The sequence below is a fragment of the Clostridium saccharoperbutylacetonicum N1-4(HMT) genome, assembly GCF_000340885.1.
In the GTDB taxonomy this organism is placed as follows: domain Bacteria; phylum Bacillota; class Clostridia; order Clostridiales; family Clostridiaceae; genus Clostridium; species Clostridium saccharoperbutylacetonicum.
Map to the genome: position 1 here is coordinate 5,303,374 of NC_020291.1, position 230,686 is coordinate 5,534,059.

Consider the following 230,686-nt stretch of genomic DNA (forward strand, 5'->3'; position numbering starts at 1 on the left):
ATAGTACCAGGAACTGAATCTGGCATTTTTATTACTATTTTCTTATCTAAAAGAAACACATACAAACGAGTCGCTACCAAAGCAACTATCATACCTGTAAACAAACCTTGTACACCAAACCAAGTAAGTGAAAACATGTTTGCACCAGATATATTATCCATAGGTGTTACTATTAAGAAGCAAAATACACTAAGTAATGCCGGTATAATAGGATCTTTTTGAAAACTTGCAGCTAACTTATATGCTATTAAAAATGATGCATATAATCCTAAACATCCAATAGATAAGTTATATGGAATCAAAAGAATTTTAATTAATCCACTTGTTCCCAAAAAAGCTTGCCAAGGTGCAATTGGAATTCCAACGAACATAATTGCAAAGGATCCAATCATCAACACTGGGAGTGCTGACATCAAGCCATTAGAAATTGCCTGCAAGTATTTATTAGTTTGTATAGTATACGCAATTTTTTGTACTTTTTCACTATTCATTGTCATAAATTTTACCTCCAAATTATATATTAATTAAATTATTGTTTTTTCAACTACTAATAACCAGTCTCCCTGTTCCTTTTTTAATGGAAATTCAAATGACCCATCTTTTATATTCAAAGCTTCAAATGCTGTTGTATATTCTCCGCTTCGAGGATCAAACCACGTTCCTGCATATTCACCATTTACTAATCCGTGAATTTTCATAGTCTTTCTTGCTGTATCTCCATAATAAATAATCATTTTATCTTTACTTTCATTAATAGATGCTAAAGGAACTTTTTTACCAAAAAGATTGTTATCATTTACATTGCCTGCATCTTCATAAGGCATAAATTCCCAGAAGCGTGTTTTTTCATAAAAAGCTTTCATATATCCCATCTGTTTGGCTCCTATTCCATCAATAGCCTCATACCAAGTTATATCAAAGCGATTAAAAATATTCATAGGATTCGGTTCACCTTTTTCCCATACATTGTCCCAAATTCCCTGTGCACCATAAGTATAACCACATCCACCTAACTGTATTGACATATATGCTACTCTTCTCAGCATATCTGCTGTACACATTCGAGTTCCATTTTCCTCTAATGTAGAGCAGAACTCATAAAAACACTCTGCTTCTATAAACGGCTTTTTAGAATATTTTTTATTAAATTCTCTATAATGATTAGGACTTATTGGCAAATCTCCATGTCCTGCCTGATTTAAAGTAAAATCAAACCAGCTTTCATCTTGATAATAATCTGCAAATGGTCTCTCATTTGTATAATGAGCAGTCTGCAATGTTCCATAACAATCTAATTTTTCTATGTATAAAGCAACTTCCCTCCAACCATTTATTAATATTTCTCTTTCTTCACCACCATTATACCCAGCAACTTCTCCTGCTAGTGTCCAAACTATAGGTAATGCACCGTATCTTGCTACTATGTATCTTGCTAAATTCTTTTGACCTTCTACATCATTGATTATTGACATGAACCAAGCTAAACCTAATGCATTTACAATCCCTAAATCCGCTATATAATGCATACGCTTATCAAGTTCATTCTGATAAAATTCAATATTAGGAAGTTTCCCATTTTCACTTTTAATCCAATAATTTTTATCACCTTTCATAATGGAATCGCTTCTAAGATTAGTTTGGTAGACATTATAGCCTTGATCTACACGCTTTTTAACCATACCTTTGAACATGCTATCCATTTCCGCGTGATTGGACTCATCCCAACGTTCTTTATAAGCAAATTCCCAATGAGTATCACCTAACCAAAAGAATGGAGTCCCATCAGCATATATTAAATATCTTCCAGATGAATGAACATTTAAAAATCCATGTCGATAAATTTCTAAATCACCAGTATATTCAATGCATTCTATTTCACCAGCTAGGTTATTTAGTCCAGATTCTTCATCTGCAATAATTTTATAATTCCAAAAGCCCAATTCTATAGGTGCAAAAGAGATTTTATAGGTATTCTCCCCATCCCAATACGCCTCTCTTTTAAGCTTCAACCCTGATGGGGATGTAAAAACAGCTATTATGCTTACATCTATAAAAGGATTTTCATAACTGCAATTACTACTAAACGCTAAAATTATCTGACGCCATTTTTCTACTTTCTGATTTGCATAATTCATTATTTTAATCCCCTTTTTCTTGCTAACCCTATTGCTATTTCTATTAATTCCTCTGCATCTTCTTTACAAATAAAGCCTTTTGATATTTGTTCTTCAGTATCTAATGTGATTAATTTTCTATAATTCTCAATATCACCATATAATTCTTTAAGCATTCCTGAAGAAAATGCTTCTTGATATCCAAACAAACCATCTTTATCTGAATCTAGATCTACAAAACTCATTCCAACCTCTATATTACTTGTACTGTTATAACGTCCTGTTGGATAATTAAGCAAGCAAGATCTTAAACCCCCTAATGCATTTCCAAAAGCATCCTTGCAGTTTTCTCCGTCTGCATCAACCTTAATACGTTTACAATGATTGGGAGCAACTCCAGTTCTAACCCAATGAAACAAGTTTCGAAAGGCTGCAGCAAAAAAAATCTGGGATGGATAATCATTACCTTCTTCATGTTTTCCTATATATTTAGGAAGATGATTTATTCTTTTTAAATCAGGATCATTTTGATAATAATTAACATAACTATACATGGTATCATGACTAGCTCCAGTAACTTCATATAATCTATATTTAAAATCTGGACTATCGCTATCCTGCCTCATTGTACGCCAGCTTTCAAATCTACCATTTTCACTTTCTGTTTGTACTGCTATAAAAGGTTCACTGACTTTTTCTATTCTTGATAATTTATAATCATACTCTTTAAGTAATTCATATTGATTTACTGGTATAATTAGATTACGTACACCACCACCTGTTAAATAGCCATCAAATACTGCACTCCCCTTAGAAACTTCTGGACGATATGCAAAACTATTTACATATCTAAAAAGATAACATGCTGATTGGGACCATCCTGTTAAATAAAGGTGTTTTCTCGGATACTTAAGCAATGGGTTTTTTTCTTCATCTGAACGTATTAACCATGCTAAATCTGTTAACATGTCCCAAAATAATCCTGTCTCATATGTAAGATCAATATCTGGCAATATGTTTTTTCTTTTTAAGGCTTCTTCTATTTCAAAAGAAAATGGAATTTCAGGCGTTGGATTTTTCCAGGATAAGCTTTCATATCTCTCTTCATTAAATTCCAACATTTTCTTTATAGTATTTGGCTTACTAGTTATACCGATATAAATATCTCCATTTCGTATAAATTCCTTATGACCTAAGATCCACATACGATCTATTTCCATAAATGATGTTGGATTAATTATTTCTATTACAACATTTCCACTGCAAGCCTCTGGATTCTTTGGACCACGAACGACAAATCTATTAATATACGGAGCATCTTCTGTTGCTACTTCTACTTTTTCATTTTTATCAATAGAACGATACACATTAGCTGTACCATACATAAAATATTCTGTCTCTTCATATCCTTTTTGAGATAGCTCGCAATACTTTTCAGCAGTAGCAAATGGATAATTGGTATCTGTTATTGATAGCTGTTTAATTTTATTTATCATAGCTTTCCTCCTGTTCCTTCTAAGGCACAATCACTGTAATCCTTTTCCTGGTGGATTTTAATTAATAACAATATTACTTACAACCATTACTTATTAAATATCTTATAAATATTTACTTAAAATTATAAAACCAACTAGAATTATCATTTCTATTTTTCACTTAAAAATGCTTGTTTATTTTTCACTTATCTCTAATAATTTATATCTTTTTTTAGCAATTTATCTACTACAAACTCCAAGATATACAATCATTATATTACATCAAAAACTTCCAAATGCCTCTATTTTATTAACTACAAGTACCTCTTAAAAATTTGAAATTCCTGAATTTCATCAAATATTTTTTATTAATGTTTAAATAACTCTTAATTAAGTATGTATTTATTATATATCGTTTTCATAAATATTTCAATATTTTAAATAAATTTTTTGTTATATTTTTATAAATTTTTAGTTATTTTTTGATAAAAAAAAGAAGATGATTAAATAACTTTTATCTTAATCATCTTCATATAAATTTAAAATTCACAATAATTATTTAATTAGTTTAGCTACACTACTTCTTTCTATAAGCTTTGTATCAATTTCTATTTTCAACGGAACATTTTCTCCTTCATCGTTTATTTTATCTATAAGCCTTCTCACTGCTATACTTCCCATTTCTTCCGTATAAACCTTAACTGTTGTCATATTAGGGTTGCTTAATGAAGAAAATGGTATATCATCAAATCCAATAATAGATATATCTTTTGGTATACTAATACCTTTCTCCTGCATAGCCCTCATAGCGCCAAGTGCAATAATATCATTAAATGCAAATAAAGCCGTTGGCAGCTCTTTTCCTTTATTTTTTTCTAAATATTCCTTCATATCTTTATAAGAACCATCCAAAGTAGGTTCAAGCAATATATCATCTTCTTCTCTAAATTCTAAACCAGCTTCTTCAATAGCTTTTTTAAAGCCTTTATGGCGATATTCAAAATTACTGATATTTATTGAACTTCCTAACATACCTATTCTTTTATGCCCATTATCAATAAAATATTTAGTTGCTCTATAGGCTCCACTAATATTATTAATCACAATATAATCCTGACTCTTAAGTTCAAAATAACTATCTAGCACAACAATTGGAGTATCCAAACCTTCAAAATAAGAGAAATCAGCATCATTCATTTCTGTTGCTAAAAGCAATATTCCATCTATTTTACCTTGATTTATAATTTTCAAGACATTTTCTTTATCATGTTCTCCATGAATAACCTGAGATATTAATAATTCATATCCACTTTCCCTGCATTCCTTCTCACACGCATCTATTAGTGCCGAGAAAAATTGTGTATCAGATACTACATATCCGTGCTTTTTAAAAAGAAGTAATTTCACTACTTTTTCTTCATTCTTTTTATGATTGCGGAAATATCCTAATTCTTCTGCAATTTTAATAATTTTAGATTTAGTTTCTTTCCCAACACCTTTTCTATCATTAAGTGCATTTGATACTGTTCCTGGAGAAACACCAGCTAATTTAGCTATATCCTGCATTATAGTTTTCATTATTACTCTCCTACCTATTTCTTTAACTAATATTATTTTCATACTTACTTAAATATAGTATAAACCATTATTACTAAAAATAAAATATTTATAACTAAATATTTATTTAATCATTTATATAATATACTACAAATTATATAGTCAGTATGAATCACACACACTTTTATTTCTAATTATCACAAAAATTCTCTAAAGCGCACTAATGAGAACTTTAATCAAAATTAACTTTCCCTACTATATGTTAGACAAGCTAATTTCAAACAAGTTCTCATTAAATACTTTTAGCCAAAAACTTTTCGGCTTATTTTTTTCTCATAACAATAACAACATCTTTTTCAAAACTATGCATATAAATTGTTGTTTTTTCATCTTTAACTTCAACACTTGGAATAAATACATTTTTACTTACCATATCAATAATTTTAATATCATATGACGATAAATTCTTGTCTATTCTAACATTTGTATTTGCAGGTACATAAATTAATATTTTATCTTCACCTCTAGTTGATGCCATTCTAATATCATCAGTTGAATTCATGATTTTATCTATAGGAATTAATTCATGAATTCCATATAAATCTAACATATATTTTATATATCCATAATCCCATGCACCTGGATATTTAACAGCATCATTCCAAGGATTAGGACTATCAAAGCCTTCTCCTATTCCTAAACCAAATCTTTTTCCTATCTTATGCCAACTATAAATACCGTGTGCTCCATAGGTTACTCCTGCACAAGCTCCTGAAAGTAAACTCATCCAAGCTGCTCTTCTAACATCAAATTGATAAAACCTACCATACATATTTCTACTATAACCCATTTGCTCGTAACATGGTTCTGAATTTATTATAGGTTTAGCTGGATATTTTTCATAAAAGTTTTTAGCAAGCAAGTAAGGCATAGCTGGATTTTCAGCATTGTGTCCTGATTGATACATATAAAAATCAATAAGTTCAATGAATTCTTCCGGAATAACCTCCAGCCTTCCCCTTATATGTAAAGTCTGCAATAAGTCAGGTGCTAATTTTCTCAATTTATTAGCTGCTTTTAAATAATACTCTTTAGTATCTTCACCATCAAAATCTGTGTCTCCACTAATTACATAAATTGGATTTAAATCCGAAAAAGTTTCATTTACTTTTTCAATATATTTATCTATAAATTCATAGGGCATAATATTATTACTGGACATCTTGCTAAACATCTTGCTAGCCCAAGTATTAGGAACATAATTACACCATAGTACTACAAGTGCTAATTCAAATCCTTTTTCCTTAGCCATTTCACACATATGTCTAGCACGGTCAAAATACTCTTGATTGAATTCAGTAAATTTAAAAATTTTAGGGAAACTATCATCACATGGTAACGGATAATAGTTAAGCTCTGTTCCACTCGCATCCCATTGAGGAAGTATATTTATTTGAATCACGTTGAAGCCTTGAGTTTTTCTTAAATTTAAATAATATTCCCATTCTTCTAATGTAATATTAGTAAATGCACTCCAACAGGTATCTGCTAAATAAAAAAATTGTTTGTTATCTTTTTTAAATATACGACTATTCTTTTCAACTATAATTTGTGACATTTATCTCACCTCAAACATTTTTATAAATAACTATTAATTCTTTTTACTAAAAGCAACATGGTGAAAATTATAAATTAAGCCATATTAATATTATACCTAATCTATCATTTCTGAAATATACACTTCTAAAAGGAGAAGCTATGCACCCCTATAAAGAGTAGCTATTCCATAATAAGGATCTTTCCTGCAATACGGAACTTACCTAAAAAGCCTGCGGCTTTTCTTCCTTAACCCTTAACTTATAATTCTCAACTCTTAACTAACCTATAAATTTAATATTTTACTCTCCACGAATCCAAGCTTTTACTTCTTCTTCAACATCATCATAAAAGTCAGGTTTTAAATTAGGTATATACTTGCAAGCTTCATATATAACTGGTAATACATCCTTATGAATTCCTGTACAATGATGAACGTATGGACCAGTTACAAGCTTATCTTCAAGTCTTGATAGATTTTCTACTTCTACCCATAAATAGGCTCCTTGAATATATGGTCCTTCAATGCCTTTAGCTTTTCCTAATAACATTGAATATTCTCCATTATCTCCATCAAATCTTAATAATGATATATCTCCACCTTCTATTTCAGCATAAGAAGCTCCACTACATCCACTTTCCAAAGCAAATGGTGTTGCAATTTTTGCTTTTTGATTCTTCTTAGTTAAAGATATTGGAAAACATCCACAGTGTTGAAGAAGCTCTCCATTTTTATTAGTTGGATGTACTACAGTCCAATCTGCAAAGAATGGTGAAGCTTGTCCCATAGTTGCCGCTTGAGCTATTACCGAAGTTATTGCTCCATGAATATCGGTTTCACATACAACTGGAATTCCTTCATCAGTCATCAAGGCATTAGCCATACATGGCATAATTTTCAATTCATCCTGAAGAGCTGTCCAACACTGGATAGCAACTGCACTACATCCATATTCGCCTGTTAATTCAGTATATGCAACTTTTAATGCTGCAACATTTTCGACTATTTCTTCTGAAACAGTAATGTCTAATACTTCTTTCATATATTTAATAGTATCTTGTACTTTCTCAGTTTCTTCTGCTTTAACCTTTTTTACTTTTGCTACAAATTCTGTCATTGAAATCGGATAAATTTGAATTCCAAACTTTTCTAACAATTCACCTTCATTACACATCATTGTCCAGAAAGATGATGGACGTGTGGAAATTTGAAGTATTCTTAAACTACCAAGTTCTTTAACCACATTAGTAGCCGCTATGAAATTTCTAATTCCTCTTTCAAAAGCTTCATCCTCTAATGATGAATTTGGAATATAAGTAAATGGTACTTTAAAACGTCTTAATATTTTACCAGTTGCAAATAATCCACATTGGCTGTCTCTAAGTCTTGTTCCATCTGTTAAAGGTGCGTCATCACGAGGTCCCCATAATAATACTGGTAATTGCATCTTTGCAGCTACTTTAGCAACTAAATCCTCTGTCCCAAAATTACAATGTGGAAAGAATAAAGCATCAACCTTTTCTTTTTTGAATTTTTCTATTACTGCTTCTAAATGTGCTTCTGCAAACAACAAGCCTTCTTCATTTATATCATCTATATTTACAAAATCCACTTCTAATTCCTTTAATCTTTCACAAGTTAAATCTTTATATCTTATAGCATCTTCCTTACTAAATATTGATCTACGAGTTGCAGCAACTCCTAATTTAATTTTAAATTCTTTCATTTTGATTCCTCCAATATATTTTTTAATCTAAACGTTTTTACTAACTTTAATATTCTATAAACATCTTTTTTTATTTTTTCATATTCGCTATTCAATCTAAATAAGTAATGAAATATATCTGAAATTTACATTTGAGCAGCAAGCACCTTCTACTTTTTAACTAAAATATTCTGTACAGCCGCAAGCCAACCCTGATATTTTTTTTTTCTAAGATTAGTGTCCATTTTAGATTCAAATTTAATTTTCTTTATCTTATTAAAAATTGTTTTATCATACACTCCAAGCGCCATACCTGCTGCATATGCTACTCCAATTCCTGATAATTCTTCTGAATCTGGAACCTGAACCGCCATTTGGAGTATATCACTTTGAAACTGCATCAAATATTTATTTCCAGTTGGGCCTCCATCTACACAAAGTTCTTCAATCACAATACCAGAATCTTTACTCATGGCTTTTACTACATCTGTGATTTGATACGCTATGGATTCTAATCCAGCCCTCACTATTTCAGCTCTGCCTGTGGTTCTAGTAATTCCTAAAATTGTTCCCGTTGCTTTACTATCCCAATAAGGTGCTCCAAGCCCTGTAAATGCAGGTATTAAATATAACTGATCATCTGAATTCGCTTCAAATGCAACTTGTTCAGTTTCCGTTGGTGACGCAATTAATTTCAGATCATCCTTAAGCCATGTAATAACTGCACCTGTATAGTTTATATTTCCTTCTAACACATAATTAACTTTTCCATTCATCCCCCATGCTAGTGATGTTACTACCCCATGAGTACTTAAAACTGGTTTTTCACCAATATTCATCATAATTGAAGAGCCTGTCCCATATGTAGTTTTAATCCTTCCTGGTTCTAAACATCCTTGTCCAAAAAGTGCTCCATGCGAATCACCTAATACACTATGAATCGGTATTGCCTTATCTAAAAATCCTTCAAAATCTGTTTCTCCAAAGTTTGAATTAGAGTCACATACTTCTGCTAGATTATTTGGGTTTATTCCAAATAATTCACATACTTCTTCGTCCCATTTCAGTTCCATTATATTGAACAGCTGAGTTCTAGAGGCATTTGAATAATCTGTTTTATAAACAGCTCCTTTTGTAAGCTTATAAATTAACCAACTATCCATTGTACCAAAATACAACTTATCAGCTTCAGCCTTTAATTTTGCTCCTTCAACATGTTCAAGTAACCACCATATCTTTGCTGCTGGAAAATAAGGTGATAAATTCATGCCCGTCTTTTGACGAACAAGTTCTGCTTTCTCTATTTTTTCTAAACGTTCACATATCTCCGTTGCTCTAGAACATTGCCATACAATAGCATTATCAATTGATCTTCCTGTTTCTTTATCCCATACAATTGTAGTTTCCCTTTGATTACTTATTCCTACACCTACAATCTCATTTCTATTAACTTTGGCCTTTTTGATCAAATTCTTAACCACTTCAATTGTATTATGATATATTTCCATGGGATTATGAGATACCCAGCCTTTGTCATTAACAATTTGTTCATGTGGTAAATCTGTTCTTTGTACAAGAGTTCCTTCTTCATTAAACAAAAGTGCCTTTGTTCCTTGAGTACTTTGGTCTATTCCTATAATATATTTTGCCATTTACATCACTCCATTGTTACATTCCCTATTTCTTATGAATTAAATCTACTTAATTTAGAAGTTCTTCTGCTACCTTAACTAAATTTTCTGCTGTTAATCCATAGTAATTAAATACTTCTTTAGTATTTCCTGTTATAGGTGCTTCATCTGCTATTCCAAGTATTTTCATTTTTGTAGGAGCCATTTGACAAACAACTTCAGATACTGCTGCCCCAAGACCACCGTAAATACTGTGTTCCTCTATTGTAATAATTCCTTTTGTTTCTTTAGCTGCTTTTATGATTGCTTCATTATCTAAAGGTTTTATAGTGTGCATGCTAAGAACTCTGCAGCCTATGCCTTTAGCGTATAATTCTTTACTTGCATCTAATGCGACTTTGACTGTTTCTCCTGCAGCAATTATTGTAATGTCATTGCCTTCATGAAGCATATTTGATTTTCCGATTTCAAATTCAAAGTTTTCATTTTCATAAACATCTTCTACTGGATTTCTTCCAATTCGAATGTATGCAGGCTTATTATATTTTTGAAAGGCTTCAATCATCTTTTTTGTTTCAAATCTATCTGCTGGAAGCAATACTGCAATATCTGGAATAGCTCTAATAACAGCAATATCTTGAAGTGAATGATGTGTCATCCCTAGTGCGCCATAGCTTACACCACCACTAATTCCGATTAACTTAACATTAGTTTTTGAATATGCAACATCAACTTTTATTTGTTCAACACCTCTCATAGATAAAAAACAAGCTGGCGAAGCAACATAAGGCTTTTTACCACAAGTTGCAAGTCCTGCTGCAATTCCTACTGAATCTTGTTCTGCAATTCCCACTTCAACAAATTGTTCTGGAAATTCAGCGGCAAAGGCTCCCATTGATGCTGATCCTCTAGAATCACAAGTTAAAACCATAATATCTTTATCTTCTTTTGCAAGTTCCATTAATGTATCACATATTACCTGACGATTAGAAATTTTATTCATTATATAGTTCCTCCTTCTAATTCTTTGACAGCTTGATTATATTCCTCTTCTGTTGGAACTCCATGATGCCATTTTACATTGTCTTCCATATAAGAAATTCCTTTACCTTTAATTGTTTTTGCAATAACCATTGTTGGTTTTCCTTCTTTAGCAGGAATCTTATAGAATACTTTTAATAATTCTTCGATGTTGTTTCCATCTACCTCTACTACTTTCCAGCCAAAACTTGTCCATTTACTACTTAAATCTTTTAAGGCCATTACTTCTTCAGTCGTTCCTGATATTTGAAGGCCATTTCGATCAACTATTCCTACTAAATTGTCTAATTTGTAATTAGCAGCTGCCATAGCCCCTTCCCAAACAGAACCTTCAGCTTGTTCTCCATCTCCCATAAGTGTAAAAACTCTATAATTCTTATGATCACGTTTACCTGCCAATGCCATTCCTACAGCTATTGATAATCCATGTCCCAAAGATCCTGTGTTTACTTCAACACCATTATTTTTATTATTAGGATGGCCAATTAATGTAGAACCATATTGACTGTAAGTTTTCAATTTTTCTTTATCAAAGAATCCTTTATCCCCCAAAATATAATAAAGAGATTCTGCAACATGCCCTTTACTTAATATAAATCTATCCCTGTCAGGATCACTAAAATTTTTAGGGTTAATATTTAGTACTTTATAATAAAGTGTTGTTAAAATATCAATACTAGACATAGATCCTCCAACATGACCTGCTTTAGATGAATAAACCATATCAAGAACACCTTTTCTTATTTGTCTTGCTTTTAGTTCTAAGTCTATCACTTCTCTTTCCATAACTCTCCTCCTAAATATTTAGTTTATATAAATTTTCAACTTACTAATTTAGTTTTATTTTGTAATTTTAATTATACCATCACTAATTATTTTAGTAAATATTTTTATTAAATTAACTAAATATTTATTTATCTTTTATTTAAAGACCGAAAATCACTTTATTTGTCTAAATATCTTTTTAATACAAACTCTATAAGCAAGCATTTTTAAATAACTCTTATTTTCATCAATAAATAAAATTTAAAAATTAACTAAAAAAATTTAGTTAATTAATCTAAATACAAAATATGAATCTAATTAATAATTCCTTCATGGATGAAAATCAGTTTCTCTCTAATAAATAGAAAAACCTACGAAAATCCAATTTCTAGATTTTCGCAGGCCTAATGATAGAATCAACTTATATAGATATCCAATTTAAAAACCAAACTTATAAATAGAATATACATTCATCACTGAGAAATTATAATCGTAACACTATAGTAGAAATCAGATACATTTTTCTGGAAGCAGGCATGTGAAATTTAGCTGATGATTGTTCTTAATGGTGGCTTGTTTCATTTTCAGCTTGTCCAAATTTTACATTTGGAACACGCTGAAATGACGATAAGCCGCCATTTAGAACCTTCCAGCGAAAATTTCACTAGTCCTGTGGAAGATAAATGTATCTGATTTCCGTAATTGTTGCATAAGTCTAATTCTCGCTTTAGATATCTACATTATTTATCCTCAAATATTAACTATTAAAATTTATTAACTTTCATGCTAGTATATTGTTCTACCCTTTTCGTCTTCTATTCCAGACATTCTATAAAAATAAGTATTAACTTGGTCTCTCCAATCTCTAGCACTATCCAATTGTATATTAAGTCGTTCAAGAACTTGCTCATATAAAGTCTTATCTATTATATTCGCTAGCTCTTTCCACTTGCTTATAAATTCTTCTACAACTTTGTAACCTTCAAAATGTGTGTCATAAATATGTTGGATAACAGTTTTTCCTGATTTCAATACATGTGTATAAGGAACATGGTGGAAAAATAATAGCAAATCATCTGGACAAGTTTCTAAATTATTATACTTACTTCTAAGTGGTTCATTATATTGACCCGCATAGCCTGTACCACTTTCTAGAGTACGGTCAATTCCAATTCCTTTGCAGTCTGCTCTATGATAAGTTCCCCATGGAGAAAATTCATATCCATCTACATCTGGTCCATAGTGATGTCCTGGTGATACCATCCAGCCTATTCCAAGTGGTGCTGTATAATTTTCATAAGCTCTCCAAGAATTCAATAATATTTTCCTTACATTTTTCATTACTAATTCGTTATCTCCAAAAGTAATGTTAATCCATTCTTCTGAGATTTCTTCACTTGTAAGCTCACTATTCCAAGCAAGTCTTCCATATCCATAAAGATTTGCTTGAGCTAAGAAATGACCTGTCCAAGTTTCATCGCTACCTACATTAACTATTGCATTTATACCACCGACTCTTTTAGCTATGTTACTTTCACTATCCCCATTTGCATAAGTTATAATATTTAATGCTTCTTTCCACAAAGGGATTAAATAGCAAACGTGTTTCTGCTGTCCTGTGTATTCTTGAGTTATTTGAAGTTCCAATAATTTATTAGTTTTATCCATAGCTCCAAATAACGGTGATATTGGTTCTCTAACTTGGAAATCTAATGGACCATTTTTAATTTGAAGATATACATTATCTAAAAATTCTCCATCTAATGGCTCAAAACAATCATATGCTGCCTTAGCTCTATCTATTGAATGATCTCTCCAATCTTGTCTGCAGTTATATACAAAGCATCTCCATATTAATATTCCTCCATATAGTGCCAGTGCTTCTCCAAGCATATTGGCTCCATCTGCATGATTACGTCCATAAGTAAATGGTCCCGGTCTTCCCTCTGAATCAGCCTTTACCATAAACCCACCTAAGTTTGGAATTACACTATATACATATTGAACTTTTTTCTTCCACCATTCTTTCACCTCTTCATCTAAAGGATCAGCAGTCTCTAAATCCTTCAAGGTAATTGGTGCTGCAAAATTAATACTTAAATAAGTTTTAATTCCCCATTTATTAAATATGTCACTGATAGTTTTTACAATATTTATTTTCTTATCTATTAAATATGTTTCAGCTTCATGAACATTAGTATTATTTATGATTGCTCCGTTGATTCCAACTGAAGAAAGCATTCTAGCATAATCATTAATCCTATCTAAATCTGTTGCTACTTGATAGTCATCATTAAATGCTTTTCTTAAAGCTCTACTAGTTGCTGTTATGCCTCCTATTTCCTTCATAACTTCTTTCATAATCTCTTTATTGCGGTTGCTTTCAAAAAGTATAGATGTACCTGCAAATCCACGTTCTATAGTTCCGTCAAGGTTGTCCCAATGGTTTATTAATCTGAGATCTTTCTTTGGATTATCTATGATTTCCATGCCTTTAAGCTGCTTATTTTGTTCAAATAAACGCAATAATGCAAATACTCCATAAAGGATACCAGTATCGTTCCTAGCAGAAACACTTATACATTCAGTTTTTTCATCAGTTACAGTATATTTTATTTTATACCCATCATTAACTAAGCTATTGTCTTCTTTTTTAACTAAACTTATATACTTAAAACCAGTAACATCTTTTTCATTTTCATGAATTACTTGAGTTTTTTCATCATTATCACTTCCTTTAAGTGCTCTCTTTAGTTCTGATAATGCTGAATCTATGATTTCACTTTTGCAAGAAACATAAATCTCTTCAAGGTATTCTTTATACTTACTATTTTTTATTCCATCATGATTTAACCAACAAGAATATAATTTACTCTCTTTGTCTATCATCTTAATTACCTCCACTTTTTTACTACACTGCTAATTAATCTGTATTGCATAATTGCTCCGTATTTCATAATTGTTCCGTATTGCAGCATAGCTGCTCTTTTTATATGTGACTAACTCTTAACTCCTACTTATAACTGTTTTCTAAGACTTTCCAAAATTCCATTTAAGTATGCCACTCCAAGGGCTCTATCATAAAGTCCATATCCAGGCATAGCTACTTCTCCCCAAATCATACGTCCATGATCTGGTCTTACAATTCCTTTAAATCCGATTTCATATAAGGCTTTCATAATTTCATACATATCTAAAGATCCATCAGAAGATAAATGTGCAGCTTCATCAAATTTTCCTGGAGCAATATGCTTAATGTTTCTAACATGGGCAAAATGAATTTTTCCCTTTAATGCTCTTATGATATCTGGAATATCGTTATTCATATTAGAACCTAATGACCCTGTACACAAGGTAACTCCATTACAAGGACTGTCCACCATAGTTACTAATCTTAATAAATTTTCCTTACAAGTCATAATTCTTGGAAGTCCAAATACTGGCCAAGATGGATCATCTGGATGTATTGCCATTTTTATATTATATTTTTCACAGGTTGGCATTATTGCTTCTAAGAAGTACTTTAAGTTGTTAAATAATTTTTCATTATCTACATCTTTATAAAGTTCAAATAATTCTTTAATTTTAGCCATACGTTCTGGCTCCCAACCTGGAAGCATAAATCCATTGGCTTTTGAATCCATAGAAGATAATAAGTTTTCAGGATTGATTTTATCTACAAGTTCTTGATCGTAAGATAACACTGTTGAACCATCAGGTCTTACTTTAGCAAGATCAGATCTTGTCCAATCAAATACAGGCATGAAATTATAACAAACAACATCTATCCCTTCTTGCCCAAGTCTTTCTAAAGTAGTAATATAATTAGCAATATATTTATCTCTATCAGGTGCACCAACCTTAATCGAATCATGTATATTAACGCTTTCTATTCCTGCAACTCTTAAGCCTGCCGCTTCAACTTCTGCCTTCATCTCTTTAATTCTCTCTAATGGCCACACTTCTCCAGGCATTGTGTCATATAAGGTAGTAACTACTCCTGTTACTCCTGGAATTTGTCTAATTTGTTCTAATGTTACTGAATCTGCTTCTTTTCCAAACCATCTTAGTGTCATTTCCATAATTATTTTCTTTCCTTTCTTAAGCCATAAATGCAATAAACGCATTTAATTCACCCTTATTTTACCTTCTCAATTTATAATTTGATTATAAAAGTTCTAATTAGAATTATACATCTCAATTTACGAAATTAGGTAAAAATTTCATAAATTGATAATTAAAATAAATATTTTTTACTTAGTCCATTTTGACTTTTTAATTTACTTCCCAAAAGTCTCCAGCTAAGCCTTCTATAATAGATCCACTCGCCCATGGCATCAAACAAAACCATGTACTAGCGAGAGAACCGTCACTATATCTTTCTGATAGCAGCCCTTGAGAATGACAGAACCTCTCAGACATCCAACCTTTTTTTCCATAATCAAATTCTTTATCATAGGTGTTATAGGTTTGACATCCCCAGCCAATAGTATCCAACATACGAGCTTTCACATATTTGTCTTCAGTATTTTTCACTAGGTACAATAATTCATCCACAATATTACTTGACATTGGATGAATATGTGGATTAGCAATAGACGTTACACTCCCTCCACAGCTTGACCACCTATTTTTACTAAGTGGCGGAACTTTAATTGGAGAATTATAGCAGAACTTAAAAGAAAATTCATAATCCATTGCATCTTTCATATGTTGCAAATAAATTTTTTCACCTGTTAATGCATGTATAAATCTGATAGCTTTTATATAAGCTAAGATCCCCTCAGAATCAGTAGCTTTATCTGTATCAAGAGGCCCTCCATAACATTCCATATGCTTAATATAGGTTTCATAATAATGCCTTTCGCTTTTCATCAAACTATCTAAGTGTGATTTATCACCTGTAAGATAGCAATAATATGCTAAAGCTGCCATACACCATGTACCACTAAAGGAATCATATTCAATTCCTGCACCAGTTTTTTCTGATAATATGAAAGGATATTCATTATCTGTATTTTTAGTCTTCTCAATTTTCATAAGAATAGAATTTACAAAGGCCAGCCACTCCTCATGATGGCAGTTCTTAATTTTAATTTCATAGTCATAAGCCTTTAAAATATAAAAAAGCGCCTGCCCTATCAAGTAGGAACTGTGTCCTGGTGTATGCATTCCATCAAACCACCAGCCATAATTGCTCCATTTTCCATTGTCATAAGCTCCAAAAGGCAATCCGGTGACAGAATTCAATGAATTATTCACAATGTTTGTTATACAAGCTAGTGCTTGTTCACGCATAGACTCATTCTCAAGCCTTAGTGCCGCCATCAATATAGGGGTTGCAACTGATAATCCATTGGTCCAAGTTATAGATATGATTTTGTTATACCTATAATCTCCACTATTTTCATTCTCAAAAACTTGTCCTGAATAACTACTATCTTCAGGAAGCCATGCATCTTGGTAAACTGCCAGTGATAAATCTTCAACTGTTGTCTTTATATCACTTGCCTTTCTTGGCTTTTGATGATATCTATAATAAACTTCTTCAATTACAGGATTTATATCCAGCTCACTTTTTGCATCAAACTCATATACCTCCATTGCTACTTCAATAATTTCTCCTGGTTCCAATTCGAAGCAATTTTCGCTTAAAGAAGTTCTCTCTCTAACATCATGTGATTTTATAAATAACCATGGTGCATTTTCATACCCTAACGTATAGCCTATAGTCCCTTTCTCTAATGAGCAAGTATATCCTGCATATTGATAAAATTCACTGTCTACTTCTGGTTTCCATTGCTGTTTCATCCCATTTTTATTAATAAAATATGGACTTGCACAAAATCCGTATATTTTATTGCTATCATACACCAAAGCTACTGGATGAGATAGTCTATCACTTCTTACCATCCATGAAGGAGATGATGGACGCTTTATCTCCTCCCTAAATCTTGGAAATTCATTAGGAACATTCTGTGGACACTCACCACGATTCCTTCCGTACATAAATGCAGGCATAAAATAGCGCGGACTTACTTTATTAAATTTTAACTCTAAATGAATAACTCCTGACCAATTTATTTTATTTTCATTGTTAATGACTACTTTTACTTGAAATGGATTCTTTATACTTCCATTTCCGCCTACTACATCTATAGATGCTTTTAATCCATGCTCCTTCAATGGAAGATAATCTATGTTCTCTTGTTCTTTATTTCTTGCTGTCATAATAAATTCCATGTTAATCACCACCTAACAATCATTCATGCAATCTTAATTCCTTGCATTTTATAATTATAATTTCGCATTTTATTAGCTTACTAAACAATACTTTATGCTTAAAAAACAAAAGCATAGCTATGATAAATTAACTATACTTTTGCCATTTAACTATTTTACCCCTTCATTCCTGTTGTCGCGATTCCTTCTACAAAATGCTTCTGGGCAAAGAAGAATATTAAAATACAAGGTAATATACTTACTAATGCCATAGCCATTATCTGACTCCAGTTAACTGAGGCTGATGCATCAAGTGATATCCTAAGTGCTAGAGGTAAAGTCAACTTATTAACACTATTAATGTAAACTAAAGAATTAAAGAAATCATTCCATGTCCACATAAATTGAAATATTCCTGCTGAGAATAATGCTGGTTTACTTAATGGCAACATAATTCTTAAAAATATAGTAAAGGAATTACAGCCATCAATTGTTGCTGCCTCGTCCAATTCTCTTGGTACGCCTCTAAAAAATTGAACTAACATAAAGATGAAAAATGGATATCCAGCAAAAATTGCAGGTACAATAAATGGATTATAGCTATCAATCCAACCTAAATCTCTAAATAGCATATATTTAGGGATTATAACAACAGCATTTGGAAGCATAAGTGTAGATATCATAAGCGCAAATAATATCTTTTTAAATGGAAATTTAAATCTTGCAAAACCATAAGCCACCACAGCACTTGACATAACTGTAAATAGTACAGTTGGTATAACAAGCTTTATTGTATTAAGGAAAAATGTGCTATACCCATATTGTCCAGTTCCTTTCCAACCTTGAATATAGGAATCAAACGTAAAAGCTTTAGGAAGTAGTGCTGCGGAACCAAATAATTCATCATTACCTTTAAAGGAAGCGAAGAAAAGCCACACAACAGGGTAAATCATAACTATTCCAACTATTATTAAAATTGCATATCTAAGAATTGTGCTTCTTGATTTTTTTTTCATTAGAAATCGCCTCCATCATCATAATAAACCCATTTCTTTGAACTTTTAAATATTATAACTGTGAAGAACAATATTATTAAAAATAGAACCCAAGATAAAGCAGATGCATATCCCATTTTAAAATATCTAAAAGCTTCTAAGTACAACTTCATTCCATATAAATAAGTTGATTGCATAGGTCCACCGCCTGTGATTACAAAGGCTGATGTAAATTCTTGGAATGACCCAACTAATTGCATAATAACGTTAAAAAATACTATTGGTGTCAACATTGGTATAGTAATAGTGAAGAACATTCTAAACTTTGATGCACCATCCATTATTCCAGCCTCATATAATTCCGCTGGTATCTGTTTTAATCCAGCAAGAAATAATACCATTGAAGAACCAAATTGCCATACAGTTAGAATATCTAATGTAAATAATGCTAAACTAGGACTCCCTATCCAATCTAAAGGTGGTATTGAAAATATAGATAAAATCTGATTTATTGTCCCATCCTTCATAAATAAGAAACGCCATAATACTGATACTGCAACACTTCCTCCAAGTATAGATGGAATATAATATATAGTTCTAAAAGCATTTATAAATTTTAATTTTGAATTTAAAATCATTGCAATAAGTAACGCAAAAGCTAATTTTGCAGGGACAGATGTAAATACATATATTATTGTCACACTTAGAGATTTCCAGAATTCTGGATCTATTGTAAATATACGAATATAATTATCTAAACCAACAAATTTAGGTGTTCCACCTAAACTTAAATTTGTAAATGAATAATAAAATGATGAAATCAAAGGGTATAATTGAAAGCCAATAAATCCCAATAACCATGGAGCTATATATAATAATCCAGTATATTTTTTTAATACCTTACTTTTCTTGCGGGTAACACTACTCTTTAAATTAATTGCTGTATTTTGTTCCACGTAAAAACCTCCTACCTTTACTTCAAATCAATAGCTTGAAATAGCTAATTATTTATACAGTAAAAGCTCCAGCTTAATATATAACTCTTTCCTTAGAAAAGTTAATATACTCAATGGAAATTAAGCTTATTTGCTGGAGCTTTCTAAAAATAACATTGCCATGTGTTGATTAATTCTAGTTTGCAGCGCTCTTCAATTCTTTTAATTTATTTTCATAAAGCTTAATCAAGTCATCCGCTGCTTGTTCAGGTGTAAACTTTTTATATGCAACATTTTCAATTTCAGTCAATAAAATATTTCTTATTTCTGAATTACTAGAAACACCATTATATATTAATCCTGGATTTTTTGTTGCTGCTTCAACAGCTTTAACTGCTAATGGGTTTACTTTATTTGCATCTAATGCAGCTTTTCTTGAAGCTTCTACAGGAGGTATAGATCTAACATCTCCTAAAATTTTAGCTGCTTCCTTATCATTAAAGAAAAAGTTCATAAACTTTGCTGCTTCTTTTGCATTAGCAGATTTTTTATTAATACAAAGTAAAGTCGCTGGTCTTACTACTATTCCTGAACTTTTTGCATCTTTAGGCACTGGATATAATGTAACATCTGCACTATCTCCTAAAGTACCAGTAAGCACTCCTATACCAGCTGCCCAAGTAAATGCACCACCAAATTGCTTATTTATCCATGCAGTATTTTGCTCTGGTTTAGATTTAAAAGTGAAGCTTTGCTCTGCTGGTTGTACAATTCCTTCATCAAATAACTTCTTTTCAAGTTCAAAAGCTTGAGTAAGTGTAGCTTTGTCAAATCCAATTGTATAATCATCTTTTATCCATTGTTGTCCAGTTTTTTGGATAACATATGGCATAATAATAAAGTCAATAAAATTATTTTGTTCAGCATTTATTAAGTAATTGTTACTATTTTGTGCATGAACTTTCTTTCCTTCTTCAATTAATTTATCCCAATCTAAATCTTTAGTTATATCTGCATTAGCAACTTTTAAAATATCCTTATTGTAAATTACAGTTAATGCATTTAATCCCATTGGCAATCCTTGAATTTTTCCATTAAGTGTACAATAACCATCTAAGAATTTTTTATCAAACCCACTCATGTCAATTGTGTCTTTAAATTCATTTAAGTCGTAAAACATTTCCCCCTGTTTTGCATAATCATAAATCCAAGGATTATCTACTTGGATAAGATCTGGTGCAGTACCACCACCTAATTGAGTTGATAATTTATCTTGATATCCATCAACACCACCATATTCTGCTTCTATCTTAACATTAGGATTTTGTTTCATATACAAATCTATTGCATCTAAAGTTGCCTTATGACGTACATCGCTTCCCCACCAAGAAAATCTTAGAGTAACTTGTTCTCCTTTGCTACTATCTTTAGCAGCATCTTTTGAAGAGCTGCCACACCCCACAAACATAGATGCCGTTATTGAGAGGGCACATAAAATACCAATGATTCTTTTTCTATTTTTCATAAATATCCTCCTAAATCTTATATAGTGGTAAACACACTAAAATTTCACTAATTGCTGCAGCTTTAATGTTATTCTATCACATATGTAATTCTTTACATAAGTGATCTATTATTAGAAATGGTATCGTTTTAACAGGACTTTTTTTATAATAAATACTAAAAGGTATCGTTTTCTTATGATTAGTGTCAATATCTCATAATTGTAAACATCTTCACACTTTAAATTTCTGTATCATATTTGTCAACTTTTGTGCAAGTTCTGCTTGACCTTCTGCAGATTTAGCAACATCATTAATAGCAAAAGTCACTTCATTAACACTATTTGATATATCCTCCGAACTTGTAGCTGATTTTTCTGCTGTCCCAGAGACATTTTGAAATGCATATGATATTTGTTCAACTAATTCATTCATTTGCTTTGAAGATGCTGAGATTTCATTTATTATACCATCCATAAATTTTGCATCATCTTCATACTGAATACCTGTTTTATTAAGAAACTCATAATTAGATTTTACATTATTATCTATAAACACAAGTACATCTTGACTACTTTTTGATAATTTCGTCACCGCTAGCTGTACTTTAGTTACCATGGCTTGTATATTCATTACTACCTCAGAAGATTGCTCCGCTAAATTCCTCACTTCATTAGCAACAACTGCAAACCCTTTACCTTGTTCTCCAGCTCTAGCAGCTTCAATTGCTGCATTTAATGCTAATAAATTAGTCTGTTCTGCAATACTTCCAATAGAATCTGCCATCATCCTAACTTCATTCACTACTTTTGCTTCTTCAATAGCATTTAATATGTGAGATCTATTTTCCATATATATTGAATTGCTTTCCTTTATTTCATTTGCTGCTTTATCTTTTATGTACAATGCACGCTTTTTAATATCATTTACAGAACCTGCTGCATCATTTGCTCTATTGGCAAGACTATTTGTGTTTGCTGTTATCTCTTCTGTTGATGCACTAACTTCTTCAGTTGTAGAACTCAAGTCCTGCACCCCTGCAGATATTTCTTCTATTGACTCATTTATAGATTCCATTTTAGCTGAGACTTCTTCTACTGTAGCTGATAATTCCTCACTTGTTGCCCCCATATCACTTGCATTATGCATTATTTCATTTATTAGACTCTTTATATTATTATTAGCTTTATTTAATGCATTAGAAAGATTTCCAAACTCATCTTTTGAACTGATTTTTATTGATTTGGTTAAATCACCATTACCAATTGCTTCTGCAAAATTCAAAACTTTTTTTATTTGTTTAGATATCCATATAGCTATTAACGTCCCTAACATAATAGCTATAACTAAATTTACAGTTCCTATCATAATTATTTTATAAATAGCACTCTGATATGTAAAATTATTTTCTTTATATAAATCATCAGCTTGATTTGTATTAATTCTAATTAAATTGCCTAAGTGATTATATAAGGCTGTCTTAACAGGTCCTAAATTAAGATATTTGTCATCAGCTTCACTATAATTATTTTCCTTTGCTAATTTCATAATTAATTCACTTGAATCTTTATACAATTTTATATCCTCTTTTATTAAAGCTAATGCGTTTTTTTCTTCATCAGATAATGCTGTTTTTTCATAGGTAGCTATAATTTCTTCATTTTCTTCATATAATCTCTTAACTTCCTTTTCAGCAGCTTCATTTTGATTATTTATATTTCGCTGAGCATCAATTTTTAAAATATCAAATCGAATATCTGCTATATTCTGCCTTATAGTTGTTAATTGTTTTATGGACTCAAGATTATCATTATGCATTTTATCTGCATTAACTTTGATTAGTTTCATATTCATTATTCCAACACCTCCTGCTAAAACAATAAATAATGCTACTAAAACAAATGCAGAAATTAGTTTTTGTATAGTTTTTAGATTTTTAAACCACTTCACAAAATATCCCTCCAAATTTTCTCTCGTAATTTTTGGTATTACAATTTATCTTCACTAAAAACAATAGAAACATATTCCTTACTGGCAAAGGGTTCGCCACCTTCAGAATACATAAATGCTTCATATGGATATGCTTCATTAAAATAAGGAGTGCTTTTAGAAATATCAATATTATCAACACAGCGAATCAAATTATGTAATAGCTCTTTGTTATAAGGTTCATTAGAATGAGATGTAAGAATAATATCAACCTCTAATTTGTTTAATTTATTAAGGCTGTCTATATAGTCACTCATTTTCTCACTTTCCTTTAAAAACATCCATACGTGTTGTAATACCGTGTCTCCAGAAAGTAAAAGTTTCCTTTTTCTTTCAATTAATGAAATACACCCAGCTGTATGCCCCTTACAATAAATTACTTCAAGCTCATATCCTCCTAAGTCAAATATTTCACCTTCTTTTATAGAAGTAAAATTCATATTATAATCTCTACTTATATATTCTTCTTCACTAAAATCTTTCGGAATTCCTATATTTTTTTTATAATTATTCACAGTCCATTTTCTCTTATCTGATAAAAGAATCTGCTTTGCTAATGTTATATCAGCTTCATGAATATATATATCATCAAACTCATAGTTTCCTCCCATATGGTCAAGATGACCATGGCTGTTTACAACAATAATAGGTAAAACAGTTATAGAGCTAATTGCTTGTTTTAGCTTTCCAATACCATAACCTGTATCAAATAACAATGCCTTTTCATTTCCCACCACTAGCGTACAGCATATTTTATTAGGATCACTTATATGATATACTCCATCCATTACCTTCCTAATTGAATAATATTCATTATACATATCAATCACTCCAATTCTTAAAATCACTTTATTATTAGCCTGCAACTTAATAAATTGCTTATTTTTTACACAAGTACTTAAACTATGCACTTTATTATAGATATCCAAATGAATAATCAAACTTATAAATGTAATATGCATACACTCTTGAGAAATTATAATCATAACACTACACTAGAAATTAGATACATATTTGTGCAAGCGGCATATGAAATTAAGCTGTGATGGTTATTAGTGGAAGGTTGTTCCACTTTCTGCTTGTCATAAATTTACTTTAGGAACATGCAGAAATGGGTGCATCCTTCCACTTAGAGCCCATCCAGCGAAAATTTCATAAGTCCGCTGTAATAAATATGTGTTTAATTTCGGTAAGTTCCGCATATGTCTAATTCTCGCTTTGGATATTTTTAGTTCATAATAATGCTATTCTAGCATAAATGTAATTATTTACATAAGATATCTATTATTATAAATGGTATCCTTTTATCATAACTTCATAAATAACTAATAGAAAAGGTATCTTTTTATCATATAATTCATCATTTTCTTATTATTAGAGTCACTTTCTCACCATTATTAACATACTTAATGTTTTATGTATGCAATTTTAATTATTATATGATAAAATCTTTATGTATACGTAATCATACAATATAAGATACTCTTGCCAAAAAAGCTATACTTACAATGATTATTAATATGAAACTAAATCATAAAATTAATAAAGATACCTTGATAGGAGGAATATTATAATGTATAAACTACTCGTCGTAGATGATGAAAAGGAATCCAGAAATTTATTATGTAGCTATTTCCCATGGGGTGATTTGGAATTTGAAATTGTTGATCAATTAGAAAATGGAAAAGTTGCTTTAGAATATATTTTAAATAATCCAGTTGATGTAATCCTTTGCGATATAAAAATGCCTTTTTTAGACGGTATTGGACTTGCTAAAGAAATATTTAATCGCCACATAAAAACAAAAATTATTTTTTTAAGTGCCTATAAAGACTTTGACTATGCTCGTAATGCTCTAATTTACGGTGTCAGTCATTATATTGTAAAGCCTTCAAAATATAATGAAATTTTCGAAGTATTTTCCTCTTTGAAAAAAATTTTGGACAATGAAGGTTTAGCTAACAAAAATGATTCTTTAGATATACCTGTAAATGATTTTAAAGATTTATCAAATTATGACTCAAAAATCATATCCTTTGTTAAAACTTATGTGAATGAACACTATAAAAGTGCTAAACTTGAAGATATTGCTGAATCTGTTCACATGAATCCTAACTACTTAAGTCAATTTTTCAAGCAAAAAACTGGAGAATGCTTTTCTAATTATTTAATAAAAACAAAAATGAATCATGCTGCTAAACTCTTAGACGACATAAGATATAAAACCTATGAAGTCAGTGAAATGGTTGGCTATAGTAATACAAAAAATTTTACTAGAACCTTTAAGAACTTCTATGGAAAAAGTCCTAAAGAATATAGAAATCAAAGAGAGATAATTGATACTGGCGCTTTTGAAAGGTGATGAATTTTTTTGAACAAGAACTTTTTCATAAAGAATTTAATTATATTTTTGCTTCCTATCCTAATCCCAACATTTGTATTAGGTTCTTTATCTATAATTATTACTCAAAGATATATTAAAAATCAGATAACAGTAAATAATGCAGATCTTCTAAATCAAACCAAGTCTAACATTGACTTGATTTTTAATGAATTAGATCCGCTTAATATACAATTCGATTACACACCAAGCATTGCTTTAACTCTAAAGAATGTTTCAAAAGAAGAAACTTTACTTTCATCAGATTTAACAAATACAGATAAAATTTGCTTCTTTTTGAATTCATTTGCTAATTCGAAGCCGTATATTTATTCTATTCATATCTATTACCAAAATGAGAATGGCAGGTTTTATACCACTAATAATGGTATAACAAATTTAAATAATTACTTTGATACCTCTTGGTACAAAAACTATTTGAATCATAAATCAGATGAAAAAATGTGGATAGAAGCTCGTAACATAAAACAATATAATTTTGAAGAAAATGAAACCAAACTTATAACCGTTTATAAAAGAATGGCTCTAAATAATGGTGTTATAGTTTTGAATATTAAAGCTGATTATATACAAAACTTACTTAATAAAGCAGCTACTGCACCTGAACAAAAAATCTTTATACTAGATGATAATGCCAATGAACTTATTAGCAACAATACTTCTACTAATATAGCTAATTTTGATACAAATGAACTCTTAAAATTAGATAATAATATTTTATACTCTCCATCAGAAAAAAAATTTCTAAGTAAATCAATCATTCATTCTGATAAATTTTCTTGGAACTACATATCTATAATTCCTGAAGACATTTTATATAATGTTTCTATGAGATTGTTTAAAAACACTATTGCATTATTGATAGTTTCGTTTATTTTAGGGTTAATTCTAACTTTCTATCTTACTCGAAAAAACTATAATCAAATTTCAAATATTATATCTATAATTGATTCAGCTAAGAATAATCAGACTCTGCCAGTGATAAATAGCAGTACAAAAAATGAATACAGTTATATTATAGAAAATTTACTTACAACCTTTATTGAACAACATTATTTAAAAGTGCAATTATCTGAAAGAAAATATAAACTAGAAAATATGGAGCTTATTGCACTACAATCTCAAATAAACCCTCATTTTTTGTATAATACATTACATACAATATATTGGGAAGTAATAAAGGAAACTGGGAGTAATAGTAAGCCAATTAAGATGATAGAAAACTTATCTAGCATATTAGACTATTCTTTAAGAAAACCTTGTAACAAGGTTATTCTTGAGGAGGAAATTTTATATACTAAAGCCTATCTAGATATTCAAATGATTAGATATGCGGATAAATTTGATGTAATATGGGTTTACGACAATATGGTAAAATCTATTTCAACAATTAAGTTATTAATACAGCCCTTAGTTGAAAATTGTATTTACCACGGAATAAAAAATAAGGAAGGGAAAGGTAGCATTAAAATAAAAATAACATTAAAAAATGATTCATTAATGCTCTCAATTATTGATAATGGAATTGGAATTGATAAACAAAATCTTGAAGCAATAAAAAATAAGTTGAATTTTGATGGCAATCACACAGATCATATTGGTTTGTTTAATACAAACAAACGCCTCAAATTAACTTACGGAAATGATTATGGTCTTAAAATAAATAGTAAATCAGGCTTTGGAACTGTAATTTACATCATAATTCCCACATCCTAAGCCTAATTAAAATTATGCAGCCAATAAAACTAATTAGTATTAATCCCTTAAATAAATAGCCTCACTATAACTAGTGAGGCTATTTATTATTCATAACTTTCTATTATAATGCTTTCTGTAATGCCAATTGGTTCTAATAACATGTATTGGGATAACCAGTCATATTGTTCTCTAACTAGTGTTGTACTCACGTCTATTACTAACTTATTTTCACCTTCAAAAATGTAATCAGAAATATCAAATCTATATGGTGGAACTATTTTCATACCTATTTCTTTGTTATTTAAGATAACTTTTGCACTTTCTGAAACTCCTTTTAATACTAAATAGGATTTAGCTTTTTTTGAATCAACGTTGAAACTCATTTCATAGCGAATAATCCCTGCAAAATCCTCTTTTCCATCTAATTCCTGTAACTGAATTAAAGAGTCTAAGGTTATTGCATCCTCGAATACGTTAAAATCTTTGCTAGTTGCAAAAGATACTTTATATATTCCCTCTACTGCTTTTTCTTCTACTTTTGTAAGAATTTGTTCCTTTCCACCTTCATACTCTAGTTGAGTATGAGGAAAAATAACTATCTTTGATTCATAAGGATAGAGATTTAATTTTAAAGCATTTTCATCTTCTTTAAGTATATTCTCCATTGCATTATAAGTATATGCTGTACTTGAAAATGGTATTTTCAACTTTGTAGATATAATATTATATGGATGTTCATTTACAAACATAAATATATGACCATCTTCCTGTTCATAATGATAATATCTCAAATAAGGCTCGTAAGAGCTTGTAGATATCTCATATAACCCAGCTTTCTTTAAATCGTCTACTAAATCATCTAAATTAATCACATGAATATTTTTTTCTGCTTTCATTTCTTTTAAAACAGATTCAATATAATTTCCTTCACTTTCACGTACAGGTAGTGCTTCTAAGAAATAAATAGGCATTTGTTTTTTAGCAAATACTAAGATTTTTTCTAAAAATGCTTTTGGTAAAGCTTCTGCATAAGGTACTACTAACCCTTTAAAAATTTCTTTATTCACTTTTATGCCATCATAATTACTTTCTGCTTTTACTAATTCATCTATTGGTAAAATATCAAAATCTATTTGATTTCTTGTGAGTTCTGCTGCTGGCTTTTGAAGAAGCATATATTCTCCAGCCCACTCTGCTTCTCCATGATACACAATAGCTAAAGGTGCTCTATGAATACCATCAGAAAGTAAATGACTCATACGATTTGTATAATCCATCAATAGTTTAAAGCCTTCAAATTGTGGATTTTTTCCATGAGCATAAAAATGCGGAGGACAGTCAAAGTCAGGATATTGCTTTGGATCAAACGCATGAGGCACAAATTCATTTACTCCACGAACTAACATATGATCAACAGTCCACTTCATTTTTTTATTACCTTCTGCCCAGCCATATGCGCCAAAAACTTCACACATAGTCCTTCCTTTTTTCTTAGGATCCATATGTCCAAGTGATGTTCCAAGCTTGGCTAATGCATAGTGAAAAAATTCTCCATCCCATCCATTGCTGGTCATAGCCTTATTTACGCAGTAATCCTGCCCTGGCATTAGTTGATGAAGTACCTCATCAATACCTGCCATATGCTGACCTGCCATAGCACGATAAAAATGTCCTGCTCCATATCCAAGTCTTCCATGAGCATTATTGTCCTCTATAGTATGTCCAATATACATAACGTTATGTTCTTCACACCAATTTCCTATTCTTTGATTAAAATTTTCTGAATATAATCTACTCACTAAATCCATATATACATATCTAATGTGATGAGCTTTCTCTCCACCTTCTATAAATAAAAGTGGCAAATACATAAGTGAAGAAATTCCTAGCCTTTTATCCATAAGCTCTAACATATCTTTACGCCAAGGTAGTACCATGTCAAAACGCCCTATAGAACCTAATGGCCCATGCATATTTCCAAAGCGTGGTTCATCTGAGAAAAAGCCAACTATAGTTTGTCCAAACTCTTCTTTATATTTTTCATAATGAGACTCATATACAGTATTAATTAAAATATCTGTTGCTTCTGGATCTATTGGATTTAAATATCCCTCTGTCTGCTTTTCTCCACCATTAAAACTGGTATACAGAATCATAACACTCCACTGACCTTCTGGCAAATCGAAGGAAACTGTCTTATTTTCCTTTACTCCTTCTGTAATATCCATTAGAGTATCTGGGTCTACATTTTCATAATCTAATTTTCTACCAAGAATAACTCCAATTATTTCATCTTCCTTGTCTGATAATGCATACTTAATAATCGCCTCTGCATTTTTCATAGGGCCAACAAAATCTAATACTTTTAGCCCTAAAAATCGCTTACGAAGATGAGGAAATTCATTTTTTATGCGACCATTTGCAAAGCCTGTTGGAAAGTGAGAATCATCTAAAATCCAAACCTTCATATCTCTTTTTTTAGCTTCATCTATTATGGCGTCTATATCCATCCACCACTTATCCCCTAAAAAATCAGGATGTGGTCTAGCCTCTACGCAAACCGATTTGATTCCTGAATTATAGATCTTATCCATATAATCACGTAATACCTGCTCTTCTTCACCGTGCTGCCAAAATAGAGGAAAAATGTGATTTGAATATTTTCCTGATAATACTTCTTTTACTTTTTTCATGTTTCTTCTCCTCTTAATTAATTAAAAATCAAATATTTATTAGGTTATTTTTCGTCACCTTTTACCCCAAATAAATATGCTAAAACACCTGAAACTACAAATGATGCTGCTGAAGCTGCTAAGTAAATAATAAAATGCCCATTATTTCCTGTTGGGTTTAAGAACATTGGAGCTCCTAGAACTCCTCCACCACCAAATCCATACATCATTAATCCTGCAGCTGCTGTAATAGCCCCTCCAATACCACCACCTATAAATGCACATACAAAGGTTCTTTTATATGGCAGTGCAATACCATAGATAATTGGCTCTGTTACTCCTAACAATCCTGTTAAACAATTTGAAAATCCAAAGGCCTTCTTTTCTTTATCTTTAACCTTTAATCCAAAACCTAACGCCACACCAGCTAAAGCATAAACAGTTACTGAAAGTATAGCATTTATTGGGTCCTGATGCATAGTTGCTATGTTATTTATTAAGATTGGAATAAATGCATAATGTAATCCAAAAATTACAATTAGTTGCCAAAATGCTCCTAAGAAAATACCAGTAAATAATGGACTTAAGTTATAAAGACCACTAGTTAACGCTGCTAATCCATTACTCATATATGTAGCAATTGGTCCAATTACTATAAATGTAAGTGGTACTACTATTATTGCAGTAAGACAAGGCGAAAACATTGATTTAAATGCTGTTGGCAATTTTTCTGTAAAGAATCTTTCTATTTTTGATGCTATATAAGCTGCTATAATAATTGGAAATACGGAACTTGTGTAGCTCATTAATATTACTGGAATTCCTAAAAAAGTTAACCCATTATGCTGAGTGTATGCAGTTACTATGTTAGGGTACACAAGTGCTGCCCCGATAGCAGCTCCTAAATAAGGATTACTTTTAAATTTCAAAGATGCAGAGAATCCCAACATAATTGGTAAAAAGTAAAAAAAGCCATCTGCAAATGCATAGAGAATTTGATACGTTCCATCAGTAGGAGCTAATAGATTAAAAGTCGTACATAATGATAATGCACCCTTTAATATACCACTTGCACCTAATACTCCAAGAATTGGTCCTATAACAGCTATAATTGTTTTAAAAAATGCATTAAATAAATTATCTTTCTTTTCACTGTCTTCTTTTTTTATTTCTGTAGTACCATCTGTCATACCAATCTCTTCACAAACAGCAGCATAGGCTTTTTTAACCTCTGTTCCAATAACAACTTGATATTGTCCACCTTGCTGAATTACAGATAAAACCCCTTTAGTGTTTTTAATTTCATCTGTTTTTGCAATCTTTTCATCCTTTAAAACAAAACGTAATCTCGTTACACAATGTGTTAGATTTTCTATGTTATCTTTTCCACCAATTAGAATTACTACTTGCTTTGCTAAATCTTTATAATCCATAAATTTTCCTCCTTAAGTTTATAAATTTAATATTTATTATTGCTATATGTAAATGATATCATCTTAATCATTATGCAAAAATATCAAAACAAAAGAAGTTGACTGACCAAACTTAATATTATAATATAATCTTAAATTTTGTTATAAATTATCAATATAATCAATATTTTTAGTTTAGTGGATCAACTCAGAACTTTACAAATTTATAATATTTTAATATAGCAGGAATTGTAATCAAACTAGGGAAGAAGGTTTTTAATATGAATCATAGAGAACTAGATGAAATGCTTATGCCTCTTACAGATCGCGAAATTTATCATAAAAATCACGGCAATATATCAAGTTTTTATAATCAACTTAGTCAAATTGATTATGAAGGTAAAAAAATATATTTGTTTAACTTAGCAAATTTACTATCTGGAGAAAATATTACTCTTTCGAGGCATACGCGTTTTGCTGAAGTACCAATGCATATACATGATTATATAGAACTAAGCTATGTATATTCTGGAAAAGTTACAGAAATAATTAAAGATAAAACTATAACTTTAAAAGAAGGGCAAGTTTCTATAATTGACACTGGAATACCCCATTCTATTTTACCAACAACTGAAAAGGATATAATTATTAATATGTTAATGCGTAAGGAGTATTTTACAACATCTTTTCTAAGCAGATTATCAACTAAAGGTATCATATCCCAATTTTTAGTCAATGCAATTTCAGATAAAACTAATCACGATAATTATATTATTTTCAATTCAGATAATAATGAAAAAATGCCTAATCTTATAAAAGAACTTCTATGCGAATATTATGATAAATCTTTGTTTTTTAATGAAATTATAGATTGCTATATGATATTAATATTTACAGAACTACTAAAAACTTTTCAATATGATACAAATAAATCTCTTTCAAATTCTAAAGGAACTGCGACAGTTATTGATATCCTTAATTATCTTGAAGAAAATTATATGACCTGCACTTTAGCTTCAACTGCTAATCACTTTAATTTCCATCCAAATTATTTAAGCTCATTAATTAAAAAAAGTACAAATAAGTCCTTTAAAGAGCTTATTCAAGCACAAAAGCTAACAAGATGCTCGATCTTACTTTCTAACAGCAATATGCCAATTTATGAAATTGCTACTGAAGTTGGATACCAAAATCTAAACTTCTTCTATAAGAAATTTAAAGATTACTTTGGAGTTACTCCTAATGAATTTCGCCATAAATATAACTCATGACAATAATATTAAAATTATTGAAATAATATAAAAGTGATGTTAATTACTCACAATTTAAGTACTTAACATCACTATACTAATATTTCAATATTAATTTAGTTGCAGTGATTCATATCTATTACAGACTTCTTGTTTCTCCACCTTCAATTCTTACAGCTTTATCATCTACGCTAATCCATACTGTTATTGCAGTCGGATTATAAACTATATCTCCTTTAGCTGAAAATTCAAGCTGCTTTAATGCCTTTATATATCTCATTACATCAACATTTGTTGCAAACCAAATTTCATCACTTTTAGAAACTAACTTACAAAAATCTTCAATTAGATTCCAATTATTATTTCTTTCAAACTCAAAACTATGTCCCCAAACGTACATAAGCTTTAGTTTTCCTTTAAACTCATAATCTAAAAACTTTTGTCCAAGTTCCATAAGATTGTCATCATGATGACAAGTTGCATTCCAAGCTAAAAAATCTTCTGGTATATAAAAATCATGATGCGAGATTACAGTTCTTGAATACTGCATTCCAATGCTATCAAGAATTTTTATTAGTTTCCCATTAAAAGCTCCATATGGATAAGACATTCCTTTTATTGGATAACCAACTAAAGATTCTAAGCATTTTCTGTCTTCAATTATTTCTTCTATAATTGCTTCAACAGGTATGCAATCTAAAAACGGATGAGTTTTTGCATGCACTGAAACCTCGTGACCTTTATAAAGTTCTGCAACTTCAGCTTTTGTAATAAAATTTTCCTTATCTAACATTCCAGAATTTAAATGAAACGTACCTTTTACTCCATACTTATTAAATATGCTTATCAACCTTCTATCAAAAATCTGACAGTCATCATAACTCATAGTCAATGCTTTTGTTCTTCCTTCTGGAAACAGATCAAAATTTATATTCATAATTCTCACCTCAAAATTAATATATGGTCCAATTATCAAAGCTCAATTGTCTATTATCAGTTGCTATACAAGTCTTAACAAAAAGAGTTCTTGCAAACAAATTTAACACAATATAATTACCATGCAGAATATGGACAATCTTTTTCCCGCTGTAAGGCTCTTATCTGAACAATGCATCCACATTGCATGCAGGTTGTACTATACTCTAGATACTTACATCCCCCACACTTTTGAAGCCTTTTACTGTAGGTTTCTTCAGATACTAATTTAAAATTTCCGCTATTAACAATACTAATTACCATTGCTTTTATGTCTTCTGATGCAACTTTAACACTTGCTGAGCACCCTTTACAGTTATCTATATATGACATAAGCGCTTATTCTAATTCTAATGTAACTAATGACATAGCAGGTAATTCTGCTGTAAACTTGCCTTCTGCTATGCTAGCACCATTAAATACTTTTGGTGATACTTTTTCTGGTTCTTCAAAAGTATTATGAGCGTTCATTACATCAGCGGTAAGTATAGTGCCTGTCACTTTAGTCATAACATTTCCTCTTAATTCACATTGAATATCAGCTGATTTTGTAGGACTTAGATTGCATATAGATATATGAATTTTTCCTTTTACATCCACTGAAGCAGTTGCGCTTACCTGTGAAATCTTATCATCGCCACAAACATAATCAGGTGCTTCAATATTTAAGTCAATTAATTCAGCATCTTGATGAACCTTGTACATATTAAAAGCATGGTATGTTGGAGTTAAAATCATCTTACTTCCCTCTGTAAGTATAACTGCTTGAAGCACGTTTATTGCTTGAGCTATATTAGCCATTTGAACTCTATCACAATGCTCATGAAAAATATTAAAATTAATTCCAGCAATTAAAGCATCTCTAATTGTATTTTGCTGATATAAGAAGCCTGGATTTGTTCCTGGTTCAACATCAAACCAAGTCCCCCATTCATCAACAATTAAAGCTACTTTCTTATCAGGGTCATATCTATCCATAATTGTTGAATGTTTCGAAATAAGCTCCTCCATAAACATTGATTTTTTCATAGTCATAAACCATTCTTCTTCACTAAACTCTGTAGCAGAGCCTTTACCTAACCAAAAATCTCCTGGAACTGTGTAATAATGCAAGCTTAATCCATCCATAAATTTACCTGCTTCTCTCATAAGCACTTCAGTCCAGTTATAATCATCACCATTAGCCCCACAAGCTATTTTAAAAATTTTATTATCACCAAAATTTCTTACATAACTTGAATATCTTCTATATAAATCAGCATAATATTCTGGACGCATATTACCGCCACAACCCCAATTTTCATTTCCCACTCCAAAGTATGTAAGTTTCCAAGGCTCCTTATTACCATTTTCTGCTCTTAAATTTGCCATTGGTGATTCTCCATCAAAAGTCATATATTCAACCCATTCTCTCATCTCTTGAACAGTTCCACTTCCTACATTACCACATACATATGGTTCTGCACCTAAAAGCTCACATAATTCAAAAAATTCATGTGTACCAAAATGATTGTTTTCTGTTACTCCTCCCCAATGTACATTAACCATCTTAGGTCTCGCTTCTGGATTACCTATACCATCCTTCCAGTGATATTCATCGGCAAAGCATCCTCCTGGCCATCTTAAAACTGGTAGCTTTAACTCTTTTAAGGCTTCCACTACATCTTTTCTAATTCCATTTATATTAGGAATTTCAGAATCCTTTCCTACCCAAAAACCGCCATAAATGCATCTTCCTAAATGTTCAGCAAAATTTCCATAAATATTCTTGTTTATTTTTCCTTTTTTAATATCTGTATTTACAACTATCTTTGACATATTACACCTCTTAACTCAAATTTTATCTATATTCTATTTACAATGAGCAATGGTCCTTGATCATTGTCAATTAATCCTATCTGCAACAAAATTGTTTTCTATATTGTAATGGTGTCTTTTCTTTCAATTGAACAAATTTATTTATAAAATAATCTGTATTACTATATCCAACCTTCTCTGAAATTTTATAAATTTTATCGTCACTTCGTTTTAGTAATTCTGCTGCTTTTTCAATTCTATATGCGTTTAAGTAGTCTTTAAAGGATACGTTATATTGCTTTTTAAATATTTGACCTAAATAAGCGCTATTGATATAGTACTTTTCACTTAAATATTTTAAACTTAACTTTTCCATATAATGTTCTGAAATCTCTTTGTTAATTTGACTTAAGATTCCTTGAAACGAGTGCTGCCTTAATTGATTTAAATATTCTGCAAATTCCAAAGAAAATGTTTTCAAATGATTTACACTTCCTCGACTTATCATTTGTTCAAAAGAAATCGAAGTAATATATTGCATTACTTCCTCTTGGTCAATTTCTGAATCTAGTTCCTTTGCAATATTAATAAGATTACACAATAGATAATTAATATTTATTTTTATAATATCTAAGTTTATCTTATGTTCTCCGAAACTCTTGTAAATTTTCTCTACACACTTTACTATTTCTTCCTTATTGTTATCCTCAATTTCATGAATTAAATAGTCCATATATTTTTTTTCTTCACTACAGTTTAATTCTTTTCTTTTTGCCATTTCATCATAATATGCAATATTATTTTCAATTGAAAAATCAGAAAATAATTTAGCTACAGTTGCAGATTTGTATGATAATGCTATTGTTTCAATATTATCTACTTTCTCACCTACATAAATAAAAAAATCATATTTTTGAATTTGTTGCATATTTGTTTTAAAATTTAAAATATATTCATGCTCAGCCATTCCTTTTTCTTTCGCAAACCTTTTATCATAAATAAATCCAATATCATAACAATCCTTAGTTTGTCCCATATCAATAATGACATTGTAATAATTTTCCCCAAGCCATCCAATAATGTTTTGATAAAAAATCTGCTGTTGTTCCATTTTTTCATTTTCTGATATAGTTATTTCATCATGATTATTATAATTAATTTCAATAATCAAATATCTCAAATCAGAAGAAAAGTCTTGATATTTTTTAATGTATTCTAAATTTGCATTATTACATTTACCATGTATAATTTCATTAAAAAATCTATCATACACAACCTTATCTTTAATTTTTTGCATTGTTTGTTGTTGTTCCTGCTTTATAAATTCTTCTTTAAAAGAGCTCAATACCTTAATCAGTTCCTCTTTTTGGATTGGTTTTAAAATATAATCATTCACATTACATTTTATTGCTTTCTTTGCATATTCAAACTCATAATATCCACTTAACACAATTATTTTAACTTCTTCTGATATATTTTTACGCACATATTCAATTAATTCAATTCCATTCATTTCTGGCATTTTTATGTCTGCAATTATTAAATCAATATCTTTCTTTTCCAATTCCTTTATTGCTTCAAGTCCATTAGCAGCTTCTCCAACAATTTCATAACCATATTGTTCCCAATTAATTAGAATCTTTAACCCTTGTCTAATAAATGGTTCATCATCTACAATCAATACCTTTATCATAATATCCTCCTATATTAGAAATCATTATTTTGATTATTTTTAAATAAAGAATTAGTAAAATTTGATTCATCAAGATAAATTTGTATTGTAACATCTGTTCCTTCTCTTGGTTTACTGTCAATTTCAAATTTCATATTATTATTACAATACATTTGTAAGCGCATATAAGTATTAAGTACTCCTGTACTTTTACTGTTACTAAGCATATCTATTTCAGCATTTCTTAATTTATTTCTAAGCAAATCTAACTGTTCTTTATCCATCCCACTTCCTGTATCTGAAATCTCTATAATTAAACTATTATCTGACCTAACTATAGAAACGTTAACACTGGCATTATGAGATACTTCTTCAATACCATGAACACAAGCATTTTCAACAAAACTCACAATTGATAATTTGGGAATTTTTATATTTTTACATTCTTCCATAATATAAAAGCTGAAAGATAATTTTTCACCAAATCGGTACTTTTGTATTTGAAGATAATTTTCTACAAAGGTCATCTCATCTTCAATGGTAATATGATCTTCTCCCCAATTTATTGTTTTCCTCAGTAGCACTGATAAATTTTCAATTATATCTGCTGTTTCACTCTCACCTTTAATTAAACTTCTCATTCGAATACTTTCAAGAGTATTAAACATAAAGTGTGGATTAACTTGACTTTGGAGTGCCTTTAACTCAGCTTGTTTTTTTGCTAACTCAAGCCGCTGCTTCTCAGCATCTCTCTTAAATACTACTTCTATTAATTCCTTAATTCTCAGTACCATTAAATTATAGCTTCGAATCAGTTTCCCTATCTCATCTTGTCCTTCATTGCTTTCTATTGTGGAAAATTCTTCTTTTTCTACTTTTCCTAAATAGATTCCAAGCAATGTTACTCTATATCCAATTGAATGCGATACCAAACCAATAATTATTGTCGGTAATAATAAATTAAATATTGCTAAGCCAAATAATATTTCTTTTTTCTCTACAATTTTTGATAATGGACTAACTTCATCTGCTGTAATAATGATATCCCAAGTTTCATTTGCTACCTTAAACCTAAAGAAATCGCTAAATTTAATATCTTTTGCTTCTATAGAATCTATAGTATCAAACATCTCTTTACCAACATTAGATTTTTTATTAGAGAACAATATATAATTTTTATTACATACATATAAGTTTGCGTCCATTTTTTCATTTAAAATATCATTTAGTATAACGTTATAATCCACATCAATTTTTAAAATATTCTCATGTGATTTATCAAAATTATCTAGTTTTCTTGTGATACTAATTGTTCTTGCTGTATTGTTGAATTCAAAATTTTTTCTATTATTATCATAATATACAGATATATTCATAGCTTCTTTATTTTTATGAAATTGCCTATACCACTCACTTTGACGTATTTCTGGTGTTAACTTTATGAAATTACCACTATCGCTAATTGTTTGGTTATCAGTATAAATTGTAACTTGATATACGTGTTGTGAATTGTAGTAGTAATTGATTACATTATTCTGCAATAAATAATTATAACTCTCATAGTAATCAAGTAAGCTGCCATATCTTTTTGTAATAAAATCGTTTAAAGTTATATCATTATGTAGATGATCAGATACTAATACACAATCATCTAAAACAGAACCCAAATCATACTTAACCCTCTCTACTGCATGCTCCATATTTGTCTTTTGTTCTCTTACGCCATTATTCTTTATAGTTATATATACAATAGAATTAGTAACTATGATAGGAATCAGAACACAAAATAAATATATTATTAATAATTTTGTTCTAATGCTATAATTATTTATTATATCTAATTTCTTCATTCCATTACCTCTTTTTCTAAAAGCACTTGTCCATAATTCTATAATATAATACTATCTTAAGTTAAGCAATAATTTAACTCCTTATACTAAAATATCCATAAGTTTTTGATATATAGATATCAAAGCAATAATTACCGAAATATGATACATTTATCTTCCACAGGACTAGTGAAATTTTCGCTGGAGGGTTCTAAATGTGGGCTTGTCGTCATTTCAGCGTGTTCCAGATGTAAAATATGGACAAGCTGAAATGGAACAAGCCCCCATTAATAACCATCATCAGCTCAATTTCACATGCCTGCTTCCAGAAAAATGTATCTGATTTCTAGTATAGTGTTACGATTATAATTTCTCAATGATGCATGTATATTCCATTTATAAGTTTGATTCTTAAATTGGATATCTATATATAAAAATCTAATGCGAGAATTAAACTTATGTAGCAACTTCTCCCTATATTTGCTCCTAATTAAATGACAATTGATCATTGATCCTGTGGTTTATTTTAAAATATTATATTTGAACTCTGAAAATTCAGCAGCCCCTCCTATTTCTTTTGTAGAAAATAAAAACAATCCAAAGCGGCATCCTACAAACTGATCCATCTTCCATACCATATTATGTGTAATACCTAGTTTCTTCCATGTTCCTGCATCTTCATAATAAAATTCGCACTTATCTTGATTATCTATAAAATAACCAAATGCTTTAATTGTAACCATCGGTTTACTTATGGTAATTCTTGCATATTCAGTTCCAGGCTCATTATTTACCAAATTTCCAAATATAGATTTGTCATCAGTTGCTCTTGCTAACATTACCAAATAATATTTATCTCCTTCTTTCGTTAAAGCAATTAAGCCATATGAACTAATCAAAAAGCAAAGCCCTGCATAATCACCATCTTTAAGTTCTTCTCCATTTAAAGTTACAATTGCTTCACAGGCTGGTCCCATAGCACGCTGTGTAAGTGTATTTACTGCATAATTTATATTTTGACTTATTTTCCCTGAATGGATTCGATATGTTCCTGTTTTTTCTGTTACTGACCACAAATCACTTGAAGGAATGTGATTCCATTGCCATATATTTTTCAAACTAACATTTCCGTTTACATCTGCTTCATAAACAAAATCATCATTTCCAACAAGTTGCTTGTACTTATATTCTGGTCTTGTACTTGGAATTTCAATATATTGTGGTGCTTTTTTATCGAATACTGGAAAATCATTTTCAAAATGCATTGGAACAATAACAGGTATACGGCCAACAGCACCATGATCTTGAAATAAGATTCCATACCATTTTCCTTCTGGAGACTCTACGATTCCTCCTTGAGCAATTCCCGAATTGTAGTATCCCATATCATCATCAAAAACCTCTCCCCCAACAAATTCACCTTCTAATGAATCTGCTACAAAGCAAGCTTGGGTTCTACGCTGATGACCAGACTTTAATATATGAATAAAAAATACGTAATACCTACCATTAATTTTATAGAAATGAGCCCCTTCATAGCCAAGTATATATTCTTGTGTCTCACTAACTATAATTCTATTTATACCACCTGCTTTTGGCCTCGAAAGATCCTCTTCCAATTCTGTAAGATGAATTTCAGTATTTCCATAAACAATATAAATTCTATCATCATCATCGAATAGTAGTGAACAATCATGATAAAAGCCATCAATTTCACTCTTTATCCAAGGGCCATCAATATTATCAGCTATAAATAAATAAGTTTTTTGTGTGTCATTAGCCACAAAGCATACATAGAATTTTCCCTTATGATGACGGAGGGAAGCTGCCCACATACCCTTTCCATAAATTTGTTTTTCACCTTCTAGCTTTTGAGCTGGTGTATCCTCTAAAGCTTCATAAACATAGGAGGCTATTTCCCAATTTATTAGATCATAGGAACGCAATATAACGCCACCTGGCATAAAATGCATTGTCGTAGTAATCATATAATAAGTATCATTAACTCTTATAACATCTGGATCTGGATAATCAGCCCAAAGAATAGGATTATTAATCATATTAAAGTCTCCCTAAATATTTTATCTTGTATTTTTATATTCAAACCAATAGAAATCTGCATAATTATTAGTAGGATTACCATTGCTGCTTGCATACATTCCTATTGTACAGCCTACAAAGCCTCCAGCTACTTCTGTACTCAAATTTTTACTGTTAACATTTTCTTGTAATACCTTAAAATTAATTCCATCATTTCCATAATAAAAAGTTAAATTCTGACCATTGCTAACTATTTTTAAATACAATTTGCCAGGACAAATTTCTTCTTTTGAAATTAAAACGTCTTCTCCCTTAATACATTCAACAATTTGAAGTATATTTTTTCCTTTATCCTTAATACATTCATATCTCATATGATATTCATTACTTTGAACTACTGCAATTCCAGCACTCTCTTTCTCCTTGACCGGATTAAATTCCATCATAGTAGACACCATGTAATAATAATCTTTTTGTCTAATTCCTATATAGGCTGGATTGTCTAAGTCTTTTAATGATTGTTCTTTTAGGTACAGTCTTAAGCAGCCTTCCTTGTCTGTTAAGGAATATAAACTTTCACTTGGATTTCTCAAAAATACAAAAGAAGTATCTAACGCCTTTCCATAGAAATGATAACAGGCTTCTTTTGGTTCTACTTTATATTCTAAAAGTTCATGTTCCTGCTCAAGTTCTAATATTCCAACACCAGGATTTACTACTGGCCAACCCTCTTCCCATATTACTTTAGCTAAAAAGGGTTCTCTTCCAGTATTACAATAGCCCTCACAGGTTCTACTTGCTAGCATTACCATAAACCATTTATCACCTTGTGTTTTCACTAAGTCTCCATGTCCAACATGCTTTATTGGATAATTTTTTCCTAAATGTCTATGAGTAATAATAGGATTACGTGGACAGCCTTCATACTTTCCAAATATAGATTTACTTCTTGCAATAGTAACACAGTGCTCAGGGCCTGTCCCTCCTTCTGCAATCATCAAATAATAATAACCGTCTTTTTTATAAAGATGAGGTCCTTCAGGCCAAATTACATCCCTCATCGCACCTTTCCATATTTTATGACTTTCACCTATAAGACACATAGTATTTAAGTCTAATTCTTGAACCCAGTCTTCCCAATCCCCATTATAACGTACGCCATCTGGATTTGGTCTTGTCCCTACATAATAAGCCTTTCCATCATCATCAAAGAATAAGCTTGGATCAATACCTTCTGCTCCTTCTAGCCAATATGGATCAGACCATGGTCCTTCTGGTTTTTCTGCAGTTACAATAAAATTATCTCCATGCGATACATTTGTAGTAATTAAATAATATGTTCCATTGTGATAACGTAATGTTGGAGCAAATATTCCTCGAGAATGACCTACTCCTTCTAAATTTAGTTGCGATTTTCTATTCAATATATTTCCAATTTGTTCCCAATTAATCAAATCCCTACTATGAAATATTGGGACTCCAGGAAAATATGCAAAGGTAGATGTTGCTAAATAAAAATCTTCTCCCACTGCACATATTGATGGGTCTGGATAGAATCCAGATATAATTGGATTTTTTATTTTACTCATTTTCACTTACCTCTACTTCCAAATTTTGTAATTTCCACTCAACGCTAAGAAAGCAAATAAATATAAACAATTATCATAATACCTTCTTTCACCAGTTCTTAAAGGCATATTCCAAAATATATCAACACATTCTTTTCTGTATTTTCCCTTGCTTGCTAGAGATGCCATTGCATTGGTTGCAATAATAGCTACTGGATGTAGAGCTTTTTGTTCTATAATTGTTCCATCCACTTCATATATTAAATCTGCTTTTCCTTTAACTGTCTCACAAAAAAAAGTTTGAATTTTATCTGTACACTCACATTCCCATTCCGAAGCTTGAAACCATTCATAAGATAATCCCAAATTAGCTGCTACTCTATAAGAATCACTATAAAATCTCTCATGATAGCCTCTCTCACATGGTGAATCGCAAGGAATTCCATCATACCTTGAAAACTCTGGTGCTAATCCTGTAACAGGATGACAAGCTTTTTTTAGATATTCTCTACTGCATTTAGCAGCTTCCTTCCAAAATTCTTGATCCTCTTCATTACACCAAAGTGAGAATAATTCATAAAAATGTGGAAGATGATAAGAAGGATCAGTGAAATCCAAATTCGGCACAAACTTTATGAGTTTATTTTTAGGCTCCCACATAGGATCCCCTGGTTCCTTTTCTCCTTTATGAACACATTCATGAAGCAGCTGTTTCCCCTCTTTCGAATAGTTGAAGATGCCTTCCCCATCTCCCCATCTGTTTGAAGCAAAAAATAATGCCATAGCAAAGTATTCTTCTCCATCAGGCGCTGGCCCCATTGAATTTTTTTCTCCATTTAACTTTACGGACCAAGCAAAATAACCTTTGTTCCAGCCTTCTTCCATGAACATATAGGTTTTTGTCCACTTCCATAACCTATCAAATTCCTCTTTCATATTTCTTTGAACACACATCATCATGGCATATGACATACCTTCTGTCCTTGCATCATTATTACCCGTATCCACGAAATATGCCATATCATCCCCAAAGGGATGATATAGTCTTTCATCATCATTTCCATAAAATATGGTATTGTAGATATTTTCTAATCTTTTTTCAATATCACAGGCAGCGTATCCATATTCCTCAAATACATTGCTATATGAATTTGTTTTATAAGCATTCATTATTCTTTAACTCCTCCAATAGTAAGTCCTGAAATAAAGTATTTTTGTAAGAAAGGATAAATGAACACAATTGGTAACGCTGTTACAATTGTAATAGCTGAACGAATAGATTGAGAGGTTACAATACTTCCAGAATTTTTAACTATGTCAGCAGTACCAGCACCACCCTGTTGTGTTGCAGCAGATAAAACTTTCATAAGTTCATATTGAAGGGTTGTTAGAGATGGACTCTGTGAACAATAAAGCATGGAATCAAACCAAGAATTCCATTGTCCAACTGCTATAAATAATGCAACTGTTGCAAGGGCAGGTTTACATAATGGTAATATAATTTGAATAAAAATCCTAAAATCTCCTGCACCATCAATTTTTGCTGACTCAACTAAGCCATCTGGCAAGCCATTCATATAAGTTCTTAAAACAATCATATTAAAGGCAGCAACTAAGCCTGGTAAGATATATACCAAAAAGTTGTTTGTTAGATGTAAATCTTTCATTAATACATAGGTTGGAATCATTCCACCATTAACATACATTGTTAATACATATATTATTGAAAGCTGCTTTTTGAATATAAATTCTTTTCTACTTAAAACATATGCAAGCATTGCTGTTAAAAACACTTGTACAACTGTAGCAATTACAGTTCTTGAAACTGATATAAATGCTGCTTGAGTTAAGTTAGGATTGTGAAATACTGTTTTATAGTTTTGAAGAGAAAATACTCTTGGCCATATATAAATACCACCTCTTACTGAATCAACACCATCATTAAATGAAATAGCTAATGTATTTAATATTGGATACAGAGTTACAACTACAAATATTGCCATAAATACTCCTATAATAGTATCCCATATCTTATCATGTCTGCTTCTTTTTCTACTTCCTACCATTTAAATACGCCTCCTTTTAGAATAACCTTTCTTCTCCAACTGATCTTGCAAAACGATTTGCTATAAATATCAATATTATACTTATTACACTTTTAAATATACCTGCTGCTGTAGCTAAGGAATAATTACTTAAACTAATACCATATCTCAAAACAAAAATATCTATTGTTTGAGATACATCTTGAATAAGACCATTTCCAAGTATATATTGAATTTCAAAACCAGCATTTACAATATTTCCAAGATTCATAATAAGTAATATAATTATTGTTGGCTTAATACCTGGTAATGTAACATGTAACATTTTTTTAAATCTTCCAGCTCCATCTATTTCAGCAGCTTCATACAAATCTGGATTAATAGAAGTAATTGCTGAAAGATAAATTATACTTCCCCAACCAACTTCTTTCCAAACATTTGCTACTCCCACTATCCCCCAAAAGTATTTAGGATCTGCAAAGAAATTTATAGGGCTACTTATTATATGTAATCCCAGTAATATTTGATTAATAATCCCTGGATCTGGTGAAAGAATCATTTGTACAAGACCTGTTACAATTATCCACGAAAGAAAATGTGGAAGATAAGATACTGTTTGTATAAATTTCTTAGCCAAAACTCTTCTTACTTCATTTAGTAATAATGCAAAACCAATAGAGCAAACAAAGCTTAAGGTTAAATTAATTATAGCCATACACAAAGTATTTCTTAATACGTTAAAAAAATTAGAATCAGAAAATAAAATTTTAAATTGATCTAAACCACACCAAACCTGATCAAATAAGCCTTTTGCTGGCTTAAACTTTTGAAATGCCATTACCCACCCAATAAGAGGTGCATAACAAAAAATTGCAACCCAGATTATAAATGGAATAGACATAATAATTAGAGTTTTCTGCTTCTTCATTTGCTCGAATAGATTCTTTTTTGCTTTTGTTTTTACAGGTAATTTTTGATCTTTTACTCCTAGTTCCATCACAATTCTCCCTTACATATTTTTCTTATATTTTTTTAATAATAGGGTATCTAAAAAGATACCCTATTTGTTATCTAATATTTAGTTCTTGAACTTTTCTACTCTTCTCTTTACTTCTTTAGTAAGAGCATCTTCATATGCCTTTATATCTGCTTGAGTCGTTAATGTAGTTTGATATTGGTTCCATGTTGAATCAAAGTCATTTGTGCTAGACATAACAACCTTTGGAAGCCATTTCTTTTTAATTTCATCCATCTTTAACATTGCCATATTTTGTGGATCATCAGCAGACCAAGCACCAGTTGCTGAGTAAATTGGGAACCAAGGTTCGTTCTTTTCTGCTGGAACATTTAGGAAGTCAGTCCATTTCTTATACCCATATCCCTTTAAAACCTTCTTATCAGTATCTGATAAAGTAGCTTCAAATTCAACTTGTTGTTGTTCTGGCCATATGCAATTGATACCATCATCTAAATAACCTGTACCATATTGAGGAAAATAAGAGTATCTGCATTGATTAGCTTGCATCCAATCTTGATTTTTATAATGTTCTCTCTGCTCATCTGTCATATAAAATACACCTTTATCATCAACTTTATAATCCTTATCTTTTTCTCCCCACCATCTTAATGCTAATAGATCATTAGATAATAAATCATTTATAACTTTTAATGCTCCATCTACATCTTTGCAACTAGTTGTAATTCCAAGTCCACTACCAGTATTAAAGGCTGGTTGAGTTCTATATTGTGATTTTACATTAGGATCAAGGGTTAAACCTAATGGTACCCAAGTTCTTTCATCCATGTGTTGTTGCAATAATGCTTTTTCTGAATCATTAAATTCCCAATGTTGATCAACCATTCCAAGTACTCTTCCTGTTGAAAGCTTTGATTTATATTGATCATAAGATAATGTAAATGTTTCAGGATCTATAATTCCCTTATTATATTCTTCATTTAGTTTCTTGAAATACTTTTGTGCTTCTGGAATTGTGTTATAGTTTTTCGCAGTAAGTGTAGCTTTATCTATAATTGCCTTTCCATCGTTTGGATATCCAGCTACAAATTGAGGTGGATTTTCTAAACAGAAATATCTCCAATCATCACATAAAATATCAAATCCTATAGTTGGTTGTCCATTTATAGTTGGATTAGCTGCTTTATATTTTTCGATTAAATCAAAATATTGATCAACAGTTTTTATTTGTGGATAATTAGCCCATTCTAAAACTGCTTTTTGAATCCAAAAAGCTTCATCATTGTGTTGTACTTGTGAATCTTTTCCTCTTGTCTTTCCAAATTGTTGTATATAATAAATATGCCCGTCTGGCTTTCTTAACTGTTCCCATTCATTAGGTGTTAAATAATTTTTAATGTTAGGATATTTATCTATTTTATCTTCCAATGGAATAAGTGCACCTGCATCCACCAATGCCTGTGTTCCTTCTCCTCCTTCAATAAAATCTGGATATTCACCACCAGCAATCATTACCCCTATTCTTTCTTTTGCTGTTTGCCCTGTAAGCCATTGTTCATTAACTTTAGCTCCAATTTTTTCAGCAATTACATTCTTTACTCTATCGTTATCAGGAATTTCCTTTCCTGCAACAGCAAAGAATGCTGTAAACTCTTTAATCTTTCCATTACTAGCACTGCTTGTCTCCTTTGTTTGATTACCACAACCTGCAAGAAGACTTAATGACACGACTCCTGTTAGGAGCATACTAGTAATCAATTTTGTTTTTTTCATTACCTTTCCCCCTATCTTAATATTTACATATTTATATATTTATATTTTAATAATTATGAGCTTTATGCTGTAAACGTTTTTGTCTACGAAATAAAGTTTATCACTTGTACATACATCCAACAACCTAACAAATTATATAAAAAACATTAAAAATTATATATTTGTATAAATATAGCAATTATCATTTATCAATGATCACTGGTCAATTACTATTGATTTCCTTTGAAAATCAATTATCTACGGACAAACCCATTTTCAAAAAATCTATTTTTTATAAAGATATCCAAAGCGAGAATTAGACTTATGCAACAATTACCGAAATCAAATACATTTATCTTCCACAGGACTAGTGAAATTTTCGCTGGAAGGTTCTAAATGGCAGCTTGTCGTCATTTCAGCGTGTTCCAGATGTAAAATCCCCAAGGAGAAAGTTCATGTTTCCAAATATAAAAGCTCCAGGGAGAAAGTTCGTGTTTCCAAATATAAAATTTGGACACTTACTTTTTGGACATTCACTTTTGGACAAGCTATAAATGAAACAAGCCCCCATTATGAACCTTCATCAGCTCAATTTCACATGCCTGCTTCCAAAAAAATGTATCTGGTTTCTAGTGTAGTGTTACGATTATAATTTCTCAATGATGCATGTATATTCCATTTATAAGTTTGATTCTTAAATTGGATATCTATATACTATAGATTCTTTTCTTTTTTGAAATACTCTTTTACTAGAAATTTCATCAGATCACTAGGCTGTTCCTTTATAAATTCAGCCTTTTCACCAAATACCATTCCATATGGCATTTCAGTAGTGTAGCTTTCCCAATGTGGCATATCCTCTCCAGTTGCATCTTTACCATTTGGATTTCCAGAACAGATAAAATTTGTCCAATAGTTGCACATTTGACGAGCAAGATCATAATGCTTGCCAGTAAATGGCCTCCAACATTTAGCAAGGGTCTCAAAAAAGAACCAAAGGTCTACAGAATGGAATGTTCCTGGATTATCCCATCCTGGTATTTTTGCATCAAAATTATAATAATATAAAGGACTATTAGCATTTGTATCACCATTAGCCTGCCCAATAATATGAATGCCATATTCAATACTACTCACTGATGCCTTTTCTATTACTTCTTCGATATTAGCTGATTGATCAGCTTTGCAAAGCTTAAGATATTCCTCTGCAGCATCTCCAAACATTTCAAAAGCCATTTCTTTAAATTCATCTATATTCTTAACTTTTGGAACATTAAAAAATTCAGAAGAAGTGTGGCCAAAAAGCACAGGAACCATCAATCTCTTATTTTTAATAAAAAGCTCAAGTGCATCCCCTACACAAAACACATTATCATGAACAGTTCCCCAATATTTCTTATATTCAACAGATTTATCTCTAATATATTTTGCATCAAGCTTACGTGCTTCACTAAGTGAAGACACTCCTAAAAATTCAAAGAATTTTATTCCTTCCTGCTCAGCTTCTGCTAGATTGTACTTATCTAAAGGCATAGGATTTCCTTTATAAAGTGTAGTGATAATACCACTTTCTATAATAGCCTTTTGACAAAAGCCTTCATTTTGAGGTGAAGTTATTTGAGTCATTACACTTCCACCTCCAGCAGACTGCCCCCCAATTGTAATATTATTAGGATCACCACCAAAAGCTTCAATATTACGTTTAACCCATAGTGTACCTGCCCTTTGATCTAGGTTTCCAAAATTAGCTGGTGCTTCTGGAGCTTCTGCTGTTATTTCAGGATGGCATAAAAATCCTAAAACATTCAAACGATAATTTACTGTTACAACAACTACACCTCTTCGTGCAATACGCTCACCATCAAATTCCATTTCTGCTGTATTCCCAAACTGAAGCGCTCCTCCAAAGTACCATACAAATACAGGTAATTTTTCATTAGGATTACATGCTGGCGTCCATACATTTAAGTATAAACAATCTTCATCCATAGGAATGTCTGGATCTACAGCCCATTCCCTTGTATAAATGTTATTATCATCTATAACTGTCTGTGCTTGCATTGATATTGGGGCAAATTCAAATGCTTTTAAAACACCTTCCCAGTCCTTTGCAGGCTTTGGAGCACGCCAGCGGTTTTCACCTACTGGTGGAGCAGCAAATGGAATACCTTTAAAACTTGTTATACGTGGATCTGCTGCTGGCAATCCCTGAACAATACCATTTTCGACTTTTACTCTTCTTAACATATTAATTTAATCCTTTCCATAAGCTAAATTTTAGTGCCTTCGTCACATAATTGTAGTTGCCAATTAATGAATAAATAATGATGAAAGAAGACTAATTTCCATGCCATAAAAAATCATTATTACATTCCATAAAATTCTTCTTTATTGTATCCAAGGTACGTATCTGTGTTATCCGTAACTGGTAAAATTTCTACCATACATAAGTGATTGCAAGGAATTTTTAATTCCATTTTATAAATTCCTTCTTGTTCAATTAATCTATCATCTGTTTGAAGCGGTTCTGCAGAATTTTTTAATATATCTAATTGTTCTTTATTTAAGCTTCGCGGCTTTCCAAGATTACTCCATGTTTTCATTGGATTTGCGTGCTGTCCACCAACTTCTTTTTTTACTGCAATGGCTTGTTCTCCTATAGCAGGTAGCAATAATTCATAAACTTCATCAGAATATTCTTTATCGCCTTTCACATCTTTGTAGTTCCAGCCAATAATTACATACCTATCATCATTTTTAGTAATAACTAAATGTTCATCCCTGTAAAGCAGTTCCTTACCAGCTTTAGAGAAAAACTCAAAAGCATAAAATGTCGGTTTTTTTATAGAATTTAAAGCAATTAACCCAAAGCCTCCATGGAATACTGATTTAGGAACGTCCAATTCCTCAAATACATCACTAAAGGTCCAGTAAGAATAAGAATCAGCATATTCTCCAGCCTCACTAAGAATACGAGCAATATATGCTGCATGAAAATCCATATCATGCACTGGACAAATTGGAACATAAGAACTATTAAATTCTGTTATATGAAGCGGCATATTAGCTATACGCGAATAATCCTTCATAATCCTTCTAGTTTCTTTAAGCTCTTCAATCATGTAAGTTGGATCATTCAAAGTATGATATATATAATGTCCTCGGTCAGTTTGCTGATCAGCAGTATAGCAATGGCGAGTAATAAAATCTAACGGTGAGTCATTTTCAATACAGTGCTCAAAGAATGCTCGTAGCCATTTTTCTGTTTCAACACCACAAATTGCAGGGCCTCCTATCTTGATTCTTGGATCTATTTTCTTAACAGCTTCTGCTGAATAATCATAAAGCTTGAAATATTCCTCCATGGTTCCAGCCCAAAATACAATATTGGGTTCATTCCATACTTCTATAGGCCATGTTACTACTTCTTCTCTACCATATCTATCTATTAAATGAGTTAAAGTAGCTGTAATTAACTCGGCCCATTTTTCAAAGGATACAGGAGGCGTTACATTTCCCTTCCAATAAAATACTGTATTATCACCAGTTTTAAGTTTTTCCGGCATAAATCCAAGTTCTAGAAATGGCTTAATTCCATTTTCCAGATAAGTATCCATAATTCTATCTAAATACGTAAAATTATAAAAAGGATATATTTGCCCATCCATTTCACATTCACGATATATTCCTACATCATCACAAAACAATCCATGACCACGGATATACTTGAAATGTATTGACTGTTGAGCTATTTTTAAATGGTCAATGTATTCCTTTTGAAGTGCTAGTCCCATTCTTCCAGTGCCAACACAATATGACGCATTATTCTTAAATAAATTGCCTGAAACAGGCACCTTAACTTCCTTTAACATACGTAAGGCCTCCTTAATAAATTAATTGCTATATTACTTTACAATGATATCCATAGTTACATTTCTTAACTCTGGATTCAAATCCTTTTCCTCTATTAAATCCAATACTGGATAATCATCAATATCAAAATGAACACGACGAAGTCCAGAAGATCTAGGTCCATCAACCCCTGGTCTTGCATGATAAGCATTCCATACGTTTCCCTCATCATCTATAACATAAGAATTATGACCAGGTCCATATTCTCCAGGTGCACTTCTGGAAGTAAGTAAAGGATAATTTCCCTTTTCCCAGCTAGAAGGGTCTAATAAATCTGCATTTTTGTCTGCACAGAGTAATCCTACAACATAAGTAGCATCTATCATTGCACTAGCAAAGGTTAAAAATAACTTTTCATCTCTTATCAAGGCAAATGGTCCTTCATCAACAAAAACATTGTTATTTGCCCAGCCATAATCTGGTTTAGATAGAACTACTGGATCACTTATAAGTTTCCACGGTTCTTTTGGATCAACCTTAGCAATATAAAGCCATGCTCCAAGATCCTCTGGTAAAAATTCACGTTGTGACCAAACTACATAATACTCTCCCTTTATTTCAAAATTTGTCATGTCTAGAGAAATATTCTTCCCTGCTTCACATAAATAAGTCCCATCTTTCTTTAATACACGGTGTGGTCTAGACCAGTCTGCTGCATTCATTGGATTTCCATCTTTTTTTAACTTCATAACATGTGATTCTTCATAAAAAAACTCTCCCGAAGTCGCCCCATGGAAGATATATAAATCTCCTTCAACTATGTGAAATTCTGGTGCCCATAAAAGACCTTTAATATCCTCATACATATTAGAATCAATTATTAATTTTTCTTCAGCCTTTAATAAATCTGGTATATTATCTGCTTCTCTCATATATAAGCTGTGATTTCCATCAGCATCATTTGTTGCAATAAAATAATATTTTCCCTTCCATTTACCTATACATGGGTCTGCACGATCAGTAGCAATAGGAAATTCATAATGATCTTGATGTACTTTACCTGTAATTCTATAGTTTCCTGGCTTATTCCAATCTATCTCAGATAAATTCCAATCTACATTCTTCATAGCTGTTGTGCCATCACTATAAATAGCAGTAACTTTTACAGCTTTCAGTTCATTTTCTGATGCAACATTTACACTTTCAGGTACTTTTATTTCCACATTAGTAGGTACTATAAGCTTGCAAATAAGGCGATGTGCTACCTCTGATGAAACACCTATAACATTCCTTGGCACTATTCCCTCTATTTCTGTATTAACAGTTTCTATAATAAACGCTTCTGTATTTTCAGGCATGGAAGCACTGTTTATATTCAATATATCAGCAGTAAAATTCTTATAATAGTTCCCATTCTCGTCACTCCAACAAATTACATAAACTTTTTTATCCTCATCATAATGACATTTAATATCACTTACATAAGTATCTCCTTTTAAATCAATCAAACCAATTTCTTTATACTGTAAAAGATCTTCTGAAGTAAATAAAAGCACTCGACCTTTGCCCTGCTCATCATTTTCACCTTCTGCCTCTGTACGTATAGCAATAACACCAAAAGTACCATCTGCCAAATAAAATAAATAAGGATTTTTCAAGCTCTTTGCATTAAGAGATCCATTATCATTTTCTGTAGCCTTAGCAAACAAAACTCCTGAATTGTGATTTAATTCCTGAAATTCCACTCCATCTTCACTGTAGGCAATATGCATACTATATGCCAATTTCTCTGAATAAATTAAATTTTCCTGTGGTTTTCTTGTATAACAAAGTACATAGTTTAAATCCTTTTTAATTTTAGTTATCATATATTTCTTCCTCCTTGATAATTTATAATAATTCTACCTTTACCACTATTATTCTTTATAATAAAGACTTTCTTCTGGTCCCAAAAATGAATCTTTAAGTTTTCCTTTTGATAAAACAAGCTTTTGTAATACTACTCCTGCATCTAACCCATAAAACTTTAATCTATGCATTCCCTTACTCAACCTGTGTTTAGTCGTAGTTATATGAATATTTTCCAGTACTCCATCACACCAAATATCATTATCATAGCTACCAGTAATAAAATCTTTTGGTAAAGTATCTGCTATAATTGGACTTTCATCATCAAAAGCTACAGCATATTTTAATCTACTATTTTCATAAAGATTATTTGTAGGTGCAACATAGGTTGTTAATGTATACTCTTCATCATTATTTACTCTTAATAAGTATTCTAAATATGGTGCCTGCTCCGGTTTTTCAAAGGACACAGTTGTAGGAAACATCTTCATTGATGACAAAGTACGTCCATAGTTTTCAAGTACTTTCCATTCCACATTTGATTTTGCAATATTATTTGCTGTATGCTCTGCTTCAATAGAAACTACATCATGTGTTTCAATAAATGTCCTATTAGGTAGATCTGTAATATCTATAACTTCAACTATAATCTTTACCTTTACTATTTTCCCTGAGCCAGAAATAGTTATAAAGCCATCTAATGATTTTGATACTTTGTCCCAATCTATTGAAACAATAATATCCTTTCCAGTAGAAATACTTCCATGCATACTATTTACCTTTATAAAATCTGAACTCGTTTCCACTTTATAATCAAATTCTGTACTTCCACCATTACTGATCGTGATAAAATAGCTTTCTTTCCCCAGGTTTGTGAATACTGGTAGTTCTGCTATACCTTCATTATATGCCTCTTCAGTTCCCTGAATATCTACAATCATAATACTTCTTTTTTCTGGAATAACGCTATAAATTTCTGGATATGTCCAACCATCAGGGCTCCATTCTTTATATCCAATATGAGGAGAGCTCATCATTCCCTTCCACTTACCAGCTGACATACTTTCATTGTAATACTTCTGCATATCAATATCTTTTTCCTTACATTCTTCAACCAATAAAGCATAATTATTAGCAAGAATACTCTTTCGTCTATAATACAAATTGTTTAATCCTGCACATATCTGCATTTTAATAACATTTGCTGATGCCACGGAAGGATAGTAAACTAACTGATAGTATGCATCCTTATAAACTTCTGGAATCTGCTCGTAATATTTTTGGGCTTTCCCCTCTATATCGATTACCTTTTCAAGAACTCTTTTAGCTTCATTATAATTTATACAGCTGTATGTCGAAGCATACGTAACCTCTGGTTTTCTGCTTCCACTCATTTTCGTATAGTCTGTTAATACACTTTCAATTCCATCTATTAAATCCTCTTTAACAGCATTTCCAAATTGTTGTAGAGCCCACTTCTTTGTGTATTCTTTGGTCTTATTCCTTCCATTGATTCCCCAAGTTTCAAAGTCATATGCTAAATCTAAGAAGTATGATACAGGGAATTCCATTGGCTTTAAATCTCCGATATTAACGATCCATATATCTCTTACACCATAATCATAAGCCATAGACATTTGTTCCCATACTTTTTCAAGAGGAGTTGTATTTACCCATTCATAAGAACGTGGACCTCCATGATAATCAAAATGGTAATACATTCCCCAACCAGCTTTACGATTTCGCTCTTTTTCTGTTGGTAGTGTACGTACACTTGCAAAGTTATCATCTGCCAGCATAATTGTTACATCGTCCAATTCATTCCAAGTTCTTAAACCTTCTGCTTTATCTGTTCCATACCAATATTTCTCAACTTCTTTATATATAGTAAGAACCTTAGGTACATTATTTAAACCTTGCTCTATTAATAAACGTTTTTGCGTTCTAATAATATTCTTTAATAGTTCAATATTCTCTTCTTCAGAACCTTTTAAAGCAGAATCCTGCTCTCCTCTCATGCCTATTGTGATTAAGCTTTCAAGTTTTTTGTTTCGCTTAAGACCATCTTCCCAAAACTTTGTAATAGCATCAGCATTACTTGAAAAATCCCATGCTTCATTTTCACCATACTTATGGTGAATTTGTTTCCATTCCTCACCTGCACGAAACATAGGCTCATGATGAGAGGTTCCCATTACAATACCATATGTATCAGCAAGCTCAGCATTAGCTAAAGGATAACTTTTTCCATTTTCACTAAATACAGCACTCCACATAGCTGGCCACATAAAGTTCCCTTTTAATCTAAGAATCAATTGGAATACTTTATCATAAAATTCTTCATTAAAGTCTCCAAAGGTATTAGTTACCCAAGAGCCTAAGGATGGCCATTCATCGTTTAAAAAGAATCCTCTATATTTTACAGATGGTTCCTTGGAAGTAATATTTAAATCTTCTTCTGAAAAAACAAGTTCAGATTTTTTTACTGGTACAACATCACCAAAGTAAACCCAAGGACTTACTCCAATTAATTCGGATACACGGTAAATACCATAAATTGTTCCTCTCTTTTCACTTCCAACTATAACAACAGCCTTCTCTATACCTTCAATCGGCTTTTCAACAACCTGTATCTTATAACATTCACGCTTGTCCTTTATAGAGGATACATCTAATATGCCTTTTAAAATTAATGAATCTATTAAGTCATTATTTCCTATAGAACCTGCAATTACTATGGTTTCTTTTAATTCTTCTATAACATTTACCACTTTTGGAGTTACTCCAGTAACCATATTGATGTCTTCTACAAAAGAATTTGCTACAAGCTTTAAGCCCTTATAATCTTTTCCTTTTGGATCTATATATATTGCTGCTGCTTTTCCTAATTTAGCAATCATTACATTTTTCATAATACATATTTTCCTCCGCTTAATTCAAACTATAATACAATCCTCTAAGTTTCATAAGTTCCTCATGAGTCCCTTCCTCTGCAATTCCCTTATTAGCAATATATAAAATCCTATCTGCATCCCTTATGGTGGATAATCTATGAGCAACTATAAATGCAGTTTTATCTTTAAGGATTACATCCATTGCCTTTTTAATTAAATTTTCTGTTTCTGTATCTATTGAACTTGTTGCTTCATCTAGTATAATAACTGACGGATTCTTAAGAATTATACGAGCAAAACTTATAAGCTGTTTTTCACCTGCTGATAGTCCTGCTCCACGTTCTTCTAACTCTTGATAAAAGCCATCCTTCATTTTATTTATACATTTATCTGCAAAAATAGTTTTAGCAGCTTCAATACATTCATCATCTGTAGCCTCTGGTCTTCCATATCTTATATTGTCAATAACAGTTCCTTTGAATATAAATGGATCTTGCATTAATACACCAACCTCTCTACGAAGAGAAGCAAGAGTCGCATCTTTTACATCAATACCATCTATCTTAACCTTACCATTCTTTACATCATAAAATCTTGTAATAGTATTTATTACTGTAGTTTTACCTGCACCTGTTGGTCCCACTAAGGCAATAGTTTCTCCTGGCTTTACATTCAAAGTAAAATTTTCTAAAACATTTATATCATCTTCATATGCGAAGGTGATGTTTTCAAAATCAATCTGTCCCTTAACATCCTTAAGCTCTACTCCACTATCCTTACTTTCAATATCAACAGGATAGTCAATAGTATCAAATATTTGCTCTAAATTTGAACTTACCTGAGCTAGCTGCTGGATAATAACAGCAACCTGCGTGATAGGTCCACTAAAAAGACTCATATAGCTTATGAAAGCAATAACTGTACCTGCATCTATACTATTATTGCCGTGAAGCATCATATATAAGGATATTCCAAAAAGACAAAGGGTTCCGATATTCCAAAATACTTCAACTGTAGGTGTATTTAATTCATTTCTCATAAATATTTTCATCCAAGTTTTAGCACAAGTTTCTTGAATCTCCATATACACTTTTTCATTAATAGCACTTCTATTATTATTTTTAACTATTTTTTCACCCATAATTGATTCCACAAGAAATGCTGTTCTATTTGAATTCCTAGCTCTGAGATATGCAAATAATTTTCTTATTACATATCTTAACCCAAAAACACAAACCATCATTGGAATAACTGCTCCCAAAACTATAGCTGTAAGCTGCACACTTATCGCCAGCATAAATACTGTTACAGCTACTATCTTTACTATATAAACAAGAAATAGCAGCAAATTATTTGTGAAAAAGTTGGCTAAATCGTTAATATAATCTGTAACACGCACAACAATCTTACCATCTGGTCTTGAATCAAAGTAATCAAAAGGCAGTTCCTGCAGCTTATAGAATATATCCTTTCTTATTTGTGCAATTATATTATGTCCCATCTTACCCATAAGTCTTTGATGAGCAAAATTGATACCAATCTCAATACCAGCTAAGGTAACAAATCCAATAATTATAAGTAGTAATTCACCATAATCTTTAGCTATAACTGTATGGTTAATTATATATCTAAGTAATAGTGGTGCGGTCATAGAAGCCGTAGCTGCAATCAACATCAAAAAACATATAAGCATAAAAACTTTTTTATATGGAAGTACATATTTTATAGTTCTTCCAAGTTGTTTAATATCTATTTCCTTTTGAATAATCTCGTCCTGAAAATAAGTATTTCTCTGGGCCATTTTCCTTACACCTCACCTTCTGCTAAAGCATCAAAGTCAATAACAGATTTTCTCTGTGCTTCTTGAATTTCATATACATTAGCAAAGTGTCCTTTAAGTTTCATCAATTCCGCAAAGGTTCCTTTTTCTAAAATCTTTCCATCCTGCATATATATTATTTCATCGCAATCTATTACTGATGACATTCTGTGAGCTGAAATAAAAATAGTTTTATCAGGATAATGCTTTTTAATATCTGTTAGAAGTTTCTTCTCAGTATCAACATCTAAAGCACTAGTTGAATCATCCAATATAAGTATAGGTGCATCTTTAAGCAGTGCTCTAGCTATAGAAACTCTTTGTTTCTGTCCTCCTGAAATACCAATACCCTTCTCTCCAACAATAGTGTCATATCCTACTGGAAGTTTTTTAACAAAATTATGTGCTTGAGCATGTTTTGCTGCCTTAATAACTTCTTCCTTTTCAATATCAGGCTTTGCATATGCTATATTAGAGTCTATTGTGTTAGAGAAAAGAAACACATCCTGAAATACATATGAAAAACTGCTTCTTAGTGCTGTTAATGAATACTCCCTAATATCTTTTCCATTTATTTCAATTTTCCCACTAGTTAAATCATGGATACGTACCAAAGATTCCAAAAGTACACTCTTTCCACTTCCTGTGCCTCCTACTATACCAATCTTTTTGCCATAAGGAACCTCAATACTTATGTCTTTAAGCACCTCATTACCTTCCATAACAAGATATGCATTATTAATGCGGATATTAGGAACACCTGTTATTTTCACATTTTCTACTGTTTCAATTATCTTAGACTTACAATTCATAAAATTCATCATTTTTTGTCCGGATACAAACTGTTGCTGCATTTGAAACAACATGTTATTAATTTGTGAAATATTGTCCATCATCTTAAGCACATAGTTAGAACAAGCAAAAAGAAATCCTATAAGCATATATCCTTTGATAACAAGAATTGTACTAACAGCAATGGTTCCAATATATGCTATCTGCTTAATTGAGCTAAATACAACTTCAAACTTAGACGATAGCTTAACTTGATTGATATATGAATCTTTTAATTTTTCATTAGCTTTATCGAATTTTTTCTTTTCAATATCTTCATTTGTGAACGAGCGAACCAAACGTACTGCTTCAATATTCTCTTGAACATTTAAACTCACCTCACTGTTGCCTTTTCTTATATTTTTATAATTGATCCTTGCTGCTTTTCTAAATTTCATCAAGGCCACAACAAAAAATGGCATAATAATTAATGGGATAGCAAGCAGACTAATATTAATACGACATAATAAAAATCCACATATTATAAGTACAAATAAACTATCAAATATATTAGGAATCATTCTACAAAAAAGTTCCTTATACATAATTGTATCTGAATTCAGGGTTGTTAGAAGTTCTCCCGTATTATACTCAGCAACAGTCTCACTATCTAACTCCATAAGTTTACGAAAGGTTACTGCTCTTAAGTCTGTCTCTAAATTAAGACCAAGATGCTGATTAATAACATTTTTAACATAAATAAAAATTATCCTTGTAAGTAGAAAAATCATAAAAATAACTACTAAGCTAAAAAAAAGCTTCATTGAATGAATCTGACCATATTTTTCATTGAGCATAAATGAAAATATACCATCATTTGTAGGTTTATTATCACAAATAACATAATCTATAAACATTTCTGAAAGCAGTGGAATCATCAAATCTGCAATTATGGCAGCAAAACTTATAATCTGAGCTGTAATTGCCAATGGTAAGTTCCTCTTCCAATATTTAAACCCAAATTTCAGTACTTCCATTGAAAAACCTCCTTTGCCATACTATAAAAGCATTTTTTATAATATAGGTATGCATAGCAATAAAATTATAGGTGGTATTATCCACCTATAACTTGATGTTGAATTTGGAACTTTCTAGTTATATCCAAATCCAAGAATTGTAAAGTACTTATCAAAACTATCATCTGACATCTTAATTTCAATATTATGTTCCTTACTAATCTCCTCTTGATATAAAATTACAGCATTGCAATGTGTCCAGCCTACTGCTTGAGGATCTGCTGTTAAAATATAAGTACCATCAACATAGATATCAGCCTTACCAAAATCAATACTTGCAGTATCTTTAAAGACTAACAGTAAACTTCGACTTTTAACTTTTAAACGGAAACTTTCCCTTCCAGATTCAGGTGCATGCATCCAATTATATGGAAATTCAGGCGTTCCTTGAGACTCACAATCCACTTCCACAAATTGAAGATCTTTATCTGTTTCTTTAAAACTTCCTTGCTCTATTACTGCTCCACATGAATTATCCTTTTTATCAATTAGATGTACATCTAAAAATGAATTACCTATAGCTGGAGCTATATCCAATTCAATATCCATTTCATCGCAAGCATTCTTTGAAGTCTGTTCGAATAAATATGCAAGAGAGTCTGTCATTATAGTATGTCCATCGTTTGTAGGATGATATATATCATAAAAGAACTGTCTCTTGGTTATTATATTTCCCTCTTCTCTAGTAAGCTTAAATTGCTCAACCACAGCATCAGATATACTTACCATTGGCAAATTATATAACCTTCCAACTGGAGAAAGTCTTTCTTGAAGATTCCAGTCATTAGCAAATACACTGAATAATAATATCACTGCTGGCTTATTTTTAGCAGAAAGTATATTTAAAACCAAGCTTTCATAACATATACCTTTTGTCTCATCTCCTTCATCATTTACTGCAAATTCAACAACTACAATATCAGAGGTTACTCTTCCATCTCTTAAAACCTCTCTGTCATATCTTATAAGACCCAGTTCTGAAGGCGTTCCTCCCACTCCAGCTTTTACAAAATGAACATTTTCTCCATCACCTTTTCCAAACATTTCTTTAAACTTTAAGTATGATCTATAAGCATAACAGTTTGTATTTGTTGGTTTTGCCCCAGCCCCTTGGGTAATTGACCCACCTATATAAGCAACAGTTACATCTTCTCCTCTTTCAGCCTTATCTATAGCAGCTTTAAGTCTTTTGTTATTCCCTATATTTAATAGAGATTTCTTAATCATCGAATTATACTTGTCACTTCCAAATTCTACTGGTGGATCTATTGAAATTTCAGGCACTTCATAGCCATCATTGAGATAAACCTTAACCGTTACCTCTGCTGTTAGTTCTGGCTTTTCAAACTCAAAAGCCATCTTTCCAACAACATCATCATCTTTTGACCACTCATAATCTTTAAGCGTAATAATTACTTCTGATCCATCCTTAGTACAAGGAATTTTAATAAGTGTTCCACTTTTATACCTGTCTAATTTTCCGTAATTATGAAGTACAAAGTCGATATTTCCTACATCTTTTGAGGCTTTTACACAAACTCCAATGCTGTGAACCAATTTATGAACACCTTCGCAACTTTTTAGTGCAGTTAGAATATTTTCATCCTCAACCCCTCCTACAAAATTAGCATCAAACGCAAATCTTCCTTCATCTAAATAAACTTCTTGAGAAGGTTTACCTTCAAATCGTGCAGTAGCTTCTATAAGTTTATTTATCATTATATAAAAACCACTACGCTTTTTCTGTGGATCTTTAGGTGCTTTAGGCCCTGATTCTATATTATTTATCATATTCTTATCCTCCATCCTTTAATTTTCTCTATCAATATTTCTCTCATCATCCTATGATCAAATAATCCCTTAAAAACTTAATAATTCTATGTCTATTTTGCAAAAAAATTATTCACAATTCAAAGAGCTCCGAGGTAAATCAACATTAATTGATCATTGAGTATTTAAAATTGATAATTTCAATAGAACTATAGATATCCAAATGAATAATCAAACTTATAAATGGACTATACATGCATCATTGAGAAATTATAATCGTAACACTACACTAGAAATTAGATACATTTTTCTGGAAGCAGGCATGTGAAATTTAGCTGATGATGGTTCTTAATGGGGGCTTGTTTCATTTTCAGCTTGTCCAGATTTTACATCTGGAACACGCTGAAATGACGACAAGCTGCCATTTAGAACCTTCCAGTGAAAATTTCACTAGTCCTGTGGAAGATAAATGTATCTGATTTCGGTAATTGTTACATAAGTATAATTCTTGCATTGTATATCTATAATATTATTATCCAAATTTTAAAGTCTCTTTATATCATTTTAAATTAATTTCAAAAACTAAACTGGCAATAAATTAATTAATTATAGACATATATTGCACATAATGTTATTTTCTTATAAAATAAAGTACCCATGAAAATCAAACTTTTAGATTTTCATGGGATTCAAATGTAAGGTTTTAAATATGCTACTAACCTTTTAAAGCACCAGCTGTTAAGCTCTTATGAACTTGACTGCTCATTAGAAGATAAATAATAACCGTAGGAATAGTAGCAATAACCAAAGCTGCACCTATTGGCCCCCATTCTGTTGAATATTTCCCAGCCATAGACTGAATTCCTACTGTCAATGGTTTATAGGCAGCCTTACTAATAAATACAGTTGCAAACATTAATTCATTCCAAGCTTGCAAGAATGTAAATATGGAAATTGTTGCTACAGCTGGCCTTAATATAGGCACAATAATACTGAAAAATATTCTATAAATACTGCATCCATCAATACAAGCTGCTTCCTCAATTTCTCTAGGAATAGATTTCATAAAGCTTGTAAGAATAAGAATAGCCATAGGAATAGCAAACGCCACATAAGGTATAATTAATGCCCAATAAGTGTCCAATAACTTAACTTTACGTAATATTAAAAATATTGGAAGAAGTGCTGCATGAATTGGTATCATTAACCCTGCCATAAAAAGCAACATTGTTGTATTTCTAAATTTCCATTTCATCCTAACCAATGCATAAGAAGCCATTAGTGAAACTATTACTGTTAAGAATATAGTAACAGCTGTAATTATTACACTGTTCATAAAGTATACCCCAACATTTGCATTAACTAATGCCTTCCCATAGTTTTCCCATAAAAACTTTTCAGGCAAACCAATTAAGTTACCTCCAAATATTTCACTATTATTTTTAAGGGAGAATGTTATTAGCCAATATAGTGGGAATATTTGTATAACTGCCCATATAATGAGCACTATGTATAATAGCTTGTTTACAATTTTCCCTCCAAACATTTTTGAAATATAATCGCTACTCATTTTTCATACTCCTCTACTCATTTATTCCACATCATCAGTTTTGAAAAACTTCTGTATAATTCCTGTAAATACAAGACATTCTATTATTATAAAAATTGCTATGGCACTTCCATATCCATACATGCTTCGTACAAATATATTATTAACAAGCAATGTACTTGGTACCTCACTTGCATGGTTAGGCCCACCATTAGTCAATACATATACAAGATCAAAAATCTTCAAAGCACCTATAACAGAAAAAGTCACACATACTTTAAGCATAGGTTTTATTAGTGGTATAGTAATTCTAAAAGCCATTTGAATACCTGATGCTCCATCAAGTTTTGCGGCTTCATATATATCTGTAGGAATTGATTTTATGGCTGCATACATTAGTAACATATGGTATCCTACGTATTGCCATAATGTAGGCACAAAGGATGCTCCAAGCGCTGTAGTTGGATCTGCTAACCACGCTTTTGCCATATTTCCAAGACCTATTGATTTCAAAAAACTGTTGAGTAATCCATAATCCGGATTATAAATCTTCATCCAAAGTTGTCCAATAACAACAGTAGAAATTATTACAGGTATAAAATAAACGTTTAAAAAAAACTTTTCTCCTTTAACTCCATTAGCAAGTACTAATGCTAAAAATAAACTAATTGGTAATTGAATAAACACTGATACAAGAACAAAATATAATGAATTTTTAATTGATAAAGTAAAACCACCTGTAGTATTAGCAAAAAGCTCTTTATAATTTTGTAACCCAACAAATACTGGATTTTTTAAGCCATCCCAATCAAGAGTGCTGTAATAACCTGAAATAAATATAGGTAGAAATACTATTAGAATAAAAAAAATCAGTGCAGGAAATAAAAAAAACATTATAGCTTTTTTATCCGAAAGAACCTTATCCATTGTTAACCTCCTTAAAAATAAGTCATTTTGAAATAATTATCATATTCAATTTACCGAATAATATCTTTCCTATATTACCCGTAGAAAAACAAAGTAGTATAAATCCAATCAAAGGATTCATAAACTGTATATATTAGATTGGATTTGTAGAAATCTATAAATTCCACAAATCCAATTGTATTTAAGAACTTATTGACAAGGATCAAGTTAAAATGAAGTATTAACTTCTGTTCCTCTTCAAATTTAAAACATTACTTGGCATTCATTTTTTGCATATCTTTGGCAAATTGTTCTGGTGTAACTTGTAATGAGAACAATTGTGTTAATTCTTTTTGATAATCGTCACCATCTTTAGTTGACAATTTAGAATTAAACCATAAAGTGGTTGTCTTTGCTTCCTTAAGATTTTTAGCTATTTGTAAATTTAAAGGGTCAATTTTAGATTCATCTACATCCATTTTCCAAGTTGGTATTCCAGCACCTGCTAAATATGCTTCTTTTGAGTGGTGTTCAGTAATATATTTTTGAAGTTTAACTGCTTCTTCTTTATGTTGTGTTTTAGCACTTACAAAGAATCCTTCAGCAGCTCCACCTGTAAAATCATTAATGTCGCCTTTTCCACCTTCAATAGTTGGGAATTTCAATGCAAGGACTTTACCTTTAATCTTAGATCCATCTTTATCGATATTACCAACAGTCCAGCTACCATTTACATACATTGGAATTTTACCTTCGTAAAACCCTATTTCTGATTCATCTCTTGTTACACCAAGAGCACCATCATTAAATGCTTGTAGTTTTACTAATTCTTGAAATTTTGCAGCAGCATCTATAAAACCTGGATCTTCATAAGAACCTTTTTTCTCAAGTGCATCATTAACTACCTTAGCACCTGCATCACGAATAGACATAATATCAAAATACTGTGTTGTAGGCCATTCATCCTTGGCACCTACAGTCATAGGTGTAATTCCCTTAGCTCTGAAAGCTTTAACTGCAGTTACTAATTCATTATAAGTTTCAGGAATCTTAATTCCATTTTGATCAAACAATTCTTTATTTACAAAGAATACTGCGGTTGCTTGTGTATAAGGTAAACCATATACTTTTCCATCAAAAGTCATATTAGATAAAACTCCTGGAAGTAATCTATCTTTAGTTCCATCATTTAAATAATCGTCTATAGGTAAAATTTTTCCAGCATCCACATAACCTTTGACAGACCCTCCAGCCTGTGAGTAGAAAACATCTGGAAGTTCATCCCCAGCTGCTGCTGTCTTAATTTTAGTATCATAAGCTTTAGCTTCTGTTTCATCAATATCTAGCTTAATGTTAGGGTTTTCTTTTTGAAAGTCATCTAATACCTTAAGAAAAGGTTTTCTGTTCGACTCACTATCAGCAGCCCATACATGCCATAATTTTAAAGTAACTTGTTTTGAATCACCAGACGCATTAGCACTTTTACTATCGCCTGAAGAGCTTGATCCACAGCCAACTGCACTAGTTACTAATAATAAAGACATAGAAATAGTTGCAAGTTTTTTTAAGACATTTTTCATTTTTTTACCCCCTGAAATTAATCATTATTTTTTTATTTTACAGTATTTATTTTAGTTCACTCTTAGCTTAGTTAGAACGTAAAATATTTACTTAAATGGGTAGTTTTTTTACATCTTTAAATCGTTTTCATTAATAACACATATAATTTATTCTACTTTTGTAATCCCCTTCAAATAATTTGAGCCTTCTTGAAATCACTTACAGATATGCCAGTATATTTCTTAAAGCACTTTCCAAAATAATTAGGGTCAGGTACTCCAATTTTTTCGCATACTTCATAATTTCTTAAATCTGTTTCTTTAAGTAATTCTATAGCTTTCTCAATTCTAATCTTTGTTAAATATTCAATAAAACTATATCCTATTTCCTGTTTAAAAACTCTGGACAAGTAACTGGGATTTAAATAAAATTTATTTGCTATACTTGAAAGTGAAAGTTCTGGATCTGAAATATTTTTTTTAATATATTCTGCAATTTCAACAAAAACTTTGTTAACTTTTTTTGCTCTAGCTCCTTTAATAAACTTAGTTGCATTTAAAATAAACCAAATCAAATATTCTCTCATTTCAGTAATTTTATCAATTTTTAGTATAGAATTATAAGGGAAATCTTTATTTTCAAGCATTTGCTCATAATCCAGTCCTAATTCTGTTATTGAATTAAAAACCATAGTTACAATATTAATTGATAATACTCTTACTTGCCCAATATTATAATTTTTAGTTGTATCGATATCTTTAAAGATTTTATCAATAATAGCTCTACTCTTCTCATCAATTCCTGCTTTAATATAAAATCCCAATTCATTAGTTTCTTCATTCTTTACATCTAAACCGTGATTATCAATACTTATATCATTAAAGCAAATCACCTGATTTTTTCCATAAACCACCTTATAATTTAATGCTTCAAAAGCCTCCCTATAAGATTTCTTTATATTTTTTAAATCTTTATACGCATTTCCTATCCCTACACTTACATAACAATTGAGTCTATTTATCAATAGTTCTTTAATCTTTTCACAGCTAAATATAATATCTATTTTGGGATTACTATTTAAAATAACTATCTTACGGCTATTATCAATAATTACATGTACATCTTCATAATCTTGAAAATATTTTTTAACTATTTCTGCGCAAGCCAAATCCAATAAAACAGAGTCTTCTTCACTTTTAAACTCTTCATTATCAATATGAGAAATTCCAATCAAGGCAACTTGTATATACTTGGTAATGCTTTCCACTGAAAAATATAAAATCTTATCTATAATATTCTCTGAAGAGTAACTTCTTTGAATTAAATCATTTAGAAACTTTTCTTTTAAATATAAAAAGTTTTCTGATAATCGTTCTTTAAGTTTTATATATTCTGCTCTGCTCATTCTTTCAGTTTCAATCTTACTTTTTAAACTTGAAACTGATTCCTTAAGCTTTGCTCTTTTAATTGGTTTTAACAAAAAGTCACTTATCCCTATCTTTATTCCTTCCTGTGCATACTCAAACTCTTCATAAGCTGTCAAAACAATAATTTTTATATACGGAAATCTTTTTATAGTTCTTTTGCTAAACTCCAAGCCATCCATAAATTGCATACGTATGTCTGTAATTACAATATCAATATTAATTTTTTCCAACATATCAAGAGCTTCTTGACCACTTGATGCTTCTCCTGCAATTTCTATTCCAATTTCATCCCAATCTATGCACCTCCTAATTAAATTTCTGGTATTTTCTTCATCATCTACAATTAGTATTCTTATAAAAGTATTATTCATTTTCCCAACCCTCTTCTATAGGAATTGTAATATTAACCTTAGTCCCATATCTTTTTCTACTTTTAATTTCATATACATCTGAAGTACCATAAAAAATTCTTAATCTTTCTATAGTTCCTCTTAGACCAAAACTCAAATTATTATTATCAATTTTATCACTTACAACTTTATCAAGCTCTTCCTCCGTCATCCCAACACCATCATCTTCTATGGATATATTTATTAAGTTTTCTATTAGCTCAACTGTAAGTTTTATTATTCCATGCTCCCCTTTTGGCTTTATCCCATGATATAATGCATTTTCTGCAATTGGTTGCAAGACAAGCTTTAATATTTTAAAATTAAGAACCCTTTCATCAATTTCATAAGTGTCTGTAAAAATATCACCATATCTTAGCTTTTGTAATAAAAAATAGTTTTTTACTATTTCAATTTCTTCTCCTACAGTAATTACTTCTCTTCCCTTGCTAAGGCTAGTCCTATAGTATTCACCTAAAGCTTCTAAAGCATCATAGACTTCATCACACTTTCCAGATAGAGCAAGATATCCCATAGCATCCAGAGTATTATATAGAAAATGTGGTTTTACTTGTGCTTGAAGCACGCTTAATTCTGCCTTCCTTTTCACCTTTTGTTCTTCAATAATTCTATTGATAAGCTTTTCAATTTCATAAACCATAATATTATATCCATCTCTGAGTTTACCAATTTCATCATTACCAACTTCAATATTTACTTTTTTAAATTCTCCATTTTCTATTCCCTTCATGGATTTTAAAAGCTTCTTTATAGGTTTAGTAATTAATCTAGATATCGAAATGGCACCAATAAACAACAATATTCCATTTATTATAGTAAAAACAAATGCCATAAGATATACTGTGCTTGATTCCTTTGAAAGCTCCTTAAAAGGGATTTTACTGACAATAATCCAGTTATATTCTTCAATTTTTAATGAAGAAAAAATATATTCCTCTCCTTTTATTTTTTCTATTATTGAATTCTTCTCCTCTTCAACATCAGATTTAATTAATTCTTTTCTTATCAATTCATTTATTTGATTAAAATCTGATACATCCTTAGGATTTACTATAAAATCATTATTTTCATCCATAAGTAAAATATTAGTACCATTTTTACTTATGATATCTTTGTAACAGTTAACAAAATTACTTTCATTTATATTAATAATTAGTGTTCCTATTGGCTTCTGCGATTCCATGTCATTTATTACCCTAATAAAGGATACATAGTTTTCATTTGGATTAAGGTCTGCTTTTTCTCCAGCATTTAATCTTAATATATAGTATCCCTTTTCATTAATAGCAGCCTTATACCAATTTGCACTTTCAACTTTATTAAGTTTAAAACTCTTTCTAGACTGCTTGTCTATATAATATTTATTTCCAAAGTTGTCATAAATATAAATTGAAGATACGTTATTCATAGAATCAATCATACTACTTAAATAACCATACATATCAATCTGAACATCGATACCATTTCTATTATTTGAATTTTTCAATATTGCTTGTATGTCTTTATTAGATATTATTATTCTTGAATTATTATTTATGTTTTGTATCATAGAATTTATATTGGATTTTATGGTATAAAGGGTTTGAACAGACAATTCACTAACCTTTTTTGATGTAATATCATCATATATTTTTTCATAAATCAAACTACTTACAGTTACTGAAAAAATCATCAATATTAGATATATAAATACTATTTTTGAACTTATCTTTAGATCCATGTATCTTTTACGTATTCTTATTAAGCTTATCATTATTATCTTCTCTTTCATTTAAACTTAGCTTTCATAATCACTGTAATCAACCTATTCATTATATAAAAGATATTATTTCATCTAAACTCGAAACTGTTTACATAATATTACAACTTTACTGACAAATTTAAAACCCATGTAATTATAGTTTTTGTATCAAAAATTATAGTATCTTTTAAAATTATTTTTTGATGTATATGTTCCAATTTTCAAATAATGATAACAGCCTACGGAAAAATTCATTTTTCCAAATATAAAATTTATTACAAAATAAATTGTTCAACACTGAAAATCAACACTCATTAAAAATTAATAATTATAATATTTATATCAAAAAAGTCTAAAAAAAATAGGGATATTAAATTACACTTTAATATCCCCTTACGTCTATTTGTTATAAGTTCTAATTAAGATTTTGGAAGCTATTTTCACAAAATCCCAAAAGGATTTCGTGACTAATGGCAATTGATAATTTACATTGATAATTAGAACTCATATATTAATTCTAAATTATTTTTATAGTTCAATTTTTTGTATAGTACCATCTTCATTATATTTTAATTCTGTGAATTTTACGCAACGCTTGTTATCTGATCCACCTGATAATGAACTATCATGATAGAATAAATACCATTTATCTTGGAATTGAACAATTGAGTGATGTGTTGTCCATCCTATTACTGGGTCAAGTATTTTTCCTTTAAAAGTATAAGGTCCTTTTGGATTTTTACTCATAGCATATACAATGTAATGAGTAGAACCAGTAGAATATGAAAGATAATAATTTCCATTATATTTATGAACCCATGGACCTTCAAAATATCTTCTATCTTCATCTCCAGCAAGTAGTGGATTTCCATCTTCATCAACTATTGATATTTCTTCTGGACTTTCTTTAAATGTAAGCATGTCCTCATTTAATTCAGCTACTCTTGGTCCTAAAGCTGGAGCTGTAACTGCTGGGCCTTCAGCATCTGCCTTAAAAGTACCAGTTTGCCATTTTTCTAATTGTCCACCCCAAAGACCTCCAAAGTAAACATAGGATCTATTGTCATCATCCATTAAAACAGCAGGATCAATACTAAAACTTCCTGGTATATAATTTTCCTCAGCTTTAAATGGTCCAGCAGGATTTGAACTAGTAGCTACACCAATTCTAAAAATTTCATCTTTATCTCTTGCTGGGAAAAACAAATAATAAGTTCCATTTTTATATACAGCATCTGGAGCCCATAATTGCTTACTTGCCCATGGAATATCCTTTAAATGAAGTGCTTCTCCATGGTCAATACAAGGTGAGTTAGTATCATCTAGTGATAAAATATGATAATCTTCCATGTTGTATTGGTCACCATTATCATTTGAAATTTGAACTTGATCAAGATCATGAGAAGGATATATATAGATTTTTCCATCAAATACGTGAGCAGAAGGATCTGCTGTATAAATGTGAGTTACTAATGGTTCCTTTTGTTTTACAATATTATTCATATAATTCTCTCCTATCATTTTTTACTTAAATAATTGTTTATATTAATTCAATATCTGCTTCTAAAGGAGTTATTCCTGTTAGTTCCTTACTTCTGCCATCAGGTTGTGCTATTCCAACAAATAATTTAAATTTTTTACTGTCAAGGATTCTATCCCCTTCATCATTTACAACTTCAAAAGCTCTTTTATTTATTGTCATTTTTACAACTTTACTTTCGCCTTTATTTAAAGCAACTCTCTTAAATGCTGATAAACTATGATTGTCAACTGCATATTTTGATTCAAGATCCTTTATATAACATTGTAGAACTTCTTCAATGTCAAAATTTCCAACATTAGAAATTTTAATACTTACTTCTACACCTTCAAAATCTTTACTAATATCTGATACAGATAAATCTGACAATTGCACCTTAGAATAAGTTAATCCAAAACCAAATGGATATAAACTTTCATTTTTCATGTAACGATAAGTTCTATTCTTCATAGAATAATCAGTGAATTCTGGTAATTCCTCAGTAGTTTTATAAAAAGTTACAGGCAGTTTGCCACTTGGTGAGCATTTTCCAAATATTAAATCTGCTATTGCTCTTCCTCCAAAGCTTCCTGGATACCATGCATTTAAAATTGCTGCACAATTTTCTTCTTGCCCTTGCAACGTTAATGCACTTCCAGCACCAAGAACTACTATTACAGGCTTACCTGTAGCAATTACTTTTTCAAGTAACTCCTGTTGTTTACCTGGTAAATTTAAATTTAATTTATCACCAGCTCCATCACTATTACCTGCATCTCCTTGTTCGCCTTCAATTGAAGAATCTAAACCTAGGCAAAGAATAACGACATCACTGTGTTCTGCTACAGTCACAGCTTCAGCCATTCTATCATCTGGCTCAGCTAAATCTTGAACTCTATCTTTATATAAGTGACATCCTTCAGAATAAAAGATTCTTATATTCTCTGAATCTACAGCTTCATGTATTCCTTCTAGAACTGTGATATACTTAGAAGCTGTTCCAAAATAATTTCCCTTTAGCATTAATTCACTATCTGCATTTGGCCCAATAATTCCAATTGATTTTAATTTTGATTTATCTAATGGAAGTAATCCATTGTTTCTAAGCATTACAATAGACTTTCGTGAAGCCATTAATGAAACTTCGTGATGTTCTTTACAGTCATTCATTGTATAAGGTATTTTGTTAAATTCACATTCTTCATCGAACATACCTAATCTAATCCTAGTTGCCATCAATCTTTCAGCTGCTCTTGTTATATCTTCTTCTGTTACTAAACCTTCCTTATATGCTAATAACATTTGAAGATATACATTTCCACAGTTTAAATCACAACCATTTTTTATTGCTAGGGCAGCTGATTCAGTAGCAGTACTTGTTACACCATGGTATAAATGGAAATCTGCAATAGCCCAGCAATCAGATACTACATGTCCTTTAAATTGCCATTTTCCTCTTAAGATATCCTTTAATAAAAGCGAACTTCCACAACAAGGCTCATCATTAGTACGATTATATGCACCCATTACAGCCTCAACATCAGCTTCTTTTACACAAGCTTCAAAAGCTGGTAGATAAGTTTCATATAAATCCTTTTTACTTACAACTGCATTAAATTCATGTCTTAAACCTTCTGGTCCACTATGCACTGCAAAATGTTTAGCACAAGCTGCTATTTTTAAATATTTTTCATCACCTTGTAAACCTTTAACAAAAGCAACTCCTAATCTTGAAGTTAAATAAGGATCCTCTCCATAAGTTTCATGACCTCTTCCCCATCTCGGATCTCTGAATATGTTTACATTTGGAGACCAAAAAGTTAAGCCCTTATATATATCTTTATCTTCTTTCTTTGAATTTTCATTGTACTTTGCACGACCTTCTGTTGCAATAATCCCTGCAATTTTTTCTAAAAGCTCATCATCAAATATAGCAGCTAATCCAATTGCTTGAGGAAATACTGTTGCTGTACCTGCTCTAGCCACGCCATGAAGCCCTTCATTCCACCAATTATATCTTGATATATTTAAATGTTTTATAGCTGGGGCCTTATACGTTAATTGCTCAGCTCTTTCTTGTAACGTCATTTTAGATACTAATTCTTTTGCCTTTTCTAATGCATATTCATGAGTTATTCTTTCAGTAAATTGCATATGATTCCCTCCAAACTATAATTATTCCTAAATTTACATTTTAATTAATTATAACTAACCTTATGTTGACCTAACAAGAAATTACTTATATAATTATAGACATAATTTATCCTTTTGGAGGCTTATTATGTTAAAATATGAAGCATATCATTTTGGTGAAGACACTCTTTTTTCAAATTACTATCCAATAAGTCTTAATTATCAAATTCATCTACATCGCAGTTTTGAGTTTATTTTTGTAAAGGATGGCAATATAGAAGTTTTTGTTAACAATAAAAATTTCACTCTAAAGAAAAATAACTGTATGCTGATTTTACCATATGAAATTCATTCCCTTTCAACCAAAGATTACTCTGAATTATGCATTTGTGTATTTTCTCCAAAATATATCAAAACATTTGAAAATATAGCATATGGTAAATATCTCGAAAATCCTGTGTTTAATCTATCCAATGCCTCCCAATCATTAATACTAGATAGAATTTTCAATGATAATGCTAACCTACTTCAAATGAAGTCATGTCTGTACTTAATATGCTCCGAAGTTATGGAACATACACAATTACTTATAAGTGAAAAAAATGATTACGAATTAATTCATAAAGTTCTAAATTATATTCAAAATAATTTTACCAAGGATATTTCCTTAAAAAGTATTGCTGATGAATTTAATTATAGCTATAATTATCTTTCTAAATACTTGAATAAAGTTTTAGGAATCTCCTTTGTAGATTTTATTAATCAAAATCGAATTAGCTATGCTTCATATCTATTAACAAATAGTGACGATACAATTACTGATATAGCTTATAAATGTGGCTATTCAAGTATACGTTCATTTAATAGAAATTTCTTTAGCATTACAAATACCACTCCTAAAAATTATAGAAATTCTAAACTAAGTTTTACATAAATTCTAGATTTTTTATTCTTTAGGAATTTATAATAAAGTTAAATCTGTGGACAACTTATTGAAAAGGCCAATTAAATAGGTTTTGTGTGTCAAAAAGAATAAAAAATAAATCTTATTCGCCTGCATAAAATGTTCTTATATGCAGCATAGCTGCCTTTTCTAATGTGCACATTTTTCTCACATACGTTCGAAAAGGCAGATGCGTAAAAAAAATCTCCGGCTCCAAAGTCGCCTGCAATTTTTTTATTTAAATCATGCATAAAATAACATACATAAGTAGCTGACAACACTATAAATTCTGCTAACTTAAATGTCCCATGAAAACCAAGTTTTGATTTTCATGGGTTTCATTATTAATGTGACAATTTATAATAAAACTTAAATTTTTTTATTTTAAACGTGGGATTACCTATTTCCATTACGTCTAAATATATGAAAATAAAATTCACGGAGGATTTTTATATGAGAAAAATAGGTACAACCACTTCTGCTATATGTTTTATACTTCTTGGTATTTGGATTATGATTAATTCCAACAATCCAGATTTAGGGAAAAAAATCATAAAATTTTGGCCAATAGTAATTATTTTAATAGGCATAGAAATTTTGTATTACACTTTAGTAAAAAAAGAAAATGAAAGAATAAGAATCAGTGGTCTTGTTTTTGCTATAATAATAGTTTCATTTTTAGCCAATATATCTACAGACATTTTTAACAATATAAAACAAAATAATGTTTCATTTGATTTTAATAGAAGTTTCTTTGACAATGTCTTTGAAAGTAAAAATTTACAATCAATTGATAAAAAAATTACTTTAGAGCCTATTGGTAACAAATTAAATTTTGAAACATTAAATGGTAAACTTAATATAGAAAAAGCTGCCGACAATAAAATAACTATAGATACTGAATTATTTATAAAACAAAACAGAACTTTGAATGATTATGAATTGAATCCTATAAATGATTCAAATGGGTATACTATAAAAATTATAGATGATAATATAGATTCAATTAAAGCCACAATCTATTTGCCCGAAGGATATGATGCATCTATAAAAGGTTCTAACCTTAATGTATATAGTGATAGTGCTTTAAAGCTTACAACTTTAAATTTAACTGCTGATAATGGAAAATATGATTTACAAGGTGATATTCCAAATTCATCCCTAAAATTAGAAAATGGTAAGATAGATTTAAACAATAATTTATGTAAAAACATTGATATTTCTATGAATAATGGTTCGATATCTTTAGATACAAAGGATAAAAATTTATCAGTCAATACAGATATAAATCATGGTACTTGCAAAATAAATGATGAAAAAAGAGTTAACTCTGGAATTTCTAAAAAGCTAGGTACTGGTGAAGACATAATAAAAGCTAAATTAAATAATGGAACTATTAAAATAAATAGTGGAGAGTGAAAAAATGGAGGAGCAAGAATTCATTAAAAAACTTAAAACAAAAGATGAAAATGCTTTTATTTACATGGTAGACCTTTATAAAAAAAGAATTCTCTCCTTATGTTGTTCCTATACTACTGATTACTATGAGGCAGAAGATTTGTCTCAAGAAGTTTTTATAAGTGTATTTAATAATATTGATAAATTTAGAGAAGATTGTTCCTTTTCCACTTATTTATATAAAATTACAACTTCTAAGTGTATAGATTATACAAGAAAGAGAAGTATTAAAAATTTTTTAACCGGCCTCTTTACCTTTTCTAAAGAATCCGAGCAGGATATAGATGAGCAAAATTTTATACGGCAAAGTATTCAATCTCTACCACTAAATTTAAAAACACCTCTTGTACTATATTATTATATTGGATTAACTCAAAAGGAAATTGCAAATGTATTAAATTTACCTTTAAAAACAGTTGAGGGAAGAATTTATAGAGCTAAAAATAAATTAAAAAATATTATTGAAACGGAGGTTCACTTTTATGCAAAACAGAAGAGATGATCTTGATAGTATAATTATTAATTCTTTTGAAAATGTTCATGTGCCTGATGATTATAATGAAAAACTAATGAAAAAACTTCATAAAAAGCAGCTTCCTAATTCTGAGAGAAATACCCTAATCCCTTCCTATGCTTTAATAGCTGCTGGTTTATTTAGTATTTTTATTAATATTACTAGTATTCAAGTACACATTACAAAATTCGAATCTCGCTTCCTTGATAAAGCTATAGTTACTGAACTTAACCAACATTCTATTATTAATTTTATCAAACAATTAGGAGAGTGAAAATATGAACAATAGAAATAGTTTTCTTACATTTATAACCGCCTGCATCCCTGGTGTTGGATATATGTATCATGGATTAATAAAAAAAGGAGTCCAGGTTCTATTCTTATATATGCTTATTGGCCCAATTTTATCTTTTATTGGACTTGGTTTCTTGTCTCATTTAATTAAAATTTGTATATGGTTTTATACCTTCTTTGATACCTTTTCTATTTCAAATAAAATCAAACGTGGAGAATATGTTCCTGATTCTGAATTCATTTTTAAGAACTATGTTAACACAGAAAATCTCTACAACGAAAATCCTTCATGGAATGAACGAATTAACAAACAAGGTTGGGTAATTTTGGGATCTTTTTTAATTATTCTTGGGGCCTTATCTATCTTAAATCAAATTTTTATCGATAATGATATTTATAAATATATTCGATCTTACGCATCACAATACTTCATTCCTATAGCATTGATTATTATAGGTATCTCGATTTTATTTAAGAAAAGAGACTAATGTTACGTCTTTTAATATTAACGCTATTGGTATAGATCTTATATATAAAAATAATTTCTAAAGGAATTTACAATAAAATTAACATATATAAAAAAGCTTCACAAAATTTTGTGAAGCTTTTTTATATATGTTAATTAACTCTTTTTAAACATTGACTTCACTGCACGTTTCACAACATCAAAAAAACTTAACGAAGAAACCATGTGCTCTGGATCAACATAATTTCGAATAGTACGAAGTACCTTTTTTGCATCTTTAGATGAAAAAGTATATGTACCATTTTTCTTCGTTCTAATTGCATATCGGGGAATCCACTTTCCCTTAAACATTACGGATGCTATGACATAGTCAACCTCTTCCCAAGGAATTTGAATAAATTTACGAAAATCACGAGAATTATAAAATTCAAAACCGTTGTCACCAATCATTATCTTTCCATAATCTGCAAGGCCTGTAAAAGCTGTTGCTTCAATCACTAGGTCTACTTTTGTATTGATTGATTGAACCATCTAATCTACCTCCTTTCTAATTATACAGATATCTATTTTAATTATATATAAATTTCAATCAACATTGTACTATCTCTATATTTTCATACTTCATTTTTCTAACTTTCTCTGCAAAATTTTCCTCATCACCTGACAATTGATAGTTGAACTTTGATAATTATAGCATATATATTTTATTTACACCTCTTTTAATTATTCCAAAGCATATTAAACTTAACTACTTTATTATGTTAAGAAAAGCCCAGGCTAAAAGCCTAGGCTAAGTGAAAAATGTTACATTAAACCGATCAAGTGGAATACTATACCAATTGCAAATAATCCAAGAATGATAACAATTGGAGATACTTTCTTCTTAAGTAACCACATACAAAGTAATGTAATTAATAATCCTACAAGACCAGGAATTAATGAATCTAAGTTATTTTGTAATGTTGTAACCTTAGTATCAGTTAATGACATACCAGATCCTTGTTGTAATAGAGCTTGCTTTATACCTTCTGCTCCTTGAGGAAGTTTGCTCCAATCAATGAAAGCACCTTCACTTAACTTAACAGATGATACTACTGGAGCAAATTTAACAGATACCCATCTGTTAACTAATGATCCTAAAATGAACATACCAAGGATAGATGATCCTTTTGTAATATCTTGAAGCATATTACCTGATAAGTCATCACTAATACGAGATCCAGCTTTGAAACCAAACTCTTGTGTGTACCATGTAAATGCCATACGAATGATATTCCAAGCAAGGAAAAAGATAATTGGTCCAAGAATGTTACCACTTAAAGCAAGTGAAGCACCTAATGCTCCTAAAATAGGTCTTACAGTAAACCAGAAAACTGGATCTCCGATACCAGCTAAAGGTCCCATCATACCAACCTTTACACCTTGAATAGTTACATCATCAATTGCCATACCATTTGCACGTTCTTCTTCTAATGCTAATGTTACACCTATAATTGGTGAAGCTACATATGGATGAGTATTAAAGAACTCTAAGTGACGTTCTAATGCAGCTGCTCTATCTTCTTTACTCTTATATAATCTTTTGATTGCTGGGATCATTGCAAATGCCCAACCACCATTTTGCATTCTTTCATAGTTCCAAGAACCTTGAAGGAAAAATGAACGGAACCAAACAGAAATACGATCTCTTTTACTTAATTTTAATTCTTTTGACATTTTCGTTTCCTCCCCCTTCTTAGTATCTATCGATAAGATCCCCTAAAGGATCACCAGTATTTGAACTTCCACCATTACTTGAACCACCTTGTTTGCTAAGTGCTAAGTAAATAAGAGCTATAGCAACACCGATAGCACCAAGTCCTATAAGTGTGATTTGTGAAATAGTTGCTAATACAAAACCAATTGCAAAGAATGGCCATACTTCTTTTGTAGCCATCATATTTATTACCATTGCATAACCAACAGCTACAACCATTCCACCACCAACAGCTAAACCACCTGTTAACCAAGCAGGCATTGCAGCAAGTAATGTACTGATTGGGCCAGCACCAATTGCTAAAATCAATCCTGCTGGAATTGCAATACGTACACCTTGTAAACAAATAGCAGCAACTTGCCACATTTCAATAGCTTTGATATTTCCTTCTTTAGCAGCAGCATCCATAAAATGAACAAATGCTGTAGCTATTGTACGACAAATAATTGTTAATAATAACCCTGCAACTGCTAGAGGAACAGCAATAGCTATTGCTGAAGCAACTCCTGCTTCGCCTTGACCTCCAAGAACTAAAATAATTGCAGATGCAACAGATGCAAGCGCTGCATCTGGTGCTACGGCAGCACCAATGTTTGCCCAACCTAAGGCCATCATTTGAAGACTACCACCTAATATTAAACATGGTACTAAATGCCCTGTAACTAAGCCGATTAACGTACAAGCAACTAATGGTTGATGAAATTGGAATTCATCTAAGATACCTTCTACACCAGCTAAAAATGCTATAAAAATGACTAATATAATTTGAACTATATTTAAAGTCATGGTTATGAATCCTCCTTTTTTATCTAATTAACTAGATTATTTTAATTTATTTAATTCTTCTTGTGCTCTTTTAAGTATTTCGTCCATATTTCCTTTTGAGTCATTTGGTACTTTACGAACATCAAAATTAAGTCCAGATTGTTTTAACTTATTGAATGTATCAATGTCTCCTTGGTTGAACGCAAGAACCTTGCTTGGTTGAACCTTTCCTATAGAGTGAGCCATTGAACCAACATTGATTGTCTTTAGTGGTATTCCACCTTCTACTGCTCTAAGAACATCTTGTGGATTTTCAAAAAGAAGCATTGCACGTTGACCACCAAAATGCTTATCATCCTTTGCAAGTTTAATCATATGATCAACTGGAACAACATGTGCTTTAACTCCTGGAGGAGAAGCTTGTGTTATTAAATTCTTACGAAGCTCATCTTTTGCTACTGCATCTGAAACTACAATAATTCTTGTAGGATTTACAGTTTTTGTCCAAGCAGTTGCAACTTGACCATGAAGCAAACGAGAATCAATACGAGCTAAAACATATTCAAACGATCCTGGTGCACCTGCATTAGATTGCCCTGCTCCAGCTCCATTAGATTTAGCAGTATCTGCTGGTTCTAATTCTTCTGGTTTAACTTTAACTCCTTCTTTACCTGAATTTAAGATAAACGCTGCAATTTCATGTGCAGATTCCATTGAAAGACGTGCACCATAAGCTTCAATAAGCATTGGTAAATTCATACCAGCTACAATTGCCCATTTATCTTTATGTTCTTCAAATAGAGCATTTGCTTGATTGAATGGTGTACCACCCCAAAGATCAACTAAGAATAAAACCTCATCTTGGTTGTCAAAGGATGCAATTGCTTCTTTCAATTTTGCTCTAAGATCATCAGGTCCTTCACTAGGCATCAACGTAACAGCTTTTACGTTTTCTTGTTCTCCAAAAATCATTTTACCAGATTGCATGATACCTTCAGCGAATTCGCCATGACTAGCAAGAATAATTCCTACCATTTTTTTACCTCCTATTTTTTATTTGTTACAAAAACAAAAGGCATGAGCATTAGAAATAAAATAAAACAATATATGTAAGCTTTTCATCACACTACTTGTACTCCAAATTAGATCATAAAATATATGATAATACCGTATAAAACCATACAAATTATGTGATGTGCCAAACAAATATTAAATTATTTTATTACCTATGCTCATGCCTGATCGAATCAGTAACACGCTAGATATTTTTATTTCAATATAGCCCATTTAGATCCCTTTATTAAAGGTTCCCCTTATGACTACCTTTACATACTAACACGTTTTTCTCTATTGCGCAATATATTTTTAATTTTTTTTAATCTTATATTAATCTTTGAATAAACAATATCCATAATATCTGATTTACTACAGATATTATGGATAAATATATGTTTTAGTATAATCTACAAGGAACTCATATTATATAGAAATCAGATCCTTAACATCAGAGTCAATATATAATACATAGTTTTCTTCAATATTTTTATATTTTATTTTAGCTGTCTTTTGTTCCATATCATAGTACCAGCCTTCTTCACTTGCTTCCCATTCTTTTTTATCTAGGAACATTTTAAGTTTTTTATTTTCTAGTCTTACTTGCATTGGTGCTATATCTTTACAGAATGCATTTACTAACATTTCATTAACTGTTGTTTTATAATTACCTTCTTTGTCAAAGACAACCTTTATTCCAGCTTCATTGTTAATGCTTATAGTTGTCTTTAAATATTCTCCATTCTTATAATTGTTTGTAGTACCATCATCTTCATACAATACAAAACTTGATTCTTGTGATGTCTCTATTAAAATATTAAGCTTATCCATTGAATCTTTATGAATATTCATTAACTCTTCACATATTGGAACAATTGCACCACTTCTAAAGAACATTGGAATTGATCCAAGTGTAACTTCAACTTCAATTGTTTGGCCTCCTTGATAAGCTTGTTTTGTATACCAATCAAACCAAGTTGCTCCTTCTGGTAAATATACCTTTCTAGTTTTTGCACCTTTTTCAAGAACATTAGCAACTAAAATTGAATTTCCAATCATAAAATCAAAACTTTCTTCAAGCAATTTTTTATCCTGTGGGAATTCATATATTAAAGGTCGCATAACTGGTGCTCCTTCTGTAGCTGCCTCAAATAATAGTGAGTAGTAGTAAGGAACTAATTTATATCTTAATTGTATAGCATTTCTTATATACTTAGTATAAGATGGACACATCCAAGGTTCAGTAACCGTATTATCATTGTTACAAGAATGAATTGAAAATCTTGGTTGGAATATTCCATTTTGAACCCATCTTACAAATAATTCTGGTTCAGGTACTGGTCCAAAGAATCCTCCTATATCACAACCTTGATTTGCTACACCTGAAAGCCCTAATCCTAATATTACAGGAATATTAAATTTCAAACTCTTCCAGCTTGTATTATTGTCTCCAGCCCAAGTTTGTGCATAACGCTGAATTCCAGCAAATCCTGCTCTATTTGTTATATATGGTCTTGTATTTGGATAAACTTCTTCCACAGTTTCTTTTGCCATAAGTGCCATTAAGTTTGGCATTATTGGCCTTAATCCACTTACTTCTTTCTTCATACCCTCAAAATGGCAAACAGCTTCTGTATTATTTATTTCATATTCGTTATTATCATTCCATATAGATGTTATTCCAAGAGAAACTAGCGATTCTTTTAGATGCTTTTTCCACAATTCTCTTCCTTTAGGATTAGTGAAATCTACAAAGGAAGCTTGACCTCCCCAATATCTATCAGTTTGTGAGTTTTCTTCTTTTTCATCTTTTATATAAGCGCCTGCTTCATCAAATTCTTTGTATAAAGGATGAGAAATTAGCATACCTGGTTTTATATTAGGTGCTAGAGCTGCCCCTTTTTCCTTTAACTTGCTTACAAACTCCCCTGGATTTTTAAATCTATCATGGTTCCAATTGAATACATATCTTTTCCCATCTTCACCAGTTGTATATCCTGATGACATAAAGAAACCATCACAAGGAATCCCTTCTTCTTTACATCTATCTATGAATTGTAAAATAGCTTTATCTGAATCTTCCTCAAGCTCTGTGTAGTACATAGTTGACCCCATATATCCTAAGGAATACTTTGTTGGCATTGCTGTTTTTCCTGTTAAATCTGTGTAATTCTTTACTACATCTTTTATTTGTGGTCCATTTATGAAAAATGTATCTAATTCACCGCCATCAGCACAAAAATAACTATATTTATTCCAGTATCCACTTCTCTCACATCCCATATCGAAGGTAGAATCATAAGAATTATTATAGAATATTCCACTTGCTAGATTATTTTTACTATTAAGCTTTATGTAAAAAGGAATATGCTTATAAAGTGGATCTGTGCATTCTGAATCATAACCTATAGTATCCACATTATGCATTCTCATTCTTCTTCTTTTCTTATTTAAATATCCAGCTTTTTCCCCAAATCCATAAAAATAATCTTCATCCTCCAAACATGAGTAATGATATAATCTTCCTAATGTATCCTTAACATATGCCTTTTCTTTTAAATCTGAATGTAATACATTTCCTTGCTTATCAGTAATTTCTATACCAAATGGCTCTTTATAAATATTTACATTAATATTTTTTGTTGCTAATACAATATAATTTCCTAAATCCTCATATTTAGTACTAATTGCTTTAACTCTTGTTCTTTCATTTTTTAATAACTCATCCATCTTATCTTCCCATGCTGTCATAACTAAAGCATATGAAGCTTCATCTTTAAACTCTTCATCAAAAGTGCAGCGAATCCTCACTATATCATCATTTAAGAGTATAATTCTATATTTGGCTGCGTTTGTAGCAATTTCTAGATAATCCTCAAAATTATCTAATCTTATTATTTTATTACTTATCATCATAATATTATCCTCCTCAATTATATCTATATATACAATCAGTCATCTATATAGGCCTTTTTCTAAAAAAGCTTATATTTACTGTATTATTCCCTTTAATTATTTAGCAATAACAGAATTCATAAAATCTATAATTCCATTTTCAACTTCATCCATAATATCAGTGTAATATTGTATTTCGTGACTATATCCTGAATAAACTTTTGTTTTAACCTTATGTCCTGTTTCTGCAAGCCAGTTTGATACTGCATAAACGCCTTCTCCATACTGTCCAACTGGATCTTGATCTCCAGCAATGTTGTAAACTGGAATTTCTTTTGGTACTTTCTCTGCCCACTTAGTTCCAACTATATCATTCATCATATTAACGAAGTAATATAGTGAACGTATATTAGGTGGCATTAATAAGTCACTATATATATCTCTTGCATGATCTTCATTTACGGCTTGTTCACCACATGCCCAGTTATTTGCAGTAACTGGATTTTCTTGATATCGTTCAGTTTTCCACATCCACCCCATAAGTTGTTCTAGGCAAGCTGGATCAACTTCTTCACCTTTCCCATCATCTATTAGTTGCTTAAAAATAGGCATAACTGTGCTTGCTGACTTAAATACTCCTGAAGTTCCACATACAATTAGACCATCAATTCCTTCTCCATAAGTAGCAGCATAGCATCTAGCAATCATTGATCCCATACTATGACCAAACATGAAATAAGGTAATCCTGGATTCTTTTCTTGAACAATTTGACGAAGAGTATGCTCATCTTCTACCATTGTAATATATCCTTTATCTCCCCAGTCACTCCAATTATTCGAAACATAAGCTGTTTTTCCATGTCCAACATGATCATCAGCTGCAACTATAAAACCTGCTTCATTTAATTTTAATATCATATGTATATATCTACGCGAATGTTCATGATAACCATGTAAAAGCTGAATTATTCCTATCGGTTTTTTAATTGGATTATAAATCCAAGCTTGCACTTTATCTTTTTTGTTAAATGATTCAAAACTTATTTCTTGAAATGCCATAATAAATCTCCTTACTTATATAAATTCTAAAACTATCTTTTCAATTATAGATATCCCAATTAATAATCAAACTTATAAATGGAATATATATACTCTCTTGAGAAATTAAAATTACTAAACTACTCTAGAAATATGATACATTTTTTCTGGAGCAGGCATGTGAAATTGAGCTGATGAAGGTTATTAATGGGGGCTTGTTTCATTTTAAGCTTGTCCAAAAAGTAAGTGTCCAAAAAGTGAATGTCCAAATTTTATATTTGGAAACATGAACTTTCTCCTTGGAGATTTTACATCTGGAACACGCTGAAATGACGACTAGCCCACATTTAGAACCTTCCAGCGAAGATTTCACTAGTCCTGCGGAAGATAACTGTATCATATTTCGGTAATTTATAGCATAGTACTATTCATCTCCCATTCCAATTAAATCAAATCTTTCACAAGAAACTATGATATCAAACTCCTTCTTTTCTGGTTTCTTGCATTTAACTAAAACTGTTCTGTCTGATAGCTCATAATACCATCCTTGTTCTGATTTTTCCCAAGACGTCTTGTTAAGGAAACGTGGTATTCTTTCATTATCAACAGATACCCAGTATGCTCCCTTTTCTTTGCTCACTAATTTAATTCTAAGTTCAGATATTTCATTTTCATAGCTTCCTGTTGTTTTAAATGAAATCTTCTTACGTGCTCCACCGCTTACACTAATTTCTGTATTTTCATATACACCTTTTTCAAAATCCTTGCTTATACCATCATCATCATAGAACTTGAAGCTTCTTTCTGCTTCTCCTCCAATTAAAATGTCCAAGCTCTTCATTTTATCTGTAGTTATATGAGTTACTTCTTCATTTGTTATGAATATTCCATCACCTCTTAAAAACATAGGTATGCTATCAAGTGAAACTGGAATTTGAATTACTTGTCCACCATTATATGCCATCATATTATTATTCATATCATACCAAGTACAACCTTCTGGTAAATAAATTTCTCTTGATACTGCTCCCTTTTCTAGAACATTTGCAACTAAAACTGATGGTCCAAACATAAATGTCATATATTTATCGTCATAGCAGTTAATATCATCTTGGAATTCCATAAATAGCGGACGCATTATTGATCTACCTGTAGTATGAGCTTCATACATTAATGAATATAAATATGGTAACATTCTATAACGCTGTCTATAAGCATGGCGAACAAATTCATTATTTTCTTCATACATCCATGGCTGCGTAACAGTGTTATCATTATTTGCTGAATTAATACAGAATCTTGGTTGGAATATACCATTTTGTATCCATCTTAATAAAAGCTCTCCTTCTGGAGCACCTCCTGCAAATCCTCCAATATCACAACCTGTGTTTGCTACTCCTGAAAGCCCCATTCCAATTATAGTTGCTATATTAAATTTTAATGTTCTCCAGTCTGTTAAATTATCTCCTGCCCAAGTTTGTGCATATCTTTGAATTCCTGCAAATCCAGCACGATTTATAATATATGGACGACGATTTGGATAAAGTTCAGCAATTGCCTCTTTCCCAACATAAGCCATCATATTTGAATGCATGATTTTTAATTCAGCCATAGTACCTGGTTTTCCATCAAAATCACATAAGGCATTTCTATCTTCTATACCATCATATTCGCAGTTATCATTCCAAACTGTTATTGTTCCTTTGCTTAGAATATTTTCTTTAAGTAGTTTCTTCCATGTTTCTCTACCAGAAACCTTAGTAAAGTCTACAAATCTTCCAGTACCACCCCACCAGCGGCCATGATAATCTCCTTCTCCGTCTGGATTTTTAATAAATACATCATTTTCTTCGAATTCTTTTTTATAAGGATGCTTAGGTAATATTCCTGGTTTTAAATTAGGTATAACATTAAGTCCCATTTCATTCATTTTTTCAAGGAATTCATCTGGATTCGGGAATCTCTTTCTATTCCAATTAAAAATATATCTTAAATTGTCTTCTTCTCCAGAAGAATAACCAGATGCCAATTTAAAGTTATCTATATACATTTTTTCATCAAAATGTTTTTTTATTACTTCATATATTTCCTTATCGCAATCTTTTTCTAGTTCAGCATAATACATTGTAGAAGCCGTATATCCTAAACTTTGCTTTGGAGGCATTGCCTGCCTTCCTGTTAACTTTGTGTAATTATCTAAAACATCTTCAACTTTTGGTCCATTGATGAAGAACAAATCAATATCTCCTCCATCAGCTTGATAATAACTATAGCGTGGCCAATATCCACTAATTTCATTTCCCATATCAAATACTGAATCATAAGAATTATGATAGAATAATCCTAAAGCATGACGCTTATTGTTATTCAACTTTATGTAAAATGGTATATGCTTATATAAAGGATCACCAAATTCCGGATCATGTCCAATTGCATCCTTAGGTGACATACGCATTCTTCTACCCATTTTATCTACTTTCCCTGTCTTTTCACCAAATCCATAGAAATGATCATTTTCTAAGTCTACTTCATTATAATGTGAGATTCTTCCTAACTGATCGCATTCAAAAGCTCTATCTGCTAAATCACTATATATTTTCTCACCATTTAATTTATATATAGAGAAATATAATGGTTCTTTAGACATAACTAATTTCAATGTTTTTGTATTAAATATAATTTCTTTTTCTGTTTCTTCAAAAGAGATATCTAAAGCTGTTATTCTTTTACGCTCATCCTTAAACAATGAATCTAATCTATCTTCCCAAGCAGTCATAACCAATGCATACGACTCTTCTGACCACTTTTTATCAAAAGAAGTTCTAATACGTATAATATCATCTGACATAAAGATAATTTTTATATCTGCCGTATCACCTTTTACTAAATAGCCATTTTCAATTTTGTCCATAGATAAAAATCTTTTTAATAACATATAAATTCCTCCTATATTTTTAATGTGCCTTATGAAACATTAAATTAAATAACAAGTCCATTTTTTCATTATCCAACCATAAATGGACTTGTTAATTATTTGATTTCACCTAAAGTCATTTGTTACTTAATTTACATTACTAACTAACTTAACTTATATAGCATTCTCTTTCCAAACACTTTCATATTTATAGCCTGTAAGATCTTCAACAACTTGTTTTGTTTCTTGATCAACATCATTTTTAGATCCACCATTTTTTAGTCTTTCAACTTCATCTATTAATATCTTATGTGTTTCCTTATTTAATTTGAAAGTAAATGCAAGAATTAAAGAAAGTGCAAATAAACCTACACATCCAATAAGTAAAACATATCCAATAATTTGTACTGTTTGAGGAGATTGGACATCTTGTCCTTTAACAAATCCTCCTTCTTGTAACACAACACCAATTAAGAATGTTGCAAGAGCTACTGTACTTTTTCTAGTAAATGTCATAACTGCAGCAAAAAGACCTTCTCTTCTTTTCATTGAAACAATTTCATCTACATCTGGGATAAATGGGAATACTGTCCAAGGAGTTAAAACCGCCAATGATCTAAATGCGAAATAAACTATAGAAATTCCAAGTAAAATAGCAGTCTTTCCTTCAGGATTAAATAAATAAACACCATAATAAGCTAATACACTTAAAATCATAAATGTATAAGTAATTTTATATAACTTTGTAGGTCCTAGCTTTAAAAATAAAACTCCACCAATAATTGTTCCTGGTATACCAATGATACTAAAAGAAAGTAAATATGCACCAACAGATGATGAAACTTTTAAATTATATACACAGAAGAATAAGAATACGGCATTAAATATATCACCCGCAGTGAAAGATAATAAATAAAGTCCTAAGTGTTTTCTAAAGCATTTAAGCTTAAATGTAGAAACATATTCTCCAAGCACCTTTAGGTAATCACCAAAGCTTCTACCACCTTTAGAATTTTCTCTTTCTAACAGTTCTTGTTCCATAGCTGGTGTAATTTCTCTTTCCCAAGTTACTTTATAAGTTATAAAAATACAAATTGCGTATAATACTGCAAAAAATAATCCATTATAGAAATATGCATAAGGGTTCTTTTGACCAAAGTGACCAATTAATTGAGCTGGAACAAAAGTTCCTAAAAATTGACCTAAAGAAGAAATAACAAGTCTACAAGTTGAAATTTTTGTTCTATCCCCAAAATCAGTTGTCATTTCAGTAGGTAATGTTTCCCATGGTATTAATATCATTGCTGCAATTATTTCAAACAATAAATAGCAGCTTAAATAGAACCAATATCCCATTCCAATTGTCCAAATTAATACATAAACTGCCATTAATGGCGCACCAATTAGTAAGAAGAAACGACGTCTTCCAAACATCTTTCCAAGCTTAGTTTTATAAAAGTTATCAGAAATACTACCAATAAATAAGCTAGCAACTGCATCTACAAAACGTGCTATTGCAACAATTGAAGCCCCCTCTATAGGTGTAAGTCCACAGAAAGTTGTATAAAAGAACAATAAGAATGCTCCAATTATTGTAAATGCTCCACCACCCATTAAATCTACTAATCCATAACCAATACATACAGGCAAAGTAATCTTTTTATCTTTTCTAGACATAATTTCTACCTCTTTCTTCATTAATATTCTTAATAGCAAATTTTTAACCTAAATACTGAAATATTCTTTCGCATTGTTGTAACATATACCTTCAACAATTGTTTTTAATAATTTCATATTTCTTGGAATTTCACCATTTTCAACCCATTCTCCAATCAAATTACAAGCTATTCTTCTAAAATATTCATGTCTGGTATATGATAGAAAGCTTCTTGAATCTGTTAACATTCCAATAAAACGACCAAAGGTTCCAAGATTAGCTAGTGCTTTCATTTGTTCAATCATTCCATCTTTGTTATCATTAAACCACCAAGCAGCTCCAAATTGTATTTTCCCTGGTATTCCATCACCTTGAAAATTTCCTATCATTGTTCCAAGAATATAGTTATCCTTTGGATTTAATGAATACAAAATTGTTTTTGGAAGTGAGTTTTCTTTATCTACAGAGTCTAAAAGCCTTGATAGTGGATATGCTATACTCTCATCATTAATAGAATCAAAGCCTGCATTAGCCCCAATTTTTTCAAACATCTTAGTGTTATTATTTCTAAGAGCTGCAATATGAAGCTGCATAACCCATCCAAGTTCATGATAAAGCTTAAATATATGTATTAATGTATAAGTTTTATATTTCTTTTCTTCATCTATACTTACTGCTTCTCCACGCAAAGCCTTAATAAATATAGCTGCTGCTTCTTCCTTCGATGTATCTGAATATACTACCACTCCATCTATACCATGATCTGCAATCCTACATCCTACTGAATGAAAGAACCTTACTCTTGAATCAAGTGCTTTTAAAAATTCATCGTAATTATCTATATTAACTTCTGATACTTCTTCTAGTTTTTTTACCCAGTGAACAAAGCCTTCTTGACCTATCTCAATTCCCTTATCCGGCCTAAAAGTAGGTAAAACATTTACATTAAAGTCCTTCTCTTCCTTAAGTTTTATATGATATTCCAAGGTATCAGTGGGATCATCAGTCGTACATATGGCTTCCACGTTAGATTTTCTTATTAAATCTCTTGCTCTAAAACCGTTTTCTCTTAATAATTTATTTGCTTTTTCCCAAATCATTGGAGCAGTGTCTTCATCAAGAGGTTCATATATTCCAAAGAATCTTTGAAGTTCTAAATGAGTCCAATGATAAAGGGGATTACCGATAGACATTGGTATAGTTCTAGACCATGCTAAAAATTTATCGTAATCATTAGCATCTCCTGTTATATATTTTTCTTCTATACCATTACATCTCATTGCTCTCCATTTATAATGATCTCCATACAGCCATACTTCAGTTATATTTTCAAACTTTTTATTTTCATATATTTCCTTTGGATCAATATGGCAGTGATAATCAATAATAGGCATATTCTTTGCATAATTATGATATAAATCTATAGCTGTTTCATTTGATAGTAAAAAATTATCATCCATGAAATCTTTCAAAATTCATCATCCTACTTTCAAATATATATTTGTAAAGTATTGAAATAGTTAGGTTTATTAGCAAATAATAAAGTTACCATATAATATAATCTATACCTATTCGATACTTTACTATAATGTTTTCATTTACATTTAATGTAACATTGTTACTTTATGTAATTTATGATATAATGTAATCCACAAAAATTTTTTAGACATTTTTACCATTCTTTGCTTGTACTATTTGGCAGAATATAACAAGTGCAGAATGGGAAAATGTTTATTTTTTTCTACATAAATATTAATTATGTAACCTAGTGTTAACATTCTAGATATTTTTCTAAAGTTAACCTTACTGCTCCAACACCTGAAATCATTTCATCAAAATAACCTTCAATTTTCTCTCCTAAACCTATTTCATAAAGGTCTATTCCAAAAATTTCTTCATTTATTAGTATTGGTTTTAAGATGTTACCTGAGGCTGTTTTTTCATTTAATTTAACATTAGCCACATATTTTTTCAGCTCATCTAATAATGGATCTGGGCTTAACTCCATTGCATTACCATTATCATCTATTGCCATTAAATATCTGCACCAACCTGCAATAACAAGTGGAATGTATTTAAGTTGTTTAGGATCTAAATCTTCTCTGTTACTATAAGCTTTAATTGTTTCTCCAAATCTTATACCAACTTTTTGAGATGTATCTGAAGCAATTCTTTGAGGTGTATCAGGTATATATGGATTTGGAAGTCTAACTTCAACTACCTCTTTAATAAAGTCTTCAGGATTTATTATTCCAGGATTTACAACAACAGGCATCCCTTCTTCATATCCAATCTTTTCAACTAATTTCTTTAAAGCTGGATCTTTCATTTCATCTGCTATTAAGTTAAATCCAAGAAGGCATCCAAATACTGCTAGAGACGTGTGTAGCGGATTTAAACAAGTACAAACCTTCATTGTTTCAATTCTTTCTACAGTTTCTCTGCTTGTTAAAAATACACCTGCATCTTCTAAAGGCATACGGCCATTTGGAAAATCATCTTCTATTACAAGATATTGTGGGCCTTCTGCATTTACAAATGGTGCTATATAAGTATTTTTGTTAGTTGTTACAATCTGAGTACTTTCGAAGCCATCTTTTTCTAATGTATCCTTAACGCTTTGTGATGGTCTAGGTGTAATTTTATCAATCATACTCCAAGGGAATGATACCTTCTTCTTATTATTGATATACTTAAGAAAATCTTCTTCTACAAGTCCATTTTCAATCCATTTCTTTATCATTGTTTCCATTGCATTATGAAGTTTCTCACCATTTTTTGAGCAGTTATCCATACTTACAAATGCTATTGGATGTTGTCCATTTTGATATCTTACATATGCTAAGGATGCAACTTTAGCAATAATACTTACAGGGTGTTCTAATCCATCTGTTATATCTTCCTTTAATAAATTCTTCACACTATAACCTTTTTCTGTTATTGTAAAGCTTGCTATTTGCAAAGACGGATTTGAAAATATTTCTTTTAATCTATTCCATTCTTCTTTTCTTGAATAGTCACCAGCTAGACTTTCACCTATACTTCCTACTATTTTCTTTTCCAAGGTTCCATCTGGTTTCATAATTACTAATAAGCTTAAATCATCATGAGGGGAATAAATTTTATCTATAATTTCATAATCATATCCTTCTACGGCAACAATACCTGACTCTGCTTTTCCAGTATTTAAAAGTTCTTGCTGTAGCATTGCTATAAAACCTCTAAATATATTTCCTGCTCCAAAGTGAACCCATGTAGGATTTTCCTTAGTTAAAGCCGACATTTTGTCGTAATCAAATTTTGGGAGTTTTATTCCAGCCTTTTCCCATAAAGTTTTATCTTTGATACTGTCTTTGCTTAATACTATTTTGGTATTACTCATTTTTCTTTTCACCTCTTAATAATCTTATTAAAAAGATTGTCCTCATTTTAAAATAATAACTAATAAAAATTTAATTATTATAAATTGAGTTTAAATTTTAATATCTATTTATTTCTTTGTAATGAATCCCATATTCCCCATATGTACATAATTCCAAGTGCTCTATCATAAAGTCCATAACCTGGTCTGCATTGTTCATTCCAAATATGTCTTCCATGATCTGGTCTTGCATATCCAGTAAATCCAACTTCATGATATGCTTTAACTATGTCACATATATCTAGAGAACCATCACATGTTCTATGAGATGTTTCAATAAAATCACCATTTTCATAAATCTTTACATTTCTAATATGTGCAAAAGCAATTCTATTTCCAAATTTTCTTATCATAGCTGGTACATCATTATTTGGATTTGAACCTATTGCTCCACTACAAAGAGTTAAACAGTTATAAGGATTATCTACAAGCTTTAGTAATCTTGCTAAATCATTTCTGTCTTTTACTATTCTTGGTAGTCCGAAGATTGACCAAGGTGGATCATCCGGATGTACTGCCATCTTAATATCATTTATTTCTGCAACAGGTATAATTTGTTCTAAGAAATATTTTAAGTTATTCCATAAATCTTCTTCTGTTACATTCTTATATGCTTCAAAAAGCTGTGATAGATTTTTAAGTCTTTCTGGCTCCCACCCTGGCATTGTAAGGTCTGGATTTGATGCTATTTTATTAACTAATTCCATTGGATCTATATCATTAATCTTTGCTTTTTCATAGAAAAGAGCTGTTGAGCCATCTTCTGCCTCTTTGTATAGATCTGTTCTAAGCCAGTCAAACACAGGCATAAAGTTATAACAAATAACCTTTACTCCAACCTTAGCTAACTTCTCTATTGTTTTTTTGTAATTTTCAATGTATTTATCTCTTGTTGGTAATCCTAGCTTAATATCCTCATGAACATTAACACTTTCAACAACGTCTAAGTTAAATCCATATTTATCAGTTGCTTCTTTTACCTTAAGAATTTTTTCCATTGGCCATTCTTCACCAGCTGCCATATCATGAAGAGCCCAGACAATCGATTCCACGCCTGGAATTTGTTTGATTTGATCAAGTGTTACGGTATCATTTCCTTCACCGTACCATCTAAACCCCATTTTCATAGTTATGTTCCTCCTATTACTCTACTTGGTTTTTAATGCATTAGTTCGTATAAAATAATATGTAAAATTATTGATTCCATACCTCTTTCAAGCATCACCTCCTTTAAATTAAGAATACAAGTAAGTGCCTTATTATTTTTAATTTCTATAATTCATAAAAATCACTTAATTATTTGAAATAGTTTGGATACATTTCTCTCACTTGATTTTTATCTAATACAACCATATTCAAATGCTTTCTCATTGACTCTTCTGCTTCATTTTCATTCTTGTTTTTTATTGCATTAAAAATCTCCTTATGCTGTTCATAAATATTATCCCAACTTTGATTTGATACAAGTCTAAGTACACGTATTCTTTGAAATTCAGTACTATCGTCACTTATACTTTTCCATATTCTTTTTCTATTACAGCCATCAAAAATTATCTTATGATATTCTTCATCTGCGGCAAATAATTTTTTATAATCATGATTTTCCATATACATTTCTTGAAGTTTTAAATTCATTTCCAAGGCCAATAAATTTTCATTTGAAAATTTATTGCATGCTTCTTTTACTACGGCCCTTTCCAAATGTTCACGCAAAAATCTTCCTTCTTCTACAGCAGATAAATCTATTAACGAAACTTTAGTTCCTTTTTGAGGATAAATATTCACTAAGCCTTCTTGAGCCAAACGGACAAGTGCTTCTCTTACTGGTGTTCTACTTACGCCATACTTTTCCGAAAGCTCATTTTCAGAAATCATAGTGCCTGGCTCAAGATATATATTAATTATTTCTTCTCTAAGTTTGTAATATATTGTTTTACTTGTTGTGTTCTTATTCACTTCTAAAGCCATTATATATTTTCTCCCTTGTTTAGAATAACCATACTTGTATGGTACTTATGAGTGCAGCTATATCCAAAAACCGTTTACAGCTATTGTAAAAATAAATGCCGCTTTTTTTCTCAGGCACTTTCCATGCTTAAATTATAGTTGAAAGGTATAAAAAAAAATATGCTTCTATTGCTTAATAACTTGTAAATGTTGCTATAGTAAAATATAATATACCTAAGTTTTATTAAAAAATGTGACTTTACATGATTATTTCTAATTTTTAAAACGTTTAATTGTCTAATAATTCAGTAAATTTATTGCAATTTCTACAAAATTTAAAAATATCATAGGAGGTACAAATGAAAAAGAAAATACACGATTTTTTTACTCGTAAGCATATGATTTCCAGCGATTATGAAATTTTTCACTTCTTAAATACTGATCTTCCATTTCAATATTTACATAATCATGATTTCTATGAACTTTATCTATATCTCTCTGGAGATGTTACTTATTTAATTGAAGGAAAATCCTATAATCTTAAATCTGGTGATATCATATTGATTAATACAAATGAGCTTCATCGTGCAGTTATTAATAGTATGAAGGCTCCTTATGAACGCATCGTGCTATGGATAAATAAGTCTTTTTTACATGAGTTGTCAACAACAGAAACTGACCTTACGCAATGCTTTGAAAATATAGAAAAGAAGAATGTATTAAGACCTGATTTTCAAATTCAACAAAATATAAGAGCTCAGCTGAGTAAACTTCTTGATCTTGAAAATTATAAAGGTATAGGCAAAGATTTACTATATAAAGCTTATATGCTAGAACTTATAATTCAATTAAACAATCTTGTACTAAACGATAAATCTGATTTAGATATTGAAATAACAAAGAGTAATTTGATTGATGGAATAGTTGAATATATCAATAATCATATCAATGAAGAAATTACTATTGACGAACTTTCTAAAGAATTCTATCTTAGTAAATTTCACCTAGCTAGGGAATTTAAAAAATACACTGGTACTTCAATTCATAGATACTGTATGCAAAAAAAGTTAATTGCTGCAAAAGAGTTGATTCTAAATCATCATCCAATAAATGTTGTATATAAACAATCTGGATTTGGAGATTACACAAACTTTTTTAGAGCTTTTAAAAATGAGTATGGTATTTCACCTAAACAGTTTTATAAACTTATGGTTAAATCTGATTCGGAAATATGATTTGTTTTTTATTCTTTTCTTATACACAACTCAGTTAAATAGTCTTTTTCATATATTATCCACAGATTTTACTGTATTATAAATTTCTAAAGAATAAAAAAATTAAGCATCTTAAAATAACTAAATTATCTCTAGTTTCTTTAAGATGCTTAAAATTATGATTAAAATATATATTACTTTTCTTAATTTAATTGACCGCAATTTCAACTAATTCACTAGAATTAATTTTTTCACATGCAATTTGCTTTAATAAATTGCGCCTAATTTTCCCAGTTGATGTTAATGGAAATGAATCAATAGATTCTATATACTTTGGAATCTTACACTTTGATATTTTTCCACATAAAAATTTTATTATATCTTCTTTAGTTAATGAAGAAGTTTTATTAATTTTAATAAAAGCAAATATTTCTTCTCCTAAAATTTCATCTGGAACTCCAACTATAATTGCATTTTCAATTTCTGGGTGCTTTATAAGATGATTTTCAATATCTACAGGCGAAATATTTTCTCCCCCCCGAATTATTACATCCTTAAGCCGTCCTTTTATAGATAAATAACCGTCTTCATCTATAAATGCCAAATCACCTGTACGTATCCAGTCATCAACAATAGTAGCATTTGTAGCTATTGGATTATTATAATATCCAACCATGCTATAAGGACTTTTTACATATAATTCACCTTCAGAATTTTTAGGCAGTATTTCTTTAGTTTCTGGATTGCATATTTTTATCTCCACATGCTTAACTGGTTTACCAACTGTATTTATTTTAGGATCATTTTTATCATAAACCGTAGTTTGCGTTACTCCTAAAGTTTCAGTTTGTCCAAAAGTATTGTTTAATTCAGAAATAGAAAGTTTCTCCATTATGTCTTTCATGAGGGTTTTAGCAGAAACTGCCCCTGCAATCATTCCAACTCTTAAACTTGAAATATCGTATGAGTCACAATTTGTTAATAAATATTGATACATTGTTGGTACTCCATGAAAGCCAGTACATCTTTCACTTTCAATTGCTTTTAATGCAACAGAGGTTTTAAATTTTTTCATTAAAACAATTTTACTACCAGCTAAAAGACCTAAAATTGCAGAATATTTACCACCTAAGATATGATTTAATGGAAGAGTAACTAATATAGTATCTTCAGAAGTATACTTAAAATTCTCAAGAAAAGAAAGGGGGCCATTTAATACTGCACTATGGGTAAACATGATCCCTTTCGGATTTCCAGTAGTTCCTGAAGTATAAAGAATTGTAGCCATATCATTTACCGAAACATTATTATATACAGCAATCAGTTCATCTTCTAGAGCTTTCTTCATTTGCGACATGATAAGACCTAAATTAAACAACGTTTTCATTTTTAACGTAATTTTTAAATAATCAAATTTTTTTAAGTCAACTTTCTCAATCATATCCTTATCGCTTACTATTAATATTGTGGATTGAGATTGTTTTAACATATAATCTATTTCCTCTTCAGTAGAAGAATAATTTAAGCATACACAAACTGCTCCTATTTTTAATATTGCCAAAAACACTATTATCCATTCTGGGGAATTGCATGCCAATAAAGCTACATGATCTCCTTTTTTTATTCCAATTGATATCAAACTTTTTGAAATTAAATCTATTTCTTTACTAAGTTTTTCATATGTAAATCTTCTACCATCTTCAACATAAACTAATGCTTCCTTATCAGCAAATTTATTAAATACCCTGGTTATATATGTCCCTATAGTTTCATTAATTAATTCCATAATTAATACACCTCTCATTCAAAATAGAAAATAGTATAAAGATTAAATTAATATTTTATTAATGAGGTTATATGGGTTGATCCAGCTGCAACAGTACAAAATACTACATAATTTCCACGTTTGATACGCCCTGTTTTTATTCCTTCATAGAATACTAGGAATGGACTTGTAGTTCCTGTATATCCATATGTATCACCAACATAAAGGCTTTTTTCTTCTGAAATACCTATTTTCTCACGTAATGTAACTATATTTTTGTAAGCTATTTGAGAAAAGCAAAACATAGAAATATCCTCAATAGACAATTTACTATTATCTAATATTGAATTTATGTTTTCTATAGCTCCATCTATCCACCATGTTCCAAAGGATTTCCATTTTACATACATTTCTTCCTTGGGAGCATCATAAATATGTGCAAATCCACATTTAGGAAACCTAACATAATCAATAAAATCATTATTAACACTTACCTTAGTATCAATTAGCTTACAATCTTCTTCAGTTCTTTCTAATATGACAGCACATGAAACATCCCCATATTGTCCATAACACTCTTCATTTTCTGGACTCACTTGTGGTGTTAGATAATCACTCCCTACCAAAAGCACTCTATTTATTTGTGGATTTGTTGATATATACCTATTAACCAAGTCTAGGGCATAGGTCATTCCAATACAGTTTACATTCATATCATGACAAAAGCATTCCTTTTTCCCGTTAATGGCACTATGAATAATTAGTGCTGACGTTGGAGAAACATACTCTGAAAGCATACCTGAATATACAATCATATCTATATCTTTTCCTGTGCAATTAGATTTTTTTAGTACCTTATGAGAAACTTCTATTGCCATAGTCAATGCATTTTCACTCTCACGATTAATTTCATATCTGTATTTTCTTCCTAAGGTTTCCTCAAAAAATTTTTTTACATCTTTTCCTTGTTTCTTGAAATGTTCTATGTAGTAGTCATTACTAACAATATTTCTTCCATGATACACTTCAATATCTCTCACTTTAACATTTTCCATATTATTTTTAACTATATTTTATTATAGTATTAAAAATATAGTTAACCCGCCTCCTTTATATGTTAATTATGGTATTATATATAATATAACATATTATTTAAATTTTATCATTGATATTGTTCATATTTCAGATGCAAATTATCATTTATAAACAAAACAGTGTGTATATCATACACTTCTCAATAAAAGCATACATTTTTTTCATAATTCTTAATATGACAATTATATTTTTAGAAAAATATCAACTTAAAACAATTACAATGTATCCAATACTATTTAATTATATGGTAAAATATATCTAAGATAAATTTTCCAGATAAACAAATGATAACTCATTGGATGAATATACTGGCTTTTACGTTAATTATAAGGAAATTGGAACTAATATTTAAGAAAAGGAGGCTTAGTATACACTCTATAAAATAATAAATAAATGGTAAAAAGGGGAGAGATGAAAATGATAAAAAAAATATCTGATAACAAATTAATGGAATCCTTTTACACTATGATGCCATACTTCAAATATTACTTTGGAACAGAATTAGGTTTTACTATTTCTAACTCCGAAGAATTCCTTCTAGTGCAAAATAGCGAGCATCTAAAAATTAATTTTAAAGCAGGCGATAAAATTCCACCTGGATCTGCTGCTGATACCTGTTTAAAAAGAAAAGAAATTATACATATTACTGTACCAAAAGAAGTTTTTGGGTTTCCTGTAGAAACAATAGGCATCCCAGTTATTGTTGATGATAACGTTGAAGGTACATTGATAACAAGTATGAGCGTTGACAATACGGTAAAGAAAGAAAAAATATCAAATCTTGCAAATATATTATCAGGAGCCTTAACGCAAATGAGTAAAAATGCAGTAGAAATGGCTTCTACTTTTCAACAAATAGGTGAAACTAATGAAAGCATTAAGAATTTTATTCTCGAGACAAAAGAAAGTTCTAAAAAAACTGATGAGGTTTTAACATTCATTGAAGGTATTGCAAAACAAACCAATTTACTTGGGCTAAATGCAGCTATTGAATCAGCAAGAGCTGGAGAATACGGAAAAGGATTTGGGGTAGTATCTTCTGAAATTAGAAATCTTTCCAACTCAACAAAAGAATCAATAATGCAAATTAATGAAATTTTAAATAATATACAAAATTCAATAAATGAAATTTATGAAAGGTTTGAAAAATCCAATAATTTATTAGGAAATCAAACAGCAGGCCTTGAAGAAATTACTGCAACTATTGAAGAACTCACATCTAATGCTACTCAATTAAATGAATTTGCACGCCAAGACTAAAATATAAATATACCCTTACCTTCATAAAATATGCTGTTGTAAAAAAAGCCCCAGCTTACAACAGCATATTTCATGTCGCTTTTTCATTTTTTTCTTTTTTTATGTTATACTCACAAATAATCACAAATTTCCAAAAATATCTATAAATCACCAATTCTACACATTTAACATCTTCCCTTATATTCCAATATTATTATAAATTAGACATTTTTACACAAAAAGTATTTACATTTTTATGAATTTCTGAGATTATATAATAGTTGGCCAACTAAATTAAAGAAATTCTTTTACTTTAAACGAATATAAGGAGAGGTATTTATAATGAGAAAAATAATGAGATGTTTAACGACTACAGCTATTGTAGCAACTATATTGGGTGGTATGAGTATAGGTGCATCTGCTGCACCATATACTAATCTAAAATATGAATTATCACAACCAGATGGAAGTAAAGTTCAGGTTAAAATTACGGGGGATGAATATTTTCAACAAGTTGAAAGCTTGGATGGATATACACTTTGCCGTGACAAAGATGGTTGGATATGCTATGCAAAGTTAAATGACGATAGCACCGATTATGTTTCAACTGGAGAAATTTATAAAAATTCTAGTGAATTAAGTGATTCAAAATTTGCTGTTAACGCTAACAATAAAAGTGAAAAAACTAATCTTCAAAAACATTTAAAAATAAAAAAAGAAGCCATTAAGACAAAAGTAAACAAGGTAAGAAAAAATTTACATACTGATGATTATCTTTCTTCTTCATTAGCTAAAAGTAAAATTGATAATAATATAGATAACTTACTTGATTCTAAGGCTCAAGCTTCTTCCCTAAGTAATGTACAAGGGTTAACAATTTTAGTTAATTTTACTGATCAAAACAGTGACATATCAAAATCAGATATCAATGATTTCTTGAATGGAGTTGGATATACAGGCTATGGGAATAATGGTTCTGTACGTGATTTTTATTATGATGTCTCTGGTGGTAAACTAACATATACTAACAATGTAATAGGATTTTATACAGCTAAACAACCAAAATCATATTATGATGATTTAGATGAAGAAACTGGTACATATACTAAAGCAAACGAACTTACAGAAGAAGTTTTTCAATGGCTAAAAACTCAAAATTTTGATTCTTCAAAAATCACAAAGGATGCTAACGGCTATGCCAAAGCTGTAAATATCCTTTATGCAGGTAAACCAGTAGCAGGTTGGGCAAAGGGATTATGGCCACATCAAGCTTGGTATGGAAAAAATGTCAATATAAATGGCATGAAAATCCAAAAGTACGAAATGTCTAACATAGGTGATGATTTATCAATATATACAATCTGCCACGAAAGTGGACATATGATTTATGGATATCCAGATTTATATGATTATGATGGAGATTCAAATGGTACTGGTGCATATAGTTTAATGAGTGGAAATTCTGATCAAAAAAATCCTATTCCACCTGACCCTTATTGCAGAAATATCATATCAGGTTGGAATACTCCAACCACTATGAATTCTTACAGTGATGGAACAAAATTAGAAGCTGTTGCTGATCCAAACGGAAATCAATATTCATATAAATGGACAGGAAATAATTCTAAAGAATACTTTCTTGTTGAAAATCTACAAAAAAAAGGTAGATATGCTACCTTGCCAGATTCTGGTCTTGGAATTTGGCATGTAGATGAAAATGGTGATAACTCTAGAAACCAAATGACCTCAAGTAATCATTTCCTTGTATCTATTGAACAAGCTGATGGTAAATTCGATTTAGAAAAAAATAGAAATGCCGGAAATGTGGGAGATTTGTTTAAAAGTGGCTATAAAGATTCATTCAATGATTCCACTTCTCCTAATTCTAAATGGTGGAATGGAACATCTTCCGGTTTAAATATTTCACAAGTAAGTGCTTCAGGAAATAAGATGACATTTGTTAAAGGAATAGGTAATTCGAATCCTGGAAACAATCCCGATCCAACAAATCCAGATACTAATAAAGATTCAAATATAGCCAGACAAGCTATTGTTACTACTTCTTATGTGTCTGATTGGGAAACAATAAAGGCATTAAATGATGGAAAAGACCCTAAGAATTCAAATGACAAAAGCAACGGAGCATATGGAAATTGGCCAAAAACTGGATCACAATGGGTACAATATCAATTTAATAAAAACTTTACTCTATCAGGTTGCGATGTGTATTGGTTTAAAGACGGCCAAGGTGTAGATGTACCAGCTTCATATAGAATATTATATTGGGATGGACAAGCTTGGCAGGATGTAAAGAATGCAACAGGCTTTGGTACTGAAATCAATAAATATAATACTACTACTTTTACTCCAGTATCAACAAATGCAATAGCAATTCAAATGGAATCAAACGGATCTAGCTCAACTGGAATTCTTGAATGGAAAGTATATGGTAAATAAAAGTTTGTGAATTTGAAAACTTAAAATGATCTGTGTCACATCATTTGATAATTTTTTAAATGATGTGACACAAATCTTCTATTTCTAAATCTCATGCTTTTTCTCATCATATTCTTCATTCTATTAAAGGCAGTGTAATTATCACTGATGTGCCTTTTCCATACTCACTTTCAATTTGAATAGTCCCTTTATGCATTTCTACTATATTTCGAGAAATTACTAATCCAAGTCCTGCACCTATTGATTTAGGATCAATCTTATAAAATGACCTCATTACATATTCAAGCTCCTCTTCTTTAATACCAATGCCGCTATCACTTATTTGAATAATAACAGAATTATTATTAACTGCTTGAGTGACATAAATTGAACTATCTTTATAAGAAAACTTAATAGCATTATCTAATACATTAAGTATAACTTGCTTTAACTTATCTCTATCTGCCTTAAAAATAAATGGTATTGCTTCAACAATAACTCTGATTTCTTTTTTTTCTGCTTTTTTTTGAAGTTGAAAGGCACCCTCACGAATAAGTTCATCTAAATTAAACTTTGAGATATTGAGATTTATTCTATCAGCTTGATACCTTGAAAAGTCCAAAAGATTCTCCACTAAATTTATAAGACGTTCTGATTCTCCATTAATAATTTTTAATCCAAATCTTAGTTCTTCGTCAGTCATTTCATTTGGAGATTGCATTGTCTCAATCCATCCCTTAATTCCTGTCAAAGGCGTCCGGAGTTCATGTGAAATTGATGAGATGAATTCATTTTTTAAACGATCTGTTTTTAATATTTCATCTCCCATATAATTAAGTGTTTTTGCTATTTCTCCAAACTCATGTGGATATACCTTTTCAATTTTCTCCTTATACTGACCAGCAGCTATTTTATTTGTAAAACTAATAATATCATTTAATGGAGTCACTATGATCTTCCCTAAATGTAAGCTTAACATAAATACAATAAGTGCAACAACTGCGCAAATAATCATTCCATAACCCAATAAACTCATAATTAAAGAATTCACTTTTGTTAAAGCTGTAGAATATCGTAAAATTCCAATTACTTGACCATCAAAGGTAAGAGGCGTATATACACACATGATTTTCTCACCAGAATATTCATTTTCCTCAATTTTATTAATAGTTTTCAGTGCTAGTACAGAAGGATCTAACGAATAGTTTTTATCTCCATAAAAGCCTGTTGATGATTGAATCAATTGCCCATCTCTTTTTAATAATTGTAATTCCGATCCTTTAAGCTGATAAATTTTAATAATTTCATCACTAAAAGCTCTTAAATCAGTATTAGATAAATTAGTTTGCTTTTCAAATACAGATGGTACTGACTCCACATGATTTTGAAAGGTATTAACTATTCCTTGATAATAATATTGTCTTATCCCAGTAACAAAACCTAACATCACAAGTCCTAGGGTGAGCAGAATAATAATCATAAAATAAAAAATGACCTTACGCTTCATAGGTTTGCTCCCTCCAAAGGTAGCCATATCCCCAATCTGTACATAAATACTTTGGATTTGCTGGATCACCTTCAATTTTTCTACGAATACGCCTTATATTAACGTCAACCACTTTTACATCACCTATATAATTTATTCCCCAAACTTCATCTAAAATATTATCCCTTGTAAACACTTGATTTCTATTACTAATTAAAAATTGGAGCAAACAATATTCGGTAGGAGTTACTTTTACCTCTTGTCCTGAACGGAAAACTTTTTTGTTTTTCACATCAAGCTCAAAAGGACCTGATTTAAGAATTGAACCCTCCTCCTTTGAAACTATATAATCTAGTCTTCGAATTAGTGAGATTATCCTTGCTTCTAGCTCATCCATGCTAAAGGGTTTAGATAAATAATCATCGGCACCATTAATAAGGCCTTTAACTTTATCTTCCTGCTGTGTTCTCGCTGTAAGCATAATAATTCCAACAAGTTGGCTTATTTCTCTAATTTTTTGGCAAACCTCAAATCCATCAATACCTGGAAGCATTATATCTAATAATACGATATCAATTTTTCTATTTTTAAAAATAATCAAGGCCTCTTCTCCAGTCTCAGCCTCCCAAACCTCATATTTTTTCTTTTTCAAATTTAGAGAGACAAAACTTCGAATTGAAAGTTCATCCTCAACAACAAGAATTGTTTTCATATTTTGCCACCATTAGAATTCATCTTCACTCAAATGAAAATTTGCATTTGAGATCGATAATTCTTCTTTCATATCAGTATAAAATATTGTATTCTCCGTTTCTCCCAACGTTTCTCCCAACTTAATTTTAGAATCTATATAGGCCTCTTTATTTATCCATTTTACCTCAAACAAAGTTTTCTGATTTTCATTGTCTATTAACTTAACTGCTTTATCAAACTTTTGAACTGTTACCTTATCATACCATTCAGATGGAATTGTAATATAAAAATTCTGTCCAGTATCATTGTATCGTTCTTCAACAGTTTGTTTTGTTCCATCAACACTGTATGTAGAATAAGTATAAATAAAAGGAATTTCAGCCATTGCTGCATCTTCAAAACCTTTAGGAATATACATTCCTCCGACTTCCGTGATACCGTCCTTATTAATATCTCTACTATATAATGGATATGCTTTGAACAAAACACCATCTTCTTCATTTCCAACTTTAACAAGCTTTCCATTATTGTATGCAATAATCTCTGTCAGCATGGAGTGTGCTCCCAAAGAGCTATCTATAAATAAAGCTTTTTCCCCATCTGCTAGTTTTCCACTAACAATATTTTCATGTATACCATCTGGGTTTAATTCAACTAAATAGACAGATTTTAGCTGTCCATTTACATAACTAAACATTTCTGCAGTTTGTAATTTATTTCTTTCACCCTCTAATAATATAACCTCTGGTTTTTTATCTTCATTATAGTCAGCTATGTCTATTTCCTCATATGCTCTATCCACTTTTTTAACCAAAGATTTGCTCTCTAATTCATAAATGTAAAGCTGCTTATTCACCTCAGAATCTGACATAGAAACGCCAAGAATCACTTCTTTTTTTCCATTTCCATAAAGATCATCAATCTTAAAATAATCAAGAGTATTATAGCTAGTAGCTATATCTGATTCTTTAGTCCACCTTCCTTCATCTTCTTTTAACATTAGTAAATGAACTTGTTGATTTTCTCTAGTATCCCTATATAATATGAAGGCTTCATCTTTATCGTCTCCATCTATATCTTCCATAAAAATAGATTGCTTTTGTTCTGCTTTCTTAGGTACTAAATATTCAGCACTATGAGGTAAAATTTCCTTTAAAACTTTACTAACCTCATCTTGTTCCAAATTTGAAAGCATGGGAGTTTGAATCATCTCAATAGTATTTCCTACATTTCCACAGCCAGTTAAAATACCCACTATAGATAGTTCTATAGCTATCAATATTCCACATTTCCTCATCATTTCCTCACCTTCTTTCTTTATATATACTATCTAATTCACATTCTTGTAAATACTTTATTTTTAAAAATCGTTCTTTAAAATATAAACTGCATAAGTTTCTCCTGTATTTGTATCATAATTGATTGATAAAAATACACCATTGTATTTAAAATGAGCATCACCATTTTTGTCACTTATGGACTTTCCAAATACTTCTTTAAATCTACTTATATTTTCACCAATTTTCACGCCATTTAAATTAGCCTCCTTTCCCATAATAAGAACCTGGTCCACCTGAGTATTACTTTTTTTATCAAACCAAACTCTTATAGCTGCTTTTTTAAACTCCACTCCACCTTCATCTACAGAACTTGGTTTTTCATTCAAGGTACTCAAAAGTTTTTCTTTATTTGTTCCTAATAGGCTTATATAGTCTTTGAAATTCATTTCATCAGCATCAATTTTTGATTTATCTATACTCTTCTTAGAATCGATTTGTTTTTCGTCCTCTAGAATTTTAGAAGTTGTTGCTACCTTTGCATCTTTGCTATTTCCTTCATTATTATCTTCAGAATTTTTATCAACTACTACTTTCTTATTTTCAGCATCTGCTTTAGTTAATTCCTTAGATTCACAGCCAATTAACCCAATCAAACTTATCGTAATAAAACTTACCATAGTTACAACTAACAAATTCTTGAATTTCTTTTCAAATTTATTCATCATAATAACTCTCCTAACTATTATTTTATTAACAAGCAATAATTAACTTTCTCTTCTTTAAGTATAAATACTTATGTCTTGTTATTTGATAACTTATCTAAAGTATAAGAGTTTTCTATATAAAAGTGGTTACAAATAAGTTACAGTTTTTAATATATACAATAAGCTAATGTGCCAATTCTAGAAAAGCATAAAATAACCCACGAAAATCTCAAATTAGATTTTCGTGAGTTACATGGTAAAACAGCTCTTCTATATTACTTATCATATTTTTATTTAGATATAAATAGCCTTGGATTTTTGCAAGTCATCAGCCCTGACATGATACAAATACCTTCTGCACCTGCATTAATAACTTTTTCAGCATTTTTAGGCAAAATACCACCAATTGCATAAACTGGAATATTCACTGAATTACAGACTGCTTCCAAGAAATTTAGTCCTCTTGATGGAATACCTTTTTTGCAGTCAGTAGCAAATATATGCCCTGCTATGATATAAGTTGCGCCTAAATTCATAGCTTCTACTGCTTCACTTACTGAATGGATGGAAACTCCCACTTCGTCAAAATCATTACAAACATTCGGATTAGATTTTAATAAATGTAATGGCAAATGGATTTTTTTACATTCAAGTTCTTTTGCTACATTAAAGTAGGTATGCAATATGCACTCTGTATTGTTATTTTTACAAACTTCTAATACTTTAGTAGCTAAATCTTTATATTCATTTTCAGATAGATCTTTTTCTCTAAGTACTATGCTTACAAACTTAATCTTTTTTTCATTTAATCCACATATATCTTGTATCTTCTCTGAAAAATCCTTATTACAAAGCTTGCGATTAGTAATTGCTAATAATTTATACATATATATAATCACTCATAACTACTTGAAGCCCTGACTTTGTAATTGCTTCAGCTATTTCTTCTACTGTTCGTCCATCTGAAATCTCAAATTGTTCATCACCTTTAGCCTCTTCTTCATCACTATGCCCACCTATTCCAACTGAAACTCCTGCTGAAATTTTAGTTGCTGCAATTCCAATAACATTATCACGAAAATGAGCGCATTCACGAGTTGATATCGTAATGTTTGCAAAAGGCAAGAATATTCTATATGCAGTAATTATCTGTAAAAGCTGCTTTTCATGTACGTCTTTTGGATTAATTTTATCATTATTGATTATTGGACGTAATCTTGGACATGAAAGAGCAATTTCCGCATGTGGGTATTTCCGTTGGAGAAGGTATGCATGAAAGCCTGTTGCAAAAGCATCCTTTCGGAAATCATCTAATCCAAGAAGTGCCGCAAATCCAACGCCCCTCATTCCACCTTTTAAGGCTCTTTCCTGTGCATTGAAGCGATAAGGAAAAATACGTTTGTGTCCAGCCAAATGTAATGTTTCATATTTATCTGAATTATAAGTTTCTTGGAATACAGTGACAAAATCCACACCACATTCATGTAAATATGAATATTCATCTGAGTTCATTGGATATACTTCAACACCAACCACATTGAAATATTTTCTAGCTATCTTACAGGCTTCACCAATGTACGAAACATCAGACATACTACGACTTTCACCAGTAAGAAGTAATATTTCTTTTAGTCCAGTCTTTGCAATACTTTGCATTTCTTTTTCTATTTCTCCAGCATTAAGCCTCGCACGCTTAATTTTGTTATGACAGTTAAATCCACAATAAACACAATAATTTTCACAATAATTTGCAATATAAAGAGGTGTAAACATATAAACTGAATTTCCAAAATGCTTACGCGTTTCCAATTTAGCACGCTTAGCCATTTCCTCAAGAAAAGGAAGGGCTGCAGGTGATAATAAAGCTGCAAAATCCTCAATATCTAATACATCTTTATTTAGAGCCCTAAGCACATCATTACCTGTATGTGTTTCATAATCATAGGCTTCCATTTTTGAGATAACCTGATCCATAACATTAGATTCAATGACCTCCATCCCTTGCATATATTCCATATGATTAACACGTTGTTCCATTTAAATCCCCTCCTTAATCTTCAAGAAATCCAGTCAATGGTGATGAAGCTGATGCTCTATTATCAAGTACTCTACCAAGTCCTGAAAGATATGCACTTCTTCCTGCTTCTATAGCATTTTTGAATGCTTTTGCCATAGCTGGTACATTACCTGCTGTAGCAATTGCTGTGTTAGCCATAATAGCAGCAACTCCCATTTCCATAGCTTCGCAAGCCTGAGAAGGTCGTCCAATTCCAGCATCCACAATTATTGGAAGTTCAATTTCATCAACTAAAATTTTGATAAAATCACGTGTACTTAATCCTTTATTTGATCCAATAGGTGCAGCTAGTGGCATAATTGCCGAAGCTCCAGCACTTACCATATCCCGTGCAGCATTTAAATCTGGATACATATAAGGCATCACTACAAATCCCTCTTTTGCAAGAATTTCTGTAGCTTTAATTGTCTCATAATTATCTGGCAACAGATACTTCGAATCACGAATAACTTCGATTTTAACAAAATCTCCGCATCCAACTTCACGAGCTAAACGTGCAATACGAGCAGCTTCTTCAGCATTACGAGCCCCTGATGTATTTGGAAGTAAAGTAACATTTTTAGGTATATAATCTAAAATATTCGCATTACCATCTAAATTAGCGCGACGTAATGCTAAAGTAATAATCTCTGCACCAGCATTTTCAACAGCTGCCTTTATTAAATCAAGTGAATATTTTCCAGATCCTAATATAAATCGCGAATTAAATTCATGTCCACCTATAATAAGTTTATCAGTATTATTTTCCATAATTTTTTCTCCTTTAATTTCTTACAATTGAATAACTCTCTCTTTAAAGTTATCTTTAATTTTATACTTCTTCTATCCCAAGTATTAACCTTAAAATCATATTTGATTGATGGCCCGCACAAATAGATACCCTTGGAGCCATTAGACCTCTCCCTACCATAGCACCTGTTTCCCTATCGCCACATAAATAAAAATTATCTGTTATTTTTTTTGTAACTATTGTATTACTACTCTCATATCCTGCCATTCCTGAAGCTGACACAATTTTCTTTTGTGGATAACATTCAATAATATTATTTACAAGCAGCGCTTTAGCTTGTGGATTATCAAAAGCTTCACAAATAATATCATCCCCTTCAAATAATGATTGAATGTTTTCCTCTGTGACTTGTATCGTATCAATAGTTACTTCAATAAATGGATTTATTTCTTCAATTTCATTTTTTAATGCTTCTGTTTTATATAAACCAAGATGTTTAATTTTATATTGCTGACGATTTAAGTTACTAGGCTCTACTATATCAAAATCAATTAAATGTAAATGCCCTACTCCAGTTCTTGCCAAACTTACTGCTATATTTGAGCCAAGTCCACCAAGACCTGCAATTGCTACTTTGGCAGCTTTAACTTTTTCAAATACATGTGGAGTATGCCTAGCACACATCAAGCTTTCAAATTCATCTTTTGGCGGCATTTTACCTTTTTCAATAAAGTTCACTTCATCATTTTCACTAAGTTCATAATCATCAAAAGTTTGGAATCCGTTAAAAATAGTTATTATATTCTCTTGATTACCATAACTATTTTTACGCAAATCATGAAGCTTCAAACAATTAGTTGTTACTTTTTTCCCATTAATCTTTATATTCAAATCAGCCACCTCCTACAAAGCTCACAACTTCAATAACATCTCCATCAGCTAATATTTTTTCTTTATATTGAGTTTTAGGTATAATAGAACCATTACACTCAACTGCAACGAAGGAAATTTTATACCCTTCTCGTACTAAATAATCAGATAAACTCAGATTATCCGCATTGCTTATTTTATTGCCATTAACGTATATCATAGCCACCCTCCTAAAATTTGGATATAATAAAAAAGGCCACACGAAGACTTACACCCATGGTGGTGTACCCCTTCGTGTGACCTTAATCATCACTCTATAATAAATAATACTAACATAATTATAGACTGTCAATATATAATATATTCTAACTAATAAATCTTTTGTTCCGAAATTTACAATCATTAAAGATTGTAAGCTGTTATTATAGAAAAAAGAAGCTTCTCATAAACATATATTTAAAAATAATTTTTATTGGATTTAGGGCAAGGGTGCTCTGCTAAGCAGAACACTCTTGCCTTTTATAATTTGGAATATAATGGAGGCGTTTATTATGGAACATGGACAATTGAAACGAACTTTGAAAACAAGCGATCTAGTAATTTTTGGTTTAGTATTTATGATTCCCTTAGGGCCAGCTGGAATGTATGGTGTATATTTAGAACCATCTGGCGGAATGGTTGCATTGTGTTATTTAATAGGAATGGTAGCTATGTTCTTTACTGGAATGAGTTACAAGGTAATGGCACAAAAGTTTCCAACAGCAGGCTCTGTATATGTATATGTTCAGAAAGGTGTATCACCTGCATTAGGTTTTCTAACAGGCTGGGCTATATTATTAGATTATTTTTTAATGCCAGCAACTGTTGTTATCATTGGAAGCATTTATGGTAATTCACTTATACCTTCAATTCCAGCTTGGGTTTGGATATTAGGCTTTATCGTATTTAGTACAATAATTAATGTTTTAGGTGTAGATTTAATGTCTAAATGCAGTTGGGTTCTATTTACATTGCAGATTATTGTAATTATAGCTTTTATAGGATGCATTATTAGGCTTTTACTAAATGGAACAATTCATTTTAGCATGATTTCATTTTATAATCCTGAGCAATTTGATTTATCCAGTATTCTTAAAGCAACAGGTATCGTTATTCTTAGCTATTTAGGCTACGATGCCATTAGTACCTTAGCAGAGGAAACTATTAATCCAGAAAAAGCTGTAGGGAAAGCAATTATACTTTCAATTTTAATTATTGGATTAATCTTTATTGCAACAACTTTTTTTGCAGGAATGGCTTATCCAAATTATCAAGATTTAAATCCTGATACAGCCTTCACAGATGTTGTTACCTTTGTAGGGGGAACATGGCTAAATGTCATAACAACAATTACATTGATTCTTTCCTTTGGAATAGCTACAACACAAGCTTCACAAGTAGCAGTTGCAAGAGTACTTTTTGCAATGGGACGTGATGGAGTATTGCCAAAACAGCTAGCATATGTTAGTAAAAAAACACATAGTCCTGTATTTGCCACTGTATTGGTAGGAATCATAATAACACCTATTTCACTTTTTTGTTCTCTTAACTTTATTAGTTCCATTGTAAGTTTTGGTGCATTATTTGGCTTCATTTTATTAAATCTTGCTGTAGTCAGTAGATTTTTACTACATAATGATGAATCAATAAGCTTAAAAAAGAAAATAGTAAATTACGCAATATGCCCTATAATTGGTTTTGCAGTAACCATGTGGATTTTTATTAATCTAGATGCAAATGCGCATCTAATTGGAGCAATTTGGCTATTAATAGGCGGTTTATATTTAGCTAGTGTTACAAAATTCTTTAAAAACCCAGTTCCACAGTTAGAATTAAATTAATGAAAATAATAGACCACGAAAATCAATATAAATTTTCGTGGTCACTATACTTTAATATCTCTAAACCTTATTTTCGCAATAACATAAAAATTTCAATTTTTCTAATTTGAAGTTTGACTTTGCAAGTATTTCTGGCCAAATCTTAATCATTTCATAAGTTTCTTCTTTCTTTTCCTCAGATAGTTTTTCAAAGCATACTAAGTTAGGATCATCTTTCTTATACTTAGTCTCTCCAGCTTTAAAATTCAATTTTTTCTTATAATTGTACCACTGATCATGTTTGGTTTTTGCTAATATCTCAACTTCTCTTTGTGTAAATTCTATAGCTTCCAGCTTTTCATTAACTGAAACCAAATCATAATTTATTTTAAGCAATGAATTTGGGATACTTTTTACTTGCTCTCGATAATAATTTTTTACATCTTCATTTAACTTATTCCATGGTACTAATAATTCACTATTATCACCTTTTTCCTTATTTAAAGACAAATAATTATTATGAATCGCAATTGAAAGTTCTTCTATTTTTTCACTGTAAAAAGCATCATGCATTAAATGACGTAAAAATTGTTCTTCATCTACATGTAATTTTAATTGCTCCTTAGACGGCAGCGATGACTGCTCCCATTTTTTTGCATTGGTTAATATACTCATTTCTAGTATGGCTTCCATTGATCTTGATTCGTGCTTATATCTTCTAATTTTAAGTAACGCTCTAAGAACACCATTATCAATTTGTGCTTCTCTATTTTCATTTATTAAATGAGGTACTTTACGTTCTATCAAAGAACGAAGTAACATAGCTCTTCTTATTATAAATAATTGATCATAATTATCATCAGTTTGATTTGGTCCTAAAATATTTACATAACCTCTTAAGCGGCTTATAAAATCTGGTCCCTTTGCTCCTTTAAATTCAGCTAAAAATTTCTTTTGCTCCTCTTCACTTTCAATATCTTCACCAGAAAATCTACTAAAGGTAATGCTTGTTCCACCTGCAAATACAAATATAGCTTTCCCTATTGGATGAGTGGAATCTCCTTGTCTAAATACTCCATCTTGCATAGGAGCTAAGAAATATTTTAACCAACCTAATTTACCATCAAGGTTAGAATCAAATTCATCAAAAAATACCAATGGTATACTACCTTCCAAAACAACATCTCTTACCTTGTGAAAAGCATTTGCTAAATCTAAAGGCGAACTAAATTGAGATAAATTAAAATCTAACTTTTTAATTAAATTAGAAGCAATACTATTCGCAATTTCAACTATACCAAAGGATTTTCCAGAACCAGGTGTTCCGAATACAGCTATAGAAAGCGGTCTAACTGTATTTTTAGTAGAAATGTATTCTAACATAAGATTTTTTATACTCCTATAACTCTCTATTTCTGCCTTATCAACAGTAGTCAAGTTACCAAATTTAGCTATTGGCATTGAGTTAAGAGCACTTTCAACTCCATTTTTTACTATGTCATATGCTATTTCTGCTAAATTTGTAGAACTCTTATCCTTTAATATATACCAACAAGCACGGCAATTTGGATCTGTCCTTGTAGGAACAACTACATCTTGAACATATTCTTCCTTCACGAAATCATCATCGGCTTCAATAAATATAGAAGCATCAGCGCTATAGGTTGGCGGTTCTTCTCCGAAACCATCTATAAAGAACTTTTGTGCGGCAACAATACCTTTGCGTATTCCACCACTTATTAATTCATGTAAATCTTCATTTTCTGGTATTCCAGAAACAATAGAACTTGAAAGTCCTGCTACAAAACAGGAAGTAAGGCCATACATTTTACCTTGATAATCCTTAATAAAACCACCTTCAAATTCATAAGGTAAAAAATATAATTTAGTTTCCTTTACATCACTATTTCTATAATAAATTGCGCCTTCAAGACCAAAAGGAATTATTAAATGACTACAATTTTCTAAAAAAGAAAGATTTGGATTATTATGAATCTGCCAAATGAAGTCTTGAGCAGTCCTTTCCCAAGATAAACTTTTACTTATATTTACTCCTTTTGAACGTAAATCCTCAGCATTTATAATAACAATCGTATTTTCATTATGGAACTCTTGCAGCTGTTTCCATAGTTCACTAGAATCTATAGGATTACTCATTTGATATAAGATTATTGGTGATGTATTATTTTCTTTCAAAGCCAAAGGCCAAAACTCTTTATTTGCGTTAAAACTATTATTTTCATCATCTAATATAATTAGCTCTGCATAAGGATCATCCTCTATAATTGGAAGGAGCTTGGGAATTCCATGACTAGGTCCTGTAAATCCCATAAATCTACTAACCCTATAAACTTTATTTTTATCATTTTTATTAAACTTTGGGAAAAGTTCTAATTCTACAGTTGAATTAAGAAATTCTTCTGATAAAATCAATTCAATATCTTGTAATTTAGGTGATATTACTGATTTCCCTGTTGCTAATTCAACAAGCTTTGATAGGAATAAAGCTTCACCATTTTTTAAAGTTCTATGCATATTTAACTGACTCTGCCAGTTTAATCCCTTGTTATTCTGTGGGTATGTCATCCACTGTAATGTATTTACACATACGTCTCCTGATACAACAATTTTTATATCTTTATTTTCCACACTAACACCTCCTATTAGAAATTATTATATTATAATAATTATCATCTAACAAATACTTTTCTCTAACAAATATTTTCAATAAATATCATTTTAATCTAAATACCACTCCCCTAATATCTTTTTCCAAGAGTATAATAAAATTTTTAACAAAAAGAGACACTTTAAAGTGTCCCTAACAAAACTTTTATGCTTTATATAATAATTATTCGCTTTTTATATTCCGCCTCTTTTAGTGCCTTTATATACATTTTAGGTGTTGTATTTGTAAATTCATGAAAATCCTTAATCATATGAGACTGATCATAATAGCCTAATTCCATAGAAATCTGTGCCAAATTAGATTCAAGCATATCTTTATCTAACTCATTTAAAATACTCAATAAATATTGAAACCTCATAAGTTTGCAAAATACTTTTGGAGATAATCCAAACTCCTTAGAAAATGTTTTATTTATATATCTAACTGAATATCCTGTTGCTTCTGCAAGTTCATTAATTTTAATCTTCCCTGCTGTCTGTGTGATACTATTCAGCATATATTTTTTCAAATCCTTGTATTTATTAACCTCATTTAAATTAGCATATAGCTTTATATATCTTTCTAAAAACACCTGTATCTGATAATTGAAATCTCTACTTGAAGTTATTTTTTCAAATAACTCGTTATCTTTTATCACCTCTAAAAATGGAATTTCATTCTCAACCAACTCTGACATGGTTATATTTTCAAATTTGAATGGACTCCCTGGTAAAAATCTCACTCCAAAGAAATATTTATTTTCATTATTATGAGTTAAAGTAGGACGAAGAACTGTTCCACATATATGTGCATATGGCGCCTTATCATCACAACAAAATAGAATATCAACACAGCCATCTGGTACTGCAATAAATTGCCTTTCTATAATATCTTCCTTTGTAAAGCAATAGAAATGAGAAATTCCATAATTCATTATAACTGCTTTATAATAATGAGACGTAGTCATTACAAAATACGGCTGCTTAGGACTAATAATATTCTCTTTTATTTCTCCCATCATATATACTCCCTTCAACTTATTTACTCACTTAAAATAAATATTTATATCCACTATATATCATTTACTTGAGCTTGAAAATATATTTTTAAAGATTATCCATAATAAATTTATTTTAATTATTTAAAATTATATTTTATTCTACCTTGCATCCAATAGCTGCATCCATTTCTATTTCAACTAACTGAGTTGGTCTGTTGAGCATAGGAGTACCAATCATTGTAAAAAGTGGCTTAACCTCAAAAAAAATCTCTGAGTAAGCTCTTGCAATTTCAGCTCCATATTTCATATCAGTTGTATAACCTTTTATTCTAATTACTTCTTCTTTTTTAGAACCAGCTTTCTCTAATAATTTCACCAGCTTTTCAAAAATATACTTTGCTTGCTCATAGGCACTTTCTTCACTAAAAACTGTACCATCAGGCTGTACAGCTGTAGTACCTCCAATATATATAAAAGGTCCTACCTTTACCATTCTAGAATATCCTGTTTTTTCTTCTAAGGGAGCCCCTGATGAATAATTTATTCTTGTTAAATCCATATCAATTCTCCTAACTCAATAATTTAATATTTTTTCGTATAATAATTTTTCTGGTCAGTTTTAAGTTAATTTCCAATCCCGAAACTTGCTAGAATCTAAAAACTAGAAATTGCTGCATATAATTTTTGTAAGTTATAATATAATTCAAATTCTCGAGTTGAATATTTAAATTTTAGCTTTAAACCTATCATAACGAAAAGCACTTATATCAAGAGTCATCTCTTTTCCTTCAACCATTTCTGATAAAAGCATACCTACTGTAGGTGATATTCCAAAACCATGACCAGTGAAGGCACAGGCAAGTATAAGTCCTGGTACTTCTTCTACATGACTTATTACAGGTACGTGATCTTTACACTCATCTATCCAGCCTGCCCAAGTACGAACTATTTTGGCCTCTTTTAAATCTGGAAAATACTTCATTATTCCTCTGCATATACATGAAGCTGTAATACTTGCTGTAGTTGGTGTTCCATTGTCTTTATTAAGCGTTTCAAAACCTGATGCACCTCCAAAGACAAAAGAACCATGCTTACTTTGATGTCCATAGAAATCGGCTTCAGCAGTACCAAGCATTTGATAAAACATTGGCTTTTGAGCTTCTGTAACGAGAACTTCTAAAAGTACTTGATTCATTGGAATATCTATCCCAACTGTAGCAGCCAACTTTCGACTTTCATAGCCTGCTGCAAGAATTATATGTTCCCCTTCATACACATTATTTTTAGTTATTACTTGCCTTGCTTTACCACCTATTTTTCTAATTTCAATAACTTCTTCTCCTGTGATAAAATGAGCACCTAATTCCCTTGCTTTTCGATAAAAACCCAAGGTTGTAGTTAAAGGATTGGCATGTCCATCAGTAGGACACCAGCTTGCACCTATAACTTCCTCTGAAAGATATGGATTAATTTCTCGTACTTCATCTCCAGAAATTATGTTTACCTCAAGTCCACAATCCTGAGCATTCTTAGCAAGATTAGTCAAGATCTTCATATGCTCTACTGTTTTACCTAATCTTAAATTACCTTCTTGATAATATTCCACATCTACCCCTAATTCTTCAGATAGCTTTGGCCAAAGATTTTTTATACCATACATAGCAAGTGGAAGTTCTCTTTTATCACGTCCTGATTGACGAACACCTCCACCATTTCTTGTTGAACCTCCATCTCCAATACTGTCACCTTTATCGAGGACAATAACAGAATGACCTTTTTTTGATAAGTAGTATGCTGCTGCATTTCCAATTACACCACTTCCAATGATAATTACATCTGCACTATTTTTCATGTTATTTACCTCCTACTTGTTCATTTCCGAAGACTTCCATTTCTATAGGCCTCATAGGTGCACGTGATACTGCTGGTTCCAATTCTAAAGGTGATATTTTAAGCTCTCTTGCCACAATCCCCTTAACTAATTTACCGCAGGTTTGTCCCTGGCAAAGCCCCATACCTGTTCTTAAATATCTTCTAATTTCTGTTATGGTAAACATACCATCATGTACTGCTTTTCGTATTTCACCCTTTGTAATTTCTTCGCAGCGGCAGATTATCATATCATCATCAGGTTGCGAAATAAATTCACCTATATCTCTTGATCTATCATTTACTTTACTCATAATCTTACCTCCTATGCCTGCTTAAAGAATCTTACTTTCATTCCCATTTCACTTGGAACCTTTATTGTTACTAAATTTGTATTATCAAAAGCTTTAACAGCCTTCACCTCTAATACTTCCACCTCACATGCTTCTTTTCCACTTCTATCTAAACCAATACCTTTTGCACCTTTTTCTGGTAGTGGTAAGAATTCATAAGGAAGTGTCACTGAAGTATAACCTTCTTCATAATCTTCATTCACAAGAAAAATTGATTGTCCAGAACATGATGCAACGCACATTCCACAGCCAATACAAGTTGATTCTTCATCAACAACCGGAAGAGAAGTAATATTAGCTCCTATCTTAATACAGTTTTTTGGACACGCATCTTGACATGGATTACAAGGAATATTTTGCGAACATTCTATAACTGGATGAATTCCTTTCATAGTTTTAACGCCTGGATATTTTATAACTTCTTCGTCAGTTAAATATCCTTTCTTAAGAAGATTCTTTGAAACCTCAAAGCCTTCATCTGTTTTTTCAATATCTTTTCCTTTATTTTCTGGACCAAACATACCTTGTCTCAAACTTGATAAGGCCTTTTCCAATTCTCCTGCCTTTTCTTCTAATTCTTCTTTCTCAACAAACCCTAATCTATAGGAAGCTGCTACTCCCGCAATTCTTCCCTCTATCATAGCTGAACTTGCTTCTTCAATTCCCGAAACATCTCCTGCAGCAAAAATCCCCTTAATTGAAGTTTCACCATATTCATCACATATAGGAACATATCCACCCTTTTTAGGATTCTCCTCCATTTCACAACCAGACATTTTAGTAAGCTGTGACATGGGTGAAAGTCCTACGGCAAGGCATATAGTATCAACATCAAAGTGCCTTTCTGTTCCAGAGATTATCTGCCAATTACTATCTACTTCCCCAATAGTAACTCCTGTCACGCATTCCTCGCCTTCGGCTTTAATTATTGTATGAGATAAATAAAAAGGAACCCCACATCTAGCTACCTTTGCAGCATGAACACCATAACCACCAATTCTAGGTGCTGCATCTACAATTGCAACAACTTCACAACCAGCTTGTATAAGTTGATACCCTACAACTACTCCAACATTTCCACTTCCAAGCATAAGAATTTTATTACCTGGTTTTACTCCATGAATATTCATCATAGTTTGTGCAGCACCTGCTCCAATTACTCCTGGAAGTGTCCATCCATCAAAGGTAACCATATTTTCAGATGCTCCTGTTGCAATTATTACTGCATCTCCTTTGAAATGAATAACTTCATCATCTATATTTACAGTAACTTCTTTATCTAAATAAAGTCCAATTACTATAGCATTTAAAATAACTTCTACCCCAACATCATTTGCTTCTTGTAATAATTCTTCTCCTATCTTAAAGCCCCTAATTTTAGCTCTATGCTCCTTTGAACCAAAAAACTTGTGTATTTGCTTAAATAGTTGTCCACCTGGCTTAGAGTTTTCATCAAACACAACAACCTTAAGTCCTCTTTTTGCAGCCTCTATAGCAGCCGAAAGTCCTGCTGGCCCTGCTCCAACTACTATCACATCATATCTTTTCATTCAACTAACACTTCCTTTCATAAAAATTTCTATGCTTCTTTTTTAGCTGAAACACCATATTGTGTTTGAACCTTCATACCTTCTGCAAGTGGTGTTACACAAGTTCTTACATTTGGTTTGCCATCAACTACCATTACACAGTCTGTACATCTCCCAATAGCACAAAATATCCCTCTCGGTGATCCTTTTTTAGTATGTCTATGAACTAATACTCCAGCAGCTCTTAAAGCTGTTGCTATTGGTTCTCCTTCATATCCTTTAAATGTTTTCCCATCAAATTCAAAATTAACTAAACGTCCTTTATTAGGTTTCCCTAAAATCGGATGATTTTCAATTCTCATATAAAGCACTCCTTTCAACTCTGCTAATTAAACTTAAGCTAATTGTGGTTCATCCCAAAGATTTAACTTAGTCCCAATCCCTTTTTCAATTGCACTTCTGTAAACTATAGTTCCCCATGCAACATCTTCTATTGGCATTCCTCCAACTGAATAAATAACAATTTCATCTTCCTTGCGATGTGCCGGTATCTTACCAGTTAACACATCTCCTAAATCATCAATTTTATCTTTACTCATCTTTCCTTCAGCAATTAAATCCATGCAGTGCACCGCAGGAATTGGAATAGAATTATATGCTGGGAAATCCATTTCTTCTGCCCATGCTTCATATAATTGAATATTATCTGTAACAGTTCTTGCTCTATTTAAAATAAAATCATCATCAAATCTTGCTGCTGCTGGACAACATAGTATTGCACCTGGTTTAATCCATTCTTCACTTATATAAGGATATTCGTTTATATCACCAGTTGGGCTTGATGTAGCAATATGTACAATATCGCAATCTCTAACAGCATCTTCTATTGTATCCACCACTATGATATCTTTAATTTGTGGATATTCCTCATTAAGATATTGAATGAATCCATCAATTGATTTTTTACTTCTCCCCTTAATCTTAACTGTTTCGATTCCTGATCTAACCGCCATAGTTGCTGCAAAGGCTGTCTTACTCATAACACCAGGTCCGATAATTCCAACTACTTTAGAATCTTCCTTTGCAAAATATTTTACTCCAACTCCTGGAACTGCTCCTGTTCTATAAGCACTTAAGATATTAGCTGACATATATGCAATAGGAGCTCCAGTGTCCTTATCATTTAAGGTAAGCATAAGTATTGATCTTGGTAGTCCCTTAGTTCTATTTTCTACATTTGATCCATACCACTTCATTCCAGCCATATCAAACTTTCCACCTAAATAAGCAGGCATTGCCATAAATCTTCTATCTGGCCCATCCTTAGGCATATTAGGGAATATAGGCTCTTCTGGGAAGACCATCATAACTCCATGTGAATTTCCATTAGGTCCACCCATACGGTAGTCTCCTATTTTTAATAACTTGAACATTTCTTCCATGGCTTCTACGCATCCAGCCATTTCTTTTACTCCAGCTTTAATCATGTCTTCTTCATTTAAATAAAGAAAATCTATCTTTGTATCTTTCATATTAATACTCCTCCAAACTTAACTATAAATTTTATAGAAAAAGGTCTAGGTTCTTCTTCGAACCTAGACCTCATTGTCTTTCTTGTATTTAATATTACTTTAAGTATTTAAAATAAAATTGTAAAAATCGGAACAGAGTTTCAAAGTTTTTCAATTACAATCATGGACTATTAATATAAAAAACTTAAGTTATGATTTAAAGTCTACAACATTATAATTCAGAATAGCATTTATCAACTATTTCTTTAATTTCTTCTGATAGTTCAATTGATGATGAAATAACTAATTGATTCATAAAATTATTGTTAAAGATTTGATAGTAAAAGTCTTTTCCCATTTCATCTATATCTTCATAGTTTTCCTCTAACTTTTTAAACAGTGCTTCCTCACCAAGGCCAGTTCTATCTATAAAGTAATATATATTAAGCTTATTCACTTTTACATGTTCCTCTATTAGCTTAAAATTATCTTTATCAACAACAAATCCATAAACGTAGTCTTTATCGGTTTTCTTAGAACCTTTTTTTACAGTTAAGCCAAACATTGATACTTCAGGTATTTTCTTTATCTCAATTTTTTTATATGGTATTCTTGTAAATTCTAAGTGTTTTACCATTTCTATAAATGTACTTTTTGATTCTTCCTGAGGTCCACAATAAAATAATTTAGAATCTATAACTCCAAGACATAAATTATCTCCAATTAACTCTCTTAAAACCTTTTCTTTAAAAGCATCCTTTTGTTTTATTCCATAATACCCTACAAAAATCTTTAATCTATCTTCATCTTCTTCGCTTCTTACCTTTAACTTGTTTCTACCGAATAAAAACATATTATTTTCCTCCTCAATAAGTAATCTATACTATTATACTATATAACATAACTTATAGAGTAAGTAAAACTTATAAATAATATGTTCTCTTAAATATTCAATACGATAATCATCATCAACGTATCCATTTTCATCTGGAGTATCTACAGCTCCAAGCCCATTTTCAACAATATTGAAAAATGCACAACTTAAGAGCTTCTCTTAAATTGTGCACTAAATTTAATTTGCTAAACTCATTTATATAAGCAATTATTTAAAACTTACATTTGCCTAAATATTATAACTTTAATTTTTACTATTTTTCTGAATTCTCAGCTTCTAATTCATTCAGATAACTCTTCTTATCTATTACACTAAAGAATGGTAAGTATATTAAAGCACTTAAAGCAATTATTAACACTTGCACTAACGCAACTCTCCAGCCATCTACACCACCTGCTAAGAATCCTGACATTAATACTGGAGTTCCAAGAGGAACTATTGTTGTTAACCTTGGTACTACTTTAATGTATGTTAATATATATCCTATTACACTTGCTATTAATGGTGTACATATCCATGGAATTGCCATGTAAGGATTAAGCACCATAGGGGTCGCAAATACAATTGGTTCATTTATTCCACAGATATTAGATAATACTGCTAATTTTCCAAGAGTTTTATATTGCTTACTCTTAGCTCTCAAAGCCATATATATACAAAGTCCAAGAGTTGCCCCAGAACCTCCGCATAAAGCATATACGCTAAAGAAACTTCTATTTATAATATTAGGTAATTCATATAATGATACGCCTGCGTTCATTGCTTCAATGTTAGCTGCAGTTAACGATGTCCATAATGGATAAAATATTGGTAATATAACTGCTGATACACCATGTACTCCAAAAAACCATAATATTTGTGCAAGTAATATAGCAAATAGGAATGAGAATATATTATTTCCAATAAATGCTTCTAATGGTTTTTGAATCAAGGTATATATTAAAGAATGTAATCCGTCTATTCCTTGTATTGGTAATAATGTAGTAGCTTTATTTAAAAGCATAAATAATATTATGATAACAAATCCAGGAATTAAACCTAAGAAAGATTTTGTAATTGTTGGTGGCACCCCTTTAGGCATTTTAATAGCTAATCCACTATCTATTAATTTATTATAAATAACTGTTGATATTAATGCTACTATAATTGCAACAAATAATCCTTTTGCACCTAAATAATCAAAAGTGAAAACATTAGCTGCTGGAGCTTTTACACCATCTGGCAATACAACTTTATTAGCTTTTAAGAAATTATTAATTATACCTGAAGTATTTGAAATTGGTGTTATAGCTAAGAATGTAAATAATGAAATCATTCCTGCTACACCTGCATCTTTATCAAATTGTTTTGCAAGGCTAAAGGCTATAAAAAATACTGCATATACTGCAAGCATATCATTAGTTACCATATTAGGTATTGTTAATATAGACTTTAATCCTGTATTGGTAATAAATTCTTGATATGCTGGTATTGATAATGAATTAAATAATGAAAATATAGCACCTACTATTATAACTGGCATAATAGTCATAAACCCATCACTTACAGCTTTCAAATACTTGTTAGCTGCTATTTTATTAACCTTTGGTATTAAATTTGTTTGTATATACTCTTTCATTGTTGTTCCCCCTTATTAAAATATATATTAAAAATTTATTTTTACATATTTAAAGCATCATTTAATACTTTTTCACCATTCATCATTCCATAATCAATGCTATCAATCACTGCTATTTTCATTTTTTTCGAAACATATCTTTCTTTAATTTCCTCTAATAAATATCCTACTTGTGGTCCTAATAACAAAATATCTGTATCGTTTTCATATTCTACAAATTTTGATTCAGCGATAGCCCTTATTACTACATCTACCCCTTTATCTTTGGCTGCTTCTTCCATATTAGAAACTAACATACTTGTTGAAAATCCCCCTGCACAAATTAATGTGATATTTTTCATGATAAATTCCTCCTAAGATGGTAATTAAGTATATATAAATTTAATTAAAAGTAATATAAAATACTTTTATTTTAAAAGCAAAACTATCTTTATTTACTAAACTTTTCATACATGTCTACAAATTCTTTTGCCATATCTTTAATTGTCATAGCATTCATTAAATGATCTTGAGCATGCACTAATAGTAAATCAACTTCTGTTTTATTACCTTTTGCTTCATTATGAATTAAATTCGTTTGCACACTATGAGCTTTTCCTAATTCTGTTTCACATTCTTCTAACTTTTCTCTAGCTTTTTCTATATTTCCATTTTTAGCGATTCTTATTGCTTCCATTGCTCTACTTCTTGCATTTCCAGAATTAACTATCAACTCCATTATTATAGTTTCCATAGCTTTGCCTCCAATTCTCTCTCCAACTCTATTGTTCCTACACTAATATATTAAGCAATAATCATGCCATGTTTTATCCTTTTTTTAAAAAACTAGTTTTACTCCTAGTTCACTGTTTTCAATACTTTGAGAAAAAGAAGCTTTTCAAGAAAAAACAACACACATATTCAATGTGTGTTGTTTTTTCTTGCTTTTCGCAACCCACATCACTTATGTGGGTTATTTTTTAAATACACCTTAGGATTAAAAAAATTCATTAAGCAACATATCTCTTCATCAGAAATAATAATTGAATATTTAGTATTTAATGAAGTACATGCACTTTTTATAATTCTATATAAATTAAGGTTTTCTTTTATATAAGTATCCTTACCTTGAAAGTCATCTATATTTTTCCCTTCTAAAAGCCTATCTATCATACAAGACATATGAAGAGCTATTCCTATAAGTACGTTAGTTGTAATTTTAATATTTAAAGCTTCAGAAACGGTTTTGCTGAATCTTTTAACATCCTTAAGAACTGCTTTTCCATCAACATTTTTTAATTTATTCTCCAAGGTTTCCTGCATTTTTACATAGGTTTTTTCTATATCAATTAACTTTTGAATATTATCAATGCAATTTCCTTCAATAATATCATCTAGCATAAATTGAGGATAATCTAAATCTAATTCAAATGGTCCTACAAAACATAATATATCATATGCTTTTTTTATTTTTTCTATTCTATCATAAATATTTTCCTTGCCTATAAAATTAAGTGGAACTATCTCAATAAAATTATGGTCAAACTTAACAGAATCTTCAATAAGAGTTTTAATAGTCTTTGCACCACCTTCACCAGTCGTACAAATTGTTATAATAGCTAATTTTTTTTCTTCACTTTCTTCTGGCTCATAATCCAAAACATTATTGTCATATAAATTGTTTACTTCTAGGGTTTCTTTATAAATTTCATCCAATGAATAACCTATTATTGCTTTTCTTGTTGCTTCTATTGCATGTAATGTACATGCTAATGGTACAGTTCTTGTTTTTATCTTAAATTCACTTTCAACTTCTTTCCCAAAGGTTGTTAATGAACCCATGTCTACAAGAAAAAGTATATCTGTTTTAATTTGATTTTCTCTTATATATTCTTTAACCTTTTCCAAAATATTCTTCGGTCTTTCTTCTATTGGTGCATTTATTCCTATAGCATATTTGCTTCCAAGTAAGCTATTAACTGCATCTGCCATGGAGGTAGCTGTACTAACTCCATGAGCAATTATTATTATTTTAACGTCACTTCTTACTACTTTAATATTTTGATCATCATATATTAAAAACATGGTAATAAATCCGGCCTCATCTATAGGCATATGTATATCAATGTCTCTATCAATAATTTTTATTGCATTTAAAGCTATTTCAAATTCATTTTCATATTCTTTTCTTATAGAATTTAATTTAGGATTTGAAATCTTCTTATTTCTTCTAATCCTATCTATTGAATTATTAATGTGTACAGCCAAACCATAATAAATCTTTTTATCAAGTTTTCTTTTTAATTGATCTTCGCAGAATTCAATAACATCTTCTATAACCTCCATTATATCTTTATCTACAATATTATTTAAATTTGTAGTATCAATTTTACCATAAACCTTATTCATATATTTTTTGAAATAATCTTCTATGTTTTTTTCCATTTCTTCTTCAAGTTCTATTCCTCTTATTCCCCTACTTTTAAGTTCTCTAGTTCTTAGGTCCAGCATTTCATAGATATTTTCATCAGTTGTATTTTCTTCAAAAATAATTTTTTCTTCATTTTTATCAAAGATACAATATCTTTTATTTATATCGATAAGTTTATTCCACAATTGCCTGTGTTCTATTTCTTTATATAATCCTTCCCTTATATAAGATAGTAAATCCACACTATTTATTTTGATATCATCTTTTCTATTTGACAAATAATCTGCATATGCTTTTGCACAAGCAAGCTGTATATCTGATTTTAATTGCCCAACATTATTTTCACAATTATAAGATAAAAATGCTTTGATTGAATTGATAGATACTTTAATACTTTTGCCAAGTCTTCCTGACTCTTCAATCATAAATTGTTTTATAAGATTAAACCTTTCTTCCATCCCTCTATCTTTTAATGCAGGTATGGTTATTACCATTGGAATTCTTCTTGTAAATGTTTTCAATAGAGTCGTGTTTGGATCTTCAGTAGTTGCTGTTATTATAAGTACACTTGCACTTCTTTCACTATCGGTTTCTCCAAGTCTTCTATATACCCCTTTATCCATAAAGGTAAAAAACATTTCCTGACCTTCTGCTGGAAGCCTATGAACTTCATCTAAAAACAAAATTCCTCCGTCTGACTTTTCAATAAGGCCTGCCTTATCTAAATCTGCCCCAGTATATGCTCCCTTTTTTACTCCAAATATTTGTCCAAGCAGTAATTGTGGATTATTAGCATAATCCGCACAATTAAAAGTTATAAAAGGACTATTTTTTGATTTCACCTTCATCTCAATTGCATATCTATATATTAACCCTGCAAAAGTTGATTTACCAACGCCAGTTTCCCCAAGCAATAAGATATTCATTCCGTTTGGTGGATATAGTATAGCAGCTTTTGCCTGTTCAACTGCAACATATAAACTCGGATTTTTTTCAAGAAATATATCCATAATAGATGTGTCATTTACATTATGTTCTTTTATCTCTTTTGATTCACCATTATTAGTTTGATTCTTATTGTACCCATCATTTATTTTAAATAATGTAGGTTTCCCTTTTGTTTTTATGACCTTTTCTTGTGTTGCTAATTTATTTAAATCTTTACTTACATTTGCTCTATCTAAATTTAGCATTTGAGCAATATCAATTGCTGAGGCTCCATTAGAATTTGAATCCTTCAACTCTTTAAGTTTTATAAGCACTAAATCAATTCTCCTCATCTGCCAATTCCCCTTTTCTTCGTCTTGTCCTTTTATATGAATTTTATTATATTACTTCTTAAATCCGCCAATTCTACCCAGACTATTCTTTTATTTTTTTCTTATAACTTGTGCAGTCTTCAAATAAGCCTCCTAGCATATTAACACATTTATCAATGCATAAATCAACATCTTTAAACTCACCATCAAACACAATTTTATGGCACAAATCATCTACTAGGTAGAACGAATAATGATAAAATATTTTTTCTTCCTCTTCGCTATTAAAAGGCAAAGATAAGGTGTTAAAAATTTCTTTTATCTTATCTCTCCTAAGCTTATCCTGTTCCTCTCTTACTTGAGCTATATCCTCATCTAAAAGTGTTAGTGCCTCCATCTCATCATGGAATGTTTTAGAAAAGTCATGATAATCCACCATCATTTTTATAAACATTTTAAATAGTTCTTTTACCACTTTAACATTATTAAATTTTTTATCTTTATTTTCTATCCAAAAATTATGAGTTGGATATTCAAACTTTTTATTAAACTTCTCAATTACTCTAATGTAAATTTCTTTTTTATCTTCGAAATAAGCATATACAGAACCCGTAGCAACATTTGCTTCCTTTGATATATCTGCTGTAGTTGTATTATAATAACCTTTTTCATTGAATAATTTATAAGCTGCATCTAATATCCTATCATATTTCTCTAAAGCTCTTTTTTGGCTTGGTATTCTTGTTTTTCTTTCCATCTTTTATCACCTATTTTAATAATAAGAGATAAAAAAATAAAAGTCAACAAAATATGAAATTCATTTCATGTATTGACATTTAAAATTTTCCAGCGTATTATATGAACATGAAGTTAATTTCACATTTTAAAAAATAAAATTCTTGGAGGATATTATGAATAAAAAACAAAAAATATTAGCATTTATCTCACTAGTAATAGCTTGTTTCTTAACAGTATTAGATTCAACCATAGTAAATGTATCTTTGCCATCTATGGCTGATTATTTCAAAACAGATATATCAGGAATATCTTGGGTTAGCACAGCTTACTTAATTCCTTTCTCTGCTCTTCTAATAAACTTTTCTAAAATTGCAGATATTTATGGAAGAAAGAAACTATTTTTAATTGGTCTTTTAATCTTTGGTACTTCCTCAATGCTTTGTGGACTTGCCACTTCCCTTTCTATGATTATAATTTTTAGAATCTTACAAGGTATAGGTGCTGCAATTCTAGCACCATTATCTATTCCGTTAGCTATTGAATTATTTGGCAAAGATGCTATGTCAAAGCTTGCAATTATAATAGGCATGACAATTTCTTTAGCTGCTGCTTCTGGTCCTGTTGTGGGTGGAATCTTAAATGAAGTCTTTGGTTTTAAGGCAATCTTCTATGTAAATATTCCTTTTATCATCATTTCTATAGTATTTGGCACACAGCATCTTAGAGAATGCTATGATAAAACAATTGAAAGGAAAATTGATTTTATTGGTTCATTATTATTAGCTTATGGCATAGGAGCACTAACTTTTTTACTTGTTAAAGGAAGTTCCTATGGCTGGGGAAGTTCAAAAATAATTACTTTAATTATAACTTCAGCTGTATCAATTACTGCTTTTTTAATATATGAAATTAAATCTAAAAATCCAATGATAGAATTTAAGCTATTTAAAACAAAAAGCTTTACTTCTTCCATAATAATAATTGGAATAATATTCTTTGCATATATGCCTATATCTTATTTAATGAATTTCTATCTAGAAAACCAATTAGGATACACAGTATTAAAATCCGGATTGATGTTAGGTATAGTAAGTGGTGTTTCCTTTATTATGTCACCAATTTTCTCTATAATCTATAAAAGATATGGTTCTAGAATTATTTCTCTATTAGCTATAATTTTTGTATCTATTGGTGACCTTATGTTTGTATTTATGAATACTTCAAACAATGTAAAAATAATTTATATTGCTTTCATCATAGTAGGACTTGGAATTGGTGCAACTTCCCCATTATATCAAAGCGCTTTTGAGGAAATTTCAAAAGATAAGAACGGTATTGCTTCAGGAATACTAAATAGTTTTAGACAATTGACTGCTTGTTTAGCTATAGCTTTAGTTTCAACTTTGAGCAGTGCCTACACTACTCAAGCTATTGATAATTCAAAAAACAGAATAATTGATATAGTAAATAACAATTTAGTCCTTGAAGATCAAGTTAAATCAACAATATGTGATAAAATTAAAATTTCAGACACTAGCAAAAGTACTACCTTTTCAAGACAAATGGCTGATAAATTAATTACAGACAAGAAAAAAGTAGTATTAGCCTCAGTTCCTGATAATATGAAAGCAACTGTTGAAGAAAACTTTAAAGTTCAAACAAAAGAAATATATACTATCCTAGATCAAGCAAATGAAATAAAAAATGATGAAAGTATTAAGGTTTACAATAAGTGCTTCTTAATAACAGCAATCATTGCACTATTAGGGATAATCGCAGTACCTTTTAATAAAAAAAATGAACGGGAATTAAATAAAGCTAAAACTGAATTAGCAATATAAATTGTTAGTACAACGTCATAAATTCTTAATCTAAAAAATTCCCCAAATTAACTTTGGGGAATTTTTTAGATTAGAAATTTTTCTATTTGGTTTATATTGAAATTAAGCTATATCATCGCTACATTTTGATTCCTAGACCTTATGTTTATTTTAATTTGTCCATTATATCTTGAATTTTTGTATCATTTGATTAAGTTTCTGAGAAAGCTCTGCTTGAACTTGTGAAGCTTTTGCCACCTCATTAATAGCACAAGTGATTTCCTCAACACTTCCTAGTATTTCCTCAGATCCTGTTGCAGATTCCTGTGCGACTGCCGACACATTTTCAATTGCACTACTTACTTGAATTATTACCTCATCAATTTGCTTAGATGAAGCTGCAAAGTTATTTACTACATTTGTCATAAACTCAGCATCTTTTTCATATTGAAGACCTGTATTCATTAAGAATTCGTAATTAGGTTTTACATTATTAGATATAAACTCAAGAACATCTTGTCCACTTTTAGAAAGATTGTCAACTGAATTTTGAATTTTCGAAACCATATTTCTGATATTCTCCACAGCTTGAGACGACTGCTCAGCTAGCTGTCTAACTTCATCAGCGACTACAGCAAAGCCTTTTCCTTGTTCACCAGCTCTGGCAGCTTCAATAGCAGCATTTAAAGCAAGTAAATTAGTTTGTTCTGATATCTCTGCAATAGAATCTGCCATTATTTTAACTTGCTCAACAACTCTTGCTTCCTCAATAGCTCTTTCAATATTAGAACAATTTTCTTCGTAAATTAAATTACCTTCTTCTATGTTTTTGGATGCAGTATTCTTTATATTTATAGCACGTTCTTTTATTTCATTTGCCGAAATCATTGTATCAGTAGCACTTTTTGCAAGAATATTAGTGGTAGCAGTGACTTCCTCAGTTGAAGCATTTACTTCTTCTGTCGTAGCACTTAAATCTTGAGAGCCCTTAGATATATGTTCTGTAGATTTATTTACAAGCTCCATTTTAGAATAAATCTCTTCTGTATTCGCTGAAAGTTCTTCACTTGTAGCACTGATTTCACTAATACTATTAACTAATTCACCAATTAAATTATGTATATTACTTTTTGCGTTATTTAATGCACCTGCAAGGTTTCCTATCTCATCTTTAGATTGTATTTCTATTGATTTAGTTAAATCCCCTTCACCAAGAGCATTAGCAAAAATCAACACTTTTTTAAGCTGTTTTGAAATTGCAATTGATATGGATAAACCAAGAATAATTGCTATAATAAAACTTAGCATTACTAAAGCAGTTGTAATATAGGAAGAATTTCTATATGTTAATTTGTTTGAAGCATTAGAGTTATCAGCATCAGATATATTATTATCTATTAATTGATCTAAAGTCGATTCTATAGATCTTCTAACATTAACAACATTTCCTTTAAATCTTTCATTAGCAGCATCATAATTATTTTCATCTACCAACTTTGATATTGAATTCATCTCTTCTTTATATGTACTTGCACTTTTTTTCAAATCAGAAAGAATTTTCTTATCATCAGCAGAAGTTAATGTCTTTTCATATGTTTCCATAAGTTGATTACTCTCATCAAATAAAGAGTTAATATCTTTATTTAAAGTAGCATTTTGTGGACCTTTACTTTGAAATATGATTCTTATAATATCGGTACGTATTTCAGCAAAGTTAAGTCTTAAATCATATAGACATTGTATTGAATTTAAATTTTCATCATGCATTTTTATTGCATTATTATTAATTTTGTTCATATTATTTAATCCGACAAAGCCTACAACCCCAACTAATATTGCTACAATAATAAAAGCTGATATCAATTTTTGAGAAATTTTTAAATTTTTAAAATAGTTCATAAACAATTTTCCTCCCTAATGTGTAGTTAAATATTATAACTTTTAATTATAACCCCAAAATTTTTCGCCAGTATATTCTAATATTTTAAACGATAAGTAAATACTTACGAAATCATCAATATTATTTAAATCAATATTGATGATTTCTTCTATCTTAGAGATTCTATAATATAAAGTATTTCTATGTATATTCATTACTTTTGCAAGTTCAGTCTGATTTTTAAAATTTGCTATGTATGAATAAAGAGTTTCTAAATAATCTGTATTATATTTTTTATCATAATCAATAAGTTTCAAAAGTGAAGGATGACAGAATTCCTTAAGTGATTCATGACCAGAACATAAAGAAAAAATATGTTGCAAAATATATGAATCATAGAAAAAAATAAGTTTGTCACTATTTAAGCACTTCCCTAATTCTATTGCTTTAAGTGACTGTTTATAGTATTTATCAATGTCAATTAAGTTTGAAAATGGCCTGCTAATTCCACAAAATATATTCTGCTCCCCTAAAAAAGTATTTAGTTTTTCTGAATTAATTTCAATGAACGTCTTATCACTAATATAATTAATCACTGTTACAATATTTCCATTGTATAAAACACATACAGCATCTGGGAAAAGCTTTTTCAAAAAATTTCGAATAAATTTAAATTGAATTAATGATATTTTTTCTTGCTCCATAGTAATACTGATAATACGTAGCCATTCTTTTAAATTCCAATTTGCGAATTTAAGATTTTCATTAATAGCTTCTTGATTTTTAATTTTTTCATTAAGTAAATCTAAAATTAATAAATCTCTATTGTCTGCATTTGTTGTTTCATAATATTTGTGTTTCTGAAGTTCTATAGAAAGTGTCTCACTTAACTGATTGATTAATGTTATATCACTTTCACTAAATGGCTTAAATACTTCAAGTATTACAGCTTGCCCTAAAAATTTATTTCCAGAATAAATATTGGCCCATATTCTTGATTCGGCAAACTTAGTATTTTTAGACGAGTTAAGACATAGAATAGACTTAGAATTTTCATTTAATTCATTTCCATTTTTCACTCTATTCTTAAATCTACTATTAGGCGCTTTTAGATATATAGGCATTGATGAATTTAATACTTCATTGGTTAAGAATGTGTGCAATTTACTATATATCTGATAACCTCGCGATTTAATATTATCCCATACAGGAATGTCAACTTCGATATTTTCTGTAAAGGCAAGTATATTCAAATTAGCATTTCTAACAAAAATAGGATTGCCAATAAGTTCAAAGCCAATGTTAACAATATTCTGAAGCCCATCATCTTGTGAAAGAGCCTCTAGCAATCTTAAAGAGCTATAACTTAACCTTTCGTATTCAGAAAAAATATCTAAAATCAAATTAAAAATTGATTCAATACTACTGTAAGAAATAATTACTATGTTACTCTTTATTTCTTTCCCAATAGAATTATACACTTTATCTTTAGATATAATTAAAAAATTAGCTTCATGTAAGTGAATATGCTCAATTGGAAGCTTTAATACATCCGCCACATATAGTATATTAGGAGCAAAATCTGTAGGCGCAGTTTCTACATATTTTACAGATTGGATAAAAGTTATATTTTTATTGTTAATATAGCTTTGTGGATCATACATCTTTAACTTTTCTATAATAGTGCTAATAAACATTCACAGATACCCTCCATAAATTATATATTTCTATAGATAAAAACAATAAGCCTTTGTGCATATGCAAAAATATTTTATATTATTATTTGTGCTTGTGCATATTGTTGTTGGAAAATTATATCTTTAATATATTATATATCGAAATATAGCTAAATAATTACATTAAAGGAGGAATATCATAATGAACAAAATAAAAATAAAAGCATTACTACTAGCTCTCTCATTGATAGTAATTATTCCATTTCAAACTGCAAGCTATGCAGCAGAACAACAACCTTCAACACAAATTACAGTAAATGTATCTGAGAATGGTAAAGTAATAAATCCTGAACTGTTTGGAGCCATAATCAATTGGACTAAGAACGGAGAAGGTGCTGCAGATCCAAAAACGGGAAAAGCCTATCATTCATTTGAGAAAATGGTGAAGCAATTAGGAATTACCTCAATTAGGTATGGAGGTGGTACTATAAGTGCAACTTGTTTTGATTGGAAGCGTGCTATTGGTCCAATGGATCAAAGACCTATGAACCGTGCAAGAGATGGTGGCCCTGGTCAACCTTCAACTTTTGGTCCAGATGAAATTGGTGATTTACTTGACAAAACTGGTGCTAAAGGTGTTATGATTCTAAACATAAATAGAGATGACGTACAAAGTGCTGCTCAATATTTAGCTTATATGACAGCACCAGTAAGTGAACATCCTTCTTCTGATCCTAATGATCCAAGTTATTGGGCTGCTCTTAGAGCAAAAAATGGTCACCCTAAACCTTATGATTTTAATTGGTGGGACGTTGGAAATGAAGATGATTTAGCTGTAGCTACTCATTGGCGTGATGGAAAACCAGTTGAAATTGGAGCACATACTACTAATGCTACAAATGTAAAATCTGCATTATATGCCTTTGGTGGTACTACCTTATTTGAAAATCAAGATACTATTGGTTATGCTGATTTAACTCCTGATTCATCAATTAGTAAAGGAACAGGAAATCAAGATTTCTATGCAAGTTATCCACCAGTTGCACCGAAAAGCCAAACAGTTTATGTAAATGGTGCTGAATGGAAACAAACAGATAATTTGAAGACGGCTTTACCAACTGATGAAGTTTATACAATTGAAAATAAAAGTGGTAAAATTACATTTGGTGATGGCATCCACGGTAAAATTCCAGCTAAGGGAAGCAAGGTTACAATTACATATAAATCTGGACCTCATGGCGGATTTGTTGATTATTACAAAGCCCTAAAGGCTGTTAATCCAAATATTAAGGTTGCTGCACAAGATGGCGAAACTGGATTTTTTGAGGCAATGGGTTCAACTTATCCATATGATGGTGTTGCTTATCATCCACTTACAGATGGTTTTCCAAAAACTAATCTTCCTGTAGATGAATTTACAAAACAGTTATTTCTAGCACCAGGCTTCCAAAAAACTAAATTAGGAAATATGCAAAATGAAATAGATAGTTATGCTGGAAAGCATGTTCCACTTATTCCATCAGCATATGGGCATGGTCAAGGAAATATACCAAAGGATGGGGATAAAGCCTTCCATTTGAATTTATCAGACGGTCTTTTGAATGCAAGTGAACTTATCCAATATCAGAACCTAGGAATTCCTCTTGCACATAGATTTTTACTTAACGATACTCCATTTAATCCAGATGAAACTGATGCCCCAACAGCTCGAAGATTTAATGCTGCTATTATAAGCAATGGAAAAGATGACAATTTCGTTGCAACACCATCAGGTTTATCCATTGAAATGATGTCTAAATTAGGTGGAATGACTCAAATTAGCACAGAAGTAAAAAATAATCCTAAAATTGAACTTGCAAAAAGCGCTAGTTCTCCAAATGTAGATACATTATCTACAATTGCTGCTAAGGATAATCATGGAAATGTTGAGTTACTAGTTGTTAATCAAAGTCCAGATATCGATGTAACAACACAAATAGTTTTAGATCAATATACTCATGCAAAAAAAGCTAAAATATTTACAATGAATGGTTCAAGTATATATTCTATGAATACATTGGATCAACCAAATAATGTTACTATTAGTAATAGTGATGTTAATGTAGGTAAAGGTGATTTCAATTATACTTTTCCAGCTCATTCTATAACTAGAATTGAATTAGAGTAAACATAAATATAGATATCCAAAGCGAGAATTAGACATATGCAACAATTACCAAAATCAGATACATTTATCTTCCACAGGACTAGTGAAATTTTCGCTGGAAGGTTCTAAATGGCGGCTTATCGTCATTTCAGCGTGTTCCAGATGTAAAATCTGGACAAGCTGAAAATGAAACAAGCCACCATTAAGAACAATCATCAGCTAAATTTCACATGCCTGCTTCCAGAAAAATGTATCTAATTTCTAGTGTAGTGTTACGATTATAATTTCTTAATAATACACATATATTACATTTATAAGTTGAATTATTAATTTGGATATCTATATACATTTTACCCCAACAGTTTATAATATAAATCTGTTGGGGTATTTTATCACTTCAATTTATGGATGTTAAGCATACTCTTTGAAATCCAAAGAAATGCACTTAAGCAACCAGGTATTTAATTTATATAATAATTAGTATACAAATTAACTTCATAATTTTCTAAATATGAATTATAATTATTATAATTTAAAAGAAAGGATGAAAATATATTGAGAGTATATATTACTATAGATTTTGAAGATAAGATTGAGGATTATTTTGATAAAATAACCACTAATATAAAAGCACATTGTACTAGTGGCAGCTTTACAAGAAAAAATAACTTTCATATGACGATTCGCTTCATAGGTGAAGCTGATGATCTTCAAATTACAAAAATAAAAGAAATACTAGACAAATCAGTTTTAGAGTTAAGTCCTTTCGAATTATTAATAGCTAACTTAGGCATTTTTAAAAGAAAAAAGACTAATATTTTATGGATTGGTGTAGAACAAAATTCTGTTCTTTCTAAACTTCATAAAGAAATTACCAATCTATTAATAGAAGCAAAGATTCCCTTTTATGATAAACTTTTTATGCCACATATAACTTTAGGTCGTAGAGTAATGTTTAATGAAGATTCCGAAGACTTGAATAGCTTAATTCAATTTGAGAAATTTTCAATTCCAGTAAAAGCAATAACTTTAATGGCTAGCAAAGAAGAAAATGGAAAATTTAATGGTGTGCCAATTTATAAAGTTAACCTAAAAAACACGACCACCTGTAAGTAGGTATTCAAGCCACATACAAATGCTCGTGAATTCATGATCATAAATTTTCACTATAAATGTATATATTATAGCATTTTTCCCATTTTCTATTTTTCCAATGTTTATATAGACTCTATTTATATATTTCGGTACTTATTAATAATCTCTTTAAGTTCCATAACGTCAATTGGTTTACTAATATAATCATCCATGCCTATATTAATACATATATCTCTATCCCCTCCCATTGCATATGCTGTAGTTGCAATTATAGTAATATGCTTACCAGTTAACTTTTCTTTTTCTCTAATTATTTTTGTAACTTCAATTCCGCTCATATCTGGCATTTGAATGTCCATAAGAATTATATCAAAATCCTCGTTTTCAAGTATCTCCAGCGCTTTTAAACCATTTGAAACTATTTTTATTTTCCATCCCGTATATTTACATAATTGCTTCATAAATCGCTGACTAATCATATCATCTTCAACTTGCAATATCCTAACTTCTGGGTAATTTTTATCATCTTTAAGCATTTTTTGAATATTTGATGCTTCATTATTATCATTATTAATATCAGCTAAACAAGTAAAGTAAAAATTGCTTCCCTTACCATACTGGCTTTCAACAGATATTTCTCCCCCCATGAGTTCGATTAGATTTTTAGAAATTGCAAGTCCCAAGCCTGTTCCTTGAAATCTTTTTGTCGTTGAAATATCCAACTGTGAAAAATAATTAAATAATCTAGGAATGTCTTCTTCCTTAATTCCAATCCCAGTATCTTTTACAGAAAACATTAACTTCACTTTATTATCCGTAGCTTCAACTTTATCTACGAATACATGGATTGACCCTTTTTCAGTAAACTTAATTGCATTTCCTATTAGATTGGTTAATATTTGCATTAATCTCCCCTTATCTATTATAATTTCATTTGGTAGATTATCGTCAATAGTAATATAAAGATTCAAGCCTTTATTCTCCGCTAAGTATGTAAATAAGTTTCTACTTTCCTTCACTAGATCAAATATATTTACACATTCAGGCTGCAATTCGACCTTACCTACGTCAATTGCTGAAAGATCAAGTATATCATTAATAATTTGGAGCAGATGTTTTGAAGAAGTTTCAATAGTTTTTAATATATCCATTTGTTCATATGTTAATTCTGAAAATTTCAATAAGCTAGTCATTCCCATAATCCCATTCATAGGTGTTCTTATCTCATGACTCATATTTGCTAAAAACTGACTTTTTGCCGAATTAGCTCTTTCTGCTTCTTCTTTTGCTTCCTTAAGCTTACTCTCAGTTAACTTATGCTCTTCAATTTCTTCTTCTAACATACAGTTTGTCTCTTCTAGATGACCATTAACTTCTAATAATTGAGAAGTTCGTCTATCAACAAGCATCTCAAGCTTAGTATTTAGTGAAAGAAGTTCTTCATTTGTATTGACTAATTTCTCATAAATCTTCGAATTGAAAAGCATTATTCCTAGAAGTATCATAATTGTTTTAGATAAATCTAAATAGCTTTCCAAATAATTCGGAAACATAATATTTTCCACTTCCATATATCCCATTAGTTCATTGTCAAAAGTTATCCTAAAAACAAATCCTGCCCCTGAGGAAGTGAGAAAATAGTTTTGCTTAAATTCTATATTGTCAATATTATACAATTCACTTTTATATGATTTTTCTTGATAGAAAAACATCTCTTCTTTTTTGTCTTCAATTACTGGAAGAAATGCAATATATTTAGCACCTGTCAACATTTCAAATAATGTGAAAATATTTTTAATTAGTTCTTCCTGCTTTAAAAGCGTTGCTTTTTTTTCAAAAAAATCAAATACAAGAGCATAATCCGTGACTTGCTTATTTTTTGAATTTAAAATATTCTCTAATCGATTAGCTTTCCAGTTTTTATATAGATTGTTTATAGTGCTTGAAAAGCAATTGAGACCCACATCTATAATTTCATATTCCATTCCTATATATTCTGAAAACTCTATCAAATCAGGTAGTATATTGCTATATACATCACTGTTGATAAGAACGACCTTTTTACAGTATTCTGAAAAAAATTCACGCGCATTTTCTTTATTAAATCCATATATGTCTATAATAATATGCTTCCATCTTCTTAACCAGCCTGGTGTAGTCAAATAATATCCTTTTGAAGAAAGATATTTTAGTAGATTATCTCCAGACAATAATGATAGACATGAGTCGAAAATATTTTCGCCAGTAAACGTCTCGTCTTTTCCAGTTTCCTTTTGAATTGGCAGCAAAATAACTTCGTCCCTGCTATAACCTGACAAAATAATACGATCATAGAATTCTTGCCTTCGATTCTTGCAATTTATACAGTCCATTGAATGGTATTTAAATTTAATTTCTTCATTATTCAAGATATTCCGTACACTCTCCGCCTCAATTTTAAAACTTTCACAAATCAAAATACATAGTTTATCATCCATACCATTACCTCCAATTTAATGGATATCTGCCCCACTTATTTACACTTTCTGAGATTTCATGAAGAATATCCTCATTAACCTGATAAGGAATATCTCCTATACTGTCACATAGAATAAAGCCACCACCAGCCCCAGCTTTTCTTATTGCTTCCTTAACATTAAATTCAGCATCAGATCTGTTCCATTTGCACATTTCAATACCATTTAAATTTCCAAGCAATGTAGCTCTTTTACCGACTTTCTTTTTTATTTCAGTTAAATCGTCAGTATGGCTTACCAAAATAGCTTTAATCCCAGCTTCAAGGATTTCCTCAAGTATTGATGTAGAGCTTGCTGAAGAAGTAGCAATTGCTACATCTCTTTTAATAGTTGGTATGGTTCTCTTTGCGGAAAGAAATCCTGTCTTTAAATATACACTTTTAGGAATAATTGAAGATACAGACATAGAATCTATGAAGGTTATAAAGGTAGCACCTGCCATCAATTGCATATTAGCCCATTCGGTGCAAAATTTTTCGTTAATTTTTATAAGATGCTCCAATAACTCTGGTTTCTCATAAATTAGTTCAATATATTTATTAAACCCCATTTGAAGAATGGGAAGTGAAAATGGTGACATAACACCACCACCAATAGGTACCGATGTCCCTACTTCACGCTTAAGCATTGATATTGTCTCAAGACAATTCATAAGAATTTTTGATTTTTTAACCTCCGGTGGTTGTAATTTTAAAATATCATCAAATTTCTTTATTATTGGTTCGCCAGCATTAGGAGGACCATCCTCCTTGAAAATAACTTCACTTCCAAAAGCTGCATACTCATGAGCAACAGAATAAAATGGATTCAAACAATCATTGTGGAATTTTTCAAGAAGCATCATTTGCCCCTTTACTACATTTTCAGGCTTACTAAAATAGTTTTTAATCGACATGTCTAAAAATTTTGCACAGTAATGTGTACACATTATAAATAATGGTACTTTGTCCGGTTCCTGCATGCTCATAGCTGTCAATACTCTTTCCATAGAAGTATACCTTTTTTCCATTAAGAATCCTCCTTAATCCACCTATCTAAAATAGCAATATTATCAGCTGCACTTTTCCCCATTTCATCTGCACCAACTTCCTTCCAAAGTGCGTTATCCATCAAAAAAGGTGCACCTCCAACTAATATCCTGACTGAAGGATCCTTTTCATGAAGCATTTGAGATATTTTCTTAATTTTTAAAGCAGAATTATACATTAATACTGATATCATAAGTATTTTTATTTTATCTTCAGTGACTTTCTTTAATATCTCCTCCGGTTCACTTATAGTACCGTAGTCTATAAGATCAAAACCACTTGACCTAACAACAGCACATACAATTTTCTTTCCAAGAGTGTGATAATCCTCAAGTGTCACTATTGCAATTGGCTTTGCATTCTTAATCGGGAAATTTTTTTCAGCCAAAATAGTAATAGCAATTTCTTCACACAGCCTGCTGCTCATATATACTTGGGACAAAGCCACTTCCCCTTTTTCCCACTTATCACCAATTGAATTTAAAGACTTAACTATATACTCATCAATAAAATCTATCCCGTTTTTTTTAGCTAAAAAATGTTGAAGAATTTTATTAACTTCTAATTTATCGTAATTAATCAGAGCCTTTTCAAATACTTCCCAGTTCATAAGTTAACTCCCTTCTTTATTAAATAAACTTTTCAATTCACTTAATATTTTCTTGTTACTTAATACTGTAATATTTTATGCAGAGAGATATTCATGTCTAATATAATGAAGATTTTTATATGAATTCAGTAGATTTTCCAATTAGGTATGTTAAACGGTAACCGCATTATTAATCAAATCATTACAATTATTATACTCCTTATTATTATATTTTTACATATTTTTTAACGCATATGATAATAAATAACAAGTCTAAAATTGACAATATAAGTTCCGATGTTGCAGCAAAGCTGCTCTTTTTAAATTGATTCTAATTGCAGCATAGCTGCTCTTTTTATAGGTGCATATTTTTTAACTCACATGATAATAAATAACAAATCCAAAATTCCCAATATAAGTTCCGTTGTTGCAGCAAAGCTGCTCTTTTTTAAGGTGCATATTTAGACCTCTTTAAAAAAAATTCCCAAAACCGCAGTTTTGGGAAAAATAAAACGAACAAATATTAACATTTACCACTACCATCAATAGAGCAGCTATTTACTACATTCTTAGTTTTTTCTATATCCAAATAGTCAAATATGTCTAAAGTTTTTGTTCCATCTTCTAAAATAAAAAATGGAATACCTATTTTGCCCTCTTTAATAATATTGGCAAACATTTCATCATTATCACGATAAGATAAAAACTGCTTTAACATCGTAGTGCTCTCGATAATATTCTTATAATTTAATTCAATATCCTTATGTTCTTCTAAAATGGCTTTTGCTTCAACGCAATTTGGGCAAATTGCTGCACCATACATTGTTATTTTCATTTTATTATCCTCCTGTTTTTTAATACTTAATAGTCTTTATTATATAATTTAATTTCTTTTTCAAAAACTATTATCATCTCCTAATATTATTTTATCATATATTATATATTCTTCAATAAATTTTAAACTATTCATTCCCTAGACACTGTATGGCTATTTGAATAACACAAGGTAATTAATCTTCACTTTTAAGTATTGCTGGTATATTAGACAATCTCAGTAAATCACCAAAATGACTTGTTACTCCAATATTCCCAATTAACTCTACTCCAATATTTTTATCTTTTATTAAATTAATCTTATTTCTTAATGAGTCCAAACCATCTTTAACAAAAACTTTTTCATAATGTGATGGACTTCCATAGACAATAATATTTCTCTCTGAATTTTTGTATTTATTTTCACCTTTTAACTGATTTAATTGAACCAGCCATACATTCTTTCCATCATATACCCATTCAAGAGAGACATCACCCAATTCTTTATGATAACTTCTTATCTTATTATTTAATGTTTTTACTGCTTTAATAACTTCTGCTGGTAATTCTAATTTATCCTGCTCGCCAACCATAAATTTATCTCCATTACCATAAACCCCTTCTATTAAATCGCCATCTTCATATTCTGTAACAAAAGAAGCTCCAGAATATAACGCATCTACAGCAGCTTGAGATAAAATTGAAGCAATATTTATTTCATTTGAGCCTTTGGCTTCTTCTTCCTCCATTAATTTAAATGGATCAATCCAACTTGCTCCTGTGAAAAATTTCCCTGGTTCTTTTTTAATAGGACATGTTCTAATCCATTTTTCATTCAAGCCAGTATCAATACCAAAGGTAAAAGGTGCTATCTTTCTCGATATAACAGTAGTCTTAGGAACCATAATTCCTAAGGAATCAGCAATTAATAATCCAAAGACTTTATCCCCAATAAATCTCGAAAAATTATTTGGCCAAGATATTTTTCTTTCATAATCTACTTTTTCATAATACTCATATTCCCAAATGATAGTATGCTGCTTCCTAACCCCTTGTCTATTAGGATGAATGCTAAACTCAATTCTATAATTTGTATCAAAGTTAATATCAGGCGAAAAACCATATACATTCTTTAATAAATTTAATCCTATTTCTCTTGGTAAGGAACACACACCTTCCTTTTCAACACATTTAGGTGTATCTTCAGGTGAAAACTCTATTACATCACCTAATGCAACTCCTGAAACTCCACAATCATTTATATCTATATTTTCATTAATAATTGAATATTTATTATTTAATGAGTTTTCATTAATAAGCTCTAAAATTTCTTCTATATCCTTAATTCCTTTATTATAAACTAACTTGTTTCCTTTCATAGCCTTTTCACTAAAACTTCTTATATTTACAGCTTTAGATGGTGCAGAAAGAATTAATTTTTCGATTAGATTTTTAGTTGAAGTTTCTTCATTATTACCAAAATTATTAATATGAATGAATCTGGTTTTTAAATTTAGATTTGGTTCGAAACTTATAAATTGAGCGACATTAGCCATTTTATTAGCTATTAAATAATCTAATTTTTCATCTTTCATTTGATTTTTTTCCAACATAATATCCTTACTCCAATCCATTAGAAATATGACTTCATCTGACAAGTTTTATACTTGTCTCCTACTAATTTTTCTAATTTATCTGCCTTAATTAAATTATAGTATGATTCAATATAATTTTATAGATAAAAAATATTATTATCCAAATATACGCCAAAATGAGCTAAAACACTAAATAATTAATGCTTTAGCCCAAAACTTTTATACATTATGGACGATAAAATTCCCGCCTTTTCTAACACTTCATGATAAACTTACAATTCTTCTCCATTTGTTTTAATTAAATTTTTATACCAATAGAAAGAATCCTTTTTATAACGTTTCATACTTCCATTTCCATAATCATCTTGATCCACATATATAAAGCCGTAACGTTTTGTCATTTCAGATGTACTTGATGAAATCATATCAATGGGTCCCCACATAGTATAGCCAATAACCTTCACACCATCTCCAATCGCAAGTTTCATTTGCTCTATGTGTTTCCTTAAAAACTCTATACGATATGGATCATTTATAGTAAAATCGTCATTCAATTTGTCTATAAATCCAGAACTATTTTCTAATATAAATATTGGCAAATTATATCTGTCATAAATATGGTTTAAAGTATATCTGAGTCCAACTGGGTCAATCTGCCATCCCCATTCATTTGCTGGTAAATGAGGATTTTTAAATACACTATGAACATTTCCCGCTGTAAGTTCTAGCTGTTCGCCATCATTACTTGAAATCATTGAATTATAATAAGACATTCCAACAAAATCTGCTGTATAATTTCTTATGCTCTCCAAATCTCCTTCTTCAATATGAAGTTTAATATTGTTCTTTTCAAAATAAGTTTTCGAATAATATGGATATTTACCTTTATTTAAAATATCTAAAAAAAATAAATTTTTCATTTGATCATCACTTTGCATTGCAAGTGCATCTGTTGGTTTACACGTATATGGATAAGTTGTGAAATATGCTACCATACTTCCTATCTTATTTTTACTACCTATTTCATTGGCTAACTTTTTTGCCTTTGAAGCTGCAACAAATTGGTGATGTAAGCCTTGGAATAACATTTCTTCATAATTAGGTTGTCCTTCATTCAATATCCCTAATGTTTTAGCACCAGCTTTAACACTCATATTTATTTCATTAAAAGTAACCCAATATTGCACTTTTCCTTTATATCTATTAAATATAACTTCACAATATCGTAAATATAAATCTATTAATGCTCTATTATACCAGCCACCAAACTTTTCTATTAAAACTATTGGCATATCGAAATGAGAAATTGTTATTAATGGCTTCATATCATATTTAATGCATTCATCAATTACATTATCATAAAACTTTAAAGCTTTTTCATTTGGTGTTTTATCATCTCCATTTGGAAATACACGTGCCCAAGATATAGAATATCTAAAAACCTTAAATCCCATTTCTGCAAATAAAGCTATGTCTGACTTATATGTATGATAAAAATCTATCCCTCTACGCTTTGGATACTTTATAATATCATTGTCATTTTTTGCTTCATTTATCATCTCCATATTTATCTGGATTTGCTTTGTAATTTTTCTATCATTTTTAGGATTAAATTTCATTACTTCTGGTATTGTTAATGTTTTTCCATCTTCATTATAAGCACCTTCTGCTTGACAAGCAGACAATGCTCCTCCCCATAAGAAATCCTTTGGAAATTCTTTATTCATATGCTTCTTTTCTCCTTCTTACTATGCTTTAATAATAGTTTTGACTGAATTATCTTCTATTGAATTCTCTTGGTATTATTTTACTTAATCACTTTAATAGCCTCTTCTCCTATAGCTATTAACCCAACTTTGTTGGGAAGTATATCTTTGTATTCCTCAACATTAGTAATTAATACTGGTGTAATAACATCATATCCTTCACTCTTTATACCTGCTATATCGAATTCAACTAATAAATCTCCAGCTTTTACCCTTTGCCCTTTTTCAATATGTGCAGTAAAATATTTTCCTTCTAAATTCACTGTATCTAAACCAATATGAATAAGTACTTCCACTCCATCATTTGATATTAATCCAATTGCATGTTTAGTATTAAATAATGCTTCAACAGTTCCATCAAAAGGAGCTACAACCTTTCCAAAACTTGGTACAATAGCAACACCTTTTCCCATTATTCCTTCTGAAAACACCTTATCATTAACTTCAGCTAAATCCTTCGCTTCACCTTCTATTGGACTTTTTATAAAAATTTCTGAAGCTTTATTATCATTCTTATATTTATTTTCATCTGTCATTTTTTCTTCAATAGTTTCTTCTTTTATTCCTGCAATAAAAGTAAATACTGCTGCTAAAACAAATGCTGCAATTGTTCCTATAATAATGTAAATATATTTACTAGCTTGATATGTTCCTAAACTTAATACACCTGGTATAGTTACTGCAGTACTACTAGCATTTACCATTCCAAAGAAGCCACCAACAATTCCTCCTGATAAACATGCGGCAAAGAATGGTCTTTTATATTTTAAATTAACTCCATATATTGCAGGTTCAGTTACACCAAATAATGCAGTAATTGAACTAGAGCCAGCTGCTGCTTTCATTGTCTTATTCTTCGTCAAAATAAATACTGCAAAAACTGCTCCTGCTTGTGATATATTTGCTGCAATAGCACTTGGAAGCATTGGAGTATATCCTAGTTCTGCTACTTGTTGAATTTGCATCGGCATAATTGAATAATGCATTCCAAACATAACCAATATTGGTCTAAAGAATCCTAAAATAAATCCTGCAATAATTCCATTTGTCGCAAATAAGAATGCAATAACATTTGATAACCAAGTCCCCACATATGAACCAAAAGGTCCTATAACAATTAATTCAAGTGGTACCATTACTAATAATGTCAACATAGGTACTAAAATTACTTGTAACATATCTGGTATTATCTTACTTATAAATTTATACACATAACTCATTATCCATACAGTTAATATGATTGGAATAACTGTTGATGTATATTTAACAAGTAAAATAGGCATTCCTATAAAATCAATTGTGCTCACACCTGTAGTAACAATATTTGATGCTGCTGTCAATATAGTTGGATGAATTAAACATCCTGCTAAAGCTACAGCTAAATACTCATTTGTTTTAAACTTTCTAGCTGAACTTACTGCTAAGAAAAATGGCATAAAATAAAAAATAACATCTGCTATCATATTAAATATAGTTATAAATCCTGATTTACTATCGATCATTCCTGTTGCTGTTATTATTGCAGACAAACATTTCATCATTCCGCAACCAACAAGTGCTGGTAAAACCGGTGTAAATATTCCAGCTATGGTTTCTATAGCTTTGTTTATTGGATTCTTTTTTTGTTCACTAAATTTTTCATCTGAAATATCAGTAGTGTCTATATTACTTATCTTAACGAACTCATCATAAACTTTTTCAACCTTACCTCCAAGTACTACTTGAAGTTGTCCTCCACTATTTTGTGCCTTTAATACACCTTCTATTTTACTTATTTCTTGTAAATTTGCTTTTGAATCATCTTTTAATACTAATCTTAGTCTTGTTGCACAGTGAGTTGCATTAGAGATATTTTTTTCTCCACCGACAAATTCTAAGACTTTTAATGCTATATCCTTATTTGTCATAGTATCCTCTCCTAACTTATAATTTTTGAAAAACAAATATTTTTTTCTATAGTTATAATTAATCAAATTTTAACTAGTATTCAAATTTGATAATTTAACAAATAAAAAAATCGCAGGCGACTGTGGAGCCGGAGATTTTTTTTACGCATCTGCCTTTTCGAACGTATGTGAGAAAAATCTGGCAGGCGAATATGATTTGTTTTTTATTCTTTTTTTATACACAACTAAGTTAAATAGCCTTTTTCATATATTATCCACAGATTTTATTGCATTATAAATTTCTAAAGAATAAAAAAGACCAAAATAAACGTACCTAAATATAAGTAGCGATATTTTGGTCATGCCTGATCTAATCAGTAACAGTCCATATTATTAATTTATTTATTATTAACTTCTCTGGATTTCACTCTTTGAATATGCATCATCAAATATAATTTTTCATCTGCTGAACAATACCAATTGTAATTTTTATATAAATATTCTTCAATTTTCTTGACGCATTTATATTCTTCATTATATTTTTTCTTCATTATTTCATACATAAATTCATTGTCATCTTCTAAATTTTCTTTATTGATTTGTCTTAGAATAAAGTACCTAATATGAGTTACAAACCTTGTAAAATTAAAAGATTCTTCATTAAATTCTATTTTAAAATAATATTTTACAATATTTAAAAGCTCGCCTGTAATTGACGTTACTTTTGTGGTTTCTGCTATATCTTTTGTATCCATTTGAGCATTTATAAAATGTAAGGCTATAAATGGAGCTTCTTCTGTACTCATTTTCATTTTCAATTCATCATTAATTATATTTACAGCTTCAAGCCCTACCTTATATTCATTTGAATATAAATGCTTTATCTCCCAATAAAGTGGACTTTTTATTTCCATACCCTCTTTACTTCTTTGAATTGCAAAATTTATATGATCACATAAGGTTAGAAATATAATTGAATTTAATTCTTTCTTTAATACTTTAATTCCACAACTGATTACTTTCTCTGTTACTGCAATAATTTCTGTTGGCATGGAATCTAGAATTTCTGATGCTCTTGTGTTCTTTGGAATAACATATATCTTTTCTATAACTGTTTCATCTGTGATTTCATATGGTATCTTTTGAAATCCGAGACCTTTGCCAACAACAATAATTTCTTCATTGTCCTTATTTAAGGCTAAAACCACATTATTATTTAATTTTTTAATAACCTTCATCTTTCATCATCACCATTCCAACTCTAATATAATAATTATATTATTAAACAAAAAAAGCCAATCTATAGATTAAATTATCTACAAATTGGTCATGCCTGATCGAATCAGTAACAGTCCATACATCATGTATACGTATACTGTATCATTAAAATAATTTTCTGTCAATATTTTTTTAATATAGCTATTATCTTTCTTTAATCTATCCTTCTCATAAGTAATAATTATATTTCTCTTGAAATTTTGTTATTTTTCTAATAGACTACCCATATACACTCTAATTTAAAATATCATTATTGATTATTAATCATAACTTATTATCTAATAAACTATTTAATTTCTATGAATATAACAGAACTTTAAATTTAGGAGGAAATATTATGGAAAATGGCAAATATATCGCATATGTTGGAACCTATACATATGGTGATAGCAAAGGTATTTATAAACTAACTCTCAATGAAAATAACTCTACCATTGAAAATATTGAACCTGTCAGTGAACTTGCTTATCCTACTTATTTAACTATTAATAAAAATAATACTCATCTTTACTCCGTTGCAAAAAATGGAGTCGAAGGTGGTGCTTACGCCTTTGAAATAAACCCAATAGATTACAGTTTAAAAGCTTTAAATCATAATTTTAAAGAAGGAAAATCTCCTTGTCATATAATTCTAGATAAAAACGACAACTATCTTTTTACTTCCAATTATCATGAAGCTGAACTTATTTCATATAAAATAGCATCTGATGGTAGCATTGAAAAAGCTGTTGATACTGTAATTCATAGTGGAGATGGGCCAAATAAACCTAGGCAAGATAGTGCACATATTCATTTTGCTGATCTTACTCCTGATAATAAATACATATACACTATTGATTTAGGACTAGATAAAGTATCCTTATATAAATTAAAAGATGGTTATTTTAAAGAAGTAGCTGATTTAAATATAACTCCTGGTTCAGGATCAAGACATATGGAATTCCATCCTAATGGAGCCTTTTCATATTTACTTAATGAACTAAGTTCAAAGATTACTGTTTTAAAATACTATAAAGATAAACCTTCTTTTGAAGAAGTAGAATATATCTCTATGCTACCAGCAGATTGTTCAGTAGAAAGCACTGGTGCTGCAATTCACATATCTTCTAATGGAGATTATCTATATGCTTCCAATCGTGGACATGATAGTATAACAGTTTTTAAGGTGGATTCAGTTTCTGGTAAATTAACTTTTGTATCAAATACAAAACTTCAAGGACAATCTCCACGTGATTTTTCAATATCTCCATCAGGTAAATTTTTACTTGCAGCAAATCAAACTACAAGTAATGTAGAATTATATTCTATAAATCAATTAACTGGAGAACTTACTTATTTAAATATATCTGAACATATACCAAATCCTGTTTGCATTAAATTTTTAAATCAAGCTAATTAATTTGTTTATATCCTTAATTAACTTTAGAAGTTTATTCAAATAGCCTACAAAAATCAAAATTCTAGATTTTTGTAGGCTTAATGTTATCAGTTATCTAAAAACAGCCTAGTCCGTTTAGATCACTATTACTATTAAGATGCATAAATGTAATATCAGGTAACTCACCATCTTTTCCACGTGGCCTTGTCATTTGACTTGCATCTAAACTTTGGAAATCATCTGCTGTTACAGAAACTCCGCTTTTATTCCAAGAATTATCAGTTACATTTTCATTAGGTAAATTAGCATCTTTTAAAGCTACTCCTCCAAAGGAAATATTATTATGTAAAACTTCCCTTGTTCCTGGAATATCGGTAGCATCACTTGTGCTTACTCTCTCAAGCATATCAAAGTTTCCAAATTTATTATTATATGCAGTATTATTTGTCCAAGTGGCTGATTTTCCTGGTTGATGATTTGCATAAAAACCATGTGCACCATTGCTCGCAGAAAGACAATTTTTAACTGTGTGAACAGGTGCTACAGCTGGTGGTGTACCCATTGCATATCCACCTATTTTAAACCCATTAGAATCTCCACCAGCGTTCATATTATATGCCCAGCATGTATCAAAAGTATTTGTTCCTGTAGATGTAAGGCAATCATATCCATCATCACTACAATTCCAAGCACGACATTCTTTAAAAGTAACACCTTCTCCATGTGCACCGAAACCATCTGTATTTCCCATTGATATCCCCTTTACTCCAATATTATTATAAGAATCACATCTATAGCATGTACCTGTTCCATGATTTACAAAATAAAATCCATTTGCTGCATTATCATGACAAGTTACTCTATTTAATGTAACATTTCCTTCTACTCTGAAACATTCAGACTGTTTTTGAGTTCCTACTGGAACTCCAGTAACATTAATTCCTGTAATAGTAACGTCTGTAACACCTCTTGCTATTCTAAAAGCCGCTACACGCTTAGAAGTAGTTATGTTAGAAAAATCAAAAGTTGGCATATCGCTCATAGAGTATGCTTCATATGTAATTCCACTCTTTGTTATATCAACTACATAGTTATACACATTATCTGATTTTGCTATATTAAATTTTTTATAGGTTCCTCCCATAATGTATACAGTATCTCCAGAAGAAGCTACTGCTTGAGCTTTTGCTATACTCGCAAATGGAGCTTTTAAATTTCCTGAATTACTATCATTACCGGTTGTAGAAATGTAGTAATCTGCTGCATAAGCTTTAGTAGCTGCCATAGTTAATGCTGAAGCTAAACCTATAACCACTGCTCCTATACATAAACAAATTTTTTTAATAAACTTTCCCATAAATTTTTCTCCTTTTTATTAATATTATGTATTATTTTAGCAATAAAATTTTCCCACTTAACTTAGCATAATTTCCAAGGAAAGTAAATACTTGTTGACTAAAACTCCTAAATCTATACTTAAAAAGATTCTTCTCTCCTAATTTTCTTAAATAATATTTCAATCTTCCACTATAAATATCACTACTCTACTTAGGTTATAACATATTTTTTCTATTTAAAAAGCGACACTTATTGCGTCGCTTTCTAACTTTTATCTATTATCTATTTCCTACGGAATAATTATTTGCCCACACCTGTTGCAGTAGGGCTAAACTTAAAGTAATCAAAGTCAGCATATCCACTAGTATCAGAACCAGTTGTATAATTAAAGAGAGCAAACCTGTATCCTATAAACCATAATTTATAGAAAAAGTCCATTTTTAAATTATTACCAAGCTTTGTCCAGCTATTAGCATCATAACTATAATAAAATTTAGCTATTTGTGTATCACAATCAGCATCAACCTTCAAGTACACAGTGTTGTTATCAAGGTTAATAGAAGTTTCTGTCCCATCTACATTATATTGAACTAGTTTCTTAGTTCCATTATCATTCCTTACTGCTATATAGCCATATTTACTATGGAAAGCTGATAATCCTGAAATCTGACCAGGTTTGATATTAGTTGCGTCTAATTTAACCCATCCTGAAGATTTTGGCCCTTGTATTCTCTGGGCTAGAGTGTTCCTTGCTTCAAGAATGTTAGCTGCGTAACTTGTTTTTAATCTTAACCAACCTGGATGTTCAGACAAGCTCCATTTTGAGTTGTCTGGATTATGATTCCACTGCCACTGCGAAGATATGGCTGTTGCTTTTGTAAAGTCATCACTTGTATCAGGTGATTTTATTCCATTTCCTGATGCAGGCTTGTTATATGTTGCTGGTACTTTACCACTTCCATTTACACCTATCATTGGCCAGTCATTAATCCATGTAACAGGAGCAATCTTTGGAATTCGTCCAACTGCACCCTTATCTTCAAACAGTGCTGCCCAATTATAACTACCATCTTCAACCACACAAACCTGATGATTTGCACCATCATCTAAAATTACCTTTTGTTCATAAGTACCTGTAAGAGTTTTAGATCTCCAGGCTTTCTCTATACGTTGGTACCCTCCACCATCCTTTACAGGTGTTGAAAGTATATAGTAATAACCATTTTTCTTAAAAATCCTATTACCATCATGAGTACTACCGCCATCAAAAATTTTCTTATTTATACCTCCAGCCTTGACAGATTTACAATCTGTATTTAACTCTGTTATAGTACACCCTCCATTAACAAGATACACTCTTCCATCAGTATCAAAGAATAAATCTGCATCATGTGCATATCCTATACCTTTAATTTCTGTAAAATCCCAGCCACCAAAGTCCATTGGAGCATTTCTTGTACATACAAAAGTTTTACCTAGATCAAGAGAAGAAAAAGTAGCATAAAACTTACCATTATTATACTTTAAACTTGGAGCCCAACATCCCTTACTGTATACGTTTTTTCCACCTACTAAATTATACGCATCAGCATGAGCTTTATCAATACCATTCATTCCTACATCAATTCGATCATATGCATAAGAACAAATTTCCCAATTTACAAGATCTTGTGATTTTAAAATAGGAAGACCTGGCATATAACTAATGCTAGAGCATCCCATATAGTATGTTGATCCAACTTTAATAACGCTGTTATCTGGATAATCAGCATACATAACAGGATTCTGATAAGTTCCATTTCCTAAATCTGAAGTATATGCATTGGCTGGAAGAATTGGTGATGCTAGTAACACAAAAGATAGTACAGACATAGAAATTATCTTATTGAGGTAGTTTCTTTTTTTGTATAACTTGTTTTTTAACATTCTTGTTTCCCCCTTATATTATAATAATATTTGTTGTAAAACGTAAAAATCATAGACTTTCTACGATTTAGCAAATAGATTGTCTTTAAGAATTTATACCACTAAAAAATAAAATTTATCTGCGCATAATAAAATCCAATTATGGTATATATATTATTAAAAGTAAATATCAAGCATAATTATGCATCTAAACAATTACATTTTCTCATAATATTTACATTAAATAAATATACTTTTCTCTAAACGTACAAAATAGTGCATAAAAAGAAATTTTTAATTGTTTTATATATTCTTCAACTATTCCTTAGAACAATAAAATACCTGCAAAAATCTAATTTTAGATCTTTATGCGTTTCACTATGGAAGATAATTCTTGTCTGCTCTCACGATAAATCAAAAACCGTATTGGATTTTTCCAATACGGTCTTATACATTCGTGTTATTTCATTGTGAAACAAAGTGTCAGTATCATTTCTATTTTTTCTACTATGCTATTGGTTATAATTATTTTTTAAGATTTATTATAAATCTAATCAAGTAAACTAAATCTCCTAAACTTGCAAAGAAAACAAATTCTATTATTCCTCTTGTTTTATCTAAGAAAAAATTATATTAAATCTTCCCCCAGTAAATTTTTCAGCTTCTTTAAAAATTTCTAAGGTATTTTCAGCATAATCACCTAAGAGGCCTTTACTTTTTTGAAAGTCAACCCATTCAATTGTAAGTGGCAATTGAATATCAGTAGTTAGACAATCCCATAGTGCATCTAAATTTTCACCATAATGATTAGGAAGCTTTAATTCCTGTTTTAAAATTTGGTGCAAAATATTTTTATCCAAAAGCTTACTACCTTGTATTACTACTTTATTCAAGCTATTCACATCCTTTTAAATAAAAAATTATTTTCCTTTATATAATACTTTAAATGTTTTGTAATGATCTGATGTAGAATAAATTAATCCATCATTGGAATAAAGGATCCTATCATCTCCACGATGTCCTCCATTATAGTTAATATCGCATTCATGCCAAATTCTATTAGGCGCATCTGGTAGAGATTTTTCAGCATTTTTAAAAATATCTCCACCTATACTTTTACCAGGTGCAACTTTGCTAAGATCATCTCCTGGCTTCCATCCAAGCTTATCCGCTTGTGCTTTTGTTATAAAATTTTCAGGCAACGTTCCATTTTTATGTATATAATCTGCAACACCTTGAAAATCATTAATTATTTTTTTATCTTTTGAATCTCCATTTTGGCCAGAGTCTGCCTTTTTATCTTCTGATTTTGTATTCTCCACATGGTTGTCCTGTTGCTTATTTGCAGCAGTTTCATTTGTCGCCGCACATCCAAATAAACTTATGAACATAAGTAAAAGTATAAAAACAGTAGAAATTTTCTTTATAAATAATTTTTTCATTTTTCATCCTCCATCCGGCAAAAAATTGTACATTCTAATATTATATTCCAAATAGGAGAATTATTAAACATAGGAAATTCAATGTAACCATTCAAAGCAACTATATTTAACTAAAATAATCACTAATTAACTTAATAGCTAAAACTCCAAATAAGAACAGTACAATTATGAATCTATTCTTAATGTCTCCTTTAACTACATTGTATTTATATTCAAGTAAATCGGTAAACCTTTTGTACTCTTCCTCTCCAAATTTTTCTCTAATCCATGATTCATTGTAAAATTTCTTTCTTTTGTCAAATGTATATTCAAAGGAAACTTCCCTTTTACCCATTACAACTGATTCATCAACATGTCCATAATACACATAATCGAAATATATTACAAAAAATGAAAGAATATCTGCTATATAAGAATATTCATCAAGAATATGAATATAATAACAGTCTAAATTCTCTCTTACACTTAACGGTTTAGTGATTTGAGCAATTTCTACATCTTCCTTATAAAATGAGATAGTTTGAATATTCCCCTTTGATACATCATAACCTAAGAACATCTCATCATTAGATGTAACACAAATCTTAGAATCAAAGAAACCATTAGTTTTAGTATATATTGATCCACAATTTGCACTATATTTATCTAAGATATTTATTTTCATAACTTTTTGCTCATTATCAAATAAATCTCCACACAGAATCATTAATTCTGGAGCATTTTCTACAACATTATAATCAGCTGTATAACTTACTTCCTCCTCCATATTAATAACCTTAATTTTTTTTATATTTCTGATTCCAAATCCAAGTCTCACTGAAGACCAAGGCACTTGTACACAATATTTTAGATTTCCATCTACTTCTATCTCAAATTTATTACTTCTATTTGATTTAACCTGATTAACACAAATAATCATAATTTACCCTCTCATCATCTATACCAAGTATATTAACCACACCTCAATACTATCTTTTATATTAAATCCAGTTAATTCCCTTCATATAATGTTTTCCCCAATCCTCCATCATTTCCATAACAGGTATAAACTTTTTGCCCATTTCAGTAAGACTATATTCAACTCTTGGAGGGACTTCATTATATGATTTTCTAAATACAAGATTATCGTCTTCAAGTTCTCTTAAATGCTGAGTTAGCATTTTTTGAGTAAGAACAGAATCATTAAATGCTCTTTTTAACTCTGAAAATCTCATTACTTCATTGTGAGCTAAAAACCATATTATTGAAAGTTTCCACTTACCTAATATTATTCTTTGAGTTAATAGTAATGGACATCCCTTTTCCCAATCATTAACTATCACATAAATCACCTTCTAAATTACTTTTTAGTAACTATACCACAAAAAAGTACCTAATTTCAATATTCTTATTATTCCCTTATACTAAATATAAATTAGTTAACTAATTAAAAATATTAAAGCTAAAATTATAATAAGCTTTAATTATTTCCAAAAATTGATATATTTTGTTTTATATCATGTAAAATCATTATCTATCAATGGAAGAAAATATAAAACTCTAACTGTTGGAAAGTTATACGAATCAATTCTAACAAAATTCTCCAACCGATTATAAATTCTTATTATATTGGAGGTATGATAAAATGAAAAAAATTCAACTTGGAAAATCAAGTATTAATGCATCTGTTATAGGGCTAGGCGCTATAAATTTTGGTACAGCTATTAGTGAGGATACTGCATTTAAACTAATGGACCATTATGTTTTAAATGGAGGAAATTTAATAGATACAGCAAACAATTATGCAGTGTGGAATGGCGGAGATGGAAGTGAAAGTGAAAAAACAATAGGTAAATGGATAAAAAGAAATGGTAAAAATAAAGATCTTTTTATTGCAACAAAACTTGGTGCTTTGCCAAAAGAGGCTGGAAAAAGAGATTTTTCAGATATGCAGGGATTAAGTAGTTCTGTTATTATCGACAGTGTTAATAAATCTTTAGATAACCTGAATGTCGACTATATTGATTTATTATATTTACATGTTGATGATTTTAATACACCACAGGAAGAAACTCTTGGTGCATTAAATGAACTTATAAATAAAGGTTTAATAAAAGAAATTGGTTGTAGTAATTTTAGAACATGGCGCATAGAAAGTGCCAGAAATATATGCTTGAAAAATAACTATAAATTTTTTTGTGCTGTACAGCAGAGATTTAGTTATTTATCACCTACAATAGATTCAGATTTTTTTCCACAAGTACCAGCTAACAGAGAGCTAGAAAGTTATATAGATTATCATAAAGATTTAACACTCATGGCATATTCACCTTTATTAGGTGGGCAATATAATACAGATAAAATAAAAAAAGATGAGTATAAAACATACTTTAATGAAATTAAATTAAAAAAATTATTAAATGAACAAAGTGATCCTAATTTATATGTTCTTAATTATATAAATACTCAATTTGGTGGCAGTGTTGCTTTAGTTAGAACTTCTAAAGTTGATCATTTAAATAATATAATGCAGTCAGAATTTTTCAAGTAATCCTCCAAATCTTTGATTTGCAAAGATAGGCTTAATCAACAAAAGTGAATAAGCTTTAATTTAAAAGAAGCTTACGAACTAATAGAACCTATATGATGGTCATTTATAAAAGAAAACCCTCAGCATTCCTGTCGAGGGTTTCATTGGTGGAGGCGAAGCGTGTCATTTAAAATCCACTAATTTCAGCTTACCCCGAAAAGAAAAAACTTCTGATAAATTCATATAAATGAATTTATCAGAAGTTTAAAATTTATTTATTGGATTATGACTTAATGCTTTCTCTATGGGTAACATTTTCTATTTTATTTAATATGATTGAATGAGGAAGTAAAAACACAATAATAAGTGCTACTACTAAAACTAGGATGCCAAAATAATAAATATCTCTTTGTGCAAGAATATAAATATCATTTACACTTAAGTTTGTATTCCGATTATAAAACAATTGACGAGAAGTAAGCATAACACTACTAAAAGCAGTCCCCAATGTTTGTCCAAGATTGCGCATAGTGGCTAACATTCCAGAAGCAACACCAGCCTTATTCCTAGGGGCCGAATTTAAAATAGCAGTATTGATTGAAGACACACTCAAGCCATTTCCCGCTCCCATGGCAATCAAAGTGACTATAACCACAATATAACTCGAGGAATCTTTTAAGCAACTCATAAGTAAGCAGCTTATACAAATACAAATTAATCCTATGGCTGATGGTAATCTTGTTCCATGTTTATCAGTCATGCTCCCTCCAACAGGAGACATTATCATCATCATAATTGGCCATGCCAGCATTACAAGTCCTGACTGATCTGATGGTAATAAAAGTATATCAATCAAATAAAATGGTACCAAATAGATAATTAATTGCTGTACAAGATATGAAAGCAAACATATCACATTCGCCATGGAAAATGTTTTATTCTTAAATAATTGTAACGACATCAATGGTGATTCTATATGTTTTTCACGTATGACGAATATATATAAGACAAATATACTTAAAAGCATACATCCAATAAAATAAGTTGACTTCCATCCCCATTTATTAATAAAATTAACCCCTATTGAAAAAGCACCAATTGACATTGAAAATAAAGCAGCTCCAAACCAGTCCATGCTTCTATTTTTTGAAACATTTGTATTGTCACTTGGCATAACAAAACAAGTTGAAATAAAACCTAAAAGACAGAAAGGCACATTAAAGTAGAAAATTGCATGCCATGAAAAATGAGTTAATAAAAAACCTCCAATAGTAGGTCCTGCTGCTAATCCTACAGAAATAAATATTGAACTAACCCCAAGTGCCTTGCCACGCTCTTCTAAATCAAAAGTTCTACTAACAATTGCTTGTGTAATAGAAACCATAATACTATAACCTAGTCCCTGCATACATCTAAAAAAAATCAATATTTCTAAATTTACTGATAATAATGGTGCTACAACACATACAAAACCAAAAAACAAGAAACCAATTTTAAATTGTCGTTTATAACCATGTAATTCCGCAGTCCTCCCAAAAATCAGCAAAGTACAGCATGGTATAAGCGAGTATACTAATGCTAACCAGCTGACATTACTCTGATTAACACCAAATTCTTTTGTTAATGTTGGAAGAGCAAGATTTAAACTATTTATAGAAAATGATACAACTAAGTTTGCCATACTTGTAACTGCAAAAATCATCCATTTATTATATTTACCTTCAAGTATTTCTTTCATTATCAATATATCTCCTTTTCATATAATTACATTGACTTATGTCTTTTAATTTCCATTAATCAAATATGTATTTACAATCCAGATTATTAATAACGTTAATTTAAATCATATAAACTACTATAATATATTGATTCATACTATTTTCTATTCATATGCATTGTATCAATTATATAGAAAATTTTTATGTCTGATTTTTGCGACTCATGGATATCTCCTAAATAAAAAAAGAATCTTAAAAATGCTCTTGTGCATCATTAAAATTCTTTTTACATGTATATTCTCTGTTAATTATAATATCCTAAACTTATAAATTTTCTTTTATAAGTTTAATTCTTTCAATATATTCTTCATCGCTTAAATAAGTTTTTTGAGGATTCATTTCAAACACTCCGCCCCATTCATATTCATCTTTATATTTAGGTACTAAATGAAAATGAAGATGAGGAAGTGTATCTGAATATGCTCCATAATTTACTTTATCAGGCGAAAAAGTCTTTTTAATTGCAGAAGCTGCTCTTGTAACATCTTTCATAAACAATTCTAATTCTTTTTCATCTAGTTCAAATAATTCATTTACATGCTTATTATAAGCAACAATACATCTTCCTTTATGACTTTGTTCCTTAAACAAATAAAGAGTAGATACATTAAGCTTGCATATTTCAATCATTAGATTATCAAGTTTTTCATCCTTATCACAATATAGGCAATTAATTTTATTATTCATATTAAAATCTCCTAACTTATTATAGTAATTTTATTTATAATTAGCTGCCTTAAAATAGTAATACATTTCCTATCTTAAGACAGCCACAAGAATTAAATTAAAATATTTTTAGATATCTGGTTATAATTTTCACAATTCAAACTATAAACTATTTTTTATTAAGTAAAAATTATCTTAAACTACATTTTCCTTCCAAACATTTTCATATTTATAACCAGTAAGATTTTCAACAATTGCTTTTGTTTCTGGAGTTACATCTTGTTTTGCTCCATTATTCTTTAGACGTTCAACTTCATCTACTAATATACCATGTGTTCTCTTGTTAAGTTTGAAAGTTACAGCACAAACTAAAGCTATGCCAAGTAATACTATACATCCAACAGTTAATAGACCTGCTATAGTTGCTACTACTTGTGGTGACTGAGTTGCTTGTCCTTTTACAAATCCACTTTCTTCTAATACAACACCAATAATAAATGTAGCTATAGCAACGCTACTCTTTCTAGTGAAAGTCATAACTGCTGCATAAAGACCTTCTCTTCTTTGTCTTGTAACCATTTCATCAACATCAGGGATGAATGGGAATACATTCCATGGAGTAAATTCTAATAAACTTCTTCCTACTTGATAAATAGTACCAATTACAAATAATAAAACAAGGTTTGTTCCTAACTGACCTACGTAAAGTCCATAGAATGCTAATATACATACTATCATTATTGAGTAAGACATCTTATACAAATTACTTGGTCCAACTTTAATCATTAAAAATCCACCTAAAATTGTTACAGGTATACCAATGATACTAAGTGAAAGTACATTAGCTGCAGTAGTAGATGAAACACCTAAATTAAATACACAGAAATATATAAATACTGAATTAAATAAGTCTTTAGCGGTAAATGAACATATATAAATTGCTAAATGCTTTCTAAATGCTTTAATTTTAAAGGTAGATATATAATCTCCTGCAACTTTTATAATTCCTACTATTTGTTCACCTAACCCTTTACTTTGAGACCCATTTAATAATTCTTCTTCCATTTCAGGTGTAAGATCTCTTTCCCAAGTTACTCTATGTGATATTAATATACAGATTGCATAAATAATAGCAAAAATTAATCCATTAATAAAATATGCTTGTGCACTCTTTTCTCCAAAGAAAGCTATTAATCTTCCAGGAACAAAGGTAGCTAAAAATGTTCCTGTTGCTGATATAAACATTCTTGAGGCTGATAACTTAGTTCTATCATTAAAATCTTTTGTCATTTCAGCAGGTAATGTTTCCCAAGGAATTAATACCATTGCTGCAATTATTTCAAATAGTAAGTAAGTAACTAAATAGAATACATAACTTCTTCCTGTTACCCATAATAGCACATAATCTGCCATTAAAGGTGCTCCAATTAATAGGAAGAAACGACGTCTTCCAAAAAGTTTTCCAAGCTTAGTTTTATAGAAATTATCAGATATACTTCCTATGAATAAGCTGGCAACTGCATCAACAACACGGGCAATAGCAATGATAGAAGCCCCCTCAATTGGTGTTAATCCTGCAAATGTTGTATAGAAAAATAGTAAAAAGGCTCCTATAATGGTGAAAGCTCCACCACCCATTAAATCAACTAATCCATAACCAACGCCTCTGGCAATTGTAATCTTTCTATTATTATTTGACATATGTTTTTCCTCACTTTCTTCTTCTAAGCACTTGTATTATTATCTTTCATTAAATGCAAAATGTGTTTTTGCATTTTCGTAACATATACCTTGAACAATCTTTTTAAGTAATTTCATATTCTTTGGAACTTCTCCATTTTCTACCCATTCCCCAATTAAATTACAAGCAATTCTCCTAAAATATTCATGTCTTGTATATGATAAGAAACTTCTAGAATCAGTAAGCATTCCAACAAAACGACCTAATAATCCAAGATTGGCTAATGCTTTCATTTGTTCTATCATTCCATCTTTATTATCATTAAACCACCAAGCTGCTCCAAATTGCATTTTTCCTGGGATTCCATCTCCTTGAAAATTTCCTATCATAGTTCCAAGAACGTAATTATCCTTTGGATTCAATGTATATAGAATTGTTTTAGGAAGAGAATTTTCCTTATCTACAGAATCTAAAAGCCTTGAAAGTGGATAAGCTATACTTTCGTCATTAATTGAGTCAAAGCCTGTATTAGGTCCTATTTTTTTATGCATTCTTGTATTATTGGCTCTAAGTGCTGCAATATGAAGCTGCAATACCCATCCAAGTTCATGATAAAGTTTAAATACATGTCTTAAAGTATATGTTTTATATTTCTTTTCTTCTTCTGTACTTATTGCTTTGCCTTCAAGCGCTTTAGCAAATATTGCTGCCGCTTCTTCTTTTGTTGTTTCTGCATAAACAACTACACCATCAATACCATGATCTGCAACTTTGCATCCAACTGAATGGAAAAATCTTATTCTTGAATCTAAAGCTTGTAAAAACTTATCGTAATCACTTATTTTTATTTCAGATATATCTTCTAAAGCTTTTACCCATTCAACATAGCCATCTGCATTTATTTCTACACCTTTATCAGGTCTAAATGTAGGTAAAACATTTACATTAAAGCTAGTATCTTCTTTAAGTTTTATGTGATATTCTAGTGTATCTATTGGATCATCAGTTGTACATATAGTTTCTACATTTGATTTTAAGATTAAATCTCTTACTGCAAATCCATCTCCACTAAGTAGTTCATTAGCTTTTTTCCAAATCATTGGAGCAGTATCTTCATCAAGAGGCTCATATATTCCAAAGAATCTTTGAAGCTCTAAATGAGTCCAATGGTAAAGAGGATTTCCTATAGACATTGGTATAGTTTGTGACCAAGCTAAGAATTTGTCATAATCACTTCCATCTCCTGTGATATATTTTTCATCTATGCCATTGCTCCTCATTGCTCTCCATTTGTAATGATCTCCATACAACCATGCTTCTGTTATATTATTGAACTTTTTATTATCATATATTTCCTTTGGATCAATATGACAGTGATAATCGATAATGGGTAAATCCTTTGCATAATTATGATATAACTCTATAGCGGTTTCGCTAGATAATAAGAAATTTTCATCCATGAAATTTTTCAAATTCATCATCCTACTTTCAAATAAATATTTCATATTTGTATAGTATTGAACTTAACAAGTTAATAACCCACACTATATTAGTATAAGTACATTATTGCAATCTGTATCTATCCAACACTTTACCATAACGTTTTCTTAGATTTGATATGTCGACCTTTAGATATCGATAATTTTTTAATTAAGCTAATTTACTTTCCTTAACGTAGTAATTTCCAAAACTCTTCTTATTGTTTTAATACACCACTGTACCGATAAGGAAAGTTGTAAATTAGCTTGATTTATGTTATAATTTGCTTCACATTATTTTTCTTAAACATTTCTATCATTCTTTGTTTATCTTATTTGACAGAGTAAAATAAATGGAGAATGATAAAAATGTTTATTTTTTATGCATGTAATTATCTTAAATTATTTGCACTCTAAATACTTTTCTAAAGTTGATCTGACAGAACCAACTCCTGAAATCATTTCATTGAAATAGCCAACAACCTTTTCTCCTAAACCTATTTCATAAAGATTTACACCAAAAATTTCTTCGTTTGTTAATATAGGTTTTAAATCTTCTTCAACTAATTCTTTAGTACCTAATTTTACATTAGCTACATATTTCTTTAATTCATCTAATAATGGATCTGGGCTTAACTCCATTGCATTACCATTATCATCTATTGCCATTAAATATCTGCACCAACCTGCAATAACAAGTGGAATATATTTAAGTTGTTTAGGATCTAAATCTTCTCTGTTACTATAAGCTTTAATTGTTTCTCCAAATCTTATACCAACTTTTTGAGATGTATCTGAAGCAATTCTTTGAGGTGTATCAGGTATATATGGATTTGGAAGTCTAACTTCAACTACCTCTTTAATAAAGTCTTCAGGATTTATTATTCCAGGATTTACAACAACAGGCATTCCTTCTTCATATCCAATCTTTTCAACTAATTTCTTTAAAGCTGGATCTTTCATTTCATCTGCTATTAAGTTAAATCCAAGAAGACATCCAAATACTGCTAGAGACGTGTGTAGCGGATTTAAACAAGTACAAACCTTCATTGTTTCAATTCTTTCTACAGTTTCTCTGCTTGTTAAAAATACACCTGCAGCTTCTAAAGGCATACGGCCATTTGGAAAATCATCTTCTATTACAAGATATTGTGGACCTTCTGCATTTACAAATGGTGCTATATAAGTATTTTTGTTAGTTGTTACAATCTGAGTACTTTCGAAGCCATCTTTTTCTAATGTATCCTTAACGCTTTGTGATGGTCTAGGTGTAATTTTATCAATCATACTCCAAGGGAATGATACCTTCTTCTTATTATTGATATACTTAAGAAAATCTTCTTCTACAAGTCCATTTTCAATCCATTTCTTTATCATTGTTTCCATTGCATTATGAAGTTTCTCACCATTTTTTGAGCAGTTATCCATACTTACAAATGCTATTGGATGTTGTCCATTTTGATATCTTGCATATGCTAAGGATGCAACTTTAGCAATAATACTTACAGGGTGTTCTAATCCATCTGTTATATCTTCCTTTAATAAATTCTTCACACTATAACCTTTTTCTGTTATTGTAAAGCTTGCTATTTGCAAAGACGGATTTGAAAATATTTCTTTTAATCTATTCCATTCTTCTTTTCTTGAATAGTCACCAGCTAGACTTTCACCTATACTTCCTACTATTTTCTTTTCCAAGGTTCCATCTGGTTTCATAATTACTAATAAGCTTAAATCATCATGAGGGGAATAAATTTTATCTATAATTTCATAATCATATCCTTCTACGGCAACAATACCTGACTCTGCTTTTCCAGTATTTAAAAGTTCTTGCTGCAGCATTGCTATAAAACCTCTAAATATATTTCCTGCTCCAAAGTGAACCCATGTAGGATTTTCCTTAGTTAAAGCTGACATTTTGTCGTAATCAAATTTTGGAAGCTCTATTCCAGCCTTTTCCCATAATTCGCTCTTTTTAATACTTTCTTTACTTAGTACCAATTTTGAATTACTCATTCTTATTTTCACCTCTTCAAAACTATTGTTAACGTTAATTATTTCTAGCATCTTAGTATACTAAAAGAAAGAATTTTCTTTTAAATATTAATTTCATTTTCTCTCTAAATTCTATTTATTTCTTTGTAATGAATCCCATATTCCCCATATGTACATAATTCCAAGTGCTCTATCATAAAGTCCATAACCTGGTCTGCATTGTTCATTCCAAATATGTCTTCCATGATCTGGTCTTGCATATCCAGTAAATCCAACTTCATGATATGCTTTAACTATGTCACATATATCTAGAGAACCATCACATGTTCTATGAGATGTTTCAATAAAATCACCATTTTCATAAATCTTTACATTTCTAATATGTGCAAAAGCAATTCTATTTCCAAATTCTCTTATCATAGCTGGTACATCATTATTTGGATTTGAACCTATTGCTCCACTACAAAGAGTTAGACAGTTATAAGGATTATCTACAAGCTTTAGTAATCTTGCTAAATCATTTCTGTCTTTTACTATTCTTGGTAGTCCGAAGATTGACCAAGGTGGATCATCCGGATGTACTGCCATCTTAATATCATTTATTTCTGCAACAGGTATAATTTGTTCTAAGAAATATTTTAAGTTATTCCATAAATCTTCTTCTGTTACATTCTTATATGCTTCAAAAAGCTGTGATAAATTTTTAAGTCTTTCTGGCTCCCAACCTGGCATTGTAAGGTCTGGATTTGATGCTATTTTATTAACTAATTCCATTGGATCTATATCATTAATCTTTGCTTTTTCATAGAAAAGAGCTGTTGAGCCATCTTCTGCCTCTTTGTATAGATCTGTTCTAAGCCAGTCAAACACAGGCATAAAGTTATAACAAATAACCTTTACTCCAACCTTAGCTAACTTCTCTATTGTTTTTTTGTAATTTTCAATGTATTTATCTCTTGTTGGTAATCCTAGCTTAATATCCTCATGAACATTAACACTTTCAACAACGTCTAAGTTAAATCCATATTTATCAGTTGCTTCTTTTACCTTAAGAATTTTTTCCATTGGCCATTCTTCACCAGCTGCCATATCATGAAGAGCCCAGACAATCGATTCCACGCCTGGAATTTGTTTGATTTGATCAAGTGTTACGGTATCATTTCCTTCACCGTACCATCTAAACCCCATTTTCATAGTTATGTTCCTCCTGCTTTTTCTTGAGTTTTCTTAACTTTAGCTTAGCTATATAATTTCCATAAGAACATAAACGTTCTAATTTCATATTTTATATAAGCCTCACCTCCCTTAATTACTAATAAAGTAATTCAAAATCACTTTATTATTTAAAATAATCTGGATATATTTTTCTTACTTCATTTTTATCAAAGGTAACCATATTTAAATGTTCCTTCATAACTTCTTCTGCTTTTTCTGCATCTCTATTTTTTATAGCATTGAATATTTCTTCATGTTGTGAATAGATATTATCCCAGTTTGGGTTAACTTCTAGTCTAAGCATACGAATTCTTTGAAACTCTATACTACCATCATTTATGCTATCCCATATTCTTTTCTTATTACTTCCTTCAAAAATTATCTTATGAAATTCTTCATCTGCTTCAAATAATTTTTTATAATCATGATTTTCAATATACATTTTCTGCAGTTTCAAATTCATTTCTAGTGCTAATGTTTTTTCAGGACAAAATTCCTTGCATGCTTCTTTCACCACAGCTCTTTCTAGATGTTCACGCAAAAATCTTCCATCTTCAACAGCATATAAATCAACTAAAGAAACAACCGTTCCTTTTTGAGGATAGATGTTAACTAATCCTTCTTGAGCTAAACGAACAAGCGCTTCTCTTACTGGAGTTCTACTCACACTATATCTTTCTGAAAGCTCTTTTTCAGAAATACTAGTGCCCGGTTCAAGGTATAAATTTATAATTTCTTCTCTTAGTTTATAATATATAGTTTTGCTCGTAGTATTTTTCTTTATATCTAATGCCATTATATTATTCTCCTTTACCTTTTTACTTGCCATACTTGTATGGTAGTTAACTCTATACTTAATCTTACTATTTTTATCATGTAAAGTAAATTGAATAATTTATTCTTATAAAACTATTTGATTTCTACTGCATAATAAACTATATTTTTTGAACATATATTAAAATAATTATCATTACCATACTTGTATGGTAGATATTTTTATTTTATCATAACCGTTTACAATGTCAAGCAAATATTTTATAATTTTTTAAAAATCATCCTAGCAATTATTATTGTGATTACTATAATCCTTTTAAGTATTAAATAGATTATTAATCCACTTAGATATCAACAATAAAAAGAATCTCAAAAATGCTTTTATGCATTATTAAAATTCTTTTTACATAATTATAATTTTTTAACCTTGAATTTATCACTATTATTTACTATTTTAATATTTAAATTATTTAATAATTTATCCAAACTTTTTATTTGATTAATATATTTTTTATTATTTTTTTCAATTACCTTTTCTATCATTTTAATTATAGCTTCTTTTTCTTCAGCATCTAACTTAATTCTTTTACATATATATTCCCTGTTAATATGAATTAATGTAGTCCAAATTTGTTCTTCTACTATATTGTTAATATTCATCATAACCCATGTAAAATCTTTTCTTCTATCTTTTACAGGATATGCCTCTCTAAAGAATTTTATAAAGGCATTTTCTTCTTTAGGCTCCTTTTCAACTACATATTTACCAAACTGATTTTTTAATTCATTTTGAAGATACATAATAGTATTTGGCTTAACTTTATCTGACATCTTCTCAATATTATCATAGATAAAATTATAAGTATCTTGAATTTTCTCTGGATCAGCTTCGCCTTTTTTTAATATCCTTGCAACATCTATATATTCTAAAATGTTCTTCTTACAATTTAATTCTTTGTTATATAACTTTTGCCATATTTCTTCTGCACTTAAATTCTCTAAGCTTAAGTTTTCTTCCATGCCTACACTCCTCTGTATCTTTTAAGATAGTATATATTAATAATAATCGTACTTATAAAAATATTTGTAATAAATTGTTATCAATATTTGCGATAATTTTATCACAATAAAACAAAAGGAGCAATTATAATAAATACTATTCTGAAATTTTATTTTTCTATTTATTTATCTCCTTACTTTTTCTAACTTCCACACTACATAAATAATCATAAATAGGTTTGAGCATAGTAAAAGCTGTTGTCAAATCTTTTAATATATCCTTTGTAAAAAGTCTCTCAACTTCAACATTGTTGTGAACTAAGTGGATACTTTTCCTGTTATACCATTTGTTTATATTTGTTGGTTTAGTAGAATCTAAAATTCTTTTATATTCTTCCCCCTCAATTGTAAATACATTTTGTTTATCAAAAAATGAGATAGCTTTTTCAAAAGATTTTTGATTCTCATCTATCATCTTACGGAATACATCCATAGACTCTTTAGATGCACTATAATATCCCATCCCATAACGATAAGATTGTGGAGAAATTTCAAAGAAAAAGGCTGGAGCATCTCTCCATTCTTTTTTGCCTCTTTTAAAGGTTAAGAACATGGTATTTTTATATAAAGACTTGTCCTTTGAAAATCTTATATCTCTAAAAATTCTTGATATTGTTTTATTAATTACAGGGGCAACATCAATAAGATCATCAATATTAAGCATTTGCTCACTTAAATCTATCACTAAATTTTGAAATGGTTTTAATAAATATTTGTTATAGTCATCTCTATGGCTTTCGAACCATTCCTTACTATTATTTACTCTTACATCATTAAGAAACGTTAAAGATTCTGGTGAAAAACCTTCAAATTTACTAACATTATTTTTGTTCATTTTAATATCCTCCATTCCTAAAATCATTATAAATCTAAGACAAGGTAAGTTAATAAACACTATAAGTGAACAAACTTAAAATAGATCTTTTTAGTTTCAGTCATAATATATTTGATTTATACTAACATAAGTTGTTCTAATTTATTTTTTGTATAATCATCTATTGGCATTTGAATGGTTATATACGCTCCCTCTATTTCTGTAGACATAAATGAAATATAGCTTAAGTATAAGTCTCCTACTAACGGATGATGTAAAAGTTTTTGCCCCTCTGGTGTGCCCATAATACCTTGATTACTCCACCATTTATTAAATAAACAATTTTTTTCATTTAATTCATTTATAATCTCATTTATTGTATTATCATTCTCATAATAGCTATAATTTGCTCTTAATTGTTCAACACGTAGTTTAGAATGCCCCTCCCAATTATCTAATAATCCCTTTAGATAATCATCATTAAAAGCTCTCCAAACAGAATTTCTTTCTTTTTCATTCATTTCTTCATAATTACCATAAACTTTTAGTGCTGCCGTATTCCATCCAATCATTGTTAATTTGCTATCAGTAACGTATGCTATGTTAGGATTTTGATTGTCCAAAAATTTTTGTAATGTATTCGAAATGATAGCGGTAGTAATGTCTTCCATAGGTAATTTTTTATCTGTCAAATTAAATAAATATCGTTTTTCTTCATTATTTAATTGCAACACTCTACTCAAAGATATTAATACATCTATTGATGGATTAACATTTTGTCCTTGTTCAATACGCACATACCAATCAATACTTACTCCTGCTAAATCAGCGACTTCTTCTCTCTTTAGACCTTTTACTCTTCTTTTTTTATCAAATTTGAGTCCAAATTGCTCTGGCCTTAATGTGGATCTTTTCTTTTTTAAAAATAATCCAAGTTCTTTATTTTTAGACATCATTACCAGCTCTCCTATTTATATTTAATTATTAATGATAATACGTGTAATTTGCAAAATTATTTTTCAAATAATTCCAAATAAATTAAACATGGTATTTTTAATCATATGATAACTTAGCTTCTATTTAAAATAATACTTTCATTATACACTATTCTCATGAAATATAGAGAGGAAGATGTAAAAATGAACAGAGATTTAAAAAACAAAAATTTTTCAAACAAATTATTATTAATTTTATCAGTTATTTGTGCAATTATAGTAGCCAATTTATACTACGACCAAGTTTTATTAACCAATATTTCTAATGATTTTTTTGTACCTGCTTCATCATCTGGTAAGCTTATAACTGCTATACAGATAGGTTATACAATTGGATTATTATTTATTGTACCATTGGGGGATAGATATAGCAGAAAACACTTAATCATATTAAGTATTATTTGTTCAGCTGTATTATTATATTTAATGACTTTAGCCTCAACCTTTAATTTAATAGTAATTATAGGATTTTTTATGGGACTTTCAAGCGTTTCAGCACAGCTTATAATTCCATTTGTTTCATCAAATATTTCGTCAGAAAAACGTGGTGTAATAGTTGGGCACTTATTAACTGGAGTGTTTCTTGGAGTTCTACTCGGCAGAGTATTAGGCGGAGTTGTTGGTCAATTATTTGGATGGAGAGGAGTTCATGAATTTGCAGCAATAATTTTATTAATTTTTGCAGTGTACTTATATTATTCTCTTCCAAGTGATAATGTTAAAAAAGAAAGTTCATATAAAAATATTATATTATCCTTACCTCCATTACTAAAAAAAGAGAAGGTATTAAGAGAAACAATAGTTTTTGGCGCTGCTGCATTTTGTGCCTTCAATATCTTTTGGGTCTCCTTATCCTTTATTTTAGAGGGTTCTCCTTATAATTATGGAAGTGCCATAGTTGGACTTTTTGGTTTCTTAGGTATTGCAGGCGCTCTTGCAGCTGGATTTTCAGGAAAACTTACAAACAGCAAAAATGTAAGCTTGTGGAATCTTTTAGCTTTAGCTATAATGTTTATCTCTTTTTTGATCTTAGGTATGGGTTGGTCTAAACTTATAATTATAATTTTTATAACTTTTATTTTAGATGTTGGTTCAAGAATGAATATGTCCCTAAATCAAGGAAGGATTTATAAACTTAGTCTCCAAAATCATAGCAGATTAAATTCCCTTTACATGGTTGGATATTACTTAGGTGGATCTCTTGGTTCATGGATAAGTACCTATGTATATCATTCATTTGGTGTTAAAGGGATTACAATGGCAAGCTGCACCATACTTTTACTAGCCTATATTTATTATTTAATTACTAATAATATTTTTAATCGAAAAAACAGTATTAAATCCTCAAATATAATTAGCACTAAAAATGAAACTGTACATCAGTAATTTCTAAAATTACTTAAGTTAAATATATTTAAAATAAAGGAGAAAATTAAAATGAATTTGATAACTGTAAATCAAGAGAAATGTATTAAATGTGGTTTATGCGTAAAAGAGTGCCCAGAACGAGTATTAGAACTCAGTAAAAATAGGCCTAAAGAAGTCTGTAGTGAAGAGTGTATTTCCTGTGGCCATTGTGTAGCTATATGTCCAAGAGAAGCAATTGATAATATAAAAACGCCCTTATCCACTCAAATAAGCTCAAAAAAATTTCCAAAACTAAGTCCTGAAGATGCCGAAAACTTTCTTCGTTCAAGGCGTTCAATCCGATCCTATAAAGAAACTCCTGTTCCAAGAGAAAAATTAAAAAAACTTGTAAATATTGCACATTTTGCTCCAAGTGGACATAATCTTCAAGGTATATCGTATGTTATCATCGATGATAGAAAACTCATTGATAAAGCTGTTAAAATTGTAATTGAAGAATTTGAAAAAGCTAATGTGTCAAATAACTTCACAAAGCCATATCTCGAAAAAGGAACTGATACAATTTTGCGAGGAGCCTCCAGTCTTATACTAGCAACTGCTGATTCAAGCTTCCCACGCGGAAGAGAAAATTCAATTCTTTCATTTACATATTTGGAGTTATATGCACCAACACTAGGCTTAGGCTCATGTTGGGCTGGAATGTTTGAAAGAGTTGCAATGAAGGAAAATTCCCCACTAATTAAATTATTTAATATCAAAAGTAATAAAAAAATCACTGGTGCTGTTATGGTTGGATATCCTAAATATACTTATCAAAGATTAGTTGACAGGAATCCATTAGAATTTACTTTTATAAATCAGTAATATCCTTTCTATGAAAGTTAAGTAAATCTTCTAATAAAATTCATTATTAGTAATAATACCCTTAATAATAAAAAACGACCATCTGCAAGTAGCTATTTAAGCCATATGCAAATGGTCGTAGATTTTATGGTGCAGATTTCACATAATAAAAGCTTTTCTAACTTCAATACCAACAGTTAACAGATGGTTTTCTGAACGATAAAGTATAAAATAAAAAAATCCTAGATAAAACCTTTGATTTACTACAAAAGCATTTTTGCAAATTCCATATTGTCGTAGCTATTTTCTTTAATATATTCTAAGATATCACTTCTATAGTTCTTATCGTGCTCTACTGCTTTTGCAAATACTTGTATAAATTCTACCATATCTTCTACAGAATCTTTTCCATTATATATGTATTTTCCAACTAGATAAAATCTCATTAATGAATATCTAAATAAAAGTAGAATATATCCATCAAACATGCAATCACTTTCTGAAAAAGGGAATAAATTATTATATATAAAATTAACAATATAACTTTCAAATATATAACTATTGCTTTCTATATACTCCTCTGTATATTTTTCAAATGCATTTATATATTCATCCTTATTTTCTATTACAGGTTCATTATCTTTAATATTATATCCTTCCATAATTTCTTTAGTATACTTTTTAAATTTATGGCTATCATTTTCATTTAATATATCTAAAGAATCAAGTACATTCTTCAAAAATGAAACCTGAAGTACATAATTCATACTCTCTCTTTTATAAGATTTAGCTTCGCTTTCTATATCATATTCTCTTATAAATTCTTTTATTTCATTACTTTCTATATCTTCTAGTTCATTTAAGAAATCACCCAGAACATATAATCTACAACTGAAATTCAAATTTCTATTTTGTATTATTTTTATTGAAAAGTCTCGAATCTCCTTGAAATACCTTATAGGTGTATCTTTGAATTCAGATGATCTAGTATCAAGTACACCTGACATAATATACTTACCTAAACTCTTTTCACTTTCCTTAAATTCTATCTTCTCTTTACTTCCAAGAATAATTCTTGCTGCCTCTGGACATGCTGCATCAAGAGATATTTCATAATGATCATCTATTTTATTTAGTACTCTAGGAAATTGAGTACAAACACTAGAAAGATAATCTTCTCCAAATTTCCCTTGAATCAAACAGTAATTCTCATCATCTAGAAACGGACATCTTTTTGTTTTTCCCAACTTAATTCTTCCATAATCTAAATCTTTATTAGTACAATATTGATTGTTATGAACATTTTTTTGGAACATCTTTTTCATTGCTTCATCTGTGACTTTGTGATATTTTTTAAATGTTTCTTTATCAATATCTATATCCCATCCAATGCAACAGCTATCTTCACATTTTCCTCCAATACACTGAAACTTATCTATATAGGATGGATATATCATCTTAACATTCTTTTGCATTTTTACCTTCCTTGCCTTTTAATATTTTCTTGATTGTGCCTAAAGCTAATTATATCATCAAAATAACGTATATTGAAAATTATAATTTAAAATTTAGTTTATTTTGTACCTGAACAAGACCTTATAATTTTTGTTTCCCCCCTGTAAATTTAATATAAATAATATCTTACAATTTATACAATTTGATAATGATTTTTAACACAAGCCAATAAAAGACGAGTGTTTAATAGATTACTAGAATATTAATATACTAACATTTATATTCTTTTAACTGAAATTGAGATATGTTATCATTAATAGAGAAAATCTATTAATTATAGGAGGCGAATCAATATGCACATTAAGCAACTTGAATGTTTTGTTCATTTAGCTGAAACTCTCAGTTATTCTAGAACTGCAGAACTTTTATACATCACACAGCCTACTGTTACCCATCAGATTAATACTCTAGAAGACGAACTTAGATTAAAGTTATTTATTAGAACAAAGAGAAAAGTTGAGCTTACTCCAGCAGGTGTTTCCTTTTATAATGATATGAAAGATATTCTAACAAGAACAAACATAGCTATAGCAAAGGCAAAGAATTATGCAAAAGACTTTGAGTCTAATTTATCTATTGGTTATGAAGGCAATACAGAGGTAAAGTATCTTCCCTATATATTAAGTTCATTTAAAGAAAATTTTCCACATGTGCATATATATTTGAAAATTTCTGATTTTAAAGAGAAAAGAAATCTCTTTACTAATCATAATTTCGATTTAATTTTTACTGTGAAGGAAAGTATTGATGACTTACCAGATGTTGACTACGAAGAACTTTTTACTAGCAAATTTGTTTGTGCATTACCTAAAGACCACCCACTTGCTTGTAACAGTATAATTAGAATAGATTGCTTGAAAAATCAGTCTCTGATTTTGTTAGATCCTTTAAAATCTCCATCTGAAATGACACGCGTACAAAAAGATATTCAAATGCAATGTCCAATGTCTACTATTTATTTCAGCGATGGACCACAGATCGCATATACGATGATTAAAGGAAAACTTGGAATTGCAGTAATGCCAGACTTTGTATGTCCAAACGATCCTGAGCTTTCCATCATTCCTATAGATATAAATGATATAGTTTCTTATGGCATTGCATGGCACAAAAACAATAAACAGAGTCATATAAAGGGCTTTGTTAACATTACAAGGCAAATATATAAAAATTTATAGATTATGACCAATAACAATCTAAATTTAAATTGTTATTGGTCTCTTTTTAGTTAAATAAAAAATACCATGGATAACCATTTATATTTTTCACCACTTACCTCAAAACCAGGTATAATTTGATCATACTAACTTTAACGTTCCACAATTTTAGTCGTAAGTTTTAATGCAAATGGAGCAAATATTAGGGAGACAATATAACCAACAATAAATACTATTGGATAAATAGATATCCAGGCCACAAATAATATAGAAGAAACCCCTACATTAATCACCGTCATAAAAAAACTTACAATTGTGACATAAATTCCACTCACTATAAAATTACTTAATGCTGAAAAAAGAAAACTGTTTTCTTTCGCATTAAATTTTTTTGCAAAAATTTCACCAAGCTTATTAGCTGGTATGATTAAACTAGAAATTAAATTAATGATAAATGCTTCTAATGTTGAAATAATTATAGGAATTAATGCCAACTTTCCTGTATTTAAAAGTAAGACTACTACAGACATAGTTATAGCTAAAGCAAACATAATCCATAATCCCATTATAAAACTAAAATACTTCTTTTTAATCACGGATAAACCCCTTTCAAAATTAATTAAATTATCTATGAAGTATTTTTCTTACTATAATTTAGTAAAGTAGAATTATTGAACTTTCCCTAATTCCCAATAAGTAGTTATTTTTTCTTTCCATACAAAGCTATATTTTTCTAGCAAGTCTTTAGGATCTATTGGTTTTCTTCCTGTCAATTTTTCAACTGTATCTGTTTCAATTGCCATTAACCCATCTCTAATACCAGATTCATTTGTTACCATATCATTAGCACACCATGGCACTGGTGATTTTGAGTAATTTCCTTTTGATGTACGTGGTATATATATTGAATCTAAATAATCATAATATTCTTCTTCATTTATAGTTATATATTCATAATCAATACCTGATATTTCACGAATCATATTGCAGATTTCATTTTGGTCAATTAATTGACCTGTTACATCGTAATCTTTATTGTGTTCACCTTTACCTAATAATAGTGCCGTAGCAACACGTCCACTATCATCTTTTGCAATAAATGTAGCTTTTCCTTCTCCTGCTGTAGTAACCCATCTATTGTTATCTAAATTTGCCATCATAACAGAATTAAGTAAGTAATTTTCTAAGTAAAGATTATTTCTCATAATATTATAATCTACACCAGATGCTTTTAAATATTCTTCTGTTGCTGTATGATCTGGTAATACATATTGCTTGTACCCTTCGCGGTTAGCACCAAAGAATGAAGTATATGTAATGTGCTTTACACCTGCTGCAATAGCAGCATCTATTACATTTTTATGTTGCTGTACGCGCTCTGGTCCTATTACTACACCAGATACCATATAAAGACGATCTCCACCTTTAAATGCTTCTATCATTTGTTCCTTATTGTCATAATTTGCTTCTCTTACTGTAACCCCCTTTTCTTCCCAAACCTTTAAGCGTTCTTCTCTTAAACGACTTTTATCTGGACATGTAAAGATTAATTGATCTCCAAACACCTCATTTAACATATTAGTAGCTACTCTTCCACCTAATTGCCCATCTGCTCCTGTAACAATATAACGCATATTTTTCCCTCCATTTATTTTTAATTAAAATATTGATAGAATAATATAATAAGCTGCTAGCAAAGCTTAAACATTTACATTAAGTAATAGATTACTTGTTAAAATATTAACACCTTTATGTTCGAAACTGAAATTAAAAATTTCTATTAGTAATAGAAAATTTTTATTAATACAAAAGATCAATTAATATGCACATTAGATAATTGTAAATTACAGCCTACTTATTCTATAAAAACTAAATAGAGATACTGAATAAATCTATTTCATTGCAAAACAAAAGACCCACGAAAATCGAAATTTCAGATTTTCGTGGGTTTCATGGTGAAGGCTAAACACGGAATATAAAATCCAGCAATAAAGAACTTTTCTTTTTTGATCTTTTATAGGTTCCATTTCCTAAATCATCTGCATATACGTATATAAATCCATAGCATTTGCTCATTTGAGAATATAATAATTCCTCCATTTTATCTGACTAAATTTTCACCATTACTCTCTATAATTTGTTTATAATAATTATAACTTTCTTTTCTCCTACGATTTAATGTTCCACTGCCATCATTATTTCTGTCTACATATACAAATCCATAGCGTTTTTTCATTTCTCCAGTACCTGCTGAAACAATATCTATAGGTCCCCACCAGGTATAACCTAATATGTTTGCTCCATCTTCTATTGCTTCTTTCATCATAATTACATGCTCTTTTAAATACTCCATTCTCTCATCATCATGAATCTTTCCATCCTCAGCAATTTCATCACTAGTACCCAAACCATTTTCTACAATGAATAATGGCTTATGATAACGATCTGTAAGTTCATTACATACATAACGTAATCCTAATGGATCTATTGGCCATCCCCACTTACTTTCTTTTAAATATGGATTTTTCTTTCCCAATAATCCTCCAGTATTACCAAGAATCTTCATTCCTGCTTCATGTAAAGATGAACGGTAATAACTAAATCCTAAGTAATCACAAACACCTTTTTTCAAAATTTCTTTATCTTCTGCTTCCATTTCTATAGAAATATTATGTTCCTTTGCTATACGATTAAAGTATGCTGGATACTCTCCAAGAAGCTGAATATCACTATAAAATAGTGAACGACGACGCAACTCATAGGATTCAAAAACATCTTCTGGCTTACAGCTGGCTGGATAAATTGGAGATAAAGAAAGCATACATCCAATTTTGAATTCTTCGTTAATATCATGACCCATTATAACAGCTTTGGCACTTGCTACTAACATATTGTGACTGGCCTTATAAATATCTTGAAGCTTGCTTTCATCTTCCTTTACTTCAATTGCAGCTGCAATAAGTGGTAATGTATGAGCATGATTTATTTCATTAAATGTCATCCAATACTTTACTTTGTGTTTATATCTATTAAATATAACCTCACAGAAATTTGTATAGAAATCTATTAACTTTCTATTTTTCCAACCACCATATTTTTTTATTAAGTTAAGTGGTGTTTCAAAATGTGAAATTGTAATAACAGGTTCCATATTATACTTTAACAATTCATCAAACAAATTATCGTAAAATTCTAATCCCTTTTCATTTGGCTCTGCTTCATCTCCATTTGGGAAAATACGGCTCCATGCTATTGATGTTCTAAAGCACTTCATGCCTAATTCTGATAGTTCCTTTAAATCTTCTTTATAAGTATGATAAAAATCAATTGCCCTATGACTCGGATAATATCTATCCTCTTCTATGTTTAAAGATACATCCTTGAAACGATCCTTTCCAACAGGAAGTACGTCTGCAATGCTTAACCCTTTCCCATCTTCATTATAAGCTCCTTCTGCCTGGTTAGCTGCAATTGCTCCACCCCATAAAAATCCTTTTGGGAATCCCATATTTATGCCTCCTTAATTTTCAACTTCATAACTCTCTCTTCATTAGTTACATGACGATATTCATCTATATTTATATCATTAAATATTTCACTATTAGTTATAATCATCATGGTTGTTATGTCATAATCTTTTTCCTTTATTGCTTCTAAATCAAATTCAATTAATTTTTGTCCACATTTTACACTTTCGCCTTGATTAACAAGCATTTTAAAATGCTCCCCTTTTAATTCAACTGTGTTTATACCAACGTGGATTAATATCTCTACACCATCACTTGATTTAATTCCAATTGCATGACCTGTTGGAAATGCCACTTCAATTGTTCCATCAATTGGTGCTGTTATCACACCATTTTCAGGTATAAAAGCAACTCCTTCTCCCATTGCCTTACCTGCAAAAACTGCATCCTTAACTTCTTCTATATTAATCATTTCTCCTTGAACACATGAAACTAATTCTAAATCATTATCATGATTCTTTTTAGATTCTGAAGTCGTTTTTCCTTCATCAAAACCAAAAAAGTATGTTAATGCTGCTGAAATTGTAAACGCCATAGCTATACCAATTATATAAATTGTAAAAGTTTCTCCGAAGAAAGCTGGTAATGTTGTTAATGCAGGAAATACATATACAATTGCCTTAGTTTGAAACATTCCCATAAATGCTCCTGCAATTCCCCCTGCTATTGTCTGTGCAATTAAAGGCTTTTTATATTTTACTGATAAACCATATACAATAGGTTCTGTAATTCCACCCAACAATGCCGGAACTAAAGATGATGCTGCAAGACCTCTTGTTTCCTTATTTTTAGAACGAAGAAACACTCCTAAAGCAACACCTGCACTAGCAAATGTTGCAGCTGCAATCATTGGTCTTATAACATCATACCCAAGATTTGAAAGATTGTTGATCATTATTGGAACAACTCCCCAATGGATACCCAACATAACTAAATATGTCCATCCTGCACCTACAATAAGTCCTGCTAACAATCCACTACTACTGCTTAAGGTATTAATTACATATCCCAATCCATTACCTAGTGTTACTCCAATTGGTCCAATTACTATTACAGCTAGTGGTACCATAATTAATAAGGCAACCATTGATAATGCAAATATTTCTATGCTTTTAGGAATAAATTTCTTTAAGAATTTTTCTAAATATGAATATGCCCAAATAGTTAAAATTGCAGGAATAACAGTCCCTGAATATCCCATCAGTACAACTGGAATACCAGCAAAATATGCCATATCTCCATTTGCTTTCATTAATCCCGTAAAATTAGGTTCCATTAATGCTCCAATTATTGCAACTGAAATAAATGGATTAACCTTAAAAGTTTTTGCTGCACTAAACGCTAAAAATAGTGGTAAGAAATAGAATACACTATTTCCAGCAGCACTTAATATTTTATATGTACTTCCTACTTTATCCATAAGTCCATATGTTGTTAAAATTACAAGAACCGCCTTAATCATACCAGATCCAGCAAGAGCTATTATTATTGGAGTAAAAATAGATGCCATTGTATTAAATGCACGAGTTAATATATTTCCAGATGGCTTTTCTTCTATATCACTTGTTTTAATTTCACTTTTAATTTGAGGATACATTTTTAATACTGCATCAAACACATCTGCTACTTCATTTCCAATAACAACTTGAAATTGACCATTTCCTTCAACTACTGTTAATACACCTTTTATATTTTTAATTGCTTCTTTATCTACTTTTGACGTATCCTTTAACTTAAATCTTAATCTAGTTACACAATGGAACAGGCTATTAATATTATCCACGCCTCCAACCTTATCAACTACTTCTCTTACAAGTTGCTCATAATTCTTCTTTGCCATAGTTCTTCCTCCTATAATAACTATATTTTTGATACCGGTTACATCGATGTAACATAATTATAGCATTCACAATTACTATAACTTTTAATTTCGATTTTAAGAAACTTTATGACAAATAAAAAAAAGTGTGGTAAAATTAAATATTTACTCACACTTGATCTATCTCTTTCTTTCTTTTTCTATATCTAATTGCAATAAAATCAGTAATCACTTGAAATAATATGGAATGAGTCTGCACACTTGATGCATGCTGAAAAGTAATACATAGGTCTACATAGGGATGTTTTTCCATTTCCTTATTAGCTGTAATTACAACAATTTTAGCCTTAGTTTGTTTAAAAATATTTTTATCAACATTTCCTGCCATCAACTGGTACTTTTTTATATAGTCTCCTGAATTAGTAAATATAATAACTAAAGTGCCTTCAGCTGAATTCTTAATATACTCATTTTGCTCTACATCATTTATATGTGTAATAATGTATTTTTCATTATAAGCAAGTTTTATTTGTAAATCCATTGCTGCAGATTCTGAATATAAAAGTCCAAAAGCTGCCACTTTATCATATTTTATTAAATCTTCAACTAATTCATCTATCTTATTCATATCAACACTAGACTTTGCTAATTTTAAATCATCTATAATCACATCTATATATTCCTCTTTAGTGTGATTTTCCATATAACTTAAAATATTATCACTATAATTTAAATAATTAGAATATTTATCGCTTTTATAAGAAGATGCCAACTTTAATTCTAGGAAATCATCAAATCCTATATATCTCGTAAATTTAGAAATCGTTGATTTTGAAACAAAACACAAATCTGCAACTTCTGATATTGTCATATCTTTTATAGATGCAAAATTACACAATAAAATATTTGCTATATGATAATATGTTGAGTCTTCCTTCCCATTATTCAAAATTATTAATAATCTATTTAATAGTGTACCCAAATCCATCCCTGCCTTAATCATTTTTATTCAACCCAAGTTCAACTGTTAATCTAATCACCAAGTTTATTGGATTTAATCTAATTTATCAATAATAAATATGTATTTTGCATTTATTGCTTTACTAATAAATTTTTTTTACTTTCTAATAATATTATTCTACATTTACGTGATTCTTTAAGACTTCACTATCTGATAAATTATCTTTTTTGCTCAGTAATAAACATAAATCATCTAGTACTATATGGACAGATTGATCAAATAGAGAACTTAATAACTGAATTGAGGCAACACCAGTATCATTTTTTGTTTTTCCTGGAACTTCGAGTACAAAATTTGATATTTTTGCAAGAGGTGAATCCTTCTTACTTGTAATTCCAATTACAGTTAGTCCAATGTCTTTTGCTGCTTTTGCATTGCTTAATGTATTTTTTGTTTTTCCAGAACCAGATATTGCAACATATATATCACTTTTTTTTAATGCAGGTGTTATTGTTTCTCCCATTACATATGAATTATAACCAATATGCATTAAACGCATTGCAAATCCCTTTGCTTGGAATCCACTCCTGCCTTCTCCATCGACAAAAATTCGTATTTCCTTTTTAAAAACACTTACTATTTTTTTTATTTCTTCTTCATCTACTTTTGCTATTACCTCCTTAATTTCTTCTAATATTTTATCTATTGTTCTCATTTCCCCATTGCCTCCTTAAATTGTTTTGCTTTTTGTACTGGATTCTCTGCATCGGTAATTGCAGAACCTACTATAACCAATTCTATATTATGTTTGCTTAACTCAGGGATACAATCTAAAGTAATCCCCCCTGCAACAGCAATTCTATTGACTTGTGGAAATCTTTCTTTAAATTCTTTTACTGTTTTAGCTGGATTTAATAATTTCTCTCTATCAATAGACGCATGTATACAGTAAATAGCATTTTTAAAATGTGATATTTCTTTAATCTTTTCATCTGAACATTCCAATAAATCTATCATCATTGTCCCATTATTTTGTTCAGAAGCTTCATAACATTTATCTATAGTTTCTAATGCTGCACTTCCCATTACAGTTAAAATATCAAACCCTTGTTTAAAGCCTTGTTTAAACTCGTAAGCACCTTCATCACTAGTCTTAATATCACCTAATAATTTTGATGTATTTTTTTTACTAGTCAACTCTTTTAACTTCAAGAGTCCATAATCTTTAATTAACGAGGTTCCAATTTCAATAACCTCTGCTAATCCATCAAATATTTCGGTTAAGTTTTTTGCCTTTTCAAAAGAGACTCTATCTATAGCAACTTGTAACTTCATTTTATCCTCCTTGTTGAATATTTTAAATGAATTTGAACTAGAATTTCTTCTTAATTTAATAAATTATGAAGACAATATATTTTCTATATCTGCTCTAATTTTAGACTTAATACTATTTATCTATATTACCTGCCTTCATAATTCATATCTTAACCTAAAATATTGTTGCTTTCAAACACAATTTCTTCACCTCTTAGAATAATTTATAATAAGGATAAAGATATTGCTGTCTATCTTTATCCTTATTCAAAGTAAAGCTTAATTAATTTAATACTGGCCAGTACTCTTTATTTGCTTCTATTAATTCATCTAATATTTGTTTAGCAACTGTTGCACTAGGGACTGTCTTAGAAAGCGTTATAGCTTGCCACAATTTTTGGTAGGATTTTTCTATCCAAGCTTCAACAACTAGCTTTTCTACTGACACTTGTTGCTCCATTAATCCTTTTTGGAATTGTGGAATCTTTCCTAATGCTAATGGTTCTGGTCCATTACTTCCTACAATACATGGTATTTCAACCATTGCTGTAGAATCAAAATTTTCTATAGCTCCATCATTAGGTATTATTAATAACATTCTTGCATGAGTGTTATATGCAATGGCTCTAGCTAAATCCACTATATAAGAAGCATGTTCATCTATTTCCAATTCACAACCTTCTGTGGATTTATTTTTAATAACCTTTCTACATTCTCCAAATACAAATTTTTCACGTCCATCCATTACTTCATTTGCTCTTGTATATTCTTTATCAGAATGCTCAACTACATAGTCTGGGAACAAATAATATTTTAAATAAGTGTTTGGTAATGTGCTCGGATCTATTGCATATACATCTTTAGCTTTGGCAAAAGTATCATTCCAACTAGCATCAGTGTGTTGAGTATCTCCCTTATCTGCTACATAACCATATTTTGCAACGTGTTCTTTTAATTTTGGCATCAAGTCTTTACCATCTTTATCACGTATATCTGACCACCACCCAAAGTGGTTAAGTCCATAGTACTTAACTGTCATTTCTTTTCTTGACTCTAAGCCTAATATTTCTGCCATTCTTGTTTCTATTCCTATTGGCATATCACAGATGTTTAATATCTTTGAGTTCGGCCTTAGTCTTCTTGTTGCCTCTGCAACTATTGCTGCTGGATTCGAGTAATTTAGCATCCATGCATTTGGTGAATATTTTTCCATATAGTCAAGGATTTCTATAACTCCACCTATAGATCTCATTCCATAAGCCATTCCTCCTGGCCCACAAGTTTCTTGTCCAACAACTCCATATTTTAATGGAATTTTTTCATCTAGCTCACGCATTGCATATTTACCAACTCTTATATGAGCCATAACGAAATCAACATCTGTAAAGGCTTCTTCTGGATCTGTTGTTGCAAGGAATTCTATTTCAGGTGCCTTTTCTTTTAAAATTATCTCACAAGCTCCAGCTACTACTGCTTGCCTTTCCTTGTCATTATCGTAAAATTTGAGTTTTCTTAAAGGAAACTTATCTAGATTGTCTAATAGCATTAATACTATTCCTGGAGTAAAAGTACTTCCTCCTCCTGCTACTACTATTGAAAATTTTTTCATATTTTTTTCCTCCTTAAATTGAAATATATTTTTTATTTATTAACTTTAATTAAGAAATACAAATATTTTTAAGTTAATCACTTTACTTTAATATATATAGTAGATTAATTTTTTTATATTAACTTATAGCTTTTTAAGTAAACCTTCAAACTCTTCCCTCACTTGGGGAACTGATAATCCAACTATAACTTGAATAGCTTTTCCATTCCTTACCACTCCATGAGCTCCAGCTTTTTTGAATATACTATCTGGTGACAATTTGCTTTCATCTTTTATGGATACACGCAATCTTGTAGCACAATTAGTAACATCCTCAATATTCTCACTTCCACCTAAAGCTTGCAAGAATTGCAAAGCTTGACTTCCATCTGATGTATCATTCTTAATTTCTCCTGATTCACCTTTTTTTGCTTTATAATCAGCTTTAGTATAAAGTTTTGCTTCTTCGTCATCTGGTTCACGCCCTGGAGTAGCAAAGTTGAACTTTATTATCAAGAAACGGAATACCAAGAAATATACGACTGTAAAACATAATCCTATTACTATTTGAGTTATATAAGTACCTGGATGATATTTGAATAATGGTAGCCAGTTCTGTGCAAACCAATCAATTAGTCCACCTCCAAAATTACCTACAACACCAAATGCATACTCTGTTGCTGCTAAAGTTGCTGCTAACACAGCATGCACTGCAAACAATGCCGGAGCTATAAATAAAAATGTAAATTCAAGTGGCTCAGTAATACCAGCCACAATAGCTGTTATTGCTGCAGGTATAAGCAAACCAGCTACAATTTTTTTCTTCTCAGGTTTAGCAGTTGTGTAGATAGCTAATGCTATACCTGTACATCCAAATATTTTAGATGACCCATGAAGTGCAAACCCACCAGCTGGGAACATTTCTTTTAATGAATGTGCACTTGTTGCAAAGTCTGCTAAATGCTTTGGCCAGTATGAAGCAATACCATCTGGAACTACTGCTGGTCCAAAAATAAATGGTCCATAAATGAAGTGATGTAATCCTGTTGGAATCAAAATACGTTCTAAAAATGTATAAATCCATACACCAATAACTCCAGATGAAGCTAAAAATCCTTGTAATGCCCCTATTCCGCCTTGAACCTTTGGCCAAACCAAACACATCAATAAAGCAGTTGGAATCATTACGAAAAATCCTATCATTGCTACAAAAACTGAACCTTGGAATATTCCTAAATAAGCTGGCAATCTCTTTTCAAAGAACTTACCATGTAGATATACAGCTATACCTGCAATTAAAATTGCACCTATCATTCCAGTATCAAGAGTCTTTATACCTGCAATCATTGCAAGTCCACTTGATACCCCATCAGTAACCCCAGGTGGTAAATCAAAGTTAACACCAAAGCTTGAACCTGAAAGGGTAAGGATAGCATTAATAAAATAATTAAATGTTAAATAGATTAATAAAGCTTCTAGACAAGCACGTGCTTGCGCTTTTTTAGCTAAGGCAATTGGTAATCCAACTACAAACAATAATGGTAATTGATTAAATACTGTCCATCCACCTTGTTGGACCACATACCAAAAGCTATACCATGCTGTACCTTTGGTTGCTATTGATCCCATAATATCTGGATTTGTAAACAAAATAGAAAATCCAACAACCATACCATAAAAGGCAAAGAATAAAACTGGAACAAACATCGCAGCTCCAAAGCGTTGAATTTTTTGCATCATTTTTATGACCCCCTTAAGAATTTTTTATCAATAATTATTGTAATAATTTCAAAAAAGCAATTTTCTTACAGCCTTAGCTTTCTTTAAGTTCTATTAAATTTTTTATTTACAATTTAACAAAAATTAATTGTGTTTATAATTTAAATTTTTTTATCAAGATATCTTGTATGAGCTAATATTAACAATTACTTAAACCCTTTTCAATGCTTTTAATCCACTTACTTCCTATGTGCATTTTTAAGTTATTTGCACAAAATTTGTGCATTCGCACAGGTTATATTTCTTCAATTTTCTTTATACAAACCAAAAAAGTTGACACTTAAATATTGTGTCAACTTTTTATTCATATATACACTTTATAATATTGTACCATCTTCTTTTAAGTGCCCTAAATACGTGATATATTTTAAGAATAACATTTCTATTAAGATGAAGTACTGACCTACATTTTCAAAAGTAACCACATCTTTTATCCTTATATGCTTTGTAATTATGTATAAATTCTGTTCACATAATCTTGCTACTGGATTATCTGTTAACTTTGTAATAGAAATAGAAGGTATATTTTTAGCCTTCACTTTTTTTACATGCTCCACTGCTGACTTTTTTTCACCAGATAGCGATATAATTACAATTAAATCTTCTTCTGTAGCTGTTTCTAGCACTGTATCCATTTCAGCTTCACCATGCAATGTAACGAAGAACTTATTTACACTAAGAAAGTGTCTTTTAAGTTCGTTTGCTGCTGCAATTTGCACAGTTCCAGTTCCATAAACAAAAAGATTTTTTGCACGATAAATCATACGACATATTTCCAAGACATCCTTCTCTTTCATTTCATTTATTGTTCTGTAGTAATCTTGATACACTTCTTCTACACTACTATCTTTAATATTATCATTCTCATTAAATTCTAATTTCAGCCTTACTTTAAACTCTCCAAACCCTTCTAAAGATAGTTTCTGAGTAAATCTAGAAATTGTTGTTCTTGAAATATTACATTTCTTTGCTAGTTCATCAATAGACATTCTACAACATTCACGTTTATTTTTACATATATACTTCCATATATGGCGGTCATTTTCGTTTAGCTTATCATAATTATTATTAACCAGTTCTTCTAATTTCATATTTACTCCCTATCTTTAAACAAATATTTCTCTACATTATAGCATTTGAAACGTTTTCCGTAAACATCAATGCATCGCTTATATTACTAGGATAGAATATAAAATAACCCACAAAAATCCAATATTTACATTTTCGTGGGTTTCATGTTTAAGACGATACGTTACTATTAAATTCTACTACTAAATTTCTAGTTTTTTACCATTCTTTAAACTAGTAACTCACTAAATAGAAACTTACTTTTTAAAATATCTCTTTATTAAATATTTTCATTGGAAATCAATATAGTTTTAGGCTCTAGATGCTCTTCAAGTCCATATATTCCACATTCTCTTCCTATTCCAGATTGCTTAAATCCACCAAAAGGAGCTTTCATCTCAAGCATAACATCATTTATATATACTGTACCTGCCACAATTTGAGATGCAATCTTATTTGCCTTTTCAATGTTAGAAGAACTTATATATGCTCCTAAGCCATACTCTGTATCATTTGCAATTTCTATAGCCTCTTCTTCAGTCCTATATGTCAAAATAGATAACACTGGACCAAATATCTCCTCTCTAGCAATGGTCATATTTCTAGTTACATTTGCAAATACTGTTGGCCTTACAAAATAACCATTATCCAATCCTTTAGGATGTCCTTCTCCTCCAACTACCAATTCTGCCCCTTCTTCTATACCAATCTTAATGTATCTCTGGACATTATTATAGTGATTTTCATTTATCATAGGTCCTATAAACGTATCACTTTCCCAAGGATAGCCTACTTTTGTATTTTCAACAGCTATTTTAATAAGCTCTTTTACTTCCTCAAGACGATGTTTCGGAACTAATAGTCGACTTCCAGCAATGCACATTTGTCCATTATTTCCAAAACAACTCGTAACTGCGCGAGGAATAGCTTTTGTAAAATCAGCATCATCAAGAATTATATTCGGTGATTTACCTCCTAGTTCAAGAATAACTCTTTTCATGCTATCAACAGCACCATGATGGATAATTTTAGCGGTTTTAGTGGAACCAGTAAAAGAGATCATTGCAACATCTGGATTACGAGTTAATTCAGCACCAACTGAACCTCCTAGACCATTTACTATATTAATTACGCCAGCTGGAATTCCTGCCTCATGAAAACATTCAGCCAAAATTTGAGTTTGGATGGTACAAAATTCGCTAGGTTTTATAACTACTGTACATCCTGCTGAAATAGCTGTAGCTACTTTTATAGCAATTTGAGAATTATTTGCATTCCAAGGAGTAATCAAAGCAATTACTCCTAAAGGTTCTAGGACAACCTTTGCTTTACCAATATATTTAGTGAACTCAAAATCTTCTATCACTTCCTTTGCCCAAAGAAAACTATTAGCAGTAAGTTGAGTACGACCTACTGCTGCCTTAACCGCAGCACCATATTCTTCTACACATGCTTTGGTTAAATCATCAGCCCTCGAGATTACAGCCTCATGTATCCTTTTAAGCATATTGCTTCGCTCTTCTATTGTTGTTTTTGAGAATGTTTTAAATGCTTTTTTAGCAGCTGCAATAGCATTTTGTGTATCAACTTCATTTCCTAAAATTACATTTCCAATTATTTCTTTTGTTGAAGGATTTATAATATTCATTGCTTCTGTTCCATTAGGTTTAATAAATTCTCCATTAATATAAATCTTGTCAATTAACTTAAACTTTTTATTATCTTCCATTTCTTTACCTCCAAATTGAATTTGATATTTTTATGTGATATACTCACTTTAATACATTCAAGTAACTTTAAGTCAAGAAATTTTAGGAGATTTTTTATGGAAAATTTTATTTATGGATCCGAAGCAAAATATACAATTAATGAAGTTTCAAAAATAACTAACCTTTCTAAGCCTACTATTCGTTATTATGAGGACATTGGATTACTACAAAATATAACTCGAGATAAGAATAATATCCGTTTATTTTCGGATAATCAAGTTATGAGATTGCGAATGATCCAATGTATGCGAAGTACAGGAATGGGAATTGATATGATTCGCCACTATATAGGCCTTTCAAATGAAGATGAAACAGACCTTAAAGAACGCTATTCAATTGTTCTAGAGCAAGAAGAAATACTTTTAGCAAAAAAAGAAGAAATCAAAAAACAACTGTCTTTTATTGAACATAAAAAGCAAAATTACGAAGAAAAATTAAATAACCTACAAAAATCAAAATTTTAGATTTTCGTGGATTTTATAGAGGAAGCGAAGCGTGAAATTTGAAATCCACTAACTATTAGAAATTGTGATTTAGTAATAAATTTATAAATTATACCATATTTTCTTTTTCATTATGATTATCATTCCATTTTGAGTATAAAAGAAATAAACTTAATATTAGTGCAATTACAAAGAAGATAGTAAAAAACTTGAAACTAGAATCTATTGAAGTAACTAGATTGCCATTAATATTTATGCTGTTTAAATTTCCTATTCCTATGATGGCTTTTGAAACTACATCAGCAGGTATAACAACTTCTATTGTTAATATCGCTAATGTCTGGCTTAATGCTTTGCCAACATTCATAATAGTGTAATGCATACCTGATGCTGAACCAGATTGCTCCTTAGGAACTGCTGATAATATAGTTTTTGCTAATGAAGGCCAAGCCAAACCATTTGCTATTGATAATAATATTAGTGGAGTAACTATAGCTGAAATTGATAATTCATCTTCAAGATTTCCAAGAAAGAATATTCCTATAATAAGAAATATAATTCCAAAGGTGAGAGTCTTTAATGATCCAATATGATCTACAAGTTTCCCTGCAAAAGGACCAATTACAAGCTGTGGTACAGATAGCGAGATCATTAACAGGCCTGACATAGTAGGACTTAAATGTAATGCACTTTGCAAATATATACTTAACAATAAAGGCAATGAAAAATATGCAATACAATAACATAGTGTAATTACAAGTCCAATTGAATAATTTCTGTATAAAAGCAAATTGAAATTAAATAGTGGATTCTCCACATGCAATTCTGTAATTATAAATGCAATCCATAATAAAATTGCAGTTATTAATAACCCTAAAGTTTCATAAGATAACCATCCTAATGATTGTCCTTCTGAAAGCACTACCATTGTTAATACTAATCCTAAGCTAAACGTTATTATCCCAGTGAAATCATTTTTTTGTTTCATATTAAGTTCAGTTTCTTTCATTACTAAAAGCGCTCCGATTATGCAAAGAAGTACAAAAGGTACTGTGATAAAAAATATTGAACGCCATCCTAACTTGGTAATTAAAACACCTCCAACTACAGGTCCAACTATTGCTCCAATAACCCATGAAGTAGCATTGATACTTAAAGCAAGCCCAAGTTGACTGCTAGGAAAATTCTTAACTATAGTCGGAGTTGCAGTTGCCGTAGCCAAGGCAGCTCCACTTCCCTGAATTAACCTAAATATATTTAAAGTTAATCCTGTATTTGCAATTCCACAAAGAATTGTACCAACTGCAAAAATTATAAGTCCTATCACAAAAATACGCTTTGTTCCAAATGTATCTGCCCACTTTCCAGCAGGTAATATTAGTACTGTACTTGCAATAATATAACCTGTAATTATCCATAAGCCTGATATCATCGAAATATTTAACCCCTCCATCATCTTAGGTAATCCTATTATCACTATAGTTGAATCTAAATTTGTAATAAATGAAACCAATGTTACAACAAGTAAAATACTCCATTTGTGTGTTTTTAAATTTGTCATATAATCTCCTTATCTATAAATGGAATAAATTTTCGACTACAAATAAAACTTTATATGATTTATCCCATCGAAGCCATTTAATTTTATTTTCTACGTATAGTTTACAATGAATTATATATCATGTAAAATGATTATATTAGATACAATAAATCACTTTTAGTGATTCATGAATTGAGGTACAAAAATGGAAAGTAATGAATTAAGAATTTTCAGAACTGTTGCCCAAACAGGCAGCATAACAAAGGCTGCTAAAGCCTTAGGCTATGTACAATCTAATGTCACAGCTAGAATTCAGCAATTAGAATCTGATTTAAACACACAACTTTTTTATAGACAACGTGGTATGATTTTAACTCCTACTGGTGAAAAATTACTCACTTATGCTGATAAAATAATTTATTTATTAGATGAAGCTGACAAATCTATAAAAGATTCTTGCGAACCATCGGGAAGCTTATCAATTGGTGCTGTCCATACCGTATCTGCTATTCGCCTCCCTCAGCTCTTAGCTAAGTATCATAGAGCTTATCCTAAAGTTGATTTATCTCTTACAACAAGTCAATCAGATGAACTTATTTATAAGGTAAATCACTTCCAGTTAGATGGTGCTTTTGTCAAAAACACTCCTCTTATTGATGACAATTTTGTAAAGGAACTTGAATTTGAAGAAACTTTAGTACTTATCTCTAATCCTAAATATACTAATATTGAAGATCTATATTGCAAGCCCTTAATAATGAGTACCGCAGGGTGCCCTAATAGAATACAACTTGAAAACTGGCTTAAATCGCAAGGAATTTATAATATTAGATATATAGAATTTAATAATTTGAATTCTATTATTGAAGGCGTGATGGCTGATTTAGGTACATCACTCGTGCCTAAATCAACTATTGATGATTATGAAAAAAGAGGTCTTATCAAATCATTTTCTATATCTGAGAAATATAATACTACAAGAACATTTTTTATAAGACGAAAGGATTCTCTAATGACTAGTTCCCTTTCAAAATTTATAGAAATAGTTGAACAAAATACCTCATATAAAAGACTTTAAAATCTATAATAATAAAATAAACCAATAACAATACTTTATATATTCTAAAACTCTCTAAAAACTTAAAATAACCCCCGAAAATCCAAAAGCTAGATTTTCGGGGGGTTTAATGGTGTAGGCGACTATATCGTATATTAATTATCTAAACATTAACTATTTCATTTCATCAATTGCAGTTTCACCAGCAATTCTTCCAAAGGTAAATATATCCGTTAATGCGTTACCGCCAAGACGATTACCTGCATGGATACCTCCAGCAACTTCTCCAGCAGCATAAAGATTTTTAATTGGTTTATCATTTTCGTCTAATACATGGGCCTTAGTGTCTATCTTAAGTCCACCCATCGTATGATGAACTGCTGGCTTTCTAGGCGTCGCATAAAACGGTCCCTTTTCAACTTTTAAGCTAAATGTATCCTTATGGAATTCAGGATCAAAACCTGCATCAACATATGAATTATATTTATTAATTGTGTCTACAAGAACTGCAGGATCCATACCAACTTTTACTGCTAGTTCTTCTAGGGTATCCGCTCTAAATAGAGTACCAGCTTCTACTTGACGGTCTAGCTTTTCTTGACTTGTATTAGCTGCTGTTTTCTTTATTTCATCATCAGCTATAAGGTAGAATAACCCACCCTGTTCAATAGCAGCTTTTGTTAATACATCTCTACCAGAGAATTCATTAATAAATCTTTTTCCTTCTTTATTTACCATTACAAAGTTTTCAGGAGGTACTTGAACTCCACTGAATAATTCACCAGTTTCTGGATCAGCTACAGGCATCATTTGAGTAAAGCCCATTCCTGTAAGTGCTGCACCTACTGTTTTACCAAGCAATATTCCGTCACCAGTCATAGCATAGGAATTGGTAGTTCTTATATTATCATCAATGTCACTCCAGTAAGTGTTATATTCTTTTAACATCTTTGTGTTTGCACCAAAACCACCACTTGCAAGCACTACTGCTTTAGCATGAACAGTTATCTTTTGGCCATTTACACCTGTTGCTATTACTCCTTTTATTTCACCATCTTCTATGATAAATTCTTTTACAGGGCTATCAGTAATGATTTTTCCTGAATTATCTTGCACATATTTTGATAATGCAAGTATAAATGCTGTACCATAGCTTTTAGTAGGCTTATGACCACGACGCCATAATGCACCAACAGGAGCAAATACTATGCTCTTATCATACTCAACCCCTATTTCTTCTAGCCATTTCACACTTTCTAAAGCTCTGTCTGTAAGTATCTTTACTAGGTCATATTGTCCGTATATGGTGTTGCCATTAAGGTCAGTTCTTTTACCACCAAAATATGTTTGCATTCTATGAAGTAGTGGAGAGTCAAATAGATGTCCCTTTTGTGTGTCAAACTTTTCCTTGTAAGCAGAAAACTCCTCTTTAAGTGCACGGAAATCATCTATATATTCTGGATGAATTAAGCTCTCATCTGTAGCTAGTAATTCTTCAATAGTATGTCTTTCTCCTGGATTTTCTTCAAACTTTATCTGCCATTCTGGATCTGCAGCATTTACAGGGCCACCTGAACGTATAGTATTTCCACCTACTGCTGGATATTTCTCAAGAACAATAGCACTTGAACCATTTTGAAGCGCTGTTGCAGCTGCACTTAATCCAGCACCACCTCCACCTACAACTACTACATCACAAGTATATTCTTCATCCACTTTGATTAGGCTGCTAGCAGGCTTTGGACGTCTCTTAAGTATGTCAGGATTAACTCCTGCAAGCTTAACTGCTTTAGCTACACCGTCTAGTACAGCATTACTAGTTTCAGAAGCACCAGAAAGAGCATCAACATTTAATGTCTGTCCTTCAATTATTTTATCTGGTATTCTTATAAACGCAACATCTGCAAGTCCTTCTGTCTCTCCATCTGTAGTTATATCTATACTTTCTATTCTGTTTTCACTAAAGGATACTTTCATTGGAAGACTTCCGCTGTGACCTATTGCACTTACTTCATATTCTCCTGGGTTAAAGGTAAACTCTTCTTCTTCGTTAAGCTGATTTGAAATCTTTGCAAAACGCATAAAGCGTAGTAAACATATTTCTAGGAAGTCTATAGTTCTTTCATCTTTTAGATTACCTTCCTCATCAAATGCTTTATGTGCGCTTCCAAGTAAAAATTCATATCCTGGCATTACATTTGCATCAACACCTGGTGCATCTAAGATTTGACGAAGATGTAACTGTGCACGAGAAGAACCTTGAACATCAAGAGAAGCTCCAAGTATCATCACTGGTTTACCAGCAAGTGGATGAAGATCAAAGCTTAGCCATTCAATTAAGCTTTTAAGACTCGATGGAATTGAGTGATTATACTCAGGAGTAGCTATAATAACACCATCACTTGCTGTAATCTTATCATTAAACATCTGTATCACTTCACTAGAAGATTGATTATCAGATTGATTAAACATAGGAACATCTTTAATCTCAAGTATTTCTATTTCTGTCTTTGACTCAAAGTATCTTTTCATAAACTGAAGTAGTTTACGATTATATGAACTCTTTGCATTAGTTCCAGTAATTGCTATAAATTTCATTGATATTAATCCTCCTACTCTTGCCAAGTGTATTTTTTATCTTTTTTATTTAAAGCTTTTTCTGCTAAAAGTTTTGATGTAATATCCGTAAATAGAAGAAACTCTCTGAAAACTTCATCAAGTTCTGATAGCTTATCTGAATAGATAAGATTTCCTGCATTATCAAATGCACCCTGTGATTTTCCTAAAAGGAATTCACTACTTGGCATGATTCTGGCAGCAAGCTCAGGTGAATCAAGTATTTGTCTAAGATGTGCTTGTGCACGAGAAGAACCAAGTATACCAAGCGAAGCTCCTACTATTAAAACAGGCTTGTCAGTAAGTGCCTGACTAGTATAACTAATCCATTCAAGAGCACTCTTTAAAACCGCAGGTATAGCATGATCATACTCTGGAGTTGCTATTATTACTCCATCTGCTTTTAGAATTTTATCAGATAATTCTGCTACCTTTTCAGGAATATCAGAATCCTCTGGTTCATTAAAAGCAGGTAAATCCTTAATTTCATATAATTCTATCTCTGCTTCATTCGAAAAATGCTTTTGCATAAATTGAAGCAGCATACGATTAGTTGACACGTCTGAGTTAGTGCCTACAATTGCCAAATATTTCATGGTAATCCCCTTTCTTCATTCAAAAAATTTCATAATTTTAGTAATTTCTTGATATAATTTTAACATATTAAATATATTATATCTAATAGTTATTTATTGAAGTTTGATAACATATTTGTTATAATCAAACACAAGAATAAATAAGTTAATTATTTAACAAAAGGATGAATTAAATGTCAAAATACTACTCTCAAGATATTTTGTATTATATTGATGCCATTTTAAAATACAGCAATTATGGCAAAGCTGCCAAATCACTTTATATTTCTCAACCTCACTTAACACAGGTTATTAAAAGGATAGAAAGTCAGCTAAACTGCGAGCTTATAAGTCGTAGCAAGCTGCCATATCGTTTAACCGAACAAGGGAAGATATACTACCAGTACTTAACTTCAATAGAAAATAATTATGCTAAGCTGCTTAGGGAAATATCAGCTGTATCAGATATAGATAACAAGGTTATAAAGATAGGAGTGCTTCCTAGCCTTGGAACCTACCTTTTACCTCTTTTTTTACCAAAGTTTTTGGATATGCATCCAAACTGTAGAATAGAACTTTCAGAGACTTTACCAGAAAAAAATGAGAAACTCACTCAGAATGGTGAATTGGATTTTTGGATTGGACAAAATTCAAGAAATATTTCTCCGAACTTAAACTCAATTAGTTGGGGGAAAGACAGTTACCGTGCTATTATTCCTCACTGCTGTGATCTATATCAAAAAGATGTCGCCATTATTCCAGAAGGAACTATCGACATAAACAAACTATTGTGTCAAAAGCTGATACTTACTTCCAAAGGTTCTGCTATAAGAAAGCAGATTGATCAATTATTAAGCATTTATAAGGTGGAACCAAAAATTATAATTGAAAGCACTGAAATCCATACTGCACGCAAACTTGCAACGAGTAATTTAGGAGTGACCTTTATACCAGAGAGCATCTATGTAAAAGAGTGTCCATCCGAGTACAATATATATCAAATTCCAATTGATGAGTTGAATTTAGATTATTTTATAGCATATCACAATGAAAGAAAACTAACTAATATTGATAAAGACCTTATAGATGCATTTCTAATTCATGGGCAAAATAATTAGGCACATGATAATAAATAACAAGTCCAAAATGGGCTGGAAAGAAGACTTGTTATTAATTTAATAGTGCCTTAAATATAGGAGAGCAAAATGAATGAATATAAGAAGATAATATATCTTATGGGAACAAAAATCTCTCTATATATAAAGGGAGAAGCTGCTGAAAAGCTTGCAGAAAAGGCTGAGTCTATGCTGATTCATTATGAAGAAGTCTTTAGTGCCAACAGTGATAGCTCACAGCTTGCAATGCTAAAAAAAACAGCTTCATTGGCTCCGCAAGAAGTAGATGCAGAACTATATGAGCTGATAAAAATAGGAAAAAAACATAGTTTATGTGAGAATACATATTTAAATATTGCAATAGGGCCATTAATAAAGTTATGGAGAATAGGTTTTGAGGAGGCACAAGTGCCAGTGAAAGAATCCATTGTAAAAATCCTGGAGCTTTTAAAGCCTGAAAATATCCAACTAGATGATGAAAAAAAGACCGTGTATTTCTTAGAAAAAGGCATTGAAATAGACCTTGGAGCTATAGCTAAAGGCTATTTTGCTGATAAAGTTATGGAATTCTTTAAGGAAAATGGGGCTGTTTCAGCTATGGTAGATATGGGAGGTAATGTTCTTGTATTTGGAGAATCACCATCTAAAGGTGGTGACTGGAATGTTGGAATACAAAATCCTTTTCTACCAAGAGGAAATTCGGTGGCACTTGTCAAAATAAGAGATCAATCCGTTGTAACCTCAGGAATATATGAAAGGGTTTTCGAAAAAGATGGAAGTAAATACCATCATATATTTGATAGTAAAACAGGCTATCCAATAGAAAGTAATATAGCTTCTTTAACTATTATTGCTGATAAATCCCTGGACTGCGATATATATACTACAAAATTGTTTGGATTAGATGCTGCTTCAATTATTCATAGAGTTAATAAAATTGAAGGTATGGGTGCTATTGTAATAACTGTGGATGGAAGGTTAGCCCATACAAATAATCTTATAGGAAGAATACATCCATTGACAATGTAATATTCCAAATAATAAGGTAATATTCATTTTTGTGACCAAGAATGTTAAAAATTCTGTGTGAATTATAAATTATACAACCGCCTGTAAGTAGCTATTTAAGCCACCTACAGGCGGTCGTGGATATGTATAGTATAGTGGAAGCGAAGCACAACCTTTAAAATCTACAATATTTTCTTTAATTCTTATAAACCGCTATAGACTTTTAAGTAAATTCCTTTATTTAACTGGTAATCTTACTTCAAAGATAGTTCTCACATCATCACTGTATGCTGTTATCGTTCCTTGATGCAACTCTATAATATTTTTTGTGATAGCTAGCCCTAATCCAGAACCACCTATATCACTATTTCTTGATTTTTCCACTCTATAGAATCTATCAAATATATATGGCAAATCTATAGCTGATATTGATTGACCATAGTTTATAACTTGAACTACTGCCATATTCTCCTCCACTTTTGATGTTACATCAACATAAAAACCATCTCTTCCATACTTAATTGCATTGGACAGTAAATTTTCAAATGCTCTAACCAGTTTTGCTCCATCTGCATTTACTATTAGCTTATCCTCAGAAAAGTTGATTCTTGATTGCATTTCTGCATTTTTAAATTGATATTCAAAGTAAGCAACAACCTGACCTAATAATTCTACTAAATTAATATCAACTTTATTTAAATTAATGGTGTTATTTTGCATTTTAGTAAGCTCAAACAAGTCATTAATAAGTAAATTTAATGCTTTTGCTTTTTCAAATGCTATATTAATATAATATCTTAGTCTTACTTCATCTTTATACTTATCAGCATCAATTATTTCCAAATAACCTATTATAGAAGTTAATGGAGTCCTTAAATCGTGAGAAACATTAGTTATCAAATCATTTTTAGTTTGTTGAGCTTTTCTTTCTACTATAGTTATTTCTTTAAGCTGTTTTGATATATTATTAATATTTTCTGCTAAATTCTTAATATCATTTTCACCATTAACTTCTATTAATCTATCCAAGTCACCATTAGCCATTATTTCAGTTTGATCTATAATAGCTACCAAACTTTTAGTTTTTCTATAAGTAATAAGTAAATATACTCCTATAAATAATAAAATTCCAGTAATTACATAGCTCGCACCTTCAAACACTTCAGAGTCAATAATTCTACGCAATTTAAAAATATAATTAACAAGTTGAATTTTAGTATTTATATATAAATATGTTAGTATTTTATAAATTACTAATAAGTTTATATAACTTATTATCACAGTAGCTGCAACCTCACCTAATGATGATAGCCAATATTTATAGAATCTTTTATTTTTCAATTTTATATCCAACTCCCCATATAGTATGAATTATCTTATTTCCTTCCATGTGGTGTTCTATTTTATCCCTCAATCTACTCATATGTACCATAACAGTATTATTAGATTGATAATATCTTTCCTTCCACACCTTTTCAAAAATTTCCTCTGCACTAAAAACTCTTCCTCTATTTGTAGCTAACAGATATAATATTTCAAACTCTCTAGCTGTTAGCTCCACTTCTTTATCATCTATAGTTACCTTATGTTTACTCTTATCTATAACCATTGATTCAATTCTTATCGAATCTACTGAAACCTGCATTTTAGTATTTAGGAAATATGCTCTTCTCAGTAATGCCTTTACTCTAACTATAAGTTCTAATTGATTAAATGGCTTGCACACGTAGTCATCTGCACCAGTCATAATCCCTTGAATCTTATCCATATCCTCTGATTTTGCACTTAGCATAAGAATTGGTATATTATTCTTTTCCCGTACTCTTCTGCAAACCTCTAGCCCATCAATACGTGGCATCATTATATCTAAAACTATCAAATGAATTTCTTCCTTTTCCAAAATATCTAAGGCTTCCTCTCCGCAGCTTGCCTTAAAAATGTTATACCCTTCATTTCTAAGACTTATCTCCAACAAATTTCTTATTTCTTTTTCATCATCTACTACTAGAATATTATTCATTTACTCCTCCATTTTTATAACTATCTTTGTAAATACTCTTCTAATGTGATTCTGTTATCATGAATATACTTAGCAACTTCCTTTCCTACATATCTGATATGCCAAGGTTCATATTCAATTCCTGTTATATTTTTCTTTCCATAAGGATATCTTATAATAAAACCAAATCTATAGCAATTATCTGCAAGCCAATCTGCTTCCTTACTTCCCTTTGCAAAATATCCATTTTTATTAGTTATATCAATGCACAGACCTGTTTGATGTTCACTAAATCCTGGTTTAGCTACATATGCATCTGCAAGCTTTTTTCCTTGAGATATCACTCTATTCTTATAAATATCTTCTTGTGACTTATAAGATCTATAACCCGAATTACCAAGTAATATTATCCCGTCTTTTTTACCTGCCTTTACTAATTCTTCTAATGGATTTACAACAGTTCTTGCTACGTGTTTTTCTTCATCACTTGATCCATTTGAAAATAGTATATTAGGTATACTTAATTCTTCTGGTACATAATTTCCACTTAATCCATACTTCTCATTTACTAATAATATTTTTTCATTCCCATTGGCATTGGTTACTTCAACCAACTTATCTTTGTCATTTAAACTATAAATGCTTGTGTTTCCATCAATATACCGAAATCCACAAATTATTAACACTATTATTATAAATCCTGATACCTTCTTATATACTTTTCTCATATCTTCTACTTCCTTTCAAATATCATAATTTAATTGTAGAAGATAGACTTTACAAGAATTATAAATAAACCTTACGAAATCTTAAGTTTATAAAAATGTAGAATATATAAATTTCTGTTTAGTTTGTTTTATCATTTCATTTGTGGCTTCCTTTGTTATTAATAATTTAAACTCTTAAAATTAAAATAATTAAATCCGTCCAAATTTAAAATTTGGACGGATTTAATTATTTATTTCACATTAATTTAACCTGTTTATGCATTCTCAGGGACTTCTAGTAAGCCTTTCCCTCTAATCCTAAGCCATAGAGCAATTCCTATCAAACATGATAATCCCTCTGTAGCTGTCATTGCCCAAATAACACCATTAACAGCAAATAGTAAGTTTCCTACAATCAAAATAGGAATAAATAAAACACCCCTCACAGAAGCCATAACAGTTGATTGAACTCCATCTCCTTGAGCTTGGAAGATTCCAGTGAAAAATTCACATAGTGCAGCAAATATAGTTGAAGAAAGTTGAGCTATGAGAGTTATTTGCCCTATGGTGATAACCTTAGGATCAATACTGAAAACTCCAATAATCTGTAACCTGAGTATAAATATAACTGCTCCTATAGCTAATGTTAAACCTAGAATATACAATATTGTTTTTCTAATAATCTCCATAAGACGTTTTTGATTATTGGAAGAGTAAGCAAATGCAATTAGTGGTACAACTCCCATTGCAAAGCCCATCCCAATACAATCTACAATTTGAACAACTCTTTGTGCAATTCCAAATCCAGCTACAACACTATCCCCATAAATCATGGAATAATTATTAAAAAGCAGACTTATAATTACGAAAAATCCACTAAGCAACAAAGCTGAAACTCCAACCTTTAAAATTTCACCATAAACCTCTTTACTTGGCTTAAAATACTTAATTGATAAACTCTGAACAGTACTTTTCTTTTGCAGATAATATATAAAATACAAAACTGAAACTATATTACCACAAAGAGAAGCTAGTGCTGATCCCATAACATTCATATTAAGAATAAAAATGAAGAACGGATTAAGTATTATATTAATTATAATACCTGCTATAGTACCAGTCATAGAAACGGTTGATGCTCCTTCAGCACGTACTGCTGCTTCAAGCGCCATATTAACAATAATAACTGGAGCACCAATTACAAGTATCATAACAAAATTTCTTGTATATTGTAGAGTCTCACCACTTGCTCCTAAGAGCGGTAAAATGAAGGATAAAAAAGGTAGACATATAATCGTAAAAATAACACCTATAATTATTGATGACCAAAAGTTAATAGAACTAACTTTTTTGGTACTGTCTGTATTTCCTTCACCTAAAAGTCTCGAAATATATGTTCCTGAACCTACTCCAAACATTTGTCCAAGTGCCATTAATACCAATGAAAATGGCAATGCCAACATAACTGCGGCCATCATTGCAGTATTATTAAGCTTGCCAACAAAAAAAGCATCTATTATATTATAAACAACTGACGCTATACTACTTAACATCATAGGAATAACCATGTGTATTATTGCTTTTGTAACAGGTGCCTTTTCCAAATAGTATAGTGATTTTTGATCCATATTTTCCATGTTTTCCATTATAAAAACTCCTTCCATTATATGAGTAATAATATTTTTTATTAACAATAATATTATTTATAAAACCTGTTTGAATGCTACAAATATAGTATATTGTTACAATTTAAACTCAATTTAAATGGAATTTAAACGCAATGTAAACAAAAAGAAAAACCACATTCCATTAATTCGGACTGTGGCTTTAAACATATTAGATTTTATTTTGGTAAGCAAACAGTAAATTCTGCACCATTTCCAATTTCACTTTTAAGAGATATTTCCCCCCCATGTAAATCAATAATCTTTTTTACTATTGAAAGTCCAAGCCCGTTGCCACCTAAAGAACGATCACGGGATTTATCTGCTTTGTAAAACCTCTCAAAAATTCGCGGTTGATCTTCTTGTGAAATACCTATACCTGTATCGGATATTTTACATTCAATTGTGTTTTCATTGCTTGATAGGCTAACTCCTATACTGCCGTTTTCTGGTGTAAATTTAATAGCATTATTAAGCAAATTTATAAATACCTGACTTAATAAATCCTCATCTCCACATATTGTAGTTTCATCAAGAGAAAGATCAAGTGTTATATTCTTTACTGACCACTGTGGCTCTAGCATAAGTAAAATACTTTCAATTTGCTTGTTAATTTGATACTTCTTTAAGTTTAAATTATTATCTTTCGCTTCCAAATTAGATAATCTCAATAGATTTTCGCTTAATTTTGATAATCGTTTACTTTCAGTTTCTATTATATTTGCATAGTGTGATATTTGTTTTTCACTTAAATTCCCCTTTTTCAATAACGTAGCAAATCCCGATATAGAGGTTAATGGCGACTGTATTTCATGGGATACATCTGATATAAAATCTTGTCGCAGTTTTTCCAAAGCTTCTAGATCCTTCGCCATTCTGTTGACATTGTCTGCAATTTCATTAAAAGGATCTAGTTCATTTGTTTTAACAAGTACATTGAAATCACCAGAAGCAATTGTGTTCATGGCTTCAATAGCTCCTCTTAATATTGGAAAATGTGAAAGATCAAATCTTTTATGTTTATTAGCAAATTTCCAGTGCAAATAGAAATTTACTTTCCAAGCTAAAAAATATATCACAGCAGAAGCTAAACTTTGAATAATAAATATTAGATATGAAGGAATATTTTCTGTTTTCCCGAAAATAAATATACAAATATAATATCCACTTGTAAGTCCAAGTAATGTTGTAATAAAAATAAGTATTAACAAGAAAAAATCCCTGTTACCTCTCACACCACTTCCTCCAATCTATAGCCAAGTCCTCTAATAGTTGTAATTTTGAATTTATAAATATCAGATGGAAATCTCTCCCTAAGACGGTTTATATGCACATCAAGAGTTCGCTCGTTCCCTTCAAAATCAAGCCCCCACACTTCTTCGATTAACCTATCACGAGAAAGAGTTTTACCAGAATAACTTCCAAGCGTAAATAAAAGTTCAAATTCCTTCATTGGTATATCGCATTTCTCATTGTTTTTAACAATAGTATAACTACTTTTATCTATAACTAAATTACCAATGCTAATAGTCTGTGAAGCAGCTACCTTATACCTCCTCAAAAGTGCTTTTATTCTAACAAGCAACTCATCGACTTCAAAGGGTTTTGTTAAATAATCGTCTGCACCAAGCTCAAAGCCCTTTACTTTTTGGGAAAGCTCGCTTTTGGCTGTTAACATTAAAATTGGCATATCCTCATAATATCTGCGTACTTGCTTACAAAATTCATAGCCGTCCATTTGAGGCATCATAATATCAAGCACACAAAGGTCTATTTTTTTCTCTCCAAGTTTTTGAAATGCATCCCTTCCATTTACAGCTTCATACACAGTGAATCCGTCATTTTTCAATACTTCACAAATAAGCTCTCTGATATAGTCGTCATCATCAATAACTAAAACTTTATTCAATGCTACCACCTCCCTCTTATAAGTATACAATATGAATTTAAATACAGTATAAACTAAATTTAGTTTTTTAATTATAAATTATTCAAACTAGCTTACTGCTCCGCTTCTAAGCTTAGTTTATATCAAAGATCTATAATGTACCATTTGAAAAGCTTACATGACTGTAACATTTATGTAAGCTTTAATAATTGGATAGAAAAAATTATTTTTATACTATTGCATTCTATTTAAATATGTTTTATAATTTCATTGAACAGGCGGTGAATAACTTGAATAATAATAACACTAAACTTACGAACCGAGATCTTCAAGCAATAGAAAGACGTAGTCAGCTTTTAGACTCAGCAAAGGAACTATTTGCCTCTAATGGTTACCATGCAACTACAACTAGACAGATAACAAAGAATATTGGCATGGCTGACGGACTTATTTATCACTATTTCCCAGATGGAAAAAAACAAATTTTAGATATAATTATTAAAGAATTTATTGATCAAAAATGGATTAAATTTGAAGAAGATATATCTGAAGTTAACTCTGACACACCACTTAAAGAAATCCTTCTAAAATTGGGAAACATAATATTTAAGTATATTGGCAATGATAAAAATATAGTAATTATATTATTAAGGGAACAAAATATATTATCCGATGAATATATTAATACTTTTAATAACCATATAAAAAAAGTAATTCATAAAACAGAGCTTATTTTAAAAGAGAAAGCTGAAAAAAATGAAATAAAAGCTTTTGACTTCTTCATGATGGCAAATCAGTTTTGGAGTGCTATATACACGTATATATTACAAAATATACTTTTTGGAGAAAAAAATTTGTATTCAATAAGTAAAGATGAGTATTTAGAGCAGATTATAAATTATACTCAAACAACTTGGAAAAAATAAAAATTCCTTTATGGAATTTTATACTTTTCGTTCACTGAATGTTCAATTAAAAAATTCAAACTAACAACAAAACTAAAAATTATTATATAGAGGAGGATTTAACTATGAAACTACATTTTCAAGACCAAGCATTTTCATTTGAATTATTAAGAGCTGTAACTTATGCAGGATACCAAGGAGCAGAAATAGGTGAAGCCTTAGCAACAGCTGCTAAAATTAAAGAAGGAGACTTTGACAGCTGGTATGAAGAATGGAAAGATACTGCTGAAAGAGTTGAACATATAGGTATTGACTGCTTAAATAAGAGACATAAAATAAGTGCCAGAGAAGCTTTCCTTAGAGCTCATAATTATTATAGAACTGCTGAATTCTTTTTACAAGGAACTGATCCAAGACGTAGTGAAAACTTTGAAAAAAGTGTTGAGACTTTCGAAAAAGCAATGAAGCTTATAGATTCACATTTTGAAATAGTTGAAATCCCATATGAAGGTACATATTTAAAAGGCTATTTCTATGGAGCGTCAAACTATGATAAAGCTAACGCCTCAACAATACCAACTTTATTATTTATCGGTGGATATGACTCCACACTTCAAGAACTTTATTTCTGTGGGGCCGCTCCAGCAATAAAACGTGGTTATAATTGCTTGATCTTTGAATGCCCAGGACAAGGAGAAGCTTTAAGAAAGAATAGCCTTTATATGCGTCATGATGCGGAAGTTCCAGTAGGTGCTGCAATAGATTACCTTGAAACAAGAAACGATATCGATATTAATAAAATATCCTTACTTGGTATGAGCTTAGGTGGTTACTTTGCACCAAGAGCAGCAGCTTTTGATGAACGTATAAAAGCATGTATTGCTTTCAACGTATTCTATGACACTTATGAATCCACTATAAATCAAAATCCTCAACTTGAAAAAGTATTAAGCCTACCAACAGAACAAAAAGAAGCAATGCTTGCAAAAGCTGAAGAAAATAATTCAAATCTTCGTTGGATGCTAAACAATGGTAAATGGGTATTTGGCTTAAAACACAGATATGAAGTTTTTGATGAAATGAAGAAAGCTTCTTTAAAAGGAGTTGCTGAAAAGATTAAATGCCCTATATTGCTTACTATGGGAGAAACAGATCACTTTGTTTCTAATGATCAATTAAATGCCCTTTTAGATTCAATAAAAGCACCAAAGACAGTTCGTGTCTTTACTATAAATGAAGGAGCAGAAGAACATTGTCAGGAAGGTAATCATGCACTATTCCATCAAGTTATGTTTGATTGGCTAGATGAGATATTTGAAAATTATTTAGACTAAAACTCAAATTAATTGTAATTGGTTTTTTAATAAAGCTTTCTATGTTTAATTTAATTTCATAGAAAGCTTTATAATCTTAAATTTAATGGAGGTTATACTATGACATTCCTGTATTATTTACTCTCATTAATATCAGGCTTTGCTTTGACTCTGCAAGTTGGTATAAATGGAGCTTTTCGTTCTAAAATAGGAAATCCTATACTTTCATCTCTTGTCAGCTTTGCTGTTGGAACTTTAGGGCTTGCTTTGGTATTTTTTATCGCTTTATTAAATGGCTCCAGTACTTTACCAACTGCAGCAAACATCAGAAATACTAGTTGGTGGATGTTAACTGGAGGATTGTTTGGAGCCTTCTATATATTTTCAACCATATTTTCAGCTCCTAAAATTGGATTTGCTAATATGTTTAGTCTTGTAATATGCGGTCAGATAATCCTTTCAGTACTATTTGATCATTTTGGATTATTGGGAAATCAAATTCATCTATTAACTCCGCTAAGAGCTATAGGAGTTTTTTTATTAATTTTAGGAGTTTACATAATTCAAGCTAATTAGGAAAATTCAAATCATTTATAAATTGTTTTACTAGCTAATTTAATAATTCTATACAAGTTAATAATATTTATTGAAGAGGAAGGTGCAAAATAAGCAATCCATGATAAAAAATTTTTCACAGAAATTACGCGAATGATTTACCCAATAGATCTTATAACTAAACCCTTTAACTCCTTTATTATTTTTGAGCAAGAGAAAGACACATTGAAGATAGCTTCAATGTGTTCTTTATACACTATGACTTCTTTTACAAAGTCTCTTATGAACTTTTTTTATTTAGTAACATTCCTGCTAATTACATATTCTCTAAAATTGCTTAACAGGCTTCTTACACGTGCTTCTGTAACTATTTGTTCCACATACAAATGGTCGTAGATTTTATTGTTGAGATGAAGCACGTTTACCAGCATCAACTATGTATCTTTAAAGAAAATAATTAATTAAATTCTTCGATAAGACTGATTACAATTTCTCAAAAACTAGTGTAGCTTGAATTCTGTCTCCACCCATAAAACCTTTACTACCTGACGAAGCAGTTGTGATAGTATGTAATTTATAGCCTTTACTAGCTTGTGTATTTATAACTTTTTCTAATTCTGTCAAGTTACCTGAGCCTGTCCCAATAAACTTTTCTTTTAGTACAACTTGCAAAACAACATATTCCATAATATTACATCCTTCCATTAGTACACATATTTATATGCATGACGTATCATATCTACATAATGTTTATAATTCCTAATATTAATAATATCATCTAAAGTTTAACTTTAAAAGCAAAATTTATCACTTAATAGATAATATATAAAATTTAAAGTTCTTTAATAATAGAATAGATCCTTAATAAAAGAAACTGTTACAAATGTTATTTCTGTTGAATATAAAACATCAAAAAATGGTAAAAACCCACGACATTCTTAGTCGTGAGTTTCATAAAACAATGCTCTTCCCATTTAATGTAGCTTCCTGGTTAACATATAATATAATGGCTTTCTAAATTAGTATCCATATTAATTATTGACTATTCCATAGTGAAGTGCAATTACCCCATTTGAGAAATTTCTATTTTCTATAAATTTTAGATTAGTTATCTTTTTTATATCCTTGAACATTGGCATCCCTTCATTCAATATTATTGGATTAACAAAAAGCCAAAATTCATCAATTAATCCTTCGTTCAATAATGACTGCGTTGCCCGTGGACTTCCAAATATTAAAATATTTCTATCCTCTTGTTTTTTTATTTCATTTATGTTTTCTGATAAATTGTCATTAATAAATTTTACATTACTAAATTCTGTAGTTTTAATAGTTCTCGATAAAACAATTTTTGAAACTTTATTATACCATTCAGAATGTTCAATATCATGTTTCGTAGCATTAGCTTGTTCCCCTGCTGTTGGCCAATAATTCTGCATCATTTCATAAGTCACTCTACCATAAAGGGCTGAATCAGCCTGATCTGTCATTTTTGCAACAAAATCAAACAATTCATTGTCCACTAATATCCATTCCATTTCCCCATTTTCACCTGCAACAAATCCATCAAGTGAAATGTGCATAAAGCTAATTAATTTTCTCATAATTGCCTCCTATTAAACCAAAATTTATCTTGCCCAAAACAAAATTCCAAATAATTTTAATACAAACAATATTAGCTGTTTAGCCGCTTCACCAGCTTTTCATCCATCCATTATGCAAAAGTTGATATCCAATTTAATTCCGTTTGCTAATGTAAATGCTGCTATAAAAATATACAATAATTATATTCTATTGTATACTATGTCTTTAAATTGTTTCTTCGATTATATTAATAATACCATAGTTCCCTCTTTTCTAACACTAATTTAAATCAAGACATAAGACTCTACTTTTATATAATCGATGGTTTTGGTGGAGGAAAGGTACGACCTTTAAAATCCACCAAATAAATTTTCACATAAATACAATCCCATTCCTTTACTTCTACTAACTTTACTATAAATATATTTAATCATTAAAAAATATACATATTCACTATATAAAATTATTCCAAATAAGCTAAAGAAGAACAGTTTATACCAACTTATAAAAAGATTTCTATAATATAAACTTATAAATTCTAGATTCGTATGGTTTAAGCTTTATCCTGTCAACCAAGTCATTTTCATTAACACTATAATTTGAAATTAAAAGCTCTTTAAATTTAAATTCAATTTTTCTTTCAATTGCAAACTGTGTCTCATTTCCTGTAAAATTACACATTACTAGTAACATTTCATTTTCTAAGGTTCTTGTATATGCAAAAATTTCTTTGTTTTCTTCTAAAATCAATTCATATTTTCCATGAACTACTACTGGATTTGATTTTCTTATTTTTATTAATTTCTTATAGTAATTAAATATAGAATTTTCGTCTTTTAATTGCGATTTAACGTTTATTTCCTTATAATTAGGATTTACTTTTATCCAAGGCTGTCCACTTGTAAAACCTGCATTTTCACTATCATCCCATTGCATTGGAGTACGAGCATTATCTCTGCCTTTTGTATATATAGATTGCATTATTTCCTCATGAGAATACCCTTGTTTTTTTCTTTCATTATACATGTTTATAGTTTCTATGTCCTTATAATCCTCTAACTCTTTAAATCTTACATTTGTCATACCAAGCTCTTCACCTTGATATATATATGGAGTCCCCTTCATTCCATGTAATAATGTAGCCAGCATTTTTGCACTTTCTACCCTATATTCTTTATCATTTCCCCACCTTGAAACTATTCTTGGTACATCATGATTATTCCAGAATAAACTATTCCAGCCTGTGCCTTCTAGATCTACTTGCCATCTAGATAATGCTCTCTTTAAGTCCAATAATTCTAACGACTTCAAATCCCATTTTTCTTTACCTGGCTGTTGATCTAATAAAATGTGTTCAAATTGAAATATCATGCTAAGTTCACTATCATCTGGATTTGAATATTTCTTAGCTATTTCTGTAGTGCATCCCCAAGTCTCTCCAACTGTTAGTAAATCTTTACCGCTGAATGTTTTCTTATTCATTTCTCTAATATATTCATGAAGTTTTGGACCATTAGCTGTGATTTTTTCATCAGGAATCTTTCCTATAAGGTCAATAACGTCCATCCTAAATCCACCAATACCTTTATCAATCCAAAAGTTCATCATTTTATAAATTCTATTGCGCACCTCTTCATTTTCCCAGTTCAAATCTGGCTGTTTTTTACTAAATAAATGTAAATAATACTGCCCTGTAGTTTCATCATATTGCCATGCACTACCGCTAAATGTTGATCTTAAATCATTTGGTTCTTCTACATTTACTGGATCTCTCCATATATAATAATCTCTATAAGGATTATCTTTTGATTTCTTAGCTTCCATGAACCATTTATGTTCGTCGGAAGTATGGTTTACAACTAAATCCATAAGAATTTTTATTCCTCTTTTATTTCCCTCCTTAATAAGATCATCCATATCTTCCATTGTTCCAAATTCATCCATTATATCTTCATAGTCGCTTATATCATATCCATTATCATCGTTTGGCGACTTATATACTGGAGATAACCATATTACATCTATCCCCAGTTCTTTCAAGTAATCTAACTTCTCTATAATTCCTCTTAAATCTCCAATTCCATCTCCATTGGAATCATTAAAACTCCTAGGATATACCTGATAAACAACACTTTCTTTCCACCATTTTTTATCCATGACTTATTCTCCTTTTAATATTACTTATTTTATTTCGTTTAAATGTATTTTTATTATTTTACAGCTCCAGTGACAATACCATTTCTTATCCATTTTTGTGCAAAGATGTATACAATAAAAATTGGTAATAATGCCATCAAATATGATGCAAAAGCCAGATTATAATTTGTGGTAAATTGAGACTGGAATACATATTGAACTAAAGGCAATGTAGCCATTTCTGGCTTGCCCAAAATGATAAGTGGCAACATAAAGTCATTCCATGTCCACAAACAAGTGGTAATTGCAACTGTAGCATTAATAGGCTTTAGTAAAGGGAATATTATTCTCCAAAATACTTGAAATGTTGATGCGCCATCTATTGTAGCTGCTTCTTCAAGTGAAACTGGAATTGATTTAATGTAACCTGAATATAAAAATATGTTAAAAGGTAATCCAAATACAACATATAAACATATTATTCCAATGATATTATCCATACTTAGCATATTTACTTGCTTTACAAGAGGCAGCATAATTATTGGAAATGGTACAAACATAGCACTCAAAAAGTAATAGTACAATGCATTAAAAAATTTTTTCTTTCTATTTCTAGCTATAGCATATGAAACTAAAGAATTTGAAAGTATTGTAAGAATTAATACCGAAATTGTTATTGTTAAACTATTTTTTAGAGCATCAAAGAAATTTGTCATTTCAATAGCTTCAGTAAAATTTTCAAAACGCAATGACTTTGGAAATGATAAAGCACTAGGTACCATATCTTGTGGAGATTTTACAGCTATTAATATTGTTAGATACAATGGAAATATTATAGCCACCAAAGCTCCTGCTATCATAAGCGTAGTTACTATCCAATTGGTTTTATTTCTCCTCATAGTACTTTTTCCTCCCTCTTTTCAAGGACTCTAAGCTGAAATAATGATATTGCTACAATTACTATGAAATAAATAACAGCATTCGCAGACTGATATGCAAAGCTTCCTTGGTTAAATCCTCCGTTATAAATTACATAAGAAATTGATTGAGTAACAGTTCCAGGTCCTCCTCCTGTCATAGCTACAACCTGATCAAATACCATTAAAAATCCTTTCATACATAAAACCATGTTAATTGTGAAAAATGGTGCTATTAATGGAAATGTTATGCTTTTAAATCTTTGCCATGAGCTAGCGCCATCAATATCACAGGCTTCATAAACATCAGTATCAATTGTCTGAAGTCCAGATAAATATATGATTGTATTAAAGGCTATGGATTGCCATGCTGCTACGAACACTATTCCAAGCCATGCAAGCTTTTCATCACCTAAGATGTTTTTACTAAGCATAGAAATGTTCATAGTCTCTCCAATGTTTGGTATAACATGAGCAAATACAAAATTGAATATAAATGCTACTATTAAAGTTCCTAATATGTTAGGAATAAAATATATTGACTTTAAAGTATTTTGAAATTTAATTTTTGAGTTTAAACCTACAGCAATTAAAAGACTTAATATGTTTACTATAATTGTAGTTATAATTGCAAATTTGAAAGTAAAAATGTACGCATGCATAACATTACTATCTTGAAATACTGCAATATAGTTTTTTAATCCAACAAAACTCCAATCGCCATACCCTTTTGAATTGGTAAAACTATAAAATACACCTTCTAAAAGAGATAATGTATGAAATATAAAGAATAACAAAACTGCTGGTATAGTCATAATATAAAAAGCTTTTTTCTTTTTCAAAACCTTCAGCCCCCTATTATTTTTTCATTTGACAAATAAATATTATTAGCATATAGCATAGGTTGTCCTGAATTCAGTCTATTTTCCTAGAAATATTATTTTTCATGATTATCAATAAATATCTAGCTACAGCCATCTTTTAGGACATCCTTATGCCTTTTATTTTCTCCTATTTATTGCTTACTATTAGCTTTATCATATTCAGTATCAAGTTGTTTTAAGAATTCTGCCTTATCCTTTTTACTATAGAACCCTTGAACTAAACTTGCTGCATCAAATGAGCTTGGATAGTAGTGATCAGGGAAAACACCTATTTTTCCATTTTTAAAGCTTTCTTGTACATCCGTTACACTTTGATCATCTTGTGTCACATCTTTAACTGCAGAAAATGCGAATTGATCTTTTATATATTTTTTAGCATTCTCCTTTTGAGTCATAAATTCTATGAATTTTTTTGCTTCATCAGAATGTTTTGACTTACTTGTTATTCCAAATAACACATCTATACCAGATACTATATTATTTTTAGATGGATCGTTACTTGCAGGTAATGGGAACATACCTATATTAATATTAGGATTTGCTTTTTTTATTTCACTAATAGCCCAGTTACCTTGTAAATACATTGCTGATTTACCTTGTGCAAAGGCTGCATTACCATCATTGTATGATACTCCTAAAATATCTTCTTGCCCAAGGGTTCCTATAGTCTCCATCTTGTCCACTATTTCTCCATGTGTAGCTTCAAAAGTTGTTTTTCCTGCTTTTTTATCAGCTAAGAAATTACTAGGCTCCAAGTCACTAGCTATAACATTCCAGAAACACATTCCAGTCCATGCATCTTTAAGTGTCAAATAAAGTGGTAATTGACCTGAATCTTTAATTTTTTTCGATACAGCCATGAATTCATCCCAAGTTTTAGGAATTTGCAATCCTAGCTTCGAAAATATATCTTTATTGTATAAAATGCCATCAGCATTAGTAGCATATGGAACTCCATATATCTTTCCGTTATCATTACTTGCTATGCCATGAAGCATATCTAAATATGGTTTTTGTATATTTTCAATGATGCTATCATTAGTAAGATCAACAAGAGCATTTGCATCTACTAGCGCACCATAGTTTACATCTGCACCTAAAGCTACTAAATCTGGCATATCATTTTTTGCAAGTCTTGTTTTTAAAACAGTACCAGCATTTGCAGGTGAATTAATTGAAATCTCAATATTAGGATTCTTCTCTTGAAATTCATTAGCTAATGATTGCAATATTGTTTTGTTTTCTGCCTTAGTTGAAAATAACTCTAATTTTACTTTTCCATTTTCTGTGTTACCTCCCTTGGAACCACATCCTGCTAACAATGAAATTCCAATTACTGAACTAATAGTAATTGACATTAGTAATTTTAATTTTTTATTCATTTCTATTCCTCCTATTTTGTAATTTGAGTATACGATTACGTAGGTTTAATATTATATTAATCATACTATTTTAGGTATATTAACCCTAAAAAGTACATTTTAATATCTATTTTTACTTATTAATACTTAATCGTTTACGTAAACCATAAACATTTACGTAATAATTTTTTGCAAATCTTATATGAAACTATATTACAAAGTTTAAAACTTAGAATTGTATATAAAACTTGTAATATAGCTTAATGCCATTTTATAAATAATCATTGAAATATCTTATTTTCCTATAATCGGTTATATATATTGCTATTAATTTTCTACATTTCAGCTGCAATTGAGCACTTACAATACTAGAACTGTAAATTTAAATTTATTAGCGCAACTTATATATCTTTAATCTTTTTCACTGTTTCTCTTTCTATGATTTCAAATGGCATTATTATGCTTTCAACTTTTTCGTTGTAAGAAATTCTTTTTATTAACATTTCAACAGATTTTTTACCCATATCATATAAAGGTTGTGCTACTGTTGTTAAAGGTGGATATGACATTTCAGCTATATTTGTGTTATCATAACCTATTATAGAAATATCCTCTGGTACTTTTAAACCATTCTTATGTGCTACAGATAATGCTCCAACAGCACAATCATCAGATACTGCAAAAATAGCTGTAAATTTCTCACCTGTCTTTAGAAGTTCATTCATTCCTTCAACTCCATCTATAAAGCTAAAACCTTTTTCTTTAATAAGATTTTTCTTTATAGGTATGTTATTATCTCTTAATGCTTGCAAAAATCCATTTAATCGCGGTACTCCTGCTATAGGGTCTTCAGTCGGTCCAGATATAATTGCTATTTCTTTATGGCCATTTTCAATTAAATATGTGGTTGCTGAATAAGAAGCTTGATAATCATCAACCTTAACATAAGGTAATGAATACTTATACGATAATCCTGAAACAAGAACCGTTGGAATATGTGAATCTATTATTCTTTTACATAAAGTATCATCTGGTGGTATGCTGCAAACAATTAATCCATCTACCTGTCTTTCAGATAATACCTGAAGATATTCTGACATCCTCTCCCACTTATCTCCACCATTACAAATTATAACGCTATAATTATTTCGTTGTGCAAAATCTTCTATTCCATTTAAAATTTCCACATAATATGTAGTGCTTATTTTAGGACGTAACACCCCAATAGTTCGTGTTTCCTTGACCTTGAGATTTCTTGCAATGGCATTTCTTTGATAACCAAGTTCATCCATAACTTCAATTACCTTTTTTCTAGTTTCTTCAGAATAACCATCTAGATTATTTATTATCCTAGAAACTGTAGCTACAGAAACATTAGATTTTTTAGCGACATCTTTAATTGTGGGTCTTTTAATATTACTATTCATAACATATTCCTCTTTTTCAGTAAACGTTTAAGTAATTAAATCTTATCATAGTTGTACTTAATTGTCTATATTTTTTATATAATTGTTTCTCTTCCAGAGGATGAATGGCTCTATAGCTACATCCTTTCCTTTGGCACAACTCTTCAAGTCATCGACTCAATGAATTTGCAAATCGTCTAGAGAGTATGGCAAATAAATATCATTCCTAAACTTGACATAATGTCGTCAAGTTTACTTGATTATACTGACTAAGAAAACAAATTTATTTATAAGGAGGTATTTTTAATTATGGAAAATACTTTATCACTTGATATCAACAAAGAACTAGATGGTAAACGCGTACTTGTGACAGGCGGAACTAAAGGTATTGGTAGATCTATTGTTGATCGTTTGTTTAATGCGGGTGCAACAATAATAACAACTGCACGAACTATGCCCAATGATTTACCAGCTTCTGTAGGCTTTATTCAAGCAAATGTTAGCACACCAGAGGGTGCTGAAAAAATTATTAAAGAAACCCTTGAAAAACTTGGAGGATTGGATATTTTAATAAATAATGTAGGAGGTTCTTCCTCCTCCACTGCTGGAGCATTAAGCTTAAGTGATGATGACTGGTTACAAACATTTAACCAAAACCTATTTTCATCTGTACGTTTAGATCGTGGTTTTCTACCATCTATGATTAAACAACAGAAAGGTGTAATAATTCACATATCATCTATTCAGCGAAAGCTTCCAGGCATAATGACTATGTCATACTCTGCTGCCAAAGCAGCTATAACCAATTACAACAAAAATCTAGCTACGCAGTTTGGCGGAGACGGAATACGAATAAATACAGTTGCCCCAGGTTTTACAGAAACAAAAGCTGCTGAGCGTCTTATTGAAAGAATGGCAGAAAATTCTGGAATTGACTATAATAGCGCACGTCAAGAATTAATGGATAACCTCGGTGGCATACCACTTGGTCGTCCGGCAAAACCTGAAGAAGTAGCTGAACTTGTTGCTTTTCTTGTATCAGACAGAGCTTCCTACATTACTGGTAGTGAGCATATTATTGATGGTGGCATAATTAGAACCATATAGCACCAAAGGATGGTTTACAAAATAATGCAATATGAAATTATTAAACTATATATTAATTACTAGTAGAGCAGAGACTTTATGGGTACTTTATTAAAGGATATCTATGCCATAAAATTGTCTTCTAATCGATGGTCAGGTAATCCCAGAAACTACATTAAATATTTTAGGAGGTAAAAGAATATGATCGTAAATAATTTATTATTAAAATTAAGAAATATAGATGCTGATACTATTAAAAAAACTCAAGAAATTCTTCTAAGTATGAGAGGAAAAATAGAAGCTCTAATAGATATACAAGCTGAAATAAATATACGTCCTGGTGAAAGCAATTATGATATAATTTTGATTACAAAATTTGCATCATTGGAGGATTTGGATAAATATCTTATTCATCCTAAACACTTAGAAGTTGCTAAATATATAGCCAGTGTCTTAGATACACAAGCATCCGTATGTTATAACTTATAAATAGTAACACAACTACTTCTTTCAAAAATAATAATTAGTATATTTAATACTAAAACAAGAAATTACTACCTTCCTAAATTATCTTCAAAAAGTTAATGTAGGAAGGTCTATTTCGCTTAGAAATTGGTATATGCTGCCATACTACTTACCAAGACTCAAATATAAGATATAATTACTTAAATGAATTTCAATCTCCTTGTATTTCTATAGCTTCCACTACATATGAATTATTAGATTAGATAAAGTCTGTCATTGGAAGAGGTTTTATTAAACAAAAGAAAAATTATAATAAATCTAAACTTAAAGATTGTTACAGTTATATTCTAAAATATAATGCTGCAATTAAATTACTGGAAGAAATTTATCCTTATTTAGTTATTAATTCAAAAAGAAAAAGAGCCGAACTTATATAAAATAAATATAAAACTCTAACTCCTAGGAATGGTAGATATTCTGAAGAACTTCTACAAGCAAAATATGATTTTTATAATGAATTTATTTCGATAAAATAAAAAATCCCTGATATTACTTTATATAGTAGTATAAAGGATTTATATGGTGGAGGCGAAGCACGATCTTTAAAATCCACCAATCTCCAATTTTTTTAAACTTATATTTATCAATTACATTATTTCCCAAATGTTATATACTCACCAATATTTAATCTTTTAAGGCATTAAAGCCTTGAAAATTCTTGAAATTGCGTTTATACTAACAGTACCAATTAGAGTTCTATCTAAGTCTAATCAGCTTTAAAAACCTTTTTAATTGTTTATAAAATCTTATTTAAGGAGAATAGCTTAATGTATACAATAAACGAAGTGGCTAATATTTGTAATATTTCACCTTATACAATTCGGTTCTATGACAAAGAAGGGCTTTTACCTTTTGTCTCTAGAAATAGTACTGGAAATAGACAGTTTAGTGATTCAGATTTAAACGTTGTTAAACTTATTTGCTGTTTAAAGAACACTGGAATGCAAGTTAAAGAGATCAGAAGATATATTGATTTAGTTATGCAAGGCGTTGAAACCAATGGACAGCGAAAGCAGATTATGATTGATCATCGGAAAGAGGTTATAAAGCAAATAGATGATTTAAAGAAAAATTTAAATATCATCGATTTAAAAATTGCTCTTTATGATTCCGATGACAAGTCGTCTCTTTCTCATATATTTTCAGAACAATAAGATAACTAAAAAAAGCAAGGCATTCTGCGGTATTTTAAAGTAGAAGACTTTGCTTTTATTCATTTAGCCTAGTATAGATACTTACCTATTATGTTTCAAATTCTCAAGTTTTAATTAAATAAATTTTACGTTTGTCAGCTTTTCTGATTCTTCCCAAAGCTTTGAAGCAACCTTAATATCCATTGCCTGAGGTGCAATTGTAGCTATAGTAGGATACCCCCTCATCTCTTTCATTTTTGAAGGTCCATAATAGGTTCCGCCTGTTGCATTTTCTGCTGTCGCAGCATAAAGTGATGGCCACGCTCCATGAGCTGCTGGCTGAAATAAAAACGGACCCATTAAACGTCGTATAATTCCATTTACGCTATTCTTTCCAGCTCCATTAGGAATTAGTTCCGTTCTGGATATTCCTGGATGTGCACTCATACTAGTAATCCCCCAGCCAGCTGCATCACTTCGTCGTTGCAATTCAAACGCAAACATAAGGCATGCAAGTTTTGACTGAGAATAGGTTACCATTGGTTTATAATTGTGTTCTGCTTGAAGATCATCGAAATCTATAACTCCTGTAAGATGAGCTAAACTACTCAAGGTAATTACTCTAGGCTTATTTCCTTTTTTAAGAAGAGAAAGCATTTGTGCTGTTAATGCAAAATGTCCAAAATAATTTGTACCCATTTGCAGTTCAAATCCATCTTTTGTAACCAAACGCTTAGGCGGGGCCATTACCGCTGCATTGTTTATAAGAATATCTAAGCTTTTGCATTGCGATCTCATTCGTTCACCAAATGCTTCTATAGATGCAAGATCTGCTAGATCAAGTTCTTCGAAACGTATATTCCCAGAAGGATTTATTTTCTTAATCTTTCTTATAGCTTCTTCTCCTTTATCCTTATTTCGACCAGCCATTATAACCTCGGCTCCTGTGCGAGTCATCTCCAATGCTGTTTCATATCCAATTCCTCCAGTACCTGTAATAACAACCGAGCGATCTTTTTGTGATGTTATATCTGCCGAGGTCCAGTTACGTTTGATATTTTCTGCCATAATAAACACTCCTTTTAATTTATTCTGTACTAGCTTGTATACTGATTGATTTTATTTGTTTTATAATATAGTCCTTATTTACATCGCATGCCTTTCATAACTAAAATCATAAATTTCACTTAGGTCTTCTTTTCATATAATATATCTTACTTCTGAAAATACTTGAATAATTTCAAGTATATTTTTTCTTGCTTACTAAATTAATAATGTGTTTTAAAAGCTATTAATTTGTACTTTATATAAATGATAGCACTTAGAGTTTTATAGAAGTCAAGCATTTTATTAATGGGATTTTGTGAACTGTATATCACATTGAATAAGCCGTTAAATCTGTTATCTTTCCGCTTATGCAATCCACTCCTGCTCGAAAACACATAACGATTATTTAATACCAAAGACGCTCCTGAATCAGATGAATGTTATTAAAATACACTTGCATATTTTTAAGTTAAAAATCGCTTTTTTATCTCTATAACCATTCTCTTCATACCTGGCATAATCCAAATAAAATGCTTATTGAAAAAATTATCTTAAATAATAAAAATAGAAATGAACAGGCAATCACTTAGAGTACTATCTAAGTGATTGCCTGTTTATCTTAATAATATTCTCTTATAAGATTATGTATATAAAACCTTCTCCAAATCTATAAAATTTAAAATAACCCACGAAAATCCAAATTTTAGATTTTCGTGGGTTTCATTGGTGGGGGCGAAGCGTGACCTTTAAAATCCACCATAAATTCACATACATAATCCTTGTTTATATTTATCATAATCTATTTTTTGTAGTCTACCAGAATAAAGTGAACTTGTACTAAAATATTTTATTAAGGTCTATATACCTCATCTATAATTTCAAACCCTTTTTCCTCAAGTAGCTTATCTACCCATTGTCTACTAATGCATCTATTATATCAAATTGAACACTTTACCATAGTTGGATATATTCTAACATATTATAAAATTATTTTTAATGATTATTTATTAACAACATTCTTTGGTTCACCCTTTATAAATGCATCTAAATTGTCTACTGCTATATTCATAAGTCTTTGTCTGCTTTCTTTTGGAGCCCATGAAATATGGGGAGTAATAATACAATTTTTTGCAGTAAGTAATGGATTGTCTCCTTTTATTGGTTCTGTTGATACAACATCAACACCTGCTGCGTATACTTTTCCACTATTTAATGCATCTGCAAGATCTTGTTCTACAATTAAAGGACCTCTTAAATTATTAAGGATAATTACCCCATCCTTCATTTTTGAAATGTTGTCTCTATTTATAATTCCTTCTGTAGATGGAAATAAAGGACAATGTAGTGCAATAACATCTGATTCAGAAAATAATGTATCAAGAGATACATACTCAGCAAGTTCCTTACATGCATCCTTTGGATATTCATCAAATACTATAACTTTCATGCCAAGTGCTTTTGCAATTCTTCCTGTAGTCTGCCCAATACGACCAAAACCGATAATCCCCATTGTCTTGCCTGCTAATTCGATTAAAGGATAATCCCAGAAACACCAATCATTATTGTTTTCCCAACGTCCATCATGTACTGCTTTATCATGGTGAGCAATATGATGGCAGATCTCAAGCAAAAGTCCAATTACAAACTGACCAACTGCATCCGTCCCATACGTTGGGATATTAGTAACTGAAATACCTTTTTCCTTAGCCGCTACAACATCAACAACATTGTATCCAGTAGCTAACACACCAACGAATTTAATATTAGGACATTGTTCAAAAGTCTCTTTTAATATTGGTGCCTTGTTTGTAAAAACAACCTCTGCACTGCCTATTCTTTCAACAATCTTATCCCCAGGTGTTCTATCATATACCGTTAGATTTCCTAACCGCTCTATACCATCCCATGTGATATCACCAGGATTTAATGTATAACCATCTAATACTACAATATTCATAATATTAATTACCTCCAAATTATTAGTCTTCTACAAGAGCCCATGCTCTATTAATAACTCTCTTTGTATTTGCTAAAACAATGTCCCCATCTTCATCACCCCAAGGTTTTACCTCTAATGACAATACATAAGGATTCTTCGCATTGAAAAAACCTTCTTCTTTTAATACTGTAAAAAAGTCTACTAATTCTTCAACATCATTTGCACTATTAGGAAATCCAAATCTTGGATGTTGATCACCATAAGCTTCACATCCCTTTTCTACTACTGCATTTCCAATGTGGAAATGTGTGATATAAGGTCTTAACGTTTGTATAACAAACTTTGATGTTTCATAAGTTGTTGGAAAATGAGATAAATCAACCAATAAACCAAAATTATTATTTGTCATTCTCATATCAGCCGCAAATTGTGCTGCATAAGGTGCTGGTCCAATTAATGCTGCTTTATCCATATCAAAATCAAATGCTTCCAGCTCAATCATCATATCTTTTTTAGCTGCATAATCACATAAATTTCTTGTTGTTTTTAATAATTGAGAATATGCTTGATTTTTTGTTTCTGATTCCCATTTTCCTGCTAAAAATGCAATACCTTTTGCACCTAAATATTCTGCTTCATCTATTGCTTTAATTAGTGTAGCTTCTGCTTTTTTTCTTCCTTTTTCATTAATATCATTTGGATTTAAACCAGATCCTAATAATCTAGGCTGTGCTCCATAACAAACTTTAATATGTGATTGTTCTAATATTTTTTGGCTGCACGTGTTTCATCATCTGCTACTTTAGTTACCTCTAAAGATGTAAAATAAGGATCACATGCAAGTGATTTAATGGATTCAAGTAAAGGATAATTTGCTGGTGGATGTGACATCCATTGAATAGTTCCTACTAGAAAATACTTTTGAATTGGATCTTTCATTTTTCTACCTCCTAAACTTCATTAAAGTATATTTAGAATCAAATTTTAAAATAATGCCACTTTAACTGATATAAAGTGGCATTATCTCCTATATTTTTTCTAATACACCTAGTTCCTCACTATTATCATCTATTTAGATGTATAAAGACTTTATTAAGCTCTATATACCTCATCTATAATTTCAAACCCTTTTTCTTCAAGTAGCTTATCTACCCATTGCCTATTAACTGTTCCTGATGCTGAAGCTGCAACCTTTGCTGCATCCCCTGCTGCAATAGTTTTCGCTTTCTCTAATATTTGCGCTGCATCATTTTTAGGAATTACTATCACTCCATCAGCATCCCCAAGGATTATATCTCCTGGATTAACAGCTATACGCCCACATGCTATTGTCACATTTACTTCACCAGGACCTTCTTTGTAAGGGCCACCAGGAGTTGTCCCTGTTGCGTAAATTGGCATTGTATATTTTGATATTGTATCAATATCACGTATAGGTCCGTCTATTACTATTCCTTCAATCTTTTTAAAATCTGAAAGATATTTATACATAATTTCGCCCATTATTGACTGGCTTCTATCCCCTTCATTTGAGAATACAATTACATCTCCTTCTTCGGCCATATTAAGTGCTTTATGTAATGCAAGGTTATCACCAGGACGAGCTTTTACAGTTAAAGCTACTCCACACATGCTCTTTGTTGGACTTGACATTAATTTTATATCTGAGTGAAGTGCACATAAACGCCCCATAGCATCTGCAACATTAGCTGCTGGAATTTCACTAAATGCTTTCACTAATTCTTTATCTGGAAGTTCTCTCTTTAAAAATATTCTATTTCCTACTGGCATATTAATCTTCTCCTTTTCATCTATAATTATTATATATAAATATTATTATCAGAATTGAGTATTTACAGATTTATTCAATTGTTTTTTCTTTAAATAAGTTGTTATATTTATTTAAGGCTATATCTAATTTTTTATTTAGGTCAATTACTTCTGCATCTAATTTTTTACTTATATCAATTACATCTGCATCTATTAACTTATATCTATCCTCTATATAAGTATTTAATTCTATTAAAGTATTTAGTTCTTGTCTAATTTTATAAATAAACATATCTATTTCTTCTAATGTTTCCATATAATTCTCCCTACTGCTAATATTTTTCATAAATATTAATATATTAATTTATACATGGTACAATAAATATACTGCACTATTTAAGCTAATATAGATTAATTAAATGTAAAATATTAATTAGATAGAACATATCTATACTATTTTTAAATTAATCTTCAAAAGTTTCAGCTGTATCCCAATCTATTGCTTTAACAGGCCATGTTGGTTGTTTTCCTTCATACACTTCATGAATACCAATAGCAGAATGAAGTGATGCTCTATCAGTTGCTTCCTTTGTAGCTGCACCAATGTGTGGTGATACAACAACATTTTCTAAATATAATATAGGATTTTTAGGATCTACTGGTTCTTGTTGAAGAACATCTAATCCTGCACCAGCAATTACTTTATCTTTACATGCTTCATAAAGTTCAACTTCATTTACAATAGCACCTCTAGCAGCATTTATAAGGAATGCTGTTGGTTTCATCATTTCAAATTGTTTCTTTCCAACAAATCCTTTAGTAATTTTAGTAGTTGGACAATGAAGAGAAACAAAATCACTTTCTTTGTAAATTCTTTCAATATCTCTTACTACTTCTACACCTTCAGGGAAATCAGCTCTCTTCTTATATGGATCATATGCAAGAACTTTCATATTAAAACCATGCATACATTTCTTAGCTACAATTGAACCGATATTACCACATCCAATAATACCAACAGTCTTTCCATCAAGTTCGCTCTTAGTTGTTTTTAGTTTAGCTTTATAGTAATCCTCAATAAAGTCTCTTCTAACCACTGTGTAGTTTCTTGAACAATAAAGCATATACATCATTGTTACTTCTGCAACAGACATACTATTGGCTGTTGGGCAATAAAGAACTTGTACACCATGATCCTTTGCTGCTTGTAAATCAACAGTATCAAAACCTGCTCCATGTCTCACAATAACTTTTAGTTTATCAGCTGTCTCAAATACTTCTCTAGTAATCTTAGAAAGACGAACTATCATAGCATCTATACCTTTAATATCTCTAATTATATCTTCTGTTTCCATTCCACTTCCTGTAATAAGTTCATGGCCTTTGCTTTCTAGATATTCTCTGCCTTCTTCCATAATTTCTTGTGGTAATAAAATTTTGTATCCCATTATAATATCCTCCTACTAATCTTTAAATTATTTATTTTATTTTGTATTTTTAATTTTCATAAATATAATCTGGTGCACAGTACATGATATAACCATCTTTAATAGTCATTTCTGGTTTAAGCAATTTATCAGCTAAGAAAGTTGAGCCTTTCCAGTCTCTATATAATTGTTGTTTATCCATAATGTCAAAAATTGAAACATCTGCATATGCGCCTTCTGATAGACAACCAATTTCATTCTCCATATTCATAAGTTTTGCTGGTCTTTCCGTTGTCATCTTAACCACTTCATTTAAACTAATTCCCATACATAAATATCTAGACATTAAATTGGGAAGTGAAAATATAGGTCTTCTATACATGCTGCCCAAAACTAGATCTGTACTGCACATATCTGCTATAAACCCTTGTTCCATAGCCTTTGTCATTACTTCAAAATCACCATGTTTTCTACCTTCAGCAGTATCAAATATGATTCCTCTTTTTCGAGATTCTAGTACACAATCATATAGTTTTCCATTTTCATCTATGATTGTATTTTTTACTCCCTGATAAACATGTTGAAATATATCTCCTGGTCTAAGTAATTCTAATACTTCTGAAGTTGGAACTGGAATATTTGTACAATGTACTTCAACTGGACATCCAATTTTATTTGCAATATCAATAGTTGCAATTAATGGTTGAATTCCGAGTCCTTCTGCTAATTCCTCGCTTTGTCTAATTTTCAATCCTAAAATGTTATCCTTATTTTCTTTAAATATCCTATCCATCTTTTCAGGATTAAAATATTTTGGATTAATGCATTCATGATAACTTGTAGTAACAAGTCCAGCAGAACAAACTTGTAAAAAGCTTTTTATTCTGACTTTACTACGAGCAATAACAGCCTGCCTAAATATATTGTAATTTGAAACACCCGCTGTAAAATCTATCGCACTTGTAACACCTGTTGGTATATATGCTGTATCTGGATAAAGACCTATATCTGTTCCATCCTGAAACATATGAGCGTGGGAATCAATAAGTCCTGGAAATACATATTTACCCTTTGCATCAATTACATGCTTTGCTTCTTCGCCCTCTTCATACTTGGTTATTTTGCCACCATAAATAGCAATTGGCCTGACTTCGTCCACATTATTTTTAGGATCAATCACATGTCCATTTATAATTAATAAATCTAACATTTCTTTTCTTCCTCTCCTTAAATTTTTAATACTTTGTAGAATTTCAAAAACATTAATTTTATTTATGCATTATGATAAAAAACATATGTCTTTTTATCTATTGGAGAATTTACCAAAGTCCAATTACTTTCCAATAAGGTAAGCCTATGCATAAGAATATAACTAATGCTACACCAACCATTATTGTTCCTACTCTCCAAAAATCTTTTTGAGTGCAATATCCTGTTGCGAATGTATAAATTCTTGCCCCATTTCCATAATGTGTTAACAGTGAACCATAACCAGCAAAGAAAGCAAGTAATAATGCTACTACCGTAATTGGTGCTTGTGTAGTTAAAGCTAATGCAAATAGCACAGGATAGAAAGATGCAACAAAGGCACTATTTGACACAAAGAAATATCTAACTGCTAAACTGATTAAAAGTAAAATAATCGTAGCCACTAATCCATTTAGCTGTGACAGCTTCAAATATCCTTCCAGCACTTTTGCAAGCCAAGTATAAAATCCTTGTGATGCTAATGCTGATGCAACTCCATAAAATGAACCATACCAAATAAACGTATTCCATGCACCTTTTTCTCCAATAACATCATTCCAATTAAGAATCCCAAACAATAAGGTAAGTGCTAAAAATACAAATGCTACAATCTGCATTGTTAAACTTACAAACGGTATTTGTGGTCCAAACATCCATCCAATAATAGCTAATACAAATAAAACAGATAGTATTTTTTCTTCTTTTTTCATTGGCCCCATCTCTTCAAGACCCTTTTTCATCATTGGTTTTATATCACCGAGATCCTTTAATTCTGGTTTATAAACCTTATATACTACGAAAGGGCTAAGTATCAAAACCAATCCTGCTGGAACAACAGCTGCCTTAAACCATGTCATCCAGTCCAAATTAACATTAAGCATTTTTTGTGCAAGAGAAGCTGTAATCGCATTTGTTGCCATACCTGTTAAAAAAAGCACTGCTGTTGACATAGATATTACATACATTAGCATTGTTAAATATGCACCAAGCTTACGTGGCTCTTTTTCAGGTGTTGATCCTACCCCCTCTGCAATATTTCTAAAAATTGGGTAATCAATTGATGTACGAGACGTATTTGAACCAGTAGCAGGACTTAATATTAAATCTACTATCATTAACATATATCCTAATCCTAATGAAGTTTTTCCAAACCTAGTAAGTAAATTATATGCAATTCTTTTCCCGAGACCTGTTTTAACAAATGCTGTACATACAATACAAACTGCTAAAATAAACCATGCCATATCTGTTCCATAGCCTGCATAGGTTATCTTAGGATCAATAAACATTGACATAATTCCTATAATAATCAGTGTAACAACTGGTTCTGAAAACGGCTTAATTACTATACCTAATAACAATGCTATATATAATGCCACAACATGCCATGTTTCTGGCTTTAACCCCTCTGGTACTGGCATCACCCAAAGTGCTAACGGTATCAGAATAACCGGACATAGCTTTAATAAAGTTTTCTTATCCATTGATTTTCTCTCCTTTATATTTTATTTTCATCGTTCCACTTAATATGTACTGAATCTCACTACAATAATATTTACCTCCTTAGTTAGACATAAGATTTTTTCACTATCCCCTTTCAAATCGTTTACTTGATTTTGGTATCTTAAAACTTATTAATTAACTCTATATCAATTTATATAGCAAAGTGTGTGCCAAACTTTTTATAAAATTTAAAATTTTTTTTACTTTTCTGACCAAGCCCTCTAAAATTCCAGTATTCGTTTACATAGAATCATCTTAATATACTCAAAATTTATCTATCTAAATATCTTGCATTTAACTAAACTATAATGTATACTTTCAAAACGAAATACTTTTTCATTTCATTATATTTCATCTTGAAATATAATGAAATAAATTAATTAGAGGTGATATCAAAATGAACAAGGATATTATTATTATGTCTTCATCTACAAGCTTTACTAAAAAATTTAATAAACTATTAAAAAAGAAGAAGCTAAGTTATCCCATTATTGAATCTACCGGAAATAGGACTATAGAAATAGCAAATCAATTTGTTACTGAAGGTGCTAAAATAATTATTACTCGAGGTAAGAACCTATCTCTTTTGCGTCAAAATATAAATACTATTTTAATAGATGTCCGTTATACCTACGAAGACATATATTTTTCATTAAAAGAGGCAAAAAATTACTCAAATAAAATAGCCTATATAGGCTTTGACTTAGCTTATGATGTAGCAGCAAAATTTAAAGCTATTTCAAAAGAGGATTTTTTACTTATACAGCCCGACTCAGTATCTCATGTTGATGAAGTTGTTAAAAAATATTCAGATAACGGTATTGAGGTATTTATTGGAGGTATTACTGTAGCAAATTCTGCTAAAAAATACGGAGTTAAAAGCATAATGATAGATGTCGATGAAATTTCTCTTGATATAGCTTTGAATGAAGCTATATCTTTGCTTAACTTTGAACTAGAACGAAGAAAAAATTATGAAACAATTACCCAAATTTTGAATTCCACAACTGAAGGTATTATTGGAATTGATCAATATTCTCGAATTAGATATATAAATGACAGAGCTAAAAAATTCATAACTGATGAAAATAACAATGTTTTAGTAGATGAAATAGTTAACCTGCCAGTAGTTAAGAATACAATAAAACACGGCACTGCTAAATACAATGAATTACTTAAAATAGGGAATACTTCATTGATACTAAACAGTCGTCCATTAAAAATAGATAACAATATTTTTGGAGCAGTTGCAAGCATACAAAAATCAGATTATGTTCAAAGTGCTGAGAAAGAGATACGTAAAAATTTAAATACAAAAGGTCATATTGCCAAAAAAAATTTTAACGATATAATAGGTAAAAGTAAAATTCTAACAAAAGCAATAGACAAAGCAAAAAAATTTGCAAAATCCGATAGTACTATTTTAATAACTGGTCCTTCTGGAGCTGGAAAAGAAATTTTTGCTCAAAGTATACATAACTATAGTAATAGACATAACGAACCCTTTGTTGCTATAAACTGTGCAGCTCTTCCTAAAAGTGTATTAGAAAGTGAACTCTTTGGTTATGTCAAAGGAGCATTTACTGGAGCAAGACCTGAAGGAAAAACCGGAATATTTGAATTGGCACACAATGGTACTGTTTTTTTAGACGAGATTGGAGAAACTTCACAGGATATACAAGTAAAACTACTAAGAGTTATTCAAGAAAAGGAAGTTATCAGAATAGGTGATGACAAGGTTATACCTGTTAATGTAAGAATAATTAGTGCTACTAATAAAAACCTGTTAGAAAGAATTGAAAAAAATGAATTTAGAGAGGATTTATATTACCGTTTATGTGTTCTAGAATTAAGGCTTCCTTCATTAGATCAACGAAAAGATGACATTCCACTGTTAATTAAACATTTTATTTCTAACAATGCTCCAGGCACTAAAATCACCAATGAGGCCCTTCAACTTCTTGGTAGTTTCCCTTATGCTGGAAATATACGACACCTTCAGAATACTGTAGAAAGACTTATTGTAATGTGTGAAAACAATATTATTGACGAAAACTTAATTTATGAGGTTTTAGATTTAAATCCTAACGATTTAGAAAAAAAATTTATACAAGAATTCTCTGAAGATCAGAATAATACTATTTCAGAAATTGGAAAAATAGAAAATCAACTTATAAAAGATGCTTTAAAAAAATATAATGGCAATAAAACCAAGGTGGCAAGAGAACTTGGAATGAGCTACACAACCCTATGGCGCAGACTTAAGAATATGTAGGGATACTAACGTATTATCATTACACTATATACAATTTTTCTTTAATTCCTTACAAATTAAAGAAAACCAGGAAATCCAAATTTTAGATTTTTGAGCGTGGTTTTTTATTGTAGTTCCACCGGTGACAAAAAAAAACGACCACCTGTAAGTAGCTATTCAAGCCACATGCAAATGGTCGTGGATTTTATGGTTGCGGCGAAACGTGACCTTTGAAATCCACCGCCTCAAATCTACATAAAACAACTCATAAAAACTATTTTAGTTCTAAATAACGAAAAAGTGATACACTTTACGTATTCCTTTTTCTTATATATGATATAATAATATTTTCTTTAGATTTAAATTCAATAATTAGTTATCTGCTATTTATTGATATTATCTCAAACAATTTATCCTCATCAATTTCTTCTTCACTATTATCAAACTGTTTAATTTCCACATTACTCCATAAGCATTTCCTAGATTTAAGACTTTCTAAAAATGTATCCCAATTTGCAATTTTCCAATCGTCTCTTTTAATATTACGGTTTTTAATTCTTTTAAGTAAAACTTCTGAATTAACAGTTACTTCTAAAACTAATGGTGTAGAATCTTCCCAACTATACTTTTCTTTGAGTTTTTGTATATATTTCTCATCTGAAAAATATCCTAAAAATGGTGCATCTAATATCACCGAGATACCATTTCTTACATTGTCAGCAGCAATTTCAAGTAATGTTTCATATTCTAAAGGCATAACTTCCGTTTGGTAAAATTCACAACCATCTCTTTCATTAGGTGAAATCCCTTGAGTTTCTAATAGTTTTCCAGTAAATCTATTACAAATAACATCTTTATCCAAATAACTGAATTTTAAATGTGATGAGATTAATTTTCCAACTGTTGATTTTCCAGAGCCTGCTGCTCCAACCAAAAATATAACCTTAGGCGTCATATATATTGTTCTCCTTATAATTTATTTTGCTTTCTTTAAAAATACCCCATATGAAATAGCTCCAAGTATTAGTAATCCAGCGCCTACTAAAAATACATAATTGAAATTTCCGGTTGTATCTATAATATAACCTGCAACTATTGGTGCTAATGCTGCTCCTAAAAATCCTCCAAAATTTTGAATAGCTCCTAAAGAGGCAACTTGATTACTAGGTGCAACATCTGAAGCAAGTGTCCAAATAACACCTGAAGGTAATTGAGATGCGAAATAACCAAGGGATAATAATACAATGCTTACAACTGTGCTGCTAATAAATGGTAGTGGTGCTACTGATGCTGCTGCTAGAATTGCACCACCTACAATCGGAACTTTACGTGCAGTTATATTTTGTACACCTTTTTTTATTAAACGATCTGATATGAATCCGCCTAAAAGTACCCCAACTATACCACATATATATGGTAATGAAGCAACAGCCCCCATTTCTTTTAAGCTAAATCCACGAGCTTTTACCAAATATGCTGGTAACCAAGTCAAGTAAACCCATATTGTAAACATTATTCCAAAGTTTCCTATAATCATAAACCATGTATTTTTGAATTTGAATAATTCCCCCCAAGAAGCTTGTTTTTCAGAAGACTTTGCCCTTTTGTCCTCTGCCGCTAATTCTAGTGCACCTTTAATTGTAAGTGTTTCTTCTGATGTAGGATCTCTGTATAATTTTGCCCATACTATTAATACTACATAGCCCAATACACCTATTAAAACAAACATACCTTTCCATCCTAAAGTAAGCATTAATAAAGTTAAAAGTGGTGGTGCTAGTGCATTAGCAATTTGTGAACCTGTATTAATTACTGAAACTGGTACTCCTCTTTCTTCATCAGAAAACCATCTTTGATTTACTTTTAATCCAGCAGTAAAAAATGGTGATTCAGCTATTCCTAAAAATACACGCGCCATGTAAAAGATAGAATATGAAGTTGCGAATGAACATAGAATAGTTGCTGTTGACCACAACCCAGAAGCCCAAGAAAACATCTTCTTAGGTCCAAATTTATCCACTAGCCAGCCAGATGGTAAATTGGCTATAGCATATGGCCATAAAAATGCAGAAAGTAACAGACCCATTTGAGTAGAAGATAATCCAAATTCTGATGCAATTGTGGTATTGGCAACACTTAGATTTGCTCTATCAAGATAATTGACAATTGCACCTATAAGTAGTAAAATAACAAAAGTCCAGCGTAATTTATTAAGCTTTTTAGGAACGTTTACTTCTTTTGCCTCAGCAATGTTTTGTGAATTTTCTATTTGATTCATAATAATACCTCCAATCATAAATATAAACGTTTTCTTGTATGTTTTGGTAATGAATATTTTTGTAAAGTTACACGGTCAAATGCCTTTACAAAAATGAACTCTATATATTAAAACTAGTAGAAAAACTGGTAATTTCTCTATTAGTTTTATCATAAGCACCTCCAATCATTCATCTAAGTGTTTCTATATGTGATCTATGGGTAATAAATATTTTTTGCAAAGGCACATATTTGAGAATCTTTGCAAAAAATACCATTAACATTGGTCGGAACGATGATAATAAATATACTTTAGCGGCACTCCTTAACTATTTGAAGAAATTGTTTAGCTGCCTCAGTTACTTTTGTATAATTACCATCTTTTTGCGCAGCCTTAGTAATAAAACTACCAACTGCAACGCAAGCTACTCCTGCTTCAAACCATTCTTTAACATTTTCAGGGGTAACTCCGCCTGAAGGCATAATTGGTGCTTGTTCCAATGGAGCTTTAATGGATTTTACATACGCTGGACCTACATAATCAGTTGGGAATAATTTTATAATATCGGCACCAGCTTCCATTGTTGCAAAAAATTCTGTTGGTGTATATGCCCCACTTGCTGTAATAACTTGATAAGAATTTGCCATTTTAATCATCTCAGTATTTAGTTGTGGACTTACTAACAAACTTGCACCTGCTAAAATTGCTGCACGTGCAGTTTCAGCTTCGCATACAGTTCCAGCTCCTATTACAATACCTTCATCTTTATATTTTTTTGATAATTCCTTAATAACACCTAATGCATTGGGCACAGCCATCGGTATTTCTAGTACCTTAATTCCGCCTTCTATAGCAGCATCAGCTACTTTAATTACTTCTTGTTCATCATCTAAACGTATAATTAAAACTATTCCTGTTTCATCTATTTTTTTTAAATTCTCTAATTTTTTCCACATATAACTCTTCCTCCATTCATTTTGTTTGGTTAAAGTATAAATCATTTCTAAATATGAATCACCTCCCCAAAATAATCCAATACTTATTATGACCTAATCAATCATATATAACTTACTACCTGTATATCCAAGTTTTCTTGAAATTTGCATTGCAGTATCTACAACTGCCTTTGAAACAACTATTTTTCTATCTTCAGTCATCGTGTTATATAAACTGGTAACACTAATTGACGCAACTGGATTACTCCACTGATCATAAATTGCAGCACCAATACAGTACATTTCTTTGTTATCTTCACGGTTATCAATAGAATATCCACGCATTCTAATTTCTCGCATATCCTCTAATACTTCTTCAATAGTAGTTTTAGAAAATTCAGTTTTTCTGAGCAACTCTTTTTTGCTAAGTATGTTACTAATTTTTTCATCTGGATAAGCAGCTAGTAGTGCCTTCCCTAAACCAGTCGTATATATATATCTTCTTGATCCAAGTTTAGCAGTCGGCCTCATAAATGAATGATTTTCAGCCTTATCAAGATAAACAATTTCTCCATTATCTTCTATTCCTAAAAATACTGTACTTCCTGTTTGTTTATTAAGTTCTTGAATATACGGTCTTGCCTGATCAGTAACACCTAGACTAGATATATAGGCACTACCTATTTCAAATGCAAGCAAACTTAATCCGTAAGTTTTTAGTCGCTCATCTTTCATTTCAATTAATCCCTTATTTATAA

Annotated in this window: 180 protein-coding genes and 1 pseudogene (2 of these 181 running past the window's edge); 31 read left to right on the forward strand and 150 right to left on the reverse strand. The window is 30.5% G+C overall.

What is annotated here, in order from left to right:
* From CSPA_RS23455 to CSPA_RS23535, 17 genes are all read right to left on the reverse strand, one after another.
* On the reverse strand, positions 1 to 497 hold the start of the coding sequence (locus CSPA_RS23455) for a PTS sugar transporter subunit IIC (RefSeq protein ID WP_015394888.1). The gene continues 769 nt to the left of window position 1, outside the view; 497 of the gene's 1,266 nt are visible here — the first part of the coding sequence; its start codon is at positions 495 to 497; its stop codon lies off the left edge, out of view.
* Between the two features lie 27 nt (positions 498 to 524).
* Positions 525 to 2,135 carry a glycoside hydrolase family 140 protein gene (locus CSPA_RS23460; protein WP_015394889.1) on the reverse strand — a complete coding sequence of 537 codons (1,611 nt, stop codon included), beginning with the start codon at positions 2,133 to 2,135 and terminating at the stop codon, positions 525 to 527.
* Positions 2,135 to 3,610 (reverse strand): alpha/beta hydrolase domain-containing protein, encoded by a 1,476-nt coding sequence (locus CSPA_RS23465; protein WP_015394890.1) that lies wholly within the window; start codon positions 3,608 to 3,610, stop codon positions 2,135 to 2,137. Before CSPA_RS23465 ends, CSPA_RS23460 begins: the two co-directional genes overlap by 1 nt.
* A 534-nt stretch (positions 3,611 to 4,144) precedes the next feature.
* Positions 4,145 to 5,209, reverse strand: coding sequence for a substrate-binding domain-containing protein (locus CSPA_RS23470; RefSeq protein WP_242838572.1), 1,065 nt, complete (start codon positions 5,207 to 5,209; stop codon positions 4,145 to 4,147).
* A gap of 259 nt (positions 5,210 to 5,468) precedes the next feature.
* Positions 5,469 to 6,764 carry a glycoside hydrolase family 140 protein gene (locus CSPA_RS23475; protein WP_015394892.1) on the reverse strand — a complete coding sequence of 432 codons (1,296 nt, stop codon included), beginning with the start codon at positions 6,762 to 6,764 and terminating at the stop codon, positions 5,469 to 5,471.
* A 280-nt stretch (positions 6,765 to 7,044) separates the two neighbouring features.
* Complete coding sequence (locus CSPA_RS23480; RefSeq protein WP_015394893.1) at positions 7,045 to 8,469, reverse strand: L-fucose/L-arabinose isomerase family protein; 1,425 nt, start codon at positions 8,467 to 8,469, stop codon at positions 7,045 to 7,047.
* Positions 8,470 to 8,618: 149 nt separating this feature from the next.
* On the reverse strand, positions 8,619 to 10,100 hold the full coding sequence (locus tag CSPA_RS23485; protein ID WP_015394894.1) for an FGGY-family carbohydrate kinase: 1,482 nt from the start codon (positions 10,098 to 10,100) through the stop codon (positions 8,619 to 8,621).
* A 49-nt stretch (positions 10,101 to 10,149) separates the two neighbouring features.
* A complete protein-coding gene (locus CSPA_RS23490) occupies positions 10,150 to 11,082 on the reverse strand; it encodes a transketolase family protein (protein ID WP_015394895.1) in 933 nt (310 codons plus the stop codon).
* On the reverse strand, positions 11,082 to 11,906 hold the full coding sequence (locus tag CSPA_RS23495) for a transketolase (protein ID WP_015394896.1): 825 nt from the start codon (positions 11,904 to 11,906) through the stop codon (positions 11,082 to 11,084). Before CSPA_RS23495 ends, CSPA_RS23490 begins: the two co-directional genes overlap by 1 nt.
* A 765-nt stretch (positions 11,907 to 12,671) precedes the next feature.
* A complete protein-coding gene (locus CSPA_RS23500) occupies positions 12,672 to 14,774 on the reverse strand; it encodes an alpha-glucuronidase family glycosyl hydrolase (protein WP_015394897.1) in 2,103 nt (700 codons plus the stop codon).
* Positions 14,775 to 14,902: 128 nt separating this feature from the next.
* Entirely contained in the window at positions 14,903 to 15,967 is a 1,065-nt protein-coding gene (gene uxuA / locus CSPA_RS23505; RefSeq protein WP_026106330.1) for a mannonate dehydratase, read from the reverse strand.
* A gap of 193 nt (positions 15,968 to 16,160) precedes the next feature.
* Positions 16,161 to 18,128: a hypothetical protein gene (locus CSPA_RS23510; RefSeq protein WP_015394899.1), complete on the reverse strand. Its 1,968-nt coding sequence runs from the start codon at positions 18,126 to 18,128 to the stop codon at positions 16,161 to 16,163.
* A gap of 155 nt (positions 18,129 to 18,283) precedes the next feature.
* Positions 18,284 to 19,123: a carbohydrate ABC transporter permease gene (locus CSPA_RS23515; protein ID WP_015394900.1), complete on the reverse strand. Its 840-nt coding sequence runs from the start codon at positions 19,121 to 19,123 to the stop codon at positions 18,284 to 18,286.
* Positions 19,123 to 20,058, reverse strand: coding sequence for a carbohydrate ABC transporter permease (locus CSPA_RS23520; protein ID WP_015394901.1), 936 nt, complete (start codon positions 20,056 to 20,058; stop codon positions 19,123 to 19,125). Before CSPA_RS23520 ends, CSPA_RS23515 begins: the two co-directional genes overlap by 1 nt.
* Positions 20,059 to 20,233: 175 nt before the next feature.
* Positions 20,234 to 21,562, reverse strand: coding sequence for an ABC transporter substrate-binding protein (locus CSPA_RS23525; protein ID WP_015394902.1), 1,329 nt, complete (start codon positions 21,560 to 21,562; stop codon positions 20,234 to 20,236).
* A gap of 211 nt (positions 21,563 to 21,773) precedes the next feature.
* Positions 21,774 to 23,489 (reverse strand): methyl-accepting chemotaxis protein, encoded by a 1,716-nt coding sequence (locus CSPA_RS23530; RefSeq protein WP_015394903.1) that lies wholly within the window; start codon positions 23,487 to 23,489, stop codon positions 21,774 to 21,776.
* Positions 23,490 to 23,527: 38 nt separating this feature from the next.
* On the reverse strand, positions 23,528 to 24,349 hold the full coding sequence (locus CSPA_RS23535; RefSeq protein WP_015394904.1) for an MBL fold metallo-hydrolase: 822 nt from the start codon (positions 24,347 to 24,349) through the stop codon (positions 23,528 to 23,530).
* Positions 24,350 to 25,101: 752 nt separating this feature from the next.
* Between CSPA_RS23535 and CSPA_RS23540 the strand changes: the two genes are divergently transcribed.
* The gene (locus tag CSPA_RS23540) at positions 25,102 to 25,890 is read left to right on the forward strand and encodes a response regulator transcription factor (RefSeq protein WP_015394905.1); all 789 of its coding nucleotides are present in this window, start codon (positions 25,102 to 25,104) and stop codon (positions 25,888 to 25,890) included.
* A gap of 9 nt (positions 25,891 to 25,899) precedes the next feature.
* The gene (locus CSPA_RS23545) at positions 25,900 to 27,645 is read left to right on the forward strand and encodes a cache domain-containing sensor histidine kinase (protein WP_015394906.1); all 1,746 of its coding nucleotides are present in this window, start codon (positions 25,900 to 25,902) and stop codon (positions 27,643 to 27,645) included.
* A gap of 86 nt (positions 27,646 to 27,731) precedes the next feature.
* Here CSPA_RS23545 and CSPA_RS23550 read toward each other — a convergent pair whose 3' ends face one another.
* Both CSPA_RS23550 and CSPA_RS23555 read right to left on the reverse strand, forming a co-directional pair.
* Positions 27,732 to 30,320 carry a glycosyl hydrolase gene (locus tag CSPA_RS23550; protein WP_015394907.1) on the reverse strand — a complete coding sequence of 863 codons (2,589 nt, stop codon included), beginning with the start codon at positions 30,318 to 30,320 and terminating at the stop codon, positions 27,732 to 27,734.
* Positions 30,321 to 30,364: 44 nt separating this feature from the next.
* Positions 30,365 to 31,732: a PTS transporter subunit EIIC gene (locus tag CSPA_RS23555; RefSeq protein WP_015394908.1), complete on the reverse strand. Its 1,368-nt coding sequence runs from the start codon at positions 31,730 to 31,732 to the stop codon at positions 30,365 to 30,367.
* Positions 31,733 to 31,992: 260 nt separating this feature from the next.
* Here CSPA_RS23555 and CSPA_RS23560 point away from each other — a divergent pair, with 260 nt between their 5' ends.
* Positions 31,993 to 32,982, forward strand: a complete 990-nt coding sequence (locus CSPA_RS23560; RefSeq protein ID WP_015394909.1) for an AraC family transcriptional regulator — start codon at positions 31,993 to 31,995, stop codon at positions 32,980 to 32,982.
* A 118-nt stretch (positions 32,983 to 33,100) separates the two neighbouring features.
* On the opposite strand, the gene CSPA_RS23565 is transcribed toward CSPA_RS23560, so the two are convergent.
* From CSPA_RS23565 to CSPA_RS23685, 25 genes are all read right to left on the reverse strand, one after another.
* Positions 33,101 to 33,898 (reverse strand): polysaccharide deacetylase family protein, encoded by a 798-nt coding sequence (locus CSPA_RS23565; protein WP_015394910.1) that lies wholly within the window; start codon positions 33,896 to 33,898, stop codon positions 33,101 to 33,103.
* 116 nt (positions 33,899 to 34,014) lie between these two features.
* Positions 34,015 to 34,269: a DUF6171 family protein gene (locus CSPA_RS23570; protein WP_015394911.1), complete on the reverse strand. Its 255-nt coding sequence runs from the start codon at positions 34,267 to 34,269 to the stop codon at positions 34,015 to 34,017.
* A gap of 6 nt (positions 34,270 to 34,275) precedes the next feature.
* Entirely contained in the window at positions 34,276 to 35,754 is a 1,479-nt protein-coding gene (locus CSPA_RS23575) for an alpha-N-arabinofuranosidase (protein ID WP_015394912.1), read from the reverse strand.
* Between the two features lie 76 nt (positions 35,755 to 35,830).
* The gene (locus CSPA_RS23580; protein WP_015394913.1) at positions 35,831 to 37,426 is read right to left on the reverse strand and encodes a response regulator transcription factor; all 1,596 of its coding nucleotides are present in this window, start codon (positions 37,424 to 37,426) and stop codon (positions 35,831 to 35,833) included.
* Between the two features lie 14 nt (positions 37,427 to 37,440).
* Positions 37,441 to 39,255, reverse strand: coding sequence for a sensor histidine kinase (locus CSPA_RS23585; protein WP_015394914.1), 1,815 nt, complete (start codon positions 39,253 to 39,255; stop codon positions 37,441 to 37,443).
* 500 nt (positions 39,256 to 39,755) lie between these two features.
* Positions 39,756 to 41,294, reverse strand: a complete 1,539-nt coding sequence (locus tag CSPA_RS23590) for a glycoside hydrolase family 43 protein (RefSeq protein WP_015394915.1) — start codon at positions 41,292 to 41,294, stop codon at positions 39,756 to 39,758.
* A gap of 21 nt (positions 41,295 to 41,315) precedes the next feature.
* Positions 41,316 to 42,863, reverse strand: a complete 1,548-nt coding sequence (locus tag CSPA_RS23595) for a glycoside hydrolase family 43 protein (RefSeq protein ID WP_015394916.1) — start codon at positions 42,861 to 42,863, stop codon at positions 41,316 to 41,318.
* 12 nt (positions 42,864 to 42,875) lie between these two features.
* Entirely contained in the window at positions 42,876 to 44,012 is a 1,137-nt protein-coding gene (locus CSPA_RS23600; RefSeq protein WP_015394917.1) for a family 8 glycosyl hydrolase, read from the reverse strand.
* On the reverse strand, positions 44,012 to 44,908 hold the full coding sequence (locus CSPA_RS23605) for a carbohydrate ABC transporter permease (protein ID WP_015394918.1): 897 nt from the start codon (positions 44,906 to 44,908) through the stop codon (positions 44,012 to 44,014). Before CSPA_RS23605 ends, CSPA_RS23600 begins: the two co-directional genes overlap by 1 nt.
* 16 nt (positions 44,909 to 44,924) lie before the next feature.
* Entirely contained in the window at positions 44,925 to 45,884 is a 960-nt protein-coding gene (locus tag CSPA_RS23610) for an ABC transporter permease (protein ID WP_015394919.1), read from the reverse strand.
* Between the two features lie 81 nt (positions 45,885 to 45,965).
* The gene (locus CSPA_RS23615; protein ID WP_015394920.1) at positions 45,966 to 47,636 is read right to left on the reverse strand and encodes a type 2 periplasmic-binding domain-containing protein; all 1,671 of its coding nucleotides are present in this window, start codon (positions 47,634 to 47,636) and stop codon (positions 45,966 to 45,968) included.
* Between the two features lie 693 nt (positions 47,637 to 48,329).
* Positions 48,330 to 49,862: a carboxylesterase/lipase family protein gene (locus tag CSPA_RS23620; protein WP_015394921.1), complete on the reverse strand. Its 1,533-nt coding sequence runs from the start codon at positions 49,860 to 49,862 to the stop codon at positions 48,330 to 48,332.
* A gap of 119 nt (positions 49,863 to 49,981) precedes the next feature.
* Positions 49,982 to 51,487 (reverse strand): GH39 family glycosyl hydrolase, encoded by a 1,506-nt coding sequence (locus CSPA_RS23625; RefSeq protein WP_015394922.1) that lies wholly within the window; start codon positions 51,485 to 51,487, stop codon positions 49,982 to 49,984.
* A 33-nt stretch (positions 51,488 to 51,520) separates the two neighbouring features.
* The gene (locus CSPA_RS23630; RefSeq protein ID WP_015394923.1) at positions 51,521 to 53,335 is read right to left on the reverse strand and encodes a family 43 glycosylhydrolase; all 1,815 of its coding nucleotides are present in this window, start codon (positions 53,333 to 53,335) and stop codon (positions 51,521 to 51,523) included.
* Positions 53,336 to 53,383: 48 nt separating this feature from the next.
* Entirely contained in the window at positions 53,384 to 56,227 is a 2,844-nt protein-coding gene (locus CSPA_RS23635; protein ID WP_015394924.1) for a glycosyl hydrolase 115 family protein, read from the reverse strand.
* A gap of 19 nt (positions 56,228 to 56,246) precedes the next feature.
* A complete protein-coding gene (locus tag CSPA_RS23640) occupies positions 56,247 to 58,010 on the reverse strand; it encodes an ABC transporter ATP-binding protein (protein ID WP_015394925.1) in 1,764 nt (587 codons plus the stop codon).
* Between the two features lie 5 nt (positions 58,011 to 58,015).
* A complete protein-coding gene (locus CSPA_RS23645; RefSeq protein WP_015394926.1) occupies positions 58,016 to 59,836 on the reverse strand; it encodes an ABC transporter ATP-binding protein in 1,821 nt (606 codons plus the stop codon).
* A gap of 114 nt (positions 59,837 to 59,950) precedes the next feature.
* Positions 59,951 to 61,666, reverse strand: a complete 1,716-nt coding sequence (locus tag CSPA_RS23650; RefSeq protein ID WP_015394927.1) for an SGNH/GDSL hydrolase family protein — start codon at positions 61,664 to 61,666, stop codon at positions 59,951 to 59,953.
* Between the two features lie 694 nt (positions 61,667 to 62,360).
* Positions 62,361 to 63,215, reverse strand: a complete 855-nt coding sequence (locus CSPA_RS23655) for a carbohydrate ABC transporter permease (RefSeq protein WP_015394928.1) — start codon at positions 63,213 to 63,215, stop codon at positions 62,361 to 62,363.
* A gap of 21 nt (positions 63,216 to 63,236) precedes the next feature.
* Positions 63,237 to 64,121 carry a carbohydrate ABC transporter permease gene (locus tag CSPA_RS23660; protein ID WP_015394929.1) on the reverse strand — a complete coding sequence of 295 codons (885 nt, stop codon included), beginning with the start codon at positions 64,119 to 64,121 and terminating at the stop codon, positions 63,237 to 63,239.
* A 251-nt stretch (positions 64,122 to 64,372) separates the two neighbouring features.
* Positions 64,373 to 65,680, reverse strand: a complete 1,308-nt coding sequence (locus tag CSPA_RS23665; RefSeq protein ID WP_015394930.1) for an extracellular solute-binding protein — start codon at positions 65,678 to 65,680, stop codon at positions 64,373 to 64,375.
* A 170-nt stretch (positions 65,681 to 65,850) separates the two neighbouring features.
* Positions 65,851 to 67,458 carry a response regulator gene (locus CSPA_RS23670; protein ID WP_015394931.1) on the reverse strand — a complete coding sequence of 536 codons (1,608 nt, stop codon included), beginning with the start codon at positions 67,456 to 67,458 and terminating at the stop codon, positions 65,851 to 65,853.
* Positions 67,451 to 69,268: a sensor histidine kinase gene (locus tag CSPA_RS23675; RefSeq protein WP_241393369.1), complete on the reverse strand. Its 1,818-nt coding sequence runs from the start codon at positions 69,266 to 69,268 to the stop codon at positions 67,451 to 67,453. The genes CSPA_RS23670 and CSPA_RS23675 overlap by 8 nt, the downstream gene beginning before the upstream one ends.
* 498 nt (positions 69,269 to 69,766) lie before the next feature.
* Positions 69,767 to 70,741, reverse strand: coding sequence for a glycoside hydrolase family 43 protein (locus CSPA_RS23680; RefSeq protein ID WP_015394933.1), 975 nt, complete (start codon positions 70,739 to 70,741; stop codon positions 69,767 to 69,769).
* A 37-nt stretch (positions 70,742 to 70,778) separates the two neighbouring features.
* On the reverse strand, positions 70,779 to 72,911 hold the full coding sequence (locus CSPA_RS23685; protein WP_015394934.1) for a glycoside hydrolase family 3 C-terminal domain-containing protein: 2,133 nt from the start codon (positions 72,909 to 72,911) through the stop codon (positions 70,779 to 70,781).
* A 127-nt stretch (positions 72,912 to 73,038) separates the two neighbouring features.
* On the opposite strand from CSPA_RS23685, the gene CSPA_RS23690 reads away from it, so the two are divergent.
* The 5 genes from CSPA_RS23690 (at position 73,039) to CSPA_RS23710 (ending at position 76,587) form a co-directional block, all read left to right on the forward strand.
* On the forward strand, positions 73,039 to 73,824 hold the full coding sequence (locus CSPA_RS23690; RefSeq protein ID WP_015394935.1) for a helix-turn-helix domain-containing protein: 786 nt from the start codon (positions 73,039 to 73,041) through the stop codon (positions 73,822 to 73,824).
* A gap of 462 nt (positions 73,825 to 74,286) precedes the next feature.
* Entirely contained in the window at positions 74,287 to 75,252 is a 966-nt protein-coding gene (locus CSPA_RS23695) for a LiaF transmembrane domain-containing protein (protein WP_015394936.1), read from the forward strand.
* A gap of 4 nt (positions 75,253 to 75,256) precedes the next feature.
* Positions 75,257 to 75,793 (forward strand): RNA polymerase sigma factor, encoded by a 537-nt coding sequence (locus tag CSPA_RS23700; RefSeq protein ID WP_015394937.1) that lies wholly within the window; start codon positions 75,257 to 75,259, stop codon positions 75,791 to 75,793.
* Entirely contained in the window at positions 75,774 to 76,079 is a 306-nt protein-coding gene (locus tag CSPA_RS23705) for a hypothetical protein (RefSeq protein ID WP_015394938.1), read from the forward strand. Before CSPA_RS23700 ends, CSPA_RS23705 begins: the two co-directional genes overlap by 20 nt.
* Before the next feature lie 4 nt (positions 76,080 to 76,083).
* Positions 76,084 to 76,587 carry a hypothetical protein gene (locus CSPA_RS23710; RefSeq protein ID WP_015394939.1) on the forward strand — a complete coding sequence of 168 codons (504 nt, stop codon included), beginning with the start codon at positions 76,084 to 76,086 and terminating at the stop codon, positions 76,585 to 76,587.
* A 134-nt stretch (positions 76,588 to 76,721) separates the two neighbouring features.
* Here the strand turns inward: CSPA_RS23710 and CSPA_RS23715 are convergent, their stop codons facing one another.
* The 12 genes from CSPA_RS23715 to CSPA_RS23770 form a co-directional block, all read right to left on the reverse strand.
* Positions 76,722 to 77,096 carry a DUF956 family protein gene (locus tag CSPA_RS23715; protein WP_015394940.1) on the reverse strand — a complete coding sequence of 125 codons (375 nt, stop codon included), beginning with the start codon at positions 77,094 to 77,096 and terminating at the stop codon, positions 76,722 to 76,724.
* 273 nt (positions 77,097 to 77,369) lie between these two features.
* Positions 77,370 to 78,281: a PTS system mannose/fructose/sorbose family transporter subunit IID gene (locus CSPA_RS23720; protein WP_015394941.1), complete on the reverse strand. Its 912-nt coding sequence runs from the start codon at positions 78,279 to 78,281 to the stop codon at positions 77,370 to 77,372.
* A 19-nt stretch (positions 78,282 to 78,300) separates the two neighbouring features.
* The gene (locus CSPA_RS23725; RefSeq protein WP_015394942.1) at positions 78,301 to 79,107 is read right to left on the reverse strand and encodes a PTS mannose/fructose/sorbose transporter subunit IIC; all 807 of its coding nucleotides are present in this window, start codon (positions 79,105 to 79,107) and stop codon (positions 78,301 to 78,303) included.
* 36 nt (positions 79,108 to 79,143) lie between these two features.
* The gene (locus tag CSPA_RS23730) at positions 79,144 to 80,121 is read right to left on the reverse strand and encodes a mannose/fructose/sorbose PTS transporter subunit IIA (RefSeq protein ID WP_015394943.1); all 978 of its coding nucleotides are present in this window, start codon (positions 80,119 to 80,121) and stop codon (positions 79,144 to 79,146) included.
* Positions 80,122 to 80,565: 444 nt separating this feature from the next.
* Positions 80,566 to 83,055, reverse strand: a complete 2,490-nt coding sequence (locus CSPA_RS23735) for a glycoside hydrolase family 31 protein (protein WP_015394944.1) — start codon at positions 83,053 to 83,055, stop codon at positions 80,566 to 80,568.
* A gap of 96 nt (positions 83,056 to 83,151) precedes the next feature.
* Complete coding sequence (locus tag CSPA_RS23740; protein WP_015394945.1) at positions 83,152 to 84,093, reverse strand: alpha/beta fold hydrolase; 942 nt, start codon at positions 84,091 to 84,093, stop codon at positions 83,152 to 83,154.
* 403 nt (positions 84,094 to 84,496) lie between these two features.
* A complete protein-coding gene (locus tag CSPA_RS23745; RefSeq protein WP_015394946.1) occupies positions 84,497 to 87,007 on the reverse strand; it encodes a glycoside hydrolase family 31 protein in 2,511 nt (836 codons plus the stop codon).
* Positions 87,008 to 87,160: 153 nt separating this feature from the next.
* Complete coding sequence (locus CSPA_RS23750; RefSeq protein WP_015394947.1) at positions 87,161 to 88,663, reverse strand: MFS transporter; 1,503 nt, start codon at positions 88,661 to 88,663, stop codon at positions 87,161 to 87,163.
* A 48-nt stretch (positions 88,664 to 88,711) separates the two neighbouring features.
* Complete coding sequence (gene uxaC / locus CSPA_RS23755) at positions 88,712 to 90,115, reverse strand: glucuronate isomerase (RefSeq protein WP_015394948.1); 1,404 nt, start codon at positions 90,113 to 90,115, stop codon at positions 88,712 to 88,714.
* 299 nt (positions 90,116 to 90,414) lie between these two features.
* Positions 90,415 to 92,025 (reverse strand): mannitol dehydrogenase family protein, encoded by a 1,611-nt coding sequence (locus tag CSPA_RS23760; protein ID WP_015394949.1) that lies wholly within the window; start codon positions 92,023 to 92,025, stop codon positions 90,415 to 90,417.
* Between the two features lie 104 nt (positions 92,026 to 92,129).
* Positions 92,130 to 93,191: a mannonate dehydratase gene (uxuA, locus tag CSPA_RS23765; protein WP_015394950.1), complete on the reverse strand. Its 1,062-nt coding sequence runs from the start codon at positions 93,189 to 93,191 to the stop codon at positions 92,130 to 92,132.
* A gap of 169 nt (positions 93,192 to 93,360) precedes the next feature.
* Positions 93,361 to 94,032: a GntR family transcriptional regulator gene (locus tag CSPA_RS23770; RefSeq protein ID WP_015394951.1), complete on the reverse strand. Its 672-nt coding sequence runs from the start codon at positions 94,030 to 94,032 to the stop codon at positions 93,361 to 93,363.
* 338 nt (positions 94,033 to 94,370) lie between these two features.
* Between CSPA_RS23770 and CSPA_RS23775 the strand changes: the two genes are divergently transcribed.
* A complete protein-coding gene (locus CSPA_RS23775; RefSeq protein ID WP_015394952.1) occupies positions 94,371 to 95,246 on the forward strand; it encodes an AraC family transcriptional regulator in 876 nt (291 codons plus the stop codon).
* A gap of 187 nt (positions 95,247 to 95,433) precedes the next feature.
* Here the strand turns inward: CSPA_RS23775 and CSPA_RS23780 are convergent, their stop codons facing one another.
* A complete protein-coding gene (locus CSPA_RS23780; protein WP_015394953.1) occupies positions 95,434 to 97,011 on the reverse strand; it encodes a class I adenylate-forming enzyme family protein in 1,578 nt (525 codons plus the stop codon).
* A gap of 47 nt (positions 97,012 to 97,058) precedes the next feature.
* Complete coding sequence (locus CSPA_RS23785) at positions 97,059 to 98,045, reverse strand: 3-oxoacyl-[acyl-carrier-protein] synthase III C-terminal domain-containing protein (protein WP_026106328.1); 987 nt, start codon at positions 98,043 to 98,045, stop codon at positions 97,059 to 97,061.
* Between the two features lie 457 nt (positions 98,046 to 98,502).
* Between CSPA_RS23785 and CSPA_RS23790 the strand changes: the two genes are divergently transcribed.
* A complete protein-coding gene (locus tag CSPA_RS23790; RefSeq protein ID WP_015394955.1) occupies positions 98,503 to 99,345 on the forward strand; it encodes a methyl-accepting chemotaxis protein in 843 nt (280 codons plus the stop codon).
* A 321-nt stretch (positions 99,346 to 99,666) separates the two neighbouring features.
* Positions 99,667 to 101,781 carry a M6 family metalloprotease domain-containing protein gene (locus CSPA_RS23795; RefSeq protein ID WP_015394956.1) on the forward strand — a complete coding sequence of 705 codons (2,115 nt, stop codon included), beginning with the start codon at positions 99,667 to 99,669 and terminating at the stop codon, positions 101,779 to 101,781.
* A gap of 115 nt (positions 101,782 to 101,896) precedes the next feature.
* On the opposite strand, the gene CSPA_RS23800 is transcribed toward CSPA_RS23795, so the two are convergent.
* From CSPA_RS23800 to thiS, 9 genes are all read right to left on the reverse strand, one after another.
* Entirely contained in the window at positions 101,897 to 103,267 is a 1,371-nt protein-coding gene (locus CSPA_RS23800; protein ID WP_015394957.1) for a HAMP domain-containing sensor histidine kinase, read from the reverse strand.
* The gene (locus tag CSPA_RS23805) at positions 103,257 to 103,958 is read right to left on the reverse strand and encodes a response regulator transcription factor (protein WP_015394958.1); all 702 of its coding nucleotides are present in this window, start codon (positions 103,956 to 103,958) and stop codon (positions 103,257 to 103,259) included. Before CSPA_RS23805 ends, CSPA_RS23800 begins: the two co-directional genes overlap by 11 nt.
* A 12-nt stretch (positions 103,959 to 103,970) precedes the next feature.
* On the reverse strand, positions 103,971 to 105,239 hold the full coding sequence (locus CSPA_RS23810) for a hypothetical protein (protein WP_015394959.1): 1,269 nt from the start codon (positions 105,237 to 105,239) through the stop codon (positions 103,971 to 103,973).
* A 60-nt stretch (positions 105,240 to 105,299) separates the two neighbouring features.
* Positions 105,300 to 105,944 (reverse strand): hypothetical protein, encoded by a 645-nt coding sequence (locus CSPA_RS23815; protein WP_015394960.1) that lies wholly within the window; start codon positions 105,942 to 105,944, stop codon positions 105,300 to 105,302.
* Positions 105,945 to 106,213: 269 nt separating this feature from the next.
* Positions 106,214 to 106,810, reverse strand: coding sequence for a thiamine phosphate synthase (locus CSPA_RS23820; protein ID WP_015394961.1), 597 nt, complete (start codon positions 106,808 to 106,810; stop codon positions 106,214 to 106,216).
* Positions 106,803 to 107,960: a 2-iminoacetate synthase ThiH gene (gene thiH, locus CSPA_RS23825; RefSeq protein ID WP_015394962.1), complete on the reverse strand. Its 1,158-nt coding sequence runs from the start codon at positions 107,958 to 107,960 to the stop codon at positions 106,803 to 106,805. Before thiH ends, CSPA_RS23820 begins: the two co-directional genes overlap by 8 nt.
* A gap of 13 nt (positions 107,961 to 107,973) precedes the next feature.
* Complete coding sequence (locus CSPA_RS23830) at positions 107,974 to 108,750, reverse strand: thiazole synthase (RefSeq protein WP_015394963.1); 777 nt, start codon at positions 108,748 to 108,750, stop codon at positions 107,974 to 107,976.
* Between the two features lie 61 nt (positions 108,751 to 108,811).
* Positions 108,812 to 109,621 carry a sulfur carrier protein ThiS adenylyltransferase ThiF gene (gene thiF / locus CSPA_RS23835; protein WP_015394964.1) on the reverse strand — a complete coding sequence of 270 codons (810 nt, stop codon included), beginning with the start codon at positions 109,619 to 109,621 and terminating at the stop codon, positions 108,812 to 108,814.
* 1 nt (position 109,622) lies between these two features.
* Positions 109,623 to 109,820 carry a sulfur carrier protein ThiS gene (gene thiS, locus CSPA_RS23840; protein ID WP_015394965.1) on the reverse strand — a complete coding sequence of 66 codons (198 nt, stop codon included), beginning with the start codon at positions 109,818 to 109,820 and terminating at the stop codon, positions 109,623 to 109,625.
* A 331-nt stretch (positions 109,821 to 110,151) separates the two neighbouring features.
* On the opposite strand from thiS, the gene CSPA_RS23845 reads away from it, so the two are divergent.
* Positions 110,152 to 111,480, forward strand: coding sequence for an APC family permease (locus CSPA_RS23845; protein WP_015394966.1), 1,329 nt, complete (start codon positions 110,152 to 110,154; stop codon positions 111,478 to 111,480).
* A 60-nt stretch (positions 111,481 to 111,540) separates the two neighbouring features.
* Here the strand turns inward: CSPA_RS23845 and CSPA_RS23850 are convergent, their stop codons facing one another.
* From CSPA_RS23850 to CSPA_RS23915, 15 genes and pseudogenes are all read right to left on the reverse strand, one after another.
* Entirely contained in the window at positions 111,541 to 114,108 is a 2,568-nt protein-coding gene (locus CSPA_RS23850) for a hypothetical protein (protein WP_015394967.1), read from the reverse strand.
* Between the two features lie 191 nt (positions 114,109 to 114,299).
* The gene (locus tag CSPA_RS23855) at positions 114,300 to 115,148 is read right to left on the reverse strand and encodes a helix-turn-helix domain-containing protein (RefSeq protein WP_015394968.1); all 849 of its coding nucleotides are present in this window, start codon (positions 115,146 to 115,148) and stop codon (positions 114,300 to 114,302) included.
* Positions 115,149 to 115,281: 133 nt separating this feature from the next.
* Positions 115,282 to 115,686: a Rid family hydrolase gene (locus tag CSPA_RS23860; RefSeq protein WP_015394969.1), complete on the reverse strand. Its 405-nt coding sequence runs from the start codon at positions 115,684 to 115,686 to the stop codon at positions 115,282 to 115,284.
* Positions 115,687 to 115,851: 165 nt separating this feature from the next.
* Positions 115,852 to 116,979: an NAD(P)/FAD-dependent oxidoreductase gene (locus CSPA_RS23865; RefSeq protein ID WP_015394970.1), complete on the reverse strand. Its 1,128-nt coding sequence runs from the start codon at positions 116,977 to 116,979 to the stop codon at positions 115,852 to 115,854.
* 1 nt (position 116,980) lies between these two features.
* Positions 116,981 to 117,310 (reverse strand): (2Fe-2S)-binding protein, encoded by a 330-nt coding sequence (locus CSPA_RS23870; RefSeq protein WP_009172312.1) that lies wholly within the window; start codon positions 117,308 to 117,310, stop codon positions 116,981 to 116,983.
* Positions 117,311 to 117,321: 11 nt separating this feature from the next.
* On the reverse strand, positions 117,322 to 118,899 hold the full coding sequence (locus tag CSPA_RS23875) for an FAD-dependent oxidoreductase (RefSeq protein ID WP_015394971.1): 1,578 nt from the start codon (positions 118,897 to 118,899) through the stop codon (positions 117,322 to 117,324).
* Positions 118,900 to 118,928: 29 nt separating this feature from the next.
* Entirely contained in the window at positions 118,929 to 119,240 is a 312-nt protein-coding gene (locus CSPA_RS23880) for a (2Fe-2S)-binding protein (RefSeq protein ID WP_015394972.1), read from the reverse strand.
* Positions 119,241 to 119,273: 33 nt separating this feature from the next.
* Positions 119,274 to 120,410 carry an ornithine cyclodeaminase family protein gene (locus CSPA_RS23885; protein WP_015394973.1) on the reverse strand — a complete coding sequence of 379 codons (1,137 nt, stop codon included), beginning with the start codon at positions 120,408 to 120,410 and terminating at the stop codon, positions 119,274 to 119,276.
* A gap of 211 nt (positions 120,411 to 120,621) precedes the next feature.
* Entirely contained in the window at positions 120,622 to 121,242 is a 621-nt protein-coding gene (locus CSPA_RS23890; RefSeq protein WP_015394974.1) for a hypothetical protein, read from the reverse strand.
* 78 nt (positions 121,243 to 121,320) lie between these two features.
* Positions 121,321 to 121,413 (reverse strand): annotated as a pseudogene (locus CSPA_RS29600) (family 1 glycosylhydrolase); the annotation flags it as partial.
* A 124-nt stretch (positions 121,414 to 121,537) separates the two neighbouring features.
* Positions 121,538 to 122,902: a PTS sugar transporter subunit IIC gene (locus CSPA_RS23895; protein WP_015394975.1), complete on the reverse strand. Its 1,365-nt coding sequence runs from the start codon at positions 122,900 to 122,902 to the stop codon at positions 121,538 to 121,540.
* A 41-nt stretch (positions 122,903 to 122,943) separates the two neighbouring features.
* On the reverse strand, positions 122,944 to 123,243 hold the full coding sequence (locus CSPA_RS23900) for a PTS sugar transporter subunit IIB (protein WP_015394976.1): 300 nt from the start codon (positions 123,241 to 123,243) through the stop codon (positions 122,944 to 122,946).
* Positions 123,244 to 123,332: 89 nt separating this feature from the next.
* The gene (locus CSPA_RS23905) at positions 123,333 to 123,635 is read right to left on the reverse strand and encodes a PTS sugar transporter subunit IIA (RefSeq protein WP_015394977.1); all 303 of its coding nucleotides are present in this window, start codon (positions 123,633 to 123,635) and stop codon (positions 123,333 to 123,335) included.
* Positions 123,636 to 123,841: 206 nt separating this feature from the next.
* The gene (locus CSPA_RS23910) at positions 123,842 to 126,592 is read right to left on the reverse strand and encodes a sigma-54-dependent transcriptional regulator (protein ID WP_017810376.1); all 2,751 of its coding nucleotides are present in this window, start codon (positions 126,590 to 126,592) and stop codon (positions 123,842 to 123,844) included.
* Positions 126,593 to 126,674: 82 nt separating this feature from the next.
* Entirely contained in the window at positions 126,675 to 127,328 is a 654-nt protein-coding gene (locus CSPA_RS23915; protein WP_015394979.1) for a TetR/AcrR family transcriptional regulator, read from the reverse strand.
* A gap of 154 nt (positions 127,329 to 127,482) precedes the next feature.
* On the opposite strand from CSPA_RS23915, the gene CSPA_RS23920 reads away from it, so the two are divergent.
* Complete coding sequence (locus tag CSPA_RS23920; RefSeq protein ID WP_015394980.1) at positions 127,483 to 129,150, forward strand: MFS transporter; 1,668 nt, start codon at positions 127,483 to 127,485, stop codon at positions 129,148 to 129,150.
* A 162-nt stretch (positions 129,151 to 129,312) separates the two neighbouring features.
* On the opposite strand, the gene CSPA_RS23925 is transcribed toward CSPA_RS23920, so the two are convergent.
* The gene (locus CSPA_RS23925) at positions 129,313 to 131,028 is read right to left on the reverse strand and encodes a methyl-accepting chemotaxis protein (RefSeq protein ID WP_015394981.1); all 1,716 of its coding nucleotides are present in this window, start codon (positions 131,026 to 131,028) and stop codon (positions 129,313 to 129,315) included.
* 42 nt (positions 131,029 to 131,070) lie between these two features.
* Complete coding sequence (locus CSPA_RS23930; RefSeq protein WP_015394982.1) at positions 131,071 to 132,705, reverse strand: PucR family transcriptional regulator; 1,635 nt, start codon at positions 132,703 to 132,705, stop codon at positions 131,071 to 131,073.
* A 181-nt stretch (positions 132,706 to 132,886) separates the two neighbouring features.
* Here CSPA_RS23930 and CSPA_RS23935 point away from each other — a divergent pair, with 181 nt between their 5' ends.
* Positions 132,887 to 134,851: an alpha-L-arabinofuranosidase C-terminal domain-containing protein gene (locus tag CSPA_RS23935; RefSeq protein ID WP_015394983.1), complete on the forward strand. Its 1,965-nt coding sequence runs from the start codon at positions 132,887 to 132,889 to the stop codon at positions 134,849 to 134,851.
* A 534-nt stretch (positions 134,852 to 135,385) separates the two neighbouring features.
* Positions 135,386 to 135,946: an RNA 2',3'-cyclic phosphodiesterase gene (gene thpR / locus CSPA_RS23940; protein WP_015394984.1), complete on the forward strand. Its 561-nt coding sequence runs from the start codon at positions 135,386 to 135,388 to the stop codon at positions 135,944 to 135,946.
* 116 nt (positions 135,947 to 136,062) lie between these two features.
* Here the strand turns inward: thpR and CSPA_RS23945 are convergent, their stop codons facing one another.
* From CSPA_RS23945 to licT, 8 genes are all read right to left on the reverse strand, one after another.
* Positions 136,063 to 138,402: an ATP-binding protein gene (locus tag CSPA_RS23945; RefSeq protein ID WP_015394985.1), complete on the reverse strand. Its 2,340-nt coding sequence runs from the start codon at positions 138,400 to 138,402 to the stop codon at positions 136,063 to 136,065.
* A gap of 4 nt (positions 138,403 to 138,406) precedes the next feature.
* A complete protein-coding gene (locus CSPA_RS23950; protein WP_015394986.1) occupies positions 138,407 to 139,450 on the reverse strand; it encodes a methylcobamide--CoM methyltransferase MtbA in 1,044 nt (347 codons plus the stop codon).
* Positions 139,450 to 140,079 (reverse strand): cobalamin B12-binding domain-containing protein, encoded by a 630-nt coding sequence (locus tag CSPA_RS23955; RefSeq protein ID WP_015394987.1) that lies wholly within the window; start codon positions 140,077 to 140,079, stop codon positions 139,450 to 139,452. Before CSPA_RS23955 ends, CSPA_RS23950 begins: the two co-directional genes overlap by 1 nt.
* A 502-nt stretch (positions 140,080 to 140,581) precedes the next feature.
* Positions 140,582 to 140,893: a glutaredoxin gene (locus tag CSPA_RS23960; protein ID WP_015394988.1), complete on the reverse strand. Its 312-nt coding sequence runs from the start codon at positions 140,891 to 140,893 to the stop codon at positions 140,582 to 140,584.
* Positions 140,894 to 141,068: 175 nt separating this feature from the next.
* Positions 141,069 to 142,484 carry a hypothetical protein gene (locus CSPA_RS23965; RefSeq protein ID WP_241393368.1) on the reverse strand — a complete coding sequence of 472 codons (1,416 nt, stop codon included), beginning with the start codon at positions 142,482 to 142,484 and terminating at the stop codon, positions 141,069 to 141,071.
* Between the two features lie 254 nt (positions 142,485 to 142,738).
* On the reverse strand, positions 142,739 to 144,193 hold the full coding sequence (locus tag CSPA_RS23970) for a glycoside hydrolase family 1 protein (protein WP_015394990.1): 1,455 nt from the start codon (positions 144,191 to 144,193) through the stop codon (positions 142,739 to 142,741).
* A gap of 80 nt (positions 144,194 to 144,273) precedes the next feature.
* Positions 144,274 to 146,139, reverse strand: coding sequence for a beta-glucoside-specific PTS transporter subunit IIABC (locus CSPA_RS23975; protein ID WP_015394991.1), 1,866 nt, complete (start codon positions 146,137 to 146,139; stop codon positions 144,274 to 144,276).
* Positions 146,140 to 146,516: 377 nt separating this feature from the next.
* Positions 146,517 to 147,356, reverse strand: a complete 840-nt coding sequence (gene licT / locus CSPA_RS23980; protein ID WP_015394992.1) for a BglG family transcription antiterminator LicT — start codon at positions 147,354 to 147,356, stop codon at positions 146,517 to 146,519.
* A gap of 377 nt (positions 147,357 to 147,733) precedes the next feature.
* On the opposite strand from licT, the gene CSPA_RS23985 reads away from it, so the two are divergent.
* Positions 147,734 to 148,795, forward strand: a complete 1,062-nt coding sequence (locus CSPA_RS23985; RefSeq protein WP_015394993.1) for a lactonase family protein — start codon at positions 147,734 to 147,736, stop codon at positions 148,793 to 148,795.
* A gap of 94 nt (positions 148,796 to 148,889) precedes the next feature.
* Here the strand turns inward: CSPA_RS23985 and CSPA_RS23990 are convergent, their stop codons facing one another.
* The 6 genes from CSPA_RS23990 to CSPA_RS24015 all read right to left on the reverse strand — a co-directional run bounded on the left by CSPA_RS23990 (position 148,890) and on the right by CSPA_RS24015 (position 154,781).
* Positions 148,890 to 150,131 (reverse strand): right-handed parallel beta-helix repeat-containing protein, encoded by a 1,242-nt coding sequence (locus tag CSPA_RS23990; protein ID WP_015394994.1) that lies wholly within the window; start codon positions 150,129 to 150,131, stop codon positions 148,890 to 148,892.
* Positions 150,132 to 150,412: 281 nt separating this feature from the next.
* A complete protein-coding gene (locus tag CSPA_RS23995; protein WP_015394995.1) occupies positions 150,413 to 152,038 on the reverse strand; it encodes a glycoside hydrolase family 43 protein in 1,626 nt (541 codons plus the stop codon).
* Positions 152,039 to 152,634: 596 nt separating this feature from the next.
* Positions 152,635 to 152,910, reverse strand: a complete 276-nt coding sequence (locus CSPA_RS24000; RefSeq protein WP_015394996.1) for a barstar family protein — start codon at positions 152,908 to 152,910, stop codon at positions 152,635 to 152,637.
* A 27-nt stretch (positions 152,911 to 152,937) separates the two neighbouring features.
* Entirely contained in the window at positions 152,938 to 153,459 is a 522-nt protein-coding gene (locus tag CSPA_RS24005; RefSeq protein WP_015394997.1) for a ribonuclease domain-containing protein, read from the reverse strand.
* 106 nt (positions 153,460 to 153,565) lie between these two features.
* Positions 153,566 to 154,378 (reverse strand): hypothetical protein, encoded by an 813-nt coding sequence (locus CSPA_RS24010; protein WP_015394998.1) that lies wholly within the window; start codon positions 154,376 to 154,378, stop codon positions 153,566 to 153,568.
* Positions 154,379 to 154,439: 61 nt separating this feature from the next.
* Complete coding sequence (locus CSPA_RS24015) at positions 154,440 to 154,781, reverse strand: winged helix-turn-helix transcriptional regulator (protein WP_015394999.1); 342 nt, start codon at positions 154,779 to 154,781, stop codon at positions 154,440 to 154,442.
* A gap of 302 nt (positions 154,782 to 155,083) precedes the next feature.
* Between CSPA_RS24015 and CSPA_RS24020 the strand changes: the two genes are divergently transcribed.
* Positions 155,084 to 155,989, forward strand: a complete 906-nt coding sequence (locus CSPA_RS24020; RefSeq protein WP_015395000.1) for an aldo/keto reductase — start codon at positions 155,084 to 155,086, stop codon at positions 155,987 to 155,989.
* 262 nt (positions 155,990 to 156,251) lie between these two features.
* Here the strand turns inward: CSPA_RS24020 and CSPA_RS24025 are convergent, their stop codons facing one another.
* The 10 genes from CSPA_RS24025 to CSPA_RS24070 all read right to left on the reverse strand — a co-directional run bounded on the left by CSPA_RS24025 (position 156,252) and on the right by CSPA_RS24070 (position 168,384).
* Positions 156,252 to 157,706: an MFS transporter gene (locus CSPA_RS24025; protein ID WP_015395001.1), complete on the reverse strand. Its 1,455-nt coding sequence runs from the start codon at positions 157,704 to 157,706 to the stop codon at positions 156,252 to 156,254.
* Positions 157,707 to 158,010: 304 nt separating this feature from the next.
* The gene (locus CSPA_RS24030) at positions 158,011 to 158,433 is read right to left on the reverse strand and encodes an HIT family protein (protein WP_015395002.1); all 423 of its coding nucleotides are present in this window, start codon (positions 158,431 to 158,433) and stop codon (positions 158,011 to 158,013) included.
* Between the two features lie 174 nt (positions 158,434 to 158,607).
* Positions 158,608 to 160,113: an MFS transporter gene (locus CSPA_RS24035; RefSeq protein WP_015395003.1), complete on the reverse strand. Its 1,506-nt coding sequence runs from the start codon at positions 160,111 to 160,113 to the stop codon at positions 158,608 to 158,610.
* Between the two features lie 39 nt (positions 160,114 to 160,152).
* The gene (gene uxaC / locus CSPA_RS24040) at positions 160,153 to 161,565 is read right to left on the reverse strand and encodes a glucuronate isomerase (RefSeq protein WP_015395004.1); all 1,413 of its coding nucleotides are present in this window, start codon (positions 161,563 to 161,565) and stop codon (positions 160,153 to 160,155) included.
* A gap of 408 nt (positions 161,566 to 161,973) precedes the next feature.
* Positions 161,974 to 163,587: a mannitol dehydrogenase family protein gene (locus CSPA_RS24045; RefSeq protein WP_015395005.1), complete on the reverse strand. Its 1,614-nt coding sequence runs from the start codon at positions 163,585 to 163,587 to the stop codon at positions 161,974 to 161,976.
* Positions 163,588 to 163,698: 111 nt separating this feature from the next.
* Entirely contained in the window at positions 163,699 to 164,760 is a 1,062-nt protein-coding gene (uxuA, locus tag CSPA_RS24050; RefSeq protein ID WP_015395006.1) for a mannonate dehydratase, read from the reverse strand.
* 145 nt (positions 164,761 to 164,905) lie between these two features.
* Entirely contained in the window at positions 164,906 to 165,577 is a 672-nt protein-coding gene (locus CSPA_RS24055) for a GntR family transcriptional regulator (RefSeq protein WP_015395008.1), read from the reverse strand.
* A 389-nt stretch (positions 165,578 to 165,966) separates the two neighbouring features.
* Positions 165,967 to 166,575, reverse strand: a complete 609-nt coding sequence (locus tag CSPA_RS24060; protein WP_015395009.1) for a hypothetical protein — start codon at positions 166,573 to 166,575, stop codon at positions 165,967 to 165,969.
* 157 nt (positions 166,576 to 166,732) lie between these two features.
* Entirely contained in the window at positions 166,733 to 167,449 is a 717-nt protein-coding gene (locus CSPA_RS24065) for a DUF2461 domain-containing protein (RefSeq protein ID WP_015395010.1), read from the reverse strand.
* Between the two features lie 116 nt (positions 167,450 to 167,565).
* Positions 167,566 to 168,384 (reverse strand): helix-turn-helix domain-containing protein, encoded by an 819-nt coding sequence (locus tag CSPA_RS24070; RefSeq protein ID WP_015395011.1) that lies wholly within the window; start codon positions 168,382 to 168,384, stop codon positions 167,566 to 167,568.
* Positions 168,385 to 168,567: 183 nt separating this feature from the next.
* Here CSPA_RS24070 and CSPA_RS24075 point away from each other — a divergent pair, with 183 nt between their 5' ends.
* Positions 168,568 to 169,809: an MFS transporter gene (locus CSPA_RS24075; protein ID WP_015395012.1), complete on the forward strand. Its 1,242-nt coding sequence runs from the start codon at positions 168,568 to 168,570 to the stop codon at positions 169,807 to 169,809.
* A 51-nt stretch (positions 169,810 to 169,860) separates the two neighbouring features.
* Complete coding sequence (locus CSPA_RS24080) at positions 169,861 to 170,655, forward strand: nitroreductase family protein (protein ID WP_015395013.1); 795 nt, start codon at positions 169,861 to 169,863, stop codon at positions 170,653 to 170,655.
* 242 nt (positions 170,656 to 170,897) lie between these two features.
* Here the strand turns inward: CSPA_RS24080 and fliB are convergent, their stop codons facing one another.
* On the reverse strand, positions 170,898 to 172,109 hold the full coding sequence (fliB, locus tag CSPA_RS24085; protein WP_015395014.1) for a flagellin lysine-N-methylase: 1,212 nt from the start codon (positions 172,107 to 172,109) through the stop codon (positions 170,898 to 170,900).
* Positions 172,110 to 172,442: 333 nt separating this feature from the next.
* On the opposite strand from fliB, the gene CSPA_RS24090 reads away from it, so the two are divergent.
* Entirely contained in the window at positions 172,443 to 173,327 is an 885-nt protein-coding gene (locus CSPA_RS24090; RefSeq protein WP_015395015.1) for a LysR family transcriptional regulator, read from the forward strand.
* A gap of 131 nt (positions 173,328 to 173,458) precedes the next feature.
* Here the strand turns inward: CSPA_RS24090 and CSPA_RS24095 are convergent, their stop codons facing one another.
* The 12 genes from CSPA_RS24095 to CSPA_RS24145 all read right to left on the reverse strand — a co-directional run bounded on the left by CSPA_RS24095 (position 173,459) and on the right by CSPA_RS24145 (position 187,091).
* A complete protein-coding gene (locus CSPA_RS24095; RefSeq protein ID WP_017810373.1) occupies positions 173,459 to 173,902 on the reverse strand; it encodes a DUF2798 domain-containing protein in 444 nt (147 codons plus the stop codon).
* 72 nt (positions 173,903 to 173,974) lie between these two features.
* Positions 173,975 to 174,940 (reverse strand): NmrA family NAD(P)-binding protein, encoded by a 966-nt coding sequence (locus CSPA_RS24100; protein ID WP_015395017.1) that lies wholly within the window; start codon positions 174,938 to 174,940, stop codon positions 173,975 to 173,977.
* Positions 174,941 to 175,268: 328 nt separating this feature from the next.
* Positions 175,269 to 175,406, reverse strand: a complete 138-nt coding sequence (locus tag CSPA_RS29850; RefSeq protein WP_158399839.1) for a hypothetical protein — start codon at positions 175,404 to 175,406, stop codon at positions 175,269 to 175,271.
* A 1-nt stretch (position 175,407) separates the two neighbouring features.
* Positions 175,408 to 176,814 (reverse strand): glycoside hydrolase family 1 protein, encoded by a 1,407-nt coding sequence (locus tag CSPA_RS24105; protein WP_015395018.1) that lies wholly within the window; start codon positions 176,812 to 176,814, stop codon positions 175,408 to 175,410.
* Positions 176,815 to 176,816: 2 nt separating this feature from the next.
* Positions 176,817 to 178,673, reverse strand: a complete 1,857-nt coding sequence (locus tag CSPA_RS24110) for a beta-glucoside-specific PTS transporter subunit IIABC (protein WP_015395019.1) — start codon at positions 178,671 to 178,673, stop codon at positions 176,817 to 176,819.
* A gap of 148 nt (positions 178,674 to 178,821) precedes the next feature.
* Positions 178,822 to 179,655, reverse strand: a complete 834-nt coding sequence (locus CSPA_RS24115) for a MurR/RpiR family transcriptional regulator (RefSeq protein ID WP_017810371.1) — start codon at positions 179,653 to 179,655, stop codon at positions 178,822 to 178,824.
* Between the two features lie 130 nt (positions 179,656 to 179,785).
* A complete protein-coding gene (hxlB, locus tag CSPA_RS24120) occupies positions 179,786 to 180,328 on the reverse strand; it encodes a 6-phospho-3-hexuloisomerase (RefSeq protein WP_015395021.1) in 543 nt (180 codons plus the stop codon).
* Positions 180,325 to 180,948 (reverse strand): orotidine 5'-phosphate decarboxylase / HUMPS family protein, encoded by a 624-nt coding sequence (locus tag CSPA_RS24125; RefSeq protein ID WP_015395022.1) that lies wholly within the window; start codon positions 180,946 to 180,948, stop codon positions 180,325 to 180,327. Before CSPA_RS24125 ends, hxlB begins: the two co-directional genes overlap by 4 nt.
* 262 nt (positions 180,949 to 181,210) lie before the next feature.
* Positions 181,211 to 182,536, reverse strand: a complete 1,326-nt coding sequence (locus tag CSPA_RS24130) for a 6-phospho-alpha-glucosidase (protein ID WP_015395023.1) — start codon at positions 182,534 to 182,536, stop codon at positions 181,211 to 181,213.
* A 123-nt stretch (positions 182,537 to 182,659) separates the two neighbouring features.
* On the reverse strand, positions 182,660 to 184,255 hold the full coding sequence (locus CSPA_RS24135; RefSeq protein WP_015395024.1) for an alpha-glucoside-specific PTS transporter subunit IIBC: 1,596 nt from the start codon (positions 184,253 to 184,255) through the stop codon (positions 182,660 to 182,662).
* 356 nt (positions 184,256 to 184,611) lie between these two features.
* The gene (locus CSPA_RS24140; protein WP_015395025.1) at positions 184,612 to 185,385 is read right to left on the reverse strand and encodes a MurR/RpiR family transcriptional regulator; all 774 of its coding nucleotides are present in this window, start codon (positions 185,383 to 185,385) and stop codon (positions 184,612 to 184,614) included.
* 257 nt (positions 185,386 to 185,642) lie between these two features.
* Positions 185,643 to 187,091 carry an aldehyde dehydrogenase family protein gene (locus tag CSPA_RS24145; RefSeq protein WP_015395026.1) on the reverse strand — a complete coding sequence of 483 codons (1,449 nt, stop codon included), beginning with the start codon at positions 187,089 to 187,091 and terminating at the stop codon, positions 185,643 to 185,645.
* A gap of 96 nt (positions 187,092 to 187,187) precedes the next feature.
* On the opposite strand from CSPA_RS24145, the gene CSPA_RS24150 reads away from it, so the two are divergent.
* Positions 187,188 to 187,595 (forward strand): MerR family transcriptional regulator, encoded by a 408-nt coding sequence (locus CSPA_RS24150; protein WP_015395027.1) that lies wholly within the window; start codon positions 187,188 to 187,190, stop codon positions 187,593 to 187,595.
* 88 nt (positions 187,596 to 187,683) lie between these two features.
* Here CSPA_RS24150 and CSPA_RS24155 read toward each other — a convergent pair whose 3' ends face one another.
* A complete protein-coding gene (locus CSPA_RS24155) occupies positions 187,684 to 189,135 on the reverse strand; it encodes a DHA2 family efflux MFS transporter permease subunit (RefSeq protein WP_015395028.1) in 1,452 nt (483 codons plus the stop codon).
* 184 nt (positions 189,136 to 189,319) lie between these two features.
* Between CSPA_RS24155 and CSPA_RS24160 the strand changes: the two genes are divergently transcribed.
* Positions 189,320 to 190,192 carry a LysR family transcriptional regulator gene (locus CSPA_RS24160; RefSeq protein ID WP_015395029.1) on the forward strand — a complete coding sequence of 291 codons (873 nt, stop codon included), beginning with the start codon at positions 189,320 to 189,322 and terminating at the stop codon, positions 190,190 to 190,192.
* A gap of 153 nt (positions 190,193 to 190,345) precedes the next feature.
* Here the strand turns inward: CSPA_RS24160 and CSPA_RS24165 are convergent, their stop codons facing one another.
* The gene (locus CSPA_RS24165) at positions 190,346 to 192,769 is read right to left on the reverse strand and encodes a flavocytochrome c (RefSeq protein WP_015395030.1); all 2,424 of its coding nucleotides are present in this window, start codon (positions 192,767 to 192,769) and stop codon (positions 190,346 to 190,348) included.
* 14 nt (positions 192,770 to 192,783) lie between these two features.
* Positions 192,784 to 193,383 carry an NADPH-dependent FMN reductase gene (locus CSPA_RS24170; protein ID WP_015395031.1) on the reverse strand — a complete coding sequence of 200 codons (600 nt, stop codon included), beginning with the start codon at positions 193,381 to 193,383 and terminating at the stop codon, positions 192,784 to 192,786.
* Between the two features lie 173 nt (positions 193,384 to 193,556).
* Here CSPA_RS24170 and CSPA_RS24175 point away from each other — a divergent pair, with 173 nt between their 5' ends.
* Both CSPA_RS24175 and CSPA_RS24180 read left to right on the forward strand, forming a co-directional pair.
* On the forward strand, positions 193,557 to 194,480 hold the full coding sequence (locus tag CSPA_RS24175; protein ID WP_015395032.1) for a LysR family transcriptional regulator: 924 nt from the start codon (positions 193,557 to 193,559) through the stop codon (positions 194,478 to 194,480).
* Between the two features lie 87 nt (positions 194,481 to 194,567).
* On the forward strand, positions 194,568 to 195,506 hold the full coding sequence (locus tag CSPA_RS24180; RefSeq protein WP_015395033.1) for an FAD:protein FMN transferase: 939 nt from the start codon (positions 194,568 to 194,570) through the stop codon (positions 195,504 to 195,506).
* A gap of 216 nt (positions 195,507 to 195,722) precedes the next feature.
* On the opposite strand, the gene CSPA_RS24185 is transcribed toward CSPA_RS24180, so the two are convergent.
* The 6 genes from CSPA_RS24185 to CSPA_RS24210 all read right to left on the reverse strand — a co-directional run bounded on the left by CSPA_RS24185 (position 195,723) and on the right by CSPA_RS24210 (position 201,764).
* Positions 195,723 to 196,826 (reverse strand): sensor histidine kinase, encoded by a 1,104-nt coding sequence (locus tag CSPA_RS24185; protein ID WP_015395034.1) that lies wholly within the window; start codon positions 196,824 to 196,826, stop codon positions 195,723 to 195,725.
* The gene (locus tag CSPA_RS24190) at positions 196,816 to 197,505 is read right to left on the reverse strand and encodes a response regulator transcription factor (RefSeq protein WP_015395035.1); all 690 of its coding nucleotides are present in this window, start codon (positions 197,503 to 197,505) and stop codon (positions 196,816 to 196,818) included. Before CSPA_RS24190 ends, CSPA_RS24185 begins: the two co-directional genes overlap by 11 nt.
* 20 nt (positions 197,506 to 197,525) lie before the next feature.
* Positions 197,526 to 198,212 carry a M15 family metallopeptidase gene (locus CSPA_RS24195; protein WP_015395036.1) on the reverse strand — a complete coding sequence of 229 codons (687 nt, stop codon included), beginning with the start codon at positions 198,210 to 198,212 and terminating at the stop codon, positions 197,526 to 197,528.
* Between the two features lie 254 nt (positions 198,213 to 198,466).
* On the reverse strand, positions 198,467 to 199,837 hold the full coding sequence (locus CSPA_RS24200) for an MATE family efflux transporter (protein ID WP_015395037.1): 1,371 nt from the start codon (positions 199,835 to 199,837) through the stop codon (positions 198,467 to 198,469).
* 197 nt (positions 199,838 to 200,034) lie between these two features.
* Positions 200,035 to 201,090 (reverse strand): sensor histidine kinase, encoded by a 1,056-nt coding sequence (locus CSPA_RS24205; RefSeq protein ID WP_015395038.1) that lies wholly within the window; start codon positions 201,088 to 201,090, stop codon positions 200,035 to 200,037.
* Positions 201,087 to 201,764, reverse strand: coding sequence for a response regulator transcription factor (locus CSPA_RS24210; protein WP_015395039.1), 678 nt, complete (start codon positions 201,762 to 201,764; stop codon positions 201,087 to 201,089). The genes CSPA_RS24205 and CSPA_RS24210 overlap by 4 nt, the downstream gene beginning before the upstream one ends.
* A gap of 260 nt (positions 201,765 to 202,024) precedes the next feature.
* Between CSPA_RS24210 and CSPA_RS24215 the strand changes: the two genes are divergently transcribed.
* From CSPA_RS24215 to CSPA_RS24225, 3 genes are all read left to right on the forward strand, one after another.
* Complete coding sequence (locus CSPA_RS24215) at positions 202,025 to 202,669, forward strand: TetR/AcrR family transcriptional regulator (RefSeq protein WP_242838592.1); 645 nt, start codon at positions 202,025 to 202,027, stop codon at positions 202,667 to 202,669.
* Positions 202,670 to 202,773: 104 nt separating this feature from the next.
* The gene (locus CSPA_RS24220) at positions 202,774 to 203,982 is read left to right on the forward strand and encodes an alpha/beta hydrolase family protein (RefSeq protein ID WP_015395041.1); all 1,209 of its coding nucleotides are present in this window, start codon (positions 202,774 to 202,776) and stop codon (positions 203,980 to 203,982) included.
* A gap of 99 nt (positions 203,983 to 204,081) precedes the next feature.
* Positions 204,082 to 204,537 carry a DMT family transporter gene (locus CSPA_RS24225; protein WP_015395042.1) on the forward strand — a complete coding sequence of 152 codons (456 nt, stop codon included), beginning with the start codon at positions 204,082 to 204,084 and terminating at the stop codon, positions 204,535 to 204,537.
* Positions 204,538 to 204,999: 462 nt separating this feature from the next.
* On the opposite strand, the gene CSPA_RS24230 is transcribed toward CSPA_RS24225, so the two are convergent.
* From CSPA_RS24230 to CSPA_RS24260, 7 genes are all read right to left on the reverse strand, one after another.
* On the reverse strand, positions 205,000 to 205,203 hold the full coding sequence (locus tag CSPA_RS24230; protein ID WP_015395043.1) for a DUF4177 domain-containing protein: 204 nt from the start codon (positions 205,201 to 205,203) through the stop codon (positions 205,000 to 205,002).
* Positions 205,204 to 205,547: 344 nt separating this feature from the next.
* Positions 205,548 to 206,120 (reverse strand): dihydrofolate reductase family protein, encoded by a 573-nt coding sequence (locus CSPA_RS24235; protein ID WP_015395044.1) that lies wholly within the window; start codon positions 206,118 to 206,120, stop codon positions 205,548 to 205,550.
* 496 nt (positions 206,121 to 206,616) lie between these two features.
* Positions 206,617 to 208,257 (reverse strand): glycoside hydrolase family 13 protein, encoded by a 1,641-nt coding sequence (locus CSPA_RS24240; RefSeq protein ID WP_015395045.1) that lies wholly within the window; start codon positions 208,255 to 208,257, stop codon positions 206,617 to 206,619.
* A 53-nt stretch (positions 208,258 to 208,310) separates the two neighbouring features.
* Positions 208,311 to 209,135: a carbohydrate ABC transporter permease gene (locus tag CSPA_RS24245; RefSeq protein WP_015395046.1), complete on the reverse strand. Its 825-nt coding sequence runs from the start codon at positions 209,133 to 209,135 to the stop codon at positions 208,311 to 208,313.
* Complete coding sequence (locus CSPA_RS24250) at positions 209,132 to 209,995, reverse strand: carbohydrate ABC transporter permease (RefSeq protein WP_015395047.1); 864 nt, start codon at positions 209,993 to 209,995, stop codon at positions 209,132 to 209,134. The genes CSPA_RS24245 and CSPA_RS24250 overlap by 4 nt, the downstream gene beginning before the upstream one ends.
* Positions 209,996 to 210,168: 173 nt before the next feature.
* Positions 210,169 to 211,419: an ABC transporter substrate-binding protein gene (locus CSPA_RS24255; protein ID WP_015395048.1), complete on the reverse strand. Its 1,251-nt coding sequence runs from the start codon at positions 211,417 to 211,419 to the stop codon at positions 210,169 to 210,171.
* A 380-nt stretch (positions 211,420 to 211,799) separates the two neighbouring features.
* A complete protein-coding gene (locus CSPA_RS24260; protein WP_015395049.1) occupies positions 211,800 to 212,825 on the reverse strand; it encodes a LacI family DNA-binding transcriptional regulator in 1,026 nt (341 codons plus the stop codon).
* A gap of 288 nt (positions 212,826 to 213,113) precedes the next feature.
* On the opposite strand from CSPA_RS24260, the gene CSPA_RS24265 reads away from it, so the two are divergent.
* The 3 genes from CSPA_RS24265 to CSPA_RS24275 all read left to right on the forward strand — a co-directional run bounded on the left by CSPA_RS24265 (position 213,114) and on the right by CSPA_RS24275 (position 215,569).
* Entirely contained in the window at positions 213,114 to 213,911 is a 798-nt protein-coding gene (locus tag CSPA_RS24265; RefSeq protein WP_015395050.1) for an SDR family oxidoreductase, read from the forward strand.
* 180 nt (positions 213,912 to 214,091) lie between these two features.
* Complete coding sequence (locus tag CSPA_RS24270; protein WP_015395051.1) at positions 214,092 to 214,379, forward strand: Dabb family protein; 288 nt, start codon at positions 214,092 to 214,094, stop codon at positions 214,377 to 214,379.
* A gap of 803 nt (positions 214,380 to 215,182) precedes the next feature.
* Positions 215,183 to 215,569, forward strand: a complete 387-nt coding sequence (locus CSPA_RS24275) for a MerR family transcriptional regulator (protein ID WP_015395052.1) — start codon at positions 215,183 to 215,185, stop codon at positions 215,567 to 215,569.
* 114 nt (positions 215,570 to 215,683) lie between these two features.
* On the opposite strand, the gene CSPA_RS24280 is transcribed toward CSPA_RS24275, so the two are convergent.
* The 9 genes from CSPA_RS24280 to CSPA_RS24315 form a co-directional block, all read right to left on the reverse strand.
* The gene (locus CSPA_RS24280) at positions 215,684 to 216,616 is read right to left on the reverse strand and encodes an oxidoreductase (RefSeq protein WP_015395053.1); all 933 of its coding nucleotides are present in this window, start codon (positions 216,614 to 216,616) and stop codon (positions 215,684 to 215,686) included.
* 979 nt (positions 216,617 to 217,595) lie between these two features.
* Complete coding sequence (locus CSPA_RS24285) at positions 217,596 to 218,552, reverse strand: D-2-hydroxyacid dehydrogenase (RefSeq protein WP_015395054.1); 957 nt, start codon at positions 218,550 to 218,552, stop codon at positions 217,596 to 217,598.
* A 22-nt stretch (positions 218,553 to 218,574) separates the two neighbouring features.
* Positions 218,575 to 219,303, reverse strand: a complete 729-nt coding sequence (locus CSPA_RS24290) for a sugar phosphate isomerase/epimerase family protein (protein WP_423219816.1) — start codon at positions 219,301 to 219,303, stop codon at positions 218,575 to 218,577.
* Positions 219,297 to 219,473, reverse strand: coding sequence for a hypothetical protein (locus CSPA_RS31030; RefSeq protein WP_015395056.1), 177 nt, complete (start codon positions 219,471 to 219,473; stop codon positions 219,297 to 219,299). The genes CSPA_RS24290 and CSPA_RS31030 overlap by 7 nt, the downstream gene beginning before the upstream one ends.
* 153 nt (positions 219,474 to 219,626) lie before the next feature.
* Positions 219,627 to 220,325 carry an RraA family protein gene (locus CSPA_RS24295; RefSeq protein ID WP_015395057.1) on the reverse strand — a complete coding sequence of 233 codons (699 nt, stop codon included), beginning with the start codon at positions 220,323 to 220,325 and terminating at the stop codon, positions 219,627 to 219,629.
* A gap of 70 nt (positions 220,326 to 220,395) precedes the next feature.
* Complete coding sequence (locus tag CSPA_RS24300; RefSeq protein WP_015395058.1) at positions 220,396 to 220,620, reverse strand: hypothetical protein; 225 nt, start codon at positions 220,618 to 220,620, stop codon at positions 220,396 to 220,398.
* Positions 220,621 to 220,768: 148 nt separating this feature from the next.
* Positions 220,769 to 221,752, reverse strand: a complete 984-nt coding sequence (locus tag CSPA_RS24305; RefSeq protein WP_015395059.1) for a hydroxyacid dehydrogenase — start codon at positions 221,750 to 221,752, stop codon at positions 220,769 to 220,771.
* A 49-nt stretch (positions 221,753 to 221,801) separates the two neighbouring features.
* Positions 221,802 to 222,941, reverse strand: coding sequence for an amidohydrolase family protein (locus CSPA_RS24310; RefSeq protein WP_015395060.1), 1,140 nt, complete (start codon positions 222,939 to 222,941; stop codon positions 221,802 to 221,804).
* 109 nt (positions 222,942 to 223,050) lie between these two features.
* Entirely contained in the window at positions 223,051 to 224,463 is a 1,413-nt protein-coding gene (locus CSPA_RS24315; protein ID WP_015395061.1) for a DASS family sodium-coupled anion symporter, read from the reverse strand.
* 416 nt (positions 224,464 to 224,879) lie between these two features.
* Here CSPA_RS24315 and CSPA_RS24320 point away from each other — a divergent pair, with 416 nt between their 5' ends.
* Positions 224,880 to 226,757, forward strand: coding sequence for a sigma 54-interacting transcriptional regulator (locus CSPA_RS24320; protein WP_015395062.1), 1,878 nt, complete (start codon positions 224,880 to 224,882; stop codon positions 226,755 to 226,757).
* A gap of 355 nt (positions 226,758 to 227,112) precedes the next feature.
* On the opposite strand, the gene CSPA_RS24325 is transcribed toward CSPA_RS24320, so the two are convergent.
* The 4 genes from CSPA_RS24325 to CSPA_RS24340 all read right to left on the reverse strand — a co-directional run.
* On the reverse strand, positions 227,113 to 227,691 hold the full coding sequence (locus tag CSPA_RS24325; protein ID WP_015395063.1) for a P-loop nucleotide/nucleoside kinase family protein: 579 nt from the start codon (positions 227,689 to 227,691) through the stop codon (positions 227,113 to 227,115).
* Positions 227,692 to 227,712: 21 nt separating this feature from the next.
* Positions 227,713 to 229,014 carry an MFS transporter gene (locus CSPA_RS24330; protein WP_015395064.1) on the reverse strand — a complete coding sequence of 434 codons (1,302 nt, stop codon included), beginning with the start codon at positions 229,012 to 229,014 and terminating at the stop codon, positions 227,713 to 227,715.
* A 290-nt stretch (positions 229,015 to 229,304) separates the two neighbouring features.
* Positions 229,305 to 229,949 carry a bifunctional 4-hydroxy-2-oxoglutarate aldolase/2-dehydro-3-deoxy-phosphogluconate aldolase gene (locus tag CSPA_RS24335; RefSeq protein ID WP_015395065.1) on the reverse strand — a complete coding sequence of 215 codons (645 nt, stop codon included), beginning with the start codon at positions 229,947 to 229,949 and terminating at the stop codon, positions 229,305 to 229,307.
* Positions 229,950 to 230,042: 93 nt separating this feature from the next.
* Positions 230,043 to 230,686, reverse strand: the 3' portion of a protein-coding gene (locus tag CSPA_RS24340; RefSeq protein ID WP_015395066.1) for an IclR family transcriptional regulator. 148 nt of this gene lie beyond the right edge of the window; the window shows 644 of its 792 coding nt (coding positions 149–792); the start codon falls outside the window, past its right edge; it ends in the stop codon at positions 230,043 to 230,045.

Bases quoted from the DNA above. Each gene is read 5' to 3' on its own strand.
- CSPA_RS23460 (WP_015394889.1), bottom strand. From the start codon at position 2,135: ATGAATTATGCAAATCAGAAAGTAGAAAAATGGCGTCAGATAATTTTA.
- CSPA_RS23465 (WP_015394890.1), bottom strand. From the start codon at position 3,610: ATGATAAATAAAATTAAACAGCTATCAATAACAGATACCAATTATCCA.
- CSPA_RS23470 (WP_242838572.1), bottom strand. From the start codon at position 5,209: ATGAAAATAATATTAGTTAAAGAAATAGGTAGGAGAGTAATAATGAAA.
- CSPA_RS23475 (WP_015394892.1), bottom strand. From the start codon at position 6,764: ATGTCACAAATTATAGTTGAAAAGAATAGTCGTATATTTAAAAAAGAT.
- CSPA_RS23480 (WP_015394893.1), bottom strand. From the start codon at position 8,469: ATGAAAGAATTTAAAATTAAATTAGGAGTTGCTGCAACTCGTAGATCA.
- CSPA_RS23485 (WP_015394894.1), bottom strand. From the start codon at position 10,100: ATGGCAAAATATATTATAGGAATAGACCAAAGTACTCAAGGAACAAAG.
- CSPA_RS23490 (WP_015394895.1), bottom strand. From the start codon at position 11,082: ATGAATAAAATTTCTAATCGTCAGGTAATATGTGATACATTAATGGAA.
- CSPA_RS23495 (WP_015394896.1), bottom strand. From the start codon at position 11,906: ATGGAAAGAGAAGTGATAGACTTAGAACTAAAAGCAAGACAAATAAGA.
- CSPA_RS23500 (WP_015394897.1), bottom strand. From the start codon at position 14,774: ATGATAGACAAAGAGAGTAAATTATATTCTTGTTGGTTAAATCATGAT.
- uxuA (WP_026106330.1), bottom strand. From the start codon at position 15,967: ATGGAAATGACACTAAGATGGTTTGGAAAAGAAGCAGATTCAGTAACA.
- CSPA_RS23510 (WP_015394899.1), bottom strand. From the start codon at position 18,128: ATGGAATTTATTATGACAGCAAGAAATAAAGAACAAGAGAACATAGAT.
- CSPA_RS23515 (WP_015394900.1), bottom strand. From the start codon at position 19,123: ATGAAAAAAAAATCAAGAAGCACAATTCTTAGATATGCAATTTTAATA.
- CSPA_RS23525 (WP_015394902.1), bottom strand. From the start codon at position 21,562: ATGAAAAATAGAAAAAGAATCATTGGTATTTTATGTGCCCTCTCAATA.
- CSPA_RS23535 (WP_015394904.1), bottom strand. From the start codon at position 24,349: ATGTATAATGAATATTATTCAATTAGGAAGGTAATGGATGGAGTATAT.
- CSPA_RS23540 (WP_015394905.1), top strand. From the start codon at position 25,102: ATGTATAAACTACTCGTCGTAGATGATGAAAAGGAATCCAGAAATTTA.
- CSPA_RS23550 (WP_015394907.1), bottom strand. From the start codon at position 30,320: ATGAAAAAAGTAAAAGAAGTATTATCAGGAAAATATTCAAATCACATT.
- CSPA_RS23555 (WP_015394908.1), bottom strand. From the start codon at position 31,732: ATGGATTATAAAGATTTAGCAAAGCAAGTAGTAATTCTAATTGGTGGA.
- CSPA_RS23560 (WP_015394909.1), top strand. From the start codon at position 31,993: ATGAATCATAGAGAACTAGATGAAATGCTTATGCCTCTTACAGATCGC.
- CSPA_RS23565 (WP_015394910.1), bottom strand. From the start codon at position 33,898: ATGAATATAAATTTTGATCTGTTTCCAGAAGGAAGAACAAAAGCATTG.
- CSPA_RS23570 (WP_015394911.1), bottom strand. From the start codon at position 34,269: ATGTCATATATAGATAACTGTAAAGGGTGCTCAGCAAGTGTTAAAGTT.
- CSPA_RS23575 (WP_015394912.1), bottom strand. From the start codon at position 35,754: ATGTCAAAGATAGTTGTAAATACAGATATTAAAAAAGGAAAAATAAAC.
- CSPA_RS23580 (WP_015394913.1), bottom strand. From the start codon at position 37,426: ATGATAAAGGTATTGATTGTAGATGATGAACCATTTATTAGACAAGGG.
- CSPA_RS23585 (WP_015394914.1), bottom strand. From the start codon at position 39,255: ATGAAGAAATTAGATATAATAAATAATTATAGCATTAGAACAAAATTA.
- CSPA_RS23590 (WP_015394915.1), bottom strand. From the start codon at position 41,294: ATGATTAATAATCCTATTCTTTGGGCTGATTATCCAGATCCAGATGTT.
- CSPA_RS23595 (WP_015394916.1), bottom strand. From the start codon at position 42,863: ATGAGTAAAATAAAAAATCCAATTATATCTGGATTCTATCCAGACCCA.
- CSPA_RS23600 (WP_015394917.1), bottom strand. From the start codon at position 44,012: ATGAATGCTTATAAAACAAATTCATATAGCAATGTATTTGAGGAATAT.
- CSPA_RS23605 (WP_015394918.1), bottom strand. From the start codon at position 44,908: ATGGTAGGAAGTAGAAAAAGAAGCAGACATGATAAGATATGGGATACT.
- CSPA_RS23610 (WP_015394919.1), bottom strand. From the start codon at position 45,884: ATGGAACTAGGAGTAAAAGATCAAAAATTACCTGTAAAAACAAAAGCA.
- CSPA_RS23615 (WP_015394920.1), bottom strand. From the start codon at position 47,636: ATGAAAAAAACAAAATTGATTACTAGTATGCTCCTAACAGGAGTCGTG.
- CSPA_RS23620 (WP_015394921.1), bottom strand. From the start codon at position 49,862: ATGTTAAGAAGAGTAAAAGTCGAAAATGGTATTGTTCAGGGATTGCCA.
- CSPA_RS23625 (WP_015394922.1), bottom strand. From the start codon at position 51,487: ATGTTAAAGGAAGTTAAGGTGCCTGTTTCAGGCAATTTATTTAAGAAT.
- CSPA_RS23630 (WP_015394923.1), bottom strand. From the start codon at position 53,335: ATGATAACTAAAATTAAAAAGGATTTAAACTATGTACTTTGTTATACA.
- CSPA_RS23635 (WP_015394924.1), bottom strand. From the start codon at position 56,227: ATGAAAAATGTAATGATTGCTAAATTAGGAAAAGCAGCAGCAATATAT.
- CSPA_RS23640 (WP_015394925.1), bottom strand. From the start codon at position 58,010: ATGGCCCAGAGAAATACTTATTTTCAGGACGAGATTATTCAAAAGGAA.
- CSPA_RS23645 (WP_015394926.1), bottom strand. From the start codon at position 59,836: ATGGAAGTACTGAAATTTGGGTTTAAATATTGGAAGAGGAACTTACCA.
- CSPA_RS23650 (WP_015394927.1), bottom strand. From the start codon at position 61,666: ATGATAAATAATATAGAATCAGGGCCTAAAGCACCTAAAGATCCACAG.
- CSPA_RS23655 (WP_015394928.1), bottom strand. From the start codon at position 63,215: ATGAGTAGCGATTATATTTCAAAAATGTTTGGAGGGAAAATTGTAAAC.
- CSPA_RS23660 (WP_015394929.1), bottom strand. From the start codon at position 64,121: ATGGATAAGGTTCTTTCGGATAAAAAAGCTATAATGTTTTTTTTATTT.
- CSPA_RS23665 (WP_015394930.1), bottom strand. From the start codon at position 65,680: ATGAAAAATGTCTTAAAAAAACTTGCAACTATTTCTATGTCTTTATTA.
- CSPA_RS23670 (WP_015394931.1), bottom strand. From the start codon at position 67,458: ATGAATAATACTTTTATAAGAATACTAATTGTAGATGATGAAGAAAAT.
- CSPA_RS23675 (WP_241393369.1), bottom strand. From the start codon at position 69,268: ATGAAAGAGAAGATAATAATGATAAGCTTAATAAGAATACGTAAAAGA.
- CSPA_RS23680 (WP_015394933.1), bottom strand. From the start codon at position 70,741: ATGAATAATATTGTAAAACAAAAGGAACCATTAGTAACTCACATTTAT.
- CSPA_RS23685 (WP_015394934.1), bottom strand. From the start codon at position 72,911: ATGCAATTTACTGAAAGAATAACTCATGAATATGCATTAGAAAAGGCA.
- CSPA_RS23690 (WP_015394935.1), top strand. From the start codon at position 73,039: ATGTTAAAATATGAAGCATATCATTTTGGTGAAGACACTCTTTTTTCA.
- CSPA_RS23695 (WP_015394936.1), top strand. From the start codon at position 74,287: ATGAGAAAAATAGGTACAACCACTTCTGCTATATGTTTTATACTTCTT.
- CSPA_RS23700 (WP_015394937.1), top strand. From the start codon at position 75,257: ATGGAGGAGCAAGAATTCATTAAAAAACTTAAAACAAAAGATGAAAAT.
- CSPA_RS23705 (WP_015394938.1), top strand. From the start codon at position 75,774: ATGCAAAACAGAAGAGATGATCTTGATAGTATAATTATTAATTCTTTT.
- CSPA_RS23710 (WP_015394939.1), top strand. From the start codon at position 76,084: ATGAACAATAGAAATAGTTTTCTTACATTTATAACCGCCTGCATCCCT.
- CSPA_RS23715 (WP_015394940.1), bottom strand. From the start codon at position 77,096: ATGGTTCAATCAATCAATACAAAAGTAGACCTAGTGATTGAAGCAACA.
- CSPA_RS23720 (WP_015394941.1), bottom strand. From the start codon at position 78,281: ATGTCAAAAGAATTAAAATTAAGTAAAAGAGATCGTATTTCTGTTTGG.
- CSPA_RS23725 (WP_015394942.1), bottom strand. From the start codon at position 79,107: ATGACTTTAAATATAGTTCAAATTATATTAGTCATTTTTATAGCATTT.
- CSPA_RS23730 (WP_015394943.1), bottom strand. From the start codon at position 80,121: ATGGTAGGAATTATTCTTGCTAGTCATGGCGAATTCGCTGAAGGTATC.
- CSPA_RS23735 (WP_015394944.1), bottom strand. From the start codon at position 83,055: ATGATGATAAGTAATAAAATAATAAGATTAGATAATTTTGAGGATTAT.
- CSPA_RS23740 (WP_015394945.1), bottom strand. From the start codon at position 84,093: ATGGCATTTCAAGAAATAAGTTTTGAATCATTTAACAAAAAAGATAAA.
- CSPA_RS23745 (WP_015394946.1), bottom strand. From the start codon at position 87,007: ATGTTATTAAAAAGATTTTTATCTATGGACAAAATTGAAAATGGCTAT.
- CSPA_RS23750 (WP_015394947.1), bottom strand. From the start codon at position 88,663: ATGTCTAGAAAAGATAAAAAGATTACTTTGCCTGTATGTATTGGTTAT.
- CSPA_RS23760 (WP_015394949.1), bottom strand. From the start codon at position 92,025: ATGAGTAATACCAAAATAGTATTAAGCAAAGACAGTATCAAAGATAAA.
- uxuA (WP_015394950.1), bottom strand. From the start codon at position 93,191: ATGAAAATGGGGTTTAGATGGTACGGTGAAGGAAATGATACCGTAACA.
- CSPA_RS23770 (WP_015394951.1), bottom strand. From the start codon at position 94,032: ATGGCTTTAGAAGTGAATAAGAACACAACAAGTAAAACAATATATTAC.
- CSPA_RS23775 (WP_015394952.1), top strand. From the start codon at position 94,371: ATGAAAAAGAAAATACACGATTTTTTTACTCGTAAGCATATGATTTCC.
- CSPA_RS23780 (WP_015394953.1), bottom strand. From the start codon at position 97,011: ATGGAATTAATTAATGAAACTATAGGGACATATATAACCAGGGTATTT.
- CSPA_RS23785 (WP_026106328.1), bottom strand. From the start codon at position 98,045: ATGGAAAATGTTAAAGTGAGAGATATTGAAGTGTATCATGGAAGAAAT.
- CSPA_RS23790 (WP_015394955.1), top strand. From the start codon at position 98,503: ATGATAAAAAAAATATCTGATAACAAATTAATGGAATCCTTTTACACT.
- CSPA_RS23795 (WP_015394956.1), top strand. From the start codon at position 99,667: ATGAGAAAAATAATGAGATGTTTAACGACTACAGCTATTGTAGCAACT.
- CSPA_RS23800 (WP_015394957.1), bottom strand. From the start codon at position 103,267: ATGAAGCGTAAGGTCATTTTTTATTTTATGATTATTATTCTGCTCACC.
- CSPA_RS23805 (WP_015394958.1), bottom strand. From the start codon at position 103,958: ATGAAAACAATTCTTGTTGTTGAGGATGAACTTTCAATTCGAAGTTTT.
- CSPA_RS23810 (WP_015394959.1), bottom strand. From the start codon at position 105,239: ATGATGAGGAAATGTGGAATATTGATAGCTATAGAACTATCTATAGTG.
- CSPA_RS23815 (WP_015394960.1), bottom strand. From the start codon at position 105,944: ATGATGAATAAATTTGAAAAGAAATTCAAGAATTTGTTAGTTGTAACT.
- CSPA_RS23820 (WP_015394961.1), bottom strand. From the start codon at position 106,810: ATGTATAAATTATTAGCAATTACTAATCGCAAGCTTTGTAATAAGGAT.
- thiH (WP_015394962.1), bottom strand. From the start codon at position 107,960: ATGGAACAACGTGTTAATCATATGGAATATATGCAAGGGATGGAGGTC.
- CSPA_RS23830 (WP_015394963.1), bottom strand. From the start codon at position 108,750: ATGGAAAATAATACTGATAAACTTATTATAGGTGGACATGAATTTAAT.
- thiS (WP_015394965.1), bottom strand. From the start codon at position 109,820: ATGATATACGTTAATGGCAATAAAATAAGCAATGCGGATAATCTGAGT.
- CSPA_RS23845 (WP_015394966.1), top strand. From the start codon at position 110,152: ATGGAACATGGACAATTGAAACGAACTTTGAAAACAAGCGATCTAGTA.
- CSPA_RS23855 (WP_015394968.1), bottom strand. From the start codon at position 115,148: ATGATGGGAGAAATAAAAGAGAATATTATTAGTCCTAAGCAGCCGTAT.
- CSPA_RS23860 (WP_015394969.1), bottom strand. From the start codon at position 115,686: ATGGATTTAACAAGAATAAATTATTCATCAGGGGCTCCCTTAGAAGAA.
- CSPA_RS23865 (WP_015394970.1), bottom strand. From the start codon at position 116,979: ATGAAAAATAGTGCAGATGTAATTATCATTGGAAGTGGTGTAATTGGA.
- CSPA_RS23870 (WP_009172312.1), bottom strand. From the start codon at position 117,310: ATGAGTAAAGTAAATGATAGATCAAGAGATATAGGTGAATTTATTTCG.
- CSPA_RS23875 (WP_015394971.1), bottom strand. From the start codon at position 118,899: ATGAAAAGATATGATGTGATAGTAGTTGGAGCAGGGCCAGCAGGACTT.
- CSPA_RS23880 (WP_015394972.1), bottom strand. From the start codon at position 119,240: ATGAGAATTGAAAATCATCCGATTTTAGGGAAACCTAATAAAGGACGT.
- CSPA_RS23885 (WP_015394973.1), bottom strand. From the start codon at position 120,410: ATGAAAGATACAAAGATAGATTTTCTTTATTTAAATGAAGAAGACATG.
- CSPA_RS23890 (WP_015394974.1), bottom strand. From the start codon at position 121,242: ATGTTTTTATTCGGTAGAAACAAGTTAAAGGTAAGAAGCGAAGAAGAT.
- CSPA_RS23895 (WP_015394975.1), bottom strand. From the start codon at position 122,902: ATGAAAGAGTATATACAAACAAATTTAATACCAAAGGTTAATAAAATA.
- CSPA_RS23900 (WP_015394976.1), bottom strand. From the start codon at position 123,243: ATGAAAAATATCACATTAATTTGTGCAGGGGGATTTTCAACAAGTATG.
- CSPA_RS23905 (WP_015394977.1), bottom strand. From the start codon at position 123,635: ATGGAAACTATAATAATGGAGTTGATAGTTAATTCTGGAAATGCAAGA.
- CSPA_RS23910 (WP_017810376.1), bottom strand. From the start codon at position 126,592: ATGAGGAGAATTGATTTAGTGCTTATAAAACTTAAAGAGTTGAAGGAT.
- CSPA_RS23915 (WP_015394979.1), bottom strand. From the start codon at position 127,328: ATGGAAAGAAAAACAAGAATACCAAGCCAAAAAAGAGCTTTAGAGAAA.
- CSPA_RS23920 (WP_015394980.1), top strand. From the start codon at position 127,483: ATGAATAAAAAACAAAAAATATTAGCATTTATCTCACTAGTAATAGCT.
- CSPA_RS23925 (WP_015394981.1), bottom strand. From the start codon at position 131,028: ATGAACTATTTTAAAAATTTAAAAATTTCTCAAAAATTGATATCAGCT.
- CSPA_RS23930 (WP_015394982.1), bottom strand. From the start codon at position 132,705: ATGTTTATTAGCACTATTATAGAAAAGTTAAAGATGTATGATCCACAA.
- CSPA_RS23935 (WP_015394983.1), top strand. From the start codon at position 132,887: ATGAACAAAATAAAAATAAAAGCATTACTACTAGCTCTCTCATTGATA.
- CSPA_RS23945 (WP_015394985.1), bottom strand. From the start codon at position 138,402: ATGGATGATAAACTATGTATTTTGATTTGTGAAAGTTTTAAAATTGAG.
- CSPA_RS23950 (WP_015394986.1), bottom strand. From the start codon at position 139,450: ATGGAAAAAAGGTATACTTCTATGGAAAGAGTATTGACAGCTATGAGC.
- CSPA_RS23955 (WP_015394987.1), bottom strand. From the start codon at position 140,079: ATGAACTGGGAAGTATTTGAAAAGGCTCTGATTAATTACGATAAATTA.
- CSPA_RS23960 (WP_015394988.1), bottom strand. From the start codon at position 140,893: ATGAAAATAACAATGTATGGTGCAGCAATTTGCCCAAATTGCGTTGAA.
- CSPA_RS23965 (WP_241393368.1), bottom strand. From the start codon at position 142,484: ATGTTGGAAAAAAATCAAATGAAAGATGAAAAATTAGATTATTTAATA.
- CSPA_RS23970 (WP_015394990.1), bottom strand. From the start codon at position 144,193: ATGAATAAAGAATTTCCAAAGGATTTCTTATGGGGAGGAGCATTGTCT.
- CSPA_RS23975 (WP_015394991.1), bottom strand. From the start codon at position 146,139: ATGACAAATAAGGATATAGCATTAAAAGTCTTAGAATTTGTCGGTGGA.
- licT (WP_015394992.1), bottom strand. From the start codon at position 147,356: ATGAAGGTTATTAAAAAATTAAATAATAATGTGGTTTTAGCCTTAAAT.
- CSPA_RS23985 (WP_015394993.1), top strand. From the start codon at position 147,734: ATGGAAAATGGCAAATATATCGCATATGTTGGAACCTATACATATGGT.
- CSPA_RS23990 (WP_015394994.1), bottom strand. From the start codon at position 150,131: ATGGGAAAGTTTATTAAAAAAATTTGTTTATGTATAGGAGCAGTGGTT.
- CSPA_RS23995 (WP_015394995.1), bottom strand. From the start codon at position 152,038: ATGTTAAAAAACAAGTTATACAAAAAAAGAAACTACCTCAATAAGATA.
- CSPA_RS24005 (WP_015394997.1), bottom strand. From the start codon at position 153,459: ATGAAAAAATTATTTATAAAGAAAATTTCTACTGTTTTTATACTTTTA.
- CSPA_RS24010 (WP_015394998.1), bottom strand. From the start codon at position 154,378: ATGATTATTTGTGTTAATCAGGTTAAATCAAATAGAAGTAATAAATTT.
- CSPA_RS24020 (WP_015395000.1), top strand. From the start codon at position 155,084: ATGAAAAAAATTCAACTTGGAAAATCAAGTATTAATGCATCTGTTATA.
- CSPA_RS24025 (WP_015395001.1), bottom strand. From the start codon at position 157,706: ATGAAAGAAATACTTGAAGGTAAATATAATAAATGGATGATTTTTGCA.
- CSPA_RS24030 (WP_015395002.1), bottom strand. From the start codon at position 158,433: ATGAATAATAAAATTAATTGCCTATATTGTGATAAGGATGAAAAACTT.
- CSPA_RS24035 (WP_015395003.1), bottom strand. From the start codon at position 160,113: ATGTCAAATAATAATAGAAAGATTACAATTGCCAGAGGCGTTGGTTAT.
- CSPA_RS24045 (WP_015395005.1), bottom strand. From the start codon at position 163,587: ATGAGTAATTCAAAATTGGTACTAAGTAAAGAAAGTATTAAAAAGAGC.
- uxuA (WP_015395006.1), bottom strand. From the start codon at position 164,760: ATGAAAATGGGGTTTAGATGGTACGGTGAAGGAAATGATACCGTAACA.
- CSPA_RS24055 (WP_015395008.1), bottom strand. From the start codon at position 165,577: ATGGCATTAGATATAAAGAAAAATACTACGAGCAAAACTATATATTAT.
- CSPA_RS24060 (WP_015395009.1), bottom strand. From the start codon at position 166,575: ATGGAAGAAAACTTAAGCTTAGAGAATTTAAGTGCAGAAGAAATATGG.
- CSPA_RS24065 (WP_015395010.1), bottom strand. From the start codon at position 167,449: ATGAACAAAAATAATGTTAGTAAATTTGAAGGTTTTTCACCAGAATCT.
- CSPA_RS24070 (WP_015395011.1), bottom strand. From the start codon at position 168,384: ATGATGTCTAAAAATAAAGAACTTGGATTATTTTTAAAAAAGAAAAGA.
- CSPA_RS24075 (WP_015395012.1), top strand. From the start codon at position 168,568: ATGAACAGAGATTTAAAAAACAAAAATTTTTCAAACAAATTATTATTA.
- CSPA_RS24080 (WP_015395013.1), top strand. From the start codon at position 169,861: ATGAATTTGATAACTGTAAATCAAGAGAAATGTATTAAATGTGGTTTA.
- fliB (WP_015395014.1), bottom strand. From the start codon at position 172,109: ATGCAAAAGAATGTTAAGATGATATATCCATCCTATATAGATAAGTTT.
- CSPA_RS24090 (WP_015395015.1), top strand. From the start codon at position 172,443: ATGCACATTAAGCAACTTGAATGTTTTGTTCATTTAGCTGAAACTCTC.
- CSPA_RS24100 (WP_015395017.1), bottom strand. From the start codon at position 174,940: ATGCGTTATATTGTTACAGGAGCAGATGGGCAATTAGGTGGAAGAGTA.
- CSPA_RS29850 (WP_158399839.1), bottom strand. From the start codon at position 175,406: ATGGAGGAATTATTATATTCTCAAATGAGCAAATGCTATGGATTTATA.
- CSPA_RS24105 (WP_015395018.1), bottom strand. From the start codon at position 176,814: ATGGGATTCCCAAAAGGATTTTTATGGGGTGGAGCAATTGCAGCTAAC.
- CSPA_RS24110 (WP_015395019.1), bottom strand. From the start codon at position 178,673: ATGGCAAAGAAGAATTATGAGCAACTTGTAAGAGAAGTAGTTGATAAG.
- CSPA_RS24115 (WP_017810371.1), bottom strand. From the start codon at position 179,655: ATGATTAAGGCAGGGATGGATTTGGGTACACTATTAAATAGATTATTA.
- hxlB (WP_015395021.1), bottom strand. From the start codon at position 180,328: ATGAGAACAATAGATAAAATATTAGAAGAAATTAAGGAGGTAATAGCA.
- CSPA_RS24125 (WP_015395022.1), bottom strand. From the start codon at position 180,948: ATGAAGTTACAAGTTGCTATAGATAGAGTCTCTTTTGAAAAGGCAAAA.
- CSPA_RS24130 (WP_015395023.1), bottom strand. From the start codon at position 182,536: ATGAAAAAATTTTCAATAGTAGTAGCAGGAGGAGGAAGTACTTTTACT.
- CSPA_RS24135 (WP_015395024.1), bottom strand. From the start codon at position 184,255: ATGATGCAAAAAATTCAACGCTTTGGAGCTGCGATGTTTGTTCCAGTT.
- CSPA_RS24140 (WP_015395025.1), bottom strand. From the start codon at position 185,385: ATGAAATTAGAAGAACTGGTTAATAATAATTATGATAAGCTAAACGAA.
- CSPA_RS24145 (WP_015395026.1), bottom strand. From the start codon at position 187,091: ATGGAAGATAATAAAAAGTTTAAGTTAATTGACAAGATTTATATTAAT.
- CSPA_RS24150 (WP_015395027.1), top strand. From the start codon at position 187,188: ATGGAAAATTTTATTTATGGATCCGAAGCAAAATATACAATTAATGAA.
- CSPA_RS24155 (WP_015395028.1), bottom strand. From the start codon at position 189,135: ATGACAAATTTAAAAACACACAAATGGAGTATTTTACTTGTTGTAACA.
- CSPA_RS24160 (WP_015395029.1), top strand. From the start codon at position 189,320: ATGGAAAGTAATGAATTAAGAATTTTCAGAACTGTTGCCCAAACAGGC.
- CSPA_RS24165 (WP_015395030.1), bottom strand. From the start codon at position 192,769: ATGAAATTTATAGCAATTACTGGAACTAATGCAAAGAGTTCATATAAT.
- CSPA_RS24170 (WP_015395031.1), bottom strand. From the start codon at position 193,383: ATGAAATATTTGGCAATTGTAGGCACTAACTCAGACGTGTCAACTAAT.
- CSPA_RS24175 (WP_015395032.1), top strand. From the start codon at position 193,557: ATGTCAAAATACTACTCTCAAGATATTTTGTATTATATTGATGCCATT.
- CSPA_RS24180 (WP_015395033.1), top strand. From the start codon at position 194,568: ATGAATGAATATAAGAAGATAATATATCTTATGGGAACAAAAATCTCT.
- CSPA_RS24190 (WP_015395035.1), bottom strand. From the start codon at position 197,505: ATGAATAATATTCTAGTAGTAGATGATGAAAAAGAAATAAGAAATTTG.
- CSPA_RS24195 (WP_015395036.1), bottom strand. From the start codon at position 198,212: ATGAGAAAAGTATATAAGAAGGTATCAGGATTTATAATAATAGTGTTA.
- CSPA_RS24200 (WP_015395037.1), bottom strand. From the start codon at position 199,837: ATGGAAAACATGGAAAATATGGATCAAAAATCACTATACTATTTGGAA.
- CSPA_RS24220 (WP_015395041.1), top strand. From the start codon at position 202,774: ATGAAACTACATTTTCAAGACCAAGCATTTTCATTTGAATTATTAAGA.
- CSPA_RS24225 (WP_015395042.1), top strand. From the start codon at position 204,082: ATGACATTCCTGTATTATTTACTCTCATTAATATCAGGCTTTGCTTTG.
- CSPA_RS24230 (WP_015395043.1), bottom strand. From the start codon at position 205,203: ATGGAATATGTTGTTTTGCAAGTTGTACTAAAAGAAAAGTTTATTGGG.
- CSPA_RS24235 (WP_015395044.1), bottom strand. From the start codon at position 206,120: ATGAGAAAATTAATTAGCTTTATGCACATTTCACTTGATGGATTTGTT.
- CSPA_RS24240 (WP_015395045.1), bottom strand. From the start codon at position 208,257: ATGGATAAAAAATGGTGGAAAGAAAGTGTTGTTTATCAGGTATATCCT.
- CSPA_RS24245 (WP_015395046.1), bottom strand. From the start codon at position 209,135: ATGAGGAGAAATAAAACCAATTGGATAGTAACTACGCTTATGATAGCA.
- CSPA_RS24255 (WP_015395048.1), bottom strand. From the start codon at position 211,419: ATGAATAAAAAATTAAAATTACTAATGTCAATTACTATTAGTTCAGTA.
- CSPA_RS24260 (WP_015395049.1), bottom strand. From the start codon at position 212,825: ATGAATAGTAATATTAAAAGACCCACAATTAAAGATGTCGCTAAAAAA.
- CSPA_RS24265 (WP_015395050.1), top strand. From the start codon at position 213,114: ATGGAAAATACTTTATCACTTGATATCAACAAAGAACTAGATGGTAAA.
- CSPA_RS24270 (WP_015395051.1), top strand. From the start codon at position 214,092: ATGATCGTAAATAATTTATTATTAAAATTAAGAAATATAGATGCTGAT.
- CSPA_RS24275 (WP_015395052.1), top strand. From the start codon at position 215,183: ATGTATACAATAAACGAAGTGGCTAATATTTGTAATATTTCACCTTAT.
- CSPA_RS24280 (WP_015395053.1), bottom strand. From the start codon at position 216,616: ATGGCAGAAAATATCAAACGTAACTGGACCTCGGCAGATATAACATCA.
- CSPA_RS24285 (WP_015395054.1), bottom strand. From the start codon at position 218,552: ATGAATATTGTAGTATTAGATGGTTATACATTAAATCCTGGTGATATC.
- CSPA_RS31030 (WP_015395056.1), bottom strand. From the start codon at position 219,473: ATGAAAGATCCAATTCAAAAGTATTTTCTAGTAGGAACTATTCAATGG.
- CSPA_RS24295 (WP_015395057.1), bottom strand. From the start codon at position 220,325: ATGCCAGTAGGAAATAGAATATTTTTAAAGAGAGAACTTCCAGATAAA.
- CSPA_RS24300 (WP_015395058.1), bottom strand. From the start codon at position 220,620: ATGGAAACATTAGAAGAAATAGATATGTTTATTTATAAAATTAGACAA.
- CSPA_RS24305 (WP_015395059.1), bottom strand. From the start codon at position 221,752: ATGGGATACAAAATTTTATTACCACAAGAAATTATGGAAGAAGGCAGA.
- CSPA_RS24310 (WP_015395060.1), bottom strand. From the start codon at position 222,941: ATGTTAGATTTATTAATTATAAATGGACATGTGATTGATCCTAAAAAT.
- CSPA_RS24315 (WP_015395061.1), bottom strand. From the start codon at position 224,463: ATGGATAAGAAAACTTTATTAAAGCTATGTCCGGTTATTCTGATACCG.
- CSPA_RS24320 (WP_015395062.1), top strand. From the start codon at position 224,880: ATGAACAAGGATATTATTATTATGTCTTCATCTACAAGCTTTACTAAA.
- CSPA_RS24325 (WP_015395063.1), bottom strand. From the start codon at position 227,691: ATGACGCCTAAGGTTATATTTTTGGTTGGAGCAGCAGGCTCTGGAAAA.
- CSPA_RS24330 (WP_015395064.1), bottom strand. From the start codon at position 229,014: ATGAATCAAATAGAAAATTCACAAAACATTGCTGAGGCAAAAGAAGTA.
- CSPA_RS24335 (WP_015395065.1), bottom strand. From the start codon at position 229,949: ATGTGGAAAAAATTAGAGAATTTAAAAAAAATAGATGAAACAGGAATA.